The following is a 219,915-nucleotide window of genomic DNA, read 5'->3' on the forward strand; positions in this document are numbered from 1 at the left end:
GACGCCGCGATCGACTTCTACCAGCGCACCTTCGGGATGCGCTGCGTGCACACCGAGGTGAACGCCGAGCAGGGCGTACGCGAGGCGATGCTGGCCGTCGGCCCGGACGCCGAGGGCGGCTGCGTGCAGTTGCTCGCCCCGCTGACCCCGGAGTCGACAATCGCCAAGTTCCTCGACAAGAAGGGCCCGGGCGTGCAGCAGGTGGCGTACACCGTCGAGGACATCGACGCCGCCTGCGCGAAGCTGCGCGAGCGGGGCGTGAAGCTGCTCTACGACACCCCGAAGCGCGGCACCGCCAACTCGCGGGTCAACTTCGTCCACCCGAAGGACGCCGGCGGGGTGCTTGTCGAACTCGTCGAGCCCGCCGCCGGGCACTGATCCCCCGCCTCCGGCTCCCGTCGACCGGACGGGGGCCGGAGGCCACACTCCATCTGGCGAGAAGGGGCCGGAGGCCACTCCCCGGCTGGTGGGAGAGGGGCCGCAGGCCCCGCCGAGCGCATCGGTGCGTGGTTCCACCGCCGCCCGGGCACCTCCACGCATCGGCCAATGCAGTTTTTCACAGAGGACTTCCGGCCCTACCTACTGTTCAGTAACGTCCCGCCCCACAGGAGCGCGGCCGGTACCGGATGTGTCGGATGCCGACATGGCGGTGGGCCGCACCGACGCCGACGATGGCAGCACCCAGGCCCGCGTGGGCGGGGTGCGGACGAACGGGAGGTCGACGTGCAGGACATCCTCGAAGCGATCATGGCGGCGGAGGGATCCGACAAACCCGCACGGGAGCTCGCCGGGATCGCCGGCCTGCCGGTACCCGAGACGTACCGCGGCGTGGTGGTGCGCGCCGACGAGACCCGGATGTTCGACGGCCTGGCCACCCGGGACAAGGACCCGCGCAAGGCGCTGCACGTGCAGGAGGTGCCGACGCCGGAGCTGGGGCCGGGCGAGGCGCTGGTCGCCGTGATGGCGAGCGCGATCAACTACAACACGGTCTGGACCAGCATCTTCGAGCCGCTGCCGACCTTCAAGTTCCTCGAGCGCTACGGCCGGCTCTCCGAGCTGACCCGCCGACACGACCTGCCGTACCACGTGGTGGGCTCCGACGCCGCCGGCGTGGTGCTGCGCACCGGGCCCGGGGTGACGAAGTGGAAGGCCGGCGACGAGGTCGTCGCGCACTGCCTCTCCGTGGAGCTGGAGGACGCGGCCGGGCACGACGACACCATGCTGGATCCGCAGCAGCGGATCTGGGGCTTCGAGACCAACTTCGGCGGCCTGGCCGAGCTGTGCGTGGTCAAGGCCAACCAGCTGATGCCCAAGCCGCGCCACCTGAGCTGGGAGGAGGCGGCCAGCCCGGGGCTGGTCAACTCGACGGCGTACCGGCAGCTGGTGTCGCACCACGGGGCCAACATGAAGCAGGGCGACGTGGTGCTGATCTGGGGCGCCTCCGGCGGCCTGGGCGGCTACGCCACCCAGATGGCGCTCAACGGCGGCGCGATCCCGGTCTGCGTGGTCTCCTCGCCGGAGAAGGCGGAGCTGTGCCGGAAGATGGGCGCCGAGCTGGTGATCGACCGCACCGCCGAGGGCTTCCGCTTCTGGTCCGACGAGCAGACCCAGGACCAGGACGAGTGGCGCCGCTTCGGCGAGCGCATCCGCGAGCTGACCGGCGGCGACGACCCGGACATCGTCTTCGAGCACCCCGGCCGGGAGACCTTCGGCGCCAGCGTCTACGTGGCCAAGAAGGGCGGCACCATCGTCACCTGCGCCTCCACCAGCGGCTACCTGCACCAGTACGACAACCGCTACCTCTGGATGCACCTGAAGCGGATCATCGGCAGCCACTTCGCCAACTACCGCGAGGCGTGGGAGGCCAACCGGCTCGTGGCACTGGGCAAGGTCCACCCCACCGTGTCGAAGACCTACGCGCTGGAGCAGACCGGCCAGGCCGCGTACGAGGTGCACCGCAACGCGCACCAGGGCAAGGTCGGCGTCCGCTGCCTGGCCCCGTCGGACGGGCTCGGCGTACGCGACCGCGAGCTGCGCTCCCGGCACGAGGACGCGATCAACCGGTTCCGCGGCCACTGACCCGAGGGACGAGGCGCCGTCGACCATTGCGGTGAACGGCGATTGCCTTTCCGCCTAGTGTCGGACGCTCATTCGAGCGATGCCGACCATGGCGCGACAAAGGGCCGCGGGGTACTCCCGCGGCCCTTTTCCATGTCACGCTCCGTGCCCTGTCCCCTGTCACGCTCCGTGCCGTCCGACCCGCCCGGGACCTGCCAAGATCGGCGATCTGCCCGGTCCTCGGCGGACCCGCAGTTGACCATGTAATGAGGACACGAAAGCTCGGCACCGCTCTTGCGAAGCACCCTGGGGGGTCTGCGAGTATGTCCCAATGCCCCAGCAGTCCTCCCCTCTTGCGTTCTTCGATAACGCGAACTCGCAGCCCGATTTCACCGTTGGCCTGCGCGGCTACAACACCCACCAGGTCGATGACTTCATCGGCCGGATGACGGCCGCGCTGACCCAGTCCGAGCAGGCCCGCGCCGAGGCCGAGCAGCGGATGAACGACGCCCAGCGACGGCTCCGCCAGGCCGAGCAGCGGATGAGCGCGCTGGAGCAGAAGCTCGCCGACACCAACAAGCAGCTCGAGGAGAACAGCCGGCCGACCCTCTCCGGTCTCGGCACCCGCGTCGAGCAGATCCTGCGGCTGGCCGAGGAGCAGGCCAACGACCACCGCAACGAGGCCAAGCGCGAGTCGGAGGGCATCCTCTCCGCCGCCCGCCTCGAGGCGCGCGAGATCACCGACAAGGCGCGCGCCGAGGCTGCGGCCATGAAGGCCAACGCCGAGCGGGAGGCGGGCAGCGTCCGCACCGCCGCCGAGCGCGAGGCCGCCGAGGTCCGCGTCCAGGCCCGGCGCGAGGCCGACACGCTGCGCGCCGACGCCGACCGGGAGACCAAGCAGCTGCGCACGGTCACCGCCCACGAGGTCGCCGAGCTGAAGTCCACCGTCGAGCGCGAGGTCGCCACCCTGCGGGCCACCGCCGAGCGGGAGATCACCCAGCAGCGGGCGAAGGCGGCCCGCGAGGCCGAGGAGAAGCGCGCCGAGGCGACCAAGCTGCTCACCGACGCCCGCGACAAGCGCGACAAGGACCTCCAGGCCCTGGAGCTCCAGCTGGCCGAGCGCCGGGAGAAGGCCGAGCGCGAGGAGTCCGAGCGGCACGCCGCGCAGGTGGCCCAGACCCAGAAGCTGGTCAGCGAGGCCGAGCAGCGGGCCCACGCCGCGCAGGAGCGGGCCAAGGAGATCGAGCAGCGCGCCGAGGCCCGCCGGGTCGAGTCGGAGCGCACCGCCAACGAGACGGTCGACAAGGCCAAGGCGCTGGCCGACAAGACGCTCACCGAGGCGAAGGCCGAGTCGAACCGCCTGCTCACCGAGGCGCGCACCGAGGCCGAGCTGACCACCCAGGCGGCCCGCCGCGAGGTCGAGGACCTCACCCGGCAGAAGGACGCCGTCACCTCGCAGCTCGGCCAGATGCTCTCCGGCCTCGCCGGCATCGTGCCGGGCGTGCCCGCCACGCCGCCGGCCGCGCCGGCCAAGCCGGAGGCGAAGAAGGCCGACAACGCCGACGAGCGGGTGGCCGCGGAGACCGCCAACTGACCCGACCGACCCACCCGACCGGGGCATGATTCCACGGCGCGGGGTGACACCGGGTGACCGGTGCGCCCCGCGCCGTGCGCTTTTTCCCGCCAACCGAATTGCCCGGGCGTGTCGGCAGTGAAGTAGGTCCTATCCGGGGCGTCCGTATCGCCCCAGCCGGAGTGGAGGCGTGTGAGGATGGGGGCATGTCGCACGGCGAGGAACTGTTCGCTCTCGGCGGGGATGTGACCACGGAGCCCAGCTTCGAGTCCGCTCTGCGGGGGTACGAGAAACGACAGGTCGACCGGTACGTCGCTCGCGCGGAGCACGAGATCGCGGCCCTGGCGGCCGAGCGGGAACAGGCCTACACACAGATCCACAAGCTGGCCGGCCAGGTCGAGGTGCTCCAACGTGACCTCGCCCAGGCGCGCAAGTCGTCCGGGGCGCTGGAGAACGTCTCCTACCGGCACCTGGGCCCGCGGGTGGAGCAGATCCTCACCATCGCCGAGGAGCAGGCCGACGCGATCCTGGCCTCCGCCAACGAGGAGATCGAGGCTCGCCGGGCCGCCGCGGAGCACATCGTCGACGAGGCCCGCGAGCAGGCCGCCACCGCCCTCAAGGATTTCGAGATCGCGCTGGCCGCCCGCCGGACGGAGGAGGAGCGGCACACCGCGGCCCGCAAGGCCGAGGCGGACGCCGCCGTCCGGACCGCCAAGGACGAGGCCGCCCGGCTGCGCAAGGCCGCCCAGGAGGCGCTCGCGAAGGCCCAGCAGGAGGCCACCCAGCTGCGGGACGCGGCCAAGGAGATCCACCAGCGGGCCCAGCAGGAGGCGACCAAGCTGCGCGAGGCCGCCAAGGAGGTGCACGCCAAGGCGCAGCAGGAGGCCACCCAGCTGCGGGAGGCCGCCAAGGAGGTGCACGCCAAGGCCCAGCAGGAGTCCAAGCGCCTGGTCGACCAGGCCACCGAGGCGGGCCGGGCCACCCACGCCAAGGCGCAGCGGGACGCCAAGCAGATCATCGACGACGCCGCGAGCGCCGGCCGGGCCACCCGCGAGAAGGCCCGCCAGGAGGCCGAGCGGCTCACCACCCAGGCGGCCGAGACGGCCAAGCGCAACCGCGCCGAGACCGAGGCGTACGTGCAGCGGATGCGCACCGAGACCGAGGCGTACGTGCAGCACGCCCGGGCCCAGACGCAGCAGGAGCTGGGCGCCTGGCGGGCCGGGGTCGAGCAGGAGGTCAACAGCCGGCGCGAGGCCGCGGACCGCGAGCTGACCCAGCGCCGCGCGGCGGCCGAGCAGGAGTTCACCAAGCGCCGCGACGAGCTGGAGAAGCAGTACAAGACCCGGCTCGCCGAGTTGGAGAAGCAGCACACGAGCCGGCACGACGAGCTGGAGTCCGGGTTCGAGTCGCGCCGCGCCGCGCTGGAGGCGGAGTACACCGCCCGGAAGAACGAGATCGAGCAGGGTGCCGCCGCCGTCCGCCAGGCCGCCGAGCAGGACGCGCTGACGATGCGCCGGCAGGCCGAGGAGGAGGCCGCGGCGCTGCTCGGCCGGGCCGAGTCGGAGGCGGCCGACAAGCGCCGCAAGGCCGACGAGCACGTGGCGACGTCGCGGCGGCAGTTCGAGGAGTACGCGGCCACGACGCAGCAGCACCTGGCGACGACCCAGCAGCACCTCGCCGCCACGCAACAGGAGGCCGCCGCCAGCCGTCAGCAGCTCGCCCAGGTGATGCTGGAGATCGCCCAGGCCCAGCAGGAGCTGGCCGACCTGCGCCAGGAGACCTGGAAGTCCCGCCAGGAGTCCGACGAGCTCCAGCGACAGGTGGCGGAGCTGCGGTTGGGTCGGCTCGCCGCAGCCGACCGGCCGGGCGGGACGGACGGCGCCGCCGCCCCGGTGGTGGCGGACGGCAAGCCGGCCACGGCGAACGGCGGCAGGCCCCGCCCCGACACGGACAAGCCCTCGGCCGACAAGACCCCTGCGGGTGTGGGCTCCGCGGACAAGGCCCCAGTCGCGGGCGGGGCGACAGGCCCCGCAGCGCCTCCGTCCTCCTCGGACGGGAAGCCCGCCGCCGGCAAGGTGGAGCCGGAGGACGCCGGGCAGCCGGCCAAGGGCCGGATCGAGCCGGCCGACGCCGGACAGCCGGCCAACGGCAAGGCCACCGTGACCACCGTCGACGGGGGCACGGCCAGCGCCGGCGTGGACGGGGAGCCGACCGTGGCGGCGGTGCCCGGCGAGGGAGGCCGGGGCGCCACCCCGACGAAGATCACCAGCACCGGCGAGAACGGCAAGCGCCCGGCGAAGCCGACCACCGACGAGCGCAGCGCCAAGCCGAGCAAGGTCGTCGTCGAGAAGGACTGACTCGCGAGGTCGCCCCGCCCTGCGGGCGGTCAGCGAGGAACCCCTGACCGCTCCACCGCCCGACGATTCGGGTGCGTCGGGCGGATCTTGGAAGAATCGGGCCCCTATAGGGGCCGTGCCGTACCAAGATCTCAGGGCTTCGGTCCTGCCCGCACCCAGAGGGTGCGCGGAGAGGTGGTGTTGGCTGGCCTCGGTAGCACCGCCGGGTCGGTCACACCGCCGGGTCGGTGGCACCGCCGGGTCGGTCACACCGCCGGGTCGGTGGCACCGCCGGGTCGGTCACACCGCCGGGTCGGTCGCACCGCCGGGTCGGATGGCACGGCTCGGGCAGGTAGCACGGTCAAGTCGGGTGGCACGGCTCGGGCCGGTGGCACCGTCGGGTCGGGTGGCACGGCTCGGGCGGGTCGCACCGTCGGGCCTGCGGCGTACGCTCCCGGTGGGATTCGCCGACGTGAGCCGTGGTCGGGCCGTCCCGCGGGAATCGATCCAGGGAGGTCCGATGGCGGACGACGGACCGATGGCGTCGAGCGGCGACCGGGAGCCCGGCCGCGCCCCGGCACCGGGCGACAGGAACCGGAAGCCGGAGCACGCCACCGCGCCCGAACACGCCGACAGGACGACGGGCACGAGAGACACGACGGGCACGACCGGCACGACGGACGACGGCGAGCCGGCGGGGAACGGGTCGAGCCGGTTCGGTACGCCGGGGCGGCCGCTGAAGCGCAGCAGCTTCCTGGTCGGCTTCACCGGCGCGGCCGGGGTGCTGCTCGCGTACGCCCTCTATCTGGGCCTGCGCAACGCGGCCGGCATCCTGGTCCTGGTGGTCATCGCGCTCTTCCTCGCCGTCGGTCTGCACCCCGCGGTGGTCCGGTTGCGGTCCTGGGGGCTGCCGCACGGGCTCGCCGTGGCGGTGGTCGCGCTGACGGTCGTGCTGCTCCTCTGCGGTGGCCTGTTCGCCCTGGTGCCGCCGATCGTCACGCAGAGCGGGCAGTTCATCGGGCAGTTGCCGAGCTACCTGGAGGCGTTGCGCCGCAACGAGACGGTCAACGACCTGGTGGAGCGGTACGACCTGATGGAGCGGGTGCAGAGCGCGGCGAACGCGGACACGGTCGGTCAGGCCCTCGGCGGGGTGCTCGGCGGCGCCCAACTGATCTTCGGCACGGTCTTCCGGGGGCTGACCGTGCTGGTGTTGACCATCTACTTCCTGGCCTACTTCGACCGGCTCCGCGACCTGGGCTACTCGCTGGTGCCCCGCTCGCGCCGGGAGCGGGTACGGCTGATCGGGGACGAGATCCTGACCAAGGTGGGCGCGTACATGGTGGGCGCGCTCAGCATCGCGGTGCTGGCCGGGGTGTCCACGTTCGTCTTCGCGTTGATCGTCGGTCTGCCGTACCCGTTCGCGCTGGCCGTGGTGGTCGCGGTGACGGACCTGATCCCGCAGATCGGCGCGACCCTCGGCGCGGTGATCGTCAGCCTGGTCGGGTTCGCCACGGACCTGCCAATCGGCATCGCCTGTGCGGTGTTCTTCCTGATCTACCAGCAGGTGGAGAACTACCTGATCTATCCCAAGATCATGCGCCGGTCGGTGTCGGTCAACGAGGTGGCCGCCCTGGTGGGCGCCCTGCTCGGGGTCTCCCTGCTGGGCGTGGTGGGCGCGCTGATCGCGATCCCGGCGGTGGCCGCGCTCCAGCTCATCCTGCGGGAGGTGGTCCTGCCCCGGCAGGAGTCCCGCTGACCCCGCCCGGCCCGGTCCGGCCACGGATGGACCGGGTCGGCCGGGCTCGCGACGGGAGCGCGAGGCCGAGGGCGCGTCAGCCGGCCTGGCCGGCGGGCGGGCCGGGCACCGGGCGGTCCGCGAAGGAGGCCACCGTGCGGTCGGCGTACGCGCTGACGTCGCCGGTCTCCATCGGGCCGTCCCAGGTGGTCGGCAGCGGCACGGCGGCGGCCGGGTTGACCCGGCGGACCACCTCGTCCAGCACGGTCTCGGCGTCGCCGACCCAGAGGTGCTTCGCCCCGGGCACCCCGACCACCTCGGCCTGCGGCACCGCCGCGAAGCGCTCCCGGGCCTCGTCGGGGCGCAGGTAGTCGTCGAACTCGGGCACCAGCGCGGTCAGCAGCTTGCCGGACTCCGTCCAGTGCTCCAGGTCGGCCGGGGCGGAGAAGCGCAGCGGCGGGGAGAGCAGGATCGCCCCGACGACGGCCGGGTCGCAGCCGTACTTGAGGGTCAGGTCCGTGCCGAACGACCAGCCGAGCAGCCAGACGTTCGGCAGCTCGTGGAACTCGGCGTATTCGATGGCGGCGGCGACGTCGAAGCGCTCGCCGACCGCGTTGTCGAAGGCCCCCTCGCTGGTGCCGCGCATGCTGCTGGTCCCCCGGGTGTTGAAGCGGAGCACCGCCAGGTCGGCCAGGGCCGGCAGCCGCCACGCCGCCTTGCGGAACACGTGGCTGTCCATCATCCCGCCGTGCGTCGGCAGCGGGTGCAGGCAGACGAGGGTGCCCACCGGGTCACGGTCCAGCGGGCGGGCCAACTCGCCGACCAGCCGCAGACCGTCCGCGGTGTGCAGCTCGATGTCCTCGCGGTGCCCGGGCAGGATGGAGGACGCGCGGATCGGTGTGCTCACCCCACCAGTCTCTCCGGTGCGGCCGGGAACCGCCGGGCGGGGCGGAAACAGCGTGATCCAGATCGCTCAGCCGTAGCGGGGAGCACCGCGACCGCGCTGGACGACCGGCCCGCGCCGGTCCCGGGCCCGCCAGCACCCGCTGTGCCAGTGCCGCCGGTCGGTCAGGTCACCCCGCCCGTCCGCCGGCCACGCCACCAGGTGCGCCACCCCGGGCCGGATCTCCTGGTCACAGCCCGGACAGCGGTACGTCTTGGTGGAGGCGCCGCCGCTGATGCCGCGTACCTGCCAGTCGCCGTCGCGCCACTGCTGCACCGAGGCGACGCCCTGCCGGGCCCGGTCGGAGTCGAGGTGCGCGGCGTCATCGCGGCGGGGTCGGTTGCGACGGGGGCTCACGCTTGCCAAGCGTACGGGCCGGCGGCGGGACCGGCCCTGGGTGGGCGGCCGGCCCCCGCCGCTGGTCAGTCCCAGGTCTCCGGGTCACCGGGATCGGTGGCGACCTGCGCCCCGCCCAGCAGGACGGCGGCGTCCGCCTCGGTGAAGTCCCCGTGCGACCAGCTGAAATCGACGATCAGGTGGGCCTTCGGGATGCCGAGCAGCTCCAACTGGTCGCCCCGCGGGTAGAGGTAGGCGGCCCGGCCCCCGATCGTCCGGTTGCCCGCCGTACGGCCGGTGACCGTCGAGCGCGCGTAGTCGAACGCGACACGCGTCTCCGCTTCCCCGGGCCCGTTAACCACCAGCGACATGTGCAACGTGGCGGGGAAGGACCCCGCATCGACGGTGCACTGGTCCAGCCGGGCGCCGGCGGGCAGCGTGGTGAGCCGCACCGGCGCGACGCAGCGGCGCGCCTCACCCAACCGGAGGGCGCTGATCGCCACCTCGATCTCCTGGGCGGTCGTGGCGGACACGGCGGCCCGGGCGTACAGGCCGGGGGCCGGCTGCCAGAGCCGGATCCAGACGGAGGTGCCGCCCTCCCGGTGCAGGCGGTCGGCGCCGTCGAAGACCGTCCCGCCCGTCATCCCGGTGGCCCCCGGCGGCAGCCCTTCGACCGCGTACTCCCACAGCGCGTCGGCGGAACGGGCCAGCGCGACGCTCACCGGCCGGCCACCGCCGACCTCGACGCGGATGCTCTCCACGCCGAACCCGACGTGCCAGCCCCGGTAGCGGGCGCGGGCCGGGTCGAACCCGAAGTGCAGTACCTGCGGATCCGTGCCGACCAGGTCGGGCCGGGCGGCCGCGCCGGGGACGTTCTCCAGCCGGGGCGGCGCGGCGGTGGCGGCAGCCGGCGCGGCGGCGTCCGGCGGGCGTACCCGCTCCGGCAGGCCGGCGCCGGTGGCGACGGTGAACCCGAGCACCGCCGCCACGCCCAGCGCGACGCCCGCGCCGGCCCGACGGCGACGGCGGCGGACCCGTCCCCCGGCGACGGCACGGGCGGTGAGCCGGTCGGTGTCGACCGTTCCCTCGGCGCGTTCCCGCAGCGTCCGTACGATCCGTTCGTCGAGGTCGGTCACGGCCGGCTCCCGTTCGTCGCCGGGACGCCGTGGCGCTCCCGGAGGTTGTTGAGCGCCCGCATGGCATGGGTGCGGACGGTGACCGGCGAGCAGCCGAGGATCTGGGCGATGGTCGCGTCGTCGAGGTCCTCGTAGTAGCGCAGCACGAGCACCGCCCGCTGGCGGTCCGGCAGCCCGAGGATGAGCCGCCACATGGCGTCCCGGTCGGCCGTCTCGCCGCCGAGGTCGCCGTGCTGGGGCCGTTCCGCGAAGTCGGCGGTGGCCAGCTCCCGGTTCGTCCGCCGGCGCCACCAGGAGTTGTTGGCGTTGACCAGCATCCGGCGCACGTACACGTCCGGCCGGTCCACCCGGGCGATCCTCCGCCAGTGCACGTACGCGCGGGTCAGGACGTCCTGGGTGAGGTCCTCGGCCCGGTGCTCGTCGCCCGTCAGCAGCCGGGCCAGCCGCATCAGGGCGGGGCCTCGGCTGCCGACGTACTCCTCGAAGGTCACACCATGCAGACGCCGTCACCGGCGGGCGGTGTTGACCGGGTCAGCGACGGGTGTGGTCGCGGAAGCCCCGGCCGCTCTTGCGCCCCAGGTAGCCGGCCGTGACGAGGTGCTCCAGCAGCGGCGCGGGCGCGAAGCCCGGCTCGCGCAGCTCCAGGTAGAGCTCCCGCTGGATGGCCAGCGAGACGTCCAGGCCGACCACGTCGAGCAGCTCGAACGGGCCCATCGGGTAGCCGCAGCCCAGCTTCATGGCGTGGTCGATGTCGTCGGCGGTGGAGTAGCTCGCCTCCAGCATCTTCACGGCGTCGTTGAGGTACGGGAAGAGCAGCGCGTTGACGATGAAGCCGGACCGGTCGCCACAGACCACGCCCGTCTTGCCCAGCGCGGCACAGACCGCGCGGGCGGTGGCGGTGGTCTCCGTCGAGGTGCGGATGGTCTCCACGACCTCGACCAGCGGCATGAGCGGCGCCGGGTTGAAGAAGTGCAGCCCGATCACGTCGGCGGGCCGCTGGGTGGCCATCGCGACGTCGATCACCGGCAGCGAGGAGGTGGTGGTGGCGAGCACGACGCCCGGCTTGCAGATCTCGTCGAGGCTGGCGAAGAGGGCCTTCTTGACGCTCAGCTCCTCGACCACGGCCTCGACGACGAGGTCGACGTCGGCGAGGTGGTCCAGGGTGGCCGACCAGTTGATCCGGCCGAGCGCGGCGTCCCGGTCCGCCTCGCTGAGCTTGCCGCGCACCACGCCCTTGTTGAGCGAGGTCTTGACCGCCTCGAAGACCTTTGCGGACTTCTCCGCGCCCCGGGTCACCGAGACGACCTCGTAGCCGGCCTTCGCGAAGACCTCGATGATGCCGGTGGCCATCGTCCCGGACCCGACGACGCCGACCTTCGCGATCGCGGCGGCGCCGGCGAGCGCGGCCTCCGCCGCCACCGGCGTCTGCTCGTCGGGTACGACGACCGGGGAGCCCGGCCGCTCGTAGGTGTAGAAGCCCCGGCCGGACTTGCGGCCGAGCAGCCCGGCGGTGACCATCTGCTTGATCAGCGGCACCGGGGCGTGCCGGCGGTCCCGGCCGCCGCGCCGGTACATGGTGTCGAGAATCTCGTACGCGGTGTCCAGGCCGATCAGGTCCATCAGCGCCAGCGGGCCCATGGGCAGGCCGCAGCCGAGCTTCATGGCCGCGTCGATGTCCTCGCGGGTGGCGTAGTGCGCCTCGAACATCCCGACGGCGTGGTTGAGGTAGCCGAAGAGCAGCGCGTTGGCGATGAAGCCGGCCCGGTCGCTGATGGTGACGTCGACCTTGCCGAGCCTCTTGCAGAGCGCCTCCACGTCGGCGACCACGTCGGCGGAGGTGACCACCGTCCGGACCACCTCGACAAGCTTCATCACCGGGGCGGGGTTGAAGAAGTGGATGCCGATCACCTGGTTGGGACGGCTGGTGGCGACGGAGATCTCGGTGACGCTCAGCGACGAGGTGTTGGTGGCCAGGATCGCCTCGGGCTTGCAGACCCGGTCCAGCTCGGCGAAGATCCGCTGCTTGAGGTCCAGGTGCTCGGGCACCGCCTCGATGACCAGGTCCACCGCGTGCAGCGCGTCCAGCCCGACGGCGAACCGTACGCGGCTCAGCAGCGCGTCCCGGTCGGCCTCGGCGAGCTTGCCCTTGGCCACGGCCCGGTCCGTCGACCCGGTGAGGATGGCCCGGCCGCGTTCCAGCGCGCCCTCGGAGACCTCCACCGCGACGACGTCGACCCCGTTGCGCGCGAATACCTCGACGATGCCGGCACCCATGGTGCCCAGACCCACAACGCCCACGCTGGTGAAATCACGCGCCACGACCAGCCTCCTCGATGCTCCGCACAGCCACGTTAACGACCATTAAGGTTATGCGCGCGAGTCTGCCACGTGACGTTGGGTTGTCGAGGCGCCGTGGGAAATTTCACGAGCCCAGCGGGGCTGCGCGCGCCGTCCGGCCGGGCGGGTCGGGTCGTGGTCGGTCGCTCGCCGCGCCGATCGGGCTCGCCCGCCGGTCAGCCCAGCGTGTCGGTCAGGCCAGCGTGTCGGCCAGTCCCAGCAGCTCGGCGACGAACTCGGCCGGCCGCTCCAGGTGCGGGCTGTGCCCGCAGCCGGGCAGCAGCACCTCGCGGTACGCCCCGCCGGCCGCCGCGTAACGCTCCAGCACCGCCCGGGTCTGCGCCACCATCGGCTGCGCCGGGCAGGCCGCCTCCCCCGGCCAGCCGGGCAGCACACCCAGCGAGCCCAGGTGGGCCAGGTCCATCATCGCGGTGTCCGAGACGATCACGTCGGCGTCCCCGTGGATCCAGGTGATCGGCGGCTTCCCGGCCACGGCGACCAGTTCGTCGGCGATCCGGAAGTGCGCCGGGGAGAGGGCGTTGAGCACGCCGCGCCGGCCCGGGGCGGTGCCGGGCCAGTTCGCCGAGGCCACCGCCGTACCGGGGTAGTTGTCGTCACCGGTCGCGGTGGAGAGGAGGCTGTCCAGCAGCAGCTCCTCGTCGTCGCCGAGCGAGGCCGGGTCCGCCACGTAGGTGGCCCGCAGCACGGCGCGCGGGCTGGCCGGGCTGTCCGCGCCCCGGTCGCCGGCGGCCAGCCGCCTGACGAAGTCCCCGTTGGCGGTGCCGCCGCCGGTGCCTGCGAAGTCGGGGGTGGTCGGCGTGCCCGCCAGGTCCCGGGTGCCGCCGTAGCCGTATGGCGAGACCGGAGCGGCGAGCAGCAGCGCGCCCACCCGGTCGGGGTGGTCGACGAGCAGCCGCATGGCCACCCCGCCGCCGAGCGAGTGGCCGACCACCACCGGCCGGACGCCGGGGGCGAAGAGGGACGGCTCGTCGAGCAGCGCGGCGACGTCGTCGGCGAAGTCGCGCAGCCCCCGGGTCGCGTCCACCCCGACGGTGTCGGTCAGCCCGTAGCCGCGCAGGTCGGGCGCGACCACCCGGAGGGTGGCCGGCAGTCGCCGCAGGAGCGGCTCCCAGAAGGCCGCCGACGAGCAGTTGCCGTGGATCAGCAGTACGGGAACGCCGTCCGGCGGCCCGGCCACCCGTACCGCCTGGGTGATCCCGTTCGCCGACACCTGCCGCTGTCCGGTCTCCATCCGCCGGATGCTGCCACGGGGGCGCCGGACGCGTCCATGGGCCGGCCCGCCACCTTCCCCGGCCCGGAGGTGTGCGCCGGCGTCCGCCGTCGGTGCCGGTCAGGACGGCGCGGACGACACCGCCGGAAGCGCCACCGGCGACACCGCGTCGACGGCCGGTGTGGCCTGCGCCGCGATCGGCAGCGGCAGGGTCGGGCGGCGGTCCCGGCGCGGCTCGCCGAAGCTGAAGCCCACCGGGTCGGTCCGCGCCACGCCGGGGTCGAAGACGCGCAGCTCGGTGCGGCCGAGCCGGATCACGTCCCCGTCGGCCAGCCGCTCCACGCCGGTGATCCGCCGGTCGTTCAGCCAGGTGCCGTTGGTGGAACCCAGGTCCGCCAGGGCGGCCCCCTCGCCCGTCAGCCAGACCTCGGCGTGCCGGCGGCTCAGGTGGGCGTCGTGCACCACGATGTCGGCGGTCGACCCCCGGCCGATGACCTGCCGCTCAGGGCCCACCCGGACGCTCAGCCCCCGCATCGACCCACCGGCCACCGTCAACAACGGTCTCAGTTCCGGATGTTCCTCCATGGAATGTCAGCCTCCACCCCGCGCGGTCACCCCGCGCGTCAGCCTGCCACCACACGGTAGTCGCTCCCACCGCCGCATGGTCACCTCCGCGTCCCCGGCCGGACACCTCGCGTTCGGCGTTTCGGCGCCCTCCGGCGGAAGAATCATCACAAGTCCGGCCGACCGGCGTCCACCCCGTTCCGCCGTCCCGCGGCTGGTCCGACCGGCGGGACCCGGCCGTCGCGGCCCTACCGGCGAGTAATTCTCGGGTCTAGACTTCCGCCATGACGGCTGTGCGTGTCCCGGGTACCCCGGTCATCGAGGACGGTCGGCTGGTGTCGACGAGCCCGGCGACCGGCGCGGAGGCCGGACGCCTGCCGGTCGCCACCGCCGAGGACGTCGGGCGGGCCGTCGAGCGGGCCCGAGCCGCCGGCGAGTGGTGGGCCGGGCTCGGCTTCGGCGGGCGCAGGGAGCGGCTGCTGCGCTGGCGCACCCTCCTCGCCCGGCGGATCGAGGAGATCGCCGAGCTGGTGCACGTCGAGGGCGGCAAGCCGATCGCCGACGCCGTCGTCGAACTCGTCAGCGCCGTCGAGCACATCGACTGGGCGGCCCGCAACGCCGGCCGCGTGCTGGGCCCCCGCCGGGTCCGCTCACGGCTCGTCCTGGCCGAGTTCTCCGCCCACCTCGAATACCAGCCGTACGGCGTCGTCGGCGTGATCGGCCCGTGGAACTACCCCGTCTTCACCCCGATCGGCTCCGCCGCGTACGCGCTGGCGGCGGGGAACGCCGTGGTGCTGAAGCCCAGCGAGTACACCCCCGTCGTCGGGCAGTGGCTGGTCGACACGTTCGCCGAGGTGGTGCCGGAGCAGCCCGTGTTCACCGCCGTGCACGGGCTCGGCGACGTGGGTGCGGCGCTCTGCCGCTCCGGAGTGGACAAGGTGGCCTTCACCGGCTCGTCGGCCACCGCGCGGAAGGTGATGGCGGCCTGCGCCGAGTCGCTGACGCCGGTGCTGCTGGAGGCGGGCGGCAAGGACGCGATGATCGTCGACGCCGACGCCGACCTGGACGCCGCCGCCGAGGCGTGCGTCTGGGGCGCGCTGACAAACGCCGGCCAGACCTGCATCGGCATCGAACGGGTCTACGCGGTCGAGCCGGTCTTCGACGCCTTCGTCGGCAAGGTGGTCGAGCGGGCCGGCCGGTTGACCGTCGGCCCGGACGACGCGGACATCGGCCCGATCACCATGCCGAGCCAGGTCGACGTGATCCGCCGGCACATCGACGACGCGCTGGCCCGGGGCGGCCGGGCCGTGCTCGGCGGCGCGGACGCGGTGCAGCCGCCGTACGTGCGGCCGACCGTGCTGGTGGACGTCCCGGAGGACTCCGCCGCCGTACGCGAGGAGACGTTCGGGCCGACGCTGACCATCAACCGGGTCCGCGACGCCGACGAGGCCGTCGCCCGCGCCAACGCCCTGTCGTACGGCCTGGGGGGTTCGGTCTTCGGCCGGCGGCGCGCGGTGGCGATCGCCCGGCGGCTGCGCTCGGGCATGGCGTCGGTGAACTCGGCGCTGACCTTCGCCGGGATGTCCACCCTGCCGTTCGGCGGCGTCGGCGACTCCGGCTTCGGGCGCATCCACGGCGAGGACGGGCTGCGCGAGTTCAGCCGTGCCAAGGCCATCACCCGGCGGCGGGCCCGGTCGCTGCTGCCCTCGACGACCTTCGAGCGGACCCCTGCCGACGTCGCGCGACTCGTGAAGGCCATCAAGGTCATGTACGGCAGGTGACTGTCGGATAACCGATCATGAACACCCTCACATGTGTCCAACGTGGTGGGAGCGGTACATTGCGTTAAATGCGCCCCCATCGATTGCGCTTCCACCTCGTCGACAGTGACCGGTCGTGGAGTGCCCGGCAACGGCGTCGCCGCGCCGACTGGCTGGTCCGGACGTTCCCTGACCTGGAGAAGATGCACGTCATCGACCTGGGTGGCCGGCTCGGCACCTGGACCCGGGCCGACGTGCGGCCGGCGCGCGTACACGTGGTCAACCTGGAGCGACCGCCCACGGACGTCCCGGAGTGGGCGGAGGTCGACCGGGCCGACGCCTGCGACCTGCCGGCCCGGATCACCGCGCGCCGCTACGACCTGGTCTTCTCCAACTCGGTGCTGGAGCACGTCGGCGGGCACGAGCGGCGGCTGCGCTTCGCCGACGCCGTACGCAACCTCGGCGACCGGCACTGGGTGCAGACGCCCTACCGCTACTTCCCCATCGAGCCGCACTGGATCGCGCCGGGGATGCAGTTCCTCCCCGTGCGGCTGCGGACCGCGTTCGCCCGCCGCTGGCCGCTCGGACACAAGCCGACCCGCAGCCACGAGGCCGCCATCCACCAGGTGCTCTGGACGGAGTTGCTGGACCGCTCGCAGATGCGGCACTACTTCCCCGACTCGCGGATCCTCGTCGAGCGGGTGGCCGGCCTGCCCAAGTCGCTGATCGCCGTCCGCGCGGACGGCCCGCCGGAGCCGCCCCGTTGACGTCGCGGTGGGCCCGGCCTCCGGCGTCCCCGCAATGCCGCGAGGGCGGTCCGTCAGAAGAGGGTGAGCTCGTCGCGCTCGATGCCGCGCAGCTTGTCGTAGTTGACGACCACGCAGCGGATGCCCCGGTCCGTGGCGAGCACCCGGGCCTGCGGCTTGATCTCCTGTGCCGCGAAGACCCCGGCGACCGGCGCGAGCAACGGGTCGCGGTTCATCAGCTCCAGGTAGCGGGTGAGCTGCTCCACGCCGTCGATCTCGCCGCGCCGCTTCACCTCCACGGCCACGGCGCCCTGGTTGGCGTCCCGACAGAGCAGGTCGACCGGGCCGATCGCCGTCATGTACTCCCGGCGGACCAGCGTGAAGCCCTCGCCGAGGGCCTCCGGGTTGGCTGCCAGCAGCTCCTGGAGGTGCGCCTCCACGCCGTCCTTGCGCAGGCCCGGATCGACGCCCAGCTCGTACGAGGTGTCCTGGAAGATCTCCTCCAGGGTGATCCGCAGCTCCTCCCCCGCCTTGTTGACGACCCGCCAGACGCCGGGGGCCTCCTCCAACCGGCAGGGCGGGCTCATCCAGTTCAACGGCTTGTACGCCCGGTCGTCGGCATGGATCGACACCGACCCGTCCGCCTTCACCATGAGCAACCGGGTGGCCGGCGGCAGGTGGGCCGAGAGCCGTCCGACGTAGTCCACCGAGCACTTCGCAATGACCAACCGCACCCGACGAGGGTAGCCGAGACCCCGGCCCACGCCAGCGAGCGGCACTGGCGTGCCGGTGCGATGCTGAGACGGTGCTCGAAGTTCTCACCGGTACCGGTCTCGCCGCCTCGGCGGGGCTGAACGCGTACGTTCCCCTGCTCACCATGGGTCTCCTGGCCCGCTACACCAGCCTGATCGACCTGCCCGGCGGCTGGCAGTGGTTGGGCAACGGCTGGGTGATCGCCATCCTGGCCGTCCTGCTGGTCGTCGAGGTCGTCGCCGACAAGGTCCCGGTGGTCGACCACGTCAACGACGTCGTGCAGACCGTGGTCCGGCCGACCGCCGGCGGCCTGGCGTTCGGCGCGGGCTCGTCCTCGGAGACGGTTACGGTCAGCGACCCTGACACCTTCTTCTCGTCCAGCCAGTGGGTCCCCGTGGTGGCCGGGGTGGTGATCGCCCTCGGCGTACACCTGTTGAAGTCCGCCGCCCGACCGGTCATCAACGCGACCACGGCCGGCGTCGGCGCGCCCGTGGCCAGCACCGCCGAGGACGCCACAAGCGTGGCCATGTCGGTGGTGGCGATCCTGCTGCCGGTGCTGGTGCTGGCGTTCCTGCTCGGGCTGGTCGTCTTCGTCTTCTGGTTCGTGCGCCGCCGCTCCGACCGCCGCCGGGAGCGTCAGGCGGCGCGGGCCGCCGGCTTCCGCGTCTGACGCATCCGGACATACCGCTGGCCGGCACCCGGGTGGGGTGCCGGCCAGCGGCGTACGTGCGCGTTTGGTGTTCTGTCGTCAGCTGTTCCAGTGCTCGGCCACCAGGTCGGCGGCCTGCTGCTCCCACTGGGCGTAGTGGTCCGGGTACGCCGACACCTGCACCGTCTGCGCGGCCTTCGTCAGCGGCATGTCCTGCCACCCGTCGACCTGCTTCAGACCCTTCAGGAAAGCCGTCGTCGAGTACTCGGGGTCGGTGATCTGCTCCACCGTGCCCCAACCCGAGGACGGACGCTGCTGGAACAGGCCCTGCGAGTCGTGGTCGTTGCGGTCACCCAGATGACCCAGGTTCTCCAACTTCGACTCCTGCAACGCGGTGGCGATCGAGACGACGGCGGCGCGCTCGTCCATGCCGGCCTTCTTCGTCGCCGCGATGATCGCCTTCACGTTCGCCACCTGCTCGTCCGACAGGTCGACGTGCGACTGCGCGCTCTGCACGCCATGCGGCACCAGCTTGCCCATGTCCGGCTTGTCGGCCTGCACCGCAACCGCCGTGATCGGCGAGCCCGCCTCGACCTCGACACCGGAGTTGGCGTGGTTCAGCGGACCGGCAGCAAGACCACCGGCAACCGCCAGGCCAGCAATACCAAGAACGCTCTTACGCATGATCGTGTTCATCGGAAACGCTCCATTCGGGGGTCGGCACCCGCACCGAGGGGGATCGGCTCACGCGGGTGCAAGCACCGTCCGGCGCTCATGAACTCACGGGGGATCTCCGGCATCCGGAGGAAGATCGGATCGGCCACACCCCCCGGATGCCTGACCGCGAAGGTCGAAGCTGTCTCGCGGGGCGGGGATCCCTCACGGGATGCCCTTACGCGGGCCGTGACCATGTGTAACCACCGCCGACCCGCCATCATTCCGGGGCCCAGGCCCGCCAGCCGTCGGACAACGTGGCCTGGCCCACTCGGACGGGGTTGGCCCGCGCTCGGTCGGGGCCGGCCCGCGCCGCTCGGAGGGGCACGGCCGGCGAGGGGAATGGCGGCCGGTTCAGCCTCCCGCGACGGCGGTCTCGCTCGGTCGTACGCAGGGTGTAACGACCCCGCCCCCGCCACGATTCCGCCCCCACGATGCCTCCGGCCACGCCCACAAAACCGGACAAAGCATCCAGCGCGGGGGCGTCAAGTGAAGCCCGAGGCGGACGCAATCGGACCCCGGCGACGAGACCGGACACCGAAGCGGACAGCGACAAGGTGGGCGACCGTGACACCCCGGCCGAATTGCCCCGCCTTGAGCCACCACCCACCGACGACCCACCCACTCAAGCCGCCCCAGATAGCCGCTCAAAACGGACACCGGTCACAAACGGATCCGCAGCCGCCCAGTCCGTTGGAGATCTTGGTAGGAGAGTGCCTCTATAGGGGCGTTTTCTTGCCAAGATCTCCGGTTTGAGCCCGGCGGACGAGCGGCGTCCACCCACTGGTGATCAGCTCATGGCGGCAGGCAGGTAGAGCTCGGGGACCCGACGGGCACCGCCCCGCCCGGGACAAGGCCGCGCAACCAACCCGACAGGGTCCACGCACGCAGTCGGCTCGGGCAGCAAGCTCGACAGCGGGCACGCAGGAAATGTCAGGCGCTGACATCATCTCCCGGTGCACGTGAAGATCCCCCGCGTTCCGCTCGTCGCGACCGTCACCGCCGTGGTCGCCGCTGCGGCTCTCCTCGTCCTCCCGAGCCCGCTGCGCGCGCCGGCCGACGCCGGCATCGTCCGCATCGCGGCAAAAGATCGCGCCCCGGCCGCCCCGGAGACCACGGCCCCCGCCGCGCCCCCGATGACGGTGGCCCCGACGGTCCCGGAGGCCACGGCCCCGGCCGCGCCCGCGGTGACGGTCCCCGGCGCCACCCCGGTCGGGACCAGGCCACCCGTCGTCGACCACGGACCGCGTACGGGGAACAAGGTGGCGCTCACCTTCGACGCCGACATGACGGACGCGATGCGGTACCAACTGCGCAGCGGCGCGGTGCGGTCGTACGCGAATTTGAAGATCATCGACCTGCTGGAACGGGAGCGGGTGCCGGCCACCTTCTTCCTCACCGGCAAGTGGGTGGAGCAGTACCCGGACGTGACCCGTCGACTCGCTGCGAACCCGCGCTTCGAGCTGGCCAACCACACGTACGGGCACCTGGCCTTCACCCCGGACTGCTACGGCCTGCCCCGCATCGCGGAGCGGGAGATGACCGCCGACGTGGCCCGCACGTTCGACGTGGTGGCCGCGTACGGGGGGCGGCAGACCCGGTACTTCCGCTTCCCCGGGCTGTGCCACGACAGGAAGGCGCTGGCCGCGCTGGCGCCGCTGGGGGTGACGGTGGTGGACGGCGACGTGGTCAGCGGCGACCCGTTCGCGAAGTCCTGGCGGCCGGTGGTCCGCGCCTCGCTGGACGGGGTGCGGCCGGGATCGGTGATCGTCCTGCACGTGACGGAGGCGAACGCGCCGATGACGGACGAGGCGCTGCCGCACATCCTGGCCGGGCTGGCCGAGCGCGGCCTCGAGCCGGCCCCGCTGTCGGAGGTGCTCGGAGTGGGCTGAACCAGGCTCGGCAAAACCCACAAAAGCCTAAAATCGGGGCACGACTCTATAGGAGGTCACCATGACCGCAGCAGTGGAGATGCCCCGCGTCCAGGAATGTGTCGTGGCGGCGTGCTCGTACAACCACACGAACGACTGCCACGCCTTCGCCATCACCATCGGCAGCCCGGACCACGCGCACTGCCACACCTTCGTCGAGATGCCGGCGGTCCGTGGCGGGGTCGACGGCGGCATGACCGCGCAGGTGGGCGCCTGCCAACGCGCGGACTGCCAGCACAACGAGCAGCTGGAATGCCACGCACCGGCGATCAAGGTCGGTCCCGACAACGACATGGCCGACTGCATGACCTACGTCAGCCGCTGACCCGGGCACGGTCGCACCGGCGTCAGGCCGAGCCGCGACGCCCCGGGCAGGACGACCCAACGTCCCCTAAGAGCGGACCAGCCGACGGACAGGCCCCTGGCGACGTGTGCCCTCGCCGGGGGCCTTCCCCTCAGCGCAGGCCGTTGGCCTCCCGGACCACGGTGACCAGGTCGTCGATGATCCCGGTCAGGGCGAAGTCCTTCGGCGTGAACACCCGGGCCACCCCGGCGGCGCGGAGCTGCTCCGCGTCGCCGGCGGGGATGATCCCGCCGACCACCACCGGCAGGTCCGGCCGGCCGGCGGCGCGCAGGCCGTCCAGCACCGCCGGTACCGCCGCCAGGTGCGAGCCGGAGAGAACCGAGAGGCCGACCAGGTCCACGTCCTCCTCGACGGCGGCGGCGACGATCTGCCCGGCGGTCAGCCGGATGCCCTGGTAGACCACCTCGAAGCCGGCGTCGCGGGCGCGTACCGCGATCTGCTCCGCGCCGTTGGAGTGCCCGTCGAGGCCGGGCTTGCCGACGAGCAGCCGCAGCCGGCCGCTGCCCAGCTCGCGGGCGGTGGCGGCGACGCGCTGCCGGACGGCGGCCAGGGTGGCGTCCCCGCCGGCCCCGGCGGCGCCGGTCAGGCCGGTGGGCGCCCGGTACTCGCCGAAGACCTGGCGCAGCGCGCCGGCCCACTCGCCGGTGGTCACCCCGGCCCGCACGCACTCCAGCGTCGCGGGCATCAGATTCGTCGTGGTCGCGGCGTCCGCGCGCAGCCGGGCCAGCGCCGCGTCGACCGCCGCGTCGTCCCGCCCGGATCGCCACCGGCGTACGGCCTCAGTGGCCGCCGCCTCGACGGCCGGGTCGACCTGCTCGACTGACTCGGCGCCGGCGGCGGTCAGCGGCGACGGCTCGGTCTCGGTGAACCGGTTGACGCCGACCACCACGTCGGCGCCGGACTCCATCCGGCGGCGGCGCTCGGCCAGCGAGGCGACCAGCGCGCTCTTGAGGTAGCCGGTCTCGACGGCCGCGACGACGCCGCCCATCTCCAGCACCTTCTCCAGCTCGACCCGGGCCCCGGTGACGATCTCCTCGACCAGCGCCGTCATCACGTGCGAGCCCTCGAACAGGTCCGGGTACTCCAGCAGGTCCGACTCGTACGCGAGCACCTGCTGCATGCGTAGCGACCACTGCTGGTCCCACGGCCGGGGCAGCCCGAGCGCCTCGTTCCAGGCGGGCAGCTGCACGGCGCGGGCGCGGGCGTCCCGGGAGAGGGTCACGCCGAGCATCTCCAGCACGATGCGCTGGATGTTGTTCTCCGGCTGCGCCTCGGTCAGGCCCAGCGAGTTGACCTGCACGCCGTAGCGGAACCGCCGCTGCTTCGGGTTCTCCACCCCGTAGCGCTCGCGGGTGATCTCGTCCCAGAGCGCGCCGAAGGCCCGCATCTTGGCGATCTCCTCGACGAAGCGCACCCCGGCGTTGACGAAGAAGGAGATCCGCTGCACGACGTCGCCCATCCGCTCGGCGGGCACCTGCCCCGAGTCGCGGACCGCGTCGAGCACCGCGACGGCGGTGGAGAGCGCGAAGCCGACCTCCTGCACCGGTGTCGCGCCGGCCTCCTGGAGGTGGTACGAGCAGATGTTCACCGGGTTCCAGCGCGGCATCTCGCGCAGCGTGTACGCGACGACGTCGGCGGTCAGCCGCAGCGACGCGGCCGGCGGGAAGATGTGGGTGCCCCGGGAGAGGTACTCCTTGATGATGTCGTTCTGCGTGGTGCCGGCGCAGCGGGCCAGCTCCGCGCCCTGCTCCTCGCCGACCGTGCCGTAGAGGGCGAGCAGCCACATCGCCGGCGCGTTGATGGTCATGGACGTGTTCATGTCGGCCAGCGGGATGCCGTCGAAGAGGGCCCGCATGTCGCCGAGGTGCGCCACCGGGACGCCCACCCGGCCCACCTCGCCTGCGGCGAGCTCGTGGTCGGGGTCGTAGCCGGTCTGGGTCGGCAGATCGAAGGCGACCGACAGCCCGGTCTGCCCCTTCGCCAGGTTGCGGCGGAAGAGCGCGTTGGTCGCGGCGGCCGAGCTGTGCCCGGCGTAGGTGCGCATCACCCAGGGGCGGTCGCGCTCGGGCAGCCGGCCGGGGAGAGCCTTCTCGTCCATGGCGGGAGTCTAAGTTACCGTTCAGTCACCAGAGCTGTGGAAAACCACACAGCTCCATGGAGCGGAAACCCGGGTGCGAAGCGCCCGACATGGGCGCGACCACCACACCCCGGCCGGCCCGCCGCCGCGGCCAGGTCGCACACTTGACGCATGCATGACGAGCTGGCGATCTCCGTGCGGGGGCTGCGCAAGGCGTACGGGGACAACGTCGCCGTGGCGGGCGTGGATCTCGACGTCCACCGCGGCGAGGTCTTCGCCCTCCTCGGCCCCAACGGCGCCGGCAAGACGACCACCGTGGAGATCCTGGAGGGCTACCGGCGGCGCGACGCCGGCGAGGTGAGCGTCCTCGGCAGCGACCCGGCCCGTCCGGCCGCCGACTGGCGCTCCCGGGTGGGCATCGTGCTCCAGGGCACCGGCGAGTTCGACGAGTTGACGGTCGCCGAGGTGGTGCGCCACTTCGCCGGCTTCTACGCCGACGCCGACGACCCCGACAAGGTCGTCGAGCGGGTGGGGCTGGCCGGCAAGGCGAAGGCGCGTACGCACACCCTCTCCGGCGGGCAGAAGCGCCGGCTCGACGTGGCGCTCGGCATCGTGGGCCGCCCCGAGCTGCTCTTCCTCGACGAGCCGACCACGGGCTTCGACCCGGAGGCGCGCCGCGAGTTCTGGGAGCTGATCCGCGACCTGGCCGCCGCCGGCACCACCATCGTGCTCACCACCCACTACCTCGACGAGGCGGAGTCCCTCGCCGACCGGGTCGGCGTGATCGCGGGCGGCCGGGTGGTCGAGGTGGCCACGCCCGACCAGCTCGGCAACCGGCGCGAGGCCCTGGCGACGGTCTCCTGGCGTACGCCGGAGGGGGCGCGGGAGACGGCGGAGAGCGCGACGCCGACGGCGCTGGTGGCGGAGCTGGCGGCGCGCTTCGGCGGCGAGGTCCCGGGCCTGACGGTGACCCGGCCGACCCTGGAGGACATCTACCTGCGCATGATCGGACACCGATGACCACCACGACGAAGCCGGCCGCGCCGGCCACCACGGCACCGGCCCGGCGACCCGGTCCGGTCTCCCTCAGCCTGCGGCAGAGCCGGCTGGAGATCACCCAGTTCCTGCGCAGCCGGGAGTCCGTCGTCTTCACGATGGGCTTCCCGGTCATCATGATCCTGATCTTCGCGGCGATCTTCAACGACGAGATCGCCCCCGGGGTCAGCTACACGCAGTACTTCATCACCGGCATGATCGCCACCGGCCTGATGACGGTGAGCTTCCAGAACCTGGGCATCTGGATCCCGATCGAGCGGGACCGGGGGGTGCTCAAGCGCTACCGGGGCACGCCGATGCCGAAGTGGGTCTGGTTCGCCGGCAAGGTGATCATGGTCGTGGCGATCGGCATCGCCGAGACCGTGCTGCTGCTCGCGGTCTCGGTGGCGCTGTTCGACCTGGAGCTGCCCGGGACCGCCGCGAAGTGGCTGACCTTCGGCTGGGTGTCGGTGCTCGGCGTCACCGCCTGCACGTTGTGCGGCATCGCCATCTCGTCGCTGGCCCGCACCGCCCGCAGCGGCTCGGCGGTGGTCACCCCGGTCGCGCTGGTGCTCCAGTTCATCTCCGGGGTGTTCTTCGTCTTCACCGAGCTGCCGACCTGGATGCAGCAGGTGGCGGCGCTCTTCCCGCTCAAGTGGATGTGCCAGGGCCTGCGCTCGGTCTTCCTGCCGGACGGCTTCGGCGCCCGCGAGCCCGGCGGCTCGTTCGAGCTGGACCGGGTCGCCCTGGTCCTCGTCGCGTGGTGCGTCATCGGCCTGGTGCTCTGTCTGACCACGTTCCGCTGGACGACCAAGCGCGACGGCTGAGGTGTAAGGAAGGGCCCCCCGTCAACGTCTCCGGTAGAGGAAGGGCCCCGGCTAACGCGTGGACGACGTGAGCGCGACGCCGAGCGGCGTACGCCAGTAGAGCACCTCGCGCCCGGACCGCCGCTTGCCGACGGCGCCCGCGTCCAACAGCACCCGCAGGTGGTCGCCCACCGTCCCGAGGGAGAGCCCGGTCACCGCCACGAGTTGCGAGGTGCTCAGCGGCGTGTCCAGCCGGGCCAGGATGTGGGCCCGGTTGGCGCCGATCAGCCGGGCGAGCCCGTCGGGTGCCGGTGAGGTGGGATCGACCAGGATCCCGTGCACCGGGTACACCATCCCGAACCGGGTCGGCCTGTCCCAGACCACCCAGCCGCGACGGCAGTGCGCCGGGAGGAAGACCAACTGCTCGGCCTCGTCCAGCGACAGCGGCGGCTCCGGGTAGTCGTTGACCTGGAGCCGACCGTCGCCCAGCCAGCACACGTTGCGGTTGAGGTCGGCGAACACCCCGGCCCAGCCGCCCGCGCTCAACGCGGCGGTGCGGGCCACGATGTCCGCCCGGAGCCGGCGTTCCCGCTCCGGCCACTCCGGCTCGACGGTGTGCGTCCAGACCCAGTCGAGCAGCTCCACCACCTGCCCGGTGAGACCGTCCGCCAGCAGCTCGGCGGCGAGCGGCTCCGGGCGGGTGGCGCGCAGGTCGGCCCGGATCCGCTCGTCGGACAACCGCCCGACGGCCGCCAGCTCCGCCGCGAACGTCGGTTCCGGCGAGGCGGGCGCGACGGTGAGGAAGTCGGCGGTCCACCGGGGGTGGAACGACGCGGGCAGCAGCGCCCGGACCACCGGCCGACCTGCCAGCATCCGCCGGAACGCCGCGACGTGCGGCTCCCGCCAGGCCCGCTGCCACGGGGTACGCGGGTAGTGCAGCGCGCGCAGCGCGGCGACCGTGTCGACCATCGGCGAGACCGTGAAGCGGCTGCGCGCGAGGAGATCCGACGGCACCTGCCAGACGGCCATGTTTCGCCTCCGGACGTAACTCTAGGAGATCCACCCGGCACCCCACACGATCGGGCCCGTGAGAACGTACGCAGATCTGTTCGCGGTCCGGGAGTTCCGCAACCTGTTCCTGGCGAACTGCGCGGGCATCGCGGCGCACACGACGTCGGCGCTGGCGCTGGGCTCGCTGACCTACGCGTCGACCGGCTCGGCGCTGCTCACCGCGCTGAGCATGTTCGGCGCACCGCTCGCCGGCGTGCTCGGCAGCCTGACGTTGCTGTCGGCCGCGGACAGCCTGCCGCCCCGCCGGGCGCTGACCTTCGCCGCCGTGCTGGTCGCCGCCGGAGCGGCACTCCAGGCGGTGCCCGGCCTGCCGCTGTGGGCCCGGTTCGCGATCATTTTCACCGGCGCGTACGTCGGGTCGATCACGGGCGGGGCCCGGTGGGCGCTGCTCACCGACATCCTGCCGACCGACGCCTACGTGCTGGGCAGGTCCACCATGAACACGAGCGTCGGGGCGATGCAGATCGCCGGCTTCGGGCTGGGCGGCGTCCTGTTGTTCTGGCTGGACCCGTACGAGGTGTTCCTGCTCGCGGCGGTGCTGCGGGCGGTGGCGGCGGCAGTCGGGTGGTTCGGGATCTCGGAGCGCCCGGCCCGGACCACCGCCCGGACGACGGTCGGGCGCACGCTCCGGGTGAACCGGGAACTGTGGACGAATCCCGGCCGCCGCTCGCTCCTGCTCAACCTGTGGCTGCCGCCCGGCCTGGTCGTCGGCTGCGAGGCGCTGTTCGTGCCGTACGCCGGGGACCGCGCCGGCTTCCTCTACGCCGCCGCGGCCCTCGGCATGCTGGCGGGCGACGTCGTGGTGGGACGGTTCCTGCCCCCGGCCCGGCGCAACCGGCTGGTCCCCGCCCTGCGGCTGCTGCTCGTCCTGCCCTACCTGGCCTTCGCGCTGTCGCCGGCGCTGCCGCTGGCCATGCTGGTCGCGGTCGTCGCCTCGGTGGGCTTCGCCGCCGGGTTGCCGTTGCAGGAGCGCCTGATCGCCCACTCACCCACCGAGTTCCGGGGCCAGGTGCTGGGCCTGCACCACAACGGGATGATGGCCGCGCAGGCGCTGTGTGCCGTGCTCGCCGGCACGGTCGCGGACCTGGTCCCGGCGGGCCGGGCCGTCGCGCTGCTCGCCACGGCGGCGCTGGCGGCCACGCTCGTGCTCACCGCCGGGCTGCGACGGACCGCCCCCGTGCCGGTGGAGGCGGTCCGCTGAGCGGCCGGGGACGTCGCCCCGGCTGCCCGTCAGTACGTGTAGAAGCCCTTGCCGCTCTTGCGCCCGAGGTCCCCGGCGGTGACCATGCGCTGGAGCAGCTCCGGCGGGAAGAACTTCTCGTCCGCCGTGTCGGTGTAGATGTTCTTCGAGGCGTGCAGCAGCACGTCCACGCCGGTCAGGTCCGTGGTGGCCAGCGGGCCCATGGCGTGGCCGAAGCCGAGGCGGCAGGCGGTGTCCAGGTCCTCGGCCGACACCACGCCCGACTCGACGAGCTTGACCGCCTCGACGACCAGGGCCGCGATCAGCCGGGTGGTGACGAAGCCCGCGATGTCCCGGTTGACCACCACGACCGTCTTGCCGATCTCCTCGGCGAACGACTTCGCCGCGGCCAGGGTCTCGTCGCTGGTCTTGTAGCCGCGCACCAGCTCACAGAGCTTCATCATCGGCACCGGCGAGAAGAAGTGGGTGCCGACGACCGCCTCCGGGCGCTCGGTCACCGCGGCGATCTGCGTCACCGGGATGGCCGAGGTGTTGGTCGCGAGCACCGCGTCGGCCTTGCATATCTTGTCCAGCGCGCGGAACACCTCGTGCTTGATCTCCAGCCGTTCGAAGACCGCCTCGACCACGATGTCCGCGTCGGCCGCCGCCTCCAGGTCGGTGGTGGGGGTGATCCGGCCCAGCGCCGCCTCGACCTCGGACGCCTCGATCCTGCCCTTCTCGGCGAACCTGGTCAGCGACTTTCGGATGCCGTCCATGCCCCGCCCGGTGGCCGCGTCGTCCAGGTCCCGCAGCGTCACCTGCCAGCCCGCCTGCGCCGCCACCTGGGCGATGCCCGAGCCCATCAGCCCGGCCCCGACGACCGCGAGTCGACCCGCCATCTGCTTCTCCCTCGCCTGATTGAGTGTCTGCCAGCACCCTAGTCGGCGAGCCTGAACGGATGCTAAGGCGGCCGGGCGAGGTGCCGCTCGGGCGCGGCGGGCTCAGATGCTCAGGTCCGGTTCCTCCGGTGCGGTGCCCCGCTCCACCTCGACCCCGAGCGCGCGCAGGTCGGCCGCGAAGTCCGGGTAGCCCCGGTCCACGTGGTGCACGTGGGAGACCTCGGTGACCCCCTCCGCGCAGAGCCCGGCGATGATCAACCCGGCGCCGGCCCGGATGTCGGTGGCGCGCACGGGCGCGCCGGAGAGCCGGTCCCGGCCCCGGACCACCGCGTGGTGGCCGTCGGTCTTGATGTCCGCGCCCAGCCGCATCATCTCGTTGGCGAACATGAACCGGCCGTCGAAGATGTTCTCGGTGATCAGGGAGGCCCCGTCGCTGACCGCCGCCAGCCCGATCGCCATCGGCAGCAGGTCGGTGGCGAAGCCCGGGTACGGCAGCGTCACGACGTCCACCGCCGTCGGCCGGTCGTCCATCCGGATCCGGAACGCGTCGCCCCGGGTCTCCACCAGGCCCCCGGCGGAGACCAGCTTGTCGAGCGCCACCTCCAGGAACGCCGGCTCCACCCCGGTCACGGTGACGTCCCCCCGGGTCATCGCCGCGCCGAACGCCCAGGTACCGGCGACGATCCGGTCCCCCACCGTCGCGTGCCGCACCGGCCGCAGCCCCGGCACCCCCTCGATGTGCAGGGTGGAGGTGCCGGCGCCGGAGATCCGGGCGCCCATCTGGTTCAGCATCGTGCAGATGTCGACGATCTCCGGCTCCCGGGCGGCGTTGTCGATGACGCTCGACCCCCGGGCCAGCACCGCCGCCATGACCAGGTTCTCGGTCGCCCCGACGCTGGGGAAGTCGAGCACGATCTCCGCACCGTGCAGCCCGTGCGGCGCCGACGCGATCACGAAGCCGTGCTCCCCCGAGATCTCGGCGCCCATCCGGGTCAGCCCGGAGACGTGCATGTCCAGGCCCCGCGAGCCGATAGCGTCGCCGCCCGGGTGGGCCACCCGCACGTGGCCCCGGCGGGCCAGCAGGGGGCCCAGCACGCAGATCGAGGCGCGCAGCCGGCGTACGAGGTCGTAGTCCGCCTCCGCGCCGGGCTGCTCGGGCACGTCGATGACGACCGACCGGGAGCGGGCCACCCCGCCGTACGCGACCATCGGGTCGACCGGGTCGTCGGCGTCGAACCGGACGCCGCAGCCGAGCCGGCGGAGCACCTCGCCCATGATCGCGATGTCGGTGATGCGCGGCACGTTGGTGATGACGCTGCGGCCCGGCGCGAGCAGCGCGGCGGCCATCAGCTTCAGCGCCGAGTTCTTGGCTCCCACGACGTGCACCGAGCCGGCCAGGCGCGCGTCGCCGCGCACCCGGATGACGTCGAGGTCGTGGACCGCCGGGTCACCGGCGTCGCCGGGGCCCCCGGCCGCTCGGACGGCGGTGCCGCCCGGCCGCTCCGGGATCGTCAGGTCCGGTATCCGTAGGCTGTGCGTCATGGCCGTCCACCTCACGCGCATCTACACCAAGGCCGGCGATGCCGGCATGACCAGGCTGAGCAACAACGAGCAGGTGCCGAAGACCGATCCGCGCATCTCCGCGTACGCGGACGTCGACGAGTGCAACGCCGCGATCGGCGTGGCGCTCGCCCTGGGACAACTCGACGAGGAACTGCGGGCCGTCCTGGCGTCGATCCAGAACGACATGTTCGACGTGGGCGCCGACCTGGCCACCCCGGTCGAACCCGATCCGAAGTACCCGCCGCTGCGGGTCACCGAGGCGTACGTCGAGCGCCTGGAGGGCTGGTGCGACGAGTACAACGCACGCCTGAGCAAGCTCGACTCCTTCATCCTCCCCGGCGGCACCGCGGGTGCGGCGCTGCTGCACGTGGCGCGGACGGTCGCCCGACGCGCCGAGCGGGCGGCGTGGGCCCTGGTCGCGCACGACCCCGAGCGGACCAGCTCGCTCCCGGCAAAGTATCTCAACCGGCTATCGGATCTGCTCTTTATCCTGTCAAGAACGGCAAATCCGGACGGAGATGTGCTATGGGTGCCGGGCGGCAACCGCTGACCACGCGTCCCTCGTGCCCGTCGGAGAACCCGGTGGGCACGCTGCATCACGTCGAGGTCTGGGTGCCCGATCTGAACGCCGCCACACTCTGCTGGGGCTGGCTGCTCGGCGAGCTGGGCTGGAAGCCGTTCCAGGAGTGGCCGGACGGCCGCTCCTGGCGGCTCGGCCCGACGTACCTGGTGCTGGAGCAGTCGCAGGCGCTGCGCGGGCGGCGGCACGACCGGCTGGCCCCCGGCCTGAACCACCTGGCCTTCCACGCCGGCCCGCCCGCCGCCGTGGACCGGCTGGTCGAGGCCGCGCCGGCGTACGGCTGGTCATTGCTCTTCCCCGACCGCCATCCGCACGCCGGCGGTCCCGACACGTACGCCGCCTATCTCACTGATAACCAGGGGTACGAAATCGAACTGGTCGCGTCGCCACCCGAGTAGTTCAGCGGCCACCTGACGAAACCGGTAACGGTGCAGGGTGTAAAAGTGCGCCGAACCGTGGGCAGTGCGACGGCACCTGATCAGGCGGCGGGCCAGTCCTGGGAGGCCAGACGCGGCGAGACCGCCCCCGGAGGGGCGGCCTCGAGCCAGGAGAGGAATCCGGTGACGGTGGACCGGGCCATGGCGATCTCCACCGGGGCGTGGTCACTCGTACAGCGGAGGATGACCCAGTCGGCGGGCATCGAGAGGCGCTCCTGCCCCTCGGGCAGCCGCCGTCGTTCGACGGCAAGCTGTTCGCGGGAGAGCACCCGGGCGGGCCGGATGGCGAAGCTGAACAGCCGGTACCAGCGGAGTTCGTCGCCGACGAAGCGGCCGAAGCCGGGAGACCAGCCTCGGCCGTCGAGCATCGTGGAGGTCCGGACGCCGAGCCGGATGATGCCACCGCTACGGGTGACGACGGCCCGCCGGGCGAAGAGGATCAGGAGTGCGCCGAGGATGACGGCGACGCCGATTCCGATCCCCTCGACGATCTCCATCGACGCTTCGGCTCAGCGGCTCTGCGCGGCGGAGACCGGGGTGGCGCTCTCGGCCAGGACGGTGACGCCCTCGGCGGTCACCGACAGGAAACCGCCGGCCACCTCGTAGGAGACCTGCTCGCCGCCGGGAAGCTTGATGCGCACCTCGCCGGGCTCGGCAAGCTGGCCGAGCAGGGGCGCGTGCCCCGCCAGCACACCCAGCTCGCCCTCGGTCGTGCGGGCGACGACCATCTCGGCCTCGCCGGACCAGACCTTCTCCTCGACGGCTACGAGCTCGACGTGAAGCTGCTTTGCCACGCTGTCTCCTTGCTGCGGCGGCGGATTGCCGAAAGTCTAGTCGTGCCGCAGACCCGCCCCCAACGCGGGTGGCGAGACCTGCGCCACGACTACTTCGCCTTGTTCTGGAAGTCGGGATGCTCCACCAGGAACGCGTCGAGCTGCCCCTTCTGCAGCGCGGCGAAGAAGTCGTCCACGGCGGGCTGGAACTTCTCGCCCCGGTATTCGCCGTTCTCGATTACCGAGCCACCCGGCAGCTTGATCATCTGGATCGTCTCCGGGCGGATGTCCTTGAGCGCCAGGCCGAAGTCGACCACGCCGTGGCCCCGGCCACTGAAGATCAGCGACTGCCCGGCCGCGCGCAGCACCCGGTCCAGCTTGACCGGGTTGGTGACCACGTCGGCGCTGAGCGCCTGACCGGCCATGGCCTTGACGAACTGCTGCTGGTGCCGCTGCCGCCCGTAGTCGCCGTCCGGGACGCCGTTCTTCGGGTAGCGCTGACGGACGTAGTCGAGCGCCTGCCAGCCGCTGAGGTGCTGGTTGCCCTTCTTGTAGACCGCCTGCGGGCCGACGTAGCCCTCGCCGTTGGGGTTGCCCTTGCGGTGCTTGCCGTCCGGCTCGCGGTGCTCGGAGCGCACCTCGCGCTCGATGTACATGTCGACGCCGCCCATCGCGTCGACGATCTTCTTGAAGCCGTTGAAGTTGATGATCGCGCCGGCGTCGAAGCGCGTGATGCCGGTGACGTTCTGCACCGTCGTCGCCAACAGCTCGAAGCCGCGGGCCGCGTCCGGGTTGCCGCCGGGCACCCGGCTGCCGTACGACATCGCCGCGTTGAGCCGGTCGGTGCCGCCGTTGAACTCCGCCCGGCTGAACTCGGGGATCTCCACGATGAGGTCACGCGGCATCGAGAAGAGGTAGGCCCGGTCCAGCTCCGCCGGCACGTGCAGCACCATGACCGAGTCGGCCAGCGGCGGCATCTCGGGGTTGCGCGGGTCGATGCCCACCAGCAGGATGTTGAGCGGCCCCTTGATGTCGCTCTTGCGCTCCTTCGCCCCGGCGGCCTGGTCGCCGAAGAGGTCGGCCTTGCCGACGGCCCCCTCGTAACGGGCCATCAGCGCCTCGGCACCGACCAGCACGGCCCCGCTGAGCAGCATCAGGACGGCACCGAGCACGGTGCAGACCCGGGCCCAGCGCGGCACCCCCGACCACCTGGACGGCTTGCCACCGCCCTTGTCGGCCTTACCCACGATCATCTCCGTTCGTCACGCCCACGATCAGGAGACGGGCGCATGCGGCCGATTCGTTGCGGATCGACGCCCACGCGATGGGTGGGCGGATCGACGGTACCTCGCGTACGGCATGATCGCCGACCACGCGGAACCGGGCAGCGGCGATCATCGGATCCGGAAACGGACGAAAGGCCGCCCCGGCAATGCCGGGGCGGCCTTTCGTCAGGACCGACAGGTCAGCTCTTCATGAGCTCGGCTGCCTTGCGCTCCAGGTCCTCGAGACCGCCGCACATGAAGAAGGCCTGCTCGGGGAAGTGGTCGTACTCGCCCTCGCTGATCTTCCTGAAGGCCTCGATGGTCTCCTGGATCGGGACCGTCGAGCCCGGCACGCCGGTGAACTGCTCCGCCGCGTAGGTGTTCTGCGACAGGAAGCGCTCGATGCGCCGCGCGCGCTGCACGGTGATCTTGTCTTCCTCGGAGAGCTCCTCGATACCGAGGATGGCGATGATGTCCTGCAGGTCCTTGTACTTCTGCAGGATCCGCTTCACCTCGGTGGCGACCGCGAAGTGCTCGGCGCCGACGAACTCCGGGGCGAGGATCCGGGACGAGGACGCCAGCGGGTCCACGGCCGGGTAGATGCCCTTGTCGGAGATCGACCGCTCCAGGTTGGTGGTCGCGTCGAGGTGGGCGAACGTGGTGGCCGGGGCGGGGTCGGTGTAGTCGTCCGCCGGCACGTAGATCGCCTGCATCGAGGTGATGGCCTGGCCCCGGACGGAGGTGATCCGCTCCTGGAGCTCGCCCATCTCGTCGGCCAGGGTCGGCTGGTAGCCCACCGCGCTCGGCATGCGGCCGAGCAGGGTGGAGACCTCGGAGCCGGCCTGGGTGAAGCGGAAGATGTTGTCGATGAAGAGCAGCACCTCCTGCTTCTTCACGTCGCGGAAGTACTCCGCCATCGTCAGCGCCGACAGGGCGACCCGCAGCCGGGTGCCCGGCGGCTCGTCCATCTGGCCGTAGACCAGCGCGGTCTTGTCGATGACGCCGGACTCGGTCATCTCGGCGATGAGGTCGTTGCCCTCGCGGGTGCGCTCACCCACGCCGGCGAAGACCGAGGTACCACCGAAGTTCCGGGCCACCCGGGTGATCATCTCCTGGATGAGCACCGTCTTGCCGACGCCGGCACCGCCGAACAGGCCGATCTTGCCGCCCTTGACGTACGGGGCGAGCAGGTCGATGACCTTGATGCCGGTCTCCAGCATCTCGGTCTTCGGCTCCAGGTCCGCGAAGGCCGGAGCCTTGCGGTGGATGCCCCAGTGGTCGTCGGGCTGGAGCGTCTCGCCCTCGGTGAGGTTGAGGCACTCGCCGATCGCGTTGAACACGTGGCCCTTGACCGTGTCGCCCACCGGAACGGTGATCGGCGAGCCGGAGTCGCGCACCTCGGTGCCACGGACCAGACCGTCGGTCGGCTGCATCGAGATGGCGCGGACCATGTTGTCACCCAGGTGCTGGGCGACCTCCAGGGTCAGCGTCTTCTCGCCGCCCGAGAGCGTCACGTCCACGTGCAGGGCGTTGAACAGGGCCGGCATGACGTCGCGCGGGAACTCGGCGTCGACGACCGGGCCGATGACCCGGACCACGCGACCCGTGGCCGTCTTGGTCTCTACTGGGGCAGTCATCACACTTCACTTCCCGACGCGGCCAGCGCGTTAGCGCCGCCGACGATCTCGCTGATCTCCTGGGTGATCCCGGCCTGGCGGGCCGAGTTCATCTCACGCGTGTACTTCTCGATCATCTCTTCGGCGTTGTCGGTGGCGCTCTTCATCGCCCGCCGACGGGCCGCCGACTCGCTCGCCGCCGACTCCAGCAACGCCGCGTAGATCCGCGTGTTGATGTACTTCGGCAGCAGCGCGTCGAGCAGCGCCTCCGCGTCCGGCTCGAACTCGTAGGCCGGCAGCGCGCCCTCGGACCGGGGCCGGTCCTCCACCTGCATGGGGCCCATGATCCGGGCGACCGGGGTCTGGGTCATCAGGGAGTGGAACTCGGTGTAGACGATGTGCAGCTCGTCGACGCCGAGCACCCCGTCCGCACCGGCGCCACCGTCGACGTCGTCCGCGCCGGCGGTGAACGCCTTGATCAGCGTCTCGCCCACGGCGCGGGCGTCGGCGAAGGTCGGCTGCTCCGAGAACCCGGTCCAGTTGGCCTCGATCGGCCGGTCACGGAACCGGAAGAACCCGACACCCTTGCGCCCGATGACGTAGAGCACCGGCTCCTTGCCGTCGGCGCGCAGCCGGGCGATCAGCGACTCGGCCATCTTGATGGCGTTGGAGCTGTAACCGCCGGCGAGGCCGCGGTCGGAGGTGACCAGCAGGACGCCCGCCCGCCGCACCCGCTCGCGCGGGGTGAGCAGCGGGTGGTCGATCCGCGCGTTGGACGCCAGCGCCGTGAGCACGCCGGTGACCGCCTGGGCGTACGGCAGGGACGCCGCCACCCGGGCCTGGGCCTTGGCGATGCGGCTCGTCGCCACGAGCTCCATCGCCTTGGTGATCTTCTTCATCCCCTTCGCCGAGCGGATCCGCTGACGAAGAACGCGAACCTGGGCCGCCATGAATCAGCCCTTACCGGTTCTCGGCCGGGCGGTCACCCGTGCCGTCGCGGTAGCGGCTCACCGTCTCGCGGTCCTGCTCGCCCTCCAGCGGCGCGGCCGGCGCGTCGTTGATCCGCCGCTCGTCCTCCTTGCCGAGGAAGACCTGCTTGAACTCGGTGATGGCGGAGTCCAGGGAGTTGATGATGTCGTCGTTCCACTGGTGGTCGGCGATGCTCGCCAGGACACCCTCGTGCTTGTGCCGGAGGTACTGGAGGAACTCCGACTCGAAGCGCCGGATCTCGCCGACCGGGACGTCGTCCAGCTTGCCCTCGGTGCCGGCCCAGACCGAGACGACCTGCTCCTGCACCGGGTACGGCGAGTAGTTCGCCTGCTTGAGCAGCTCGACCAGGCGGGAACCGCGGTCCAGCTGGGCGCGGGAGGTCTTGTCCAGGTCGGAGGCGAAGGCGGCGAACGCCTCCAGCTCGCGGAACTGGGCCAGGTTGAGCCGCAGCGAGCCGGCGACCTTCTTCATCGGCTTCACCTGCGCGGCGCCACCGACCCGGGAGACCGAGGTGCCGACGTTGATGGCCGGCCGGACGCCCTGGTTGAACAGGTCGGTCTCGAGGAAGATCTGGCCGTCGGTGATGGAGATGACGTTGGTCGGGATGAAGGCCGAGATGTCGTTGGCCTTCGTCTCGATGATCGGCAGGCCGGTCATCGAGCCGCCGCCCAGCTCGTCGGAGAGCTTCGCGCAGCGCTCCAGCAGGCGGGAGTGCAGGTAGAAGACGTCACCCGGGTACGCCTCGCGGCCCGGCGGGCGACGCAGCAGCAGGGACACGGCGCGGTACGCCTCGGCCTGCTTGCTCAGGTCGTCGAAGACGATGAGGACGTGCTTGCCGCCGTACATCCAGTGCTGCCCGATGGACGAGCCGGTGTAGGGGGCGAGGTACTTGAAGCCGGCCGGGTCGGAGGCCGGGGAGGCGACGATGGTGGTGTATTCCATCGCGCCCGCCTCCTCCAGGACGCCCTTGATCGAGGCGATCGTGGAGGCCTTCTGGCCGATGGCGACGTAGATGCAGCGGACCTGCTTCTTCGGGTCGCCGGAGCGCCAGTTGTCCCGCTGGTTGAGGATGGTGTCCAGCGCGACGGTGGTCTTGCCGGTCTTCCGGTCGCCGATGATCAGCTGACGCTGGCCACGGCCGATCGGGGTCATGGCGTCGACGGCCTTGAGGCCGGTCTGCAGCGGCTCGTCGACGGACTGCCGGGCCATCACGTTCGGGGCCTGGAGCTCCAGCTCGCGGAAGCCCTCGTTGGCGATGTCGCCGAGGCCGTCGATCGGCTGGCCGAGCGCGTTGACCACGCGGCCGAGGAAGGCGTCGCCGACCGGCACGGAGAGCACCCGCTCGGTGCGCTTGACGCGCTGGCCCTCTTCGAGCTTGGCGGAGTCACCGAGAACGACGACACCGATCTCCCGGACGTCGAGGTTCAGCGCCACACCCAGCGTGCCGTCCTCGAACTCCAGGAGCTCGTTGGTCATGGTCGAGGGGAGGCCCTCGACGTGGGCGATGCCGTCGCCGGTGTCGGCGACGGTGCCGACCTCCTCGCGGGAGAGTTCGGACGAGTAGGAGGAGACGTAGCGCTCCAGGGCGCCGCGGATCTCCTCCGTCGAGATGGTCAGCTCGGCCATCCTCTGCTTCCTTAAGTATCAGGGGCCCGGGATACCTAGTACCGACCGGTCCGAATGGCGTCTATTCACAGGCGCTGAGCGGGGGTGCCGCCTCAGCGCTTCGCGAGCGCGTTGCGGCTCTCGTTGAGGCGGCGCAGGACGGTGCCGTCGTACAGGTCGGAACCGACCCGTACGCTCACGCCACCGAGAACCGAGGGGTCCACCGTCTGCTTGACGGAGACCTCCCGACCGTATATCGCGGAGAGACTCGCGCCCAGCCGGCGCTCGTCCTCTTCACTCAACGGGGCCGCGGCGGTCACGTACGCCACCTGCCGGTCCCGCCGGTCGGCGGCCAGCTCGACCAGCCGGGTGAGCGCCCCGGCGAAGTTGCGTCCACCGAACCCGGCGAGCGCGACCCCGACGAGGTAGCCGGTGACAGGCCGGGCCTTGCCGGCGAGCAGCTGGTCGACCAGCGTGGCCCGCCGCTCGGCCGGGACGGTCGGGTCGGAGAGCGCGCTGGACAGCCCCGGCGAACCGGCGACGACCTGCCCGAAGCGGAACAGCTCGTCCTCGACCTCGCCCAGCTCGCCCGCGGAGTCGGCACCCGCCAGGAGAGCGTCGACACCCAGCCGCTCGGCGGCGTCGAGCAGCTCCGAGGGCGCCGACCAGCGGCCGGAGACCAGCGAGGCGATCAGGTCCAGCGCCTCGGCGTCGACCTTGCCGCGCAGCAGCTCGCCGAGCAGCCCGGCACGGTCGGCACCGGTGCGGGCCGGGTCGGAGAGCGCCCGGCGCAGCCGCGGCTCGCGCCGCAGCAGGTTGGCGACGGAGAGGATGGCGTCGGCGGTGGTGGCCACCGCCGACGGCTCCGCACCGCGGACGTACGCGTCGAGGCGCTCGGCCGCGACCTTGTACGACTCCCGGCTGGCGGCCTGCATCAGCGGGCCCCCGCGCTCTCGAGGTTGCTCAGGAACCGGTCGACGGTGCCCTTGCGGCGCGCCTCGTCGGCGAGGGACTCCCCGACGATCTTGCTGGCCAGGTCGACCGCGATCGTGCCGACCTCGGTGCGCAGCTCGCGCACGATGGTGGCGCGCTCGGCGGCGAGCTGCTCCTTGCCCGCGGCGATGATCCGGTCGGACTCCTCCCGCGCCTTGGCGAGGATGTCCTGGCGGATGCCCTCGGCGTCGGCCCGGGCGTCGTCCCGGATCCGGGCCGCCTCGGTACGCACCTCGGCGAGCTGGGCCCGGTACTGCTCGAGCACCTGGTTCGCCTCGGCCTGGGCGGCCTCGGCCCGCTTGAGGCCACCCTCGATCGCGTCGACCCGCGCCTGGTACATCGCCTCCATGCGGGGCATGACGAACTTCAGCAGGACGAAGCAGAGCAGGGCGAAGGCGATGGTCCCGACGACCATCTCCTGCCAGATGGGCAGGATCGGGTTGTGCTCCACACCTTCTGCGGCGATGAACATGTCAGACCTCCGGGTCGGGAGAGAGCTTTCGTCAGCCGCCGACAGCGAAGGCGAGCACCAGGCCGAACAGCGCGAGCGCCTCGACCAGGGCGAAGCCCAGGATCAGCCAGGTGCGGTTGTAGCCGGCGGACTCCGGCTGGCGCGCGCTCGACTGGATGTAGGCCGCGAAGACCAGGGCGACACCGATACCGGGGCCGATGGCGGCGAGGCCGTAGCCGATGGTGTTGACGCTACCGCCGATCTCGGCAAGAACAGTCATTGCGGGTATTCCTCCTGTTCGACGCGTGAGGTCTCACGCGTACGCGGGTCGGTACCAGAAGCTTGGTCGGGCCGGGTGGCCCGCCGAGCCCGATCAGTGCTCGTCGGCGAGCGAACTTCCGATGTAGTTCGCGCTCAGCGTGACGAAGACGTAGGCCTGCAGGACGGCGACCAGCACCTCGAAGAAGGCCATCACGATCGCCATCAGGAAGGAGAAGACCGAGGTCACCTGGATGAACAGGCTGCTCGAGTTGAGCATCACGAAGCCGCCGATGGTGAAGACCAGCAGCAGCAGGTGGCCGGCGAACAGGTTCGCGAAGAGCCGCAGGGCCAGCGTGACGGGCCGGACGATGAACGTCTGCATGAACTCGATCGGGATCAGCAGGATGTGCATGGGCCACGGCACGTTCGGGATGATCAGGCTCATCTTGAGGTACTTGCCGAGGCCGTGCTTGCGGGCGCCGATGTAGAGGTACATCACGTAGGAGATCGCGGCGAGCACGATGGGGAACGCGATGTGCGAGTTCGGCGAGATCTGCAACCCGGGCACGATGGCGAAGAGGTTGGTCAGCACGATGAAGCTGAACAGCACCGTGAAGTAGGGCGCGAAGCGGATGCCCGCGTTGCCCATCTGCTCGCGGGCGATGTTGTCCCGGACCAGGCCGTAGACCGACTCCGCGTACCACTGGGCCTTACCGGGGACCAGCTTGGGCTTCCGGTAGGCGACCATGAAGAAGATGATCAGCAACGCGACCGCGAGCCAGACCATGATCCCGAACTTGGTGACCCAGGGGCCAGCCACGTCCGGCGGGTAGAAATCTCCGACGCTGGGGGGCCAGGGAAGCCCCTCTGCGGCGACGAGCTGTCCACTCACCGTGTCATCCTCCGCACTCGACAGACCCGCGCGTGCCGGCACTCAAGCACTGAGCCTCTTCATGATCAGGTAAATCGCTCCGGCCGCGCCGAAGATCATGCCGAGGGCGACCCCGACGCCGGTTCGCAGATCGAGAAAACGCTCCGCCAACCACCCGAGGAAGCCCCACACCACGATGCCGGCGAGTAGGTAGCCCAGAACGGCACCTGCCGCGCCTTCCGACGAAGGGTCGTCGGACCTGCGGGGGTGTGGGTCTTCGGCCATGACGTGGCGAACAATATCAGCAGGGACGCGCGGGAGTGTGCGGCACCCCCCACACTGCGAACAGCGTGCGGGCCATGGCGCGGGCGCGAAAGTCGTTGGTCAGGTTACTCCCGTGCGGCCCGCCGCGGCAGCCCGAAATGCCGGACGCAGATCCGACAGAACGCTCACTCACCGCGTCGCTCGAACGTGGGCAGCGGCGTACGCATGGCCCAGCCCAGGTGGGCGCCCGTCCAGACCACCACGGCCGCGATGATGGCCACCCCCATGTCCGGCAGACCGGGCCAGCCGGTGGCCGCCACGGCGGCCATCGCCACCCCGAGCACCACGATCTTCGTGGCGTAGGTGACCAGCCCCACCGACATGATCATCCGAGGGTTGACGGCATCGGCCCAGGCCACCGAGAGGCCGGAGACCAGGTAGCTGACGACGACCAGCGCGATCCCGGCGGCCACCCCGGCCGCGCCGGTGCCGCCCCGCAGCACCGCCGCGGCCGGGACCCCGACCAGCGCGAGCACCGCGCAGGCCAGCAGCGGCAGGCGCAGGTGCGGCAGCCGGGACCGGATGGCGCCCGGCTCGCCCGCGCGCGGCTCGCTCATCGGGGGTACGCCGGGAAGGCGGCGACCAGCTCGGCGACCTCGCCGGCGAGCCCGGCGAGGGTGTCGGCGCCCCCGGGGGCGGCCGGATCGGTGCGCACGGCGCGGGCGATCAGCGAGGCGACCTGGCGCATCTCCGGCTCGCGCATGCCCTGGGTGGTGACGCTCGGGGTGCCCACCCGGATGCCCGAGGCGACCATCGGCTTCTGCGGGTCGTACGGGATCGCGTTCTTGTTCAGGGTGATGCCGGCGGCGTCGCAGCGCGCCTCGGCGTCCGCGCCGGTGACCCCGACCTCGCGCAGGTCGACAAGGGCGAGGTGGGTGTCGGTGCCCCCGGAGACCGGGCGCATCCCCTCGTCGGCCAGCCCCGCGGCGAGCACCCGCGCGTTCGCCACCACGCGCTCGGCGTAGGCCCGGAACTCGGGCTGGGCGGCCTCGCGCAGCGCGACCGCCTTGGCGGCGACGGCGTGCATCAGCGGGCCGCCCTGGGTGAACGGGAAGACCGCCTTGTCGATGCGCTGGGCCAGCGACTCCCGGCACAGGATCATGCCGCCGCGCGGCCCCCGCAGCACCTTGTGCGTGGTGAGGCAGACGACGTCGGCGTGCGGCACCGGCGACGGGACGGCCTTCCCGGCGACCAGCCCGATGAAGTGCGCGGCGTCGACCATCAGGTACGCCCCGACCTCGTCGGCGATCTCGCGGAACCGCGCGAAGTCGATCAACCGCGGGTACGCCGTCGCGCCACAGATGATCATCTTGGGCCGGTGCGCGAGGGCCAGGTCGCGTACCTCGTCGTAGTCGATCAGCTCGGTGTCGCGCCGGACCGTGTAGCCGACCGTGTGGAACCACTTGCCGGAGAAGTTGACCCGGCTGCCGTGGGTGAGGTGGCCGCCGTGCGGCAGGTCCATGGCGAGCACCGTGTCCCCCGGCTGGACCAGCGCCGCGTACGCGGCCAGGTTGGCGCTCGCCCCCGAGTGCGGCTGGAGGTTGGCGTGCTCGGCGCCGAAGAGCTCCTTCGCCCGCGCGATGCCGATCTCCTCGGCCCGGTCGACCTCGGCGCAGCCGCCGTAGTAGCGCCGGCCCGGGTAGCCCTCGGCGTACTTGTTGGTCAGGGTCGAGCCGAGCGCGGCCAGCACCGCCGGCGAGGTGAGGTTCTCACTGGCGATCAGTTGCAGGCCGCCCCGGAGCCGGTCCAGCTCGCCGAGCACCACCCCGGCGATCTCCGGGTCGGTCGCGCGGAGCTGGTCGAAGTCCGGCCCCCAGAAGGTGCTCGTCTCAGTAGCCACGACGCCAGAGTCTATTGGGCCGCACACTGGAGACCGTGAGATGCCTGGTCACGGGAGCAACGGGTTACATCGGCGGGCGGCTGACGCCCCGGCTGCTGGCCGAGGGGCACACGGTGCGCTGCCTCGCCCGCAAGGCGGGACGGCTGCGGGACGTGCCGTGGGCGGCGCAGACGGAGATCGTCGAGGGCGACCTGCGCAGGCCGGAAACGCTGCCCGCAGCGTTCGCGGGCGTGGACGTCGCCTACTACCTGGTGCACTCGCTCGGCCAGGCCGGCTTCGAGGCCGCCGACCGGGAGGCCGCCACCCGGTTCGCCGAGGCCGCGCGCGCCGCGGGCGTACGCCGCATCGTCTACCTGGGCGGGCCGGAGCCGGCGGCGGACCGGGAGGTCCCGTCGGCGCACCTGCGCTCCCGGGCCGAGGTGGGGCGGATCCTGCTCGACAGCGGGGTGCCGACGGCGGTGCTGCGGGCCGCGGTGATCATCGGGTCCGGGTCGGCCTCGTTCGAGATGCTGCGCTACCTGACCGAGCGGCTGCCGGCCATGGTCACCCCCCGCTGGGTCCGCAACCGGATCCAGCCGATCGCCGTCCGGGACGTGCTGCGCTACCTGGCCGGCTGCGCGCACCTGCCGCCGGAGGTCAACCGCGCCTTCGACATCGGCGGGCCGGACATCCTCACCTTCCAGGACATGATGCAGCGGTACGCGCGGGTGGCCGGGCTGCGCCGGCGGACCATCGTGCCGGTGCGACCGCTGACGCCGTCGCTCTCCTCGCACTGGGTCGGGCTCGTCACGCCGGTGCCGAACGCGATCGCCCGACCGCTGGTGGAGAGCCTGGTCCACGAGGCCGTCGCCCACGAGCACGACATCGCCGCGTACGTGCCCGACCCGCCGGAGGGGCTGACCGGCTTCGACCAGGCGGTCGCGGCGGCCCTGGCGAAGGTCCGCGACGGCGAGGTGGAGACCCGCTGGTCGACCGCGAGCGGCCCCGACGCGCCGGCCGAGCCGCTGCCCAGCGACCCGGAGTGGTCCGGCGGGACCGCCTACACCGACCTCCGCGAGCGGGCGGTGCACGCACCGCCGGAGGAGCTGTGGCGGGTCGTCGAGGGCGTCGGCGGGGAGCACGGCTGGTACTCGTTCCCGCTGGCCTGGTCGGTCCGCGGCTGGCTGGACCGGCTGATCGGCGGCGTGGGGCTGCGCCGGGGCCGGCGCGACCCGCACCGCCTCCAGGTCGGCGAGGCGCTGGACTTCTGGCGGGTGGAGGAGATCGTGCCCGGCGAGCTGCTGCGGCTGCGCGCCGAGATGCGGCTGCCGGGCCGGGCCTGGCTGGAGATGCGGGTGGTCCGGGTGGACGGCGAGGGCAGCCGCTACCAGCAGCGGGCGGTGTTCCTGCCGCGCGGGCTGCCCGGGCACGCGTACTGGGGCGCGGTGGCGCCCTTCCACGCGGTGGTCTTCGGCGGGATGGCCCGCAACATCGCCCGCCAGGCCGAGCAGGCGGCCCGCCGGCCCGTGGCCGCGCCCCCGCGCCGCTGAGCCGCCCGCGCCCCTGCGGCCCGCCGGGCTCAGTTGCCGGCGCGGGCGCCGGTGAGCCGGAAGGCGGTCTCCTCGCTGGGCGGCACGAAGTCGCGGACGGGCTCGTCGCGCAGCGCGAAGGCGAGCACCTCCCCCACGGCCTCGACCAGCTGCCCCTGCACCCGCTGGCCCACCGCGTCGCGCGGGTCGTCGGGGTTCGCGGCGATCGAGGCGACCGCGAGCTGCGGGGTGAAGGCGACCACGGTCTCCGTCGCGTACCCGTCCGAGCTGCCCGTCTTGCCCGCCACCGGCCGGCCGAGCTGCCGACGCAGCCCCTCCGCGGTGCCGCCGTCGCACTCCCGGTACATCGACTGGTCGCCGACCACGCAGCGGGCCGCGTCGGCCGCCGCCCGGGCCACGTCCGGGTCCACCGCCTGCCGGCAGTGCGTCCGCGCCGCGGCCACCGGGCGGCCGGCGGCGTCGGCGATCGAGACGACCGGCAGCGGCGCGCACCACGAGCCCTCGGCCGCCACGGCGGCGTACGCGCCGGCCAGGTCGAGCGGGGTGGTGGCGGAGACCCCGAGGGTGAACGGCCCCCACTCGCGCGCGCCGTGGCGGGCCAGCCGCGCGTCGTCCTCGGCACGGAAGACGATGCCGAGCCGCTCGGCCATCTCCACCACCCGGTCCGCGCCGACCCGCTCGGTCAGCCAGGCGAAGTACGTGTTGACCGACTCGCCGAAGGCGGTCCACATGGTGTGCCGGCCGTCCATCAGGTCGCTGGCGTTGCGCGGGCACCAGTACCCGTCGCAGCTCGCCGCCCCGCTCGCCGAGTAGTCGGTCACGATCCGCTCCGGCGCGTCGAACTCCGTGCTCAGCGGCAGCCCGGACTCCAGCGCGGCCAGCATCGTGAAGACCTTGAACGTGGAGCCGGCCTGGTAACCCTCGATCGCCCCGCCCCCGGCGACCAACTGGTTGACCGTGTTCGGGTGGTTCTTCTGCCCGGCCGGGTTGTCGGCCACGCCGTAGTTGCGGTTCACCGCCATCGCGAGGACCCGGCCCGTGCCGGGCTGGACCACCGCCGTCGGCGCCGCCCGGCGGTCGTCCACCGAGTAGATCCGGCGCACCTGCTCGGTGGTGGCGCGCTGCACCGCCGGGTCGAGCGAGGAGACGATGGAGAACCCGCCCCGGCGCAGCGTGAGCTGCCGCTCGTCGACCGTCGCGCCGAACGCCGGCTGGGCGTTCCACCAGCGGGTGAACCAGTCGCAGAAGAAGCCCCAGTCGTTGTGCTCCGCCGGCACCGCCGTGCAGTCGTTCGGCGTCTGGCTGGGGCGCAGCTTCAACTGCTCCGCCCTGGCCCGGTCCGCCGCCTCGGCGGGGACCTGCCCGGACTCCACCAGCCGGTCCAGCACGTACGCCCGGCGGGCGAGCGCCGCGTCCGCGTCGCCGTTGATCGGGTCGTCGGTGTGCGGGGAGCGGACCAGGCCGGCCAGCAGCGCCGCCTCGGCCAGGGTGAGGTCCGCCGGCGGCTTCGAGAAGTATCGGCGGCTCGCGGCGCCCACCCCGTACGCGCCCGCGCCGAAGTAGGCGATGTTGAGGTAGCGGGCGAGGATCTCGTCCTTGCTCAGCTCCCGCTCCAGGGCCAGCGCGTACCGCATCTCCTGGATCTTGCGGGCGGTGCTGAGCTCGGTGGCGGCGGCGCGCTGCCGCTCGCTCAGCCGGGGGTCGTTGCTGAGCACGTTGCGGACGTACTGCATGGTCAGCGTGGACGCGCCCTGCCGGGTCTCCCCAGCCCCCCGGTTGACGGTGAAGGCCCGCGCCACGCCGCGCAGGTCGACCCCGCTGTGCTCGTGGAACCGGGTGTCCTCGGCGGCGATGACCGCCTGCCGCATCACCGGCGCCACCTCGGCCAGCGGCACGTCGACCCGGTCCTCCTGGTAGAAGGAGGTGATCAGCGTCTTGCCGTCGTTGGCGTAGAGGTTCGAGCGCTGGGGCGTGGGCGGCGTGCGCAGCGTGTTCGGCAACTCCGAGTACGGCGCGGCGAGCGCCGAGAACCCGATCCCGAAGACCAGCGCGGCCGGGAGGGCCGCCACCGCGAGCGCCAGCCCGGCCAGCGAGCCGGCGAGCAGCACGGTGAACACTTTGTCGAGGCGTGCCCGGGTCATCAGCTCTCCCCGCAGGAGCCGGTCAGGACCCACTCAGAATGACCCGAAAGCCCCTCTGTACCGCCCCTTTCCCCCAAACCCGCAGGAAACTCACGCGGGCGGGTACCTCGGGCGGGTTACGGCAGCAGCACCGCGGCGAGGGGGTGGACGCTCTCCTCGATCTCGTCGGCGACCCGGCTGAAGCACTGGTCGCCGCGCCCCCACGGATCGTCGAGATCGTCGGTGGGCAGCGAGGTGGTGCCCAGCCGGGCGGCGTGGGCGGCCTCCACCAGGGCCACACCGCGCGCGTACACCGCGTCGGGGGTCGCCCCGGCCGCCGGCAGGGCGGCGGCGTCCACGCCGGCGAGCAGCCGACCGAACTCGCCCAGCACGAACGTGCGCGACTCGGCGTCGGGGCGCAGCGCCACCACGTACTCCTGCTGGTCGGCAGTGGCGGTCAGGACGAGGTCGGCGGCGTCGATGTGGTCCGACCGCAGCTTGCGCGCGGCGAAGCCGGCGACGCTGCCGCCCCGGGAGGTCACCTGGCGCGACGCCGGCGGGTTCATCTCCTCGCCGGCGTGCCAGCCACCGGTGCCGGCGCTGTGGCTGTGCAGCAGCTCGTCGGCGCGCTCCGGGTCGACCTCGCGGCGGGCCAGCCGTTCCCGGACGGCGAGGGCCAGCAGCCGCTCGGCCATCGGGGAGCGGCAGATGTTGCCCATGCACACGTGCAGCACGGTGAACGGAGGCACTCAGACCCCCTGGCCGACGAGGATGTCGGGCACCACGTCGCGGAGCTTCTCCAGCCCGACGGCGCCCTGGCGGAGAAGCTGCGGCACCTCGCCGGTGAGGTCCACGATCGTGCTCGGCACCGGATCCGGGCAGGGCCCGGCCTCCAGGTAGGCCCGCACCGAGTAGGAGAGCTGGTCGCGGGCCTCCTCGGCGGTGAGGGCGGCCGGCTGGCCGGTCTTGTTGGCCGAGGCGACCGCCATCGGGCCGGTCTCGCGCAGCACCTCCAGCGCCACCGGGTGCAGCGGCATCCGCACCGCCACCGTGCCGGAGGAGTCGCCGAGGTCCCAGCGCAGGCTGGGCGAGTGGGCCACGATGATGGTCAGCGCCCCGGGCCAGAACGCCTCGACGAGGTCCCGGGCCGCCTGGGGCAGCGAGTAGACCAGGCCGTCGAGGGTGTGCCGGGAGCCGATCAGCACGGGCGGCGGCACCTGACGGCCGCCCTTGGCGTCCAGCAGGGCCTTGACCGCGTACGGGGTGAACGCGTCCGCGCCGATCCCGTAGACCGTGTCGGTCGGCAGGACGACCAGCTCGCCGTTCTTGACCGCCTCGATGGCAGCGGCGATGCCGCGGTCCCGGTCGGCGGGCGACCGGCAGTCGTAGAGCATCACGAGGAGTCAGTCTGCCACGTCGCGGCGACGGCGGCGTGCTGGCCGTCCGCCCGGCGGGACGCGGTCGCGAAGCGGGGCCGTCCGGCCAGGTCCAGGTGGCCGGCGACCGCCTCGAACCGGCCGTCCGCGGCGAGCAGGTCGGGCACCGCCGTGCCGTGCGTGTCGTCGTGCTCCACGCCGAACACGCCACCCGGGCGCAGCAGCGCCGCCGCCCGCGCGATCACCGGGCGGATCACCGCCAGGCCGTCCCCACCGCCGAAGACCGCGTTCGCCGGATCGTGCCGGCCCACCTCCGGGGGCACGGCCACCCCCGACGGCACGTACGGCGGGTTGCAGAGCAGCACGTCGACCCGGCCCACCAGGTCGGCGAGCAGGTCGGCGGCGGTGACGTCCGCCGCCACCACCTCGATCGGCCGGTCCCCCGCCTCGGCGCGGGCCGCCGCGTTGCGCCGCAGCCAGGGCAGCGCCGCCGCCGACCGTTCCACCGCCACCACCCGGGCCGCCGGCAGCTCCTGGGCCACCGAGAGGGCGATCGCCCCCGAGCCGCTGCACAGGTCCACCACCAGCGCGGCGCCCAGGCGCCGGCCCTGCGCGATGCCCCAGCCGGCGAGCAGCTCCGTCTCGGGCCGGGGCACGAAGACGCCCGGCCCGACGGCCAGTTCCAGGTGCCGGAAGCCGGCACTGCCGGTGAGATGCTGCAAGGGTTCCCGCCCGGCCCGCCGCGCGACCAGCTCGTCGAACCGGTCGAGCTGGTCGGCCGTGAGGTCGTCGGCCAGCGCCAGCCGCCCCCGGGGCACCGCCAGCACGTACGCGGCCAACTGCTCCGCCTCGGCGCGGGGCGAGGCGATACCGGCGTCGGCGAGGGCCCGGGACGCCCGGGCCAACGCCACGGAAGGGCGCTGCCGTCTCGTCCCTTCGGACGGGTGTTGCGGCACGGTGGTCACGAGATAATCATGGGGCGTCGCGCTGGACATCACGAGCGGATGCGTCCGGACGCACACCGACAGGAGGTCGCGGTGGGTTGGCTCGACCGGGTCACCGACCAGGTTGACGCCCTGACGCGGGCGCGGGCCCTCCAGGAGTCCAGCCGCTCCGCCGAGGCGTACGCGATCCTCGACCGGGTCGTCGCCACCACCACCGACCCGTACGCGCGGGCCGACGCCCTGGTGCAGCGCCTCTCCGCAGTGATCAACCTCGGGCGGACGGCGGAGTACACCCGGGCCGTCGAGGAGGCCTCCACCGCCGTCCGCGACCTCGCCGAGCCCTACCTGCTCGGGCACCTCAACGCGCTGGCCGCCCTCGCCGCGCACCACCAGGGCGCACTGGACCGCTGCGTCACCCACCTGGTGAAGGCCGCCCGGGCGTTGGGCGCCGTGGCGGACCCCGACCGGGACACCGCGTGGGGCTGGCACGACCTGGCGATGGCCTACTCGTACCTCAGCTTCCACGGCTACGCCCTCGGCGCCATCGAACGGGCGCGGCAGCTCGGCAGCGCCGCCGAGATCCCGGAGGAGACCTTCGCCGCCCCCGGGATCCGACTGCGCAACGCCGTCGCCCTGGACCACAACGGCGACAGCGACGGCTGCCTGCGGGTGCTGCGCGACGTCGCCGCCGACCTGGACCGGTTCCTGGGCAGCGGGCGGGCCGGGAAGCTGCGCCCCAGCAGCCTGGCCGCGTACGGCTACGCCGCCGCCCGGCGGGCGGCCCTCGGCGACCGGTGGGACGCCGACCCGAAGGCCGGCCCGGCCCGGCTGCTCGGCCACGGCGGCGACAGCGCCCGCGCCCGCGACATGCGCCAGCTCGGTCAGGTCTGCCTGGCCGTCGCCGAGGGACGGCCGATCGAGGCAGTCACCCGGCTGGACACCGTCCAGGTCTCCACGGAGACGCTGGGCGCGGCCGAACCGGCCCGGCTGCGCAGCATCGCCCTGGCCCGCGCCGGCGACCACGCGGGCGCGCACCGGGCCGACCGGCTGGCGTTCCGGCTGGCCGCCCAGCGCAACGACCGGCTCCGCGACGTCTACATCGACGGCATCGCCGCCCGCATCGACCACGAGGAGATGCGCCGCGAGGCGGCCCGCTTCGAGGGCGAGGCGTTGACCGACCCGCTGACCGGGCTGCCCAACCGGCGGCGGCTGGAGCGCTACATCGCCACCCTGGTCGCCCACGGCGACCGGGTGGTGATCGGCGTCTGCGACCTGGACGGCTTCAAGGCCGTCAACACCCGGCACGGGCACCACTCCGGCGACCTGGTGCTCCAGCGCATCGCCGGGGTGATCAACCGGGTGATGCGCCGTGGCGACTTCGTGGCCCGCTACGGCGGGGACGAGTTCGTGGTGGTGCTGCCCGGCGCCGGGATGACCGAGGCGGCCGAGGTGGGCCGCCGCATCGACGCCGCGGTGCGCACCGAGGACTGGGAGTCGCTGGTCCCCGGCACGCCGGTCGGGGTCAGCGTCGGCTTCGCCGAGGTGGGCGCCACCGGTCCCGGCCTGCGCGACGCCCTCGGCACCGCGTTCGAGGCCGCCGACCGCGCGATGCTGGCGGCGAAGACCCGCCCCCGCGCCTCCTGACCCCGGCCGCCCCGTCGGGCCCCGGGGTCAGCGGCGGGTCAGCTCGGTGTCGCCGGCCAGGCGGGCGGCGCGGTCGGCCTCGGCGAGGGCGTCGAGGACCCCGTCCAGGTCACCGGCGAGCGCCAGGTCCAGGTTGTACGCGGTGTAGCCGATCCGGTGGTCGGTGATCCGGTTCTGCGGGAAGTTGTAGGTGCGGATCCGCTCGGAACGGTCCACGGTGCGCACCTGCGCCTTGCGGGCGTCCGAGGCGGCCGCGTCGGCCTGCTCCTGGGCCGCCGCCAGCAGGCGGGCGCGCAGAATCCGCATCGCCTGCTCCCGGTTCTGCAACTGGGACTTCTCGTTCTGGCAGGAGACCACGATGCCGGTCGGCACGTGCGTGATCCGTACCGCCGAGTCGGTGGTGTTCACCGACTGGCCGCCGGGCCCCGACGAGCGGAACACGTCGATGCGCAGCTCGTTCGGGTCGATGGTGACGTCGACGTCCTCGGCCTCCGGCAGCACCAGCACCCCGGCGGCGCTCGTGTGGATGCGGCCCTGCGACTCCGTGACGGGTACGCGCTGCACCCGGTGCACGCCGCCCTCCCACTTCAGCCGGGACCAGACGCCGTTGCCGCCCTCGGGCACGCCCTTGGTCTTGATCGCCAGCGAGACGTCCTTCACCCCGCCCAGGTCCGAGTCCTGGGCGTCGAGCACCTCGGTGAGCCAGCCGCGCCGCTCGGCGTAGCGGGTGTACATCCGCAGCAGGTCGCCGGCGAACAGCGCGGACTCCTCGCCGCCCTCGCCCGCCTTGATCTCGACGATCACGTCCTTGGCGTCGTGCGGGTCGCGCGGGATCAGCAGCTCCGCCAGCCGCTGCTCCAGCGCCGGCAGGCTCTCCGCGATCGACTCGGCCTCGGCGGCGAAGGACGCGTCCTCGGCGACCAGCTCCCGGGCGGCGGCGAGGTCGGCGCGGGCCTGCTCCAGCTCCCCGGCCGCCTTGTGCAGCGGGACCAGCTCGGCGTACCGGCGGCCGATCCGGCGGGCGGTGCCCTGGTCGGCGTGGATGGCCGGGTCCGCCAGCCGCTTCTCCAGCTCGGCGTACTCGTCGAGGAGGGCGGCCAGGCGCTCGCTGCTCATGCGGGGGAGGCTCCTTCGACGGGGACGGGGGCAGGACCAGGGGGAATACGGACGGCGCCCGCGTCCGGCACGAAACCGGACGCGGGCGCCGAACGAGGAGCTACTTGGCCTTCTTGGCCTGAACCTTGGCGTACTTCTGCTGGAACTTCGCCACCCGGCCCGCGGTGTCCAGGACGCGCTGCTTGCCGGTGTAGAACGGGTGGCAGGCGCTGCAGGTCTCGACGTGGATCGAGCCGCCCTTGGCGGTGCTGCGGGTGGTGAACGTGTTACCGCAGGAGCAGCTGACCTCGGTGGTCACGTACTCCGGGTGGATGTTGGACTTCATCTCGCCTCGGTCCTCTCGTGGATGGTCGCCGGGTCGCCGTCGGTGTCCGTCGCGGCGCGCGACGGGCTCGGGCGTGAACCGGAACCGGTGGCCGATTGACCAGTGTGCCATGGGCGTACGCCGACCCGGCAGTCGGGCCGCACGGCTGGTCCGGCATCGACAACGCACGCCCCACCCCCCGCATTCCCGACGCCTGGCCGGGCATTCGTCCCGGCACGGCCGCCGTCGGCGGGTCGTACCCCGTCCGGGGCACGACCCGCCGAGGGCGACTTCCTTACACCTCAGGCGGCGGGAGCCGCGGCGGCGGCCGTCAGGGTGATCGTCGCCTCCGCCCGCGCCCCGTTGACCGCGACGGCGAGCTTGACCTGCGCGCCGGGGCGCAGGGCGGTGAGCTTGCCGGTGGCCGGGTCGAAGCGGGCCACATGCCAGGGCTTCAGCCCGAGGATCGAGCCGACGTGCACGTTCGGCGAGGCGGACCAGTCCGCGCTCACCGGCGCCGCCACCGGCACCGTACGCCCGCCGGGCTGGGTCACCGTGGCGGTGACCGTCGCCGGGGTGCCGACCGCGACGCTGGCCGGGGCGGCCAGGGCGAGCGCGTCGACGTGCGCGTGGAACTCGGCGGCGACCCAGCGCGGGCCCTCGACGAGGGGGTTGCGCCGGGCCCGGTCGGCCTCGGCCGGGCTCACCGGGTCCACCCCGAACTCGGTCCACCCGGTGAAGCCGCCCTGGTCGGCCGGGGTGGAGGGGTTCTTCCCCGAGTTGCCGTTGATCAGGTACGGCACCCCGTCGACCCGGTCGGCGTGGAAGGTGCCGACGTGCCCGCCGACGAACGCGGCACCCTTGCCGGTGCGGTGCTGGAAGTCGGCCAGCCACTGCTCCAGCAGGGCCGCCTCCTTCCGGTCGCCGAGCTGGCTGGCCTTGGCCGGGCTCGGGTCGCGCGGCGGGTGGTGGTGCAGCACGACCACCGAGTTGACGGCCGGGTCACCGGTCGCCGAGTCGAGCGCCTCGCGCAGCATCCGCACCTGGTCGAAGCCGCCGCCGCGCAGCGAACCCGTCGACGAGTTCAGCGTGACGAACCGGGTGCCCTTGTGGTCGAAGGTGCGCTCGGTGTCGCCGAAGGCGGCCCGGAAGTTGGCGATCGGGGCACCCATGATCTCGTGGTTGCCGGGCACGTAGTAGTACGGCACCTCGCCGCCGAGTTCCTCGTCCAGTAGCCGCTTGGCCAGCGCGAAGTCCGCCGGGTAGGCGGTGTCCACGAAGTCGCCGTTGATCACCAGGAAGTCCGGCTTCGCGGCCTTGACCTCGCGGAGCGTACGGCGGGCCTGGGCGACCAGGTCGCTGTCCGGGTTCGCCGCGACGAACTGCGCGTCGGACAGGACGGCGAAGCGCCAGGGCGCCCCGTCCACGGTGCCGTCGCGCAGCACCACCCGGTCGGTACGCGGCTTCTCGGCCGGCACGTCGACCGTCGGCGGCACCTTCGCCACCAGGTCGTCGATGATGACCTCGCTGCGGTACTGCGCGGCGGCGTTGGTCTCCGCCACGTAGAACCGGCGGATCCGCACCGGGTACTGCACCCCGGCGGGTACGGCGAACTCGACGTACTTCCAGCCCGTCCAGGTGATCAGCGGGCCGCGCAGCACGTGCTGGGTGTCCTGCGCGTCGTGCAGGTGCAGGCTGGGCCACTCCCCCGTGCCGTTGCCGTGGATCCACATGCCGAACGCCTGCGGCTGGCCGGGCACCGCGATCCAGGCGGGCGGGTCCGCGTACGCGGCCCGGGTGCCGGTGGACTGGCTGAAGTCGTACGTCATCTTCAGGCCCGTGCCGGTGCGGCCCGGCGCGGGCGCGACCGCGCCGCTGGCCCGCGCCTGGCTGAACTTCCAGGATGCCGCGTCGTCGAAGCCGGCCACCGGCACGTCGGTCAGCCCGACGGTGACCGGCAGGACGGTGCTGCTCCGGCCGACGTGGACGGTGACCAGCGCCGAGCCGGTGTCCCGCAGGGCGGTGACGGCGAGGTTGCCGTCGGCGGTCGGGGCGATCTTCAGCAGGTCCTTGTCGTAGTCGAGCTTCAGGTCGGCCGGCTCGATGGGGGCGGTGTTGCCCTCGGCGTCGTAGCCGACGACGCCGAACAGCGCGCTGCCCTCGGCACCGGTCAGGCCGACCCTGTCCACCGTGGAGTCGATCCGGGCCAGCGGCCCGAGCACGGTCAGGTCGAGGGTGCCACGGGCCGCGCCCCGCGAGGCGGTGACCGTGGTGCTTCCGGGCAGGAGGGCCCGGAAGCGGCCCTTGCCGTCGACGACGCCGTGCGCCGCCGGGTTGGCCCGCCACGTCGGCGCGCCGGCCGCCGGGCCGTACGTCTCGTCGTGGCCGGCGGCGGTGAGCTGGCGGGTCAGGCCGGGGAAGACGCGGTCGGGCCGGCCGCCGCGCACCGGCGCGACGCCGGGGGCGGTGGTCGGGTCGCTGGCGGTCTCCAGCCAGTACCCGGTGAGCCGGCCGCTGCCCTTGGGCGCGTAGATGGCCAGGCCGTTGGGCACGGCCCGCTCGCTGCCGTCGGACGGGCTGTTCTCCACCTGCACAGCCGCCGCGCCCGGCTCCCGGGCGAGCAGCGTCGAGGAGCCGCCGCCGTCGAGGTTGAGCGCGTGGTGCGCGCCGAGCTCGGCCATCATGCGGCCCATCTCGGTCTGGGTGACGCCCCGGCTGTCGACCTGCCGGCCGTCCACCGTCAGCATGATCATGCGCCGGCCGTCGGCGGAGAAGCCGACGGACGTGCGCGGAGCCAGCGACGCGTCGGCGATGCTCTGCACCACCCCGTCGCGGACCAGCACGTTGCCGCCGCCGACGGCCGCGTGCAGGTTGCTGCCGTCGGCCGGCTTCGGCCGGTAGGCGACGGTCACCGCGTCGCCGGGACGCAGCCCGGCGAGGGCGTCCGCGCCGGCGTCGCGGCCGAGCAGCACGGTGGTGCCGGCCGGGACCGCCCCGCTTCCGGCCGTGCCGGCGACGGTGGCGACGCGGCCGTCGACCACCGTGACCTCGGTGACGCGGGCGGCGCCCTCGACCGCACGCTGCCGGGTGTACGACCCCCAGAGCGCGGTGAACACGCCGATCCCGTTCGCCTGGATCATGTTGTTGAACTGGGTCAGCGTCACCGGACCGGTGGGCAGGGTCGCGGTGCCGTCGAAGTTCACCTCGATGACCCGGCCGAGCCCCTCGGTGGTGATCGCGACGGCGTTGCGGTGCCCGCTGACCGCAGACTGGACCAGCTGGCCGTCGCGGACGCCGACGCCCTGGGCGGCACCGGAGTTGTTGATGTCGAAGAAGTCGCCGTTGACGGCCGCGACCGCACGGGCCGCGTCGACGGCGCCGCGCAGCGGCTCGGCCCGGCTGACCGCGCCGGAGTTGACGTAGTCCACGGTGAGGCCGCCGGTGAGGTCGGCGGTCAGCGCGTCCGCGCGCAGCCAGCCGTCGGCGTCGTACCGGTCGAAGGAGGTCAGGTTGAGGCCCGGGGCGACCGGGCGGGTGGTCTTCGCCGTCTCCAGCCCGCCGGCCGGCTCCACGCCGGTCGGGGCCGCGGTGGCCGACATGCTCGCGGCAGGGTCGCCGGCGAGCGTCACGGAGCCCGCGGAGTACGAGGAGGCGCGCGGCGCGTCCTCGGCGGCGGTGAGGGACGGGTCGGTGGCCGGAGCTGGCGCACCGGCGTTCGCCGGCACAGTGCCGGCCAGGGTGAGCAGCGGCGTCAGCAGCAGGACGCCTGCGAGCCGGGCGGATCGTCTGCGGGTACGCATGGGCGACAGTCAACCGGACGGTGAATAGAAGTTTCAATACCTGCCGGCCAAAGCGAAGGAAAACTCCACCCTTCCGGCGGTCGTCCCCGCCATTGCCGGCACCGCCCTTCGAAACGCGGACCCCCGGGAGCGCGGGCCCCGCACCGCACCTCCCCGAGCGCGGGCCCCGGGAGCGCGGGCCTCCGGAGCGCGGGCGCCGCACCGCACCTCCCCGCACCGCACCACCCGGCAGCACGTGCTGCGACCGCGCGCCCCGCCGCCGCACTCACGGGCCTCACGGCGCACTCACGGACCTCACCGCCGCACTCACGGCCACACCGCGACATGCGCTCGGGGCCCCACGGCCACCCACACCGCGCGTGCGCTCGGGGGTCGCCCTGCGGCGTGCGCTCAGGGGGCCGCCCTGCGGCGTGCGGCCCTGCGGCGTGCGGCCCTGCGGCGTGCGGCCCTGCGGCGTGCGGCCCTGCGGCGTGCGGCCACCAACATTCGGTCACGGAGAGTGGGCGACTCCGCGCCGCTCCACCCCCCGCTCCGTCCCCTTTGCTCTGCATCCATATCCGCACCGGACACGCCATGTAAGCGGTGCCTATGTGGATGCAGAGCAAAGGGGAACTGGAGGATGGTGCAGCCGGATCGCAACCCACGACGAATTGCCTGGTCACAGGCCATCCGCAGCGACGGCCGGAGCGGCAAGCTCTTCACGCGCCCAAATTCAGTCACATAGAGTCACAACGAGGCTCTTCGAGGCGAAGGTTACCGATCGTCACGGAAGCGAGCTGGCAAGGTGGACCGTCCGGCTGCCCGTCTGCGGTACGCAGCACCCGACGCCCGACGCCCGGCACGCGGAACCCGACGCCCGGCACCCGGCATCGCACCGGCATGCGGCATGCGGCATGCGGCATGCGGCACCGAAGCTCACCCACGAAACCGACGGGCAGGGACGCGAGAAGGGCACGGCCTCGTGGCCGTGCCCTTCTCGCTGCCTCACCCGGGGAGGGTCACTCCCCCGGCGTCGACTTGGCGATCTGCATCAGGAACTCGATGTTGGTACGGGTCTGCTTGAGCTTGTCGAGCAGCAGGTCCAGCGCCGCCTGCGAGTCCAGCGAGTGCAGGACCTTCCGGAGCTTGTGGATGATGGCCAGTTCCTCCGGCGCGAGCAGGATCTCCTCCTTGCGCGTGCCGGACGGGTGGATGTCGATGGCCGGGAAGATGCGCTTGTCGGCGATCTTCCGGTCCAGCTTCAGCTCCGCGTTGCCGGTGCCCTTGAACTCCTCGAAGATGACCGTGTCCGCCATGGACCCGGTCTCCACCAGCGCGGTGGCGAGGATGGTCAGTGAGCCGCCGTTCTCGATGTTGCGGGCCGCACCCAGGAAGCGCTTCGGCGGGTAGAGCGCGGTGGAGTCGATACCACCCGACATGATCCGGCCGCTGGCCGGCGCCGCCAGGTTGTACGAGCGGCCGAGGCGGGTCACCGAGTCGAGCAGCACGACCACGTCGTGGCCCAGCTCGACCAGGCGCTTCGCCCGCTCGATCGCCAGCTCGGCCACGGTGGTGTGGTCCTGCGGCGGACGGTCGAACGTCGCCGCGATGACCTCGCCCTTCACCGACCGCTGCATGTCGGTGACCTCTTCGGGCCGCTCGTCCACCAGCACCACCATCAGGTGGCACTCCGGGTTGTTGTGCGTGATCGCGTTCGCGATGGCCTGGAGCACCATCGTCTTACCCGCCTTCGGCGGCGACACGATCAGCGCGCGCTGGCCCTTGCCGAGCGGCATGACCAGGTCGATGACCCGGGTGGTGAGGATGTGCGGCTCGGTCTCCAGCCGCAGGCGCTCCTGCGGGTAAAGCGGGGTGAGCTTGTAGAACTCCGGCCGGCGCTTCGCCTCGTCCGGCTCCATCCCGTTGATGGTGTCCAGCCGCACCAGCGGGTTGTACTTGTCCCGCCGCTGCTCGCCGTCGCGCGAGGCGCGCACCGCACCGGTGATGGCGTCGCCGCGCCGCAGGCCGTACTTCTTGATCTGCGACATGGAGACGTAGACGTCGTTCGGGCCGGCCAGGTAGCCGGTGGTCCGTACGAATGCGTAGTTGTCGAGCACGTCGATGATGCCGGCCACCGGGACGAGCACGTCGTCCTCACCGACCTGCGGCTCGCGTCCGCCGTCGCGTCCGCCGTCGCGGCCACCGTCGCCGCCCTCGGCGCGCTCACCGCGGCCACGGCGGCGGTCCCGGAACCGGCTGCGCCGGCCACGCCGGCCACCGCTCTCGTCGTCGTCGCCGTCGTTGTCACGCTCGACGCGCTGGCCCCGGTCGCCGCGGTCGTTGCGGTCACGGTCGCCCCGCTCGGCACGCTCGCCCCGCTCGTTGCGGTCACCGCGCTCCGCACGCTCGCCGCGGTCACTCCGCTCGTTGCGCTCGCTCCGCTCGGCACGGTCACCGCGCTCGGCACGGTCACCCCGCTCCGCGCGGTCACCGCGGTCCGCACGGTCACCGCGCTCGTTGCGCTCGCCCCGCTCGCCGCGCTCCGCACGCTCGCCGCGCTCCGCACGGTCACCCCGCTCGGCACGGTCACCCCGCTCCGCACGGTCGCCGCGCTCGGCACGGTCGCCGCGCTCGGCACGGTCGCCGCGCTCGGCACGCTCGCCGCGCTCACGGCCACGGTCGGCACGCTCGCCGGCCTCGGCCTCGTCCGCGCGCGTCTCCGCCGGACGAACCTCCGCCGGACGGGCGGCCTCCGCCTCACGAGCCTCCGCCGGACGGGCCTCCGCGGCCCGCGCTTCGGAGGTGGCGGCCCGGCTGCGCCGGGTCCGGCCACGGGGCTCGGCCTCGGCCGCCGCCGGCTCCGCCGGAGCCTGCTCTGCGGTACGCCGCCCGGCCGCCGGCCGCTCGGTGCTCTCGCGGACCTCGGCCTGGGCCTCTTCACGGGCGGGAGCGGCAGCGGCCTCGGCCCGCGGTCGAGGGGTCCCGGCGGTGGCGCCGCCCTGCCGCTCGGAGATCGCGCTGATCAGCTCGCCCTTGCGCATGCGGGCCGTGCCCGAGATGCCGAGCGACGCGGCCAGGCTCTGCAGCTCCGGCAGCAGCATCGCCGACAGGCCGGTGCCGCTGCGCCGACGACGGGCGGGGGCGGCGGCGGTGGTGGCATCGCCAGCGACGTTGGAAACATCCGACGTCACGTCGGTGGTGTCGCTCAATGGATTCCTTCCCTCGATAGGCCGGGACTGCCCGGAGTCGAAAACAAGGTGGCCGGGCGGCCTCGGTGCACCCGCCTCGCATGGACGCGTCGCGGGAGTCTGTGACACAGCAGCCGGTCGGTTTCCCGACTCACCGAAGGTCGGTGAGCAGGTCTCGCCGTCTGCGGCGACCTGTGAAGACTGCGGTGCGGCGTGGGCCTAGGCAGGGGTGACGGGCTGACCGCCGAAAGCTTCGGGGGTGCGCCGACCCGCAGGGAGATCGCATGCTTCGCGGCTGTGCTAAGTCTAGAGCGTAATCAACTCTTCCGACCTGCGGCAACAGGGTCCCGCTCTGCGTGTCCCAGTCTACCCCGGGCAACCTGTGCTCCGCGCCCGTCTGGATCCAACCGCCAGACCTCCCAGCCTGTTCCCGGGTCGAAGCCCTCGGGCGGGCTGGTCAGGGCCAGGACGGTCGGGCCCGCACCACTGATCACGGCGGCCACACCGGCCGCACGCAGCGCTTTCACCAGGGCGGCGCTGCCCGGCATGCCGTCGGCGCGGTAGTCCTGGTGCAGCCGGTCGACCGTGGCCGGCAGCAGCAGACCCGGGTCGGCGGTCAGCGCGTGCACCAGCAGCGCGGCGCGACCCGCGTTCAGCGCCGCGTCGCCGTGGGGCACGGTGGCCGGCAGCGCGGCCCGCGCGGTGGCCGTCAGGCCGCGCTCCGCCGGCACGAAGACCGTCGGTCGTACGCCGTCGGCGACCGGCAGCGATACCGCCCGGGCGCCGGGGGGCTCCGTCCAGGCCAGCGTGAAGCCGCCGAGCAGGCACGGCGCCACGTTGTCCGGATGGCCCTCGATCTCGGCGGCGAGGCGCAGCGCGGCGGCGTCGTCGAGCCGGGTCTCGCCGTCGGTGACCAGCGCACGGGCCAGCAGCACGCCGGCGACGATCGCCGCGGACGAGGAACCCAGCCCACGGGCCTGCGGGATGCGGTTGACGCACTCCACCGCCAGCCCGGGCGGCTGCCCGCCGAGCCCGTCGAAGGCCGCCCGCATGGCGCGGACGACCAGGTGCCTGTCGTCGGCCGGCAACTCCCCGGCGCCCTGCCCGGCCACGGTCACCGTGACGCCCCCCGCCGTCACCTCGGCGGCCACGTCGTCGTGCAGCGCCAGGGCGAGCCCCAGGGCGTCGAACCCCGGCCCCAGGTTGGCGCTGGTGGCGGGGACCCGGACCCGGACCGGGCCGGAGATGAAGTTCGTCGGCACGGGCTCATGGTAGGGCTGCGCACCGACGGGGCGGATCCCCGCCCGACGGATGGGACCGGGCCGGACGACCTCGTCACCGGACTGTGGTGGCAGCGCCGGTCCGTTAGCCTGACCCGACCGACGGCGGCTGGAGGCGGGAATGCGCGAATTCGGGTACCTGGCGACGGCGGTCGTCTTCGAGGCGCCCACGGTGCTGGTGCTGCTGGTCGGGCTCGTACTGACCGCGACGGCCGGGGGGCGGCTGCCCCGCAAGCCCCGGCTGCTGGCGCTGTCCGGGCTCGGTGTGCTGCTGGTCAGCGCACTGCTCAGCGTGGCCTGGACCCTGCTGCTGCCCCGCGCGTTCAGTTTCGACTGGGGCTACTCGAACTTCCGGCTCATGAACCTGGCCTACGGCGGGGTGCAGGCCCTGGCGTACCCGATCGGGACGGGTCTGCTGATCGCGGCGGTGCTGGTCGGGCGGCGGGCGGGCGGCGCGGCAGCCGGCCCGTTCGGCGGACGACCGCTCGCCGGCGGCGGGCCGGTGCCGACCACCGCGCCGGTGCCCGCCGCCCAGCCGGTGCCGCCGACCGACCCGGGGTGGACCGTGGAGGGCGGGGCCGACGTGCCGGCGCAGTGGGGCGGTCGATCCCGGCCGGACGCGCCGACGGGCGCCGGGACGGACCAAGCCTGACCGCCGGGCGGGTCAGCGGGCGGCGCTCGGGGCCGGTTGCGCGGCCGGGTCCGTGAGCGAGAGCCGGCGGGTGGCGATCCGCCAGCCGACCGCGTAGACCACCGTGACCAGGCCGCAGCTGGCCAGCACCACCCGCTCGTCCACGGTGTCCACCACCGCGGCCACGGCGAGCTGGCTGACCGAGACGGCGAGGGTCGCCAGCATCATGTCGGTGGCGAAGACGCGGCCCCGCAGCCGGTCCGGCACCTCCCCCTGCAGGGCGAAGTTCGACATCACCCAGTTGCTGCCGCCCGCGAAGTGGGCGACGAAGACCAGGGCCAGCACCAGCGGGAACCAGTTGGCGACCGAGGTGCCGAGGTAGGCCAGGCCGTAGAGGGACATCGACAGCGCCAGCCCGGGCAGCAGCCAGGCGCGGTTGGTCAGCACCCGGCGCATCAGGATCGGCCCGACGAGCGCCCCCGCCCCGCGGACCGCGAAGAGCAGCCCGGTGCCGACGGGGCCCACGCCGTACACGGCCGCGAGCAGCGGGAACACCGTCAGCACGCCGTTGCCGAGGCCGACCGCCGACTTCACGGTGACCAGCGCCAGCACCCTCGGCCGGTGCCCGATGTAGCCGAGCGCCTCCCGGATCGCCGGCCAGGTCCGCTGCACGGGCAGCTCCGCGTCGCGGGGCGCCTGCAACGGCCGGCGGATCAGCGTGGCCAGGCCCGCGGCGACCACCAGGCCCACCGCCGCCACCCAGAAGCAGGCGTACGGGCCGACGGCGGCGCTGAGCACGCCACCCAGGGAGGCGCCGACGACGGTCATGGTGCCCCAGGCCGACCCCGCGACGGCGTTGCCGGCGGCCAGCTCGTCGGGGTCGAGCACGTTGGGCAGGGCCGCCTGGGCCGCCGGGGAGTAGAACGCCTTGGCGACCGCCACCACGCCGATCCCGGCCATCGCCAGCCAGGCGGTCCCCGCGCTGCGGACGCCGAGCAGCAGCAGCACGCCGAGCAGGGCCGCGACGTTCGAAATGATCATGATCTTGCGCCGGTCGAACCGGTCCGCGATCGTGCCCGTGTACGGCAGCAGCAGCGCCACGATCCCGGTGTCGACGGCGAGCACCAGCGCGCCCCACACGCCGCTGCCGGTCAGGTCCGGCAGCAGCACCAGCAGCGGCACCATGACGAACCAGTCGGCGCCGAAGACCACCAGCTCGGCGAGGAACAGATTGCGGAAGTTGCGGTTGCGGGTGAGGACCGAGACGGTGGACGGCACGTTCGGGACCCTACCGGGCGGTGACCGGCGGGCCGGCCGTACGGCGGGTACCTGACCGAACGCGAACACCCCCGGCGGGCGGGACCCGTCGGGGGTGTTCGCGCACTGCCCTTACTCGGTTGGCGGCAGCGGGGACGTGCGGCTCTTCGGCAGCCGCAGCACCTCGAACTGGTCGGTGCCGTCCACCAGCGCGCCCGACGGCGTCGGCCGGGACGCCGGGGCGTCGGTGGCATCCGTGCCGGCGGTGGACGGGCCGCCCGCGGCGGGCACCGGGACCGGCTCGGCGGCGGGTGCCCCACCGTCGTCGCCGGCCGGGTCGCCGTCGCCCGTGCCGGTGGCCGGGGCCACCCCGCCGGAGCGGCGGGCCCGGCGGGCGCGGAACGACTCCTTGGTGTTCTCCGCCATGGCGTAGAGCGTCGGCACCAGGATCAGGGTGAGCAGCGTCGAGCTGAGCAGCCCGCCGATCACCACGATCGCCAGCGGCTTGGAGATGAAGCCGCCCTCCCCGGTGAGGCCGAGCGCCATCGGCAGCAGCGCGAAGATGGTGGCGATCGCCGTCATCAGGATCGGCCGCAGCCGGCGCCGGCCGCCCTCGACCACCGCCTCCTGGACCCCCATGCCCTGGGCCCGGTACTGGTTGACGAGGTCCAGCAGCACGATCGCGTTTGTCACCACGATGCCGACCAGCATGAGCACGCCGATCAGCGCCGGCACACCCATCGGGGTGCCGGTGGCCAGCAGCAGGCCGATCGCGCCGGTCGCCGCGAACGGGATGGAGATCAGCAGGATCAGCGCCTGGACCAGGCTCCGGAACGTCGCCACCATGATCAGGAAGACGATCGCGATGGCGGCGAGCACGGCCAGGCCCAGGTCGGCGAAGGCCTCCTCCTGGTCGGCGCTGACGCCGCCGATGGCGAAGGACGCCCCCGGCACGTCGATGCCGTCCAGCTTCTTCTGCAACTCCTGCGTGATGGCGCCGAGGTTCGAGCCGGTGGCCGTACCGGTGACGGAGACGCTGCGCTCGCCGTCGATCCGGCTTACCTGCTGCGGGCCCTCGGTCTGGGTGACGTCGGCGATGTCGTCGAGCTTCACCGGCCCGACCGGCATCGCGCGCAGTTCCTCCACCGTGGTCGGCGGCTTGCCCGCGAACCGCAGCACCACGTCCCGCTGCCCGTCGTCGAGCGTGACCTGCCCCAGGGGCGAACCACGGAACGCCTGGGCCACCACCTGGCCGACGGCGGCCTCGGTGAGCCCGACCCGGCCGGCGGCGACCCGGTCGACGGTGACATCGACGCGCGGCACCCGCGTGGCGAGACTGGTGGAGACGTCCTCGACGCCCGCCAGCCCGGCCATCGCCGAACGGACCTCCTCGGCGGCCCGGGTCAGCGCCTCCGGGTCGGTGCCCTGGACGACCACCTCGATCTGGTTGGCCGCCGCCCCGCCCTGACCGGCGCCGAAGCTGACCTCACCGATGGCCGGGCCCAGCGCGTCGAACTCCCGGCGCAGCTTCTCCCGCATCTCCTGGGCGTCGGTCCCGTCACCGAGGGCCAGCGACCAGTTGGCGACGTTGTTGCCGCCGCCGCCGAACGGGTTGTCCCCGCCGCCCGCCGTGACCTGGTACGTCTCGACGTCCTCGGTGCGCTCCAGCACCGCCTCGATCTGCTTGGCCGCCGCGTCGGTGCCGACCAGGCCGGTGCCCGCCGGCAGTTCCTGGGTGATGCTCAGGGTGTCCTGGCCGGAGTCGTCGATGAAGTTGGTCTCCAGCTGGCGGGACAGGCCGAAGGTGCCGAACAGCACGAGCACGCCGAGCCCCAGCGTGATCCACCGGGTGGCCCGCTTGCGGGTGGCGAACCCGATCACCGGCAGGTACGCACGCTGCAACGGGTTGCGCAGCTCCTTCTCCTCGGCCGCCCGGCGCACCGCGGCGTCGTCCGCCGTGCCGCTCGGCGGCTTCAGGAACCAGTACGCGAGCACCGGGATGACGGTCAGCGAGACCAGCAGCGAGGCGAGCAGGGCCACCGTCACGGTGATCGCGAACGGCGCGAAGAGCTGCCCGACGAAGCCGCCCACCAGGGCGATCGGCGCGAACACGGCGACCGTGGTGAGGGTGGACGCCGTCACCGCGCCGGCCACCTCGCGGACGGCGGCGAGGATCGCCTGCCGCTTCGGCTCGCCGTACTCCAGGTGTCTCTTGATGTTCTCCAGCACGACGATCGAGTCGTCGACCACCCGGCCGACCGCGATGGTGAGCGCGCCGAGGGTGAGCAGGTTGAGCGAGTAGTCGCCGATCCAGAGGGCGATCAGGGCGACCACCACCGAGAGCGGGATGGAGACCGCGGTGACCACGGTGGAGCGGACCGACAGCAGGAAGACCAGGATGACGATGACGGCCATGACCAGGCCCAGCAGGCCCTCGGTGGTCAGGCTCTCGATCGACTTCTCGACGAAGGGCGCCTGGTCGAAGACGACGGTCAGCTCGGCGCCGGAGGCCTCCCGCAGGTCGGCGAGGCGGTTCCGGATCTCGTGGGAGATCTCCACCGCGTTGCCGTCCGGGGAGGCGGTGACCGCGATGCCCAGGCTGTCCTTGCCGTTGGTGCGGGTGATCGCGGTGGCCGGGGCGAGCTGCTGCTCGACGGTGGCCACGTCGCCGAGGCGGACCGGGGCCGCCCGGCCCGCCGCCGGTGCGACCACGACGCCCCGGAGGTCGTCCAGCGTGGCGAGCCGGGTGCCGACCTGCACCGGGAGCGCGCGGGTGCCGTCGGTCACCGCGCCGGCCGGCACCGTCACGCCGTTGGTCTTCAACGCCGCGCCGAGGGCGGTCGGCTGGAGCTTCGCCGCCGCCAGCTTGGCCGGGTCCGGGGTGACCACCACGACGTCGTCGCGGGCGCCGGTCAGGTCGACCGTACGCACCCCCTCGATCGCCTCCAGCTCGGGCACCACCGTGGCGCGCAGCTTCTCCACGAGGACGCGCTGGTCGGCACCGCCGGAGGCGGCGAGCACCACCGCGGGCAGGTCGTCGGTGCTGCCGGCGATGACCTGCGGGTCGACTCCCTCGGGCAGCTGCGCGTCGATCCGGTTGAGCGCGGTCTGCATCTTGTTGACCACGTCGTCCAGGTCGGTGCCGAACTCGTACTGGACCTGGACGGTCGTGGAGCCCTCGCGGGAGGTCGACGTGACCTGGTCCAGCCCGGGGATGCCCTGGAGGGCGTTCTCGATCGGCTCGGTGACCTGCGACTCGACGACCTCGGGCCCGGCGCCGGGGTAGACCGCCACGATGAAGGCCGCCGGGAACTCCAGCGACGGCAGGAGTTGCTGCTTCAGTGACGGTACGGCGAACGCCCCGAACAGCGTGGTCACCACCGCGATGAGGGCGATCAGCCCTCGGTTGGCGAGGCTGAATCTGGCGAACAGCGACATCGGCGTGACTCACTCCTGGAAAAGGCGATTGGCGGGGTACGGATTCTCCCCCACCCGGCCCGACCGGCCCCGGTCGGCCCTGCCCCAGTCCGATGCACAGGACTCGCCTGCGCCGCCCCGATTTTCCTCCCGTCGACTCGACCGGCGCCGATCCGTCGGCGGCTCAGGCGAGGCCGATCCGCCGGCGACTCAGGCGAGGTCGAACTGCTGGCGGCTCAGGCGAGGTCGAGGCAGCGGGCGGCGGCCAGCGGGTCGTTGGCGATGGTGGTGGGCACGGGCGCGGTGGAGATCGCCCACTCCGGGTCCTTCAGGCCGTGGCCGGTGACCGTGCAGACCACCGTCGAGCCGGCCGGGACCCGACCGGCGGCGGCCTGCTGGAGCAGACCCGCCACGCTGGCCGCGCTGCCCAGCTCGACGAATACCCCGACCTCGCGGGCCAGCAGCCGGTACGCGGCCAGGATCTCCCGGTCGGTGACGGCGGCAATCAGCCCGCCCGAGGAGTCCCGGGCGTCGAGCGCCCTGGTCCAGCTCGCCGGGTTGCCGATCCGGATGGCGGTGGCGATCGTGGACGGCTCGCGGACCACCTCCCCGGTAACGATCGGGGCGGCGCCGGCGGCCTGGAAGCCGTACATCTTCGGGGTGCGGGTGGCGTTGCCGTCCCGCAGGTCCTCCGAGTAGCCCATCCAGTAGGCGGAGACGTTGCCGGCGTTGCCGACCGGCAGGCAGTGGATGTCGGGCGCGTCGCCCAACGCCTCGACGATCTCGAACGCGGCCGTCTTCTGGCCGTGCAGCCGGTCGATGTTTACCGAGTTGACCAGGGCGACCGGGTAGTCCTGCGCGAGCTTGGCGGCCAGCGACAGGCAGTCGTCGAAGTTGCCGGTGACCTGGAGCAGCTTCGCCCCGTGCACGAGCGCCTGGGCCAGCTTGCCCAGCGCGATCTTGCCCTGCGGCACGAGCACCGCGCAGGTCAGCCCGGCGCGGGCCGCGTACGCCGCCGCGGAGGCGCTGGTGTTGCCGGTGGAGGCGCAGATGATCGCCTTGTTGCCGGCCTCGACCGCCTTGGAGACCGCGAGGGTCATGCCCCGGTCCTTGAACGAGCCGGTCGGGTTGGCGCCCTCCACCTTCAGGTGTACGTCGCAGCCGAGCCGGGCGGAGAGCACCGGCGCGGGCAGCAGCGGCGTGTTCCCCTCGTGCAGGGTCACGACCGGGGTGGCGTCGGTGACCGGCAGCCGGTCCCGGTACGCGTCGATCAGACCCCGCCACATGTCGTTCTCCCTCGCCTCTACCGTCCCGCCGAGTCGGGCACGCCTCCAGCCTGGACCAGTCCCGCCGTGTGCCCGCCGGCGCACCCGCAGTTAACCATCAGGCGAGACGCGGAAGCGCTCGCCCCGCCGGGCCGGGGCGGCGGACGGACCCCGGCACGCCCGGCCCGCACCGCTGGCGGTCCCACGCGCGTCACCGGGCCCCGCAGGCGGACCGCTCAGAGCCCGCCCTCGACCCGCAGCACGCTCGCCACCGAACGGACGATGTCCAGCCCGCGCAGCTCCCGCACGGTGGCGGCGAGCGCCGCGTCCGGCGCCACGTGGGTGACGATGACCAGGTCGGCGTCCTCGCCCCGGCCCGCCGCGCCGCCGCCCGCCGGGCCCTGCCGCACGGTGGCGATCGACACGTCGTGCCGGGCGAACACGCCGGCCACCGCCTCCAGCACACCCGGCCGGTCGGCCACGTCGAGGCTGATGTGGTAGCGGGTCAGCGCCTCCCCCATGGGCCGCACCGGCAGGTCGGCGTACGCGCTCTCGCTGGCCGACCGCACCCCGGCGAGCCGGTTGCGGGAGACGGCCACCACGTCGCCCAGCACCGCGCTGGCCGTCGGCGCGCCGCCCGCGCCCCGGCCGTAGAACATCAGCGGCCCGGCCGCCTCGGCCTCGACGAAGACCGCGTTGAACGCGTCGCCGACGCTGGCCAGCGGGTGGCTCAGCGGGATCATCGCCGGGTGCACCCGCACGCTGACCGTCTCCCGGCCGGCGGCGTCGGCGCCCCGGGCGGCGATGCAGAGCAGCTTGATGGTGCAGCCCATCGCCTTGGCGCTGGCCACGTCGGCCGCCGTGACCTCGGTGATGCCCTCGCGGTGCACGTCGGCCGCGCCGACCCGGGTGTGGAAGGCCAGCGAGGCGAGGATGGCCGCCTTGGCCGCCGCGTCGAAGCCCTCCACGTCGGCGGTCGGGTCGGCCTCGGCGTAGCCCAGCTCGGTGGCCTCCTCCAGCGCCTCCGCGAAGCCGGCGCCGGTGGCGTCCATGGCAGAGAGGATGAAGTTGGTGGTGCCGTTGACGATGCCGGTGACCCGGTTGATCCGGTCGCCGTGCAGCGACTCGCGCAGCGGGCGCAGCAGCGGGATCGCCCCCGCCACGGACGCCTCGTAGTAGAGGTCGCCGCCGCCCTCGGCCGCCGCGTCGTGCAGGGCGGCGCCGTCCTCGGCGAGCAGCGCCTTGTTGGCCGTGACCACGCTCTTGCCGGCCCGCAGCGCCTCCACCAGCCAGCCCCGCGCCGGCTCGATGCCGCCGACCACCTCGACGACCACGTCGACGTCGTCGCGCTTGATCAGGCCGAGCGCGTCGGTGGTGAACAGGGCCGGGTCGACGGGCAGGTCGCCCCGGTCGCGGCCGAGACGGCGTACGGCGATGCCGGCGATCTCCAGCGGGGCGCCGATCCGGGCGGCGAGGTCGGCCGCCTGCTCGTGCAGCAGCCGGACCACCTCGCTACCGACCGTGCCGCAGCCGAGCAGTGCCAGGCGCACAGGTGATGTCATCCCACGTCCAATGCCAGCAGGTCCTCTTCGGTCTCCCGCCGGACGATCAGGCGCGCCTGGCCGTCGCGCACCGCGACCACCGGGGGGCGGGGCACGTGGTTGTAGTTGCTGGCCATGCTCCGGCAGTAGGCGCCGGTGCCCGGCACCGCGACAAGATCTCCGGGCTGCACGTCGGCGGGCAGGAATTCATCCTTCACCACGATGTCCCCGGACTCACAATGCTTTCCCACCACGCGGGCGAGCATCGGCTCGGCGGTCGACGCCCGGGACGCCAGGGTCGCGGAGTAGGACGCGTCGTAGAGCGCGGTGCGGATGTTGTCGCTCATCCCGCCGTCGACACTCACGTAGGCACGACGCCCATCCGCTCCGTCACCACCAGTGCCTACCGGCACGGACTTGACCGTGCCGACCTCGTAGAGGGTGAACACGGCCGGCCCGACGATCGCCCGGCCCGGCTCGATCGACAGGTGCGGGACCGCCAGCCGCTCGGCGGCGCACTCGGCCTCGACGATCCGGCGCAGCCGCTTCGCGAGGTCCTGCGGGGCGGCCGGGTCGTCCTGCGTCGTGTACGCGATGCCGAAGCCACCGCCGAGGTCCAGCTCGGGCAGCTCCACCCCCCGCGCGTCGCGGATCTGCGCCTGGAGGCCGAGCACCCGGCGGGCGGAGACCTCGAAGCCGCTGGCGTCGAAGATCTGCGAGCCGATGTGCGAGTGCAGGCCGCGCAGCTCCAGGACGCCCTCGTCGAGCACCCGGAAGGCCGCCTCGGCCGCCGCCCCGCCCGCGAGGGAGAAGCCGAACTTCTGGTCCTCGTGCGCGGTGGCGATGAACTCGTGGGTGTGCGCCTCGACGCCGACCGTGACCCGGATCAGCACCCGGGGGCTGACGCCCCGCTCGCGGGCGAGCGCGGTGAGGCGGCCGATCTCGTCGAACGAGTCGAGGATGATCCGGCCGACCCCGGCGTCCAGCGCCCGGGTCAGCTCGGCCACCGACTTGTTGTTGCCGTGGAAGCCGATCCGCTCGGGCGGCATCCCGGCCGACAGCGCGGTGGCCAGCTCGCCTCCGGTGCACACGTCGAGGTGCAGGCCCTCCTCGGCGATCATCCGGACCACGGCCCGGCAGAGGAACGCCTTGCCGGCGTAGTAGACGTCGACGCCGTCGAAGGCGGTGCGGAAGTCCCGGGCCCGGGACCGCAGGTCGTCCTCGTCGAGGACGTAGACCGGGGTGCCGAACTCGGCCGCGACGTCGCGGACGCCGAGGCCGGCCACGGTGAGCACGCCGTCGCCGTCGCGCGTGACGTTGCGCGGCCACAGCGCCGGCACCAGGGCGTTGACGTCGACCGGGGTACGCAGCCAGGACGGCCCCCGGCTGCCGATGTCACCGTGCAGCGCACCGGCCTCGTGAGCACGCATTACCGCTCCTACATCCTTTCCGGGGCCGAGACGCCCAGCAGGCGCAGGCCGTTGGCGATCACGGTGCGGGTGGCGTCGTTGAGCCAGAGCCGGGCCCGGTGCAGGTCGGTGGTCTCCTCGTCGCCGCGCGGCAGGATCCGGCACTCGTCGTAGAACCGGTGGTAGGCCCCGGCCAGCTCCTCCAGGTAGCGGGCCACCCGGTGCGGGCCGCGCAGCTCGGCCGCCGCAGCGACCACGGCGGGGAACTCGGCGAGCGCCTTGAGCAGCTCGTTCTCCTTCTCGTGGCCGAGCAGATCGGGGCGGAACGCCTCGGCGTCGCCCCGGGTCAGCCCCACCTCGGCGGCGTTGCGGCCCACGCTGGCCGTCCGGGCCGCCACGTACTGCACGTAGTAGACCGGGTTGTCGCGGGTGGCCCGGGTCCACAGCTCGACGTCGATGTCGATCGGGGAGTCGCTGGAGTAGCGGGCGAGCGCGTAGCGGGAGGCGTCCACGCCGATCGCGTCGACCAGGTCCTCCAGGGTCACCACCGTGCCGGCCCGCTTGCTCATCCGGACCGGGGCGCCGTCGCGGACCAGGTTGACCAGCTGGCCGATCAGGATCTCCAGGCTGCGCTCCGGGTCGTCGCCGAAGCAGGCGGCCATCGCCTTCATCCGGCCGATGTAGCCGTGGTGGTCGGCGCCCAGCATGATCACGACGCGGTCGAAGCCGCGCTCCCGCTTGTCGAGGTAGTAGGCGCAGTCGGCGGCGAAGTAGGTCCACTCGCCGTTGGACTTGCGCAGCACCCGGTCCTTGTCGTCGCCGAAGTCGGTGGTGCGCAGCCAGGTCGCGCCGTCCGACTCGTAGAGGTGGCCCTGGTCACGCAGTCGCTGCAGCGCCAGGTCCAGCTCGCCCCGGTCGTGCAGGTCCTTCTCGTTGAAGTAGGTGTCGAACTCCACCCCGAAGCCGCGCAGCGAGGACTTGATCTCGGCGAACATGAGCTGCACGCCCTCGACCCGGAAGACCTCCTGGGCGGCGGCGTCGTCCAGCTCCAGCACGTCGGGGCGGGCGCCCCGGACGGCGTCGGCGATCTCGGTGATGTACGCCCCGGCGTACCCGTCCTCGGGGGCCGGCTCGCCCTTCGCGGCGGCGAGCAGCGAGCGGGCGAAACGGTCGATCTGGGAGCCCGCGTCGTTGAAGTAGTATTCCGTCCCGACCTCGGCGCCGGTGGCGCGCAGGAGCCGGCTCAGCGCGTCGCCGACGGCCGCCCAGCGGACGCCGCCGATGTGCACCGGGCCGGTCGGGTTCGCCGAGACGAACTCCAGGTTCATCCGCTGCCCGGCGAGCCGGTCGCTGCGCCCGTACGCCTCGCCCGCCTCGACGATCGTGCGGGCGAGCTGGCCGGCGGCGGCCGCGTCGAGCCGGATGTTGAGGAAGCCCGGGCCGGCGATCTCCACCGACTTGACCCCCGGGGCCCGGCCGAGCTGCTCGGCGAGGGCCGTGGCCAGCTCGCGCGGCGGGACGCCCACCTTCTTGCTGAGCTGGAGGGCCAGCGTGGAGGCGTAGTCGCCGTGCTCGGGGCTGCGAGGTCGCTCGACCGCCGTCCGCTCCGGCAGGGCGGAGCGGTCCAGGCCACGCTCGGTGAAGACGGCGTGGGCTGCGGATAGGACGACCTCGGCGAGTTCTGCGGGAGTCACTGATCCATGTTATCGGGGGTAGACTCGGCACCCGCGGCGGCGACCCAGTGTGTGAGACCGGCCCGCCGGATCCCCTGACCGACCGACCTGACGAGGCACGATGAGCATCAGCACACCGGGTGGCGGCCCCGAGCGGCGCCCGAACGTGGTCAGCACCGGCAAGAAGCCGGCAGCGGGCCGGCCGGCAGCAGGCGCCAAGACCGGGTCCGGCGGCGCCAAGCCCGGTTCCACCGGCGCGAAGACCGGTTCCACCGGCGCCAAGACCGGGTCCGGCAAGCCGACGGGCACCCGCCCCGGCGCCGGGGGCAAGGGCCGCAAGCCCATCGCCCCGGTGAAGGTGAGCCAGGGCCGCTCGTGGGGGCCGATCGCGCTCTTCGTCGCCGTGGGTGTGCTGGCCGTGGCGATCATCGGCTACGGCGCCTGGGCGACGTTCCAGGGCGCCAAGCCCTGGGAGGACCGGGCGGACGCGATCGACGGCATCGTCAACTTCCGCGAGAAGGACAAGGACCTCGTGTCCGGCGGCAACCACAAGACGGGACCCCTCACCTACACGGTGCTCCCGCCGGTGGCCGGCCCGCACAACGCGGCCTGGCAGAACTGCATGGGCGACGTCTACCCCGCCCAGATCGCCAACGAGCACGCGGTGCACAGCCTGGAGCACGGCACGGTCTGGATCACCTACCGCCCGGACCTGCCCGCCGACCAGGTGACGAAGCTCGCCGACAAGGTGCGGGGCAAGGAGAAGCTGATGCTCAGCCCGTTCGAAGGGCTGGACAAGCCGATCTCGCTCCAGGCATGGGGCTACCAGCTCAAGGTCGACAACGCCGACGACGGCCGCATCGACGAGTTCATCAAGACGCTGCGGGTCAACGCCTCGATCGAGGGGCCGACCGCGCTGTGCAGCCAGGGCATCACCGCCACCGGCACCACGCCGCGCGACGACGCCCAGCAGATGCCGCAGGGCTGAGGAGAGCGATGAGCATCCCGACCATGACCGCGACCAGCGAGCCGGCCAGCCCGGCTCCGGAGGAGCGGCGGTCGCCGGCCCGCTGGGGCACGGCCGCGCTGGCCCTGGCCGTCGTGGTCGGGCTGCTCCTCGGGTACGCCGGTGGCATGCTGACCCCCCGGCTCACCCGGCCGGGCGACGCCTCGGCGGAGGCGGGCTTCGCCCGGGACATGCTGACCCACCACGCGCAGGCGGTGGAGATGGGCCTGATCGCCTTCGACGAGGGCAGCGACCCGGAGGTCCGCAGCATCGGCGGCGACATCGCCACCTCCCAGCAGGGCGAGATCGGCACCATGCACACGTGGCTGCGCTCGTGGGGGCTCGACCCGGCGGGCAGCGAGCCGCCGATGTCGTGGATGTCCGACGGCGCCGGCCTGGTCAGGAACGGCCTCATGCCGGGCATGGCCACCCCCGAGGAGATGGCGAAGCTGCACGCGGCCGAGGGCCGGGAGCTGGACGTCCTCTTCCTGCAACTGATGATCAAGCATCACCTGGGCGGCATCCACATGATCGACGGCATCCTCGACGTCAGCGACGAGCCCGACGTCGTCAGGACCGCGCAGACCATGAAGAACACCCAGCGCAACGACCTCACCAATCTCCAGAACGCGCTGAAGCGGGTGGACGGCTGACCCGCCGCCACCGCACCGCCGCCCCGTCGAGAGGTCCGCGTCGCCGCCGCATTCACCCGGCCGACGCGGACCTCTCGCCATCCCGGCCCTCTCAGGGAGCCGACCATCCCCCGCCCCCTGTCCGCTTTGAGCGGTAAGCGACGTCATGAACGATCTACCCGATTGCGACACTAAGAGAGTTTTCTCCACACATATCGTGACCAGTTGCGATTCGGGCTCGTTGCGCAGGACGTGGGGGTTGCACTGAGAGACGCGCGGCGTTCGGTCACCAGCTGGTGCCGGCGCCACACCATCGGCGGTGACGGGGCGGTGGCAGCCGTCCGTCGCGGACAGCGGCAGGGCGAGCCGGGAACGCTCAGCCGCGAACAGGAGCTCGAACTCATCGACATCCTGCGGGGCGTCCATCCCGACGAGCTGGGCCTGGACGAGGAGCTGTGGACGCGGCAGAGCCTGCACGCCCTCATCCAGCACCGCTTCGAGCCGTCCATGGACGCCGGGGCGGTGGGTGCGTACCTGCGGGCCTGGGGGCTGGGCCCCCGGGAGCCCCGGGAACGGGCCTGCGGCCTCTGCGTCGGCGCGGTGGAACGCTGGGTGCGCAGCGAGTACCCGGCCATCACCCGGGCGGCGCAGGAACACCTCGCCGAGGTCTACTGGATCGGCCGCGTACGCCTGCGGGGCACGATGCCCGCGGCGGACGTCATCTCCGCCGTCTCCTCCCGGGGCCGGGTGCGCTTCATGATCACCACTCCGTCGGTCGACCCGCCGCTCCCGCGCGACTTCGTGCTGCGGCTCAGCGGCGAGGAGCAGCGGACCGTGCACCTGATCGTCGACGGCTCCTGGCCCCGCAGCGAGTGGCCCCGACGCCTGCCCCGCCGCATCGTGCTGCACCCGCTGCCGAGCTGCGGCCGCGCCATCGCCGCCTGACCACCCGCGCCCGCCCCCGGTGCCCGGACCACACCGCCCGGCACCTTCCTTGACCGCCCCCAGCCGGCCGGTCGCATCAGCCCGCCGCCTCGGCCGGCAACACCGACGAGCGGCCCCAACGGGCCGCACCAGCCGGCGGCATCGGCGAGTGGAACGTCAGGGGTGTATCCGGTGCCCGGAGACACCCCTGAGGTTCCACTCGTGCCGGCCGGAGGGCTTTCCAGCAGCGGCGTCCGACGCAGGTGGGACAGGGCGGCACCCGTCAGCGGTCCTCCGGCGAACGACACCAGCAGGGCGGGGCGACACGAGGGCGCGCGCCGGATACCGATTCGGCGTTCCGGGGGGACGTTTGCTAGTCTTCTCCAGTCGCTGAGCCCCCGTAGCTCAGGGGATAGAGCACCGCCCTCCGGAGGCGGGGGCGCAGGTTCGAATCCTGCCGGGGGCACCACACCACACCAGTCAACACCTCGCTCATCCGAGGTTGACCGTTCTCCTCCGTCAACCTGAAGACGACGATCACCACGCAAACGCCCGACGACAGGTGTCGTCGGGCGTCTCCGTGCACCAGGGCGGCGGCAAGGCCGTTTCCGGCAGCGAGGCGGGCGGTCTTCGACGCACGCCGTTCGAGCCCGACCGGTGCCCCGTCCCGCACGCGAACACCACCCGGCTGGCGCACCCAGGTCGCCGTGGTCACGTACTGCTGCGGCCCGGGTGGGGTGTCACCCGGGCCGCACTCGCGCCCACAGCCGCCGTCCGCGCGGACACCCGGCCGGAAGCCGGGCACGGACCGGGTGCGGGCGGGCGGCACCGCGTCGAGCAGGCGGCGGTGCCGCACCGCCACGGGGTCAGTCGGCGGCGAGGCCGTGCAGGAAACCGTCCTGGTCGCCGACCAGCAGCAGGTCGCCGATGACGACCGGCGGGCTGTAGCAGTAGGCGCTGGTCGTCAGTTGCAGCCGGGAGCGGACGGCCCCGGTGGCCACGTCGAGCCCGACCAGCAGTCCCGTGGTCGTCGGGGTCCACGCGACGCCGTCGTGGATCGCCGCGCCGGTGCTGACCGGGCGGGCGCCCAGCCCGGCTGTCCAGCGGGCCTGGCCGGTGACCGGGTCCACCCGGGAGGCGGTGCGACCGCCGTCGTCGAACATCAGCACGTCGCCGCCGTCCAGCACGAGCTTCGGGGCGTAGACGTAGGAGCCGGCCATCGACCAGCGGGGTTCCCCGGTCGCGGGGTCCAGCGCGAACGCGCTGGCCACGGTGGACACCAGGACCAGCCCGTTGGGCAGCACCTCCAGGTTGTCCGCCCAGGGGCCGTAGATGAGGCGGCTGTAGGCGGTGGTGCGGGTGGTGGTGGAGAACGACCAGAGCACGGCGCCGGTGCGGGCGTCGTGGGCGTAGACGTTGCCGTCGCCTGCGCCGGCGTAGACGCGGGTGCCGTCGCTGGCGGCGCGCCCGGCGAACATGCCCTTCCCGGCCACCCGCCACACCGGGTCGCCCGTGCGCGCGTCGACGGCCTGCCGGGTCTCGCCGGCGGAGATCACCACGACGGTACGACCGTCGACCGTGGTGACCAGCGGGCTGCCGAGCACCGGGGCACCGGCGTCGTGGGTGAACCGGCGCCGGCCGGTGGCCGCGTCGAGGGCGTGGAGGCGGTGGTCGTCGGAGGGGACGTAGACGGTCCCGCCGTCGGGGGCGAACGCCGGCCGGCCGTACACCGCGCCGATCCGGGTCTGCCAGCGCCGGGACAGCCCCCGGCGGGTGGGCCGGGCGCCGAGGACGTGCCCGCCGGTGGTCGCCGCGACCAGCAGGCCGTCCCGGGCCGCCAGGCCGGCCTGCACCGGCGCGCCGAGCTGCTCGCTCCAGCGCAGCCGCCGGGCGGTGTCGGGGAGTGCGAAGGTGCGGGTCTGCTCGTGCCAGGCGCCGTCGGCGTCGGTGACCCGTACGGTCATCCGGTGCTCGCCGGGCGGGAGCGAGGTGAGGTCCAGCCCGCCGGTGTAGCGGCGGCCGGCCCCGTCGGGGGCCAGGTTGCGCCACTGGCCGTCGTCCTTGAGCCCGTAGGTGTGCTGCGGATAGAGCTGGGCCTTCACGTTGGCGGTGCGGGCGTGCGGGGCGAGCCGCACGGACACCGCCAGCGCGGCGCCCGCCGGGTCGAGCGAGACCGCCTGGGGTCGCTGCGCGGCGGCGGTACGCGGGCCGGCGATCGGGATGTCCAGCACCGCCCGGGACTCGGCGCTGCCGTCGGCGGCCCGCTGCACGGCCGTGACCTTCAGCACCTCACCGTCGGGGCCGTCGGTGCGCTGCACCCAGTAGTAGATCGCCGAGCCGCGGGTGTCGTCGACCGCCAACTGGGTCACCCCGTTGAAGCGCTGCACCTGCTCGGCGTGCACGTGCCCGGCGAACATGGCCCGTACGTCGTAGCGGTCGAGCAGCCGCAGCAGCCGCTCCTGGTCGGAGACGTAGTAGTTGTCGCCGCCGAACGGGAAGTGGCAGAGCATGACGATCGGCACGCCGCGCGGCACCCGGTCCAGGTCGCGGGTCAGCCACCGGATGCCGGACTCGCCGAACCCGCCCGGCTCCTGGAGCAGGTGGCTCGGGTCCAGCGCGACGAAGTGCAGGCCGTCGTGGTCGAACGAGTACCGGCTCGGCCCGAACAGCGACCCGTACCGTTCGCCGGCCGTGCTGTCCCACCGCCAGTCGTGGTTGCCCGGCACGTGCCGGATCCGGGGCCGCAACGCCGCCGGGATGGTGTCGAGGTAGGTGTCGTACTCGGCCACGGAGCCGTGCTCGACGATGTCCCCGACGTGGCAGACGACCTCCGGGTTCCGGGCGGCGATCTGCTCGTACGTCCAGCGCACGCCCTCGGTCCGCTCGGGCAGGTCCACGTCGATCTGCGTGTCGCCCAGCAGCGCGAACCCCGGCGACCAGGGCCCACCGGGTCGGGGTGCGGGCCGCCCGGCGGTCGCGGGCGCGGCGCCGACCGTCGCGCCGGTGGCCGCTGCGGTGACCGCGCCGACGCCCAGGCCGAGCAGCCGGCGGCGGTCCATCGGGAGACGGGCGGGTTCGTTGGCGGTCGGCGATGGCATTGGGTGCGGTCCTTCCGACGGGCGCGGGAAATGCCGGGAAGTGTGGCATGGGCCACGACCGCCGAACCAGCGATCTCCTGCACATCTCGCCGAGATCCGCAGGAGATCGTCAACATCGCCGGAGAAATGTTCGTTTCCTTGCAGGACCGGGGTCACGCCACCTGGTCGGCCGGGTCCGTGACGCGCCGTGCCGCCTGGCCGGTGGGGCCCGTGCCGGGCCGCCCCGCCCAGCGCAGCAGCGCGACGAACGCCAGCGCGGCGGTCACCGCCCCGCCCACCAGACGCACCCGGTGCCCGGCGACGAACTCGGCCGCGACCTGACGCAGGTACTCCGGTGAGTGCGTGCCGACCGGGTCGACGAACATGATCTCGTTGCGCGGCCAGAAGAAGAACACGGAGAACAGGAACTCGCAGGCGACGAAGACCACGGCCGCGCCGGCGATCCACCAGCGCAGCCGGCGGTCGCGCCAGGTCAGCACCGCCGCGGCGAGGCAGGCGAGCACGACGGTCGCGCCGAGCGGCGGGAAGTAGTCACTCGGGCCGCCCGCCACCAGGAACTCGCGGGCCCGGTCCAGCGACGCCGGCGGGTCCCCGAAGATGTTCGGGTAGAGCATCACGGTCTCGGCGGCGACGCCGCCGAACGACATCATCGCCGTCCACACCAGAACGACGAGCACCGTCCAGGTGAGCCTGTCGCGGGTCATGGGTCCTCCTGCCGATCCGTCGACGCCGTCCCGGCGCCGTCGGCCGGGTCGTCCCGGCGCCGTCCGCTGGGTCGCCGTCGACGCTAGGTCGGCCGCCGCGGCCCGTCTGCCGCCCGACGGCGTGAAGGCGGGGTCGCCTCTGGACGTACGGCGGCGCAGGCCGGTCGCCCGTGCGCGCGGCCGGGCGTCGCCTCCCGACGTAGCCCGGGTGGACGAGAGGCGACGGACGACGGGACGAGCGACGGCAACGGGCGCCGGTAGGGCCGACGGTGGCGGGCGGGGCTGGTGCGCGTACGTCAGCCGGCGGCGCGGCGGGCGCGGGCCCGGCGCTTGCCCTCGTGCATGGCCTGCACCCGGGCGACCGGGATGGTGTGCCCCTCCGCGACCAGGTCCGCCGGGAGCCGCTGCGGCGCGGGCAGCCGCTCGGCCCAGGGGTCGCGTCCGGCGGTCAGCGCCGGGGCGGTGCGGATGGTGAAGTCGGCCGGGGTCACGTCGCCCAGGTCGGCCCAGTCGACCGGGAAGGAGACCGGCACGCCCGGCCGCAGCCGGGGGCTGTAGGCGGCCACCACTGTCGCCCCGCCGGCCCGGGTCGAGTCGACGAACACCTTGCCGCCCCGGTCCTCACGGATGAAGGCGGTGGTGGCCAGCGCCGGGTCGAGCCGTTCGGCGCGGGCCGCCACCGCCCGGGTCGCGGCGGCCATGTCCGCCACCGTGGCGCCCTCCGCGACCGGCAGGAAGACGTGCACGCCCTTGGCCCCGCTGGTCTTGACCGCGCTGGCGAGCCCCGCATCCGCGAGCGCCTGCCGGACCAGCCGTGCCGCGGCGACCGCCAGCGCGAAGGAGTCCCCCTCCGGCGGATCGAGGTCCAGCACCAGGTGGGTGGGGCGGTGCAGGTCGTCGACCGTGGCCAGGGTGGGGTGGTACTCCACCGCGCGCTGGTTGGCGAACCAGAGCAGGGTGCGCCGGTCGTCGCAGAGCGCGTACGAGATCTCGCGGTGCGACGCCTCGGCCCAGACCGGCGTGCGGGCCACCCAGTCCGGCGTGTACTTCGGCAGGTTCTTCTGCATGAACGGCGGCTGCCCCGGCCGGACCCGGATCACCGACAGCGGCCGGCCGCGCAACTGGGGCAGGATCCGCTCGTGCACCGCGTCGAGGTAGTCGACCAGGTCCCGCTTGGTCGCGTCGGCGCCGTCGAACAACGGCTGGTCGAGGTTGGTCAGCGACACCCCGTCCCGGGTCTCGTCAGCGCCACTCATCCAACCACCTTCGCGGCCCGGGGGCCGACGGTCAACCGGACGCGGCGGGGCGAACCGCCGCGAACGGATCGCCACCGGCCCGGACGACGTCGAGCATCCGCTGCGTGTGCCCGCGGGCGGCGGCGTACAGGCCCCCGCCGTAGCTGACCCGGGCCACGTCGAGCGCAGCCAGCTCCGGCACCGTGGGGGCGCCGGGGCGGGCGAGCGCGTTCACCGCTCCGGGCACGGCCGCCACCAGCTCGGACAGGATCGCCGGGTCGGCGAGCAGGATCGGGTAGACACAGTCCGCGCCGGCCGCGAGGTAGCGGGTGGCCCGGCGGACCGCCTCCGGGAGCAGGGCGGCGGGGTCGCCGCCGCCGGCGAGGAAGACGTCGATGCGGGCGTTGAGCACCACCGGCACCCCGGCCGCGTCGGCCGCCGCCCGGACCTCGGCGAGCAGGTCGGCCTGCGCCCCGGCGTCGACCGACCGGCCGGTACGCGGGTCGGAGTCCTCCAGGTTGAGCCCGACCGCACCGGCGTCGAGCAGGCGCTCCACCAGCTCGGCGGGGCGCAGCCCGTACCCCCGCTCCAGGTCGGCGGTGACGGGGACGGCGACGGCGCGGGCGAGGCGGGCCACGGCGGCGAACATCTCCCCCGGCGGGGTGGCCTCGCCGTCGGCGTGGCCGAGCGCCTCGGCGACGGCGCTGCTGCTGGTGGCCACGGCCGGGAAGCCGGCGGCGGCGATCTGGCGGGCGGAGCTGGCGTCCCAGGCGTTGGGCAGGATCAGCGGGTCACCGGGCCGGTGCAGCGTGCGCAGCGCCGCCGCCCGGGCGGTGAGGTCGTCGGTCATCCGGCGATTCTCGGCGGACCGGTGCCGGGGCGCAGCCCCGATCCCGTGTCGATGGGCCTTGCCGCTTCGTTCGCCGACGGCGCACGGGCGACGCGGCTTGTCGGCGGGGAACACCCTCTGTGACCATGAGGACGGAGCGTGAGGAGGCATGGGCATGCCGCAGGGGAACAGCGACGGCACCGGCGGGCGGGCGTCCGAGGCGTGCGGGGCGGTCGACGGGTCCCTCGCCCCCGGCCAGGCCACGGCCTGCACGGTCCGCGAGGTGCTCGATCGGGTGGGCGGCAAGTGGAGCATCGGCATCCTCGTCGCCGCCTCCCAGGGCCCGGTGCGCTTCACGGAGCTGGAGCGCCGCGTGGAGGGGATCAGCCGCCGGATGCTCACCCTCACCCTGCGCAACCTCGAGCGCGACGGGCTGCTGCACCGGAAGGTCCACCCGACCGTCCCGCCGAAGGTGGTGTACACCGCCACCCCGATCGCGCTGGAACTCCACGAGTCGCTGGTGGCCCTGACCCGCTGGGCGGAGCGGCACCGCAGCGCGATCGCCGACGCCCGGGCCAGGTACGACGGGACGCACGGCGGGGACCTCCCGCCCGTCCCGCAGGGGTAAACCCCGGCCGCGTGTGGGGAACGCCACGCCCTCCATCTGACCGATCGGTCAGGGTCTGACCGATCGGTCAGGCATGCTGGTCGGGGAGGTGGACCGGCATGGCGCGGATGGTTCCGGAGACGCACGACGAGATCCTTGCGGCGGCGGCCCGACGCTTCGCGACGACCGGCTACCGGGGCACCTCGTTGCAGGACATCGCCCGCGAGGTGGGCTGCTCCAAGGCGGCGGTGCTCTACCACTTCGCCAACAAGGAGGCCATCCTCACCGAGCTGATGGCCCCGGCGATCGACGTCCTCCAGGCGCTCGACGAGCGGATCCGCGCGCATCACGGCGCGGACGCCCAACGGGTCGCCGCCGAGGGCTTCGTCGACCTCGCGGTCCGTTTCCGTCGCGAGATCGCCCTGCTCCGGGGCGAGTTCCCGGAGCTGCTCCAGCAGCCCGCCTTCGCGCACATCCAGCGGATCTCCGAGCGGCTTGTCGACGCGCTCGCCGGGCACCCGGAACGCCCGTCCGCCCGGATCGTGGCGCTGGTGCTGCTCGCCGGCATCTCCGAGACCTGCGGGGAGTTCGCCGACATACCCGACGAGGAACTGCGCGCCGCCCTGCTGGCACTCGCCCGGCGGGCACTGGAGCCCGTCGACTGATTCCCACCCAACCATCCACGACCGAGGACAAGGAACTCATGGCCACCCTGCTCTACCGGCTCGGCCGGGGCTCGATGCGCCGGCGGCGACTCGTCGCGGCGATCTGGCTCGTCGTACTCGTCGGTCTCGGCCTCGCCGCCGCGACCCTGCGCGGCCCGATAGCCGACAACTTCACCATGCCCGGCACCGAGTCGCAGCGCGCCCTGGACCTGCTCGCCGAGCAGTTCCCGGCGGCGAGCGGCGCGACCGGCACGATCGCGGTCAAGGCGCCGGCCGACGGCGCGCTCGCCAGCCCGCAGGGGCAGGCCGTGGTGAAGGAACTCACCCAGGAGGCCGCCACGCTGCCCGGCGTCGTCGGCGCCGTCGATCCGTTCCAGGTGGGGGCGGTCTCCCCCGACGGCCGGTACGCGCTGGTCCAGGTCCAGTTCGCCACCGGCGCCGACGAGGTGACCGACGCCCAGCGCGACGCGTACGAGAAGGTCGGTGAGCGGGCCGAGGCCCAGGGCTGGGAGGTCGCGCCCGGCGGCGAGGTGCTCAGCAGCGTGCCGGAGGTCGGCTCGACCGAGGCCATCGGCGTGGCGGTCGCCGCGATCGTCCTGGTGGTCACCTTCGGTTCGCTGGTGGCGGCCGGGATGACGATGCTCAACGCGCTGATCGGCGTGGGCGTCGGCATGGCGGGTCTGTTCGCGATCAGCAGCGTGGTCGACCTGAGCAGCACCGCGCCGATCCTCGCCCTGATGCTCGGCCTCGCGGTCGGCATCGACTACTCGCTCTTCATCACCTCCCGCTACCGGCAGAACCTGATGGAGGGGCTGCCACCGGACGAGGCGGTGGGCCGCGCGGTCGGCACCGCAGGCTCGGCCGTGGTCTTCGCCGGCGCCACCGTCGTCATCGCGCTGGCCGGGCTGGCCGTGGTGAACATCCCGTTCCTGACGGTGATGGGTCTGGCCGCCGCCGGCACGGTCACCATCGCGGTGCTGGTCGCGATCACTCTCCAGCCGGCCCTGCTCGGCTTCGCCGGCCGCCGGGTGCTGCCCCGCAAGCTGCGCTCCACGGTCGGGGACGCCGCAGCCGGGGACCGGGCGGGCGACGCCGCCGACGCGGGCACCCCGCCGGCCGAGGACCGGTCGGGCTTCGGGTTCCGCTGGGCGCGCCTCGTCACCCGGTTCCGGGTGCCGGTCATCCTGGTCGGGCTGATCGGGTTGGGGCTGCTCGCCCTGCCCGCGCCCGACATGCGGCTGGCGCTGCCCGACGCGGGCACCGCGCCGGTCGGCTCGGCCGCCCGGGAGTCGAACGACGTGATCACCGAGGGCTTCGGGCCCGGCTTCACCGGCCGGCTCGCGGTGGTGGTCGCCGGTGACACCCCGCAGGCGACCTCGGCCGCCATTCCGCAGGTCACCGCGCTGATCCAGCGCACCGAGAACGTCCTCGCGGTGGCCCCGCCGCAGCTCAGCCCGGACGGCCGCACCGCGCTGCTCGGGGTGGTGCCGAAGACCGGCCCGACCGACGAGGCCACCGAGACCCTGGTCAACGACGTCCGTGCGGAGGTGGGCGGGTTCCCCGACGTCGACGTGCTGCTGACCGGGGCGACCGCGATCGGCATCGACGTCTCCGAGAAGCTCTCCGACGCGCTGCCGGTGTACCTGCTGCTGGTGGTGGGCCTGTCGGTGCTGCTGCTGATGCTGGTCTTCCGCTCGCTGCTGGTGCCGGTCAAGGCCGCGCTGGGCTTCCTGCTCACCGTCGCCGCCACCTTCGGCATCACCGTGGCGGTGTTCCAGCAGGGCCACCTCGCCGACCTGGTCGGCCTGGACACGCCCGGTCCGCTGGTCAGCTTCCTGCCGATCCTGCTGATCGGCATCCTGTTCGGCCTGGCGATGGACTACGAGGTCTTCCTGGTCTCCCGGATGCGGGAGGACTTCGTGCACGGTGACACCGCGCAGCAGGCGACCATCAACGGGATGGGGCACGGCGCCCGGGTGGTGACCGCCGCCGCACTGATCATGATCTCGGTGTTCGGCGGCTTCGTCTTCCTCGACGATCCGGTCATCAAGTCGATGGGCTTCGCGCTCGCCATCGGCGTCGCCATCGACGCGTTCGTGGTCCGGATGACAATCGTGCCGGCCGTGATGTCGCTGCTCGGCAAGCGGGCCTGGTGGCTCCCCCGTTGGCTGGACAAGATCCTGCCCAACGTGGACATCGAGGGCGAGGGCCTCCGCGCCCACCTGGACGAAAAATCCCCCGCCCACCCCTGACCCACCCACCGCTTGGTCGATCATGCAGTCGTGGTGCCCCGCACAACCGGCGAACCCGGCTGGAACGGGCACCACGACTGCATGATCGCCGGGGCTGGGTGGGCCCGGGTCAGACGCCGGCCGGGTAGGTTTCCATCTCGCCGGGAGTGGTCAGGGCCGGGAGGGGGTGCAGGGCCGTGGTCTCGTCGCACCAGATCAGGGCGTCGTAACGCTCCCCGAGGCGGGTCGGCACGTAGTTGCCCCACGACTCGAAGGACGGGTCGTAGACCACCCCGATCGCCCGGTGGTCGGCGGTTCCGGTGACCCAACCGGGCTGGTCGTCGCCGCCGAAGACCAGCACGGCCCGCTCGGGCATCAGCTCGTGCAGCCGGTGCTCGACCGAGCCGGGGCGGGCCGGCGGCACCACCATCGCCTCGGCCGGCGAACCCCAGCGGGGCGCGGCGATCACCGTGCCCCGGTAGCCGCCGAAGCCGACCAGGACCACCTCGTCGGCGCCGTGCCGCTCGCGGGCCAGCTGGCCGATGTTGACCATCCCGTCGGCGGCCATGTCGGTGGCCCGGGCGTCGCCGACGTGCGTGTTGTGCGCCCAGACGACGCCCCGCGCGCCCGGGCCGTAGCGCTCCAGCAGCCGGTCCAGGGTGTCCGTCATGTGCGTGTCCCGGATGTTCCACGACTCCGGCCCACCGCCCACCATCGCCCGGTAGTAGCGCTCCGCGCCGGACACCACCTCCGCGTTCTGCCAGGCCGAGAAGCTGTCCGGACCGTCCGCGGCGGCCTGTTCGCGGGTACGCGCCAGCAGGCGCACGACCTCCTCCTCGCAGCGGGCGGAGACGAACCGGCTCGCCATGCCGTACTCCTCGACCCGCTTGCCGTACGGCTCGAAGCAGCGGTACGCGTCCTGCGCCGCCTCCAGCGATCCCGGGTCCTCCTCGCCGAGATAGTCGAAGATCGCCTGCATGGACTCCCACAGGCTGTAGACGTCCAGGCCGTGGAAGCCGGCCCGGGCGTCCTGGGGCCGCTCCACGTTCCACGCCCGCAACCAGGAGCAGAAGCGGGCCACCTCGGCGTTCGCCCACATCCAGGTCGGCCAGCGCTCGAAGCGCTCCAGCGCGACGCGCGGGTCGGCGGCCCCGCCCGGGGCGGCGGTCACCGAACGGTGCACCCGGTCGCAGTCGGGCCAGTCCCCCTCCACGGCCACGAAGGAGAACCCGCACTCGGCGATCAGCCGACGGGTGAGCTGTTCGCGCAGGCGGTAGTAGTCGTAGTTGCCGTGCGTCGCCTCGCCGATCATCACGATCCGGGCGTCCCGGACGCGCTCCAGCAACGGGTCGAAGTCGCTCGGCGCGCCGAGCCGCTGAACCAGCATGCCGGCGGCTACCCGGCGCGCCGCCGGAGCAAACCGCCGAACGTCGATCGGCGGGCGTGTGCCGGCGGCCTGAGCGGGTAGGCCGCCGGCATGACCGTCACCGGCGTGCAGTTGCAGGAGTACCTGGCCGGGCTCGACTACCCGGTCTCCCGGGAGGACCTGGTCCGCTGGGGCCAGGAGAACGGGGTCAGCACGGCGATGCTCCAGACGCTCCGGGCCCTGCCGGCGGAGGAGTTCGACTCCCCCGCCGAGCTGAGCGAGGCCCTCAACCCGCTGGCCTGACCTCAGCTCGGCAGGTCAACGGTGCGCCCCTCGGCGCGGGCGGTCTCGGCGGCGGCGAGCACGGCCACGACATCGCGGCCGAAGCGCACGTCGCAGCGGTGGTCCCGGGTGCCCGAGCCGATCTCCTCCAGCAGCTGGTCGATCGCCACCCCGAGGGCGGTCGCCGCGTCGCCCTGGCCCGCCGGAGCGGTCTCGACGCCGTTCTCGCCGTAGAAGACGAACTCCCGGGCCACCGCCTCCTGCGGGCCGTCCAGGGTCAGCGACACCGTGCTGGTGGCGCCCCCGTCGTGGGTGAGGAGCAGGTTGACGAGCCCGTTCGGCCCGTCCATCGCGGCGACGCGGGTGACCCGGCCGAGCACCGGCAGGACGAACGACAGCGCGTGCGGGCCGATGTCCCACAGCGCGCCGTGCTCCCGGCGCCAGGGCGAGGCCCCGTAGGGGCTGCCGGCTTGGAAGATGGACGCGAACCAGAGCGCCCTGGCGGTGTGCCACCCGCCGACGGCGGCCGTCGAGGCGAGGAAGGCGGCCACGTCGGGCCGGTAGCGACCGGTGAAGAAGACCACCGAGGCGACGCCCGCCGCCTGCGCGGCGTCGACCACCCGGTCGGCGTCGGCGACGGTCAACGCGAGCGGCTTGTCCAGCAGCAGGTGACGGCCGGCGGTGGCCGCGCGGACCGCGATGCCGGCCTGGACGTCCGGCGGGAGGGCCACGGCGACCGCGTCGCAGGCGTCGATGAGCGCGTCGGCGTCGTCGAACGCCGGCACCCCGTAGCGCTCGGCCAGGGCCGCGGCCTTGCGCGGGTCCCGGCCCCACACGCCGGCGAACGCGACCCCCGGGTGCGCGTGCAGCGCCGCGGCGTGCGTCTCGGCCGCCCAGTGACCGGTGCCGAACAACCCGAACCGCACCACGAGCACCTCCACCGTCGTCGCGTCACACCACGGTACCCGCGGCCATGCGCCACGCCGCGCCCTGTGCCGGATGTCGTCGGCGCGCCCGCACGGTGGTCAGGTGGCGGCTGGTTGTTCGGCCGCGCGCCGCCCCCTTCCCGGTGCCCGCCCGGCCGGCACGTGCGCACCCGCCGTCGGGTCGTCACGGCTGACCCGCCGGCGACCGGGTGCTCAGCTCCGCAGGGCGGTGGTCAACCGCTCCGCGGCGAGCTGGGCTCCGTCGGGGCTGATCGTGGCGGCGAACGCCCGGGCGCGGGCGGCCACCTCGGGCCGCAGTGCGGCGCTGAGAGCCGCGGTCAGCGACTCGACGGTCGGTACCGCGCCGGAGTGTGCGCCGCCGATGCCGAGCGCGGACACGCGGCGCGCGAAGTAGTGCTGGTCGTAGACCTGCGGGATGACTACCTGCGGCGTCCCGGCCCGCGCGGCCGTGGTCGTGGTGCCCGAGCCGCCATGGTGGACCACCGCGGCCACCCGCTTGAACAGCTCCTGCTGGTTCACCTCGCCGACGACCAGGCAGTCGGGCGCCCGGACGGCAAGCGAGAGGGGCGCCCAGCCCCGGGAGACGACCAGGCGGCAGCCGACCGCGCGCACCGCCTGGACGGCCGTCTCCAGCAGGCCCGGGGGTGCGGCGACACTGCCGAATCCGACGTAGACGCACGGCTCGTCGCTGGCATCCAGGAAGGCCGTCAACTCGGGTGGCAGCGCCCGCTCGTCCGGCAGGAGCCAGGCGCCCGGTTGGTAGACGGTCCGGTCGGCGGCGTCCGGCCAGGGCGCCAGCGTCCGGTCGACCGCCAGCCACGGCTGGTCGGTGTGGATGTGGGCGCTGACGTCCTCGACCGGAACCAGTCCGATCGTCGCCCGGAGCGCGTTGAGCGGCGCGCCGAAGGTGTCGTTGACGTGCCGCTGGTTGGCGGCCCACAGCTCGCGGTTGTCCGCGGACGCGGGCGCGGGCGCCTCCCCGAGGGCGGGCAGCGGCAGCGGAGCGTGGTGCGGTGAGGGAAGGGCCGCCGGGCAGAACGCCGTGAAGACGTACGGTATGCCCCGCTTCTCCGCCACGGTGCGGGCGGCGATCTGGAGGCCGGTCGACGCGACGACGGCGTCGCAGTCCCGGGCCGCCGCCGACAGCACCTCGAACTGGATGCCGATGGAGGACTCCGCCAGTTGACGCACCTGCGCCGGCGACGGGCGGGGTACGGCGGCCCGCGGCCTGGGCGCCGCCGACCTGCGCCAGGGCGGGCCGACGGGCACGAAGGGGATCTTGAAGGTGGCCACCCACCGGGCGAAGTCCGGTGGGGCGCAGAGGCGAACCTGCAGGCCGAGAGCTTTCAACCGCGATGCCAGCGCCACCAGTGGTTGGACGTCGCCGCGTGACCCGAGGGTCGACAACAGTACGCGCATGATGCTCGCCTTTCCGGCTGTAGCGACGGATCCGGGCACGGTGCAGCGAGCCGGGACCCGCACGTCGGGCCCGGCCGCACCGTCGATCTGCTACCTCGCCGGGGGACGCCCCGGCGCCAGTGCCGTGGGTCGTGTCCTGGCGGGAACCTGGCCGGGCACCCGGCGCGCGGCGCCGGTCACGGGCTGACGGGCCAGTAGTGTCAGCACGTCACCGAGCCCCTCGACCGCGCGCAGCTCGGCCACGTACTCGGCGGCCTGTGCCTGGCGCAGGTAGTCCAGCGTCTGCGGGTCGGCGGCGCACATCCCCGGCGTCGCGTCGGCGGTGGCGACCAGGTGGACCTCGCCGGCCAGCTGCACCGAGGCGGAGATGAACTGGCAGAGTTCCGGCCACAGCAGGTACCGCCAGAAGTCGACGCTGACGACCGCGTCCATGCTGCCCGCCGGCATGGGTGGGGCCACGCCGAGCAGGTGGAAGTTGGCCGGCCCGACGGGAGCGGAGTAGTCGTAGGTGAGCGCCGAGGCGGGCAGCCTCGCCTCGGCGCGGCCGGTGCCGATCCAGAGCGCCTTGGGTCCCCGCAACTTGCCGGCGAGGCGCGTGACGGCGGGCCCGATGGCGCAGGCCGAACGCTCGACGCACTCGTCGACCAGCGACCGGTAGTACAGGATCCGCCGGATCGCCTCGTACCCCATGACCGCGGTGAGGAACTCCCACTCGAGGCAGGGGTACAACCTGGCCGCCTGCTGGAAGTTGGCCTTCATCTCCATCCAGTTGCGGGTGATGTTCTTGTGGTGCGGCAGGTGGACGACCCTGGCCTCGTCGTCGTAGCCGAAGTTGACGCCGTCCGGCAGGCTCCGGTCCACGCGGTAGAACAGCTCGACGTCCTCCACGCCGTAGCTCAGACCGAACGCCTCGCGGTAGCCACCGACCTTCGTGAAGAGCGAGGTGGAGAGCGAGATGTTGTGCGTGTAGGCGATCACCCAGCCGGCCCGCAGCCAGTCGCCGCCGTCGTCCGGGAGTCCCGTCGCGAACCGCAGGTCGCCACCGTGCGGGAAGGCACGCGCGATCGTGTCCGACTCGCCGGCCAGCACGGCCGGGAGGTCCGCCAGGCCGATCTCGTCCCGCCGGCCGATCAGCACCGCCGCGTTGCCGGGCGTGCCGTGCCACGCCAGGTGCCTCTCCAACAGGTCGGGCACGGCCCACGAGTCGGCGTCGAGGAAGACGAGCAGGGGTGCGGTGGCAGCCCGCGCCCCCTCGTTGCGGGCGGTGGAGCGGCCCTTGCGCCGGGGAAGTTCCACCACGCGCAGGCGGAGGCCGGCACCTTCGGCGAGGGCCTCGGCGTACCCGTCGGACGATCCACCGTCCCGGACCACGATCACTTCGAAGCGCTCCGGCGGCAGCGTCTGCCGGGTCAGCGCCCGCAGGGTCAGCGCGAGGCACTGCGAATCCTGGTAGGTCGGCATCACCACGCTCAGCGCCGGGGGGATGGTGGGCAGCGACATGGCGATCCTCTCCGTCAGACGAACGTGCCGTCCGAATGTGGCGACGATGGCCCGAGAATAACGGTCCGCGACGTTCCGCTTACCCGCGAGTAGGGGTCAATAGGGGTACCCCACTGTCCTCTGACGACATTCGTCGCCGCCTCGGCGGAACACGCTCCCACGCCCGCTGGCCCGACGCCCTCGGACCACCGAGAGCCGGGACGGACGGAGGCCGGACCCCTGACAGGAGGCGGCGGGTGACGGGGTGTACTACGCGGGTTAGTAGGCTGTGCCGGTGACCGAGACACACCCCGGACGACCCCGATGACCAGCGCGGCGTCGGCGGGTTCGCCGGTGGACGGGCTCCTCGCGACCGCCTCGATCGTGCTGTCGCTCCTCGTCGCCGCGTGGGCGCTGGTCGCCACGCTGCGGCACCGCGCACCGGACCGGGTGCAGTTCGCCGGCCTGGCCGTGCTGGAGGTGGCGCTGCTCGCGCTCGCGGCGGTGGCGCTGGTGGCCATCGGCGGCGGCGAGCGGCCGGGCGAGCCGGGGGCCTTCTTCGGGTACGTCGCCACGGTGGTCTGCCTGCCGCCGCTGGCCTGGGTGCTGGCCCGGATGGAGCCCACGCGCTGGGGCTCGGCGATCGTCTGCGCGGTCTGCCTGGTCACGCCGGTGGTCGTCGTACGGCTACAGCAGACCTGGGAGGTGCTGGGTGGCTGACGTACGCACCCCGGAGGCGACGCGGACCAACGCCGGCCCGGGGCGGCTGCTGATCGCGGTCTACCTGCTCTTCGCGATCGCCGCGACGAGCCGCGCGGGCCTTCAGATCGCCACGAAGTTCGACGAGGCGCCCGTGGCGTACCTGCTCTCGGCCCTCGCCGCGGCCATCTACATCGTCGCGGCGGTGGGGCTGGCCCGCGCCGGCGCCGCAGGTCGGCGCGTCGCCCTCGCGTGCTGCGCCGTGGAGCTGGTCGGGGTGCTCGGCGTCGGCGCCCTCAGCCTCGCCGACCCGGAGCTCTTCCCCGACGAGACGGTCTGGTCGCGGTTCGGCAGCGGGTACGGCTACATCCCGCTGGTCCTGCCGGTGCTCGGCCTGCTCTGGCTCTGGCGCACCCGCCCCGCCCCGGCGGCCTGACGGCCGGCCCCCGCCCCGCCCGGCCCCCTCGGCGTCGATCATGCAGTCATGGCGCCCGTTACGGCCACTTTCGCCACTTCCGCGGGACACCACAACCGCATGATCGACGGCACCGGTCGTGGGGTCAGTCCTTGGGGCCGCCGGCCACGTAGATGACCTGGCCGGAGACGAAGGAGGCGCCCTCGCTGGCCAGGAACGAGATGGTGTGCGCGACGTCCTCGGGGCGGCCGACCCGGCGTACCGCGATCTCCGACTCGGCGTGCTTCTGGAGCGCCTCGAAGTCGACCTTCATCCGGGCGGCGGTGGCGGCGGTCATGTCGGTGACGATGAAGCCGGGCGCGACCGCGTTGACGGTCACCCCGAACGGGCCCAGCTCGATGGCGAGGGTCTTGGTGAAGCCCTGGAGGCCGGCCTTCGCGGCGGCGTAGTTCGCCTGGCCCCGGTTGCCCAGCGCCGAGGTGCTGGAGAGGTTGACGATCCGGCCCCACTTCGCCTCGACCATGTGCTTCTGGGCGGCCTGGCTGAACAGGAACGCGCCGCGCAGGTGTACGCCCATGACCGTGTCCCAGTCGGCGTCGGTCATCTTGAACAGCAGGTTGTCGCGCAGCACGCCGGCGTTGTTGACCAGCACCGTCGGGGCGCCCAGCTCGGCGGCGACCCGCGCCACGGCCGCCTCGACCTGGGCCCGGTCGGACACGTCCGCGCCGACGCCGAGCGCCCGGCCGCCGGCCGCCACGATCGCGTCCACGGTCTCCTTCGTCGCCGACTCCTCGATGTCGACCACGGCGACCGCGAGGCCGTCGGCCGCCAGCCGCCGGGCGGTGGCCGCCCCGATCCCCCGCGCCGCGCCCGTGACGATGGCGACCCGCTGCTCCTCCGACATGCCTACCTCCCGGTAACTTACGCTCGATCGAAGGAGCTTAACCCAGCCGTACGCCGACGCCGGCCCGGCGCGGGACGCCGGTCACGAGCATTGCCCGGCTACTCTCGCCGCCGTGGAGGCAGTCGAGATCGAAGCACCCGTCGTCGGGGTCACCGTCTATCCGGACCGGGCCCGGGTCACCCGCCGGGGCAGCACCCGGTTGGCCGCCGGTGAGCACCGCGTACGCGTCGCACCGTTGCCGGTGGGCCTGCGGCGGGACTCGCTGCGGGTCGGCGGGCGGGGCGCCGCCACCGTGCTCGGCGTGGACGTCACCACGTGGCGGCAGCCGCGCAGCACCGACGGGCAGGTCCACGAGCTGGAGCAGCGGAGCCGGGAACTGGCCGACGCGCTGGCCGAGGTCGACGACGCGTGCGAGGTCGAGACGCAGCGGGGGCAGTTCCTCACCCGGCTGGCCGACCGGGCCGGCGGCACGTACGCCCGCGCGCTGGCCTCCGGTGACGCCGCCCCGACCGACGTGGCCACCTTCGCCGACTCGGTCGCCGGTCAGCTCGCCGACTCCCAGCGCCGCCGTCGCGCGTTGGCCCGGCAGCGTACCGACCTGACCGAGGAACTGGCGGCCGTCGGGCGACAACTGGAGGCCACGCGCGGCAAGCGGAGACCGGACCAGCTGGTCGCCGAGGTGACCGTGTCCGTGGACGCCGACGACGACGAGCTGGACCTGGAGCTGAGCTACCTGATCGACGGGGCCCGCTGGCAGCCCTCCTACGACCTGCGGCTGGTCGACGACACCATGACCGTCACCTGGTTCGGGCTGGTCAGCCAGGACACCGGCGAGGACTGGCCGGAGTGCGTACTCGAACTCTCGACGGCCCGGCCGGCGGCGGCGACCCGCGTACCCGAACTGACGCCCTGGTATCTCGACCGGCTCCGGCCGGTGCCGCCGCCGATGCCGAGGGCGGCCAGCTTCGGCGCGATGCCGGCACCCGCGGCACCCGCCGGTCCGCCCGCCGGGGCCGTGGCCCGGTCCGGCGCGCCGCGCCCCGAGATGCGCGAGAGCGTGGCCACCGTCGAGCAGGGGGTCACGGCGGCCACCTACCGGCCGGCCCGCCCGGTCGCGGTGCCGGCGGACGGCAGCGCCCACCGGGCCACCATCGCCGTGCTGGAGCTGCCGGCCCGGCTGGACCACGTGACCGTGCCGGTCCGCGCGACCGAGGCGCACCTGCGTGCGACGGTCCGCAACACCTCGTCGCACACGCTGCTCCCCGGCGCCGCGGCGGTCTTCCACGGCGCCGACTTCGTCGCGGCCACCCGGCTGCCGGTGTGGGCGCCCGGCGAGGAGACCGAACTGGCGCTCGGGGTGGACGACCGGGTCCGGGTGGAACGGAAGCTGGGCCGGCGCGCCGACACCCGGGCCACGCTCGGCTCGACCCGGCGGCGGGACGTGGAGTACCGGATCAGCGTGGCCAACCACACGCCCCGGCCGGCGAGCGTGGAGGTGCGCGACCAGCTGCCGGTGTCCCGGGACGAGGCGGTGGTCGTGCGGGAGTCCACCCTCGTCCCGCCGCCGGCCGAGCGCACGGAGCTGGGCGAGCTGACCTGGCGGCTCCGGCTCGAGCCGGGCGAGAGCGGCGAGATCGCCATGGGTTTCCGGGTCGAGATCGCCAAGGGGGTCGAGCTGGCCGGCTGGCGGGAGTGACCGGCCGTCCGCCGGGGTGGGGCGGACGGCCGGTGACGTGGCGGCCGGGTCAGAGGCCGCGGCCCCGGCAGAGGCGGATCCACCGGTAGCCGTAGCCGGCCACCTTGAGCCGGTCCAGCTTGCCGACCTCGCCGTAGTTGCGGTCGGCGAGGACGTCGATGGGCAGGTCCGCCTCCGGCTCCAGCATGCTGAGGTCCACCTCGGCGTCGGTGGTGCCGAGGTTGTGCACGAAGAGCATCGTGCCGGTCCGCCCGTCGGCCCGGTGCGCCAGCACGCCCGGCGGCATGGCCACGTCGATGTGGGTGGTCGAGCCCGAGCCCACCTCGGGGGCCTCGCGCAGCGTACGGATCATCCGCTCGAACCAGGCGAGCAGCGACTTCTGGTCGCTGCGCTGGGCGGTCACGTTGACCTTCTCGTACGAGAACTCGCCCTTGTCGATCACCGGGCGGATCAGCTTCTCCGGGTCGGCCGTGGAGAAGCCGGCGTTCGGCTGGTACGACCACTGCATCGGGGTGCGGATCGCCTCCCGGCCGGGCAGCGACAGGTCCTCCCCCATGCCGATCTCCTCGCCGTAGCGCAGCACCGGCGTGCCGCGCAGCGAGAACTGCAACGCGTACGCCAGCTCGATGCGGCGGCGGTCGTTGCCGAGCATCGGGGCGAGCCGGCGGCGGATGCCCCGGTCGTAGATGCGCATGTTCTCGTCGGGGCCGAACTGCTCGTACACCTGGTTGCGCTGCTCGGCGGTGAGCCGGGAGAGGTCGATCTCGTCGTGGTTGCGCAGGAAGGTGGCCCACTGCCCGCCCTCGGGCAGCGCCGGGGTGTCCCGCAGCGCCTCGATGATCGGCTCCGGGTCCTGCCGGGCCAGGGCCAGCATCAGGCGCCCGTTGAGCATGAAGTCGAAGAGCATGTGCAGGCGGTTGCCCGAGCCGCCGCTGTCGGCGAAGAAGGTCGGCAGCTGGTCGGGCTCGACGTTGGCCTCGGCGAGCAGGACGGCGTCGCCCCGGCGCCACTGCACGTGCTGGCGCAGCTCGGTGAGGAACTCGAAGTCCTTCGGCGAGTTCGGGTTGCCCGGCTCGGTCAGCTCGATGATGAACGGCACCGCGTCCATCCGGAAGCCGGAGACGCCGAGCTGGAGCCAGAACGAGACGATCTTCTTGATCTCCTCGCGGACGGCGGGGTTCGTGAAGTTCAGGTCCGGCTGGAACTTGTAGAACCGGTGGTAGTACCAGGCCTTGGCGGTCCGGTCGTAGGTCCACGTCTCGTGCTGCTCGCCGGGGAAGACCATGCCCTGGTGCCGGTCGCTCGGCTCGTGGTCGGCCCAGACGTACCAGTCCCGGTACGGCGAGTCCGGCGAGGAGCGGGCGGACTGGAACCACGGGTGCTCGTTCGACGTGTGGTTCACGACCAGGTCGATGATGATCCGGATGCCACGGTTCTGCGCCTGGTGCAGCAGTTCCGCGAAGTCGCCGAGGGTGCCGAAGCGCGGGTCGATGTTGTAGAAGTCGGTCGCGTCGTACCCGTCGTCGCGGTTGGGCGACGGGTGGATGGGGTGCAGCCAGAGACAGGTCACGCCCAGCCGGGCGAGGTAGTCCAGCCGGCCGATGAGCCCCCGGATGTCGCCGACCCCGTCGCCGTCGGAGTCCGCGTACGTGTCGATGTCGAGGCAGTAGACGACCGCCTCCGAGTACCACCTGTCAGCCATGCCGGGCTAATGTCTCCGATCCCGGCTTCCCGCAAACCCCGGGCCCGGCGGGCGCGGCCCGTCAGGTGGCGATGTCGACGTCGCCGACCTGCCCGCCGCCGGCCATCGTCAGCCACCCGGCGTGGACGCCCTGCTTGGCGAAGAAGTTCCCGCCGCCGACGAACGCGAACCAGTCGTCGCCGCCGACCGCGACGTCGCTGACCTGCCCACCCTCGGCCATGGTGAGCCACCCGCCCTGGATGCCGTCCTTGGCGTAGAAGTTGCCGCCCTGCACCCAGCCGATCCGGTTGCCGGAGAGCACCACCTTCGTCGCCCCACCGGCGTTGACCGCCTGCCACGACGAGTACGCGCCATCCTTCGCGTACAACACCCCCGCCGAGTTCACGAACGCGAACCGGTCACCACTGACCGCGATGTCCCGCACCTGCCCGCCCCCGGCCAGCGTCAACCACTGCCCGTAGACACCCTCCTTGGCATAGAAGTTGCCGCCCTGCACCCAACCGATCCAGTTGCCGGAGAGCACCACCCTCGTCGCCCCACCGGCGTTGACCGCCTGCCACGACGAGTACGCGCCATCCTTCGCGTACAACACCCCCGCCGAGTTGACGAACGCGAACCGGTCGGGAGCGGCCCCGGCCGGCGTCAGGTCCGGGAACGGGAGGTTGATCGGCGCGCCCTTGGTCACCGTGGCGCCGCAGGCGTACGCCGGGGCGATGTTGTGGACCGCGCCGTTGCGGCGGATCTCGAAGTGCAGGTGTGGGCCCGTCGAGTTGCCGGTGCTGCCGACGTACCCGAGCACCTGCCCCTGCCCGACCTGCTGCCCGAGCGCGACCGAGGCCGGCTGCACCATGTGCAGGTAGCGGGTCTGGTAGCCGCTGGCGTGCGAGAGCGTCACCGAATTGCCCCCGCCGGAGGTCCAACCGGCGAACGCGACAGTGCCCGGATAGGCGGCCCCGATCGCCATCCCACCGTTCCCCGCGACGTCCACCCCGTAGTGGTCGCTGTCGGTGGCGCCGCACCGGTTCGACAACACCCCCGTGACCCGCCCGCCCACCGGCTGGATCATGGCCCCGGTCTGCGCGGCCGCCGGCTGCGCCGGCACGAGCGCAAGTCCGCACAGGACCGCCGCGGCCACCGTCAGCGCCCGCAGCCGCCTACCCGCTGTCTCCTTGCCCACGCCATGCCTCGCGATCTCATCGGCATCGATACAACTGCGGAGACAAGATAGACGAGACAGTCACCGGCGTCCTCCCCGCGCCCGTGCTGTGGCGGCGGGGACGTCCGGGCCGGGGCCGTCAGGTGTTGACCGGACGGCGGGCGATCAGGCGCACGTGGGTGACGGGCCAGTCGAGCGGCTCGCCGGCCGGGGTGCTGAGGGCGGCCACCGGGGCGAGGCGGTTGGTGACGATCCAGTCGTTGCGGGACGTCGCGCTCGCGGGGTCGATCTCGAATCCGACGTCGGTGAGCAACGACTTCCAGTCGGCGTACTCCAGGCCGCAGAACTGCTCCTGCGTCTCCGACAGCCAGTTGTCGGTGTAGTCCTTGCGGGTGAGGAAGTCCATCGCCGCGCCGAGGGTCAGCTCGACCACGCCGTCCGCCCCGTCCACCTGGCGGTACGCGAACGGGAACCGGTAGTCGACCGCGAACTGGTCCAGCCGGGCCCGGGTCGACAGCGCGTCGACGTACGCCGTCACCTCACCTGCCGGCAGGGCCGCCAGGTCGGCACGCGGCGTCGGCGGGTTGACGCCGTCCGTCGTGGCCAGGCGCAGGTGCACCGTCCGGTCCTGGCCGTCCGGCCCGCACACGTCGCTGTTGATCCACACCCCGCCGGGCACGGTGTGGTCGTAGAGGGCCTGCACGAACCGGCGCAGCGAGGCCATCCGCTCGCCGTACGACCAGATCTCGTGGGTCAGCGCGGAGGTCATCGTGGTGTCCACCGAGCGCGGCGCGAACACCGCCCCGCCGAGCACGTTGCGCCGGTAGAAGAAGACGTTCGGGTTGGCGAAGACGCCCTGTGCCTTCTTGTGGACGCACTCCTCGAACAGGTGCCGGGCCACCTCGACGCCGATCAGGTCGCTCTCCCGCAGGGCCGGCTCCCGGTCGGCCAGTTCCAGGACGGCGCCCGCGCCGCAGCCGACGTCGACGATCCGCCCCGGTCGCACGTGCTCGCGCACGGCGTCCCACTTGCGCTGCGCGGCGTCGCTGAACGCCTCGGCGTACGTCCGGTAGTCGCGGGTGGTGGTCAGTCCGCCCTCGTCGCCGACCACCGGGTCGTTCACCACCGAGCGGACCAGGTCGTCGAGCCGGTAGCGGCGGTACACGTCGACGGTGGCCGGGTGGGTGAGGTCCCGCCAGGACGGGTCGTCGTCGGCCAGCCGCAGCAGGACGTCCCACGGCCGGACCGGTGTCGGCTCGACGTCGGCCTCCACCCCGGCGATCCGGAAACCGAGCCGTTCGTACATCGCGGCGACCTCCGGCGTGGAGCAGGCGACCACCGTGTCCGCCGGGGTCAGCTCCAACCCGGTGGACGCCGCGACGGTCTTCAGGGTGACCTCGGCGAACCTGTCGGTCGGTACGGTGTCGAACACCGGCACCACCACCGACCGGAGCCCGGCGAGCACGCTGAACCGTTCGATCGCCGCCTCCCGCCGGTGGTACGGGACCGGGTTGCGCCGGGTGTTCTCGTGGTTGGCCGAGGTGACGGCCCACACCACGGTCGCCCCACCGGCGTCCTCGCTCCCGGTCGCGCCGCCCGTGTCCTCGCTCCTGGTCGCGCCGTCACCGTCGGCGAGGAGGTCGTCGCCCTGCGCCGCGAGCTGGCGGAGGTACCCGGCCTGGAAGCGGGTCAACAGGTGGTGGCGGCCGGGAAAGAGCAGGTAGCGGGGCATGGCACGTTCCTAGCCGATGCCCCGGGCGCGGTGCGCGGCAGGGTGGGTGGCATCGACCCGGCTGCGGGGCCGGGAGCCCTCGGCGGAGAACGGGGACCGCCCTCGGACCGGCCCGCCGCTACATTGGAGACATCAGCAGTCAACGATCTGGGCGCAGCCCGTCCGGAGCCGGCTCCGCGTCGCGCAGCCCGGACTGGGCCGCGGTGGGCGCGATCGCCGGCGTGCTGGCCACCGTGCTCACCCTGCTCACGTACGTGCTGCCGCGGGAGCCCTCCGTGCCGCCGCCGGCCCCGGGAGCCGGAGCGGGGCCGTCACCGGGGCCCGACCCGACCACGCCCGCCCAGGCCAGGCCCGACCGGACCCCGCCGGACCGGACGACCACGCCCACGGCGGACGCCACGAAGGACCACCCCGTCACCAGGACGCCGCGGCCGCCCGCCCCGGGTCGACTGCCGTCGTTGGCGCCGCTGCGACCCGCCGGCTGTGCGGAGGCGCTCGCCGTCGTCGAACGGTTCTACCGGACCTCGGGTACGACCAGGCAGAGCCGGCAGGCCGCCGCCACGACCGCGTACCAGGGCATGATGGGCGCGAGTCTCCAGGCCGAGGGCGGCGTTCACCAGGCCACGGTGGCACTGTCGCAGGACTTCTCCGAGCTGCGCTTCATCCTGTCGGGCATGGTCGCGAGCGACTACGAGGTGGTGCAGGCCAGGACTGATCGCGACGCCCAGCACCTCCGGGACCTGTGTGACGCCGGCTGACGGCACCGCCACGCGACACCGGACGGTCACCCGGGCTCGCAGCCACCCGACGCGGACCGGGCCCGTGCCGGCGTCCGGGCGGGCCACGGCGGTACGGTCGCCGGCATGGGTGACGCGGAGCGACCGGTCGACTGGGCCGAGGGTGAGTGGTGGAACGAGCCGGTGCGGGTCGAGAACGGGCCGGCGGGCGAGTTGCTGGTGCAGCCGGCCGAGGGCAGCGACCTGTGGCGGCACACCTCGTACGGCTTCGTCCACGACGACGCCCCGGCGCTGCTCGCGCCGCTGCCCGCCGGCGAGGCGATGGAGGTGGCCTTCGTGCTCGACTACGGCGAGCAGTTCGACCAGGCCGGCGTGCTGGTGCGGGTGGACGACCGGAACTGGGTCAAGGCCGGGGTGGAGGTCAGCGACGGCGAGCCGCAGGTGGGCGCCGTGGTGACCCGGGAGGTCTCCGACTGGTCGGTCGCCCCCGTGCCGAGGTGGGCCGGGCGGGAGGTGACCGTCCGGGTCAGCCGCGACGGGGACGCGCTCACCGTACGGGCCCGCGCCGACGACGAGCCGTGGCGGCTGGTCCGGCTCGCACCGCTGGCCCCGGACGCGGTGGCGACGGCCGGGCCGTACTGCTGCTCCCCCACCCGGGCGGGCCTGCGGATCCGGTTCACCGGCTGGCGACGCGGGCCGGCCGACGCGGCGCTGCACCCGGAGGGCTGAACCCAGGGTGGCCCGACTCACGGGCAGGTGTGGCGGCCGGGCCGCAGGGTAGATGTCTCTGATCGGACCCGGCCGAAAGGATCGCGATGGCACTCGCCGAGAACGTCGACCCGACCGAACTCGGCGGCCTGACCGGGTGGGTGGCGGGGGTGATCGACGCCGCCGGCGCCGTCGGCGTGGCCCTGCTGGTCGCCCTGGAGAGCATCATCCCGCCGATCCCGAGCGAGATCGTGCTGGCGATGGCCGGCTACCTGGCCAGCGAGGGACGGTTCAACGTCATCCTGGTGGGGCTCGCCGCCACCGCCGGCTCCCTGGGCGGGGCACTCGTCCTCTACTGGCTGGGCGCGGCTGCCGGCGAGGACCGGCTCAAGCGCTGGCTCGACCGGCTACCCCTGGTCGACCTGGACGACCTGGAGAAGGCCGACCGCTGGTTCGAGCGACACGGCCGGTGGGCGGTGCTCTTCGGCCGGATGATGCCGGTGGTCCGCAGCCTGATCTCCATCCCCGCCGGGGCCAACCGGATGCCGCTGCCGGAGTTCATCGTGTTCACCACGCTGGGCAGCGGCATCTGGAACGCGCTCTTCGTCGGCCTGGGCTACGCGCTCGGCTCCCGCTGGCAGCAGATCGAGCAGTACAGCAAGTGGTTCGACTACGGCATCATCGCCGTCTTCGTCGTGATGATCGCCTGGTGGGTGATCAAGAAGACCCGTCGCCGCCGCGCCCACGCCGACGCCACCCCCTGACTCCCCGCCCCGCCCCGCCGCACTCCCGGGGTGGGGCGGGGTGGGGCGGGGAGGGTCAGGAGGGGCGGGGAGGGGTCAGGGGAGGGTGTCCAGGTGGGGGGCCACCGTGCGGGCGAAGGTGTTGCCGTTGCTCACGTCCCAGTTGACCGACCAGGTCATCGCGCCGCGGATGCCCGGGTAGGTGCGCGGCGGGCGGAAGCTGCCGCAGTTGGTGCCCCGGGCCAGGCAGTCCAGCGCCGCGTTGACCACGCTGGGCGCGACGATGCCGCCGCCGGCCGCCCCGGGACCGGCCGGCAGGCCGAGGCCGACCTGGTCCGGGCGGAGCCCGGCCTCCAACTGGATGCAGGCCAGCGCGACGATGAAGTTCACCGTCCCCTGGGCGTACGCGGCGTTGCGGTCGCAGCCCAGCATCGCCCCCGAGTTGTAGAACTGGGTGTTCACGACGGTAAGGATGTCCTTGATGTCGAGCGCCAGCTTGAAGTAGCTGGTGGCCGGGGACTGCATGTCGATGGTCTGCGGAGCCATCGCGATGATCAGTCCGGCGCCCACCTTGGCCCGCAGTGAGCGCAGCGCCTGGGCCATGTAGGTCGGGTTGAGCCCGTTCTCCAGGTCGATGTCGACGCCGTCGAAGCCGTACCGCTGGATCAGCGCGTGGACGCTGTCGCTGAACGCGGCGGCGGAGGCGGCGTCGTTGACCGCCACCCGGCCGGTCTCGCCGCCGACGGAGATGATCACCTTCTTGCCCCGGGACTGGAGGGTCCGCACGTCGGCGGAGAAGTCGGCGTCGGTGTAGCCGCCGAGGGCGGTGGACAGGCCGGGGTCGATGGCGAAGGCGACCGCGCCGGGGGTGGCGGTGGCGTCGGCGAAGGCGACCGCGACGACGTCGTACTCGGCCGGCACGTCACGCAGCCGCAGTTCGACGGCCGGGTTGTCGAAGTTGTGCCAGTACCCGGTGAGGATGTGCTTCGGCAGGCCGGTGTTCGGCGGCGGGCTCGTCGGGGGCGGCGTGGTCGGTGGCGGGGTGGTCGGGGGTGCGGTCGTCGGCGGCGCGGTGGTGGGCGGCGCGGTGGTGGGGCTGGTGCCGCCGCCGCACGCCGTGCCGTTGAGCTGGCAGTTGGTGGGCGAGCCCGGCCCGGCGCCGAGGAATCCGAACGAGACCGAGGCGCCCGGGGCGAGGCGACCGTTCCAGGACCGGTTGGTGAAGGTGTGCCGCTGGCCCGACGAGGTCAGCAGCGCGTCCCAGTAGCTGCCGAGAGTGGTGCCGGCCGGCAGGTCGAAGGCGACGGTCCAGCCGTCGACCGTGGACCCGCCGCCGTTCGTGATCGTGTACTTCCCCTCCCAGCCCGATCCCCAGTCGGACGTCTTGACGAAGCTGGCGGACACCCCGGCGGCGAACGCGGGCATCGCCACCCACACCGCGCCGAGCGCCGCCACCACCGCTGTGACCAGCGAGAACACCAGAGATCTAGGTCTTTTCACGACACCCTCCACACCCGGACGCCATCCATCGGCATCGACATTGACGCCCATTATTAGGAGTGTTAACTGTTTCTGTCCAGAGCAGGCCGACGGGAGCCCCCGGCAACGGCCGGGGGCTCCACGGGACTCAGCGAACAGGAGCGGGCTCAGCGGCGGAAGGTGAACCAGTTGACGTTGACGAAGTCGGCGGGCTGCCCGCTGTTGAAGGTCAGGTAGACCGTCCGGCGGCCGGTCGGGCCGGCGACGTTGCCGGGAACCGAGCGCCAGCTCTGCCAGCCACCGGTGTTCCCGATCGCGAAGCTGCCGATCGTCGGGCCGGTCGGGCTGTCCAGCCGCACCTCCACCAGCCCGCTGACCCCGCTCGCCGCGCCGGAGGCGACGCGGGCGACGAAGTCGCGCGGCGGGGCGGCCCCGAACTCCACGTTGTCGAACCGCACCCAGTCGCCGTTGCGCAGCGCGCCGATGTTCTGCCCGCCCTCGGCGCACGCCTCGACGAGCACCCCGTTCTGCGCGTTGAACGACTCCGCCTGGATCGTCGCGTACGCGTCGCGCACCCCACCGGGCGGCGGCGTCGTCGGCGGCGGGGTCGTGGGCGGAGGCGTGGTGCCGCCACCCCGGCTGTACACCGCCACGTAGTCGACGAGCATCGGACGGCCGGGGACGGTGGCGGCGGTCGGCGTGGCGCCACCGGCCACCCCGTTCGGGAAGGCCCCGCCCATCGCCACGTTGAGCAGCAGGAAGTAGCCGGCGTGGCTGGTCATCTGCGACCAGTACGGCTCGCCGACCCGGGACTGGCTGACCGAGTGGTAGAGCTGGCCGTCGACGTACCAGCGCAGTTGCTGCGGGCTGGCCGAGGCGTCCCACTCGAACCGGTAGGTGTGGAAGGCCGACTGGCAGGTGCTGCCGGGGCAGGCCCGGGACGCGCCGATGCCGTTGAACTCGTCGCACGGCCCGCCGGGGGCCACGCCGCAGTGCAGTACGCCCCAGACCGAGTTGATGCCGTTGACGTTCTCCATCACGTCGAACTCGCCGATGCCCGGCCAGTTCTGGTAGTTGCCCCGGTACGGCGAGCCGAGCGCCCAGAACGCCGGCCAGTAGCCGGACGCCTGGGCCCCGGTGACGTTCGGCATCTGGATGCGGCCCTCGATGGCCAGCACGCCGCCGGACGGCGGCTTGAAGTTGCTGCGCACGGTCTCGATCCGGGCCGAGGTCCAGCGGCCCGAGCCGTCGCGCAGCGGGGTGATCCGCAGGTTGCCGCCGCCGTCGTGACTGACGTTGGCGGTGCTGTTGGTGTACGTCTGGATCTCCCCGGTGCCCCAGTTCGGCGGGCCGCCGGGATAGCTGGTGCCGGTGTCGATGATCCAGTTGCCGGCGGACGGCAGTGTGCCGGCCGCACCGGTGAAGTCGTCGCTCCACACCAGGCTCCAGCCGGGCGCGGGCGCCGGGACGGCGGCGTTCGCGGTCACGGTCGTGCCGACCAGCGCGGTCGCGGCGGCGGTGAGGAGGGTCAACGCCAGGGTCAGCCGGCGTCGCGGGGGCAGGGCGGCGGGCGCCGCCGGGACATGTGTCATTGACGTGCCTCTCTGCGGGGACGGGCGAGAGAGCGCTCTCCCAGGAGTTGTACGTGCCGGCTCCGCAGATGTCAACGCTCATCGATGCGGGCCGGCTCGGGCCGCGGGCGGCGCAGCACCGCCTGCTCCCCCGCCGACCAGGCGGTGGTGGTGACCAGGTAGATCACCGCGGCCAGCGGCAGCACCAGCGCCACCAGCACCGTCGTGTACGGCAGCAGCGGCAGCAGCCGGCCGAGCACCGCTGCGCCGGGCCCCTCGGTCGGCGTACCGGCCACCGTTCCCGTCGCCGCCGCCGCGCGCCGCATCCGTCGCGACGTCCACCAGGCGAGAACGAGCAGGGCCGCCAGCAGGACGCCGAACAGCGGCAGCGCGCCGCCGACCGCCCCGTCACCGAGGTGGTGGCCCAGTGGCACACCGGCCAGGCGCTCGGCCAGCAGCCCGGTGCCGCCCTCGGCGGTGGTGAAGAGCCGGTACATCACCAGCAGGAACGGGGCCTGGAGCAGCAGCGGCAGGCAGCCGGCCACCGGGCTGGCGCCGTTGGCCCGGTAGAGCGCGAACAGTTCGCCCTGCAACCGGGTGGGGTCGTCCGCGTACCGCCGCTGAAGCTCGCGGACCTCGGGGGCGAGCGCCGCGCGGCGCCGCTCCCCGCGGACCTGCATGAGGGTGAGCGGCGAGATCAGCAACCGGACGACGACGGTGAGGGCGACGATGGCGGCGGCCGTGGCCGCGTCGCCGGCCAGCGGTTCCAGCAGGGTGGTGAACCAGGTGAGCGCGCGGCCGGCGGCGCCGACGGCGTCGTGCAGAGGTGCGAAGGCGAGCATGGGTGACCCCTCGGTCCGATTCCGGGTGCCGGTCCGGCGGGAAGGCGGGTCGCCGGACGGGCGGATGGCGGCGGAATCGGCCGCGCGGCGGTGCTACGCGGCCGAGGGGAACGGCCCGGGCGCGCGGGGACGGGGACGCCCGGCGGCGTCCGGGTCGACCTGCCGCGGCACCCGACGGCGGCGGGCCCGGGCCCGCAGGGCGGCGGCACGGCCGGCCCGGGGCGTGTCGACGACGCCGGCCGCGTGCGCCGCGAGCGCGACGGCGAGCAGTGCCACCGCGGCGAGCGCGGCCCCGGCGAGCAGCCCGACCGGGCGGTCGGCGAGCAGGGTCAGGTGGGCGAGGGCGTACGCCCACGTCCCCAGCACGATCCCCAGCAGCCCCGGCACGCCGACCAGCCTAGGACCCGCTGTCACGCCACCCGGTCCAGTTGGCGCAACGAGCCCGCTGCACCGGCTCTGACCTGCTCTTATACGACAGGTCCGGGGTGGACGGGGGCGCGGCGGAAGTGGTACGACTTGGGTGCGTCGACAGCCAACGACGTCGTGTCGTCCTTCTCGGTCACCGGTGTGCTTCCGCGTCGTCGGCGGGCCACGCCGGCCCGGACGGTGGGAGCGGGTCCTCCCGGTACACCGTCGGCACCGGGCGCCCGCCCCGGCCGACGGGCCGCCTCGACGAGGTGGCGGGCCATTCTGAGGAGCTGCCGTGCCCCACAACCGAATCCGATCGAGGCACCAGCCCTTCGAGATCGCCATCATGGCGACCGCCCCCGTGTGCGGGGTCCTCCTGATCGTCCTCGACGCCCGGCCGCAGTCGGTGGAGATGGCCATGCCGGGACCCATCCAGGTGGGGTGGGAGTCGGGCCTCATCGTGGCCGGCGTCGCCGGGCTGCTGGGCGTGCTCTGGCCGGGCCGGCTCTCCACGGGCCTCGGCATCGAACTCGCGTCGGTGCTCGTGCTGGGCACGATCACCGGCATGCACGCCGTCGCCCTGGCGGTGGTCGCCGGCGCGCAGGGGGTCGCGGCGATGGCGTTCATCGTCGCGGTGGCCGTCGGCTCCGTGTGGCGCGCCGTCCAGATCGCGCTCGACCTGCGCCGGCTGGCCGTGGCCGGTCAGGCCACCCAGTTGGCCGGGGTGGACGTCGGGGGCACCTTCTCCGCCAGGGGTGGGCTGTGAACACCACGGCGCCGGCCGCCCCGCACTGGGTGCAGGTCCTGCTCTCCGTCCTCGGCGTGCTCGGGGGGACCGGCGGCCTCGCCGTCATCGCCACCGTCATCGTGCAGCGGGGCAAGTTCAAGGCGGACGCCGCCGACACCCTCACCGACGCCGCCCTCACGCTGGTGCAGCCGCTGCGCACCCGGGTCGCCGAGCTGGAGGAGGCCGCGCTGCTCACCCGGGCGCAGCTCGACTCGGCCCGCGAGCAGGAACGGCAGCTGCGGGCGACGGTCTGGGACCTGCGCCGGACCCTGGACCGGTGGCGGGAGGCCATCCTGGCCCCGGACGCCACGCTGCGCCGCGTCCGCGCCCTGGTGCGCGACGGTGAGGACCGCGGGTCACGGTGACCCGCGGTGTGATCGCCCTTGTGGGTGCGCGGTGGGCGACACGCCGGGGCGCGTTTCTCCGCCTCCGCACGGTGGGTAACCACTGACCGACCCCGCGCGGACGGACCGCTGCCGGGCGCGAACGGACGGTGGTGACGATGACCGGCCAGGTGGCGGAGGCTCCGAGCGGTACGGCCGAGGGGACCGACCTGCTCACGGTGGGTGTCGAGGAGGAGTTCCTGCTCGTCGACCCGCACACCGGGGCCGCGGTGCCCGCTGTCGACCTCGTCATGGAGCAGGTGCCGCCCGAGCTGCGCGGTCAGGTGGAGCGGGAGTTCCAGACCAGCCAGATCGAGATCGGCAGCCCGCCCGGCCTGGAACTCTCCTCAATCCGGCACTCCCTCGGCGTGCTGCGGGCCGCGCTCGCCGACGCGGCCGAGCGGGCCGGCGTACGGCTGCTGGCCATCGGCACCGGGCCGGTCGACGGTCCGGTGCCCCCGGTGGTCGACAAGCCCCGCTTCGACCGGATGATCGAGCGGTTCCGCCTGCTGGTCCCCGGCCCCGGCAACAACGGCATGCACGTGCACGTCGGAGTGCCCGACCCGGAGACCGGCGTGCAGGTGCTCAACCACGTCCGGCCCTGGCTGCCGGTGCTGCACGCCGTCACCACCAACTCCCCCTTCGCCAGGGGCGAGGACACCGGGTACGCGAGCTGGCGGTCGGTGGAGTGGGAGCGCTGGCCGTCGGTGGCGCCCACCCCGTACCTGGAGTCCCACGAGCACTACGAACGGCTGATCCGGCAGCTCATCGCCAGCGGCGTGATGCTCGACGAGGGGATGCTCTACTGGTACGCCCGCCTGTCGGCCAAGTACCCGACGGTGGAGATCCGCATCGGCGACGTCTGCCCGTCGGTGGACGACGCGGTGCTCGTCGCCGCGCTGGTCCGGGCCATGGTGGCGACCGCGATGGACGACATCGCCGCCGGGCGGCCGGCCCTGCGTACCGACCACCACCTGCTGGTCGCCGCGCACTGGCGGGCGGCCCACGACGGGCAGGAGGGGGACGGCGTCGACCTGACCGACGGCGAGCTGCGGCCGGCCTGGGAGCTGTTCGACCAGCTGATCGAGCGGCTGCGCCCGGCGCTGGAACGGCACGGCGACCTCGACGAGGTGACCGGGCTCGTCGCCGGGCTGCGCCGGCACGGCACCGGAGCGGCCCGGCAGCGCGCCGTCTTCGCGCGTACCGGCAGGCTCGTGGACGTGGTGGAGGACGTCGCGCGGCAGACCCGTGGCGCGGGCCGCTCGTGACAGGATGGTGAACGTGGCGCAACGGCTGATCGTCATCGGTGGGGACGCCGCGGGAATGGCGGCGGCGTCGCAGGCGCGACGCCGGCGGGACCGCGGCGACCTGGAGATCGTCGCCTTCGAGCGGGGGCACTTCACGTCGTACTCGGCGTGCGGCATCCCGTACTGGATCAGCGGGCTGGTGCCCGAACGGGACCAGTTGATCGCCCGCGACCCGGAGACGTTCCGGGAGAAGTTCGACATCGACGTCCGGCTCCGGCACGAGGTGACCGGCATCGACCTCGACCGGCGCGAGGTCGTCGCGCGGGACCTCGACGGCGGCGGCGAGGTCCGGGAGCGTTTCGACACCCTGATGTACGCCACCGGGGCGCTGCCGAAGAAGCCCGGCTGGGCGGACACCGACGCCGGCGGGGTCTTCGGCATGCAGACCCTCGACGACGGCGCCGCGCTGCGCGATTGGCTGGACGCCGAGCCCCGGCCGCGTCGGGCGGTGGTGATCGGCGGCGGCTACATCGGCGTGGAGATGGCCGAGGCGCTGATCCAGCGCGGGCTCGCCGTCACCCTGGTCGAGCAGGCCGAGCAGCCGATGGCCACCGTGGACCCGGACATGGCCGAGCTCGTCACGGACGCGATGCGGGGCATCGGCGTCACCATCCGCACCGGCCTCGGGGTGACCGGCCTGGAGGAGACCGACGGCCGGGTGTCCGCCGTGGTCACCGCCGAGGGCCCCATCCCCACCGACGTGGTCGTCCTCGGTCTGGGCCTACGCCCCAACACCGAGCTCGCGGAGGCGGCCGGGCTGCCGCTGGGCACCACCGGCGGCATCCGGGTGGACCGCAGGATGCGGGTGCAGGGAGTGCCGGACGTGTGGGCCGCCGGCGACTGCGTGGAGACGGTGCACCGGGTGACCGGGCTGCCCGTGCACGTGCCGCTGGGCACCCACGCCAACAAGCAGGGCCGGGTCGCCGGCATCAACATCGGCGGCGGGTACGCCACCTTCGCCGGGGTGATCGGCACCGCCGTCACCAAGGTCTGCGACCTGGAGGTCGGGCGCACCGGGTTGCGCGAGAAGGACGCCGCGGCGGCGGGGTTCGAGTTCGTCTCGGTGATCGCCGAGTCGACCAACCGCGCCGGCTACTACCCGGGCGCCCGGCCGATGACGGTGAAGCTGATCGCGGAGAAGCCCAGCGGGCGGCTGCTCGGGGCGCAGATCGTGGGCTGGTCCGAGGCGGCCAAGCGGATCGACACCCTCGCGGTGGCGCTGTGGAACGGCATGACGGTGGACGACATGACCGCGCTCGACCTGGGCTACGCCCCGCCGTACGCCCCGGTCTGGGACCCGGTGCTGATCGCCGCCCGCAAGGCCGTCGACGCCCTGGCCGCCGTCGGCCGCTGAGCGTCAGGTGTGCGGAAGGGCCCCTTCCTGTCGCGTACGCGATGGGAAGGGGCCCTTCCTTGCGTGCGTGTCGGGGGTGGCCGTTAGCGTGTGCCCGCTCGCGCCCCACCGGTCACGCCAGGCCGGTCGCTGACCCCCCTCGGAGGCCCCCATGCCGCAGGAGACGACCTACCTCGAACTGTCCGAAGCGGATGGTGCGCACAAGTTCTACGAGGTCGTCGTCGACGACGCCGCGCTGACCGTCCGCTACGGCCGGATCGGCGACCAGGGCCAGGTCAAGACCACGGCCTACGCCGACAACGCCAAGGCCCGCGCGGCGGCGGCGAAGAAGATCGGCGAGAAGGTCCGCAAGGGGTACGCCCCGGCCGTGCGCGGCGTGCGGCAGAAGCGCGCCGTCTCCCGGCGGCAGATCGTCAGCACCCGCTCCACCGCCCGCACCGCCCCGGTGCTGTGGCGTTACGACTCCGGCGCCCCCGCCTTCGGCATCTTCGTCGACGGGCAGAGCTGCATGGTCGGCAACGAGCGCGGGGTCATCACCACGCTCGGCCACGACGCCCGGGTGCTCGACCAGGTCCGCCTCCCCGACGGGGTGAAGTGCATCGTCGCCGACGACGCCTGGATCTACGCGGGCTGCGACGACGGCAACGTCTACGACCTGTCCGGCAAGGTGCCCCGGGTGGCCTACGAGATCGCGCCGGAGATCGACATCTATTGGCTGGACATCCACGACGGGGTGCTGGGCGTCTCCGACGCGGGCGGCGGCATCGTCGCCGTCGACCACGAGGACGAGTTCCTCTGGCGCCGGCAGGGTCGCGGCCGATCGGCGTGGATGGTGCGCTGCGACGCCGACGCGCTCTACCACGGCCACTCCCAGGGGGTGACCAGCTACGACTGGCGGACGGGCCAGGAGCGGTGGCACACCCGTACCGGATCGGTGCTCTTCGGTTGGCAGGAGCGCGACGCGGTCTTCGCGGGCACCGGCACCCGGGAGGTGGTGCGGCTGGCGAAGGACGGCCGCGCCGAGCGCACCTACCGCTGCGACGCCCCGGTCTTCTCCTGCGCCACGGCCGAGGGCGGCCGGTTCGTCTTCGCCGGCGACAGCCAGTCCTCGATCTACTGCTTCGACGCGGCCGGCAACCGGCTGTGGAAGCTCGGCACCGGCTGCGGCTCGGCCTACTCGATGCAGTACCACGAGGATCGGCTCTACGTGGTCACCACCAGCGGCCACCTGGCCTGCATCGACGCCAGCGAGCCGGCGATCCGGGCGGCGGAGGCCGGCAGCGTGCCGGAGGTGGTCGACGTCAAGGCCCCGCCCCGGATGCCGGAGCCGGCGGCCTGGACGACGGTCGAGGTGACCAGCGACGTCGACGGCGGCGTGATGGTGCAGTGCGTCGAGGACCGGGGTCGGCTGCGGGTGCACGTGGTCTCCCCCGGCTACCACCGGGACTGGTCCGTGCAGTTCCCGAAGGGCATCCGCGAGCCGGGCGCGCGCTACCTGGTCACCCAGGTCCGCGAGTCCGGCCGGGGCGGCTTCTACCGCGCCCACGGCGACATCCGCCGCCTCCGCTGACAGCGCTCCCTCCCCCGCCCCCTCCCCTCCGCCGCCTGCTCGCCCCCTCCCCGACGCGGTGATCAAGAGGTTTGCGTCCGGTTCGATCTCCGTTGCGGACCCGAACCTCTTGATCACCACCACCGGCGGTGGGCGGGGAATCGGTGGTGCGGGGTGGGTGGGCGGGCGCTGGTGAAGGAAGGATGGCCGGGTGGATTCCGAACTCCTGATCCCCGACGGGCTGGGCTGGGTGCGGGGCACGCCGGCCGGGCGGGAGTGGCTGGCGGCGCTGCCGGAGCGCCTGGCCGCCTGCGCCGAGCGCTGGTCGCTGCGGCTCGGGCCGCCCTTCCCGTACGCCTTCGCCTCGCTGGCCCTGCCGGCGGAGCTGCCCGACGGCACGCCGGCGGTGCTGAAGCTCCAGTACCCGGACCCCGACAGCGTCCACGAGGCGACGGCACTGGAGTGCTGGGCCGGGGTGGGGGCGGCCCGGCTGCTCGCCCACGACCCGCAGCGGCGGGCGCTGCTGGTCGAGCGGTGCGTGCCCGGCACTCCGCTGCACGAGTTGCCCGCCGACGCGGCGCTGGACGCGGCGGTGGAGTTGCTGCCCCGGGTCTGGCGTCCGGCCGGTGCGCCGTTCACCCCGCTCGCCGAGGAGGCAGCCGGCTGGGCGGAACGGTTGCCGGCCAACTGGGAGCGGGCCGGCCGGCCCTACGAGCGGCGGCTGCTCGACACGGCGCTGGGGCTGCTGGCGGACCTCGTCGACAGCCAGGGCGAGCAGGTGCTCGTCAACCAGGACCTGCACGCCGGCAACGTGCTGCGGGCCACCCGGGAGCCGTGGCTGGTCATCGACCCGAAGCCGCTGACCGGCGAGCGCGAGTTCGGGGTGGTGCCGCTGGTGCGCGGCGCGGAGCTGGGGCACTCGCCGGACGCCGTCCGGCACCGGCTGGACCGGCTCAGCGCGGAGCTGGGGCTGGACCGGGATCGGGTGTGGGGCTGGACGGTCGGGCAGACGCTGGCCTGGAGCATCGGCGAGGGGCAGGTCTTCCCCAACCAGGTCGAGGTGGTCCGCTGGCTGCTCGCCGCGCCTCCCCGGTGAGACCGACGTCGGCGTGGGCGGCGGTCAGGACGGTTGGCAGGTGGGACACCAGTAAAGGTTGCGGCCGGCCAGTTCGCCCCGGCTGATTGGCGTGGCGCAGACGTGGCAGGGGTCGCCGGGGCGGCGGTAGACGTACACCTCGCCGCCGTGCCGGTCGACGCGGGCGGGGCGGCCCATCGCCTCGGGCAGGTGCGCGTCGCGGACGGTGTCGATGCGGCCGCGGCCGACGGCGAGCCGCATCAGCGCCACCAGGTCGGCCCAGAGCGCGTCCCAGCCGGCGCGGGTCAGCCGCCGGCCGGGCAGCGTCGGCGGCAGCCCGGCCCGGAACAGCGCCTCGGTGACGAAGATCAGCCCGGTGCCGGCCACCACCGACTGGTCGAGCAGCAGCGCGGCCAGCGGCGTGGGGCTGCGGGAGATCCGGGCGTACGCCCGCTCGGGGTCGGCGTCGGCGCGCAGCGGGTCGGGGCCGAGCCGGGCCCGCAGCGCCGCCACCTCGGGCGGGGTGAGCAGCTCGCAGGCGGTGGGGCCGCGCAGGTCGAGCCAGTGCCGGTCGCTGGTGAGCCGCAGCCGCACCTGGCCGACCGGCTCCGGCGGCTCCCCGGCGCCGTCGGTGAACTTCCCGTAGAGCCCGAGGTGGATGTGCAGGGTCAGCTCGCCCGCGTGGTGGTGCAGCAGGTGCTTGCCGTACGCCTCGGTGGCCTCCAGGACGGTGCCGGATAGGCGGGCCGCGCCCTCGGCGAAGCGGCCCTGCGGGCTGGCGGCGTGCAACTTGTCCCCGCCGAACAGCTCGGCGTGCCGCGCCGCCAGGCGGTGGATGGTGTGTCCCTCTGGCACGGGTGCCAAGGATACGTGCGGCTCGCGGGGCCGCCGACCGTGGCGTGCTGCGGATGCTCGCGCCCCGCCCGGTCGGTCGGCGGGGCCGGACGGAGGCGCGGAGGAATTCGTCGACTTCTAATAGATACGGCTTGCCCCGGCGTGGGGTGCCGCCCGGCTGCCGGGCGGCACCCCCTCGTTTCGGTCGACCCGCTGCCGGGAAGAGGTCGGGACAGGCCGACACAGGGAGGCACCACGATGGATCACCGCACCCCCCGGCGTTCCGCCACCAGACTGCGGCGATCCACCGCCCTCGGTGTGTCGTTGCTCGGTGCCATCGGCCTCGGCGGTGGCTGTACCGCCCCGGCCGACGATCAGGGTCAGAGCACGGCACCCACCCCTTCGGCGACCGTGTCGACGCCCACCGCGACGGCTCCGCTGCCCTCGCCCAGCGGGAAGGCGCCGGTGACCATTCCCACCTCGGCCTTCCTCGAACTGCCGCCGGAGCATCGGAAGTCGCCCCGGACGACGACGCCCGTCGCAAACGCCCTACCCAAGCTGTGCGGCGAGGAGTTCGGCACCGGCGGTCGGGCGGTGACCGCGAGCGCCTCGATGATGAACGTCTACAAGCAGATCGAGGACCCGCCCGAGAACGTGCCGTACGGCACCGTCACGCAGACCATCTTCACCTTCGAGGGCGAGGGCGCCTCGGACTACCTGCGGCGGCTGCGCGACTCGCTCGACTCGTGCCAGTCCTACCGCCGGTCGGGGGCCACCGTCGAGGTCCGGACCCGCCCGCTGCCCGGCGTCGGCGACGAGGCCCTGCTCGTGACCCAGACCTGGCCGCAGACGGACCTGCAGGGCAACCGCACCGGCGGCGACGCGGTCAGCCAGATCGCCGTGATCCGTGTCGACGACGTCACGACGGTGCTCCACGACCAGGGCTGGGAGGGCACCAGCGGCAGCCCGGACCTCATGGACGACTTCGCCCGCACCGCCGTCCGCGCCCTCGACACGTGGCAGCGGTAGGACGCCGCGCCCGGCTGCACGCGCGGATCGGAACCTCCTCCGCACCGACCCGGCCCACCGCCGCGCGCGCCCGGTGTCGCGGAACGACCGCCTGGGTATTGCAGAGGCGTACCGCGTGGGCGGCAGTCGTTGCATCGGCCACCACGCATTCACGAGGAGGTGTGTGTGGTGAAGATTCCCTCGCTGTCCCGCAGGTCGGAAGAGGCGCCGACACGGGACGAGAACCTCGACGGCCGCGTCGACGACCGTGACGCTCCCGCCGGCACCGGCCGGGACGGCGTACCGCGGGCCGACGCGGACGGCAGCAGCGGGCCCAGCCGTCCGGTGGTCACCGACCGCGACGGCGAGCAGACGACCTACCGCAGCAGCGCCGCGCCCGACGGCGCCGGGCGGGACGGCGCCGCCGAGCGGCGGGCGGCCGAGCGGGCGGCCGTCGCCCGGGCGGCCACGGCCCGGCCCACCGACGACGACCACCGACGCGTCCCCCGGAGCACCGAGCCCGACCCGACCCTTGAACGGACCCTCGACGGTCGGACGACCGATCTGGACCGGAACGCGACGCTGGGCGCCCGGACGGACCGGGACCGCGCGCTCGACGGAGACACCGTGGAGCGGCCCGTCGACCGCGACGGCGACGGCGTTCCCGACCGCGAGCCGGAGCGGGCGGTGGTCGCCGGCCCGAAGCCCCGGGCCAGCATCCTCGCCACGCTGGGGCTGATCGTCGGCGTGGCCGGGGCGCTCTTCGTGCTCACCGGCAGCCTCGCCGGGTACGGCATCGCCCTCGGCGCCCTCGGCGCGGTCCTCGCGGTGCTGGGCCTGATGGCCACCCGTCGCCGGCACATCGCCGGCAAGACCGACGCGCTGCTCGGCGTCGCGCTGGGTCTCGGCGCGGTGGTGCTCGGCGTGCTGGCGATGACCGGCCAGTTCGACTGGCCGACCACCGACGGGGACTGGGTGCAGCGGTTCCGCGAGTGGCTTGACTCACAGTTTGTGGACCGCTTCTAGCGGGCACTGTTCGGCTCGCCGGCGGTGCGCCGGCAGCGCCGGTGGTTCACCGGCGACGCCCGACCAGCCTGGTGGTTCACCAGCCGGGCAACCCTTGTTCGGGGGCGGCGATTCGCCGCCCCCGAAGTGTTTTCCGGGCCCAACTTCCGGCCGGGCACACCAACAGGGGCAGATACGCAACGAACCATCGTCCAGCACTCCCCAGACGCAACGTTTCGTCGGCCTGCGCAACTTCCAGCGGTGGATTCCACCATCGGCGCCGCATAACGTTGAGCAACGGCGCCAGCCCGTGGGCCGAAGGTGGCCGGGCGCGCCCGACCCCTGGGAGCAGGACAATGACGATGGACGCCACCAGCCAGCGCTTCCTGATGTGCCGGCCGACGTACTTCGCCGTCGACTACGCCATCAACCCGTGGATGGACCCGACCGCACCGGTCGACACCGACCTCGCCGTCCGGCAGTGGGAGCAGCTGCGCCAGATCTACCGGGACCTGGGCCACACCGTCGAGGAGATCGCTCCGGTGCCCGGCCTGCCCGACATGGTGTTCGCCGCCAACGGCGGCACGGTGATCGACGGCAAGGCCATGGCCGTGCAGTTCCGCGACCCGCAGCGCGCCGACGAGGCCCCCGCCTACCGCGCCTGGTTCGAGGCCGCCGGCTTCGAGATGCACGACCCGAAGCACGTCAACGAGGGCGAGGGCGACATCCTGCTGGCCGGCGACTTCCTGCTGGCCGGCACCGGCTTCCGCACCGCGCACGCCTCGCACGCGCAGCTCCAGGAGGTCTTCGGCTACCCCGTGGTGACCATGCAGCTGGTCGACCCGCGCTTCTACCACCTGGACACGGCGCTCACCGTGCTCGACGAGCGGACGGTGGCGTACCTGCCGGAGGCGTTCTCGCCGGGCAGCCGGGCGGTGCTGCGCCGGCTCTTCCCCGACGCGGTGCACGCCACCCTCGCCGACGCCGAGGTCTTCGGGCTGAACGCGGTAAGCGACGGCCGGCACGTGGTGCTGCCGGAGCAGGCCACCGGCCTGGCCGCGAAGCTGCGCGACCGGGGCTACGAGACGATCGGTGTCGACCTCTCCGAGCTGCGCAAGGCCGGCGGCGGACCGAAGTGCTGCACGTTGCGACTCCGTCAGGGAAAGGCGAGCCAGTGATCGACGACATGCTGCGGACGCCGGAGGCGATCCGCGACGCGGAGCGGTGGACCGCGCACAACTACCACCCGCTGCCGGTGGTCATCTCCTCCGCCGAGGGCTCCTGGTTGACCGACGTGGACGGCCGCCGCTACCTCGACTGCCTGGCCGGCTACTCGGCGCTGAACTTCGGCCACCGCCACCCGACGCTGATCGCCGCCGCGCACGCGCAGCTCGACCGGCTGACGCTCACCAGCCGGGCGTTCGTCCACGACCAGTTCGCCGACTTCTGCCGCGAGCTGGCCGAGCTGTGCCGCAAGGACCTCGTGCTGCCGATGAACACCGGCGCCGAGGCCGTGGAGACCGGCATCAAGGTCGCCCGCAAGTGGGGCTACCAGGTCAAGGGCGTCGCGCCGGGGCAGGCCAACATCGTGGTGGCCGAGGGGAACTTCCACGGCCGGACGACCACCATCGTCAGCTTCTCCACCGACGAGGACGCGCGGGCCGACTTCGGGCCGTACACCCCGGGGTTCACGGTCGTCCCCTACGGCGACCTGGCGGCGCTGGCCGCCGCCATCGACGAGAACACCGTCGCGGTGCTGATCGAGCCGATCCAGGGCGAGCAGGGCGTCGTCGTGCCGCCGGAGGGCTACCTGCCGGGCGTACGCCGGGTCTGCACCGAGCAGAACGTGCTCTTCATCGCCGACGAGATCCAGTCCGGCCTCGGCCGGACCGGGGACACCTTCGCCTGCGACCACGAGGGCGTCACGCCCGACATGTACCTGCTGGGCAAGGCCCTCGGTGGCGGCATCGTGCCGGTCTCCGCGGTAGCCGCGAACGCCGACGTGCTCGGCGTGCTCAGGCCGGGCCAGCACGGCTCCACGTTCGGCGGCAACCCGCTGGCCTGCGCCGTCGCGACCGAGGTCGTCCGGCTGCTGGCCACCGGCGAGTTCCAGCGCCGCTCGACCGAGCTGGGCACCCGGCTGCACGCCGGCCTCCGGTCGCTGGTCGGCAGGGGCCTCGTCGCGGTGCGGGGCCGGGGCCTGTGGGCCGGCCTCGACATCGACCCGGCGCTGATGAGCGGCCGGGAGGCGTGCGAGCGGCTCGCCGAGCGCGGGGTGCTCGCCAAGGACACCCACGGCGCCACCATCCGGCTCGCCCCGCCGCTGGTGATCACCGAGGAGGAGATCGACCACGCGGTCGCCCAGCTCGCCGCGGTGCTGGCCGGCTGAGCCCCGTACGACACGGGCGGGCGTCGGGACCACGGTCCCGGCGCCCGCCGTCGTCTCCCGGCGGCTCAGCGGGGCAGGCGCATCGCCATCGTGGGTGCCTCGGCCATGACCGACGTGGGCGTGTAGGGGGCGCCGGTGGGAAGCTCGTCGGGCCGGCCGATCTGCACGCCCGGGTAGAGCTCCACCATGTCGCCCTCGGCCAGCACCCGGGACTGCTGCGGCGCCAGCGGGACCCGGTCGGGCTCCGCCATCGACCCGCCCGGGCGGATGCCCGAGCCGTTGGTGCTCACGTCGGTCACGATCACCTCGCCGACCCGCAGCTCGAACCGGACGTGGCTGCGGCTGATCCAGCGGCGCGCCTCGTCGTTGAGCCACTGCCCGAGGGTGATCCCGCCGGACTGGTCGGGGGCGCGGCCGACCACTGCCGGCTCCTCCTCGGTGAGCACGAAGCGTCGGCGGATCAGCCCGCCCACCCGCACGGCCAGGACGGCGCTCCGCGGTCGCGGACCGGCGTCGCCGAGCCGGGTGCCGTGCCGGGGGCAGGTCGGCACGCCGCCGCGCAGCGTGGGCGGCGGCTGGCCGGCTGGGCTGCGCTCCACCACCCGGGACAGGTCGGCGAATGCCCCGCCGCCCCCACCACCGCCGAAGAGCGCGCAGCCGGGCTCCGCGCAGCGCCAGCGCCGGGCGAGCAGCTTCACGCCGGCCGGTGACCGGTCACCGGCGACGGGCGTGTGCCCGCCGCCGACGTGGGCGACGAAGGCCGGCCCGCCGGCGCCGGGCACCGGGGCGAGCACCCGGCCGGCCTGCTCAACCAGCCACGGGTAGCGCCCGCGCAGGCCGTCGGCCCGCACCCGGGTGAGCACGGGCAGCCCGAGCAGGTCCGCCACCTCCAGCATCCGGTCGCCCGGGTTGTCGAGCACCTCGACCAGCCCGTCGTCGGCCCACCGGCGGACCACCATGCGCTCGTTGGAGGTGAGGTCGGCGTCGGAGAGCAGGGCCCGGTGGACCACCGCGTAGACCGGGACGCTGTCCTCCTCCATCTCCCGGGCGAGGGCGTCGATCACCATGCCGAGGCGGAGCAGGCTCGCCGGCCGACCGCCGTCGAGATCCTGGTAGCGGATCACCTCGGCCAGGTCGACGACGGCCCGGGCCAGCGACGGGTCGGTGCTGACCCGGCCCTCGATGGCGTCCAGCACCTTGCTGATCTCGAATCTCATCCGACGCTCCCCACGATCTCGTCGATCCGCCGAGCCAGTTCCAGGTCACGCCGCGTGACCCCACCCGCCGAGTGCGTGACGCACCGGAAGGTCAGGGCCCGCCAGCGGATGTCGATGTCGGGGTGGTGGTCCAGTTCCTCCGCCGTCACGGCGACCCGGTCGACCACCGCGATGGCCGCCGGGAAGCTGGCCAGCTCCACGGTGCGGGTGATCCCGGCGGGGTCTCCCGACCAGCCCGCCAGCCCACCCAGCTCGTCTCGCACCGCCTCGGCGGTGAGCACGTCTGCCATGGGGAGACCCTACCGGGACCGGTCGCGACGACGCCGACCAGCGGCGGGAGGTGTGGCCCACCCCGGCGGCGCGGCGGCCCGGGGACCGCCACGGCATAGATGAGCGGCTGTGGACCGGCGGGGTTAGGCTGACCGGCGGCCCGGCCGGGCCCGCGACCGACGTCGCCCCGGCCCACCCTGCGTGAGGAGATTTCCACGATGAACACTCGACGGCTGGCGACCACGGGGGTCGCGCTCGTCGCCGCGCTCGCCCTCGGTCTCACCGGGTGCGGTACGGGGACGGACACGGCTGCTCCGGCCGGCGACGGTGGCACCACCGGCGCGGCACCGGCCAGCAGCGCCCCCGCCGACGCCCGCGCCGAGCTGGCCGCCGCCGCGCAGAAGCTGAACCAGCAGACCGTCAAGATGCGGCTCACGTCGCCGGTCATCAACGGCAGCGGCGTGATGGACCCGGCCACCAAGACCGGCGACATGACGCTGAAGATGGGCGCGGAGGGCACCTTCCGGATCCTGATGCTCGGCAACGACGTCTACCTGAAGGTCACCGGCATGCAGGGGATGCCGAAGAAGTGGATGCACATGGACGCCACCAAGCTCGGCAAGAGCGGTCAGCTCAACCTGATGCCCGACGGCGACCCGGGCGGCGCGAAGCAGATGGTCGAGAGCGTGGTGGACGTCGAGAAGACCGGTCCGGGCAGCTACTCCGGCACCCTCGACTACACCCGCACCAAGCCCGACGACAAGGCCATCCAGGCCCTCGGTGACAAGGCGAAGGCCGTCCCGTTCACCGCCAGGGTGGACGACCAGAACCGGCTCGTCGAGTTCGCCATCGACACCCAGGTGCTGCACGAGTCGCTGGGCACCATGATCACCAACTACTCGGACTTCGGTGCCCCGGTCACCGTCAAGAAGCCCGCCGCGGGCGACACGCAGGAGGCCCCGCAGGAGCTGATCGAGTCCATGGGCTCCTGAGCCCTACCGCACACGGAACGGGGGCGGCGCCGGTCGGCGTCGCCCCCGTTCGCGCGTGTCAGCCGCGCAGCGGCCGGCCCACCTCGTGCAGGTGCGCGAGCGCCTGACGGTACGACTCGACCAGCCCCGTCTCGGCGTACGGGATGCCCTGCTCGGCGCAGTAGGCGCGGACGATCGGCCGGGCCCGGCGCAGGTTGGCCCGGGGCATGTTCGGGAACAGGTGGTGCTCGATCTGGTAGTTGAGCCCGCCCAGGGCGACGTCGACGAGCCGGCCGCCCCGCACGTTGCGGGAGGTGAGCACCTGCTTACGCAGGAAGTCCAGGTCGTCGTCGGCGGTGGGCATCGGCATGCCCTTGTGGTTGGGGGCGAACGAGCAGCCCATGTAGAAGCCCCACAGCCCCTGGTGGACCGCGACGAAGAGCAGCGCCTTCACCGGCGACATCACCAGCAGCAGCGCACCGAGGTAGCCGACGGCGTGCAGGACCAGCAGCAGCGCCTCGACGCCGCGGTGCCGCATCGGGGTGCGGAACCTGCCGTCGGAGTCCCGGCCCACGATCGCCTGCACGCTCGCCACGTGCAGGGCGAGCCCCTCCAGCAGCAGCATCGGGAAGAACAGCCACGCCTGCCGACGGGCCAGCCGGCGACCGAACCCGCGCGTCGCGGCGGCCTGCTCGTACGTCCAGACCAGCGCGCCGGCCCCGACGTCGGGGTCCTCGTCGGAGTGGTTGGGGTTGGCGTGGTGCCGGTTGTGCTTGTCGACCCACCAGCCGTAGCTCAGCCCGACCGCCAGGTTGCCGGTGAGCAGGCCGATGGCCTCGCTCGGCCCGCGCCGCCGGAACATCTGCCGGTGGCCGGCGTCGTGGCCGAGGAACGCGACCTGCGTGGTGGCGACGGCGAGGAAGACGGCGACCAGGAGTTGCGCCCACGAGTCGCCGACCAGGCCGACGGCCGCCCAGCCCGCCGCGAAGACGCCAAGCGTGAGCACGATCCGGGTCACGTACCGGCCCGGGCGTCGCTCCAGCAGGCCCGCCCCGCTGATCCGCCGGGACAACTGCGCGTAGTCACTGCCCCGCCGTACCGGCGGTTCCGCCACCGCTCCGAGCACCATCGCGGCTCCGTTCCCGTTCCTCGATCCCGGGACGTGCCGGCCGGCGCGTCCCGCTTCCAGTCTCCGGCGAACGGTTGCGCTGAGTAACCCTGCCCACCCCCGGTTCGGGGGTAGGGCGAGCCCTACCTCCGGCACCCGTGACCGGGCCTGATCAGCCCATCCGGCCGACGGCGGCCCGGAGCCGGGCCAGGTCCCGGCGGCGCCGCTCGTAGGTCGTGGCGAGCCCGATCAGCGCGAACCCGCCGACGGCCAGGAAGATCCACCGGGGCAGCAGGTCCCAGCCACGGACCAGTTCGTGCAGCGCGAGCAGTGCCAGGGTCACCCCGCCCAGCAGCACCGGCGCCTGCCAGCGGCGGGTCGCCCCGGCGAGCACCGCGGCGAGCGCGGCGACGCCCAGCAGCAGCCGCCGCCACGGCTGGGGGTCCGCAGCCACCAGCACCGACACCAGGCTCGGCAGCAGCCCGGCCGCGAGCCCCGGGCCCAGCGCCAGCCAGCTGTTCAACCCCGGCCGGGTACGCAGCGCCACCACGCCCGCCACGAGAGCCAGCGCCGCCGCCGGCACCGTGTACGCCTCCAGCACCGCCACGTCCCCGGCGGCCAGCAGCAGCCAGCCGCCGAGCAGCTCACTGCCGCCGGCGATGCCCGCGAAGGCCCACCGCCGGCCCGCCGACTCACCCCGGGGCAGCACCCGCAGCGCGACGGCGGCGCCCCACAGCACGCAGACCGCCGCGGCGTGGCGCAGCGAGCCCACCGCGAGCAGCAGCGCGACCAGCGCCACCGCCTGAGCCGCCGCGTCCAACGCCGCCGCCGTGGCCCGTCCCCGGCGGGCCGGACCGGCCGGGGACGCCCCGACCTGACCGAGCACCGCCGCGGCGGCCAGGGTGAGTGCCGCGACGGCGAGCACGCTGAACGTGGCCGCCCGTACCGGCAGCCCGCCGGCCAGCGGCGCGACGACCGCGAGGCTGGTCGCGGCGGCCACCGCGACCAGGGCACCGCCCAGCCGGGCGTCGTCCCGGCGGGCCGCCACCCCGACCACCGCCGCCGCGACGACGAGCACGCCGAGGCCGACGATCGTGCCCGTCCGGGTGGCCAGCAGGCCGAGCAGCCCGGACGCCGCCAACACCAGACCCACCGGCAACCCGACCGGGGCGAGCAGCGGACGCGGTGCGGCCAGGGCGGCGAGCAGCACCAGGGCCACCCCGCCGAGCAGCGTGCCGACCGGCAGCACCGGCCACGGCACCCCTGCGGCCACCAGCAGCACGGGCAGCGCGGCCGCGGCGAACGGCACCGCGACCAGCGCGGCCCGCCACCAACCGGCGCCCGCCGACGCGACGGCGCCCGCCGACGCGACCGCGCCCGCCGACGGAACGGCGTCCGCGCCGGTAAGGCCGGTCCGCACGACAGCCCGGTCCTGCCGGCCGGCCAGCACCCCGGCCACCGCCAGCACGGCCAACGCCAGGCCCACCGGGAGCGCCCCCGGGTCGGCCCGGACCGTGGGCGCCCCGGACCAGGGCGACACCTCGCCGTACGGGGCGACGAGCGCCGTCAACGCCACCGGCAGGGCGGCGGCGGCCGAGACCACGAGCAGCCCGATGCCGGCCACCCGCAGTACGACGTCGGAGCGCACCGCACCGCCCAGCGTCGCCAGCAGGACCGCCACGGCGGCGTAGAGCGTCACCGGTTCGTCGGCCGGTACGACCAGCGGCGCCAACCCGACCGCCGCGACGGCCACGGCGACCCCGACGGAGGCGTACGCCCGCAGGTCGGGCCAGTGCCGGCGGACCGCGAGCAGCCCGACGGGCAGCAGCGCGACGGCGGCGAGCGCCGCCCGCGCCTGCCACCAGGCCGGCGCCCCGGCGGCGAGGAGGGCGACGACCGCGCCGGCCGGCACCGCGACCGGCACGACGGCCGACGCCGCCCCGGCCACCCGGCGCTGCGCGGCCGTGCCGCGTCGGCCGGCCGCCGCCACGGCGGTCCCGGCGACCAGCACCACCGCGAGCGCCGCACCCGCACCCGCCGTCGCGGCGAGCCCGACGACCAGTCCGTGCCCGAGCAGAAGGGTCCCGGCCACCCCCGCGGCCAGGACCGTCCAGGACCGGACGCCGGGACGCCCCACCGCGACGGCCAACAGGCCCACCGCCGCCACCAGGTCCAGCGCCACCACCGCGGGCCAGGGCGACGGCCAGCCGGCCGGCACCGCCAGCACGACGGCCGCCGCGCCGATCGCGGCCAGCGCCGGCCGGGCGGCCCTCGGCAGCAACAGCCCGAAGGCGGCCACGGTCAGCGCGATCGCCGCCGGAAGCTGCCACCCCCCGTCGGCGTCGGGCCCGGCCGCGGCCCCCTGCCACGGCGGCAGCGACCGGCCAGCGGTGGCGCCGGCGAGCGCGACGGCCAGCAGCACGACGAACTGCGCCATCCCGCCGGCCACCAGCAGCGCGCCGGCCCGGGGACCGGGCCGCCACCCGGCGGGCAGCAGCCGTACCGCGCCGGCCACCGCCACCACGACCAGCGCCGTGAGCAGCAGCGACAGGTCCAGCTCGACGATCGGACGGATCACCGCGCCGGCCAGCACCGGCACCAGCAGCGCGGCGGCCACGGCGCGGAACACCGCCCCGCCGGTGAGCAGCGCGGTGCCGAGCAGGGTCAGCGCCACCAGCAGCAGCGGCGCACCGGCCAGCAGCGGAACGCCGGCGGCCCGGCCGAGGGCCAGCGGTACGAGGGCACAGCACGCGGCCACGAACAGCGCGCCCGCGTGCCCCACCCAGGCGAGGACGCGCCCGGCGAGGACCGCCGGACGCTCGCCGGACGGCGCGGGCGCCACGCCGGCCGGGGCGACGGCACCGGCCGGGGCGACGGCACCGGCGACCGGGCCACCAGCGGTCGGGCCGCCGGCCGCCGGCGTCCCGACGGCACCGGCACCGGCCGCCGGGGCGCCCCGACGGCGCAGCGCGACCAGCACCGCCAGGTCGAGCAGCGCCACCCCCAGGAAGGTCATCGCCCAGCCGGCGGCGTCCGGCCGGGCGTCGACGACGAGCAGGGGCAGCACCGGCTGCGCGGTCAGCAGGGCCGCGAACCACGGCACGGTCAGTCCGCTGAGCCGGGCGTACCCGGCGGCGACCGCCGCGCTGGCCCCCCCGACCAGCGCGGCGTACCGGGTGGCGGGCCAGTCCGCCACCCCGACCAGGTCCACCGACCAGGCGGCGTACCCGTCGAGGAGCACCAGCAGCAGCCCGACGGCGGCGAAGGTCTCCGCGGTGCCGCGCAGCCCACGCCGCACCGCCACCAGCGGCGCGGCCAGGGCGAGGGCGGTGAACGCGAACAGGATCAGGGCCCGGCCGGCGACCCCCACCGACGCCCAGGCGACCGCCGTGAAGACCACCGCGGCGGTGCCCAGCAGCAGCCCGCCGAGGACGAAGAGCAGGCCCTGCACCGTACGGGTGGAGGTCTCCGCCCCGCCGACGCCCGCACCCGCCGGCGCGGGGACCGGAGCGACCGGCCCCCGGCCCGGCCAGGCCGGCACCGGGGTCGCGGCCGGCGGCGGGGTCACGCCCGGCGCCGGGCGCACCGGCACCGGGGCCGCGACGGACGCGGGGCGCACCGGCCCTGCGGTCGCGGGCGCCGCCGGGCGCGGGGCGGGGAACTCCGCCCGCACCGCGGCGGCCAGCGCCGCCCGACGCTGCCGGGCCGTGTTCAGCCGGCCGGCGAGCCCCTGGTACGCGGCGCGGGCCCGCTCGACCTCGCCGCCGAGCGCGACGATCTCCCGGTCGAGCCGGACCACCTCGGCGGCGGCCGGGTACGGCGGTCGGCCGCAACCGGAGCAGCCGGAGCCGAGGTCGGCCGGCGCGCCGCAGGCGGGACAGGGGTAACCGGTGTTCTGCACCCGGCCATCATGGTGGCCGGGAGATCACCTGACCAGAGTGCGGGTACTCAGGGCCGGGTGTGCTCGTGCACCCAGGCGGCGTAGGCGGGGTCGCCGCTCTCCACCCGGGTGACCAGGATCTCCGGCACCTCGTACGGGTGGCTGGCCCGGATCTGCTCCACCAGCGCGGCGGCCCGGTCCGGCGCGGTCTTGAACTGCACCGACCACTCGGTGCTGGTGTCCACCCCGGAACGCCACCAGTAGGTGCTGTCCACCTGGCCGCCCACCTGGGCGCAGGCCGCGAGCCGACCGGCGACGGCCGCCGCCGCCATCACGTCCGCGACCGAGCGGGCGTCCACCACCGTCGTCACCACGCAGATCTGGTCCACCAGCGCACCCTACGCGGCACCGTCCCGATTGGCCGCGATCCACTCGTCGATCCGCGCCCACCAGTCGAAAAGCCAGTCGATCCGCTCCTGGCGACCGGTCGGCACCTCCTCCGGCGGCACCGACCAGAACCGCATGATGATCCGCTTGTCCATCGGCAGTTCCCGCCACACGTCGCCGACGCTCAGCATCCGGTCCAGGCCGGTGTGCGCCACGAAGATCACCCCGGCGTCGGGCGCGGCGTCCAGCGCCGCGAGCAGCCCGCCCGGCTGCGGGGCGAGCACATGCCGCATCCGCTCCGCGCGCCGCGCCATCCGTTCGAGGCCGAGGCCGCGCAGCTTCTCGATGGCCCGCAGCCGGCGGCCGGGGGTGAAGTTGCCACCCTCCGGGAAGATCACGAACGCGTCGTCGTCGTCCAGGCCGTGGGCCAGGTGCCCGATCTGCTCGGTCACCGACCCCCGGCGGTCCGGGCCCGGCGCGAGGAAGCGGTTCGGCAGGCGGTTGAGCAGCACGTCGACCGCCGGGTCCCACTGGAGGCTGTCCTTCAGCACGATCCGCGGCTCCCGGTTGAACCAGTTGACCAGGGCGTGGATCAGGATGAACGAGTCGCCCGGGCCGGCGTGCCGGCAGAGCACCAGCTCGGGCCGGCCGGGCAGGGCCGTGTCCGGGTCGGTGCCCACCACGTCGATGCTCAGGTGCAGCGCCCAGCGGGCGTGCCAGAAGAGCGCCCGCAGGAACCAGCCGGCGAGCACGTAGTGCGCCCGCTGGAAGCCGGGCGAGCGGACCCGCCAGCCGAAGCCGGAGGCGACCCAGAGCACGAAGAGCGCGAGCAGCGCCGTCGCGTCCCAGACCAGGTAGACGCAGCCGAGCCAGAGCAGGCGCAGCGGCCGCAGCCGGCCCGGGACCAGCGGCGAGGCGGCCGCCGCGAGCAGCGCCCAGACCGGCAGGGTCGTCACGACCAGGAAGGCCAGCAGCACCACGCCGGGGGCCAGGAGCAGCCGGCGCACCCACCGCGGCGGTAGGGGCATCAGTGCTCCAACTGCGTCGCCAGGTAGCGCCGGGAGGCCGTGTAGGCGCGGCTGATCCGCCGCCCCACCGCCGCCATGTCCCGGTACGCCCACGGCGTGTCGTCGCGCGGCTCCAGCCCGCCGGTGGGCAGCACGTGCACCTCCACCCCGTCGGGCAGGGCCGCCATCTCCCGGGCGAACCGGTGCCGCCGGGCGATCTCGAACGCGACCTGGGCGATCTCCCAGGGGCGCCGGGGCGGGGTCAGGGCCCGCTCGATCCGGCCCACCTGGAGTACGAAGATCCGCGTGGCGCCCACGGCGACCGCCTCGCCGATCGGGATGGAGTTCACGATCCCGCCGTCGATGTAGTGCTGGTCGTCGATCCGGGCCGGCGGCAGGAGCCCCGGGACCGAGGCGGAGGCGAGCACGGCCGGCACCAGCGGCCCGCTGTCGAACCAGTGCTCGGCGGCCCGCTCGATGTTGGCCGCGCAGCAGCGGAAGGGCACCTTGAGATCGGCGAAGGTGGTCTCCGCGCCCAGTTCGGCCTCCAGCAGCTTGCGCAGCGGGCGCGGCGAGTGCAGGTGGGTACGGGCGGCGAACCGGCGCAGTTGGCGGGCCACCGAGTCGCCGTACACCTCGCTCGCCTCGGGGGAGGCCCAGAGCCGGACCAGCCGGTCGGTGACCGCCTCGGACGGTTCGGCGGCGACCAGCGCGCCGTTGACCGCCCCGATCGAGGTGCCGAGCACCACGTCGGGCCGGATGCCGGCCCGGAACAGCGCCCGCAGCATGCCCACCTCGACCGCGCCGAGGACTCCCCCGCCCCCGAGCACGAACGCCACCGGTCCCTGCGACATGCGTTCCATCCTGGCACGGGCGGAAAAGTGCCCGCCCGGTGCCGGCCCGGGGGGGCGGCCGAGGGGCGGCCTCGGGGCAACCGAGGGGCGGCCCGGGCGGCGGCCCGAAGGCGGCCGAGGGGCGGCCCGGTGCCGGCCCGAGGGCGGCCGAGGGGCGGCTCGCCGAAGCGGCCCGGGTCCCGGAAGGTAGTCGACCGTTGACAGGCCCGACACATTCGCGCAACCTGATAGCGCTCCCACAGCGAGGCAGGTGCGTTCCGTGAAGCCAGCACTGCACCCCGGCCGGTTGCTGGCCCGCCGGTACCGGCTCGTCGACCAGATCGGCGCCGGCGGCATGTCGGTGATCTGGCGGGCGCGCGACGAGGTGCTCGACCGGATCGTGGCGCTGAAGGTGCTCGCCCCGTCGCTCGCCGCCGACGCCCGCTTCCGCGACATGGTGCGCGAGGAGGCCCGCGCCGCCGCCCAGCTCGTCCACCCGCACGTCACCTCGGTGCACGACTACGGCGAGACCGTCGCGCCCGACGGGTCGATCACGTCGTTCGTCGTGATGGAACTGCTGGCCGGCGAGGAGCTGGAGGTCCGGCTCACCGAGGGGCCGCTGCCGTGGGCCGAGGCGGTCGAGGTGGCCGCCCAGGTGGCGGACGCGCTCGCCGCCGCGCACCGGCTCGGCATCGTGCACCGGGACATCACCCCGGCCAACGTGATGATGACCCGGGCGGGGGTCAAGGTGCTCGACTTCGGCATCGCCACCCGGATCGGCGCGCCGGACGACGACGAGGACGGGGGCACCTTCGGCACGCCCGCGTACGTGGCGCCGGAACGGCTCGACGGGGCACCCGCCCAGCCGGCCACCGACGTGTACTCCCTCGGCGTGCTGCTCTACGAGGCGCTGACCGGTCGGGTGCCGTACCCGGCGGACACCTGGGAGCAGCTCAGCGAGGCGCTCGCCGGGGAGGGCCCGCCCTCGCTGGCCGACCTGCCGGGTCTGCCGCCGGAGGTCGCCCGCACCTGCCTGCGCTGCCTGGAGCGGGACCCGCTGGCGCGGCCCACCGCCCGCCAGGTCGCCACCCTCCTGCGCGACCAACTGCTTCCCGCCGATCCGCAGGCCGCCACCATGCTCGCGCCGACGGTCACCCTCCCTACCCTGCCCACCCAGCCGGCCACCCCGACCCCGGCGAACGGGACGGTGCCAGCAGATGGAGCGGTGCCGGGCACGGGAGGGCCGGACGCGGCAGGGTCCGAGCCGCGCAGCGCCCGCCACGCCCGGGAGCGCCGTCGGCGCCGCCTGCCGCGCCCGGTGCTGATCGTGCCGGTCGTACTGCTCGTGGGGGTGGCCCTGGCCGTGCCCGCGATCCGTCAGGAGGAGTCGAGCCCGCCCCGGGCGCTGCCCAGCACCGGCCCGTCCGACCCGCCGCCCTCCCCCACGCCCACGGCCGACGCCGCACCACCTCCGGCGGCCTCCCCGACCCCGACGTCCGCCCCACCGGTCGCACCCCGGCCGACCCCGACGTCCCCGGAGCGCGGCGACCTCATCGAGGCAGCCAACCGGGTCGACGGGCTGATCGGCGCCGGCCTCGACGACGGGGGGATCCGTCCCGACGTCGGCCTCGACTTCCGCAACGAGCTGCGTAACCTGACCGACGCGGCCCGCGCCCGCTCGGGCGACCTGGGCGAGCGGATCGCCCGGCTCCGCGAGAAGGTCGCGATCCGCCGCGGCGAGGGTGCCCTCACCGACGCGTACGCCCGCCGGCTGGACAGCGCGATCACCGCGCTCGGGGCGGCGCGGGTCTGACCGCCGGCGGTCAGCGGGCCCGCGCCCGGACCGGCTCCCGGGCCGCCTCGGGCGACGCCGCCTCCGCGATGAAGCGGCGGTACACCTCCTCGTAGCCGGTGGCCATCCGCCCGGTGGAGAAGTTCTCCGCCACGTGCGCGACGCAGGTCGCCGGGTCGATGCCCGTCGCCGCGCGCAGGGCGCTGGGCAGCTCGTCCACGTGCTCGCAGATCAGGCCGGTCCTGCCCGGTCGGACGAGTTCCGGCACCGCCCCCCGGTCCAGCGCCACCACCGGCGTCCCGGTCGCCATCGCCTCCACCATCACCATGCCGAAGGGCTCGTCCCACCGGATCGGCATGATCAGGCACCGGGCCTCGACCAGCAGCCGCAGCGCCTCGGCCCGGTCGGCGTCGAGCACCACCCGGACGTCCTCGCCGAGCAGGGGCCGGACCACCTGGTCGTAGTAGCGGCGCTCGGCCGGCTCGTTGCACTTGCCGGCCAGCACCAGCGGCAGGCCGGCGGCCCGGCAGGCCCGGATGGCGACGTCCGGGCCCTTGTCGGGGCTGAACCGGGCCAGCCAGAGCACCGGCCCCCGCCCGGGAGTGGTCTTGTGCGGGACGCCCCGGACGTCCATCGCGTTGTGCACCGTGCCGACCCAGTGCAGCGGCGGGTTGAGCCGGCGCTGGGCATGCGAGATGGCCACCAGCCCGACCCCCCTGTCGGTCTCGCTGAGCACGTCGCCGTACTCGCCCACGGGGTTGCCGTGCACGGTGGCCACGGTGGGCACGGCCCGGTGTCCGGCGATCAGCGGGCCGATGGTGGTGTGGTCGTGGACGATGTCGAAGTCGCCGGCGTGGACCCGGTGGTTGACCCGGGCCAGGTGGGCCAGCTCGGGCAGCGCCTCGCCGAGCCGGTCGAACTGGAGTTCGGGCACCGTCGAGACGAACGCCGCCGCGGTCCCGTGCTCCCGGCCCGCCCCGAACACGGTGACCGCGTGGCCCCGGTCGACAAGCGTCTCCACCAGGCCGGTCACCACCTGTTCCAGCCCGCCGTAGCCGGGCGGCGGCACCGACAGCCACGGCGGCACCACCATCGCGATCCGCAACGGCCGCGGTGCCGATCGGTCGGGCGACGGATGGTTCACGGCCACGGATTCCTCCCCCTCGGTCACTGCTGTGGCATCACCGGGCCGGCCCCGTGCCCGCTGGGCGGGCGGGGTCGACGACGGGTTCCCGGCGGCGGCGCCACTAAACGGGACGATCCGGGCGGTCAGCCGCTCACGAGGAGCTGCTCCCGCACCGCCCGTACCCCCTCGCCGGACCAGGCCACCCGCTCCGCCTCGTCCCGTTCCCACCAGGAGCGCACGACCCCGGTGAGCGCGACCGTGTCCCCGTCCACCTCGACGGTCACCCGCTCCGTGCCGATGCCGCGCCCCAGCGCCCGCTGGAGGTCGCGCCGGAGCCGCTCGCTGTCGGTACGGGCGACGGGGCGCACCTCGACCAGGTTGGTCACCCCGCGTACGCCCCGCAGCCGGCGCAACTCCCGCTCGGCGGTACGCCGCTGCCAGCCGAACTCCACCTCGCCACGGAGCATCACCCAGCCGTTGGCCACGGTGACGTCCAGCCGCTCGGCGGGGACGAAGCTGTCCCACTCCAGCGCCCGGCCCGCCGCGATCGCGATCTCGGCGTCCGTACGCCCCGGCTCACCGGGCAGGCGCACCTCGACGTCGTCGGCGACCGCCCGCACCCCCCGTACGCGCTGCGCGCCGCGCAGCGCCGCCCACTTCCGCGCGTACCCGTCGACCCAGCCGGTCAGGGTGACCACGCCGTCGTGGACGGTCACCCCGATCTCGTTCGGCTGCGCCTGGGCGTCCCAGCCCAGTTCGTCGAGCACGTCCCGCTGGATCCGCTCGTCGGTCCGAACGGCCGCTGCCGTGGTCATCGCACCCTCCGTACGCCTCGCCGGTCCTGACTGCCGACGATTCCAGCGCGACGGGTGACGGCGGCTCACCCGCACCGGGTGAACCGCCGTCAGAGGGAGCGACGGGTGACGGAGCCAACCCCCTTGGCCCCGCCACCCGCCACCCGGAGGGAGGAGGAATGTCTTCGGTCGCCGGTTACGACGTCTCGGCGAGCGTCACCGTCGCCCTGGCTTCGGTGCCGTTGCGCTTGTAGGTCACCTCGACCCGGTCGCCGACCTTGCCGGCCTGCACGGCGCCGACCAGGTCGTCCGAGTCGTTGACCGCCTTGTCGCCGAACCGGGTGACCACGTCGCCGCGCTGCAGGCCGGCCTTCTCGGCGGGGCTGCCCGGCGTGACGGCGGCGACCAGGGCCCCGCCGCCCTCGGCGGGGGTCACGCTGACCCCGAGCGACGGGTGGCTGACCTTCTCGCCCCGCTGGAGCTTGCCGGCCACGTCCTTGGCCTTGTTGCTGGGGATGGCGAAGCCGACGCCGATGTTGCCGCTGCTGCCCTGCCCGGCGGTGGCGATCGCGGTGTTGATGCCGATCACCTCGCCCCTGGTGTTGACAAGTGCGCCGCCGGAGTTGCCCGGGTTGATCGGCGCGTCGGTCTGGAGCAGCCCCGCGATCGAGCTGGCCCCCTGCGCCGGGTCCTGGCGCTGCTGCCCACTGCCCGCCTGGATGGTGCGGTCCCGGGCGCTGAGGATGCCGGCGGTGACGGAGCCCTGGAGGCCCAGGGGGCTGCCGAGGGCGAGCACCTGGTCGCCGACCTGCATCGCGTCGCTGTCGCCGAAGGTGGCCGCCTTGAGGCCGCTGACGCCGTTGGCCTTGACCACCGCGAGGTCGGTCTTCGGGTCGGTGCCGACGATCTTGGCCTCGGCGGTCTTGCCGTCGGCGAAGGTCACCATGGCCTTGCCGTCGGTGGCGGAGGCGACCACGTGGTTGTTGGTGAGCACGAAGCCGTCGGCGGTGAGGATCACGCCGGAGCCCTCGCCGTTGTCCGTGCCGATCGAGACGACGCTGGGCTGCACGGCGGCGGCGATCCGGGGCAGGTCGGCGCCGTTGATGATCGGCGCGGCGGAGTAGGTGCGGGTGATGCCCGAGTCGCCGTCGACGGCGAGCGCGAGCGCCCCGCCGGCGACGCCCGAGCCGAGCATCAGCGCGAAGACCGCCACCCCGGCGCCGGCGAACTTGGCGATCCGGCTGGGCCGGGGGCCCGCCGTCTGCGGGGCCGCCCAGGGCGGAACGGGCTGGCCGGAGGGGTGCGGCTGGTGACCGTACGGCTGTCCCGGCTGTCCCCCGCCGCTCCAGCCGGACTGCTGGCCGTACCAGGGCGCGCCGGGGGCCTGCGGGTAGCCGGACTGCGGGTGACCTGGCTGCCCGGCGGCCTGGGGGTAGCCGGGCTGGCCCGCGGCCTGCGGGTAACCGGGCTGGCCCGCCGCGTGCGGGTAACCGGGCTGGCCCGCCGCGTGCGGGTGACCGGGCTGGCCGGCGGCCTGCGGATGATACGGCTGGGGCTGGCCGGCGGCCGGGTGCTGCGCAACGGCCGGGGCGGGCGCGAAGGGGCCGGGCGGGGTGGGTCGGTCGAGCGGACCGGCGCCCTCGGGGGCGCGGGCCGGCTCGGCGGCGCGCGGGCCGCCGTCGCCGGCCGGCGGGCCGTCGGCGGCCGGGCCCGACCCGGCGGTACGCGGCGCCTCGCCGCCCAGTGGGGCGGAGCCACCGGCGGCCGGGCCGGTGTCGCCGCCGTGCGCAGTGCCGAACCTGACGGTCGGGGTGGAGTCACCGGCGGCCGGGGCGGGGTCGCCGCCGGGCACGGTGGTCAGGCCGACGGTCGGGGCGGAGTCACCGGCGGGGGCGGAGTCGGACTGCGCGCGCTCGGCGCGCGGCAGCTCGGCGGTGGGGTGCGACGGCTCGGCGTCGGGGTGGGCCGGGCGGCGCTGCGGGTCGGACTCGTGCTCGGTCATGTCTCCACCTTGACGCGCACCACTGCGATCCGCCTGGAACGCACCTGAATGTTGGCTGAAAGTCACTCGTCATCGCCCTCGTCGTCCGGCACGAGCGGGAGCCGGACCCGGAAGGTCGCTCCCCCGCCGGGGGTCTCGGCCACCTCGACGGTGCCGTGGTGGGCGCGCACCAGCGCCGCGACGATGGCCAGGCCGAGGCCGGTGCCGGTGTTGCCGCCGGCCCGCCGGGTACGCGCCGCGTCCACCCGGTAGAAGCGCTCGAAGACCCGCTCCGCCTGCTCCGGGGTGAGCCCGGGACCGGTGTCCGCCACCTCCACCACGGCCAGGTTCCCGGGCTCGGCGCGCAGCCGTAGGGTCACCGACGCCTCCGGCGGGGTGTGCGTGAGCGAGTTGGTCATCAGGTTGCCGATGATCTGGCGCAGCCGGGCGTCGTCGCCGTAGACGACCAGCGGACCGGAGCCGGGGGTGACCTCCAGCTCGATCCGGCGCTCCGGCGCCACCGCCCGGGCGGCCTCGACCGCCTCGCTGGCCAGCACGGGCAGCTCCACCGGGGCGAGGGAGAGCGGTCGCTCCCGGTCCAGCCGGGCGAGCAGCAGCAGGTCCTCCACCAGCAGCCCCATCCGGGCCGCCTCCTGCTCGATGCGGCGCAGCAGGTCGGCGGTCTGCTCCGGCGCGCTCGCCGCGCCCTGCCGGTACAGCTCGGAGAAGCCCCGGATGGTGGTCAGCGGCGTCCGCAGCTCGTGCGAGGCGTCCGCGACGAACTGCCGCATCCGCTCCTCGGAGCGGCGGGCCCGCGCCTCGGAGGCCCGCGCCGAGCCGGCCGCCTCCCGGGCGGCGGCCTCGGCGGACCGGGCGGCCAACTCCGAGGCGGCCCGCGCGGTGAAGGCGACCTCGATCTGGTTCAGCATGGCGTTCAACGCCCGGGAGAGCCGCCCCAGCTCGGACGTGGGGACGGGCTGCCCTTGTTCCGGGTCGGGCACCCGCCGGGTGAGGTCGCCACCGGCGATGGCGGCGGCCGTACGCTCTATCTCCACCAGCGGCTTCAGGCTGGTCCGGACGATCGCCGCGCCGATGGAGGCGAGCAGGACCAGCACCGCGCCGCCGACCAGCAGGTCTATCCAGACCAGCTGCTTCACGGCGCGATCCACCTGGGTGAGCGGCTGGCCCACAGCCAGCACCGAGCCGTCCTTCTGTCCCGCGTAGACCACCCGCCAGCGGGTGCGACCGTCCTGGGACACGACGGTGCGGGGCTCGCCCTCCAGCGCGACGAATCCGCTCCGGTCCCTGGGAAAGTTGGGCAGTTGCTCGGGGTTGAGGCTGATGTCGTCGTAGACCGTCCTGTACACCTGATTCTCGTCGGCGAGCGAAACGACGTAGCTGCTGGGCAGCATCGCCTCGACCCTGCCGCTGCGGAGCCCGGGCAGCAGTTCCCCGAGGCCCTGGCTGGCCGACTCGATCTGGCCATCCACCTGGCCGACCAGGTAGTTGCGGAGAAAGAAGGTGGTCAGCGAGCTGATCACCAGGAGCGCGGCGGCGACCAGGGCCAGCACCGCGGCCACCAGCTTGACCCGCAGCGGGACGCTGCGCAGCCGCGCCTTGCCCTGGTCGAGCGGTTTCACGCCGCCGGCTTGCGCAGGACGTAGCCGACGCCTCGGAGGGTGTGGATCAGCCGGGGCTGGGTGTTGTCCACCTTGCGGCGCAGGTAGGAGATGTAGGACTCGACGATGTTGTCGTCGCCCCGGAAGTCGTAGTTCCACACGTGGTCGAGGATCTGCGCCTTGGACAGCACCCGGTTGGCGTTCAGCATCAGGTAGCGCAGCAGCTTGAACTCGGTCGGCGAGAGCTGCACCCGCTGGCCGGCCCGGTGCACCTCGTGGGTCTCCTCGTCCAGCTCCAGGTCGGCGAAGGTGAGCCGGGAGGGCGCCTGCTCGCCGCTGCTGGTCCGCCGCAGGACCGCCCGGATCCGGGCGGTCAGCTCCTCCAGGCTGAACGGCTTGGTGACGTAGTCGTCCCCGCCCAGGGTCAGCCCACGGATCTTGTCGTCGGTCGCGTCACGGGCGGTGAGGAAGACCACCGGCGTACGGGTGCCGCCCTCACGCAGCATCCGGATGACCTCGAAGCCGTCCAGGTCGGGCAGCATCACGTCGAGCACCACCAGGTCGGGGCGGTGGTCCTTGGCGGCGTTGAGGGCGGCGCTGCCGCTCGTCGCGGTGGCCACGTCGAAGCCCGCGAAGCGCAGACTCGCGGAGAGCAGTTCGAGGATGTTGGGATCGTCCTCGACGACGAGCAGTCGCGCCTCGGTCTGGGTAGCGGCCATGCCGCCCATCATCCGCGCTCTCGCTGCGTCCGCGCTGGGCACTCGCTGGAAAGAACCTGTGAGGCGGCGTGGCTCAGCGCAGCAGCCGGCGCAGCCCGTCCAGCGCGCCGTCGAGCAGCCGGATGGCCGTACGCAGCTGCGAGTCGCTGAGCCGGCGGGCCCGCACCAGGGCGCCCACCTCGACGGCGAAGGTCGCCAGCCGCTGGTCGAACTCGGCAAGCGGCGCGGTGGACGCGGACGCCGGCCCAGCTTCCGACGGCGCGCCGAACGCGGAAGTCGGGCCGGCGGGGGGTACGGGCGACGGGCCGGGGGCGGGGGCGGGCGTCGGACCGGGGCCGGGGGGCGCCCAGCGGGGACGACGGGTCTGCCGGGCCGCCTCGCGCAGCTCCCGCTTCAGGTCGCGGACGGAGCCGCGTACCTCGTTCTGGATCTCTCCGGCCAGGGCGGACAGGTCCTCCACCGAGGCGGCGATGTCCGACTCCAGGGCGGTCAGCTCGCCGGCCCGCTGCCGCAGCTCGGCCCGGCCCGCCTCGGTGATCTCGTAGACCTTGCGGCCACCGGCGGCGGTGTGGGTGACCAGGCCGTCGGCCTCCAGCCGCTGCAACCGGGGATAGATGGTGCCGGCGCTGGGCGCGTAGAGGCCGAGGAAGCGCTCCTCCAGCAGGCGGATCAGCTCGTAGCCATGCTTCGGGCCGTCGTCGAGGAGCTTGAGCAGGTAGAGCCGGAGCCGCCCGTGACTGAACACGGCGGTCACGGCAGCTCCTCCTCGTCGTCGTCCACCGGGCGGGCGAGCAGCGCGATGCTGCCCGACGTGGCGGACGCGGAGAGCCTACCCTCACCCGCGCCGAGCACGCCCTCGCTGTCCACCACGGACCCCGGGACGGAGCTGCCCCGCACCTCGGGGAAGCCGCTGGTGATCCGGCCCGACGTGGTGTGCAGGCGGACGGCCAGGTCGCTGTCCGCCCGGACCCGGACGGTGATGCTGCCGGAGATCGTGCTGAGCCGGATGTCGCTGCGCCGGGGGTTGTCCAGGTCGCAGGTGATGGCCCCGGAGACGGTCTGCGCGCGGACCCGCCCGGCCGCGCTGTCGGCGAGGGTCACCTCTCCCGCGACGGTCTCCAGGTCCAGGTCGCCGGCCACCCCCAGCGCCTCGACCGGGCCCGCCATGGTCTTCGCCGACGTCCGGCCGTCAAGGCCCATCAGGGCGATCCGGCCGGAGGTCACCTCCACCCGGGTCTCGCCGCGCAGGCCCGACGCGACCAGCGAGCCCTCCACCAGTTCCAGGTCGGCCAGCACGTCGGGCGGGACCGCAACGGAGACGTCGACCCGGGGCAGCCGGGACAGCGGGCCCAGCCAGAAGATGTGGTCCGAGAGCCGCCAGCGTCGCTGCTGGCGTACGGAGAGTCGGCCGTCGCGGTGCTCCACCAGGACCGGCCGGCGGCCGACCCGGGTGATGTCGACCCGGGGCGGCCCGTCGGTGGCCACCACGTTGAGGCGACCGCTGAGCAGGTGGACGTCGAGTCGGCCGAGGGGCCCGTCCAGGGTGATCCGCTGCGGGGCGTGCACGGTCCAGTCGGTCATCGGTCCCTCCCTCCGCGACGTGCCGAGTCGTCGGCGCGTCGGATGGCAGGACACTAACGCGATACATCGCGATATGGCAACCGCCGGCGTGACGGCTCAGCGCGCAGATCGTCGACGCATCCACCGACATTGCTAGGCTGGCCAGGACGTGGGAGATCGTGCGGAACGAGGCCCTCCCCCGCCGGCAGTCGACCGTGCTGATCAAGGAGGTGGCGAAGTCATGGACGTGACGACCCCGCGGTGGCGTAAGTCGACGAGATCCGGCGGCAACGGCGGTTCCTGCGTCGAGGTCGCCGACAACCTGCCGGGCGTCGTGCTGGTGCGCGACACCAAGGACCGGGAGGGCGGCACCCTCCACTTCAGCGCCCGGGCGTGGCAGTCGTTCGTCGGCCTGGCCAAGCACGTCGGCCCGGTCGGCTGACCCGCCTCTCTCTCCACCCGGACACCGAAGGGGCCCCCGCTGCCGACTCGGCCGCCCGGGCGAGCAGCCGCCGGTCGGCGTCCCGGGCGGGATGCAGCGCGGTGGAGACGGTCACCCGCACCTCCAGGCCCCGGGCGGCGAGCACCCGGCCCACCGAGTGCAGCAGGTCGTCGTCCCCGACGAATGCGGCGGCCGTGGTCGGCACGCCGGTCGCGGCCCACCGGTAGCCGATCCGCAGCGGCACCACCGGCGCCCCGGCGTCGATCGCCGCCTGGAACAGCGCCGGACGGAACCCCCGGCCGGGGCGGCAGGCGATCGCGTCGGCGGTGCCGCACCAGGTCGTACCCTCTGGAAAGACCGCCACCGGGCTGCCGGCGCGCAGCGCGGCGGTGACCCGGGCGACCGTCGCGGGCAGGGCGCGGGGGCGGGCCCGGTCGACCAGGACCGTGCCCGCCGCCGCCGCGAGCAGCCCGACCAGCGGCCAGGACCGGACCTCCCGCTTGGCCACCATCCGGGCCGGCGCGACGGCCAGCAGCGCGAGCACGTCCAGCCAGGAGACGTGGTTGGCGACCAGCAGCGCCGGCCGCCGGGGCGGCCGGCCGCGCACCACGAGGCGCACGCCGAACGCGCGCAGCGTCCACCGGGCCCAACCACGTAGGGCCGCCGCCCGGTCCCCGGCCGGCAGCACCGGCAGCAGTGCCGCCAGCGCCGCCCCCGCCGACAGCGTCCCGAGGACGGCGAGGGTCCGGCCCGCCCGCCGTACGGGCGACACGGTCGGCACCTCGCCGGCCGGCGGGAGGCAGGTCGGCCCGCACCCCGACGCGGGCAGCCAGAGGCGTCCGGCGGTGCTCACCGCTCGGCCCCGCCGAGGAAGTGCCGCAGGTAACGGGGGTTCATCCGGTCCAGGGAGAAGAGCACGTAGAAGTCGGCCACCCCGAAGTCCGGGTCGTACGCCGGCTCGCCGCAGACCCAGGCCCCGAGGCGCAGGTAGCCGCGCAGCAGCGGCGGAACCGTGGCCCTCGCGGCTGGGCCGTCGGCCGCCGCCGGCCCGGCGATCCTGTCCGGCTCGGCGAACCAGGGGCGCCTCGGCCGTACGCGCAGCCGCGGCGGGGCCAGGTGCCGGGCCGAGACCTCGTCCCACACCCGCGCGACGGTCCCGCCCCCGTCGGCAACCGGCACCGACGCGCAGCCGCCGAGCCAGCGCGACCCGCGCAGGTGCAGGTAGCGGACGATGCCGGCCCACATGAGGTTGATCACCGCGCCGGATCGGTGATCGGGGTGCACGCAGGCCCGGCCGGCCTCGACCAGGTCGTCGCGGAGCGGGTCGAGCCCGGTGAGCTCGAACTCGGTCGCGGCGTACCGCCGGTCGGTGCGGCCCGGCGGGAGCAGCCGGTACGTGCCGACCACCTCGCCGGTGCCCTCCTGCCGGACGATCAGGTGGTCGCAGTACGCGTCGAGGTCGTCGACGTCGAGCCCGGCGGCCCCCGGGCGCAGGGTGGCGCCGAGTTCGGTGGCGAACACCTCGTGACGGAGGCGTTGCGCGGCCGCGACCTCGCTCGGGTCGTCGGCGATCAGCAGGGTGTAACCGCTGGTCGTCAGGGGTGCGCCAGCGGCGTGCAGAACGGCCATGGGACCTGTGTAGGCGGCCCGGGTTGCCGGCCGGCGGGGTGAGGAGTGTCGATGAGGTGAACGGCCCGTGCCGGTGTCGGGGCGACGACGACGGGCGGGGCCGGCGCTCGCCTCAGCGCGTGGCGCGCAGGTCCCGGGCGAGATGCGAGCGCCGGAACCCGACCGTGAGCAGTCGCCGCAGGTCGGCCCGGTTGTCGTGCATGAGCTGCACGTGGAAGTAGTTGACGTACTCCAGTACGGCGAAGAGGCCGAATGCCAGCCCCGGGTACGACCCCGCGCCGGGCGCCTGCGCGGCGGCCACCGCGCAGGCGGCGATCACGGCGGCCAGGAGGATCGGCAGGGCGACGCGCGCGGTGACGAAGTGGCGCCGACCGGGCAGACGCGGCTCCCCACGGCGCAACTGCCGGAGCTTGAGCGCCCAGTAGGCCGCGCCCACCACGAGCAGGGCCGCGAACGCCCCGAAGCCGGCGAGATTCGCCGCCGTCGGCGGCAGGCCCACCAGCTGGAACCACACCCACGCCTGTAGGGGGATGTTCAGCAGCTCCCAGTCGGCGAGGGAGCGGAGCCGACGCCGGGCCGCCTCGCGGGTCCGGCCGGCCGGCAGGTGGGTCCTGGGCACGACCCCAACAGTGGCACAGCACCGGACGGCCACGGTGTGCACCGGCTCCCCGGGAGGACCCTCGTGCCGGCCGGTCCCGGGCGATGCGACATCGGTCCTCAGCGCCCGGTCACGGCGGCGACGCCGGCGAGGAGTCCGAGGGGCCGGACAGCAGCAGGGCGACCGCTCGTCGTACGGCCTCGACGTCGTCCTCGCCGGGAGTGCCGTTGTCGCGCATGGCGCGGCGGGCGACCGCGTAGGGCAGGTCGACCACGGCCAACACGACGTCGGCCAGGCGGTGCCCGGTGGCGTGGGCCACCTCGGCGAGGGCATCGCCGAGGGCGCGGTGGTGGGCCTGCGCCTGCTGGGCGAGCGCGGGTGAGGTGTCGCCGCGCAGCAGGTCGCGCAGGGCGTGGCGCATCAGGAGGGCGGCGTCCTCGGGATGGGAACGACACCAGGTCAGGACGGCGACCGCGGCCCGGACGCCGGCCTGCGCGTCGGCGGGCGCGAGCGCCTCCAGGTAGACGTGGAGGAAGCGGTCCTGCGCGCGCAGCCAGGCGGCGGCGACGAGGTCGTCGCGGCGGGGGAAGCGGTGGTAGACCGAACCGCTGGAGGCGCCGGTGGCCAGGCAGACGGCACGGGCGGAGGCGGCGGCAGGCCCTCCTGAAAGCACCAGGGCGCGGACGGCGTCGAGCATCACGTCGGCCGAGTGCTTGACCGGCTGCGGCATGAGGTAGAGACTACCCTCTACTTGAACTAGCGAACCCTCTCTAGGAGAGTCATGGTCCGCAACATCCACGAGCGGCAGCTCGCGGCGCCCCCCGCGGCAGTGGGCGCGTTGATCGACTCCCTCGCCACCACGGATGACCGGTTGTGGCCGCGCGGGCAGTGGCCGGCCATGCGGTTCGACCGCCCGCTCGGCGTCGGCGCCCGGGGCGGGCACGGGCCGATCCGCTACACCGTCGTCGCGTACGAGCCCGGGGCGCGGATCCGGTTCGAGTTCTCCGCGCCGGCCGGCTTCCGTGGCCATCACGGGTACGAGGTCCTACGGGTCACCGACCAACGCTGCCTGCTGCGTCACTCCCTCGTCATGACCACGCGCTGGCCGGCGTGGGTGAGCTGGCCGATGGTCTACCGTCCGCTGCACGACGCCCTCATCGAGGACAGCCTGGACACGGCTGCCCACCACCTGGGGCTGGCATCGGCCCCGCCGCACCGCTGGACCCGGCGGGTCCGGGGTCTCCGCTCGCTGGCCCGCCGACGACAGCCCTGAGGCCCGGCGCGTGCCGGTGGCGGACCGCGACGTGCGAGGCTGCCGGGGGCGCACCGGCGACGGGGCCGGGCGTCGCGGTCGGAGGTGTCTCATGATCATCGAGTCGCGTTTCAACGGGCCGCCCGGCTCGGGCAACGGCGGCTGGAGCGCCGGGGTCATCGCCGGCGCCGCCGGCCCCGGGCCGGTCGAGGTGACGTTGCGTCGACCTCCCCCGCTGGAGACCCCGCTCACTCTCGTCGACGGCGAGGTCCGCGACCCGCAGGGCCACCTCGTCGCCCAGGTCCGCCCCACGGAGGACCCCCGGGCGGTGGTGCCGCCGGTGGACCTGCCGGCCGCGCGGGCCGCCTCGGCGGCGTACCCCGGGCTGGTCGACCACCCCTTCCCGGGCTGCTACGTCTGCGGCCCGGACCGCGCCGACGGGCTGCGGATCTTTCCGGGACGGCTGCCGGACGGCCGCACCGCCGCGCCGTTCCGGGCGCCCGGGTCGGTCACGACCGCCACCGTCTGGGCCGCGCTGGACTGCCCCGGCGGCTGGGCCGTGATCGCCCCCGGCCGGCCGTACGTCCTGGGCCGGATCGCGGCGGTGGTCGCGGCGCTGCCGGAGCCGGGCGACGAGTGCGTGGTGACCGGCGTCATGGTCGGCGGCGAGGGCCGCAAGGCACTCGTGCACACCAGCCTGTACGCCCCCGATGGCGCCCTCCTGGCCTGGGCCCGGGCAACGTGGATCGCCGTGGCCGACGACATCGGATAATCGTTCCTGGGGATGAGGGCCTCCTGCCTGAGGCGGAGGTGGATCTCGGAAGTGCGCCTGATTGACCTGGTTGCGCCCGCCCGCCACGCTGTGTCACGGCGTACCCCGACGCCACCGCACGAAGGAGAGCAATGACTGACGGGCAGAGAAGCCCCACCGGTGACGGTCAGATCGTGGTGTCCGGCCTGACGAAGCAGTACAAGAACGTCCGGGCCGTCAACGACCTGTCGTTCACCGTCCAACCGGGGCGGGTGACCGGCTTCCTCGGCCCCAACGGCGCCGGCAAGACGACCACGCTGCGGATGCTGCTGAACCTGGTCACGCCGACCAGCGGGACAGCGACCATCAGCGGGCTGCGCTACGCCGACCTGACCGACCCGCTGCGGCACGTCGGCGCCGTGCTGGAGGCGTCCAGCGCGCACAAGGGCCGCACCGGCATCAACCACCTGCGGGTGATCGCCGCAGCGGCCGGCCTGCCGAAGCACCGGGCCGACGAGGTGCTGGCGCAGGTCGGGCTCACCCCGGCGGCGAAGCGCAAGTTCAAGGGCTACTCGCTCGGCATGAAGCAGCGGCTCGGCATCGCCGCCGGGATGCTCGGCGACCCCCGGGTGCTGATCCTCGACGAGCCCGCCAACGGGCTCGACCCGGAGGGCATCCGGTGGATGCGCGGCTTCCTCAAGAACCTCGCGCACGAGGGCCGCACGGTGCTGGTCTCCAGCCACCTGCTGTCGGAGATGCAGCTGCTCGCCGACGACGTGGTGATCATCGCGGCCGGGCAGCTGGTCCGGCAGGGCACGGTCGAGCAGGTGATCGGCTCGATGGCGCAGGGCATCCGGGTGCGGGTCCGCACCCCGCAGGCCGACGTGCTGACCGCCGCACTCAAGGAGGGGCCGGCCACCGTCGACGTCGACGAGCACGGCGTCCTGCTGGTGGGCGGGGTGGACGCCCCGACCGTGGGGCGGGTCGCCCTGACGGCGGGCGTCGAACTGCACGAACTGACCACGGAACGGCCCGACCTGGAACGGGTCTTCCTGGAGCTGACGGCCGGAAAGGCGGGCATCCGATGAACCTCGTCCGGTCCGAGCTTCTCAAGATCCGCACCACCAGCACGTGGTGGTGGCTGGCCATCGCCGCGTTCCTGTCGATCGCGCTGGCCTTCGCCTTCAACGCCTGGGTCGCCAACGAGACGTTGAACGGCAACGCCGAGGAACTGGGCGTCACCGGCGACCAGGCCTCCGCGGCGGCGCAGGCCGCCAACCTGTACACCTCCGGGCAGTACCTGGGCCTGATGTTCGTGATGCTCATCGGCATCCTGATGGTCACCAACGAGTTCTTCCACCAGACGGCGACCACCACGTTCCTGGCCACGCCGCGGCGTACGTCTGTGATCCTCAGCAAGCTGGTCGCGGCCAGCCTGCTGGGCATCGGCTTCTGGCTGGTGACCACGCTGATCGACCTGGCCGCCGGGGCGGTGTTCCTGTCGGCGAACGGCCACGGCACCCTGCTCGGCGAATGGGCCGTGCAGCGGGCGCTGCTGCTCAACCTGCTGGCGTACGCGATCTGGACGGTCCTGGGCATCGGCATCGGCACGCTGATCACCAACCAGCTCGGCGCGGTGATCACCGCCGCGGTGCTCTACCTCGTCGGCACGCAGGTGGTGGGGCTGCTCTTCATGCTGCTGTCGAACCTGCTGAACAGCGAGGCCGTCGTCAAGTGGCAGGTGATCTGGCCCGCCATCGCCTCGACCGTGATGGTCAGCGAGGGCCAGACGGACTTCACCCCCGCCTGGTGGGTCGGCGCGCTCGTGCTGATCGGCTACGCGGTGGTGAGCGGGGTCGTCGGCGTGCTCATCACCCGGCGGCGCGACATCTCCTGACGCGTCCGCGCGTCGGCGGCGGGGGTGGTGCCGGGCACCACCCCCGCCGCCGTACGACATGGGGCCGACCACCACATCGGGCCTTACCAGCAGCCGGCCGCACACGCAGCGTTTGGTGAACTTCTGGCATCTTCTGTGAAACGGGCCACGGGTCGGAGGCGGAAATGCCTGTGGCATCCGTACGGCGTAGCCTGGGAGCCGTCTCGTGCGCGCTCGAAGGCAGGGCGACACCGGACACCGCGTGACACACAAACCCGCGTGAAAGAGGCGATTACCGGCCGTGTCGACCCAGCAGACTTCGCAGGAGAACCCACTGGCGGGTTTCGGTCCGAACGAGTGGATCGTCGAGGAGATGTACCAGCGCTACCTCGCCGACCCCACCAGCGTCGATTCGGCCTGGCACGACTTCTTCGCGGACTACCGCCCGGCGCCCGGCGCCGGGAAGCCGCGCGGAACTGAGCAGGCCCCGAAGCCGGCCGCCAAGCCGGAGCCCGCCGGCCAGCAGGAGGCGGCCACCGCGGTCGCGCAGCCGGCGGAGAAGAAGCCCGAGGCCAAGCCGGAGACCAAGCCGGATAAGCCTGCCGCCAAGGCCGCCCCGGCCAAGCCGGAGCCCGCGAAGGCGGCCCCCGCCAAGCCCGCGGCAACCAAGCCGACCGCCACCGGCCCGCAGACCACCCCGCTGCGCGGCGTGGCCGCGAAGATCGTCCAGAACATGGACGCCTCGCTGGCCGTGCCGACCGCCACCAGCGTGCGCGCCGTCCCGGCCAAGCTGCTGGTCGACAACCGCATCGTGATCAACAACCACCTCACCCGTGGGCGCGGTGGCAAGGTCAGCTTCACCCACCTCATCGGCTACGCGATGGTCCGGGCCCTGGTCGCCCACCCGGAGATGAACAACTCCTTCGCCGAGGTCGACGGCAAGCCGGTCATGGTCCGGCCGGAGCACGTCAACCTGGGCATCGCGATCGACCTGGCCAAGCCGGACGGCAGCCGCAACCTGGTGGTCCCCTCCATCAAGGCGTGCGAGCAGATGGACTTCCGGCAGTTCTGGCAGGCGTACGAGGACGTGGTCCGGCGCGCCCGCCGCAACGAGCTGACCATGGACGACTACTCCGGCACCACGATCTCGCTGACCAACCCCGGCGGCATCGGCACCGTGCACTCGATGCCGCGCCTCATGCAGGGGCAGAGCGCCATCATCGGCGTCGGCGCGATGGAGTACCCGGCCCCCTACCAGGGCATGTCCGAGGCCACCCTGGCCGAGCTGGCCGTCAGCAAGGTCATCACCCTCACCAGCACGTACGACCACCGGATCATCCAGGGCGCCCAGTCCGGCGAGTTCCTGAAGGTCATGCACGAGCTGCTGCTCGGTGAGCACAACTTCTACGACCAGATCTTCACCTCGCTGCGCATCCCGTACGAGCCGGTGCGCTGGATGCGCGACGTCGCGGTCAACAACGAGGGCCAGATCAACAAGACCGCCCGGGTGCACGAGCTGATCCACGCGTACCGCGTGCGCGGCCACCTGATGGCCGACACCGACCCGCTCGAGTTCAAGATCCGCAAGCACCCCGACCTGGACGTGCTCCAGCACGGGCTGACCCTCTGGGACCTCGACCGCGAGTTCCCGGTCAACGGCTTCGCCGGCAAGCAGCGGATGAAGCTGCGCGCCGTCCTCGGCGTGCTGCGCGACTCGTACTGCCGGCGCGTCGGCATCGAGTACATGCACATCCAGGACCCGGAGGAGCGGCGCTGGATCCAGGAACGGATCGAGCGCAAGTACGAGAAGCCGTCGGTCGACGAGCAGAAGCACGTGCTCAACCGGCTCAACGCCGCCGAGGCGTTCGAGACCTTCCTCCAGACCAAGTACGTCGGGCAGAAGCGCTTCTCGCTGGAGGGCGGCGAGTCGCTGATCCCGCTGCTCGGCGAGGTGCTGGAGGCCTCCGCCGAGGGCGGGCTGGACGAGGTCGTCATCGGCATGGCCCACCGTGGCCGGCTGAACGTGCTGGCCAACATCGTCGGCAAGCCGTACGAGAAGATCTTCTCGGAGTTCGAGGGGCACCTGGACCCGCGCTCCACCCAGGGCTCCGGCGACGTGAAGTACCACCTGGGCCAGAACGGCAAGTTCACCACGCCCGACGGCGACCACGCGGTCAAGGTCTCGGTGGTGGCGAACCCGTCGCACCTGGAGGCCGTCGACCCGGTGCTGGAAGGCATCGTCCGGGCCAAGCAGGACCGGATAGACCTGAAGCTGGAGGGCTACACCGTGCTGCCGCTGGCGGTGCACGGTGACGCCGCCTTCGCCGGCCAGGGCGTGGTCGCCGAGACCCTCAACCTCTCGCAGCTGCGCGGCTACCGCACGGGCGGCACCGTCCACGTGGTGGTCAACAACCAGGTCGGCTTCACCACCGCCCCGGAGTACAGCCGCTCCAGCCTCTACAGCACGGACGTCGCCCGGATGATCCAGGCGCCGATCTTCCACGTCAACGGCGACGACCCCGAGGCCGTGGTCCGGGTCGCCCGGCTGGCCTTCGAGTACCGGCAGGAGTTCAACAAGGACGTCGTCATCGACATGGTCTGCTACCGGCGGCGCGGGCACAACGAGGGCGACGACCCGTCGATGTCCAACCCGCAGATGTACAAGATCATCGACTCGAAGCGGTCCGTCCGGAAGCTCTACACCGAGGAGCTGATCGGGCGCGGCGACATCACCGTGGAGGACGCGGAGGAGCTGCTGCGCGACTACCAGTCGCAGCTGGAGCGGGTCTTCAAGGCCACCCGCGACGCCGCCACCACGCCGCGGCAGCTCAGCCGCCCCAAGCGGGAGGACGAGCCGGAGCCGCAGGTGGAGACCGCCACCGACGCGGCCGTCGTAAAGGCCGTCGGCGAGGCGCACGTCAACCTGCCGGAGGGCTTCACCCCGCACAAGCGGATCCAGCAGCTGCTCGACCGGCGGGCCAAGATGTCCGTCGAGGGCAACATCGACTGGGGCTTCGGCGAGATCATCGCGTTCGGCTCGCTGCTGCACGACGGGGTCACCGTCCGGCTCGCCGGTCAGGACTCCCGCCGGGGCACCTTCGTCCAGCGGCACGCCTCCGTGGTCGACGCCCAGACCGGCGACGACTACCTGCCGTTGCAGTCGCTGACCGGCGACGGCGAGCGGTCCCGGTTCTTCGTGCACGACTCCCTGCTCAGCGAGTACGCGGCGATGGGCTTCGAGTACGGCTACTCGGTGGAGAACATCAACGCGCTGGTCGCCTGGGAGGCGCAGTTCGGCGACTTCGTCAACGGCGCCCAGTCGGTGATCGACGAGTTCATCTCCTCCGGCGAGGTGAAGTGGGGCCAGCGCTCCGCCGTCACCCTGCTGCTGCCGCACGGCCACGAGGGCCAGGGCCCGGACCACACCTCCGGCCGCCCGGAGCGGTTCCTCCAGATGTGCGCCGAGGACAACATGCGGGTGTCGATCCCGACCACCCCGGCGAACTACTTCCACCTGCTGCGCCGCCAGGCGCTGTCGCCGAAGCGCAAGCCGCTTGTGGTGTTCACGCCGAAGTCGCTGCTGCGGCACAAGCTCTGCGTCTCCCCGGTCGAGGACTTCACCACCGGCACCTTCCAGCCGGTGCTGCCCGACTCGGGCTCTCCGGCGCCGGAGCAGGTGAAGCGGGTGCTGCTCTGCTCGGGCAAGGTCTACTACGACCTGTTCCAGGCCCGCGCCGAGCGGGGCGTCACCGACACCGCGATCATCCGGATCGAGCAGCTCTACCCGATGCCGGTCGAGGAGATCCGGGCCGCCCTCGCGGCGTACCCGAACGCGGAGGACTTCGCCTGGGTGCAGGAGGAGCCGGCCAACCAGGGCGCCTGGTCGTTCGTCGCGCTCAACCTGCTGGAGCACCTGTCGGACGTACGGCTGCGCCGGATCTCCCGCCCGGCCGCCGCCGCGCCCGCCGTCGGCTCCGCCAAGATGCACGAGGTGGAGCAGCAGGCGCTGATCGAGGCGGCCCTGCCCCGCCCGTGACCTGACAGCACCGCCGACCGGGGCAGGGACCGTCACGACGACGGCTCTGCCCCGGTCGGCGTCCCGGCTCCCGCCGCCGGCAGGCCCCGGCGGCCCCACGGCCCACCCAGCACAGCGACGAAGAGGGAACCGACAGCATGTACTTCACCGACCGTGGAATCGAGGAGCTCGTCGAGCGCCGGGGCGGCGAACAGGTCAGCATGGAGTGGCTCGGCGAGCGCCTACGCGACTTCGTGGACCTGAACCCCGAGTTCGAGACCCCGATCGAGCGCTTCGCCACCTGGCTCGCCCGCCTGGACGACGAGGACGAGGACTGAGCCGGACCACCCCGGAGGAACGGACGTCCCCGGTGCCGCCACCGAACCGCTCCCGCCACTCACCCGTACGCCGGTCGGCCCTGGCTGCGGGCGCCGCTGTGGCGCTGCTGCTCTCGGGCTGCGGCGCGGAACCCCGACGCCGCCCCGGGCCGGTGCCGGGGAGCGCCGCCGGGTCCCCGGCGGCGGCCCCGCCCCCGGTCTTCCACGTCGCCCCGGGGAATCCGGCGGCGGCGGAGGCGGACCGGCGGGAGGCGCTGGGCCGGACCGCCGACGCGGCGGCGCTGCGCCGGATCGGCGCGCGGCCCAGCGCGAAGTGGCTGACCGGCGGGCCGGCGGTCCGCGACGAGGTCGACGCGTTCCTGGGGCAGGCGGCGCTCGCCGGCCAGACGCCGGTGCTGGTCGTGCACAACATCCCGGACCGCGACTGCGCCCGCCAGGGCACCGGCGGGGCCAGCGGCCCGGCGGAGTACCAGCGCTGGATCCGCGACCTCGCGGCGGGCGTCGGAGGCCGGCCGGTCACCGTGGTCCTCGAACCGGGGGCGGTGCCGGACGCCGTACGGGGCTGCGTCCGCGACCCCGACGGACGGCTCACGCTGCTGCGGGACGCCGTCACCGTGCTCCGCAGCACCGGCAGCGCCCGGGTCTACGTGGACGCGGGGCACCCCGGCTGGATTTCCGACGTCGCCGCGCTCACGGCGGCGCTCGACCGGGCGGGGGTCGGCGAGGCCGACGGCTTCGCGCTCAACGTGGCCAACTTCTTCGGCACCGCGCAGAACGTCCGCTACGGCCACCGCATCTCCGACGCCCTCGGCGGCGGCACCCGCTTCGTCGTCGACACCAGCCGCAACGGCAACGGCCCCCACGCGGGTGCCACGGTGGACGGCGCGCCCAGCTGGTGCAATCCGCCGGGACGGGCGCTCGGTCAGGAGCCGACGGCCGATCCCGGCCTGCCCCGGGTGGACGCGCTGCTCTGGGTCAAGTACCCGGGCGAGTCCGACGGCGCCTGCCGCCCCGGGGAGCCGGACAGCGGCGTCTGGTGGCCCGAGTACGCCCTCGGCCTGGCCCGGCGCGCCGGCTGACCCGACCGACCTGGGCGGGTCGGCCGGCCAGCCCCGCCGGCCGGCCGCTCAGCCCCGCCAAGCCGGTCGGCCCAGCCGGCGGGCCCCGGTCAGGCCGTGCCGCCCCGTTCGGCCGGCGCCAGGCCGGTGCGCCGCAGCTTCTGCCAGCCCAGCCGGCCGCCGGTCAACGCGGTGACCACCGACTGGAGCATCACCAGGTACATCAGTTGCCGGTAGACGAACTGCTGGAGCGGCAGCACCCACAGCACGCCCAGCTTCTCCCGGTCCAGCCGGAACGCCACGACGGCGGTGAGCGTCTGCAACCCGAGCATGGCCAGCCAGGCCACGGCCGTGGCGGTGCGGTCCAGGAAGAACAACCCGTACAGGGCCAGCAGGTCGATCACCGGCGCCAACAGGGGCAGCAGCACCCCGAAGAGGCTGAGGAAGGCCAGGCAGCGGCGGGTGAACCGGCCGGACGCGCCCCGGTCGAGCAGGGACCGCCGGTGCTTCCACATCGCCTGCATGGTGCCGTAGCTCCACCGGTAGCGCTGCTTCCACAGCTGCCCCATCGTCGCCGGCGCCTCGGTCCAGGCGCGCGCCGTCTCCTCGTACACCACCTTCCAGCCGGCCCGGCCCAGCGCCATGGTGATGTCGGTGTCCTCGGCCAGGGTGTCGTCGGTCATCCCGCCGGCGTACACCAGCGCCTGCCGCCGGAAGCCGCCGATCGCCCCCGGCACCGTCGACATGCAGCGCATCGACTCGTAGAGGCGACGGTCGAGGTTGAAGCCGATCACGTACTCGATGTGCTGCCACTTGGCGATCAGGCTGTCCCGGTTGCCCACCTTGACGTTGCCGGCCACCGCGCCGACCTGCGGGTCGGCGAACGGCTGCACCAGCCGCCGGACGGCGTCCGGTTCGAGGACGGTGTCGCCGTCGACCATCACGATCAGGTCGTGCCGGGCCAGCGCGACGCCGGTGTTCAACGCGCTCGGCTTGCCGCCGTTGGGCTTGCGGACCACCCGGACGTTCGGCAGGCCGAGCCCTTCGGCGATGTCGGCGGTGCCGTCGGTGGAGCCGTCGTCGACGACGACGACCTCGATCCCCCCGGGATGGTCGCCGGTGGCCAGCGACCGGACCGCCGCGGCGATCCCCTCCTTCTCGTTGTACGCCGGGACGATCACCGACACCGGGTCCGTGACCGGCGGCCCCCAGGTCCAGTCGCGGGCCCGCCGCCGCCGGGCGTGCCGGCCGGCGAGCAGGAAGAGCAGCGCGGTACGCCCGACCGTGAGCACCCCGACGGCGACGAAGATCAGCCCGAAGCCGCTCATCGTCCGGTCCGCGCCCCGCACCGCCCAGACCAGCACCCGCCCCCGCCACCGCTCCCCGGCGGAGGCGGTCGGATTGCCGGTCACCTCGTGCCGCACCCCCGCGTCGGCCAACGCCTGGTTCAGCCCGCCGGTGACGGTGGCGAACTGGTACCCGCGCGCCTTCATCAACGGGATGAACCGGTCCAGCGCCTCGACGGTCTGCGAGCGGTCGCCGCCGGCGTCGTGCCACAGCGTGATCGCACCCGCGTACCCGGACGGCGTGACGTTCTCGACGATCCGCTCGACGCCCGGCAGCGCCCAGTCCCGGCTGTCGGTGTCGTTGAGCACCGTCAGGTAGCCCAGGTCGCCGGCCTCGGTGACCAGCGGCCAGTCCCGGTCGTTCAGCGCGTCGGCGTGCGACGAGTACGGGAACCGCACCAGCGAACTGCGGATCCCCGCCGCGCCGGCGACCGCGAGCTGGGTCTGGGCGTACTCCATGCGGCGCCGCCAGCCCGGCATGGTGGTCAGGTCGGGATGGGTGAAGGTGTGCACCCCGATCTCGTGCCCGGCCGCCGACATCTCCCGCACCAGCTCGGGATGCCGGGCGACCTGCGCCCCCAGCACGAAGAAGGTGGCGCTGACCTGGTGGGCGTCCAGCACCCGGAGCACCTCGCGGGTCCAGTTCGGATCCGGGCCGTCGTCGAAGGTCAGCGAGACGGTGCGGGGCGGCAGCCGGTAGGAACGGGTCCGCTCGTCCCCGGCGCTGATGATCGGTCCGCCGTTCACCACCTCGTCGGGCACCCGGTCCTGGCCGGCGCCGGTCGGCTGGCGCTCGGGCACGAAGGCGGCGTCCGCGTACGCCCCGACGAAGAGCACGCCGGCCAGGACGACGAGCAGCATGCCGAGCACGGTCCAACTGGGCGGCGGCGCGACCCGCCGGACCCGGCCGTGGCGGCGGGCGGTCGTCCGGGGCCGGCGCGGACGGAAGCGGTCAGGCATCGTCGTCCGGTTCCACGGGAACGGGCGGCAGCGGCAGGTCGACGTCCGGGGACGGTTCCACGGGTGGCGGCTCGGAGGCCGGCGGAGCGGGTGGGGTGGTGGTCGCGGGTGGCGGTGAGACCGGCGGCGGAGTGGTGCGGCCGGGGGCGGGTGGCGTGCTGGCGGGTGCCTGCGCCGGGGGCGGGGACGAGCGGGGCGCCGACGGGGTGACCGGGCCCGGGGTCGGCCGGTCACCGGGCACGACCGGCGCGGGCCGGGCGACGGTCGGCTCAGGGGTGGCGGGCGTGCTGGCGGGTGCCGGAGGCGGGCTCCAGGGTCGTCGGGTGGACTCGACGAAGGGCAGGACGTTCTCCGGGCTCACCGGTCCCCCGGCGAAGCTCGCCCCGACCAGGACGGTGTACGCCACGCCGACCGACCCGAGGGCGTACGCGAGCCGCTGCCAGCGCCGCCGGCGTCGCCCGCTCGGGTCGACGAAGACCGGCGCGAGCGGGGGCGCGACGGCGTGGACGGCGGTCGGGGCGTCGGCCGCCGACCTGACCGCCGGAATGTCCACCGCCGGAGCGTCCACCGCCGACCCGACCACCGGAGCGTCCACCGCCGGAGCGTTCGCCGCCGACCCGACCGTTGGAGCGTCCACCGCCGACAGCGGCGCCGTCGGTGCCTCGACCGGTGCCTGGGCGACCGTCGGGGCGTCGGCACCAGCCGGCACGACGGCTGGCCCGACAGCCGTCGCCTGGACGACGGTCGGGCTGTCAATGGCCGCCTGAGCTGCGGCGGAACGGTCGGGCATGGGTAGCGAGTCTAGGAACGTCGGCGTCGGTACCGGCCACCCCGCCGACGGAGTGAGACGAGGATCCTGCCTGCTCAGGGGTTTGGATCTCGGCGGGCACCTGCACGATCTTGTAGCGTGGGGGCGTGGCCCGGAGCGTGTACGTGACCAGCGTGGGTTCGGGCGGCGGGAAGTCGACAATCGCCCTCGGCCTGGCCGAGTTGTTGTCCCGGCAGGTCGAGCGGATCGGCGCGTTCCGGCCGCTGGTCCGGGGGCACGGCCCCGACCCGATCCTCGCCCTGCTCAATGACCGCTACCGGATCGAGCTGCCGCTGGCCGACCTGAGCGGCACCAGCTACGCCGAGGCGACCGCGCTGGTCGCCGACGGGCGGCGGGAGCAGCTCATCGCCGGCATCGTCGAGCGCTACCGGGAGGTCGAGCGGCGCTGCCCCGCCGTGGTCGTGGTCGGCAGCGACTTCGCCGACGGCGGCGACGGGGCCGGCCCCCGCGAGCTGGCCTTCAACGCCCGGCTGGCCACCGAGTTCGGCAGCGTGGTGGTGCCCGTCGTCGACGGCTTCGGGCAGGAGCCGGCGGCGATCGCGGCCGCCGCGCGCGGGGCGTACCACGATCTGGAGGACCTGGGGGCGACGGTGCTGGCGGTGATCGCCAACCGGGTCCCCGGCCCGATGACGCTGCCCGAGCTGCCCGTGCCCACGTACGCCATCCCGGAGGTGCCGACCGTGTCGGCGCCGACGGTGGCCGAGGTGGCGGCGGCGCTCGGCGCGACCCTGCTCGCCGGGGACGACGACGCGCTCAGCCGCGACGTGCTCGACTACGTGGTCGGCGCGGCGCACGTGCCGACGCTGCTGGACCACCTGACCGACGGCGCTCTGGTGATCACCCCCGGCGACCGGGCCGACCTGCTGGTGGCGGCGAGCGCCGCGCACGTGGCCGGGCAGGTCTCCGTCTCGGGGCTGGTGCTGACCCTCGGCGAGCAGCCCGACCCGCGCGCGATGCGGCTGGTCGAGGGCCTCAACACCGGGCTCGCGGTGCTCTCCGTGCCCAGCGACAGCTACGACACCGTGGCCGCCTCCAGCCGGATCGAGGGGCGCCCCAGCGCGGCCAACCCGCGCAAGGTGGAGGCCGCGCTCGGCGCGTTCGAACGCTGCGTGGACACCGACGACCTGGCCCGCCGGCTGCGGGTCAGCCGCTCCGAGCGGGTCACCCCGCTGATGTTCGAGTACGACCTGATCGACCGCGCCCGGGCCCGGCGCCGGCACCTCGTGCTGCCCGAGGGGGCGGAGGAACGGATCCTGCGGGCCACGGAGATCCTGCTGCGCCGGGGCGTCGCCGACATCACCCTGCTCGGCCGCCCCGACGACGTCACCCGGCGCACCCGCGAGCTGGGCATCGACATCACCGGCGCCCAGGTGGTCGACCCCGTCACCAGCGAGTGGCGCGACGAGTTCGCCACCACGTACGCCGAGCTTCGCGCGCACCGCGGCATGACCGCCGACCTGGCCCACGACGTCGTCGCCCAGCCGAACTACTTCGGCACGCTGATGGTCCAGACGGGGCACGCCGACGGGATGGTCTCCGGCGCGACGCACACCACCGCCGCCACCATCCGTCCCGCGTTCGAGATCATCCGGAACGTGCCGGGCGTCTCGGTGGCCTCCAGCGTCTTCTTCATGCTGCTCGCCGACCGGGTGCTGGTCTACGGCGACTGCGCCGTCAACCCCGACCCGGACGCCGCCCAGCTCGCCGACATCGCCATCTCCTCGGCCGACACCGCCGCCCGGTTCGGCATCGAGCCCCGGATCGCGATGCTCTCCTACTCCACCGGCAGCTCCGGGTCGGGCGCCGACGTGGAGAAGGTCGCGGCGGCCACCAAGCTGGTCCGCGAGCGCCGGCCCGACCTGCTCGTCGAGGGGCCCATCCAGTACGACGCGGCCATCGACCCGGCCGTGGCGGCGACGAAGCTGCCCGGCAGCGACGTCGCCGGCCGGGCCACGGTCTTCATCTTCCCGGACCTCAACACCGGCAACAACACGTACAAGGCGGTGCAGCGCTCCGCCGGGGCGGTGGCCGTCGGGCCGGTGATGCAGGGCCTGCGCCGGCCGGTCAACGACCTGTCCCGGGGCGCCACCGTGCCGGACATCGTCAACACCGTGGCGATCACCGCCATCCAGGCCGCGGCCACCGAGGAGTCGTCATGACCACGCCGGATCCGTCCCCCTCTCGGGTGCTGGTGCTCAACTGCGGGTCGTCGTCGGTGAAGTACCGGCTCTTCGACGGCGACCGGGTGGTCGACAAGGGCACCGTGGAACGGGTCGGCGAGGCCGGCGGCGGTCCGGCCGACCACGAGACGGCCGTCCGGGGCATCCTCGACGGACTGGACCTGACCGGGCTGGCCGCCGTCGGGCACCGGGTGGTGCACGGCGGGAAGCGGTTCGGCGAGCCGGTGCTGATCGACGACGAGGTGCTGACCGCGATCCGCGACCTGGTCCCGCTCGCGCCGCTGCACAACCCCGCCAACCTGGCCGGCATCGAGGTCGCCCGGGCGGCGCTGCCGGACGTGCCGCAGGTCGCCGTCTTCGACACCGCGTTCCACACCACCCTGCCCGAGGCCGCCGCGACCTACGCGATCGAGCGGGACACCGCCGAGCGGTACGGCATCCGGCGCTACGGGTTCCACGGCACCTCGCACGCGTATGTGTCGCGGCGCACCGCCGAGCTGCTCGGCCGCCCGTACGCCGAGGTGAACACGATCACCCTGCACCTCGGCAACGGCGCGAGCGCCTGCGCGGTGGCCGGCGGCCGGAGCGTGGCGACCTCGATGGGGATGTCCCCGCTGGAGGGCCTGGTGATGGGCACCCGCAGCGGCGACCTGGACCCGACCGTGATCTTCCACCTGCGCCGCGAGGGCGGGCTCTCCGTCGACGAGATCGACGACCTGCTCAACCACCGCAGCGGCCTGCTCGGGCTGACCGGCGCCAACGACATGCGCGAGGTGCTCGCCCGCCGGGCGGACGGCGACCCGGCCGCGGCGCTCGCCTTCGACGTCTACTGCCGGCGGATCACCGGCTACGTGGGGGCGTACTACGCGCTGCTCGGCCGGGTGGACGCCGTCACCTTCACCGCCGGCGTCGGCGAGCACGCCGCGCCGGTGCGCGCCGCCGCCCTGGCCGGCCTGGAGCGCCTCGGCATCGCGGTGGACCCCGAGCGCAACGCAGGCTCCGGCGACCGGGTCGTCTCGCCGGAGGGCACCGAGGTGACCGTCTGCGTCGTCGGCACCGACGAGGAACGCGAGATCGCCCTCCAGACCCGCGCCGTCATCGAGACCGCCGGCTGACCGTCCGGGCCGGCACCACGCCGGCTCAGCGGCGCGCCTTTCCTCGTCGTCTGGCGGCCCGGGTGCGCCGGACGCGGTCGCGCCCCCGGCCCCGCCGGGGTGGTGCGGGGGCGGGCCGGTCGAGCATCCCCGTCGGAACGAGGGCCGCGAAGAGGAAACCCCCGCCCAACGCCGCACCCAGCAGCCCGAACGGGATGCCGCCCCAGGAGTTGAGGAAGAAGACCGAGTCGTCGGTGTTGCCGTTGGCGGCCACGAACTCCGCCGGCCGCTCCGGATCGACCCAGAGCATCATCTCCTCCGGAGGCTCCTCGGTACAGCCGCCGGCCGAGCCACAGAGGATGCGCTCGTTGTGCTGGACACCGCCGTACTCGTACCAGACCTGGACGGTGTCGGTGCCGCCGCCGCGTCCGACGGTGTCGCGGCGGTCGCTCACGGTCGCCTGTACCGGGACACCGTCCGCCCGCAGCCGCTCCGCTTTGGCGTGCAGGTGCCACTTGTACGCCCCGATGGCCACCGCGTACGTCAGGCCCGCGAGCACCAGCACCAGGCCGAGGGCGGCGCTGCCCCGGTGGATGCCGCGAAGACCGGAGCGGAGCCTCCGCCACCGCCCCGGAACGCGCCCCAGACCCGCCGCCGACTCCGGGCTTCCCCTCGGCGGCTCCCCCGCAGCCGGTTCAGAGCTTCCCGTCGGCGGCTCCCCCGCGCCCGGCTCCGGGCTTCCCGTCGGCGGCTCCCCCGCGCCCGGCTGCGGGCCTTCTGGCGGCTCCACGCCGCTCAGCCCAGCGCGAGCCAGGCGAGGAGGGCGACCAGCACGACCGCGACCGCCGCCGCGCCGACGAGCAGCGGCGTCCGGGACGCGCCGGCCGGGGCCTCGGGCTCGGCGGTGTGGGCGTAGGCGCGGAACGCCTCGGTGTTGCCGCTCGGGTCTGTGCGGTTCTCAGGCATGGCGGTGACCCTAGCCAAGCCGGTTGCGCGCCGCCGTCCCCGGCGCGCGTCCCGGGGCCAGGTCCAGCCGGCCGGTGGAGACGATCCGCCCGGGTGGTGAGGGCGTCCGGTCCGGACGGCGGGACCGCTGCGGGCCGCCGGGCACCTACCGTGAATCCGTGGGGACAAAGCGGCTGGTCGCCGTACTGATGACGACGTTGCTGGCCGGTTGCGCCCCGGCGGGAGCCGCCGCGCCCGGCACACCGCCGCCGGCCCGCCTGGCGCCCGCGGCCGCCTACACCGTCGGCGTACGCACGTTCACCGTCGACCCGGCCTCGGCGCGCCCCTTGCCGGTGACCGTCTGGTACCCGACGGAGGGCGACGCGGTGGCCGCCGGGCGCTTCCCCGTGGTGGTCTACAGCCACGGGCTGCACAGCCTGCCCGAGCTGCACGCCGGCCTGACCGCGCGCTGGGCCGCCGCCGGGTTCGTGGTCGCCGCCCCGGCCTACCCGCACACCCGGCGCGGCGCGGCCCGGTTCAGCCGTGCCGACGTACGCCACCAGCCGGCCGACGGCTGGCGGCTGATCCGGCACCTGACGCGGCTCGACACCCGGGCCGCAGACCCGCTCGCCGGGCACCTCGACGTCACCCGGGTCGCCGCCGCCGGCCACTCGGCGGGCGGCTTCACCACGGCCGGCATGTTCACCTCCGGCCGCTCGGGGCGGCTGCGCGCCGGCATCGTGATCGCCGGCGGCGGAACGGCCGGCAGCTTCGCCGGTCCGGCAGCCCCGCTGCTCTTCGTGCACGGTACGGCGGACAAGATCGTGCCGGTGACGGTCGGCCGCGCCGCGTACCAGCGCACGACCGGCCCCACCGCCTTCCTGAGCCTGCTCGGGCAGGGCCACGGCGAGTACCTGAACCCGGGGCGGCCCGGCTTCGACCAGGTCCTGGCCACCACGACGGACTTCCTCCGCTGGACGCTCTACGGCGACCCGGCCGCCGGCCACCGCCTGCCCGGTGACGCCCGCCGCCCCGGCGTGACGCTCTACGAGACCCGCCCCGCCCGCTGACCCTCCCGAGCAGACCCACGGAGCCAGGAGTCGCGACCCGGCGCGGGGCCATCTCCCAGTCGAGCCCGGCCCATGCCGCCGCCCAGAGCAGGCCGAACGCCACCCGAAAACCCGGCCGGCACCGCCCGGAGCCCGGCCGGTGCCGCTCCGAGCAGGCCGATGGAACTACTCATCAGGAGAGCGGGCTGGTGCGCCAACCAATGGTGATCAGGACGCCATGGACCCTGAAACCACCGGATAACGTCCATGGCGTCCTGATCACCGGGCACCGCCCGCAGCCCGGACACCGCGCAACCCGGACACCACCACCAGCCCGGGTGCCGGCAGCAGCCCGGGCGCCGCAGGAGTGGTCAGGGGTGGCAGTGGGCGCGGGCAGGGTATGGGGGCGTACTGCGGCGGTCTGCGGCGGAGCGGGACGCGCCGCGAGGCACAATCGTTCCCATGCCGCGTCGTGTCGCCCCCGCCCTGCTCGCCTCCGCACTGCTCACCGCCGGTCTGGTCGGCTGCTCCGACGATGCCGGGCCGGCCCCGCAGGCGGCAGGCTCCCAGGCGGCTCCGCAGGTGACGGCCTCGGCGCCGCCCGCACAGGCGGCCGGCCCCACCCCGCAGGTGCCCGCCGGCACCGCACCCGAGAAGGCCTTCGCCGTCGGCGTACGGCAGCTGAAGCTGAACCGCGACGGGAAGCGCCCGCTGCCGGTGACCGTCTGGTATCCGGCGGCCGGAAAGCCCGGCGGGCAGCCGGAGCGGTCGGCGGACGCCGCCACGGGGAAGTTCCCCGTGGTGATGTTCAGCCACGGCTTGAGCGCCCGGCCGGCCGACTACGAGACGCTGCTCACCCGCTGGACGGCGGCCGGGTTCGTGGTGGCCGCGCCGACCTTCCCGCACACCGCCCGGGGTGGCGACGGCAACGTGCTCGACGTGCTCAACCAGCCGGCCGACGTGTCGTACGTGCTGACCCAGGTGCTCGCCCTCGACGGCAAGGCCGGCGACCCGCTGCGCGGCCGGCTGGCCACGGACCGGGTGGCGGCGGCCGGGCACTCGGCCGGCGGGGTGACCACCATCGGCCTGTTCACCGCCGGCCGGGACGAACGGCTGGACGCCGGGGTCGTCTTCGCCGGCACGGCGCTCGGCGTCGGCACCGCCTTCGCGGGCGTCGCCGCCCCGCAGCTCTTCGTGCACGGCGAGGCCGACGAGGTGGTCGAGTACGCCGCCGGCAAGGCCGCCTACGACCGGGTGCCCTGGCCGAAGGCGATGCTGAGCCTGCCGAAGGGCGACCACGGCCGGGCGCTGCTCAGCGACGGCGCCTCGCTGCGGGTGGTCTCGGACACCACGGTCGAGTTCCTGCGCTGGTCGCTCTACGGCGACCAGGCCGCCAAGGGCCGCATCCCCACCGACGCCGCCCGCGACGACGTCGCCACCCTCGACAACCGCCTCTGACCGACGGTGGCCTCCCGACAGGGAGGCCATCCGGCGCCCGCTCGTCGCGGGCCCCCCGGCGACACCGGCGGTGGCGTCCTGACCGGGGAGGCCACCCGGAGCCCGCCCGTCGCGGCTCCCGGCGACACCGACGACGGCCTCCCCGACCAGGGAGGCCCACGGCGATGGCGGGACTCAGGCGGTGTGGTCGACGACGACCTTGCCGAAGACGTCGCCGGAGTGCAGGCGGGCGAAGGCGTCGGCGACCTCGCTGAACGGGAGCACGGAGTCCACCACCGGGCGCACGCCGCGCTCGGCGCAGAACGCGAGCAGGGCGGCCAGCTCGTCGGGGGTGCCCATCGAGGTGCCGAGGATCTCCAGTTGCATGGCGAAGACCCGGCGCAGGTTGACCTTCGGCTCGTGTCCCGAGGTGGCGCCGGAGACCACGATCCGGGCCATCGGCGCGGCGGACTTCAGCGAGTGGTCGAAGGTGGCCGCGCCGACCGTCTCGACGACCACGTCGACCCGCTCCGGCAGCCGGGCGCCGGGCTCGACGGCGGTGGCGCCCAGCTCGGCGATCCGTTCCCGCTTGGCGGCGTCGCGGCTGGTCGCGTACACCCGCTTGCCCATCGCGGCGGCGAGCGCGACGGCCGCGGTGGCCACGCCCCCGCCGGCGCCCTGGACCAGCACGGCGTCGGCGTCGCCGACCCGGCCCACGGTGGTCAGCATCCGCCAGGCGGTCAGCCAGGCCGTCGGCAGGCAGGCCGCGTCCGCGGCCGCCAGGCCCGCCGGCAGGGCCAGCAGGTTCGACCGGGGTACGGCGACCCGCTCGGCCAGCGTGCCGGGGAAGTGCTCCGAGAGGATGGAGACGCCACGCGGGTCGCCCGGGGTGGGGATCACCGGGTAGACGACGACCTCGTTGCCGTCCGGGTCCACCCCGACGGCGTCGCAGCCGAGGATCATGGGCAGTTGCTCGGCGCGCAGCCCCACCCCGCGCAGGGACCAGAGGTCGTGGTGGTTGAGGGAGCTGGCCCGCACCTGCACGGTCACCCAGTCGTCGGCCGGGTGGGTCGGCTCGGGCTGCTCGCCGACGGTGAGCGCGGCGAGCGGGTTGGCGTCGTCGAAGCGGGAGACGAAGGCGGCACGCATGATCGGCACGGTAACAAGCCGAGCCCCCGGCAAGAAGGGCACCGACGCAAGGAAGGGCCCCTTCCTATCGCCTGGGCGATAAGAAGGGGCCCTTCCTCACACGTTCAGCGGGTGACGCCGTCGCGGCGGGCGGCCTCGGCGACCGCCTCGGCCACCGCGGGGGCGACCCGGGGGTCGAGCGGGGACGGGACGATCGCCTCGGCGGTGAGCGACTCGGCCACCACGCCGGCGATCGCGTCGGCGGCGGCGACCTTCATGCCCTCGGTGATCCGGGTGGCCTTGGCGTCCAGCGCGCCCCGGAACACACCCGGGAAGGCCAGCACGTTGTTGATCTGGTTGGGGTAGTCGCTGCGGCCGGTGGCGACGACCGCCACGTGCCGGGCGGCCACCTCCGGGTGCACCTCGGGCGTCGGGTTGGCCAGGGCGAAGACGATGCCGCCGGGGGCCATGCCGGCGACCGCCGCCTCGGGGATCTGCCCGCCCGACACGCCGATCAGCACGTCCGCGTCGCGCAGCGCCTCGGTGATGTCGCCCTCGCGACCGTCGGCGTTGGTGGCCGCCGCCAGCTCGGCCTTGGTGCCGGTCAGTTCGGGCCGGTGCCGGCCGATGATCCCCTTGGAGTCGCAGACCACCACCTGGTCGGGGTTCACGCCGCCGGCGATCAGCATCTTCGTCACCGCGACCCCCGCCGCGCCGGCGCCGCTGACCGTCACGCGCAGGTCGCCGAGCTTTCGGTCGAGCAGCCTGGCGGCGTTGCGCAGAGCGGCGAGCACGACGATCGCGGTGCCGTGCTGGTCGTCGTGGAAGACCGGGATGTCCAGGGCCTCGTCGAGCCGGCGCTCCACCTCGAAGCAGCGCGGGGCGCTGATGTCCTCCAGGTTGATCCCGCCGAACGACGGGGCCAGCGCCCGCACCACCGCCACGATCTCGTCGACGTCCTGGGTGTCCAGGCAGACCGGCACCGCGTCGACGCCGCCGAACTGCTTGAACAGCACCGCCTTGCCCTCCATCACCGGCAGCGAGGCGCGCGGGCCGATGTTGCCGAGCCCGAGTACGGCCGAGCCGTCGGTGACGACCGCGACGGTGTGCGCCGCCCAGGTGTAGTCGTCGGCGAGCGTCGGGTCGGCGGCGATCGCCTCGCAGACCCGGGCCACACCCGGGGTGTACGCGAGGGAGAGGTCCTCGCGGCTGGTCAGCGGGACGGTCGAGGCGACGGCCATCTTGCCGCCCCGGTGCAGCCGGAAGACGGGATCAGCGGGGTCCACGGTGGACGATGACATGGTGACTCCAGGATCTGTCGAGCAGACGGGGCGGCCGGCGCGGACGCGAGGTGAGGCGCCGAGCGGCAGCACGCGGTGCGGGGGTCACCCGGGCACGTCTGGAGCATAGTGTCGCCACCGTCACACCGGTGTGAGCGGGGTCATATCCGCTGTGGGCGCACCCGCGCGGGCCGGGGCCAGTAGCGGGCCACCACGCGGCCCCGCACGTCGGCCACCCCGTACGCCCGGGAGTCGTCGGTGACCAGGTCGTTGTCGCCGCGCAGCCACCACCCGCCGTCCTGGGCGCGGATCGCGCGCTTGACCACGAGCAGGTCGGGGCGGCTGCGGAAGACCGCGACCACGACATCACCGGGGCGGACCGCCCGGCCGCCGGGACGGACCAGCACCGCGTCGCCGTGCCGCAGCGTGGGCGACATGGACGGACCGGTCACCAGTACGGCGGTCAGCGGCCACCGCAGCCGGGGGGCCACCGTCGGGTGATCGGTCCCCATTGGTTTCCCCTCCACCCGGCCTCCCCGGAGCGCGTCCAGGAGTAATGTCGTCTTGGATCATCGCAAACTTCCCATGGAGGATCCTGATGCGACTTCCGCGCATCCTTACGCCCCGCGTGACCGCCAGCGCCCACTGCGACCTGCCCTGCGGCGTCTACGACCCGGCCCAGGCCCGGATCGAGGCCGAGTCGGTGAAGGCGATCTGCGAGAAGTACCAGGCCAACACCGACCCCGAGTTCCGCACCCGCGCCATCCTGATCAAGGAGCAGCGCGCCGACCTGGTGAAGCACCACCTGTGGGTGCTGTGGACCGACTACTTCAAGCCGGCCCACTTCGAGAAGTACCCGCACCTGCACCAGCTGTTCAACGAGGCCACCAAGCTGGCCGGCGCCGCCGGCGCGAAGGGCGGCACCGACCCGTCCAAGGCCGACGAGCTGCTCCAGAAGATCGACGAGATCTCCAAGATCTTCTGGGAGACCAAGCAGGCGTGACCCTCACCGGTCCGCCGACGATCCGGCCGGCACGTCCCGAGGACGTGCCGGCCGTCGTCGCCCTGGCGCAGGAGCTGGCGCAGGAGTGGGTTCCCCACCAGCTCAGCGGGGCCGCCCCGACCGCTTCCGCGGCAGACGTGGCGGTCCCCACACGTTCAAGCGACCGAGCGGGTAGAGTCCCCGACCGGGGGGATGAGTGGTGACTCAACTGACCGGGCAGCCGACGACCGACGACGACGTCGTGCACCTCACCGTGCCCGCGGACGGGGGCTACCTCGGGGTGCTACGTACCGCCACCGCGGGGCTCGCGGCGCGGCTGCAGTTCGCCCTCGACGAGATCGAGGACCTGCGCATCGCCGTCGACGAGGCGTGCGCGATGCTGCTCGCCATCGCCACCCGCGACGCGGAGCTCGACTGCCGCTTCGCGGTCACGGACGACGCGCTCACCGTGGAGGTGACCGTGCCGACGGTCCGCGGCGCGACGCTCCCCGCCGAGTCGTCCTTCGCCTGGAAGGTGCTCACGGCGCTGACCACGGCGGCGGCCGCGACGGCCTCCGACGGCCGGGCCACCATCTCGCTGCTCACCCGCCGCGCCTCCGGCTACTGACCGGCCGCCCGCCCGGCGCCGGGCCGCGGGCCCGGCGGGGTCACTCGAAGCCGAGGGCCCGGGTGGTGGGGGTGCTCACCAGCAGAGCGGTCATCCCGAGGCCGAGCGCCATCAGCGGTACGCCGAGCCACCCCATCCCGCCCTGGACCATGAACCAGCCGATGGGCAGCAGCATCAACTGGAGCACGATCGCCGGGGCCCGGGCTCCCGCCTTCCGGCGTGCCAGCGCGCCGCCCAGCGCCCAGAGCGCCGCCGCCGCGCCGATGGCGAACGCGGTCACGAGCAACGCCGACGTGAGGTCGGTGGTCGTGGCGGTGAGATCGGCCCAGAGCAGCCACGCGGCGACCAGTCCCACGGCGACCGCCTCGGCCCGCAGCAGCCGGACCGCCCAGCTGAGGGTGGCGGGGATCGGGTCGGAGTCGATGGTCACGCGCGCCACGATACCCGTGGTGGCGCGCGGTACAGTGCCGCCCATGCGGGCCGTCCTGGTGGTCAATCCGAAGGCCACCACCACCAGCGAGCGCAGCCGGGACGTCCTGGTCCGGGCACTGCGCAGCGAAGTCGACCTCTCCGTGCGCTACACCCGGCGACGGGGGCACGCGACCGACCTGGCGCGCGAGGCGGCCGAGGAGGGCGTCGACGTCGTCGTCACGCTCGGTGGCGACGGCACGGTCAACGAGGTCGTGAACGGCCTGATGGCGGCGCAGCCGCCGACCATCCCCGCCAGCACCACGCCGGCCGAGCGGCTGCCCGCCCTGGCGACCGTGCCGGGGGGCTCGACAAACGTCTTCGCGCGGGCGCTGGGCCTGCCCCGGGACTGGCCGGACGGCACCAGCATGATCCTGGAGGGCCTGCGGCTGGGCCGCTACCGGACGATCGGGCTCGGCCGGGCCGACGACCGCTACTTCACCTTCTGCGCGGGCTTCGGCCTCGACGCGGCCGTCATCCACCGGGTGGAGCAGGCCCGCCGGCGGGGCCGGGTCTCGACGCCCGCGCTCTACTTCCGGTCCACCGCGGCCCAGTACTTCCTCAACTCCGACCGCCGCCATCCGGCGATCAGCCTGGAGCGCCCGGACGAGTTGCCGGAGGGCGAGCTGGCGACGGTCATCATCCAGAACACCGCGCCGTGGACGTACCTGGGCGACCGCGAGGTCAACCCGAACCCGGAGGCGTCGTTCGATCTGGGCCTGGACGTGCTCGCCCTGCGGCAGCTCCGGGTGGCCAGTACGACACGCACGGTGACGCAGTTCTTCTCCCGGACCCCTGATCCGCACGGCCGCCAGGTGCTGCGGCTGCACGACGTCGCGGAGTTCACCCTGGTCTCGGCCCGTCCGCAGGCGTTCCAGCTCGACGGCGACTACCTTGGCGAGCGGGAAAAAGTCAGATTCACATCCATTCCCGCCGCACTGAGAGTAATCTGCTAGGTCTCGGGTACTGCCCTAGGTCGACGCGGCCGCGACACCGGACCGATGCGACGGCCGCCACACCGAGGGGCTGTGCCGGAAATGTCAGCAATGTCACGCGGACTGTACTATATTGATCCTCGACAGTGGTACGCCGGGTAACCAGGAAGGCGCTGGAATCCGGACAAAGGGGTTGTGGGCTTGCTCACCGCCCGGAGTTTTTCCGAGCGTCACCCTTGACATCCCGGGCGTTCGTGAAAGTATTCACAAGCGAACTTGAGTTACCGGGACATTGTTTGGATAGGCTCGTCAGGTTGAGCTGTTCCAGCAGGTCCGCAGGGCCGACACAGCCTGCTCACGCACTGCCGAATAGGCGTACGCGAACCGTCACCATTCGGCGCTGCGGATGCATATAGGAAAAGCAACAGAAGCAATCTCTGCCACCCACCCAGAATGAGGAGTGTTGCCGCCATGGACTGGCGTCACCATGCTGTCTGCCGCGACGAGGACCCGGAACTGTTCTTCCCGATCGGGACGTCCGGGCCGGCTCTCCTGCAGGTCGAGCAGGCCAAGGCCGTCTGCCGGCGCTGCTCCGTGACCGACCAGTGCCTGCAGTGGGCGCTGGAGTCCGGTCAGGACGCTGGCGTCTGGGGCGGGATGAGCGAGGAGGAGCGGCGGGCTGTCAAGCGCCGCGGTGGCCTCCGGGTGCTGCGCGCTCACTCCGCCTGATCCCCACGCACCAGTCAGTACGCCCCGGCCGGGTACGCCCGCCGGGGCGTACTGCTGTCCGAGCCTGTGTTCGTGATCCGGCGTCCGATCATGGCCCGGCCGTGATCCCGGCCAACCGGCTCGCCGCGTCCACGCGCCGCAGGACCAGATCGGCCAGCTCCGGCGCGTCGGTCAGCGGGGCGGACACCGCCACCGCACCGGCGCCCCGCGCCGCCGTGGCGACGGCGTCGTGGAACAGGCCCGGAGCCAGGAAGTACGCCGACACCGCCACCCGCCCGGCACCCCGGGACCGCAGCCGCGCCACCGCCGCCGCGACGGCCGGCGGGGCCGCCGAGGCGTACGACACGCGGGTGGGCACACCGAGACCGGCACGCAGCGCGGCGGCCACCCGGCCCACCGACCCGCGCGCCCGGGCGTCCCTGGTGCCGGCCGCGGCCAACACCAGCCCGTCGAAGCGCCCCGCCCCCGCCTCACCCAACCGCCGGTGCAGGCCCGCCAGCAGACCGGCGTCCACCGCCCCGTCGGCCGGGCCGAGCACGTCGGTCACCCGTACCGCGATCGGTGCCCCCGACTCCCGGGCGGCCGCGACCGCCGCCGGGACGTCCACCCGCCGGTGGTACGCCGCGGTGAGCAGCAGCGGCACCAGCACGGCCCGGGGGTGCCCGGCGGCGGCCAGGTTCCGCAGCACGGTCGCCGGTCCCGGCTCGGTGTGGTCCAACCAGCTCGCCAGCACCGGCGTGCCCGGCCGGGCGGCCGACACGGCCCGGGCCAGCGCCCGGGTCGCCTCGGCGGCCCTCGGGTCCCGGCTGCCGTGGGCGACCAGGACCACCGGGTCGGCCGCCTCCGACAGCCCGGCCGGCTGCCACGGCCCGGGCGCCCCTGACGACCCGGCCACCTCCGACGGCCCGGGCGCCCCCCACGCGGGAGAGCCCGGCCCGGGCGCCCCCGACGCCGGAGAGCCCGGGACCGGCCCGGTCAGACGTGCAGGCCGCACTCGGTCTTCTCGAACATCGCCCAGCGGCCGGCCCGGGGGTCCTCCCCCGCCTTCGTGCGGCGGGTGCAGGGCCAGCAGCCGATCGAGCCGTAGCCCTGCTTGAACAGCTCGTTGACCGGCACGTTCCAGCGGGCGACGTAGGCGTCCACGTCGGCCTGCCGCCAGGCCGCGATCGGGTTGACCTTGACCTTGCCCCGGCGCGCGTCGAAGGTCACCACCGGCGTGTTCGCCCTGGTCGGCGACTCGTCCCGGCGGAGCCCGGCGGCCCAGGCGTCGTAGCCGGCGAGCGCCCGCTCCAGCGGCTCCACCTTGCGCAGCTGGCAGCAGTCGTCCGGAGCCTTGTTGAACAGGCGCGGGCCGTACTGGCCGTCCTGCTGGCCCACGGTCAGGCGCGGCCGGATCGAGCGCACGTTCACCGGCAGCGTCCGGGCCACCTCGTCGCGGACCCGGAGCGTCTCCGGGAAGTGCAGTCCGGTGTCGAGGAAGACCACGTCCACCCCCGGGGCGACCCGGGAGACCAGGTGGGCCAGCACGGCGTCGGCCATCGAGCTGGTGACGCAGAACCGGGCGCCGAAGGTCTCGGCCGCCCAGCGCGCGATCTCCAGCGCCGGCGCGCCCTCCAGGTCCCGGCCGGCCGCCTCGGCCAGCGCGCGCAGCTCGTCGGGGTCGCGCCGGGCCGCGTCGGCCGGAGCCGGAGCGCCCAGGCCGACCAGGCCCAGGCCCGCCGCCGAGACGAGACCGGGCCGGTCGCCCGTGCCCCCGCTCACCGGGCCACCGACCGGCCGAGCAGGCCGGTGAACTTCACCGTGAACACCCGGGCGCACGCGTGGCACTCCCAGGCGCCGTGGCCGGCCTCACTCGGCCGCAGGTCCTCCTCGCCGCAGTACGGGCAGTACAACGGCGCGGAACGGGTCTCGCTCATCGGAGTTCCTCCTCGTCGACCCTGATCACCCAGTTGGCGAACGTCTCGCCCGTCTCCCGGCCCGCCAGGTAGCGCCGGGCCAGCCGCTCCACGTACGCCGGAAGCTCCTCGGCGGTGGTCTTCAGACCGCGCAGCTTGCGGCCGAACCCGGCCGTCTGTCCCTCGGCCATGCCGAGCCCGCCGCCGAGGTGGACCTGGAAGCCCTCCACCTGGCGGCCGTCCGGGCCGACGACGAGCTGGCCCTTGAGGCCGATGTCGGCGACCTGGGTGCGGGCGCAGGCGTTGGGGCAGCCGTTGAGGTGGATGGAGATGTCGGCGTCGAAGTCGCGCAGCCGCTCCTCCAGCCGGGCCACCAGTTCCTCGCCGCGCGCCTTGGTCTCGACGATGGCCAGCTTGCAGTACTCGATGCCGGTGCAGGCCATCGTGCCGCGCCGCCAGGCCGACGGCTGCGCCTCCAGGCCGATCCCGCGCAGGTCGCGCATTAGCGAGTCGGTCCGCTCCGGCGCCACGTCCAGCACCAGCAGCTTCTGGTACGGGGTGAGCCGCACCCGCCCGCTGCCGTGCGCCTCGACCACGTCGGCCAGGCGGGCGAGCTGCCCGCCGGATACCCGGCCCACCACCGGGGCAGCCCCGACGTAGTTGCGCCCGTCGCTCTGCGGGTGCACCCCGATGTGGTCCACCGGCCTGTCGGGCAGCTGCGGGGCCGGGCCGTCGAGCAGCGCCCGGCCCAGGTACTCCTTCTCCAGCACCTCGCGGAACTTCTCCACGCCCCAGTCGGCGACCAGGAACTTCAGTCGGGCGCGGTTGCGCAACCGGCGGTAGCCGTAGTCGCGGAAGATGCCGACCACGCCCGCCCAGACGTCCGGCACCTCATCCAGCGACACCCAGACGCCGAGCCGCTTGGCCAGCATCGGGTTCGTGGACAGGCCGCCGCCGACCCAGACGTCGAAGCCCGGCCCGTGGTCCGGGTGGTCCACCCCGAGGAAGGAGATGTCGTTCGCCTCGTACGGGGTGTCGACCAGCCAGGAGATGGAGGTCTTGAACTTGCGCGGCAGGTTGGAGTACGCCTTGTCGCCCACGTACCGGCGGACGATCTCGTCGACCGCCGGCGTCGGGTCGAGCAGTTCGTCGCGGGCCACCCCGGCGACCGGGCTGCCCAGCACCACCCGGGGGCAGTCGCCGCACGCCTCGGTGGTCTGCAGGCCGACCGACTCCAGGCGGCGCCAGATCTCCGGCATGTCCTCGACCCGGATCCAGTGGTACTGGATGTTCTGCCGGTCGGTGATGTCGGCGGTGTCCCGGGCGAACTCGCGGGAGATGTCCGCCACCACCCGCAGCTGCGCCAGGCTCAGCTCGCCCCCGTCCACCCGGACCCGGAGCATGAAGAACTCGTCCTCCAGCTCGTGCGGCTCCAGCACGGCCGTACGGCCGCCGTCGATGCCCGCCTTGCGCTGGGTGTAGAGGCCCCACCAGCGGAAGCGGCCACGGAGGTCCTGCGGATCGATCGAGGCGAACCCGTGGTGGGCGTAGATGTTCTCGATCCGGGCCCGTACGTTCAGCGGGTCGTCGTCCTTCTTGATCCGCTCGTTGGGGTTGAGCGGCTCGCGGTGACCGAGCGCCCACTGACCTTCACCTCGGGGCCGGCGGGGGGTCCGGGCCGGTCGGGGGGACGTCGGGTCCCCGGCCCGGGCCGGGATGCTGCTGACCGCCATGGCGGCGTCCTCCGTTGTCTGCGGTGCCTCGGGAACACGCAAGGCGCGCGGCCGACCCGTCGGAACGGGCTGGCGACAACGGTGTCGGAACAGCCGGCGCGCGGCGCGCCCGAGACAGAGTGATCGGGCGTCGTCAGTGGGCCGGACAGATCGCGCTGCGCACGCGGCCGTAGTCGACGTGGCGACGAGCCACGAAGCGGCGGACGACAGCGGCGGTCATGGAAGTCATGCTGCCACACCCGACGAGGGCCGGCCAACGACTGCGTGCGGGATCCCACATCACGGGCCACACCCCGACCACCGCCCCACCACGGTCGGTCAGGTGGAACGGGTGCAGCGTCTACGCGGCGAGACCGGGCCGGGGGCCGAGCTCTACCGGCAGACGCTGCGCCAGATCCTGCCCCATTTCGTGGCCGCGTGCGGGAAGCACGGGGTCACGGTCGAGGCCTGACGCCGCCGCCCGATCGGCGGATCGGCGCACCGGACGGCCGGACTGTGTGACGCTGCGGTATGTGACCGGTTCCGCTGACCCGCCCGGCGACCGCGTCCCGCCGGTGCGCGAGGCGGTGAGCGGGCCGGATCGCACGGGCCGGCTGATCTGGATCGGGCCGAGCCTGGCCACCCTCGCCGTGGTGCTGACCGGGATCGACCACGCGCAGCCGTGGCGCGACGAGCTGGCCACCTGGAGTGCGGCGAGCCGGTCCCCCGGGGACCTCGTCCGGCTCGCCGGCACCATCGACGCCGCCACCAGCCCCTACTACCTGTTCATGCACGCCTGGGTGGCCGTCTTCGGCGACTCGGTGACCGCGCTGCGGCTGCCCGCCGCACTGGCCATGGCCGCCACGGCCGGGCTGACCGCGCTCCTCGGGCAGCGCCTGCTCGGTGCCCGGGCCGGGCTGCTCGCCGGGCTGCTCCTCGCGGTGCTCCCGGGCACCTCGCGGTACGGCCAGGAGGCCCGCCCGTACGCGCTGGCCACCTTCCTGGCGGTGCTGGCGACCCTGCTGCTGGTCGAGGCGACGGCCCGACCCCGGTGGACGCGCTGGGCCGGGTACGCCGCCGCCGTCGCCGCGCTCGGGCTCACCCACCTGGTCGCGCTCACCCTGCTCGCCGCGCACGCGGTGGCGGTGCTCGCCACCCGCCGTACGGGGCCGCCGAACCGCCCGCTGCGCTGGGCGCTCGCCCTGCTGCCCACCGTGCTGCTGCTGACCCCGCTGGTGCTGCTCGGCAGGGAACAGCGCTCCCGGCAGCTCGGCTGGGTGGATGCCGTCCGCCCCGACGACCTGGCCGCGCTCGCGGGCGGGGTGGCGCAGAGCGGGGTGGTGGGCGGGGTCCTGGTGGGCCTCGCGGCGCTCGGCGCGGCACGCCTGGGCCGGCGCGCCCTGCTGCCCGGGCTCGCCGTGCTGCTGCCCGTGCTGCTGCTCTTCGCCGCGGGGCTGGTCGTACCGCTCTGGGTGCCCCGGTACCTCGTCTTCGTGGTGCCCTTCGCCTGCCTGCTCGCCGGCGCGGCGCTGGCGACGGTGCCGCTGCCGCCCGCGCTGGCCGTCGTCGCCCTGGCCGGGCTGCTCGGGCTGCCCGACCAGGCGGCGCTGCGGCGCACCCACGAGTGGCCGCGCAGCGCGACGGTGGACTACCGGGGCGCGGCCCGGATCGTCGCCGACGGTCAGCGGCCGGGGGACGCGGTCGTCTACTCCCCCCGGGAGAGCTGGCTCTTCCTCGACCTGGGCCTCGCGTACCACCTGGGCGACCGTCGGCCCCGCGACGTGCTGGTGACGCAGGACCAGGCCCGCCGGGGCGACCTGTGGGCCGCCGAGTGCGCCCGCCCGGCCGAGTGCCTGGCCGGCGCGGAACGGGTCTGGCTGGTCGTGGCCGGCCGCCGCGACGATCCGCTGGCCGCCGTCGCCGGCGCCAAGGGCGACGCGCTGCGCGCCGACTACACCGTCGAACGGGTCTGGCCGCGCCCGGGACTCACCGTCGCGCTGCTCACCCGCTGACCCACCCACCCCACCCCGCCCCGGCTCCGGCGACCGGCTTGATCGGTTGACGGGGAGCCGGGGTCGTGGGGCTTTCCGGGGCCGGTTTCCGATCAACTGATCATGGCCGCCCCGGCACCCCCGGCCCTCGCGCCGGTGCGTCCGGGTCAGCCGGCGGGACGGCCCTCGGGGGCGTCGCGCACCAGCGGGACGACGAGCGTCGCCTCGGTGCCGCCCTTCGCGCCGTCGCGCAGCTCGATGGTGCCGCGCAGCTCGCCGGTGACCAGCGCGCGGACGATCTGCAAGCCGAGGTTGCCGCTCCGCTCGGCGTCGAAGTCGGGCGGCAGCCCGCGCCCGTTGTCGGTGACCGAGACGTGCAGCATCTTGCGGAACCGGTGCGCCGACAGCACCACCTCCGGCTCGACCGGACCGGCCGCCTCCGCCACGGCCGTTCCCGGGGCGGGCGGCCCTGCCTCGGCCGGGGCGGGGGTTCCGGGACCGGTCGGGACGCCGGGCGTCTCGGCGGCCGGCGGGAAGCCGTGCTCGACGGCGTTGAGCAGCAGCTCGTTGAGCACCATCACCAGCGACGTGGCGACCTCGGCAGGCAGCACGCCGAAGCTGCCCTCGCGCCGCATGCCGACCGTGGCCTCCGTCGCGGCCACCTCCGTGGCGGCACTGGCCACCCGGTCGACGATGCCGTCGAACTCGACCGCCTCGTCGCTGGACATGGAGAGGGTCTCGTGCACCAGCGCGATGGAGGCGACCCGGCGTACCGACTCCTCCAGGGCCACCCGGGCCTCGGGCATGGACACCCGGCGGGCCTGGAGCCGCAGCAGCGCGGCGACGGTCTGGAGGTTGTTCTTCACCCGGTGGTGGATCTCCCGGATGGTGGCGTCCTTGGTGATCAGGGCGCGGTCGCGGCGGCGTACCTCGGTGATGTCGCGGACCAGCACCAGCGCGCCGATCGGCACCCCGGCGGGCATCAGCGGCAGCGCCCGGGTGAGCATCGTCGCGCCCCGCGCGTCGATCTCCCGGCGGGGCGGCGCCTCGCCGCGCAGCGCCGCGAGGATGCCGTTCGCCGCGTCGGTGCCCTCCAACGGGTCGTTCGCCAGCCGGCGGTGCAGCGCCGCCAGGTCCTCGCCCACCAGGTGGGAGGCGTAGCCCAGCCGCCGGTACGCCGACTGCGCGTTCGGGCTCGCGTAGGTGACCTTGCCGCCGGCGTCGAGCCGGACCAGCCCGTCGCCGACGCGCGGGGCCGACGTGGTCTCCCCGGGATGGCGCGGCGGCGGGAAGGTACCGTCGGCGATCATCTGGGCCAGGTCGTCGGCGGTGGTGAGGTAGTTCAGCTCCAGCTGGCTCGGGGTGCGCGCGGTGGAGAGGTTGGTGTCCCGCCCCACCACGGCGATCACCTCGCCGGCCTCGCCGTCGGTGGTGCGCAGCCGGACCGGGATCGCCTCGTGCCGGGCCGGCACGTCGCCGTACCAGACCGGGTCGCCCTCCCGCCAGATCCGGCCCTGCCGGTGGGCCACCTCCAGGTGGGCCACCTCGGGCCCGCCGACGATCCGCCCCACCTGGTCGTCCAGGTACGCGGTGGGCGCGGTCGTCGGCCGGACCTGGGCGACGCAGAGGAACGCGCCGTCACCGTCCACGGGCACCCAGAGCAGCAGGTCGGCGAAGGACAGATCGGAGAGCAACTGCCAGTCGCCGGCGATCCGGTGCAGATGGTCGATGTCGGCCGGGCGGAGGCGGGTGTGCTCCTCGGCGAGGTTGCGCAGCGTGGACACGTCGACCAGCGTGCCACGACGGGCGTCACATCGTCGCGGTGACCTTCTTCAGCCCGCGCGGCGCGTCCGGGTCCTCGCCCCGGGCGAGCGCCAGCGCCAGCGCCAGGCGCTGCAACGGCAGGATGTCCAGCAGCGGCGCGTAGCGCTCGTCGACCTCGGGGACGGCCATCCGGGTGGCGCCCTCGACGTCGGCGGAGCCGACCACCACCACGTCGGCGCGGCGCTCGCCGAGACGGGGCAGCACCTCGCCCATCGACCGGCCGCCCGGCCCGGAGCCGACCACGGCGAGCACCGGCACGTCCGGGTCGGTCATGGCGAGCGGGCCGTGCAGCAGGTCGGCGCCGGAGAACGCGAGCGCCGGCAGGTAGGAGGTCTCCATCAGCTTCAGCGCGGCCTCGCGGGCGGTCGGGTACGCGTACCCCCGGCCGGTGGTGACCAGCTGGCCGGCGAACCGGTAGCGGGGCGCGAGCTGGGTGGGGGTGGTGTCCTCCAGGGTGCGCGCGGCCAGCTCGGGCAGGGCGGCGAGCGCCTCGCGTTCGTCGGCGGGCAGCGCGCCGTCGCCGGCCCGGACGCCCTCGACGAGCATCAGCAGGGCGAGCAGCTCGGCGGTGTAGGTCTTGGTGGCGGCCACCGCGCGCTCGTGCCCGGCGGCGATGTCGACGCTGAGCTCGGCGACGCCGGCCAGCCGGGAGTCGGGCGCGTTGGTGACCGCGAGGGTCAGCGCGCCGGAGGCGCGGGCGGTCCGCAGCACCTCGGCGAGGTCGGGCGAGCCGCCGCTCTGGCTGACGCCGACGACCAGCGCGTCGGAGAGGTCCGGCTTCGCGCCGTAGAGGGTGACGACGCTGGGCGAGGCGAGGCCGGCGGGCAGGCCGAGCCGGATCTCGGTCAGGTACGCCCCGTAGAGGGCCGCGTGGTCGGAGGTGCCCCGGGCGGTGAAGACCACGTGCCGCGGCCGGCGTTCCGCGATGACCGCCGCCACCCGGGCGATCGCCCCGGCGTGCTCGGCGGAGAGCAGCCGCTCGTAGCCCGCTGGCTGCTCGTCGATGTCGGCCGCCATGCCGGCCCCTGCACGCGTCACGGAAACTCCTCCCACTGCGCGGTTGCCGCGCGTTTCCTGCTCAGTCTTGCACGTTTGAGCTGGCCTGAGCAATCGAACGAACAGTAGTGCGCAGATGATCACCATCTCGGCGCAACATCACCTAGGCTTGCCCGGCCCCACCGACCGACGAGCGAGAGGACGACGTGCCCGAGGACGACCGGTCGCTGTCCGCGGCGGAGGAACTTGCCCTGGCCCGCCTCGCCATGGACGACAACGACCTGGCACACGCGGCCGGTCACGTCGCCGCCGCGCTGGCCCAGGCCCCGACCCTGCCCGAGGTGCACGAGACCCTCGCCCGGCTCGCCGCCACCGACGGCGCGGGCGGCGTCGACCTCTTCCCGCTCCAGGGCCACGCCTTCGTCGGCGCCGTCGTGGCCCGCGCGCACCTGCTCGCCGCCGCCGGCCGGCCCGCCGAGGGGCTGGACCTGTTGGTCGCGGCGACCGGCCACGCCCCGGGGACGGACTGGGCCGGGGTGCCGTGGGTGACCACCCCGGAACTCGCCGAACGCCTCGAACCGGACCGGGCCGCCCGGATCCTCATGCAGGTCTGCGCCGCCGTGCCCGACCCGGTGCCCCGGGCCGGCCGGGCGGCCCTGGCCCCCTACCTGGCACTGGCCCGCAACGCGGTCACCGTCCACCCCGAGCACGGCCTGCTGCTGGGCGCGGCGTCCGCGCTGGCCAGGCGCGTCGGCGAGGTCGACCTGGCGATCCGCTGGGCCGCCCGGGGCGTACGCGCGGAGCCGTCGAAGATCGGCGAGGTGTGGCTCGGGTACGCGTACCGCAGCGCCGGGCGCACCCGGGAGGCGCTGGCGGCACTCGGCCGCGCCGTCGCGCACGACCCCGACGACCTCACCGTCTACGCCGACATCGCCGGCACGCTCGCCGACAACGGGCGGCTCGACGAGGCGCTCGACTGGATCGACCGGGCGCTGGCCCGGGACCCCTCCTTCGAGTGCGCCGTGCACACCGCGCACCGGCTGCGGCACCAGCGCGACGGCGACGTGGCGCACCTGGTCGCGCTCGCCGACTTCGTCCGGGACCATCCCGACGACACGCACGAGCACGGCGACCTGGCCGAGAGCTGCCGGAGCCGGCCGTGGCTCGGGCAGGTCACCCCGGCGACCGGGCCGGTATTGGACGCGCTGCGTCAGGCGGTCACCGACGAGCGCGTCGGCCTCGGCGCCGTACGGCTGGAGCAGCCCCCGCCGCCCAGCGCGCTGCGTGCCGCCGCGACGGCCGCGCCCGGGCTGCGGATCGAGGTGGCCGGCGTGCCCGACCCGGACCCGCGCGAGCCCCGGCGGGCGACCGCCCGGCAGCTCTGGCGGCCCGACGGGACGACTGTCGTGCCCGCCGTGCCGGCGCCCTCGCCGGAGGCGGCGGCGCGGCTGCGGCAGCTCGCCCACCCGGCGTGGCCGCACCCGCCGGCGGCGTACGACGCTGCGGTGGGCCTGGCCACCCTGGAACTGGACGACCTGCTCGGCCTGCTGGCGCACCCGCCGGAGGCGCCGCCGACCGCGCTGGGCCGGGTACTCGGGCAGGACCCCTCGCTCTGGGTGCGCTGCGTCCAGGTGTGGGCGTGCCTGGGCCTGCTGCACCACCGCACCGACGAGCCGTGGGCGGAGTCGACCCGGCGCCGGGTGCTGCTGGACCTGGTCTGGGGGGTCGAGGACTGGGTCACCGAGGCGGCCCTGTTCGCCCTGGTCACCGCCGCCTGGGTCGACCCGGACGTGCGCCCCGACGTGGCCCGGGTGGTGACCGAGCGGCTGGCCGACGTGGCAGCGGTCGCCCGGACCCGCCCGGTGCCGATCGCGCCGTCACTGGCGCACCTGGCCCTGGCCAGCCCGGCCCTGGATCCGGCGACGGCGGCCCTGGCCACCGCGCTGACGGCCACCGCCCCGGTCCCCCGGCCGCGTTCCCGCCTGCGCCGCCTCTGGGGGCTCCTCAGGCGCCGGTGAGCCGTCGTCGCCTCACGCGCCGGTCAGCTCCAGCCGCAGGCCGAGCAGGTGCACCCCGTCCACGGGCACCCAGTCCAGCTCGGGCACCCGCACGAATCCGCGCCGCCGGTAGAGCCGCTGGGCGGAGGCGGCGAAGCCGTCGCGGACGCAGATGACGACTGCGGAACAGCCCAGCTCGGTCGCCCGCGACACGCAGGCCTCGACCAGCGTCGCGCCGACGCCCCGCCCCTGCGCGGCCGGGTCCACCGCCAGCATCCGGAACTCCGCCTCACCCGCCCGGGACAGCTCGGCGTAACGGGTGCCGGGCAGGACGAGGGTCACCGAGCCGAGCAGCTCGCCGGTGGCGTCGTCGACGGCGACGAGCACCTCGCCGTCCCGGGCCCGGGACGCCACGTCGGCGAGTACGGCGGCGTAGCCGTGCTCGTTCTTCAGCTGGCCGTCCGCCTCGTACGCGGCCACCGTCAGCCGGGCCACCGCCGCGAAGTCGGCCGGCCCGGCCCGGCGTACCGAGAGGCCGGTCAATCGATCACCGCGATCAGGTCACCGTCCTGCACGACGTCGCCCTCGTTGACCGCGAGCTGCTTGACGACGCCGTCGGACTCGGCGACGACCGGGATCTCCATCTTCATCGACTCCAGGATCACCAGGGTGTCCCCCTCGGACACGGTGTCCCCGGCCGACGCGACGACCTTCCAGACGTTCGCCACCATCTCGGCGCGGATCTCCTCGGCCATCTTCGGGCCCTCCCTCTCGCGGTTGCCTGCCGACGTATCCAATCATGCGGGCGACCTCCGGCGGGCGTGGAGCGGCGCGGGCCGGGTCGATGATCGACTCAGGGGCGGTCCCCCGGCGGGTCGTGCGGCGTGGCGCGGCGTCGGCGGCCCCGGCGGACGACGGCGGGTGCCGGCCGCACTAGCATCAGCGGGTCGGACCCGGCGCCGGGAGGACCGGTGCGTGCACCGGCGCCGAGATCGTGCGCAGGCGGGATCCGACCATCACGAGGAGGTCACCATGGCGAAGAAGGCCCGCAAGAAGAAGGCCCGCAAGAAGAGCGGCGCGAACCACGGCAAGCGCCCCAACTCCTGACCGGCGGGCCGGGCCCCACGGCCCGGCGTCGACCAGTCGGCGCGGACGCCGGTGGCCCGGGTCGTCACGACCCGGGCCACCGGCGTTTGCTGTCTGCGGGGGCACCGACCTCGGTCGGCTGCCGCACCCGGCCCGACCTCAGTCGGCAAGCTCCTTCGACTCGGTGCCCTCGAAGACGACCAGCTCGGTGAGGCGCAGCCGCAGCCGCTCCCGCAGCTGGTCGGGCGCGGTCTCGTTGCCGCAGCAGCGGGCCACCAGCGCCCGCACCTCCTGCTCGATGCCGTACTCGCGCAGGCACGGGCCACACTCGTCGAGGTGGTGCCGGATCAGCGTGCGCCGCTCCTCGGCGCACTCCAGATCCAGGTAGAGGTAGACCTCCGCGATGACCTCGCGGCAATCCGTCTCGTGCGGATCTCCACAGCTCATGTCAGACCTCCCGGCCGGCGGAAGCGGTCGAGCCCTTCTTCGACGCCGCGGCGCTGAAGCCCCGCTCTGCGGCGTACTGTTCGAGCAGCTTGCGCAGATTACGCCGGCCCCGGTGCAGACGCGACATGACCGTGCCGATCGGCGTGCCCATGATGTCGGCGACCTCCTTGTAGGAGAAGCCCTCGACGTCGGTGAGGTAGACGGCCAGGCGGAACTCCTCCGGCAACTGCTGGAGGGCCTCCTTGACGTCGCTGTCCGGCAGCCGGTCCAGCGCCTCGGTCTCGGCCGAGCGCAGCCCGCTGGAGGTGTGCGACTCGGCCTCGGCGAGCTGCCAGTCGGTGATCTCGTCGGTCGGCGCCTGGATGGGCTGGCGCTGCCGCTTGCGGTAGGAGTTGATGTAGGTGTTGGTCAGGATCCGGTAGAGCCAGGCCTTCAGGTTCGTGCCCTGCTCGAACTGGTGGAAGGCGGCGTACGCCTTCAGGTAGGTCTCCTGGACCAGGTCCTCGGCATCCGCCGGGTTGCGGGTCATCCGCAGCCCGGCAGCGTAGAGCTGATCGACGAAGGGCATCGCGTCCCGCTCGAAGCGGGCCCTGCGCTCGTCCGTCTTCTCGGTGGTCAACCGCACATCCCCTCGCGTCGGATGCTGTCCCGCCGAGGATACGCGTACGGACGTGCCCGCAGATTCACTTCCGGCGGGTGTGCTCGTACTCACCGTGTGCGTGCTCACCGCGGCCGGGCCGACCGGCGGCACCACCGCGGGCCAGTCCGGGCCGCCCAGCAGCTGTCGCAACTGCCGCGCTCCCCGCTCGTCCCGTTCCCGGACCCGCGTCTCGGTCGGCACCGGTCTCCCCCCTCGCCAGAAATGTCGTCCCGGGGGGTGCAACGCCCCCGACGGGGCGAGGCATTCCGCTCACCTCCCCCGTTCCTGGTCCCGGCGCCGGCGGAGGCCGACGCTGGGACCAGGAAGGGCCTGGGAGGACCGGCGCCGCCCGCCCGAACCGGGCGTCCGGCGCCATCCGATGCAACGAACCGCTGCGGCAGGCGGACACGGCCCGCCGGAGCGCCCGGCGTCCGCCGCCGGAGCGCGCCCGCACCCCTGTCACGCGGGCGCCGGTCCCGGTCGCGTGGGCGGCGGGGACGGCGGGGTGGCGTTCAGCCTCGCGCCCAGCCCCGCCCGCGCAGCCAGTCGCGCACCACGGCGGCCGTGCCGGCCGGGTCCCCCCGCAGGTCGTGCCGCTCCCCCGGGCGGGTCACCACCTGCACCCCCGGCCCCGGCTCCGGCACCCCGAACGGGTCACGGTCGCCGTTGACCACGAGGGTCGGCAGGCCGGTCGCCAACTCCGCCGCCCGCGACCGCTCCGGGCGGCCGGGCGGATGCAGCGGGAACGCGAGCGCGACGACCCCGGCGGCGCCCACCGCGGGCGCGGTGCGGCACGCCACCCGCGCGCCGCTGGACCGGCCGCCCACCAGCAGCGGTACGCCGGAATGCCGCTGCCGCAGCACGGCGAGCACGGCGGTCCACGCCTCGTCGAGGTGCCCCGCCGGTGCCGGCGCACGCCGTCCGGCGACGCGGTACGGCTGGGTCACCCGGGCCACCACCAGCCCGGCGTCGACCGCCGCGTCCCGGAGCGCACGCAGGTCAGGGGCGTCGACGTCGCCGCCCGCGCCGTGCCCGAGCACCAGCAGGGCGCTCGGCGCACCCGCCGGCAGGTCGGTGTCGACCCGGGCGGGCCCGCGCGGGGTGGGTACGTCGTCGTCCTCGGGCATCGGCCCATTCTGCGGTGTCCGGGGCACGACGGGCAGCCGGCCCGCCGAGGTGGCGGGCCGGCTGCGGACCGGTTCAGTCGACGGTCAGCTCAGCGGCACCAGGGTGAGCAGCCGGTCCCGGACCGGCGGACCCGCCTCGCGGGCGGCGTCCGGATCCGGTTGCACCTCCTCGCGCCAGGCGACCAGCATCGCCCGCCGTTCGCGCGGTGTGGTGCCGCCCCAGACGCCGTGGCAGTCACCCACGTCAAGCGCCCAGGCCAGGCAGGATCCCTGCACGTCGCAGCTGCGGCAGAGCGCGACGGCCGCGTCGGCCGGCTCGTTCGGCGCCGGAAAGAACGTTTCCGGGTCGACGTTCTGGCAGGTTCCCCTGGTGCGCCACGCCTCGTCCTGTCGCCGCTCCCGCAACGCCCGCAACAGCCGCGGATCCCGTCGTGCGGTGGCCACCTCGTGCGGCCGGGGCATTCGTGCCCGTGTCATCCACCCACCTCCCCCGTGGGACCGGCAAGATCGGTGTGCGTCGTCCGCCCCGTGCGAGTCGCGCCCACTACCGGCGCTGTGTTGTATCGCACTTCCGGACACCGGGACAAGACTTCACGGCGAATATGGGTGAACGTCGGGGCGACGATTCGCCCGCAACTCTGGCAAATCACGCTCGACAATGTGTCGGACTGTCAGAAGAGCGTCATTTCATCCGGCGCGGCGGCCCGGGCGAGCGGCACCCTCTCGGTCAACTGCGGCCCGTCGTTACGCACGTCGCCCACCGCCGTGCCCACCGGGCGGATCTCCAGCGTCGCGAGCCAGTCGGGCGCGGGCGGCGCGAGCAGGCCCGCCGGCTCGTCGGTCGACGCCAGCCACGCCCCCCAGCGGTCGCGGGGCAGCAGCAGCGGCATCCGGTCGTGCACCTCGGCCAACTCGCCAAGCGCGGCGGTGGTGAGCACGCTGAACGTCAGCAACGGGCCGCCGGAGCCGTCCCAGAGCGACCAGATGCCGGCGAAGGCGAGCACCGAGCCGTCCGACGGGGTCATGTAGTAGGGCTGCTTGCGCCCGTCGGCCGCGCGGACCCACTCGTACCAGCCGTCGGCGGGGACGAGGCAGCGGCGGCGGGCGAAGGCCCCGGCGTACGCCCGGCTGGTGGCGACCGTCTCGGCGCGGGCGTTGATCATGCGGGCGGCGCCCGCGGGCGACCTGGACCAGGACGGGACCAGGCCCCAGCGGCCGACCGACAGCGCGCGGTGGCCCTCCGGGCTGACCCGCACCAGCGGCACCGGGTCGGTGGGCGCGACGTTGTGGTCGGGGCCGACCCCGCCGCCGGTCTCGTCCTGGGACTCGAACAGCGCGCTCAGGTCGCCCGCACTCCGGGTCGTCGCGTACCTACCGCACATGCCGCACACGCTAACCCGCCGCGCGCCGCCCGGCTGTCCCGCTGACCGGGAGGACACGTGCCGGCCGGCGCCACCCGCCGTCGGACGCGGCAGAATGTAACCGTGGGGAACCTGATCGCGACCCGGCCGCCGCAGCCGTGGACCGCTCCGACCGCCTCCGACCCGGTCGCGGCGACGCTGCGCCTGCCCGGGTCCAAGTCGATGACCGCGCGCGCCCTGGTGCTGAGCGCGCTGGCCGGCGGACCGTCGACCCTGGCCGGGCCGCTGCGTGCGCGGGACACCGAGCTGATGGCCGCCGGGCTGCGCGCGATGGGCGCGCACATGTCGATCAGCGACGACGAGCGCTGGCTGGTCCGCCCCCACCCGCTGGTCGGCCCCGCACACGTCGACGTCGGCCTGGCCGGCACCGTGATGCGCTTCGTCCCGCCCGTGGCGGGCCTGGCCGACGGGCGGATCACCTTCGACGGCGACCCGCAGGCCCGCACCCGGCCCCTTGGCCCGCTGATCGGGGCGCTGCGCTCCCTCGGCGCCCGCGTGGACGCCCCCGCCACCGGCAGCCTGCCGCTGACCGTGCTCGGCGCCGGGCGGGTGGCCGGCGGCGAGGTGGTGATCGACGCCTCCGCCTCCAGCCAGCTGGTCTCCGGGCTGCTGCTGGCCGCGCCGCGCTTCGACCGGGGCGTGGTGGTCCGGCACGTGGGCCCGCCGGTGCCCTCCGCGCCGCACCTGCGGATGACGGTGCAGATGCTCCGGGCCGCCGGCGCGGCGGTCGACGACGGCACCCCCGACGTGTGGGTGGTCGAGCCGGGCCCGCTGACGGGGCGCGGCTGGGAGATCGAGCCCGACCTCTCGGGCGCCGTGCCGTTCTTCGCCGCCGCCCTGGTCACCGGCGGCGAGGTGACCCTCCAGGGCTGGCCGCGCAGCAGCGCCCAGCCCGTCGAGCAGCTCCGCTCGCTGCTCCAGCGGATGGGCGGCGAGGTGACCCTCTCCACCGACGGGCTGACGGTCCGGGGCACCGGCACGGTGCACGGCATCGAGGCCGACCTCTCCGACGTCAGCGAGCTGACCCCGGCGCTCACCGCGCTGGCCATGCTCGCCGACTCGCCGTCGGTGTTCACCGGCGTCGGCCACATCCGCGGCCACGAGACCGACCGGCTGACCGCGCTGGCGCGGGAGTTCACCGCCCTCGGCGCCGACATCACCGAGTCCCCCGACGGGCTCGAGATCCGGCCCCGGCCGCTGCACGGCGGGGTGTTCGAGACCTACCACGACCACCGGATGGCGCACGCCGCCGCCGTGGCCGGCCTGGCCGTCCCCGGCATCGAGCTGAGCGACGTGGCGTGCACCTCGAAGACCATGCCCGAGTTTCCGGCACTATGGTCGGCGTTGGTGACCGGCAAGAGCTGACACGACGGGGGGCGGGTCCTGGCGACCAAACGGCGGGAGTACGACGAGGACGACGTCCGGGTGCGGCCCGGCAAGTCGTCGCGCCCGCGTACCCGCACCCGACCCCGGCACTCCGACGCGGTGGACGGCTTCGTGATCGCCGTCGACCGGGGCCGCTACACGTGCGTGCCGCCCGACGCCGCGCCGGACGCGCCCCTGGTCACCGCGATGCGGGCCCGGGAGCTGGGGCGCAAGTCGGTGGTGGTCGGCGACCGCGTCGGCCTGGTCGGGGACACCTCCGGCGCGGCCGGGGCGCTGGCCCGGATCGTCCGGATCGCCGAACGGACGTCGGTGCTGCGGCGCACCGCCGACGACGACGAGACCACCGCCGAGGGACGGCTGGAACGGGTGGTCGTCGCCAACGCCGACCAGCTGGTCATCGTGAGCGCGCTGGCCGACCCGCCGCCGCGCACCGGCTTCATCGACCGGTGCCTGGTGGCCGCGTACGACGCCGGCATCGAGCCGCTGCTCTGCCTCACCAAGGCCGACCTCGCCGGCCCCGAGGCGGTGCTCGACTACTACGCCGAGCTGGAGCTGCCGTACGTGCTGATCCGCCCGGACTCCGACCTCGACGCGCTGCGCGACCTGCTCGCCGGGCGGATCTCGGTCATGGTCGGGCACTCCGGGGTGGGCAAGTCGACGCTGGTCAACCGCCTCGTGCCGGACGCCGCCCGGGCGGTCGGCACAGTCAGCGCGATCGGCCGGGGCCGGCACACCTCCACGAGCGCGGTGGCGCTGCGACTGCCCCGGGACCCGACGCACGGCGGGAACGCCCCCGCCGGCTGGATCGTCGACACCCCGGGGGTACGCAGCTTCGGGCTCGCGCACGTCTCCGCCGACAGCCTGCTGCACGGCTTCCCCGACCTGGTCGAGGGGACGGTCGACTGCCCCGCCAACTGCCCGCACACGCCGGACGAGACCGCCTGCGGGCTGGACGCCTGGGTCGCCGCCGGCAAGGCCGACGCGCGGCGGCTGGCCTCGTACCGCCGGCTGCTGGCCTCCCGGTCCGGGGAGGGCGACGCGCGCGAACCCGACCAGCGGAACCCGGGCGACCCGCTCGCCGGGTCCTGACCCGGGCGTCGCTACCGTCTAGGCATGCCCGGGTACGCCGACGACCTCGCCCTCGCCCACCTGCTCGCCGACGCCGCCGACGCCGTCTCCACGGCCCGGTTCCGCGCGCTCGACCTGCGGGTCGAGGCGAAACCCGACCTGACCCCGGTCTCCGACGCGGACACCGCGGTGGAGCGGGAGATCCGGGCGCTGCTGGCCGTGCACCGGCCGGCCGACGGTCTGCTGGGCGAGGAGTACGGCGAGGAGCCCGCCAGCGGCCCGGACGGTCGCCGGTGGGTGGTCGACCCGATCGACGGCACGAAGAACTTCATCCGGGGCGTGCCCGTGTGGGCCACCCTGATCGCGCTGCTGGAGGGGGACCGCCCGGTCGCCGGGCTGGTCTCCGCGCCGGCCCTCGGCCGCCGCTGGTGGGGCGCGCTCGGCGAGGGCGCGTACGCGGGGCAGGACGCCGCCGGTGGCACGCCGATCCGGGTCTCCGCGGTACGGGACCTCGCCGACGCGAGCTTCTGCTACTCGTCGCTGACGGGGTGGGAGTCCGCCGGGCGGCTCGACGCGATGCTCCAGCTCATGCGGGACACCTGGCGCAGCCGGGCGTACGGCGACTTCTACGGCTACATGCTGCTGGCCGAGGGCGCGCTGGACGTGATGGTGGAGCCGGAGCTGTCGCTCTGGGACGTCGCCGCGCTCGTGCCGATCGTCACCGAGGCGGGCGGGACGTTCACCGACCTGGCCGGCCGGCCCGCCCCCTCCGGCGACGCCGGGACCGAGAGCAGCGCCGTGGCCAGCAACGGCGCGCTGCACGCCGACATCCTCGCCCGGCTGGGTCGGCCAACCGAGCACTGACCTCCGGCAGCCTCTATCCTCGCCAAGTGGTTTCCTCCGGTTGGTGCTTCCTCGCGGCCATGATCGTCGCGTACGGCGTCGCCAACCTGCTCCAGTCGGTGGCCGCCGCGCGCACCACCGTGCACCACTCCTTCGACCCGGGGCTGCTGCTGCGGCTGGCGGGGCACCGCACGTACCTGGTCGGGCTCGGCTGCCAGGTCGCCGGGTTCGTGCTGGCCCTGCTCGCCCGCCGGGACCTGCCGCTGTTCCTGGTGCAGTCCAGCGTCGCCGCCGGGCTCGGGGTCACCGCCCTGCTCGGCGTGCTGGTGCTGAAGTGGCGGCTGCCGGCCGCCGAGGTGGCCCTGCTGGTGCTGCTGTTCGCCGGGATCACCGCGCTGGTGCTCTCCGCCGAGCCCGCGCCGGCCAAGCCGCTCGGCACCGCCGGCCTGATCGCCCTGGCGGTGGCGCTCGGCGTGATCGCCGTGATCGGCTTCTTCGCCGTACGCCTGCACGGGGCGCCCGGCTCGGTGGCGCTCGGCGCGCTGGCCGGGCTGGCGTTCTCCGCCGCCGCGGTGGCCGCCCGGCCCCTCGCCTCCGCCCCGACGCCGGAGGCGTTCGTCCAGGATCCGCTGCTCTACCTGCTGATCGTCCACTCGGTCGTCGGCCAGCTGCTGCTCGGCCTGGCCATGCAACGCGGCTCGACCACGGCCGCCGTGGCGGCGATGGACGCCGCCGGGGCGGTGCCCGCCGCGATCGTCGGCCTGCTCCTGCTCAACGACAAGATCTGGCCCGGGCGGGAGTGGCTCGCCGCGGTCGGGTTCCTGGTCACCCTCGCGGCGGTCATCGGCCTCACCCGGTACGCCGAGCCCCAGCACCACCACGCGGTGGCCGGGGAACGGGACCGGCGCATGGTGGGCGTCGGAGCGCCCGGTCGCCCGCTCTGACCCGGGCCCGGGAGCGGCCGGCCCGGGTCGCCGCCTCGGACCGCCGGCCCTGGGTCAGGCCGCCTCGACCGGCTTGCGGCGGCTCACCACCCGCTCGTAGAGGCGCTCCAGCGCGCCCGCCGTCCGCTCCCAGGTGTAGCTGCACCGCACCCGGTCGACGGCGGCGTGCCCGTACGCGAACCGCCCGGCGTTGTCGGCGAGCAGCCGGCGCAGCGTCACGCCCAGCGCGCGGACGTCGCCCGGCGGCACCAACCGGCCGGTGACCTCGTCGACCACGGCGTCGGCGATCCCGCCCATCGAGTAGCCGACCACCGGCACCCCGCAGGCCATCGCCTCCAGCGACACCCGGCCGGCGGACGAGTAGTGCGGGGTGCAGGCGACCACGTCCGCCGAGCGGTACCAGGTGGCCATCTGCTCGTGCGGCACCGCGCCCACCAGCTTCACCTGGTCGGCCACCCCGCTGCGCTCGGCCAGCTCGCGCAGCCGCCGGGCCTCGGCGTGGTTGGCGAGCTGCCCGACGGGCGGGCCGCCGGCGATCACCAGCTCGGCGTCGCCGACGAGTCGCATGGCCCGGATCAGGTCCTCCTGGCCGTGCCCGGCCGAGAGCCCGCCTACGGAGAGGATCCGGGCCCGCTGGTCGCGGGGGGCGGCCTCGCCGTCGGGGTGGAACTGCGTGGTGTCGACGCCCGCCGGCACCATCGCCACGGAGGCGCGTTGCAACCCCATCCGGGTCAGCTCGTCGACCTCGTCGTTGCACTGGGCGACCGCGATGTCCACCGCCCGGGTCAGCGCCCGCTCCAGCGGGATCCGCTCCCCCGGCCCGTCGTACTGCCGGCCGAGGTGGCGCAGCTGCTCGACGCCGAGGGAGTGGAACGTCTGCACCACCGGGATGTCCGTCTCGCGGACCGCGTGCGCGGCGGCCAGCCCGCCGACCCAGTAGTGCCCGTGCACGACCTCGGGACGCCAGTCGCCCGTCCACCTCTCGGCCAGCCAGGCGCCGAACGCGGACACGTGCGGCACCAACTCGGCGGTGGGCAGCGGGGCGGCCGGGCCGACCGGCACCCGCTCCACCCGGTAGCCGTCGACCGCCGCCGTCTCCGGCAGGGCCGGGTCGTCGCGGCGTTCGTACACCCTGACGTCGTGGCCCCGCGCGGCGAGTTCGGCGGCGACCCGGGCGATGTGCTGGTGGGTGCCGACGGTCAGGCCGTCGGTGCCCCTGGACGGGCCGGCGTGCGCGCAGACGAGGCCGACGCGCATGGGTCACCTCCATGCGATCTTCTCAAGCGGTGGTCCTCGGTCAGAGGGTCCCATTAACCGAACCCCCGGGAGCCGAAACCTGGCAGATCGGGAAGAGCCCGGCGGGTGCTTGCGCGACGGCAACTGTTGCGGGTCGGGCGACACCCCGATCCGGGGCCGCGAGTATCCGACCGGCGCCGGCCGCATGACCCCTGCCGACGGGGGTACGGGCCAGGAATGCCTCTCACCCGCAGCCTCGCCGACGCCACCGTCGTGCTCACCGGCGCCTCCAGCGGCATCGGTACGGCCACCGCGTACGCCCTCGCCCGGCGTGGCACCGCCGTGGTGCTGGCCGCCCGCAGCGAAGTGGCCCTGGAGGAGGTCGCCGTGCGGTGCCGGGAGCTGGGCGGGCGGGCGCTGGCGGTGCCGACCGACGTGACCGACCCGGCTGCCGTCGAGCGGCTCGCCGCCCGCGCGGTCGCCGAGTTCGGCCGGATCGACGGCTGGATCAACAACGCCGCGGTCGGCGCGGTCGGGCTCTTCGACGAGATCCCCGTGGCGGAGTTCCGCCGGGTGCTGGAGGTCAACCTGCTGGGCGCCGCGTACGGCACCAGGGCCGCCCTGCCCCACCTGAGCGCGGCGGGTGGCGGGGTGCTGGTCAACAACGCCTCTGTGCTGGCCGAGGTGGCGATGCCCTACCAGTCGGCGTACAACGCCACGAAGCACGGCATCCGCGGGCTGGCCGACACGGTCCGCCAGGAGATGCGGGTCACCGGGCGGGGCAACATCTCCATCTGCACGGTGCTGCCGGCCACCATCGACACCCCGTTCTTCCGGCACGCCGCCAACCACAGCGGCCGGGAGCTGGTGCCGCCGCCCCCGGTCTACCCGCCGGAGGTGGTGGCCGAGACGATCGTCCGGCTGCTGCGCCGCCCGAGGCGCGAGGCGTACGCCGGCGGCGCCGCCCGGCTGATCGGCCTCCAGTGGCGGCTCGCCCCGGCGTTCGCCGAGCGGGTCCTCGGCTGGTACGCGCACCGCACCCAGTTCGGGCCCGCCCCACGGCCGGAGAGCACCGGCAACGTCTTCCACGCCGACGCGGCGGCGCGGCGCGAGGGCGGCTGGCACGGCCGGCGGCGGCACCTGGTGCGGATGACCGCCGCCTTCGGGCTGGCCGCGGCGGGGACGGCCGTCGGGACGGTGGCCGCGATGACCCGCCGCGCGGGAACGAAACGCTGATGCCGGGGGCCGAGCGGTCGGGTGCGCGGTCCGGGCGGACGGTGCACGGTGCGCTGCCCGGCCCGCAGGGCGGGACGGAGCCGATCATGTCCACCGACGCGGGCTGCCGGGTGGAGGCGGACGAGGCGTCCGGCGTGCTCCGGCTGACCGGGACACTCGACCGGTCCGGCGTCGACGTGGTGCGCGACGGCCTGCTCGCCCAGTTCTGTTGCCGACCCGGCCCGGTCCTCGCCGACCTCACCGCCCTGCGGGTGGCCGACCCGGCCGCCCGGGACGTCTTCGCCGAGGTGTGCCGGGAGGTACGCGACTGGCCCGCCGCCGACCTGCTGCTCTGCGATCCGACCGGCGCCGTCGAGGGGGTGCCCGCCTGGCCGACCCTGGCCGGGGCGCTGGCCGGGCTGGCCGCCGCGCCGCTGGCCGCGGTGGTCGAGACCGACCTTCCCCCCGCCGTCGGGGCGGCCCGGCAGGCCCGGCAGCTCGTGACGGAGGGCTGCGGACGCTGGGGCCTGCCCGAGCTGATCGAGCCGGCCGGCATCGCGGTCACCGAGATGGTGAACAACGTGGTCGCCCACGCGCACACGCCGATGACGGTCCGCCTGGCACCCCGGGGCAGCGCGCTGCACCTGGCGGTACGCGACCACTCGCCGCGCCAGCCGGCGTTCACCGGGCAGGCGCCGCTGGACACCGCGGGCGGGCGCGGCCTGCTGCTGATCGACACCGTCACCCGCAGCTGGGGCAGCAGCCGGGTGCCGGACGGCAAGGTCGTCTGGTGCGTGCTGCACGCCGACGACGAGAGCACCGCCCACCTCGGCTGACCGCCGCCCCGATTCCTGCCCCGGCGTCCCCCGACGTGCCCCTTCCGCCCGGATGGCCACGGGCGGCACCGGTTATGCCGGGAGGGCAGTGGGTAGTGATCAGCCATGCGCGACGACGAGTACCCGACCCCCGTGTCCGACCCCGAGGCGGAGGGCCTGCCCGACACCGCCGACGACGACTCGACCGCCAACGACGACGTCCTGACCGGGCGCGAGGCGGACGGTCCGGAGCCCGCCCAGCTGCCGGGCGACCGGACGCCGGTGGCGGTGGACCGGTACGGGAACACCGCCGAGGAGCAGCTCGACGGCGAGTCGCTGGACTACAAGCTCGACCGGGAGCAGCACGAACGCCCGGCCGACGACCCGCTCGCCGGCCCCGTCGACCCGGACATCGCCGCCGAGGCCGACAGCGAGGAGGCGGCGGCGCAGGCGCAGCTCGACGCGGACGTCATGGATCCCGGCCCCACCTCCGACCCGGACTCGCCGGTGTCCCTCTACGACCACGGCAAGCTGGGCAGCGTCAGCGACAGCCAGGTCGGCCGGCTCGTCGAACCGGACGAGGGGGCGCACACCGACCAGGAGACCGACTCGGTGGCGTACGACGCCGGTTCGGCCGGCGGCGGCGCGAGCGCCGAGGAGCTGGCCATCCACGAGACGCGTCCGCCGCACTCGGTCTGAACCGGCCCGGGGGCCGTCGGGGAACCCTTCGGGGGCGGTTCCCCGGCGGCCCTCAGTCGTCGAGGCCCCGTTCGATCGCGTACCGGGTCAGCTCGACCCGGTTGTGCAGTTGGAGCTTGCCGAGCGTGTTCTGCACGTGGTTCTGCACCGTGCGGTGGGCCAGCCCGAGCCGCTCGGCGATCTGCTTGTAGGACATCCCCTTGGCGACCAGGCGCAGCACCTCGGTCTCCCGGTCGGTGAGCCGGGGTGCCGGGCCGGCACCCCCGGCGTCGCGGCCGGCGGCCTGTCCGGCGCCGTCCGGGTCGGCCGCGAGCCGGCGGTACTCGCCGAGGACCAGCCCGGCCAGGCCGGGCGTGAAGACCGGCTCCCCCGCCGCCGTCCGGCGCACCGCCTCCAGGAACTCCGCCGGGGCGGCCGACTTGACCAGGTAGCCGGTGGCGCCCGCCTTCACCGCGTCGAGCACGCTCTGCTGCTCGCCGCTGGCCGAGAGCATCAGCACCCGCACCTCCGGCAGCACCGCGCGTAGCCCGCGGACCACCTCCACCCCCGAGACGTCCGGCAGTTGCAGGTCGAGGATCACCACGTCCGGCCGGGCGGCGGCGGCCACCCGCAGCGCCTGCCGGCCCTCCCCGCTGGCGGCGACGACGACGTGGCCGGCCTCGGTGAGGTCCCGGGCCACCCCCTCCCGCCACATCGGGTGGTCGTCGACCACCATCACCCGTACGCCTGTCACGGTTGTCCCTCCCTCGGAACGGTCAGTTCCAGCTCGGTGCCGGCGCCCGGCGCGGAGGTGATCCGCACCGTGCCGCCGAGGTCGGCGAGGCGGCCCCGGATCGACCGGGCGACGCCGAGCCGGCCCTCGGCGGCGGCCTCCTCCAGCCGGCCGGCCGGAAACCCCGGCCCCTCGTCGCGGATCGACACGGTCACCGTCGTCCCCTCGTCCTCGACGAGCACCCAGGCCCGCCCGTCGGTGTGCCGGGCCACGTTGTCGAGGGCGGCGGCGGTCGCGGCGGCAAGTTCGTGGGCGGCCCGCCCGGGCAGGGGCACCGGGGTGGCCGGCGCGGACAGCGAGACCGTCGCCGAGGCGTACCGGCCGAGCAGCCCACGCAGGTCCACCGGCCCGCCGTGGGCGGTGGGCGCGACCGGCGTGGCGCCGCCGATCAGGGCGCGCAGCGCGGCCTCCTGTTCCCCGGCGAGCCGGGCCAGCTCCCCTGCCTCGCCGTCCAGGTGGGCGCCGCGCCGCTGCACCAGCGCCAGCACCTGGAGCACGCCGTCGTGGATGTCCCGGGCCAGCCGCTCCCGCTCCCGGGTGGCGGCCTCCAGCTCCACCGCCCGGTGCAGCCGCTCCTCGGCGGTCACCGCCAGCCGGGCGACGTGTCCGACCACCACGCCGGCGAGCAGCAGCAAGATCGTCCCGGTGAGCGACGACTGGCCGATCCGTTCGCGGGTGGCGAGGTCCACCGCGCCGAGCGCCAGCGCGGCGACCGTGCCCCGGCGCCGGCCGCCGGAGACCGCCCAGGCCAGCACCGGTCCGGCCAGCCAGGCCACGGTGAGGCTGGGCGCGCCGGCGGCGAGCGCCGTCCGTCCGATCACCCACGGGGTGGCCAGCATGATGCCGACGACGACCCCCAGGTCCGCCAGGAGCAGCGGCCAGCCTCGGCGGGCCGGCTGGGCGTAGCCGACGGCGGTCACGCCGGTCCAGGCCGCCATCAGCAGGACCAGGCCGCCGGCCGCGAACGGGTGGGCGTACCGGTCGGCGTCCCGGAGCGCCACCACGCAGACGTACGCCAGCGAGGCCACCCGGAACACGGCGATGGCCCGCCAGAGCGGGACCTCGAAACCACCGGACGGCGTCGACACGCCCGTCACGATGCCACAGCCGTCGGGACGGTCCCGTGGGCCGTCGGGTGCGCCCGGAGGAACCCTGACGTACGGTGGAAATGCCGCGAAACATCCACGATCCGCTGTCGGGACGGGGCCATGACGAATGCGGAACCCGGAGCACAGCGTACGGTTGTGCCCATCGAACCTTCCCTTCTCATCGCCGAGGCCTTCGACCAGGCCCAGGTGACCGAGCTGCGCCACTCGGTCACCTCCTGCGCGCACGCGGCCGGCCTCGGCGGGCAGCGGCTGGACGACTTCGTGCTGGCGGTCAACGAGTTGATCACCAACGCGGTCCGGCACGGCGGCGGCCAGGGCTGGCTGCGGCTGTGGCGGCAGTCGGGCCAGCTGTTCTGCGAGGTCTCCGACCACGGGCAGGGAATCAGCACGCAGCGGCTGGGCGACCGGAGCCGCCCCGCCGCCGACACCGCCGGCGGGTGGGGCCTCTGGCTGGCCCGGGAGCTGAGCGACAGCATGGACGTGGAGACCGGCGCGCGCGGCACGACGGTCCGCATCAGCACCGCCGTCGCGGCCCCCCAGCACACCGGCCGCCACCGCCGGGACTGACCCCGGCGGGACCTGCGTCCCGGGCGGTCAGGCGAAGAGGGCGCTCACCGATTCGCCGTTGTGGATCCGGCGCATCGCCTCGGCCAGCGCCGGCGCCACGGACAGGATCTCCAGCTTCGGCACCCGCTTGTCGGCGGGGATCGGCACCGTGTTGGTGCAGACGATCTCCAGCACGCCCTCCTGCTCACTGAGCCGCTGCAACGCGCCGCTGGAGAAGAGGCCGTGGGTGCAGGCCAGCCGGATCGAGCGGACCCTGAGCTCGCGCAGGTGCTCCATCAGCTCGATCACCGTGCTGCCCTTGGCGATCTCGTCGTCCAGCACGATCACGTCCCGGTCGGTCACGTCGCCGATCACCGCGCTGATCTTGACCCGGTCGTCGCTGAACCGCTGCTTCGCCCCGGCGGCCACCGGGGTGCCGAGCCGCCGCGCGAACGCCGCCGCCTCCTTGGCGTTGCCGAGGTCCGGCGAGACCACCACCGTGTTGCTCAGATCGTAGCGGGTGAAGTGGTCGGCCAGCTCGCGCAGCGCGTGCAGGTGGTCGACCGGCACGCTGAAGAAGCCGTGCACCTGGGGCGAGTGCAGGGTCATCGCCAGCACCCGGTCCGCGCCCGCCGAGGTGAGCAGGTCGGCGACGAGCCGCCCGCCGATCGAGATGCGCGGCGCGTCCTTCTTGTCGGACCGCGCGTACGCGTAGTGCGGCAGCACCACGGTGATCCGGCCGGCCGAGGCGCCCCGGGCCGCGTCGATCATGAGCAGCAGCTCGACCAGGTTCTCCTGCACGGGCGGCACCAACGGCTGGATCAGGAAGACGTCCCGCTCCCGGCAGTTGGCCTGCAACTGCACTTCCAGGCAGTCGTTGGCGAACCGGGAGACCCGCACCGGGTGCAGCGGCACATCCAGGTGGGCACAGATCTCGGCGGCGAGTTCGGGGTGGGCGGTACCACTGAAGACGGCGATGTCACGCACGTCCGCACATCGTACGGACGTGAGCGGGACCCGTTCCCCGCCGGGGCCCGCCGCCGGCCGGCGAAGATCGGTCGGGCCGGGTACGGTGCTGCCGTGACCCCCCAGTACGTCGCCGCCATCGACCAGGGCACCACCTCCTCGCGGTGCATCGTCTTCGACCGGGCCGGGGAGATCGTCTCCGTCGCCCAGCGGGAGCACCGGCAGATCTTCCCCCGGCCGGGCTGGGTGGAGCACGACGCCGAGGAGATCTGGGACAACGTCCAGCGGGTGGTCCGGGAGGCGCTGCACGCCGCCGGCACCGACGCCGCCGGGCTCGCCGCCGTGGGCATCACCAACCAGCGGGAGACGACGCTCGTCTGGGACCGGACCACCGGGCAGCCGGTGGCCAACGCGATCGTCTGGCAGGACACCCGCACCGCGCCGCTGCTGCGTGAGCTCGACCAGGCGTACGGCGAGGAGCGGTTCCGCTCCCGCACGGGCCTGCCGCTGGCCACCTACTTCGCCGGGCCGAAGCTGCGCTGGCTGCTGGACCACGTCGACGGGCTGCGCGGGCGCGCCGAGGCCGGCGAGGTGCTCTTCGGCACGATGGACAGCTGGCTGATCTGGAAGCTCACCGGCCGGCACGTCACCGACGTGACAAACGCCAGCCGCACCCTGCTGATGGACCTGAGCACCCTCGACTGGGACCCGGAGCTGCTCGACGCGATGGGGGTGCCGGCCGCGATGCTGCCGGAGATCCGCAGCTCCGCCGAGGTCTACGGGGAGGCCACCGGCGTCCTGGCCGGGGTGCCGGTCGCCAGCGCGCTCGGCGACCAGCAGGCCGCCCTGTTCGGGCAGACATGCTTCCAGCCGGGCGAGGCCAAGTGCACCTACGGCACCGGCAGCTTCCTGCTGCTCAACACCGGCGCCAGCCCGGTCCCCTCCACCCACGGCCTGCTCACCACGGTCGCCTACCGCATCCACGGCCAGCCCGCCGCGTACGCGCTGGAGGGGGCGATCGCGGTCACCGGCTCGCTGGTGCAGTGGCTGCGCGACAACCTCGGGCTGATCTCCACCGCGCCCGAGGTGGAGGAGCTGGCCCGCACCGTCGACGACAACGGCGGCTGCTACGTCGTACCGGCCTTCTCCGGGCTGTTCGCCCCGCACTGGCGCAGCGACGCGCGCGGCGTCATCGCCGGGCTGACCGGTTACATCACCAAGGGCCACCTGGCCCGGGCGGCACTGGAGGCCTCAGCCTGGCAGACCCGCGAGGTGGTCGACGCGATGAACGCCGACTCCGACGTGGCGCTGCGCCGGCTGCGGGTCGACGGCGGGATGACCGCCAACGGGCTGCTGATGCAGTTCCTCGCCGACGTGCTCGACGTGCCGGTGGTCCGCTCCCGGATCACCGAGACCACCTGCCTCGGCGCGGCGTACGCGGCCGGCCTCGCGGTCGGCTTCTGGCCGGACCTGGCGACGCTGCGCGGCCAGTGGCGCTCCGACGCGCAGTGGGAGTCGACGATGGAGCCGGCGCACCGGGAGCGGGAGCTGCGCAACTGGCGCAAGGCCGTCCAGCGCACCCTCGACTGGGTGGACTGACCGCCGCGCCGCCCGGCGTCGGTCGAGGCCGCCCGGTCCATCGGGCACCGGCGGCCCTCCGACTCAGTCCCAGCGGTTGCCGGTCAGCTTCTCGTAGACGTCGACGTAGCGGGCCCGGGTCGCCTCGACCACCTCGGCCGGCACCTCGGGCGCCGGGCCCTGCCGGTCCCAGCCGCTCTCGACCGCCCAGTCCCGGACGTACTGCTTGTCGTAGGAGAACTGCGCCCGGCCCGGCTGGTACGACTCCGCCGGCCAGAACCGGGACGAGTCGGAGGTGAGCAGCTCGTCGCCGACGGTCAGCGTGCCGTCCGGTGCCCAGCCCAGCTCGATCTTGGTGTCGGCGACCAGGATGCCCCGGTCGGCGGCCAACTCGGCGCCCCGGCGGTAGACGTCGAGCGTGATCCGGCGCAGCCGCTCGGCGGTCTCGGCGCCGACCTTGTCCACCACCTCGGCGAAGGTGATCGGCTCGTCGTGCTCGCCCATCGGCGCCTTGGTCGACGGGGTGAAGATCGGCTCGGGCAGGATGGACGCCTCGACCAGCCCGCGCGGCAGCTCGACGCCGGAGACCGCGCCCGTGCGCTGGTACTCCTTCAGTCCGCCGCCGGTCAGGTAGCCACGGGCGACGCACTCCACCGCGACCATCTCCAGCCGCCGGCAGCGGATCGCCCGGCCGGCGAACTCCGCCGGCACGTCGGTGGCGGAGATGACGTGGTTCGGCACCAGGTCGGCGAGCTGCTCGAACCACCACAGCGAGAGCGCGGTGAGCAGCTTGCCCTTGTCGGGGATCGGCGTCGGCAGCACCACGTCGTAGATCGAGATGCGGTCGGAGGCGACCAGGATCAGGTCCTCGCCGTCGGCGTAGACATCCCTCACCTTGCCCGAGTGCAGAAGTTCCACGCGCCCTAGTACACCATGCGGGCCGGCCACGGCCTCCGCCGGTGGCTGCGGGCATCGATGCGTACGCCTGGGGTGTGGTGGTGTGGCCGGACGTACGTTGACACCCTCGCGCGCGCCTGCGTGAATGATCCGGCCGCCCGCCCCACCGGTCCGCCAGGAGTTCTTCGTGCCCGTTGCCCGATCCCCGCTGCCCCGCGCCGAAGCGGATCCGGGCCGGCGTCGGGTGCTCGCCGCGATGCTGGGTGCGCCGGTGCTCGCGACCGGCGGGCTCACCGGGTGCACCGAGGGCCAGGCGGCCCCGGTGGAGACCGGGCCGGTCGAGCTGTCGGTCTTCTGGTACGGCGGGGCGAAGCGGGCCGAACTCACCGAGCGGGTGCTGCGGCTCTACACCGACCGCAATCCCCGCGTCGGCTTCCGGGTCACCTGGCAGGGCGCCGGTGGCTACTACGACCGGCTGGCCACCCAGGCCGCGGGCGGCAACGTGCCCGACCTGATCCAGCTCGACGACAGCATGCTCACCGAGTACGCCCGCCGCGAGATCGTCCTGGACCTCAGCGGCTACGTAGCCGACCACCGCCTGGACCTGCGCACCCTGCCCCAGGGCCTGGTCCGGTACGGGCAGGTCGACGGCCGTACGGTCGGCGTCGCCGCGGCGCAGACCGCCGCCGCCGTGGTCTACGACCGCACGCTGCTGCGCCGGCTGCGGCTGCCCGAGCCGAACACGGGCATGTCCTGGGCGGAGTACGTCGCCTGGGCGCGGCGGGTCACCCGGGCGAGCGAGGGCCGGGTGGCCGGCACGATGGACCCGTCCGGCGACTACCGGGCGCTCTGGCTCTGGCTGCGCGGGCAGGGCGGTGAGTTCTACCGCGGTCGACAGCTCGGCTTCGACGCCGACGCGCTTGTCGAATGGTTCGACCTGTGGCGACGCGCCCGCTCCAGCCGGGCGACCCCGAGCGCCGCCCTCGTGGAGCAGGCCGACGGCGGCGAACCCACTCAGCAGCTCATGGTAACCGGCGCGACGGCCGCCTCGTTCGCCTGGTCGCACCAGCTGCCGGAACTCCAGCGCCTCACCGACGCCGAGCTGGGCCTGGCCGCCATGCCGGGTCCCCCGGAGGCGCAGTGGCACCGGGCGTCGATGTACTGGGCGGCCTTCCGCGGCACCCGGCACCCCGACCTGGTCGCGGACGTGATCAACTTCCTGACCGGCAACGGCGAGGCGGGGAGCGCGCTCGGTCACGAGCGCGGGCTCAGCCCCAGCCTCGCCGTACGCAGCTACGTCGAGGGCAACATCACCGAGCCGGCGCAACGGCGCGCGGCGGCCCTCGGCACCGCACTGGCCGCCCGGCTGGGACCGGCGCCCAGCCCACCGCCGCAGGGCCACCTCCGGGTGCGGGCACTGCTGCTGGAGGCCGCCGAGAGCATCCGCGGCGGCAGGACCGGCCCCCGGGCGGCGACGACCCGCTTCATGGCCCAGGCGGACGCTGCGCTGGCCGGATAGGGCCGATCACCGCGAGGCCGCCCCCGGCGGGGATGCCGGGTCGGATTGCTCCGCCTCGGCCGAGGCAGGGCAGGGCAGGGCAGGACACCGTCGCGCTGCCGGAACACCGGCGCGCCAGCGGGCCGCCTCAGCGCGGCGGGCCGCCTCGACGGTTGCGCATCATGCGCATCAGGAGGAAGACGACGCCGGCCACCACGACCAGGCAGCAGAGCAGGCCGATGAAGCCGAAGCCGCCACCACCGCGCCGCCGCCGCGCGGCCTCCACCACGAGCTCACCCGTGCCGGTGGACGCCCAGGCCGCGACGGGTACGAACACCGACAGCACGACCGCACCGAGGACGGCGGTCAACCGGCCCCACCACTTACCGAAAGAAGACATGTCCACATCTTCGCCGACAACCGCAACCTCGGCACGTCGGTCAACGAGGAACGCGCGCCGCGCCCAGGCACGCCTGGCACCGTTCCGTTGGTCGGCCGCGCCCTGCACGCGAGCACTTGGAGTACGGAGTCGGGATGTCCCGGGCCACTCCTGCCGGCCCGCCCGACGCCGTTCCGCTGGCTGGCCTGCGCCCGATGCTGGTCCGCCGGCTAGCCCGCGCCCAGCACCGCGAGCACCTGGAGCACGGAGTCACGGGTGTCCCGGGCCCGCCACATTTGCCGGTTGGCCCGCACGTCGGCGTGCGTTGCACTCCGGGGTGAAGAAGCCCGTCGTCGACCGATGCGACACGTCGACGCCGGTGGCGAGATGCGAAAAGGCCCCGGAGACAATCTCCGGGGCCTTTTCGACGTGGTAGCGGGGACAGGATTTGAACCTGCGACCTCTGGGTTATGAGCCCAGCGAGCTACCGAGCTGCTCCACCCCGCGTCGGCTCGTTAACTCTAGCGCACTCCGGCGGGCGATGATCAGCGGACCCCCGATCCTGCGGCAGACCCCGCCTGACCAGCGCAAACCGGCGTCGGAGGTCGGCACGAGGCACCGTCGACCCAGCCCGACCCACGCCGCGCGCCGGCGGCCAGCGGGGCGCGGAAGGCGGGCACCCGACCACAGTGGCGGCAATGGCATGTCTCGGTCCGCTCTGAGCTACGGCCCGTTCCAGGCTGTCTCACTTGGCACGGGCGCGCTGCCTTCTCTCGCACGAGTGCCTGGTGATCAGGACGCCATGGACGTTAACCGGGCTACTTAAGGTCCATGGCGTCCTGATCACGCCGCTGCACGCCCGCTGTTCGGTCGTTCGGCCGTACGTCCGTTGCCAGGCGTGGCCGTTCGCGTTCCTGCGCGACCGGTCGCGGTTCTCGCCGCCGTGTTGTCGCCCGCCCGATGTCCGCCGACGGATCGCGTGGTGTCAGTCACTCCGCCTCGGCACTGACGCAATGCGCGATCGCCGGTCCAGCCAACGGGCGACGGCAGCGGGCAGCGGCGGGCGACGGCAGGTGTTTCAGCGGCGGGCGTGGAGCGGCAAACGGCGCCTGCACGGGGTGGCCTGGTTCGGCCAGGCCACCGTCTTCCCTCAGGCGGGCAGCGGCGGACAGCAGGCGGCACGCGGCAGCGGGCAGCGGCGGGCAGCAGGCGGCGGGCGGCGGCGGGCGGCGGGCGGTGGCGGGCGGCGGGCGGCGGGCGGCAAGGAGCCGGAGCCGGAGCCGGAGCCGGAGCCGCGTGATCGTCGGGTAGCGGGTGGCTCGGAAATGCGGAACGGCCCCGGACTGAAGTCCGGGGCCGTTCCGACGTGGTAGCGGGGACAGGATTTGAACCTGCGACCTCTGGGTTATGAGCCCAGCGAGCTACCGAGCTGCTCCACCCCGCGTCGGTTCGTATACCGTATCCCACCGACCCCCGTCCCCGCAAAACGACCCCGGGGACACCTCACGACAACCACGACTTGACGGTGCCTGCGCCGCCAGGCCCAGGGCGTACGCCTCCTTCACGGCGTCCGGGGACGGCGGGTTGCCGGGCCGGGCCGGTGGTCGCGAACGTGACAGCGCCCCCGGTGTCGGGACCGGATCGGTCCGTCGGCCGGGGGCGCTGCGTGGACGGTGCGGGTCAGCCGCCCGGGGTGGGTGAGGCGCTGCCACCCGGTGCCGGGGACGCCGGGGCGCTGGGCGTCGGGGACGCCGGGGCACTGGCGCCGGGTGCCGGGGACGCCGGGGCGCTGGCGGCCTGCTGGGCCCGCTGGAAGGCGGTGAGCGCCTCGTCCAGCGCCTTCAACGCGCGCCCGTACCGCTCGAAGTCGCCCGAGGTCTGCGCGGCCCGGACCTCCGCGATGGCGGTCTGGACGCGGTTCGCCGCCTCGGCCAGCTCGCCGGTCAGCGGGGGTGCGGTCCCACCCGGCGGCGTGCCCCCGGCCGGGGGCGGGGTGCCGCCGGCGGGCGGTGGGGTGCCCGGGGCGGCGGCCTGCTTGCCCTGCTCGACGAGCTGCTTGATGCCGTCGGCCACGTTGTTGGCCAGCACCACGTAGGAGCCGCCGTCGCCGTAGGACATCAGCACCCGCTGCAACAGCGGCGGCGCGTTCTGCGCGGCGGTCTTCACGTAGACCGGCTCGATGTAGAGCATGCCGTCGCCGAACGGCAGGGAGAGCAGGTTGCCGTACTGCACCTGGGCCTGCTGGGACTGGAGCAGGTTGAGCTGCTGCCGGATGTTCGCGTTGTTGGTCATCGACTGGTGCACCTGCACCGGGCCGGAGACCCGGGTCTGGTCGGGCAGGTCGAGCACCTCCAGCCGCGGCTGCCCGTCCACGTATGACCCGGAGATCAGCGCGGCGAGGTTCTCCCGGCCGTTCGGAGTGACCGCCGAGGTGAGCTGGAAGCGCGCCGACTCCTGGCCGGGGAACTGCGTGTAGAGGTAGTAGGGCGGCTGCTTCTGGCCGGTGTCGGGGGCGTCCGGCACGTTCGGCACCTGCCAGAAGTCCGTCTCGGAGTAGAAGGCGCCGGGATCGGTCACGTGGAACCGGGTCAGCAGGTTGCGCTGCACCTTGAACAGGTCGGCCGGGTAGCGGAAGTGCTCAGCCAGCTCGGCCGGGATCTCCGACTTCGGCTGCACCAGGTCACCGCCGAACGCCTTGTTCCACGCCTTGAGCACCGGGTCGGTCTCGTCGAACTCGTAGAGCCGGACCGTGCCGTCGTACGCGTCGACGGTGGCCTTCACGGAGTTGCGGATGTAGTTGACGTTCTCCCGGGCGAGCTGGAAGGTGCCCCGCCCGGTCAGCTCGTCGGCCGTCTGCTCCTGGAGGTTGACGCGTTCGGCGTACGGGTAGGTCGCCGCCGTGGTGTAGCCGTCGATGATCCACTGGATCCGGCCGTCCACCACCGCCGGGTACGGGTCACCGTCGAGGGTGAGGAACGGGGCGACCTTCTCCACCCGGTCGCGGGGGTTACGCACGTAGAGCAGCTTCGAGTTGTCGTTGACCGCGTCGGAGAGCAGGAAGTTCGACTCCTGCTCCTTGATCGCGTAGAGCAGCCGCCGGCTGAACGAGCCGATCTCGACGCCGCCCTCACCGGTGTAGGTGTAGGACTCGCCGCCCTCGCCGACCGGGCGGTCGAACTCCGCCTTCCGCGCCGGGTCGCTCTGGCCGACGATCGCGTAGTCGCTGGCGTCCATCCGCTCGCCGTAGTAGACCCGGGGCTGCTTCGCCGCGATCTGCTCGGTCTGCGAGGCACACTGCTCGTTCGCCTGCTGGCCCTGCTCCTTCTGCTGCTCCTGCGGGTCGCCGAGGAAGCCGGAGACGAAGAAGGGCTGGCCGCCGCAGACCACCCGGTTGCCGGGCGCCGCCACGAGCCCGTAGCCGTGGGTGTAGACGGTGTGCCGGTTGATCCAGGTGTTCTGCTGGGGGGTCAGCTGCCGGTAGTTGACCTCGCGCAGGCCCACCACGAAGTCCTGCACCCTGCCGTTGACGCCGTAGCGGTCGACGTCCAGCTTCTCGCCGAAGTCGTAGAACTGCCGGACCTGCTGGCGCTGGGTGTACGTCTCGGAGACCAGTTGCGGGTCGAGCAGCCGGATGTTCGGCACCACGGAGGTGTCCGTGGCGAGGCTCGCCGGCGGGGTCAGGTTGCTCGCCGCGTACGGCGTGGTGGTGGCCGCCTCCAGGCCGAACGCCGAGCGGGTGGCCTTGATGCTCCGCTCGATGTACGGCGCTTCCTTCTCCTTCGCGCTGGGCTTGACCTCGAAGGTCTGCACCGCCCAGGGGTAGACGCCGCCGATGGCGACGGCGGAGACGCCCAGCAGCGCGAGCGAGATGCCCGGCCAGACCAGGTTCCGCATCCAGGCGTTGGAGAAGACGATGATCGCGATCGCCACGACGATGGAGATGTAGGCGAGGATCTCCTTGGCCGGCAGCAGCGCGTTGACGTCGGCGTAACCGGCGCCGTAGACGGGGCCGTTGCCGTACTCCAGCAGCATCGCGCGCCGGTCCAGCACGTACGCGAGCGCCTTGAGCAGGACGAATACCGCGACGAGCGTGCTCAGGTGGGCCCGGGCGGCGTTGGTCATCCGGTCGCCGACGCCCTGGAGGCGGACGCCGCCGAAGACGTAGTGCACGGCGAGCGCGCCGATCACGGAGAGCACCACCGCGGTGAAGCCCACGCCGAGCAGGTAGCGCAGGAACGGCAGCTGGAAGACGTAGAAGCCGACGTCGATGCCGAACTCCGGGTCCTTCACGCCGAAGTCCCCGCCGTTGCGGAAGAGCAGCCACTGGTTCCACCGGCTCTGCGCCGACAGCCCGGCGAAGAGGCCGACCACGGTGGCGACCAGCGTGATCCACAGGCCGAGCCGGGGGCTCAGCAGCATCCGGTAACGCTCCAGGGTGGCCTGCTCCGGCGAGTGCGGGCGCATCCGGGGGCGCAGCCGCTGGGCCAGCCAGAGGTTGCCGCCGACTATCAGCGCCATGCCGAGACCGACGGCGAAGAAGAGCAACAGCCGGGTCGTCAGCACCCCCGTGAAGACCCCGGTGTAGCGGACCTCGTCGAACCACAGCCAGTCCGTCCACGCCTGGACGCCCCAGCCGAGCAGGGTGAAGAGCACGAACACCCCGACCAGGACACCGATCGTGACGCGACCGCGTCGGCTCATCCTCGGCAGGGGGCTGCTGCTCTTCATGACCACTGTTGGCTCCGCACGCTCGATGTGATCGGCTCCGACCAGGCACCCAGAGTACGGGGTGTTCCTGAACGTGTCGGTCCAAGGTCACACGGCGTCGCGCCGCGCGGCGGAAGCGTCGGTGGAGGGGGGCCGGTGCGGGCCCGCCACGTACGCCGGGAACGCCCGCGCTCGTGGTCAGCAGCGGGTCGGCTGGCCCCCGGCGCGCAGCGTCTCCAGCGCGGTCAGTGCCTCGTCCAGCGAGCCGACCTTCAGCAGCGGCAGCCCGGGCTGCGGGTTGCGTACGGCCTCGGCGCAGTTCGCCGCCGGCACCAGGAACGCCACCGCGCCGGCCTCCTTCGCGCCCACCAGCTTCTGGGCGATGCCGCCGATCGGCCCGACCCGGCCGGCGTCGTCGATCGTGCCGGTGCCGGCGATGACCTTCCCGCCGGTCAGGTCCTCCGGGGTCAGCTTGTCCACGATGCCGAGGGCGAACATCAGGCCGGCGCTGGGCCCACCGATGTCCTCCAGGTCGATGCTCAGGGTGAACGGGTGCGGCTGCTGCTGCTCGATCTCCACCCCGATGCGAGGTCGCCCGTCCTGCTCCCGGCTGGTGACCGCCGCCGTCGCGGCGGCGCCGTCGCGCGTGTAGCCGATCCTCAGCGCGGTCCCGGCCGGCTTCGCCCTGATCAGGTCCGTGAGGCGGGTGGCCAACGGGACCGGTTCCCCGTCCACCGAGGTCAGCACGTCGCCGGGCTTGAGTACGCCGGCCGCCGGACCGTCGGCGGCGACGGTCTTGACCACCACCTGCACCGGGAAGCCCAGCTCCCGCAGCGCCGCGGTCTCCGCGCTGGTCTGCGAGACCCGGAAGTCCTCCGCGTTGCGCTCCTCGACCTGCTTGCGGCTCTCCCCCGGCGGGTACACCAGCTCGCGGGGCACCACCGCCTCGTCGTCGGAGAACCAGCCCTGGATCGCCGAGCGCAGCTTGACCGAGGGCTGCACCCCGACCGTGGTCAGCCGGAGCTGACCGGCGGAGGTGGAGGTCTCCCGGCCGGTGACCTGGATGACCTCCTTGCCGTTCTCCTTGCCGAGCGTGTTGACGGTCGGCCCCGGGCCGAGCACCACGTACGGGATGGGCGCGCCGAGCACGCCGATGCTGAGCAGAGCGGTGAGCAGAGCACCGAGCAGGACGGTCACGCCGCGACGTCTCATGCGGCAGAGCGTACCGACCGGGATCGGGGCCTCCGGTGGGTGAATCGCGACTTCGCCCTCAGCGCAACGCCAGCGGCAGCTACCTGGGGCGCGGCGCGCGTACCGTAGACGTCGTGCCTGATATTCCGTTCGGTTTCGCGCTCCCGGGTGGGCAACCACCAGACCCCAACGATCCCGCGCAGATGCAGCAGTTCATGTCGCAGTTGCAGCACCTGCTCTCCGCGTCGGGCAGCGGGCCGGTCAACTGGGACCTGGCCCGGCAGGTGGCCGCCAGCCAACTCGCCGCCGCGGGCGACCCGGCGGTGTCGCCCTTCGAGCGCAACGCGGTGGAGGAGGCGTTGCGGCTCGCGGACCTGTGGCTGGAGCCGGCCTCCGCACTGCCCTCGGGCATCCAGACCTCGCTGGCCTGGAACCGCAACGAGTGGATCTACAAGACGCTCGACGTCTGGCGCAAGCTCTGCGACCCGGTCGCCAGCCGGATGGTCGGCGCGATGGGCGACCTGGTGCCGCCGGAGGCGCGCGCCCAGCTCGGCCCGATGCAGTCGATGGTCGCCACCCTCGGTGGCGCGCTCTTCGGCGGCCAGCTCGGCCAGGCGCTCGGCTCGCTCGCCGCGGAGGTGCTCTCCGCCGGCGACATCGGGCTGCCGCTCGGCCCGGCCGGCACGGCCGCGCTGATCCCGGCCAACATCCGGGCGTACGGCGAGGGCCTGGAGCTGCCCGAGGACGAGGTGCGCCTCTACGTCGCCCTGCGCGAGGCCGCCCACCAGCGGCTCTTCCAGCACGTGCCGTGGCTGCGCGGGCACGTGCTCAACGCCGTCGAGATGTATGCGGCCGGCATCCGGGTCAACCGGGAGGCGATCGAGGAGGCGATGGGCCGGGTCGACCCGACCGACCCGGAGTCGATGCAGGCGATCGCGCTGGAGGGCATCTTCACGCCGGAGGACAGCCCGGCGCAGAAGGCCTCCCTGGCCCGGCTCGAGACCGCCCTGGCCCTGGTCGAGGGCTGGGTGTGCCACGTGGTCGACAGCGCGGCGAGCGGCCGGCTGCCCAACGTGGTGAGCCTCGGCGAGGCGTTCCGCCGCCGCCGGGCCGCCGGTGGCCCGGCCGAGCAGACCTTCGCGGCGCTGGTCGGCCTGGAGCTGCGTCCGCGCCGGCTGCGCGAGGCGGCGGCGCTCTGGGCGGCTCTGACCGAGCACCGGGGCATCGCCGGCCGGGACGCCCTGTGGGGCCACCCCGACCTGCTCCCCTCCGACGACGACTTCGCCGACCCGGTGGCCTTCGCGATGTCCGAGTGGGACCTCGGTGAGTTGGAGAGCTTCGACTTCAGCGCGCCGGGCGGCCCGGAGGAGAAGGCCCCGGGCGAGCCGGAGCAGCGGCGCCCGGACGACGACCCCGAGGGCGGCGACGCCAGCCGCCCCTGATCGCGTCGACGACGAGGGCCGCCCGCCCCACCGGGGTTCGGGCGGCCCTCGCCGCACGATCGGGCCACGTCGCGGGGTTGCGCGGTCCACGTCGCGCGGTCGGGCCACGTCGCAAGGTTGGGCAGCCCGCGTCGCGGGGTCGGGCGGCCCACGTCGCACGGTCGGGTCGCGCCGGACGGTCGGGCGGCCGCCGTCGCGGGGTCGGACTGCGTCGCGGGGTCGGACTGCATCGCGGGGTCGGACTGCATCGCGGGGTCGGACTGCGTCGCAAGGTCCGGGGGCCCGGCCGTGGTCCGGAGGGGGTCAGTGCGGGTCGCTTCCGGCCCGCGGTCGGCTCAGCGGGGCTGCGCGGTGCCGGAGAGCAGGGCGCGGGTGGTCTCCCAGCCCTCCACGGCCGGGTCGAGGAACGCCAGGTCGCCCGGCCCACGCAGGCGCCGCCAGGCCGGGGTCACCGCCAGGTCGCCGGGTCGCGGCGCCGCCGCGCGCACGGCCGCCGGCCGCGCGGTGTCCAGGTCCAGCGCCGGCAGCCACGCCGGTACGGGCAGCCGGGTGGCCACGCCGAGCAGCCCCGGCCCACCGCCCTCGACCGGGGCGACCGCGACCGGCCGGGTGGTGAGTGGGCGCAGCAGCTTGCCGATCGTCAGGCCCGGCACGTCGGGCGCGTCGCCGGCGATCACGGCCACCTGGTCGTAGCCGGTGTCGGCGAGAGCGGCGAAGACGGCGTTCGGGGTCGCCTCGGGGACCTCGTACACGGCCGTGTCCGGCCAGACCACCGCGTCGGCCAGCTCCCGGTCGGCCGGGGTGACGGCAACGGCCGTCTCCACCTCGTTGAGCGTGGCGAGCAGGTCGACCACGTCCTCGGCGAGCGCGGCCCGCCAGTCCACCGGGTCGGTGCCGGGCGGTGCCCAGGTCACCGGTCCGAGCAACGCCACCACCACACGTCGGGCCACCCCACGACCCTAACCGGATGCGCCAGGAGCCACGACCGACGGGCGCGGGGAGGCGGCGTCGAGATCTTGGTAGGAACAGGCCCCTGGAGGGGCAGTCGCGTACCAAGATCTTGCCGGCTCCGTCCGCCCCGAAGCCGGCGCGAGCGGAGCCGGCGCGGGCAGCGCGCACGAAACCGGCGCGGACAGCGCGCACGAAACCGGCGCGGACAGCGCGCACGAAACCGGCGCGGACAGCGCGCACGAAACCGGCGCGGACAGCGCGGGCGGAGCCGGCGCGGACAGCAGGTGTTGGCGGGGGTCGGGGCGGCAGTTGGCCGGCGGCGGCGCTGAGGGTGTCAGTCGGTCAGCGGGGTGCCTGAGGCCGCCGCGACGCCCTCCAGGTAGCCGCGCGCCCGCTCGGACTTCGGGTAGCGCGCGACGAGCGCCCAGAACCGCGCGTTGTGGCTGGGCACGATGAGGTGCGCGAGCTCGTGCAGGAGCACGTAGTCGATCACCCAGTCGGGCAGCCCCTGGACGCGGTGCGAGATGCGGATCGTGCCGTCGTCCGGGGTGCAGGACCCCCACCGGCCGTTCTGGTTGGTGACCCAGCGGACGCTCGTCGGTACGGCCTGCGCGCCGTGTTCGGCGAGGTAGAGCTTGATCAGGCGGGTGGCCCGGGCGAGCAGCTCGGCGTCGGACCGGGCGAGGCGCCCCTCCCGGGCGGCGAGCCGGGCGAGCATCCGGTCGACCCACTCGCTCTCCTCGGCCCGGGAGAACTGGTCCGGGATGAGGACGACGACCCGTTCACCGTCGCGGTACGCGGACACCGTGCGTCGCCGACGCTGGCTGCGCCGCACTTCGACGACCGGCTTCCGCGCCCCTGCCATCAGCGGGCCGCGCAGCCTCGGATTCCTGTCACGAAGGAAAGCTAATGCGTACTGACCAGGGGTCCGCAAGGGTCAACACCCCGACACCCGCCCGGAAAATGGTGATTGGTCGGCAGGAGTCCCAAAAAATCTTTTGCCGGGCCACGACGAATCGTCGCCGTCACCCTTCGTGGCGGCCGTCCGCGGGTGCGGAGGCGTCGCGCCGCTGGCCTCCGCCGGGTGCTACGGGGCGCACCCCCACGTTAGGTGATCTCCGTGGCGGGCGCAGCTCGGGGTGCCCCGCACGGGGCATCTGGCCGGGTTCGGTCGGCGTGTCCCCGCCAAACTGACTTATCCGACGTAATTCGCCATGCACACTCTCGACGTCGACTTGCTCACAGTGACGAAGCACAGCTGACATGGAACCGCCCACACCTGGGTAGGGTCCGCGGACCAGCGGTCACGAGCGTGGCCGTGGGAGAACGACCCAGCGCCGGTGCCCGAATGGCCCGCCGCCGGGAACCCCCGCCGGGACGGCATCGGCCGGCGGACGAGACGAGGAGGGCACCGTGGCCGACCAGGCCCAGACCTACAACGGTTACTGCGTCAAGTGCAAGGAGAAGCGGGACTTCGAGGGCCGCGTCGAGGTCTCGAAGACCGGGATGAACATGGCCAAGGGCAAGTGTCCGGTCTGCGGCACAACAGTGAACCGCATCCTGGGCAAGGCGAAGGTCTGACCCGTACGGATGCACCGGAGGGGGCGGCCGTCGGCCGCCCCCTCCGGCATGACCGCACCTCGTCCGCCGGCGTACCCGGTCGCGCACTGTCGGCTCGCCGACATGGTTACCGGCGGGTTGTGGATATCCCGGGATTTCCTGTGGACAGCCCTGGACAGGGCACCGCGCACCTGTGGACAACGATCGACGGTGAGCACGGACACGGTCACGATCGGTGTCATGCGCCGAGCCACGCTGCCCCGTCCCGTCCTGCTGCCGGGCCTCACCAGACTCTGGCGGGACCGTCACACCCTCCAACTCGGCGTCGAGCCGGGCCGCGCCGTGCTGCTGGAGATCGCCGACCCCCGGGCCGCCCGCCTGCTCGACCTGCTCGACGGCACCCGTAGCGAACGGCTGGTCCTGGCGCACGCCGTAGCCGCCGAGGTGGCCCCCGACGAGGCCCGCGCCCTGCTCGACGCGCTGCGGGCCGCCGGCCTGGTCGTACCCGCGCACACCCTGCTGCCGAAGGACCTGGCCGGCTTGCCCCGGGCCCGGCTCACCGCCGAGGCGGAGGCGCTCGCCCTGGCCTCGGCGCGGCTGCCCGGCACGCCCGCCCAGGTGCTGCGCCGGCGGCTGGCCGCCCGGGTGGTGGTCTGCGGCACCGGCCGCCTCGGCGCCCCGGTCGCCCTGGCGCTGGCCCAGGCCGGGGTGGGGCACGTGCACCCGGACCTGGCCGGCCCGGTGCGGCCGGCGGACCTGGTCGGCACGGGCATCCCGGCCGCCGCGCTCGGCCGCCCGCTCGCCCGGGCGGTACGCGACGCCGTCGAGCGGGCCGCCCCCGGCACGGGAACGGGCCCGCTCCGGCGGGGCCGCGTCGACCTGGTCGTCCAGCTCGGTACGGACCGGCCGGCCGCCCTGCTCGCCGCCGGTCACGCCCAGCGCCGCCAGCCGCACCTGCTGCTCGGTCTCCGGGAGGGCGTGCCCGTGGTCGGCCCGCTCGTCCGCCCGCCCGCCGGTCCCTGCCTGAACTGCCTCGACCTGCACCGGGCGGACCGGGACCCGGACTGGCCGGCGCTGGCCGCCCAGCTCGCCACGGGCGCGGGCGAGCAGGCGTGTGCCACCGCGACCCTCCTGGCGGCCGGGGCGTACGCGGCGGCCGAGGCGCTGGCGCAGCTCGACGGGGGCACCCCGGAGACCCTGGGCTGCGCGGTGGAGATCACCGGGGCGGGGCGGTTCCGCCGCCGGATGTGGCCGCCGCACCCCTCCTGCGGATGTTCGCGACGGCGCCGGTGACGCCCCCGGAGGCGGGGACGGGCACCCAGCCCGGCGGCAGAGCAGCCGCGGGCCCCCGGAGTCGGTAACAATGGCCGGGTGACCGACATCCCGCGCCGGGCCGTGTCCCGGACCGCCAAGCTCGCCGCTCTGCCGCTCGGCTTCGCCGGTCGGACCGTCCTCGGCATGGGTAAGCGCGTCACGGGGCTCGCCTCCGACGTGATCTCCGCGGAGATCCAGCAACGCACCGCCGAGCAGCTCTTCAGCGTGTTGGGGCAGCTCAAGGGCGGTGCGATGAAGTTCGGGCAGGCGCTGTCGGTCTTCGAGGCCGCCCTGCCCGAGGAGATCGCCGCCCCCTACCGGCAGGCGCTGACCAAGCTCCAGGAGGCGGCGCCGCCACTGCCGGCGGCCAGCGTGCACAAGGTGCTCGCCGAGCAGCTCGGCCCGGACTGGCGGGACCGGTTCGTGGAGTTCGACGACACCCCCGCCGCCGCGGCCAGCATCGGCCAGGTGCACCGGGCGGTGTGGCGGGAGCCGGGCTACGGGCCGTCCGGCGCGCCGCAGACCCGCGACGTGGCTGTCAAGATCCAGTATCCGGGCGCCGGCGACGCCCTGCTCGCCGACCTCAAGCAGCTCTCCCGCCTCGGCGGGATGTTCCGGGCGATCCAGCCCGGGCTGGACGTCAAGCCACTCCTGGCGGAGCTGCGGGAACGGATCACCGAGGAACTCGACTACGAGCTGGAGGCCGAGTCGCAGCGCGCCTTCGCCGCCGCGTACGCGGACGATCCGGAGATCCACATCCCGGCGGTGGTCTCGGCGTCGCCCCGGGTCCTGGTCACCGAGTGGGTCGAGGGCACCCCGCTGGCGGAGATCATCCGCGAGGGCACGGAGGAGCAGCGCGACGAGGCCGGCCGGCTGATGGCCATCCTGCACCTGTCCGCGCCGCAGCGGGCCGGGCTGTTGCACGCCGATCCGCACCCGGGCAACTTCCGGCTGTTGGCGGACGGCCGGCTCGGCGTGATCGACTTCGGCGCGGTGGCCCGGATGCCGGAGGGCACGCCCGAGCCGATCGGCCGCATCGCCGCGCTGGCGCTCCAGGGCGACGCCGACGAGGTGGTGGCGGGCCTGCGCTCGGAGGGCTTCATCGGTTCCACCGAGGAGATCGACGCCGAGGCGGTGCTCGACTTCCTCCGTCCGATGCTGGAACCCATCGCCGCCGACGAGTTCCGGTTCACCCGGGCCTGGCTGCGCACTGAGGCGACCCGGCTGGCCAGCCCCCGCTCCCCCGCGTACCAGTTGAGCCGGCAGCTCAACCTGCCGCCGTCGTACCTGCTCATCCACCGGGTGACGCTCGGCTCGATCGGCGTGCTCTGCCAGCTGGAGGCGAAGGCGCCCTACCGGGGCATCCTGGAGCGCTGGCTGCCCGGCTTCGCCCCGTCGGCCGGGCGACCCTCGGCGGGCGGCTGAGCGACGGCCGCGCGACCGGACGCGCCGCGCGGCGCAAAACAGACGCCACGGCACGCGCGAGGAAGACGGCACGGGACGGGGGAACGCGACGAGGGGCGGTGGCCGGATTCCGGCCACCGCCCCTCGGCTATCGGTGGGGTACTAGAGAACGCCCAGGTCGCGCGCCGCTCGGTTGCGGCTGTTCATGGCGACGGTACGGGCGGAAAGGGTTGCCTCAGTGCTCGTGGTGGTACGACCGGCCTGAGGCCGGCGCATTCGAGCCCGGGACAACGCTTCGTGAAGTAGTTGCATCTCGGCGACTCCGTCAAGAACGTTCAGCATCGTGGTCAGCTCTCTCGTCGCCGGCGTGACACCGGCGTGGGTGGGTTGGATCGGGTGCATGTCAGGCCGCCAGCCGGACCGTGGTGCGCGACTCGGACAGCCCACTGGCCGCCAGTCGTGCCTCGGCCTCGACCCGGAGCGCCGCGTCGCGGGCCAGGTCCTCCTTGCGCGGACGGCCACGGGGCCGCTTGCGCGGGACGACCGCGCCACGCTCGAAGATCTCGCCGCCCCAGACGCCCCAGGGCTCGGCCCGCTCCACCGCCCCGGCCAGGCACTCGACGCGCAGCGGGCAGTCCCCGCAGAGCGACTTGGCCAGCTCGAGCTCGGCGGGCGAGTCGGAGAACCACAGGTCGGGGTCGAACTTCCGGCAGGGCAGGTTCGCCTCCACCTCGACGCTCACGTCGAGTGGGGCCAACGCCAGACTCATCGCCCGGTCACCTCTCTCTCACTTCGATCTCGTGGATCGCATTTCCGACGTACTTGGCGGGCAAAAAACTGAGGCCGCGGATCCCGGTAGCGGGTTCCGCGGCCTCGAGGTGAGCCGGTGTCTGAAGATCAGACCGGTCTACCTCGAGGTGGAACTCCGCGGACGTCCATGTGACGCTTGACAGCATCGACGCCCTTGCCCGTGAAGCCACTGGTCCCCTGGTTTCCGTTTGGCGCGGTGGCGAGAATCAGCTCGGCCTGAGCCTCGACACGGTGCACCTGGGAAACCGACGGTCGCGCAGCGGCGAGGGCCACCCGGACAGCCGACAGCGGAGCGACGACAGCGGGCAGCGCCGCCGGACGCTCGTTGATGTAGACGATCTCCATCGGGACCACCTCCTCTGACGTTCACTCGTGCCGATACGGTCTCTACCCCTCGTGAGCAGCCCGAATGGCGCCGCTCGCGAGGTGTGTCATGAGGCTATTCCTCGCCACGGGGCGAGGGCAAACGAATTTACGGCGAGATTTCGAAAGTTTTCTCCGGGCAGACGTCGTCGACCGCCGCGCCCGCCACCAGCGCCAGCACCGCCTCCCCGTAGAGGCCGAGTTTCCGGGGCCCGATGCCGGCGATGGCGATCAGTTCCTCCGCCCGGCCGGGGCGCCGTTCCGCGAGCGCGACCAGAGTGGCGTCGGTGAAGACCACATAGGCCGGTACCCGCTGCCCGCCGGCCACCCGCTGGCGCCACTCGTGCAGCCGTTCGTGCAGCTCCTCGTCGATGTCCGAGGGACAGGTGGGGCAGCGGCCGAGCTTGCGGTCCGGCCCGGCGAGCAGGGTGGCGCCGCAGATCCGGCAGGAGACGATCTGGGTCCGGCGGCGCTCCGGCCGGCGCGTCGCGGGAGCGGCCCCGGCCCGCTCCGCCCCGCCGGAGCGGTCGAGCTGCGGCAGGAACCGCGAGGGCCGCCGGGCCCGCCCGCCCGGGGAGCGGGCCGAGGCGTACGACAGCCAGAGCCACTCCCTCGCCCGGGTGACGCCGACGTAGAGCAGCCGGCGCTCCTCCTCGACCTGTTCGACGGTCTTGGCGTACGTGGTGGGCAGGGTGCCCTCGGAGAGGCCGACCAGGAAGACCGCGTCCCACTCCAGGCCCTTGGCGGAGTGCAGCGAGGCCAGGGTCACCCCGTCGACCGTCGGCACGTGCTGTGCGGCGGCCCGGCGGGCCAGCTCGTCGTTGAAGTCGGCCAGGGTGACCTGTCGCTCGACCGAGGCGGCGGGCCCGATCGGCACCACCTCCGGGGTGGCCGCGTACTCCTCGGCGAGTTGCACCAGCGCGGCGAGCGCCTCCCACCGCTCGCGGGCGGCGCCACCGGCCGGGGCTGCGTCGGGGGCCCAGCCGACCGCGGTGAGCGCCTCCACCACGGCGGCGGGCAGCGGGGTCTCCCCGGGGATCGACCGGGTGGCGGCCCGCAGGGCGACCATCGCCTGCCGCACCTCGGTGCGCTCGAAGAACCGCTCGGCCCCCTGCACCACGTACGGCACCTGCGCCTCGGTCAGCGCCTTCTCGTACGCCTCGGACTGCGCGTTGGTCCGGAACAGCACGGCGATCTCCTTCGCCGGGGTGCCGGCGTCGACCAGGGCGCGGCAGCGGGCGGCCACCGCGTTGGCCTCGGCCGGCTCGTCGGTGAAGATCCGCAGCTCCGGTTCGGGGCCGGGCGGGCGCTGGCCGACCAGCTCCAGGCGCAGCCGGGCCTCGGCGCCCCGCGCCTGGGAGATCACCGCGTTGGCCAGCCCGACGACCTGCGGGGTGGAGCGGTAGTCGCGGACCAGGCGGACCACCGTCGCGCCCCGGTGCCGGCGCGGGAAGTCGACCAGGTACGACGAGGTGGCCCCGGTGAACGAGTAGATCGTCTGGCTGGCGTCGCCGACCACGGTCAGGTCGTCCCGCCCGCCCAGCCACGCCTGGAGCAGCCGCTGCTGGAGGGGGTTGACGTCCTGGTACTCGTCGACGACGAAGTGCCGGTACTGGGCGCGGACCTGCTCGGCGACGTCCCGGTGCTCCTCGATGCCCCAGACCGCGGCGCGCAGCATGTCCTCGAAGTCGATCACCCCGTTGGACCGCTTGAGCCGCTCGTACGCCGCGAAGACCTCGGCGACGCGGGCCGGCTCGTGCGGGGTGTCCCGCATCGCCTTCGCCGCCGCGACGACGTACTCCCCCGGTTCCACCAGCGACGACTTCGCCCACTCGATCTCGCCGGCGAGGTCCCGGGCGGCCGCCCGGTCGGTACGCAGGCCGGCCTTGGCCGCGGCGAGGGTGACCAGCCGGACCTTGCTGTCCAGCAGCTCGGGCATGGCCCGCCCCTGGAGCAGCCGGGGCGCGAAGTAGCGCACCTGGCGCAGCGCCGCCGCGTGGAAGGTGCGGGCCTGCACGCCGCCCACCCCGAGCGCGGTGAGCCGGGCGCGCATCTCGGCGGCGGCGCGGGCCGTGAAGGTCACCGCGAGCACGTGCCGGGCGGAGATCTCCCCGGAGAGCGCCCGGTGGGCGATCCGGGAGGTGACCGCGCGGGTCTTGCCCGTGCCTGCGCCGGCCAGGATGCAGACCGGGCCGGCGGGGGCGGTCACCGCCGAGCGCTGCTCGGGGTCGAGCCCGGCGAGCACGCGTTCGGATGCTGAGTGAACCACCACAGCGAGGAATTGTCTCAGCTCCGCCAGACGTTGCAGCGATTAGCCTGGGCTTGATCGGCAAGCCGCCACGCGGACCGTTGGAGGATCTGACCATGCTGACGATGTACTCGACCCCCTGGTGCGGCTACTGCCACCGGCTGAAGTCGCAGCTCGACCGGGAGGGCATCGGCTACGAGGTGGTCGACATCGAGCAGGACGCGAAGGCCGCGGAGTTCGTGATGAGCGTCAACGGCGGCAACCAGACCGTCCCGACGCTGCGTTTCGCCGACGGCAGCGCCCTGACCAACCCCTCGATCGTCCAGGTCAAGCAGCACCTGGCCACGATCGACGCCTGACCGGACGCAGCACCACCGACGAGCGGCCGCCCACCCGGGCCGGCCGCTCGTCGCGTCCTGTCCGCCTCCCCGTTCGCCGCGCCCTGGGGAGGTGTCCGGCCGGGCGCAGCGCCCTACGCCCCCCGGCGGGCCGGGGCCTCAGCGCGCCGGGCCCGGTGGGGTCGTGCCGACCACCTCCTGGCTCGCGGCGGCCGGGCCGACGGCGGTGGACCCCTCGGCGGGCCGGCGGGGGGCGGGGATCCGGACGGGTGGCGGTGGGCTGAGCGTGCGGCCGTGCCAGAGGTAGCCGCCGGCGAGCAGGGTGGCCACCCCGATCAGGGCGAACAGGACGCGGTAGTCCAGCACCCCGACGAGCAGCGCCCCCGCGCCGATCGAGAGCGCCTGCGGGCCGCTGACCACGGCCTCCGAGGCCGCGGCGACCCGGCCGAGCAACGCCTGCGGGGTACGCCGCTGGATCAGCGTGTGCAGCCCGACCATCGTCAGCGGCAGCGACACCCCGGCCAGCAGTACGGCGACGAAGCCGAGCCAGAGGTTCGGGTACACCAGCGCCAGCGAGGCCGGCCCGAAGAACGCCACCCCGGCGGCGAGCGTGCCCACCTCGCCGGCGCGGCGCACCACGGCCGGGGAGAGCAGCCCGCCGACCAGCCCGCCGATGCCCTGCACGGTGACCAGCACGCCGACGAACGCGGCGTCCCGGCGCAGCCCCTGGTCGACGTACGCGAAGATCAACGACTCGCTGAAGCCCATCGCCAGCGATCCCAGCCCGTAGCCGAGCAGCGCCCGGCGCAGCGCCGGCTCCCCGGCCAGGTGGCGCAGCCCGGCGCTCACCTCGGCCGGCCAGCGCAGCCCGGGCCCGGTGGGCGGCGTCTCCGTCGTGCGGAGCAGGCCCACCACGACGGCCGCCGACAGGAAGCCGACCATCCCGATCACGGCCAGCATCCAGCCGCCGACGGCGGCGTAGAGCCCGGCGCCGGCCAGCGGGCCGACCAGCCGCAGCCCCTGGCGCACGGTCTGGAGCACGCCGTTGGCGTCGGCCAGCAGTTCCACCGGCACGAGCTGGCGGATCAGGCCGCTGAGCACCGCGCTGAGGGTGATGTACGACAGGCCGTAGAGGGCCGCCACCACGTAGATGATCCACACGTCGGTCCGGTCCCGCACCACGAGGAGCGGGGTGAGCAGCACGGCCGTCACCAGGTTCGCCGCAACGAAGAACGGGCGCCGGGGGTAGCGGTCGACGATCCACCCCACCAGCGGGGCCAGGGTCATCGGGGCGATGACCGCGAAGATGGTGGCGCCGGCCAGCCCGTCCGACCCGGTCAGGTCCTTCACCCAGATGGCGAGGGCCAGCAACAGGATCGACTCGGCGGCCATGCTGGCGAGCAGGCCGCCGAAGAGCAGGCGGAAATCCGGGCGGCGCAGGACGGTGCGCATGGGGTCCCTCCGGCGGGGGTGGTGCGCGGCGTGGCGCGGTCTGGGTGGCGCGGTCGGCCGACGGCGTCGTACCGGACGCCGCGCCCTTCCACGGTCCTCTTTTCTGCGAGACACGCCCCCACCGGGACCTCCGGCGGGAGGCGCGCCGTCCATACTGACCGTGGGGGGCGAATTTCATACAGTTACCGTCGCGTCTGCGGCGGTCCACGGGAAAAGAGGACGTCGTGCCTCCTGCCTCACCCAGCCCGATCCTGCGCCGCCGCAGGTTGGGCACCGAGCTGCGCCGGCTGCGCGAGGCCGCGGGTCTCACGGGAGACCAGGTCATCGAGCGCATCGGCTGGGCGTCCGCGTCCAAGTTGTCCCGGCTGGAGAACGGCCGCAGCCGCCCGGACCCGGACGACGTCCGCGTGCTGCTGGATCTCTACGGCGCCGACGAGGCGCTGCGCCGGGAACTCCTCGGCATCACCGAGGAGGCCGGCGACATCCGCGGCTGGCTGCGCAACTACCCGGTGATGACCCAGCAGCAGCGCAGCTTCGCCGAGCTGGAGGCGGGCTGCGCGGAGATCTCGGAATACAACCCGGTCCTGGTGCCGGGCCTGCTCCAGACGCCGGACTACGCGTCGGTGCGGATCGCCTCGGCCCGGCAGGTCGACGAGGAGGCCGGCGACCCGGAGGCCGGCGAGGACATCGACACCGAGGTGCGGGCCCGGCTGGCCCGGCAGTCGCTGCTCACCCGCGCGACCGACGCGCCCCGCTACACGGCGGTGCTGGAGGAGGCGGCGCTCGGCGGCCGGACCGGGCCGCCGGAGGTGCTGCGCGCGCAGCTGGTGCAGCTCTGCGAACTGGCGATGCTGCCGAACGTCACGCTGCACGTGCTGCCGCGCGACACCCAGATCGGCGACTGGTACCTCCCGCCGACCGCGTTCTCGGTCTACCGGTTCGCGGATCCGCTCGATCCGGAGACGCTGGCCATCGAAGGGGGGTTCACCGACGTCATGTCGACCGAGGTAAACGCCCTAAATCGCTATAAAGTGGTGTTCGAGTGGCTATGCACGGCGGCGCTCTCCGAATCGGACACCCTCTCCTGGCTGATCGAGGCGACGGGGCGGCTGCCCGGCACGGCGACCGCGTCCACGGTGGCGTACGGGCCGGCAACGGCGCCGACCCAACGCCGCCGGTATTCCGGGCGCCTGACGGATCGGTGATCACGGGGGCCCACCGTCGGGTCGTGCGGCGCCACTCGTTCCATCGGAGCAGTTCACCTCAGGAGTGGCACGATGAACGAGATCCGCAACACGCCGTCCGTACTCGCCCAGCTCGCGGACGCCCCGTGGCGTAAGAGCACGCGCAGCCAGACCTCGAACTGCGTCGAGGTCGCACCACTGAGGACCGGACCGGTCGCGGTGGCCCTGCGGGACAGCAAGGACCAGGGCGGTCCGGTGCTGCTGTTCAACCGGGCCGGCTGGCTGGGCTTCATCGCCGGCGCGAAGAACGGACAGTTCGATCTGAACTGATCCGTCGACCGTCGCGGGGCCGCCGGCAGCGTGCCGGCGGCCCCGTCGCGTCTGCGCCCTGCCACCCCGCCGACCAGGCATCCGCTGATCGGATGAGCCTCCGAACCAATCGTCGCGTTTCACTTGATGAGACGACCGCGCGGCGTAACATGACGGCAGAGTGACGTGGAACTTCCACCCGTTCCCCACCCTCGCGATTCATCCGGAGACCCGCATGCGGTTCCTGATCGTTCGCACCGACATCCGCGCCGCCGCCGACGTGGACATCGCCGCCGCCTGGGCGTGCGGTGACCGACTCCGCGACGAGACCACCACGCCCGAGCCGCGCCGCCAGATCGTGCACGCCGAGGAGCGCGACGCCGCGCTGCTGCTGGCCCGGGCCCTCGCCACGGTCGGCGCGGTCCGCTCCGGGAAGCAGCGGGTCAAGGTCCTCCCGCTCGACGAGCCGGGCCGCGGACGGCGGGCCGCACCCGACGACCGAGGCAGCTGACCCGCAACCCAGACGTCCGTCGTGGTCGGACCGGCTCCCCCGCCGTGCTCCTTTGCCCAGCCGACCACGGCGGCCCGTGTTCCCGGTCCGTGACCGTCGCGGCAACGGCGGCCACGGGCCGGGACCGCACGACCCCGGCCACCGGCGCGCTCGTGCGCGGCGGAGACCGGCTCAGCAGTGCCCGTCGAGCCAGCGGTGGATCAGGAAGAGCGCGATCGACGACGGCGGCGGCAGCACCAGGCGGGCCCCGCCGACCTCCACCGGCCGTCCCGCCAGGGCCGCGCCGATCTCCCTGCGGGAGAACCACCGGGCGAACGCGATCTCCGTCGGATCCACCTGCACCGGATGCTCCGGATCCGCAGTGGCGAGGAAGCCGAGCATGAGGGAGCCGGGAAACGGCCAGGCCTGGCTGCCCGCGTACGCGATGTCGTCGACCGGGACGCCGACCTCCTCGCGGACCTCGCGCAGCACCGCGGCCTCGGCCGACTCCCCGGGCTCGACGTAGCCGGCGAGGCAGGAGAACCGGCGTTCGCCGGCGGTGTGCGGCCAGGTGGCGTTGTTGCCGAGCAGGCACCGCCCGTCCAGGCCCGGGACGCCGTCATGCACCAGCACGATCATGGCGGGATCGGTACGCGGCCAGATCCGCTCCCCGGCCGGGTCGACCCGGGACCAGCCGGCCTCGTCCACCTCGGTCGGGTGCCCGGTGGCCGACGAGTAGCGGTGCCGCAGGTGCCAGTTGACCAGCGCCAGCGCGGTGGTGAACAGCCCGGCGTCGCGGTCGCCGAGCAGGTGCCCGACCTCGCGCAGGTGCGCCGCCCGGGCCCCGGACACCGCCGGCAGCGGGGCGTCCACGGCGAAGACCGGCACCCCGTCCGGCTCGACGCCGAGGAACATCGGCGACGTCGGCCCGGGCAGCCCGGCCGGGTCGACGAGCACCAGCTTCGGCGGCGACGTGTCGGTACGCACCAGCGCCCGGCCGCCGTCGGCGGAGTCGAGCACCAGCACCCGGGCCCCGCTCCACGCCTGCGCCAGCCACCCGGGATCGGTGCGCCGGTGGGCCGCCCGGTCCAGGGTGGAACGGGCCAGCGGCGGCGCGGGCTCACCGCTCACGGTCGTGCCGGCTCGGTGGTGACCGGGGCCAGCGCCGCCACCTGCCGCCCGATCCGTTCGGCGTCGCCCAGCACCACGGTGACCGCCTGCGCCGGGGCGAGGTAGCGGGCCGCCGCCTCGGCCACGTCGGCCACGGTCGCCTTCGCCAGCCGGGCGGCGTGCTCGGCCAGGAACTCCAGGCGCAGCCCGCTGCCGGCGTACGCGCTGGTCAGCGAGGCGAGCCCGGCCTGGGTGGACATCCCGAGCTGGAGGGTGCCGAGGGCGTACTGGCGGGCCTGCTCCAGCTCGTCCTCGCGGGGCGGGAGGGAGGCCAGCCGGCCGAGTTCGTACGTCGTCTCCAGCAGCGCCGGCCCGGTGACCTCGGTGGCCACGTCGACGGCGGCGACCAGCACCGACCCGGCCACCGAGTGCTCCACGAGGGAGTGCCCCCCGTACGTGTAGCCCTTGTCCTCGCGGATGTTCTCCACCCAGCGGGAGGAGAAGTAGCCGCCGAAGATCAGGTTGGCCAGTTGCAGCGCGGCGTGGTCGGGGTGGGTGCGGGGCACCGCCGGCAGCGCGATCCGCAGCGAGGACTGCACCGCCCCCGGGCGGTCGACCAGCAGCAGCGGCCCGGGCTCCAGCGGCGGGGCGGGCGGCAGGTCGGCGGTGTGCCCGGCGCCGGTCCACCCGGACAGTGCCTTCTCGGCGGCGTCCAGTGCCCGGTCCGGCTGCACGTCACCGACCAGCACCAGCACGGCGTCGGCGGGGTGCACCCGCTGGGCGTGCAGGGTCCGCAGCACTCCCGGCCGGACGGCCCGGACCGCCTCCGGTTCGGGGGTCTGCACCGCGTACGGGTGGGTGCCGTAGACCCGCCGGAGCAGGGCGGTGCGGGCCAGGTGCGCCGGCTGGCTCCGCGCCACGTGGATCCGGTCCACCAGCCGGTCCCGCTCCGTGGCGACGTCGTCGTTCGGGTAGGCCGCGTCGGTCAGCACCTCGGCGAGGATCTCCAGCATCCGGTCCAGCCCGGTGACCAGCCCGGCGCCGGAGAGCATCAGCCGGTCCGGGTCGATCCCGGCGGAGAGCCCGCCGCCGACCTTCTGCAACTCGGCCGCGATCTGCACGCTGGACATCGTCTGAGTGCCGGAGAGCAGGGTCTGCGCGAGCATGGCGCCCCGGGCGAGGTGGGTACGGCCGAACGGCATCCACAGCCGCACCTCCACCAGCGGCACCGCCGGCCGGCGTACGGCGATCACGGTCAGCCCGTTGCCCAGCGTGCGCTCGGCCTGCTTCGGCAGCTTGAGCCTGCGGTTCGGGCCGAGCGGCGGCAGCGCCCGGGGCGCGGCCGGTGCGGTCACACTCATTTGGCCCCTCCTGGGATGACCTCGATGGACGCGCGGCGCTCAGGCCGCAGGGTGGCCGCGGCGGCGCGGACCTGCTCGTCGGTGACCTCGCCGACGAGCCGGGGCAGGTCGTTGAGCAGCCCCGGCTCGCCACGCTGCTGCTCCAGCACGGCCATCTGCAACGCCCGGCCGAGCACCGCGTCGGTGTCGCGCAGCAGGTGGGTCGCCATCCGGGCCTGGGTACGGGCCAGTTCCCCCTCGGCCACGCCGTCGGTGGCCAGCCGGTCCAACTCCTCGTCGACGGTGCGCAGCACCTTGTCCACGTCCCCGCCGGGCGGCAGGTGCGCCTGGAGCAGCAGCGCCGTCGGGTCCCGCACGTCGAACGGGTCGCCCATGAAGCCGACGTAGCCGCCGAGGCTGGTCACCGCCCGGTCCCGCTGGACCAGCCGCTCGACCAGCCGGGACGCGTCGCCGTCGGTGAGCACCTCGGCCAGCACGACGTACGGCAGGTAGGCGGCGAAGTCGGTGATCGGGTCGGGCACCCGCCAGGCGCCGGCCACCGCCGGCAGCGGGGCCAACTTGTCGGTGTACGAGGTGCGCCGCTCCTCGGTCAGGTCGGGCTCGGCGAAGTCGGGCCGTTTCGGGGCGGGACGCGCCGGCACGTCGCCGAAGTGCCGCTCGATCAGCGTGGTCGCCTCGGCGACGTCGATGTCGCCGCTGACCGCCAGTACCGCGTTGCCGCTCGCGTAGTAGCGGCGGAAGAAGTCGGCGGCGTCGGGGACGGTGGCCGACTCCAGGTCGACGAAGGAGCCGTAGCCGTCGTGCGCGTTCGGGAAGGTGTCGAACATGACCGGTGGCAGGGTCAACCAGGGAAAGCCGCCGTACGGGCGGTTGAGGACGTTGACCCGGATCTCCTCCTTGACCACGTCGACCTGGTTGCGCAGGTTCTCCTCGGTCAGCCGGGGGCCGCGCATCCGGTCGGCCTCCAGGAACAGCGCCCGCTCCAGGGCGTTGCTCGGCAGGGTCTCGTAGTAGTCCGTGTAGTCCAGGTGGGTCGAGCCGTTGAAGGTGCCGCCCGCCCCCTGCACGTGCCGGAAGTGCGCCAGCTTCTCCAGGTTCTCGGAGCCCTGGAACATGAGGTGCTCGAAGAGGTGGGCGAAGCCGGTGCGCCCCTCGGGTTCGGAGCGGATGCCGACGTCGTAGACGACCGCCACCCCGATCACCGGGGCGCTGCGGTCGGGGGTCAGCACCACCCGCAGGCCGTTGTCGAGCGTGAACCGCTCTACCGGGTACTTCGTCGCTGGAATTCTCGATCTCCGCGCCGCCACGGGATCGACCCTAGCGCGTCGGCACCCCCGCCACCGGCGACCTCCCGCCTGCCGCCCCGACCCGCGCCCGGGGCGTCGTGCGCAGCCGCCCCGGCGGCCGGCGGCGGCTGCGGGAACGCCGGCCGCAAAGCACACCCAATCAGTAGAGATTGCCGCTTTTTCTGGGACGCGGATCCCGGCATGTGGTTGGGCCTTGACGCCAGTTCACCGCCTGCCCCAGTCTTCCTACCAACTAAGTAGGAATACTGCGGATTGGATGGACGATGAGACGGCTCCCCATGCGTCGGTGGGTCTCCCTGGCCACCCTCGCCGTCGTCGGCGTGGCGACCCTGGGCACCGCCGCCGCCTGCGGCGACGACAGCGAGGGCGCGGGCGGCGGCTCCGGCCCGACGACGCTCCGGCTCGGCTACTTCCCCAACATCACCCACGCGCCGGCGGTGGTCGGCGTGGAGAAGGGCATCTTCGCCGAGAAGCTCGGCGGCGACGTCAAGCTGGAGACCAAGACCTTCAACGCCGGCCCCGCCGCCATCGAGGCGATCTTCTCCGGCGCGCTCGACGCCACGTACATCGGCCCGAACCCCACCGTGAACGCCTTCTCGAAGTCGAAGGGCGAGGCCGTCCGGGTCATCTCCGGCGCGGCCTCCGGCGGCGTCGCGCTCGTGGTCAAGCCCGGGATCACCTCGGTGGAGCAGCTCCGGGGCAAGAAGATCGCGACCCCGCAGCTGGGCAACACCCAGGACGTGGCCATCCGCTACTGGCTCAAGGAGAAGGGCCTCACCACGACCAAGGAGGGCGGCGGCGACGTCAAGATCGTCCCGCAGGAGAACGCCCAGACGGTGGAGACCTTCAACAGCGGGGCCATCGACGGCGCCTGGGTGCCCGAGCCGTTCGTGTCCCGGTTGGTCAACGCGGGCGGCAAGGTGCTCGTCGACGAGCGCGACCTCTGGCCGGACCGGAAGTTCGTGATCACCAACCTGATCGTCAGCACCAAGTTCCTCAAGGCCCACCCGGACGTGGTCAAGAAGCTGGTCGAGGGCCAGGTGGCGGCCAACGAGTTCGTCAACACCAGGCCCGACGAGACGCACCAGGCCATCTCCGACCACATCGGAAAGATCAGCGGCAAGCCGCTCGACCTCAAGCTGATCAAGCAGGCCTGGCCGACGCTGGAGTTCATCAACGACCCGATCGCCACGTCGCTGAAGACCGGGCTCGACCACGCCGTCGCCGTCGGCCTGACCCAGCCGGTCAGCCTCGACGGCCTCTACGACCTCACCCACCTCAACGAGGTGCTCAAGGGCCAGGGCAAGCCCGAGGTCGTCCAACCATGACGTCGACCACGACGACGCCACGCAGCGCGACCGGCTCGGTCGCGCTGCACGGCGTCACCAAGGTGTACGGGCGCGGTGCGAACGCCGTCGTCGCCCTGGACGGGGTCTCCCTCGACGTCGCGCCCGGCGAGTTCGTCTGCCTGGTCGGGGCCTCCGGCTGCGGCAAGAGCACCCTGCTCAACCTGGTCGCCGGCCTCGACCGGCCCAGCGGCGGGCGGATCACCCTCGACGAGGGCGTCGACCCGGGACTGATGTTCCAGGAGCCCGCCCTCTTCCCCTGGCTCACCGTCGAGGGCAACGTCGAGGTGCCGCTGAAACTGCGCGGGCTGCCCCGGGCGGCGCGGCGGGACCGGGTCGCCGAACTGCTCGGCACGGTCCACCTGGCCGACTTCGGCCGCAAGCGCCCGCACGAACTGTCCGGCGGCATGCGCCAGCGGGTGGCGCTGGCCCGCACCCTCGCCCTGGACACGCCGGTGCTGCTGATGGACGAGCCGTTCGGCGCGCTGGACGCGATGACCCGGGACATCCTGCACGACGAGCTGGAACGGATCTGGACCGAGCGGCGGCTCACCGTGCTCTTCGTGACGCACAACGTCCGCGAGGCGGCCCGACTCGCCGACCGGATCATCCTGCTCTCCAGCCGGCCCGGCCGGATCATCTGGTCCACCCCGGTCGACGTGCCCCGGCCGCGCCGCATCGACTCCCCCGAGGTCGCCGCGATCGCCGCCGAGGTCACCGGCCGCCTGCGTACGGAGGTGGGCCGTCATGGCCGGTGACACCCTCGCCGCCGTCCCGCGTACCGACGCGGAGATCTCCGGGCTGGACGCCCTGGAGCTGGCCGGTCGGGAGAAGAGCCGCACGCGGGCCAGCCGGTTCTGGGCGGCGACCTGGCCGAAGCTGGCCGCCCTCGTCCTCGCCGTCGGCGCCTGGCAGGTCGTGGTCTGGACCGGCTGGAAGCCCGAGTACTCGTTGCCGGGCCCGGTGGCCGTGGGTCAGGAACTGCTCCGGCAGGTCAGCGGCGTCCAGCTCTGGGAGGGGCTGGTCACCACCCTGCGCCGGGCGGCCCTCGGCTACGTGTTCTCGGTCGCCGTCGGCCTGCTGCTCGGCCTCGCGGTGGCCCGGTCACGGATCCTGCGGGCCGCGATCGGCTCGATGATCACCGCGTTGCAGACAATGCCGTCGATCGCCTGGTTCCCGCTGGCGATCCTGCTGTTCGAGCTGAGCGAGAAGGCCATCTTCTTCGTGGTGGTGCTCGGCGCCGCGCCGTCCATCGCCAACGGCGTGATCGCCGGTGTGGACTACGTGCCGCCGCTGCTGCTGCGCGCCGGCCGCAACCTCGGCGCCCGAGGGCTGAACCTGTACCGGTACGTCATCGCGCCCGCCGCGCTGCCGGCCATCGTGGCCGGTCTCAAGCAGGGCTGGGCGTTCTCCTGGCGCAGCCTGATGGCCGGCGAGCTGATCGTGGTCGGCATCTCGCAGACCTCGCTGGGCGCGCAGCTGACCTACTCGCGGGAACTCTCCGACTCGCCCTGGCTGATCTCCACGATGATCGTGATCCTGGTGCTGGGCCTGGCGGTGGACGCCGCGTTCGGGGCGGCGGACAAGGCGATCCGGCGTCGCTGGGGCGTGTTGGACCAGGCGGGTCAGTGACGTGTACGTCTCCGCGCGCAGTGACTACGCGCTCCGGGCCATGCTCGCCGTCGCCGCCGCGGCTCCGGTCGGCGGCGGCGGGCTGGTCAAGGCGGGGACGCTGGCCGACAGCCAGGGCATCCCGCTGAGCTTTCTCCAGGGCATCCTAGTCGACCTGCGCCGGGCCGGTCTGCTGGTGAGCCACCGGGGCACCGAGGGCGGGTACGCCCTGGCCCGCCCCGCCGTGGAGATCAGCGTCGGCGACGTGCTCCGCGCGATCGGCGGCTCCCTGACGACCGTCCGCGGCCTGCCGGCCGAGCGGGCCGGCTACGCGGGTGTGGCGACCGGCCTGCGGGACGTCTGGCTGGCCGTGCACGGCGCGATCGCCCTGGTGGTCGACCGGACCACCCTCGCCGACCTGCTGGGGGCGGAACACTTCCCGGCCGGCGCCGGGGAGACCCGCGCCCACTGACCGCGCACCGGCCCCTCCGGCGACGGGCGGGCGGCCCGGCGACGGTCAGCCGACGGTGGCCACCGGCCGCTCCGTCGGGCTGCGAAGTTCGACCGGAGCGGCTGGCGCGGCCCCGTCCGGGGTGGCGTGCCACGGCGTGAACACCGCGACCACGGCGAGCAGCAGCCCGGCCAGCGCCACCGCGAGCACCAGCAACAGTTCCCGCGCCGCGCCCGAGCCGGCGTCGCCCGCCATGGTCACCCCTCCCATGCCGGGCGGTCCCGCCCGGATCTTCCCCCGCCCCCAGCTTTCACCACCCCCGGCGGCGGAAACAGTCGCCGATCGGACGTAACGTTCGCTGATTCCAGACTCAGCCGTGGGGGGGGGGGCGGGCGGGGCCGGGCCCCACGGCCGGGGGGCAACGGCGGGGGTTGGGGTGAGGGGGGTCGGGGGGGGCGGGGGGGCGCGGCCGCGGGGCGCGCC

The 219,915-nt window shown here is 73.8% G+C and carries 198 protein-coding genes, 3 tRNA genes and 1 pseudogene (1 of these 202 only partly in view); 85 read left to right on the plus strand and 117 right to left on the minus strand.

All coding sequences use genetic code 11. The features are described 5' to 3' along the window. The 5 genes from mce to ACGFNF_RS13685 form a co-directional block, all read left to right on the plus strand. Positions 1-378: the 3' portion of a methylmalonyl-CoA epimerase gene (gene mce, locus ACGFNF_RS13665; RefSeq protein WP_121399562.1), read on the plus strand. 96 nt of this gene lie to the left of the window's left edge; only the last 378 of its 474 coding nucleotides appear in the window; its start codon lies beyond the left edge, outside the window; its stop codon occupies positions 376-378. Between the two features lie 345 nt (positions 379-723). Further along, positions 724-2,079: a crotonyl-CoA carboxylase/reductase gene (ccrA, locus tag ACGFNF_RS13670; RefSeq protein ID WP_393167935.1), complete on the plus strand. Its 1,356-nt coding sequence runs from the start codon at positions 724-726 to the stop codon at positions 2,077-2,079. A gap of 310 nt (positions 2,080-2,389) precedes the next feature. Further along, a complete protein-coding gene (locus ACGFNF_RS13675; protein WP_393167937.1) occupies positions 2,390-3,652 on the plus strand; it encodes a cell division protein DivIVA in 1,263 nt (420 codons plus the stop codon). A 185-nt stretch (positions 3,653-3,837) separates the two neighbouring features. Then, positions 3,838-5,988 carry a hypothetical protein gene (locus ACGFNF_RS13680; protein WP_393167939.1) on the plus strand — a complete coding sequence of 717 codons (2,151 nt, stop codon included), beginning with the start codon at positions 3,838-3,840 and terminating at the stop codon, positions 5,986-5,988. Between the two features lie 499 nt (positions 5,989-6,487). Further along, the gene (locus ACGFNF_RS13685) at positions 6,488-7,723 is read left to right on the plus strand and encodes an AI-2E family transporter (protein ID WP_393167941.1); all 1,236 of its coding nucleotides are present in this window, start codon (positions 6,488-6,490) and stop codon (positions 7,721-7,723) included. Positions 7,724-7,799: 76 nt separating this feature from the next. Here ACGFNF_RS13685 and ACGFNF_RS13690 read toward each other — a convergent pair whose 3' ends face one another. The 7 genes from ACGFNF_RS13690 to ACGFNF_RS13720 form a co-directional block, all read right to left on the minus strand. Beyond that, positions 7,800-8,609 carry an alpha/beta hydrolase gene (locus ACGFNF_RS13690; protein WP_393167943.1) on the minus strand — a complete coding sequence of 270 codons (810 nt, stop codon included), beginning with the start codon at positions 8,607-8,609 and terminating at the stop codon, positions 7,800-7,802. 66 nt (positions 8,610-8,675) lie between these two features. Beyond that, positions 8,676-9,002 carry a hypothetical protein gene (locus tag ACGFNF_RS13695; protein ID WP_172896372.1) on the minus strand — a complete coding sequence of 109 codons (327 nt, stop codon included), beginning with the start codon at positions 9,000-9,002 and terminating at the stop codon, positions 8,676-8,678. A gap of 65 nt (positions 9,003-9,067) precedes the next feature. Then, a complete protein-coding gene (locus ACGFNF_RS13700; protein ID WP_393167945.1) occupies positions 9,068-10,117 on the minus strand; it encodes a hypothetical protein in 1,050 nt (349 codons plus the stop codon). After that, positions 10,114-10,608, minus strand: coding sequence for a SigE family RNA polymerase sigma factor (locus tag ACGFNF_RS13705; protein ID WP_151454869.1), 495 nt, complete (start codon positions 10,606-10,608; stop codon positions 10,114-10,116). The genes ACGFNF_RS13700 and ACGFNF_RS13705 overlap by 4 nt, the downstream gene beginning before the upstream one ends. Before the next feature lie 40 nt (positions 10,609-10,648). Continuing rightward, positions 10,649-12,436 (minus strand): 3-hydroxyacyl-CoA dehydrogenase family protein, encoded by a 1,788-nt coding sequence (locus ACGFNF_RS13710; protein WP_393167947.1) that lies wholly within the window; start codon positions 12,434-12,436, stop codon positions 10,649-10,651. A 211-nt stretch (positions 12,437-12,647) separates the two neighbouring features. Continuing rightward, positions 12,648-13,706: an alpha/beta fold hydrolase gene (locus ACGFNF_RS13715; RefSeq protein ID WP_393167949.1), complete on the minus strand. Its 1,059-nt coding sequence runs from the start codon at positions 13,704-13,706 to the stop codon at positions 12,648-12,650. A gap of 99 nt (positions 13,707-13,805) precedes the next feature. Continuing rightward, positions 13,806-14,270, minus strand: a complete 465-nt coding sequence (locus tag ACGFNF_RS13720; protein WP_393167951.1) for an FHA domain-containing protein — start codon at positions 14,268-14,270, stop codon at positions 13,806-13,808. Between the two features lie 263 nt (positions 14,271-14,533). Here ACGFNF_RS13720 and ACGFNF_RS13725 point away from each other — a divergent pair, with 263 nt between their 5' ends. Next, the gene (locus tag ACGFNF_RS13725) at positions 14,534-16,030 is read left to right on the plus strand and encodes an aldehyde dehydrogenase family protein (protein ID WP_357577197.1); all 1,497 of its coding nucleotides are present in this window, start codon (positions 14,534-14,536) and stop codon (positions 16,028-16,030) included. A 68-nt stretch (positions 16,031-16,098) separates the two neighbouring features. Then, positions 16,099-16,776 carry a methyltransferase domain-containing protein gene (locus tag ACGFNF_RS13730; RefSeq protein ID WP_393167953.1) on the plus strand — a complete coding sequence of 226 codons (678 nt, stop codon included), beginning with the start codon at positions 16,099-16,101 and terminating at the stop codon, positions 16,774-16,776. 53 nt (positions 16,777-16,829) lie between these two features. Here ACGFNF_RS13730 and nucS read toward each other — a convergent pair whose 3' ends face one another. Beyond that, entirely contained in the window at positions 16,830-17,489 is a 660-nt protein-coding gene (gene nucS, locus ACGFNF_RS13735; RefSeq protein WP_132231236.1) for an endonuclease NucS, read from the minus strand. 71 nt (positions 17,490-17,560) lie between these two features. Between nucS and ACGFNF_RS13740 the strand changes: the two genes are divergently transcribed. Next, positions 17,561-18,178, plus strand: a complete 618-nt coding sequence (locus ACGFNF_RS13740; protein WP_393167956.1) for a DUF4126 domain-containing protein — start codon at positions 17,561-17,563, stop codon at positions 18,176-18,178. 78 nt (positions 18,179-18,256) lie between these two features. Here ACGFNF_RS13740 and ACGFNF_RS13745 read toward each other — a convergent pair whose 3' ends face one another. Further along, positions 18,257-18,853: a hypothetical protein gene (locus tag ACGFNF_RS13745; protein ID WP_393167958.1), complete on the minus strand. Its 597-nt coding sequence runs from the start codon at positions 18,851-18,853 to the stop codon at positions 18,257-18,259. 974 nt (positions 18,854-19,827) lie between these two features. Here ACGFNF_RS13745 and ACGFNF_RS13750 point away from each other — a divergent pair. Beyond that, positions 19,828-20,763, plus strand: a complete 936-nt coding sequence (locus ACGFNF_RS13750) for a polysaccharide deacetylase family protein (RefSeq protein WP_393167960.1) — start codon at positions 19,828-19,830, stop codon at positions 20,761-20,763. 61 nt (positions 20,764-20,824) lie between these two features. Continuing rightward, a complete protein-coding gene (locus tag ACGFNF_RS13755; protein WP_132231228.1) occupies positions 20,825-21,127 on the plus strand; it encodes a DUF1540 domain-containing protein in 303 nt (100 codons plus the stop codon). Positions 21,128-21,257: 130 nt separating this feature from the next. Here ACGFNF_RS13755 and ACGFNF_RS13760 read toward each other — a convergent pair whose 3' ends face one another. Next, the gene (locus tag ACGFNF_RS13760) at positions 21,258-23,264 is read right to left on the minus strand and encodes a protein meaA (RefSeq protein WP_393167962.1); all 2,007 of its coding nucleotides are present in this window, start codon (positions 23,262-23,264) and stop codon (positions 21,258-21,260) included. Positions 23,265-23,414: 150 nt separating this feature from the next. Here ACGFNF_RS13760 and ACGFNF_RS13765 point away from each other — a divergent pair, with 150 nt between their 5' ends. Next, positions 23,415-24,263, plus strand: coding sequence for an ABC transporter ATP-binding protein (locus tag ACGFNF_RS13765; protein WP_132231224.1), 849 nt, complete (start codon positions 23,415-23,417; stop codon positions 24,261-24,263). Then, positions 24,260-25,105 (plus strand): ABC transporter permease, encoded by an 846-nt coding sequence (locus ACGFNF_RS13770; RefSeq protein WP_357577201.1) that lies wholly within the window; start codon positions 24,260-24,262, stop codon positions 25,103-25,105. Before ACGFNF_RS13765 ends, ACGFNF_RS13770 begins: the two co-directional genes overlap by 4 nt. Before the next feature lie 51 nt (positions 25,106-25,156). On the opposite strand, the gene ACGFNF_RS13775 is transcribed toward ACGFNF_RS13770, so the two are convergent. Then, a complete protein-coding gene (locus tag ACGFNF_RS13775) occupies positions 25,157-26,113 on the minus strand; it encodes a helix-turn-helix domain-containing protein (RefSeq protein ID WP_393167965.1) in 957 nt (318 codons plus the stop codon). Between the two features lie 58 nt (positions 26,114-26,171). On the opposite strand from ACGFNF_RS13775, the gene ACGFNF_RS13780 reads away from it, so the two are divergent. Further along, positions 26,172-27,356: an MFS transporter gene (locus tag ACGFNF_RS13780; protein ID WP_393167967.1), complete on the plus strand. Its 1,185-nt coding sequence runs from the start codon at positions 26,172-26,174 to the stop codon at positions 27,354-27,356. 29 nt (positions 27,357-27,385) lie between these two features. Here ACGFNF_RS13780 and ACGFNF_RS13785 read toward each other — a convergent pair whose 3' ends face one another. After that, the gene (locus ACGFNF_RS13785; RefSeq protein ID WP_357577204.1) at positions 27,386-28,234 is read right to left on the minus strand and encodes a 3-hydroxyacyl-CoA dehydrogenase family protein; all 849 of its coding nucleotides are present in this window, start codon (positions 28,232-28,234) and stop codon (positions 27,386-27,388) included. A 102-nt stretch (positions 28,235-28,336) separates the two neighbouring features. Further along, positions 28,337-29,776: a UDP-N-acetylglucosamine 1-carboxyvinyltransferase gene (gene murA, locus ACGFNF_RS13790; RefSeq protein WP_357577205.1), complete on the minus strand. Its 1,440-nt coding sequence runs from the start codon at positions 29,774-29,776 to the stop codon at positions 28,337-28,339. Between murA and ACGFNF_RS13795 the strand changes: the two genes are divergently transcribed. Beyond that, positions 29,775-30,347 carry a cob(I)yrinic acid a,c-diamide adenosyltransferase gene (locus tag ACGFNF_RS13795; protein WP_132231212.1) on the plus strand — a complete coding sequence of 191 codons (573 nt, stop codon included), beginning with the start codon at positions 29,775-29,777 and terminating at the stop codon, positions 30,345-30,347. The genes murA and ACGFNF_RS13795 overlap by 2 nt on opposite strands. Then, positions 30,323-30,775, plus strand: a complete 453-nt coding sequence (locus tag ACGFNF_RS13800) for a VOC family protein (RefSeq protein WP_393167970.1) — start codon at positions 30,323-30,325, stop codon at positions 30,773-30,775. The genes ACGFNF_RS13795 and ACGFNF_RS13800 overlap by 25 nt, the downstream gene beginning before the upstream one ends. An 80-nt stretch (positions 30,776-30,855) precedes the next feature. On the opposite strand, the gene ACGFNF_RS13805 is transcribed toward ACGFNF_RS13800, so the two are convergent. The 13 genes from ACGFNF_RS13805 to glyA all read right to left on the minus strand — a co-directional run bounded on the left by ACGFNF_RS13805 (position 30,856) and on the right by glyA (position 41,803). Beyond that, positions 30,856-31,311, minus strand: a complete 456-nt coding sequence (locus tag ACGFNF_RS13805; RefSeq protein ID WP_357577207.1) for a DUF2550 domain-containing protein — start codon at positions 31,309-31,311, stop codon at positions 30,856-30,858. Between the two features lie 12 nt (positions 31,312-31,323). Continuing rightward, the gene (locus tag ACGFNF_RS13810) at positions 31,324-31,608 is read right to left on the minus strand and encodes a F0F1 ATP synthase subunit epsilon (RefSeq protein WP_132231208.1); all 285 of its coding nucleotides are present in this window, start codon (positions 31,606-31,608) and stop codon (positions 31,324-31,326) included. 89 nt (positions 31,609-31,697) lie between these two features. Then, positions 31,698-32,840, minus strand: coding sequence for an LCP family protein (locus ACGFNF_RS13815; protein WP_393167972.1), 1,143 nt, complete (start codon positions 32,838-32,840; stop codon positions 31,698-31,700). A gap of 212 nt (positions 32,841-33,052) precedes the next feature. Next, positions 33,053-34,489, minus strand: coding sequence for a F0F1 ATP synthase subunit beta (gene atpD / locus ACGFNF_RS13820; RefSeq protein ID WP_357577209.1), 1,437 nt, complete (start codon positions 34,487-34,489; stop codon positions 33,053-33,055). After that, complete coding sequence (locus tag ACGFNF_RS13825) at positions 34,489-35,418, minus strand: F0F1 ATP synthase subunit gamma (protein WP_151452879.1); 930 nt, start codon at positions 35,416-35,418, stop codon at positions 34,489-34,491. The genes atpD and ACGFNF_RS13825 overlap by 1 nt, the downstream gene beginning before the upstream one ends. 10 nt (positions 35,419-35,428) lie before the next feature. After that, entirely contained in the window at positions 35,429-37,084 is a 1,656-nt protein-coding gene (atpA, locus tag ACGFNF_RS13830; RefSeq protein WP_393167975.1) for a F0F1 ATP synthase subunit alpha, read from the minus strand. Between the two features lie 92 nt (positions 37,085-37,176). Continuing rightward, on the minus strand, positions 37,177-37,998 hold the full coding sequence (locus ACGFNF_RS13835; protein ID WP_357577211.1) for a F0F1 ATP synthase subunit delta: 822 nt from the start codon (positions 37,996-37,998) through the stop codon (positions 37,177-37,179). Further along, a complete protein-coding gene (locus tag ACGFNF_RS13840; RefSeq protein WP_088998661.1) occupies positions 37,998-38,528 on the minus strand; it encodes a F0F1 ATP synthase subunit B in 531 nt (176 codons plus the stop codon). Before ACGFNF_RS13840 ends, ACGFNF_RS13835 begins: the two co-directional genes overlap by 1 nt. A 31-nt stretch (positions 38,529-38,559) precedes the next feature. Then, the gene (atpE, locus tag ACGFNF_RS13845) at positions 38,560-38,787 is read right to left on the minus strand and encodes an ATP synthase F0 subunit C (protein ID WP_088998660.1); all 228 of its coding nucleotides are present in this window, start codon (positions 38,785-38,787) and stop codon (positions 38,560-38,562) included. 93 nt (positions 38,788-38,880) lie between these two features. Then, positions 38,881-39,702: a F0F1 ATP synthase subunit A gene (gene atpB, locus ACGFNF_RS13850; protein WP_357577212.1), complete on the minus strand. Its 822-nt coding sequence runs from the start codon at positions 39,700-39,702 to the stop codon at positions 38,881-38,883. Then, a complete protein-coding gene (locus ACGFNF_RS13855) occupies positions 39,703-39,924 on the minus strand; it encodes a hypothetical protein (RefSeq protein ID WP_132231195.1) in 222 nt (73 codons plus the stop codon). 164 nt (positions 39,925-40,088) lie between these two features. Continuing rightward, on the minus strand, positions 40,089-40,520 hold the full coding sequence (locus ACGFNF_RS13860; RefSeq protein WP_357577213.1) for a hypothetical protein: 432 nt from the start codon (positions 40,518-40,520) through the stop codon (positions 40,089-40,091). Beyond that, positions 40,517-41,803, minus strand: a complete 1,287-nt coding sequence (glyA, locus tag ACGFNF_RS13865) for a serine hydroxymethyltransferase (RefSeq protein ID WP_393167978.1) — start codon at positions 41,801-41,803, stop codon at positions 40,517-40,519. Before glyA ends, ACGFNF_RS13860 begins: the two co-directional genes overlap by 4 nt. A gap of 35 nt (positions 41,804-41,838) precedes the next feature. Between glyA and ACGFNF_RS13870 the strand changes: the two genes are divergently transcribed. Then, entirely contained in the window at positions 41,839-43,332 is a 1,494-nt protein-coding gene (locus ACGFNF_RS13870) for an SDR family oxidoreductase (protein ID WP_393167980.1), read from the plus strand. 29 nt (positions 43,333-43,361) lie between these two features. Here ACGFNF_RS13870 and ACGFNF_RS13875 read toward each other — a convergent pair whose 3' ends face one another. The 4 genes from ACGFNF_RS13875 to prmC all read right to left on the minus strand — a co-directional run bounded on the left by ACGFNF_RS13875 (position 43,362) and on the right by prmC (position 47,784). Next, a complete protein-coding gene (locus ACGFNF_RS13875) occupies positions 43,362-45,473 on the minus strand; it encodes a transglycosylase domain-containing protein (protein ID WP_357577216.1) in 2,112 nt (703 codons plus the stop codon). 116 nt (positions 45,474-45,589) lie between these two features. Beyond that, a complete protein-coding gene (locus ACGFNF_RS13880; protein WP_393167982.1) occupies positions 45,590-46,201 on the minus strand; it encodes a phosphotyrosine protein phosphatase in 612 nt (203 codons plus the stop codon). Beyond that, positions 46,202-46,846: an L-threonylcarbamoyladenylate synthase gene (locus ACGFNF_RS13885; protein WP_151452912.1), complete on the minus strand. Its 645-nt coding sequence runs from the start codon at positions 46,844-46,846 to the stop codon at positions 46,202-46,204. Next, positions 46,846-47,784, minus strand: a complete 939-nt coding sequence (gene prmC / locus ACGFNF_RS13890) for a peptide chain release factor N(5)-glutamine methyltransferase (protein ID WP_393168174.1) — start codon at positions 47,782-47,784, stop codon at positions 46,846-46,848. The genes ACGFNF_RS13885 and prmC overlap by 1 nt, the downstream gene beginning before the upstream one ends. 81 nt (positions 47,785-47,865) lie before the next feature. Between prmC and ACGFNF_RS13895 the strand changes: the two genes are divergently transcribed. Next, a complete protein-coding gene (locus tag ACGFNF_RS13895) occupies positions 47,866-49,416 on the plus strand; it encodes a GGDEF domain-containing protein (protein WP_357577266.1) in 1,551 nt (516 codons plus the stop codon). A 27-nt stretch (positions 49,417-49,443) separates the two neighbouring features. Here ACGFNF_RS13895 and prfA read toward each other — a convergent pair whose 3' ends face one another. The 5 genes from prfA to thrB all read right to left on the minus strand — a co-directional run bounded on the left by prfA (position 49,444) and on the right by thrB (position 59,065). Further along, positions 49,444-50,532 carry a peptide chain release factor 1 gene (prfA, locus tag ACGFNF_RS13900; RefSeq protein WP_357577219.1) on the minus strand — a complete coding sequence of 363 codons (1,089 nt, stop codon included), beginning with the start codon at positions 50,530-50,532 and terminating at the stop codon, positions 49,444-49,446. Between the two features lie 100 nt (positions 50,533-50,632). Beyond that, positions 50,633-50,857 (minus strand): 50S ribosomal protein L31, encoded by a 225-nt coding sequence (gene rpmE, locus ACGFNF_RS13905; RefSeq protein ID WP_088998650.1) that lies wholly within the window; start codon positions 50,855-50,857, stop codon positions 50,633-50,635. Between the two features lie 281 nt (positions 50,858-51,138). Further along, positions 51,139-54,636 (minus strand): phosphodiester glycosidase family protein, encoded by a 3,498-nt coding sequence (locus ACGFNF_RS13910; protein WP_393167985.1) that lies wholly within the window; start codon positions 54,634-54,636, stop codon positions 51,139-51,141. A 998-nt stretch (positions 54,637-55,634) separates the two neighbouring features. Then, the gene (gene rho / locus ACGFNF_RS13915; RefSeq protein ID WP_357577221.1) at positions 55,635-57,824 is read right to left on the minus strand and encodes a transcription termination factor Rho; all 2,190 of its coding nucleotides are present in this window, start codon (positions 57,822-57,824) and stop codon (positions 55,635-55,637) included. 296 nt (positions 57,825-58,120) lie between these two features. Next, positions 58,121-59,065, minus strand: a complete 945-nt coding sequence (gene thrB, locus ACGFNF_RS13920; RefSeq protein WP_357577222.1) for a homoserine kinase — start codon at positions 59,063-59,065, stop codon at positions 58,121-58,123. A 139-nt stretch (positions 59,066-59,204) separates the two neighbouring features. On the opposite strand from thrB, the gene ACGFNF_RS13925 reads away from it, so the two are divergent. Next, positions 59,205-59,735: a hypothetical protein gene (locus ACGFNF_RS13925; protein ID WP_357577223.1), complete on the plus strand. Its 531-nt coding sequence runs from the start codon at positions 59,205-59,207 to the stop codon at positions 59,733-59,735. Positions 59,736-59,747: 12 nt separating this feature from the next. Here the strand turns inward: ACGFNF_RS13925 and ACGFNF_RS13930 are convergent, their stop codons facing one another. From ACGFNF_RS13930 to argS, 6 genes are all read right to left on the minus strand, one after another. Then, positions 59,748-60,992, minus strand: coding sequence for an MFS transporter (locus ACGFNF_RS13930; protein ID WP_132231182.1), 1,245 nt, complete (start codon positions 60,990-60,992; stop codon positions 59,748-59,750). Between the two features lie 111 nt (positions 60,993-61,103). Continuing rightward, positions 61,104-64,409 (minus strand): efflux RND transporter permease subunit, encoded by a 3,306-nt coding sequence (locus tag ACGFNF_RS13935; protein ID WP_393167988.1) that lies wholly within the window; start codon positions 64,407-64,409, stop codon positions 61,104-61,106. A gap of 215 nt (positions 64,410-64,624) precedes the next feature. Beyond that, on the minus strand, positions 64,625-65,674 hold the full coding sequence (gene thrC, locus ACGFNF_RS13940; RefSeq protein WP_393167990.1) for a threonine synthase: 1,050 nt from the start codon (positions 65,672-65,674) through the stop codon (positions 64,625-64,627). 215 nt (positions 65,675-65,889) lie between these two features. After that, positions 65,890-67,203, minus strand: a complete 1,314-nt coding sequence (locus ACGFNF_RS13945) for a homoserine dehydrogenase (protein ID WP_393168176.1) — start codon at positions 67,201-67,203, stop codon at positions 65,890-65,892. A gap of 8 nt (positions 67,204-67,211) precedes the next feature. Then, positions 67,212-68,624: a diaminopimelate decarboxylase gene (gene lysA, locus ACGFNF_RS13950; RefSeq protein WP_393167992.1), complete on the minus strand. Its 1,413-nt coding sequence runs from the start codon at positions 68,622-68,624 to the stop codon at positions 67,212-67,214. An 8-nt stretch (positions 68,625-68,632) separates the two neighbouring features. Continuing rightward, entirely contained in the window at positions 68,633-70,297 is a 1,665-nt protein-coding gene (argS, locus tag ACGFNF_RS13955) for an arginine--tRNA ligase (protein WP_393167994.1), read from the minus strand. A gap of 100 nt (positions 70,298-70,397) precedes the next feature. Here argS and ACGFNF_RS13960 point away from each other — a divergent pair, with 100 nt between their 5' ends. The 4 genes from ACGFNF_RS13960 (at position 70,398) to ACGFNF_RS13975 (ending at position 73,307) form a co-directional block, all read left to right on the plus strand. After that, positions 70,398-71,264, plus strand: coding sequence for a DUF3105 domain-containing protein (locus tag ACGFNF_RS13960; protein ID WP_357577229.1), 867 nt, complete (start codon positions 70,398-70,400; stop codon positions 71,262-71,264). 8 nt (positions 71,265-71,272) lie between these two features. Beyond that, entirely contained in the window at positions 71,273-71,935 is a 663-nt protein-coding gene (locus ACGFNF_RS13965) for a DUF305 domain-containing protein (RefSeq protein WP_393167996.1), read from the plus strand. A gap of 231 nt (positions 71,936-72,166) precedes the next feature. Then, positions 72,167-72,859 (plus strand): winged helix-turn-helix domain-containing protein, encoded by a 693-nt coding sequence (locus tag ACGFNF_RS13970; RefSeq protein ID WP_393168178.1) that lies wholly within the window; start codon positions 72,167-72,169, stop codon positions 72,857-72,859. A gap of 373 nt (positions 72,860-73,232) precedes the next feature. Beyond that, a tRNA-Arg gene (locus ACGFNF_RS13975) sits at positions 73,233-73,307 on the plus strand. A gap of 397 nt (positions 73,308-73,704) precedes the next feature. On the opposite strand, the gene ACGFNF_RS13980 is transcribed toward ACGFNF_RS13975, so the two are convergent. The 4 genes from ACGFNF_RS13980 to ACGFNF_RS13995 form a co-directional block, all read right to left on the minus strand. Continuing rightward, positions 73,705-75,936 carry a PQQ-binding-like beta-propeller repeat protein gene (locus tag ACGFNF_RS13980; RefSeq protein WP_393167998.1) on the minus strand — a complete coding sequence of 744 codons (2,232 nt, stop codon included), beginning with the start codon at positions 75,934-75,936 and terminating at the stop codon, positions 73,705-73,707. Positions 75,937-76,088: 152 nt separating this feature from the next. Continuing rightward, positions 76,089-76,640: an anthrone oxygenase family protein gene (locus ACGFNF_RS13985; protein WP_393168000.1), complete on the minus strand. Its 552-nt coding sequence runs from the start codon at positions 76,638-76,640 to the stop codon at positions 76,089-76,091. Between the two features lie 296 nt (positions 76,641-76,936). After that, positions 76,937-77,896, minus strand: a complete 960-nt coding sequence (gene ligD, locus ACGFNF_RS13990) for a non-homologous end-joining DNA ligase (RefSeq protein WP_393168002.1) — start codon at positions 77,894-77,896, stop codon at positions 76,937-76,939. 31 nt (positions 77,897-77,927) lie between these two features. Beyond that, positions 77,928-78,725 carry an isocitrate lyase/phosphoenolpyruvate mutase family protein gene (locus ACGFNF_RS13995; RefSeq protein WP_393168004.1) on the minus strand — a complete coding sequence of 266 codons (798 nt, stop codon included), beginning with the start codon at positions 78,723-78,725 and terminating at the stop codon, positions 77,928-77,930. Between the two features lie 154 nt (positions 78,726-78,879). Between ACGFNF_RS13995 and ACGFNF_RS14000 the strand changes: the two genes are divergently transcribed. The 3 genes from ACGFNF_RS14000 to ACGFNF_RS14010 all read left to right on the plus strand — a co-directional run bounded on the left by ACGFNF_RS14000 (position 78,880) and on the right by ACGFNF_RS14010 (position 82,228). Further along, complete coding sequence (locus tag ACGFNF_RS14000) at positions 78,880-79,332, plus strand: winged helix-turn-helix transcriptional regulator (protein ID WP_393168006.1); 453 nt, start codon at positions 78,880-78,882, stop codon at positions 79,330-79,332. Positions 79,333-79,430: 98 nt separating this feature from the next. Further along, positions 79,431-79,976, plus strand: a complete 546-nt coding sequence (locus tag ACGFNF_RS14005) for a TetR/AcrR family transcriptional regulator (protein WP_357577236.1) — start codon at positions 79,431-79,433, stop codon at positions 79,974-79,976. Between the two features lie 38 nt (positions 79,977-80,014). Further along, positions 80,015-82,228, plus strand: a complete 2,214-nt coding sequence (locus ACGFNF_RS14010; RefSeq protein ID WP_393168008.1) for an MMPL family transporter — start codon at positions 80,015-80,017, stop codon at positions 82,226-82,228. A 109-nt stretch (positions 82,229-82,337) separates the two neighbouring features. Here the strand turns inward: ACGFNF_RS14010 and ACGFNF_RS14015 are convergent, their stop codons facing one another. Continuing rightward, positions 82,338-83,594 (minus strand): erythromycin esterase family protein, encoded by a 1,257-nt coding sequence (locus tag ACGFNF_RS14015; protein WP_357577238.1) that lies wholly within the window; start codon positions 83,592-83,594, stop codon positions 82,338-82,340. Between the two features lie 90 nt (positions 83,595-83,684). Here ACGFNF_RS14015 and ACGFNF_RS14020 point away from each other — a divergent pair, with 90 nt between their 5' ends. Beyond that, a complete protein-coding gene (locus ACGFNF_RS14020) occupies positions 83,685-83,876 on the plus strand; it encodes a DUF2795 domain-containing protein (protein ID WP_357577239.1) in 192 nt (63 codons plus the stop codon). 2 nt (positions 83,877-83,878) lie between these two features. Here ACGFNF_RS14020 and ACGFNF_RS14025 read toward each other — a convergent pair whose 3' ends face one another. From ACGFNF_RS14025 to ACGFNF_RS14035, 3 genes are all read right to left on the minus strand, one after another. After that, complete coding sequence (locus ACGFNF_RS14025; RefSeq protein ID WP_357577269.1) at positions 83,879-84,784, minus strand: Gfo/Idh/MocA family oxidoreductase; 906 nt, start codon at positions 84,782-84,784, stop codon at positions 83,879-83,881. 210 nt (positions 84,785-84,994) lie between these two features. After that, positions 84,995-86,221 (minus strand): glycosyltransferase, encoded by a 1,227-nt coding sequence (locus tag ACGFNF_RS14030; protein ID WP_357577240.1) that lies wholly within the window; start codon positions 86,219-86,221, stop codon positions 84,995-84,997. Positions 86,222-86,311: 90 nt separating this feature from the next. Continuing rightward, positions 86,312-87,721, minus strand: a complete 1,410-nt coding sequence (locus ACGFNF_RS14035; RefSeq protein WP_393168011.1) for a glycosyltransferase family 2 protein — start codon at positions 87,719-87,721, stop codon at positions 86,312-86,314. A gap of 303 nt (positions 87,722-88,024) precedes the next feature. On the opposite strand from ACGFNF_RS14035, the gene ACGFNF_RS14040 reads away from it, so the two are divergent. Beyond that, entirely contained in the window at positions 88,025-88,420 is a 396-nt protein-coding gene (locus ACGFNF_RS14040) for a hypothetical protein (protein WP_132231162.1), read from the plus strand. Beyond that, positions 88,413-88,835 carry a hypothetical protein gene (locus tag ACGFNF_RS14045; protein ID WP_357577242.1) on the plus strand — a complete coding sequence of 141 codons (423 nt, stop codon included), beginning with the start codon at positions 88,413-88,415 and terminating at the stop codon, positions 88,833-88,835. The genes ACGFNF_RS14040 and ACGFNF_RS14045 overlap by 8 nt, the downstream gene beginning before the upstream one ends. 124 nt (positions 88,836-88,959) lie before the next feature. On the opposite strand, the gene fabG is transcribed toward ACGFNF_RS14045, so the two are convergent. After that, positions 88,960-89,718, minus strand: a complete 759-nt coding sequence (fabG, locus tag ACGFNF_RS14050) for a 3-oxoacyl-ACP reductase FabG (protein ID WP_357577243.1) — start codon at positions 89,716-89,718, stop codon at positions 88,960-88,962. Between the two features lie 112 nt (positions 89,719-89,830). Here fabG and ACGFNF_RS14055 point away from each other — a divergent pair, with 112 nt between their 5' ends. After that, on the plus strand, positions 89,831-91,414 hold the full coding sequence (locus ACGFNF_RS14055) for a DUF4139 domain-containing protein (protein WP_393168014.1): 1,584 nt from the start codon (positions 89,831-89,833) through the stop codon (positions 91,412-91,414). Positions 91,415-91,463: 49 nt separating this feature from the next. On the opposite strand, the gene ACGFNF_RS14060 is transcribed toward ACGFNF_RS14055, so the two are convergent. The 3 genes from ACGFNF_RS14060 to ACGFNF_RS14070 all read right to left on the minus strand — a co-directional run bounded on the left by ACGFNF_RS14060 (position 91,464) and on the right by ACGFNF_RS14070 (position 96,004). Next, a complete protein-coding gene (locus tag ACGFNF_RS14060; RefSeq protein ID WP_357577245.1) occupies positions 91,464-93,116 on the minus strand; it encodes an alpha-amylase family protein in 1,653 nt (550 codons plus the stop codon). Positions 93,117-93,177: 61 nt separating this feature from the next. Continuing rightward, on the minus strand, positions 93,178-94,293 hold the full coding sequence (locus ACGFNF_RS14065) for a M23 family metallopeptidase (protein WP_393168016.1): 1,116 nt from the start codon (positions 94,291-94,293) through the stop codon (positions 93,178-93,180). A 118-nt stretch (positions 94,294-94,411) separates the two neighbouring features. Continuing rightward, positions 94,412-96,004: a class I SAM-dependent methyltransferase gene (locus tag ACGFNF_RS14070; protein ID WP_393168018.1), complete on the minus strand. Its 1,593-nt coding sequence runs from the start codon at positions 96,002-96,004 to the stop codon at positions 94,412-94,414. A gap of 203 nt (positions 96,005-96,207) precedes the next feature. Between ACGFNF_RS14070 and ACGFNF_RS14075 the strand changes: the two genes are divergently transcribed. The 3 genes from ACGFNF_RS14075 (at position 96,208) to ACGFNF_RS14085 (ending at position 98,213) form a co-directional block, all read left to right on the plus strand. Next, positions 96,208-96,762, plus strand: a complete 555-nt coding sequence (locus ACGFNF_RS14075; protein ID WP_393168020.1) for a hypothetical protein — start codon at positions 96,208-96,210, stop codon at positions 96,760-96,762. Positions 96,763-96,867: 105 nt separating this feature from the next. Further along, on the plus strand, positions 96,868-97,470 hold the full coding sequence (locus ACGFNF_RS14080; protein WP_357577249.1) for a DUF1349 domain-containing protein: 603 nt from the start codon (positions 96,868-96,870) through the stop codon (positions 97,468-97,470). Positions 97,471-97,556: 86 nt separating this feature from the next. Further along, positions 97,557-98,213 carry a DedA family protein gene (locus ACGFNF_RS14085; protein WP_393168023.1) on the plus strand — a complete coding sequence of 219 codons (657 nt, stop codon included), beginning with the start codon at positions 97,557-97,559 and terminating at the stop codon, positions 98,211-98,213. A 75-nt stretch (positions 98,214-98,288) separates the two neighbouring features. Here ACGFNF_RS14085 and ACGFNF_RS14090 read toward each other — a convergent pair whose 3' ends face one another. The 4 genes from ACGFNF_RS14090 to ACGFNF_RS14105 form a co-directional block, all read right to left on the minus strand. Beyond that, positions 98,289-99,692, minus strand: coding sequence for a chitinase (locus ACGFNF_RS14090; protein ID WP_393168180.1), 1,404 nt, complete (start codon positions 99,690-99,692; stop codon positions 98,289-98,291). A gap of 146 nt (positions 99,693-99,838) precedes the next feature. Further along, entirely contained in the window at positions 99,839-101,263 is a 1,425-nt protein-coding gene (locus tag ACGFNF_RS14095) for a carbohydrate-binding protein (RefSeq protein ID WP_393168025.1), read from the minus strand. A 71-nt stretch (positions 101,264-101,334) separates the two neighbouring features. Beyond that, a complete protein-coding gene (locus ACGFNF_RS14100; RefSeq protein ID WP_393168027.1) occupies positions 101,335-102,084 on the minus strand; it encodes a YidC/Oxa1 family membrane protein insertase in 750 nt (249 codons plus the stop codon). Positions 102,085-102,177: 93 nt separating this feature from the next. Continuing rightward, positions 102,178-102,471, minus strand: coding sequence for a DUF6412 domain-containing protein (locus ACGFNF_RS14105; RefSeq protein ID WP_393168029.1), 294 nt, complete (start codon positions 102,469-102,471; stop codon positions 102,178-102,180). A 316-nt stretch (positions 102,472-102,787) separates the two neighbouring features. On the opposite strand from ACGFNF_RS14105, the gene ACGFNF_RS14110 reads away from it, so the two are divergent. From ACGFNF_RS14110 to ACGFNF_RS14135, 6 genes are all read left to right on the plus strand, one after another. Next, entirely contained in the window at positions 102,788-103,258 is a 471-nt protein-coding gene (locus tag ACGFNF_RS14110; protein ID WP_393168031.1) for a hypothetical protein, read from the plus strand. Between the two features lie 38 nt (positions 103,259-103,296). Beyond that, on the plus strand, positions 103,297-103,644 hold the full coding sequence (locus tag ACGFNF_RS14115; protein ID WP_393168182.1) for a hypothetical protein: 348 nt from the start codon (positions 103,297-103,299) through the stop codon (positions 103,642-103,644). A 137-nt stretch (positions 103,645-103,781) separates the two neighbouring features. Beyond that, positions 103,782-104,930, plus strand: coding sequence for a glutamate--cysteine ligase (locus ACGFNF_RS14120; RefSeq protein WP_393168033.1), 1,149 nt, complete (start codon positions 103,782-103,784; stop codon positions 104,928-104,930). A gap of 13 nt (positions 104,931-104,943) precedes the next feature. Next, a complete protein-coding gene (locus ACGFNF_RS14125; RefSeq protein ID WP_393168035.1) occupies positions 104,944-106,323 on the plus strand; it encodes an FAD-dependent oxidoreductase in 1,380 nt (459 codons plus the stop codon). Positions 106,324-106,474: 151 nt separating this feature from the next. Then, on the plus strand, positions 106,475-107,893 hold the full coding sequence (locus ACGFNF_RS14130) for a WGR domain-containing protein (protein WP_357577256.1): 1,419 nt from the start codon (positions 106,475-106,477) through the stop codon (positions 107,891-107,893). Positions 107,894-108,083: 190 nt separating this feature from the next. Further along, positions 108,084-108,968 carry an aminoglycoside phosphotransferase family protein gene (locus ACGFNF_RS14135; protein ID WP_393168037.1) on the plus strand — a complete coding sequence of 295 codons (885 nt, stop codon included), beginning with the start codon at positions 108,084-108,086 and terminating at the stop codon, positions 108,966-108,968. 24 nt (positions 108,969-108,992) lie between these two features. Here the strand turns inward: ACGFNF_RS14135 and ACGFNF_RS14140 are convergent, their stop codons facing one another. Further along, the gene (locus ACGFNF_RS14140) at positions 108,993-109,802 is read right to left on the minus strand and encodes an Fpg/Nei family DNA glycosylase (RefSeq protein ID WP_393168039.1); all 810 of its coding nucleotides are present in this window, start codon (positions 109,800-109,802) and stop codon (positions 108,993-108,995) included. Between the two features lie 444 nt (positions 109,803-110,246). Between ACGFNF_RS14140 and ACGFNF_RS14145 the strand changes: the two genes are divergently transcribed. The 4 genes from ACGFNF_RS14145 (at position 110,247) to rocD (ending at position 114,183) form a co-directional block, all read left to right on the plus strand. Further along, entirely contained in the window at positions 110,247-110,810 is a 564-nt protein-coding gene (locus ACGFNF_RS14145) for a hypothetical protein (RefSeq protein ID WP_393168041.1), read from the plus strand. Positions 110,811-110,975: 165 nt separating this feature from the next. Beyond that, positions 110,976-111,815: a thrombospondin gene (locus ACGFNF_RS14150; protein WP_393168043.1), complete on the plus strand. Its 840-nt coding sequence runs from the start codon at positions 110,976-110,978 to the stop codon at positions 111,813-111,815. A gap of 341 nt (positions 111,816-112,156) precedes the next feature. Continuing rightward, positions 112,157-112,972, plus strand: a complete 816-nt coding sequence (ddaH, locus tag ACGFNF_RS14155; protein ID WP_393168184.1) for a dimethylargininase — start codon at positions 112,157-112,159, stop codon at positions 112,970-112,972. Continuing rightward, positions 112,969-114,183, plus strand: a complete 1,215-nt coding sequence (rocD, locus tag ACGFNF_RS14160; protein WP_393168045.1) for an ornithine--oxo-acid transaminase — start codon at positions 112,969-112,971, stop codon at positions 114,181-114,183. Before ddaH ends, rocD begins: the two co-directional genes overlap by 4 nt. 65 nt (positions 114,184-114,248) lie before the next feature. Here the strand turns inward: rocD and ACGFNF_RS14165 are convergent, their stop codons facing one another. Together ACGFNF_RS14165 and ACGFNF_RS14170 are read right to left on the minus strand one after the other, a co-directional pair. Then, positions 114,249-115,400 (minus strand): FHA domain-containing protein, encoded by a 1,152-nt coding sequence (locus ACGFNF_RS14165; protein WP_357577262.1) that lies wholly within the window; start codon positions 115,398-115,400, stop codon positions 114,249-114,251. Further along, on the minus strand, positions 115,397-115,690 hold the full coding sequence (locus tag ACGFNF_RS14170) for a 4a-hydroxytetrahydrobiopterin dehydratase (RefSeq protein WP_151455679.1): 294 nt from the start codon (positions 115,688-115,690) through the stop codon (positions 115,397-115,399). The genes ACGFNF_RS14165 and ACGFNF_RS14170 overlap by 4 nt, the downstream gene beginning before the upstream one ends. Before the next feature lie 198 nt (positions 115,691-115,888). Between ACGFNF_RS14170 and ACGFNF_RS14175 the strand changes: the two genes are divergently transcribed. Further along, the gene (locus ACGFNF_RS14175; RefSeq protein ID WP_393168048.1) at positions 115,889-116,662 is read left to right on the plus strand and encodes a hypothetical protein; all 774 of its coding nucleotides are present in this window, start codon (positions 115,889-115,891) and stop codon (positions 116,660-116,662) included. Positions 116,663-116,720: 58 nt separating this feature from the next. On the opposite strand, the gene ACGFNF_RS14180 is transcribed toward ACGFNF_RS14175, so the two are convergent. The 5 genes from ACGFNF_RS14180 to ACGFNF_RS14200 form a co-directional block, all read right to left on the minus strand. Further along, positions 116,721-117,770 carry a fatty acid desaturase family protein gene (locus ACGFNF_RS14180; RefSeq protein ID WP_393168050.1) on the minus strand — a complete coding sequence of 350 codons (1,050 nt, stop codon included), beginning with the start codon at positions 117,768-117,770 and terminating at the stop codon, positions 116,721-116,723. A 151-nt stretch (positions 117,771-117,921) separates the two neighbouring features. Next, on the minus strand, positions 117,922-121,650 hold the full coding sequence (locus ACGFNF_RS14185; protein ID WP_393168052.1) for an SCO7613 C-terminal domain-containing membrane protein: 3,729 nt from the start codon (positions 121,648-121,650) through the stop codon (positions 117,922-117,924). A 47-nt stretch (positions 121,651-121,697) separates the two neighbouring features. After that, complete coding sequence (cutA, locus tag ACGFNF_RS14190) at positions 121,698-122,018, minus strand: divalent-cation tolerance protein CutA (RefSeq protein WP_311413068.1); 321 nt, start codon at positions 122,016-122,018, stop codon at positions 121,698-121,700. 9 nt (positions 122,019-122,027) lie between these two features. Further along, positions 122,028-123,044 (minus strand): 1-acyl-sn-glycerol-3-phosphate acyltransferase, encoded by a 1,017-nt coding sequence (locus ACGFNF_RS14195; RefSeq protein WP_393168054.1) that lies wholly within the window; start codon positions 123,042-123,044, stop codon positions 122,028-122,030. Further along, positions 123,044-123,877 carry a patatin-like phospholipase family protein gene (locus ACGFNF_RS14200; protein WP_132231132.1) on the minus strand — a complete coding sequence of 278 codons (834 nt, stop codon included), beginning with the start codon at positions 123,875-123,877 and terminating at the stop codon, positions 123,044-123,046. Before ACGFNF_RS14200 ends, ACGFNF_RS14195 begins: the two co-directional genes overlap by 1 nt. Positions 123,878-124,136: 259 nt before the next feature. Between ACGFNF_RS14200 and ACGFNF_RS14205 the strand changes: the two genes are divergently transcribed. Continuing rightward, positions 124,137-125,669, plus strand: a complete 1,533-nt coding sequence (locus ACGFNF_RS14205) for a serine/threonine-protein kinase (protein WP_393168056.1) — start codon at positions 124,137-124,139, stop codon at positions 125,667-125,669. 10 nt (positions 125,670-125,679) lie between these two features. On the opposite strand, the gene ACGFNF_RS14210 is transcribed toward ACGFNF_RS14205, so the two are convergent. The 7 genes from ACGFNF_RS14210 to ACGFNF_RS14240 form a co-directional block, all read right to left on the minus strand. Further along, positions 125,680-126,741, minus strand: a complete 1,062-nt coding sequence (locus ACGFNF_RS14210; RefSeq protein WP_393168186.1) for a glycosyltransferase family 4 protein — start codon at positions 126,739-126,741, stop codon at positions 125,680-125,682. A gap of 176 nt (positions 126,742-126,917) precedes the next feature. Then, positions 126,918-127,589: a BON domain-containing protein gene (locus ACGFNF_RS14215; RefSeq protein WP_393168058.1), complete on the minus strand. Its 672-nt coding sequence runs from the start codon at positions 127,587-127,589 to the stop codon at positions 126,918-126,920. Between the two features lie 175 nt (positions 127,590-127,764). Continuing rightward, positions 127,765-129,570: a trypsin-like peptidase domain-containing protein gene (locus ACGFNF_RS14220; protein WP_393168060.1), complete on the minus strand. Its 1,806-nt coding sequence runs from the start codon at positions 129,568-129,570 to the stop codon at positions 127,765-127,767. A gap of 62 nt (positions 129,571-129,632) precedes the next feature. Next, positions 129,633-131,189 carry an ATP-binding protein gene (locus tag ACGFNF_RS14225; protein WP_393168062.1) on the minus strand — a complete coding sequence of 519 codons (1,557 nt, stop codon included), beginning with the start codon at positions 131,187-131,189 and terminating at the stop codon, positions 129,633-129,635. Further along, complete coding sequence (locus tag ACGFNF_RS14230; protein ID WP_089003225.1) at positions 131,186-131,887, minus strand: response regulator transcription factor; 702 nt, start codon at positions 131,885-131,887, stop codon at positions 131,186-131,188. The genes ACGFNF_RS14225 and ACGFNF_RS14230 overlap by 4 nt, the downstream gene beginning before the upstream one ends. Before the next feature lie 73 nt (positions 131,888-131,960). After that, the gene (locus ACGFNF_RS14235) at positions 131,961-132,641 is read right to left on the minus strand and encodes a PadR family transcriptional regulator (RefSeq protein WP_393168065.1); all 681 of its coding nucleotides are present in this window, start codon (positions 132,639-132,641) and stop codon (positions 131,961-131,963) included. Beyond that, positions 132,638-133,468: a DUF4097 domain-containing protein gene (locus ACGFNF_RS14240; RefSeq protein ID WP_393168067.1), complete on the minus strand. Its 831-nt coding sequence runs from the start codon at positions 133,466-133,468 to the stop codon at positions 132,638-132,640. The genes ACGFNF_RS14235 and ACGFNF_RS14240 overlap by 4 nt, the downstream gene beginning before the upstream one ends. 220 nt (positions 133,469-133,688) lie before the next feature. Here ACGFNF_RS14240 and ACGFNF_RS14245 point away from each other — a divergent pair, with 220 nt between their 5' ends. Beyond that, complete coding sequence (locus ACGFNF_RS14245; protein ID WP_393168069.1) at positions 133,689-133,889, plus strand: DUF397 domain-containing protein; 201 nt, start codon at positions 133,689-133,691, stop codon at positions 133,887-133,889. Here ACGFNF_RS14245 and ACGFNF_RS14250 read toward each other — a convergent pair. From ACGFNF_RS14250 to ACGFNF_RS14265, 4 genes are all read right to left on the minus strand, one after another. Further along, positions 133,828-134,742 (minus strand): lysophospholipid acyltransferase family protein, encoded by a 915-nt coding sequence (locus ACGFNF_RS14250; RefSeq protein ID WP_393168071.1) that lies wholly within the window; start codon positions 134,740-134,742, stop codon positions 133,828-133,830. The genes ACGFNF_RS14245 and ACGFNF_RS14250 overlap by 62 nt on opposite strands. Continuing rightward, a complete protein-coding gene (locus ACGFNF_RS14255) occupies positions 134,739-135,518 on the minus strand; it encodes a GNAT family N-acetyltransferase (RefSeq protein ID WP_393168073.1) in 780 nt (259 codons plus the stop codon). Before ACGFNF_RS14255 ends, ACGFNF_RS14250 begins: the two co-directional genes overlap by 4 nt. A gap of 112 nt (positions 135,519-135,630) precedes the next feature. After that, complete coding sequence (locus ACGFNF_RS14260) at positions 135,631-136,137, minus strand: hypothetical protein (protein WP_393168075.1); 507 nt, start codon at positions 136,135-136,137, stop codon at positions 135,631-135,633. Positions 136,138-136,246: 109 nt separating this feature from the next. Next, positions 136,247-136,846 carry a TetR/AcrR family transcriptional regulator gene (locus tag ACGFNF_RS14265; RefSeq protein WP_393168077.1) on the minus strand — a complete coding sequence of 200 codons (600 nt, stop codon included), beginning with the start codon at positions 136,844-136,846 and terminating at the stop codon, positions 136,247-136,249. Between the two features lie 51 nt (positions 136,847-136,897). Here ACGFNF_RS14265 and ACGFNF_RS14270 point away from each other — a divergent pair, with 51 nt between their 5' ends. The 7 genes from ACGFNF_RS14270 (at position 136,898) to ACGFNF_RS14300 (ending at position 145,427) form a co-directional block, all read left to right on the plus strand. Then, entirely contained in the window at positions 136,898-137,389 is a 492-nt protein-coding gene (locus ACGFNF_RS14270) for a hypothetical protein (protein ID WP_393168079.1), read from the plus strand. A gap of 91 nt (positions 137,390-137,480) precedes the next feature. Continuing rightward, on the plus strand, positions 137,481-138,140 hold the full coding sequence (locus ACGFNF_RS14275; RefSeq protein WP_393168081.1) for a hypothetical protein: 660 nt from the start codon (positions 137,481-137,483) through the stop codon (positions 138,138-138,140). A 131-nt stretch (positions 138,141-138,271) separates the two neighbouring features. Continuing rightward, positions 138,272-139,207, plus strand: coding sequence for an ABC transporter ATP-binding protein (locus ACGFNF_RS14280; RefSeq protein WP_393168083.1), 936 nt, complete (start codon positions 138,272-138,274; stop codon positions 139,205-139,207). Further along, positions 139,204-140,016: an ABC transporter permease gene (locus ACGFNF_RS14285; protein WP_151456603.1), complete on the plus strand. Its 813-nt coding sequence runs from the start codon at positions 139,204-139,206 to the stop codon at positions 140,014-140,016. Before ACGFNF_RS14280 ends, ACGFNF_RS14285 begins: the two co-directional genes overlap by 4 nt. Before the next feature lie 280 nt (positions 140,017-140,296). Continuing rightward, on the plus strand, positions 140,297-144,031 hold the full coding sequence (locus tag ACGFNF_RS14290; RefSeq protein ID WP_393168085.1) for a multifunctional oxoglutarate decarboxylase/oxoglutarate dehydrogenase thiamine pyrophosphate-binding subunit/dihydrolipoyllysine-residue succinyltransferase subunit: 3,735 nt from the start codon (positions 140,297-140,299) through the stop codon (positions 144,029-144,031). Positions 144,032-144,168: 137 nt separating this feature from the next. Next, the gene (locus ACGFNF_RS14295) at positions 144,169-144,348 is read left to right on the plus strand and encodes a DUF6104 family protein (RefSeq protein ID WP_151456601.1); all 180 of its coding nucleotides are present in this window, start codon (positions 144,169-144,171) and stop codon (positions 144,346-144,348) included. A gap of 32 nt (positions 144,349-144,380) precedes the next feature. After that, positions 144,381-145,427 carry a glycoside hydrolase family 6 protein gene (locus tag ACGFNF_RS14300; protein ID WP_393168087.1) on the plus strand — a complete coding sequence of 349 codons (1,047 nt, stop codon included), beginning with the start codon at positions 144,381-144,383 and terminating at the stop codon, positions 145,425-145,427. A gap of 89 nt (positions 145,428-145,516) precedes the next feature. On the opposite strand, the gene ACGFNF_RS14305 is transcribed toward ACGFNF_RS14300, so the two are convergent. Together ACGFNF_RS14305 and ACGFNF_RS14310 are read right to left on the minus strand one after the other, a co-directional pair. After that, the gene (locus ACGFNF_RS14305) at positions 145,517-147,712 is read right to left on the minus strand and encodes a bifunctional polysaccharide deacetylase/glycosyltransferase family 2 protein (protein ID WP_393168089.1); all 2,196 of its coding nucleotides are present in this window, start codon (positions 147,710-147,712) and stop codon (positions 145,517-145,519) included. Next, positions 147,705-148,502: a hypothetical protein gene (locus ACGFNF_RS14310; RefSeq protein WP_393168091.1), complete on the minus strand. Its 798-nt coding sequence runs from the start codon at positions 148,500-148,502 to the stop codon at positions 147,705-147,707. Before ACGFNF_RS14310 ends, ACGFNF_RS14305 begins: the two co-directional genes overlap by 8 nt. Before the next feature lie 125 nt (positions 148,503-148,627). On the opposite strand from ACGFNF_RS14310, the gene pta reads away from it, so the two are divergent. After that, positions 148,628-150,700, plus strand: coding sequence for a phosphate acetyltransferase (gene pta / locus ACGFNF_RS14315; RefSeq protein ID WP_393168093.1), 2,073 nt, complete (start codon positions 148,628-148,630; stop codon positions 150,698-150,700). Beyond that, on the plus strand, positions 150,697-151,836 hold the full coding sequence (locus ACGFNF_RS14320; protein ID WP_393168095.1) for an acetate/propionate family kinase: 1,140 nt from the start codon (positions 150,697-150,699) through the stop codon (positions 151,834-151,836). Before pta ends, ACGFNF_RS14320 begins: the two co-directional genes overlap by 4 nt. Before the next feature lie 25 nt (positions 151,837-151,861). Here the strand turns inward: ACGFNF_RS14320 and ACGFNF_RS14325 are convergent, their stop codons facing one another. Both ACGFNF_RS14325 and ACGFNF_RS14330 read right to left on the minus strand, forming a co-directional pair. After that, positions 151,862-152,380, minus strand: coding sequence for a hypothetical protein (locus ACGFNF_RS14325; RefSeq protein ID WP_393168097.1), 519 nt, complete (start codon positions 152,378-152,380; stop codon positions 151,862-151,864). A 230-nt stretch (positions 152,381-152,610) separates the two neighbouring features. After that, the gene (locus ACGFNF_RS14330) at positions 152,611-152,781 is read right to left on the minus strand and encodes a hypothetical protein (RefSeq protein WP_165947702.1); all 171 of its coding nucleotides are present in this window, start codon (positions 152,779-152,781) and stop codon (positions 152,611-152,613) included. A gap of 158 nt (positions 152,782-152,939) precedes the next feature. Between ACGFNF_RS14330 and ACGFNF_RS14335 the strand changes: the two genes are divergently transcribed. After that, on the plus strand, positions 152,940-153,830 hold the full coding sequence (locus tag ACGFNF_RS14335; RefSeq protein WP_393168099.1) for an alpha/beta hydrolase family protein: 891 nt from the start codon (positions 152,940-152,942) through the stop codon (positions 153,828-153,830). Between the two features lie 441 nt (positions 153,831-154,271). Then, positions 154,272-155,267: an alpha/beta hydrolase family protein gene (locus ACGFNF_RS14340; RefSeq protein WP_393168101.1), complete on the plus strand. Its 996-nt coding sequence runs from the start codon at positions 154,272-154,274 to the stop codon at positions 155,265-155,267. 174 nt (positions 155,268-155,441) lie between these two features. Here ACGFNF_RS14340 and ACGFNF_RS14345 read toward each other — a convergent pair whose 3' ends face one another. The 3 genes from ACGFNF_RS14345 to ACGFNF_RS14355 form a co-directional block, all read right to left on the minus strand. Next, positions 155,442-156,404 carry a zinc-binding dehydrogenase gene (locus ACGFNF_RS14345; protein WP_393168103.1) on the minus strand — a complete coding sequence of 321 codons (963 nt, stop codon included), beginning with the start codon at positions 156,402-156,404 and terminating at the stop codon, positions 155,442-155,444. A 95-nt stretch (positions 156,405-156,499) separates the two neighbouring features. After that, positions 156,500-157,675: an NADP-dependent malic enzyme gene (locus tag ACGFNF_RS14350; protein ID WP_357580023.1), complete on the minus strand. Its 1,176-nt coding sequence runs from the start codon at positions 157,673-157,675 to the stop codon at positions 156,500-156,502. 140 nt (positions 157,676-157,815) lie between these two features. Then, the gene (locus ACGFNF_RS14355) at positions 157,816-158,166 is read right to left on the minus strand and encodes a S24 family peptidase (protein ID WP_151457052.1); all 351 of its coding nucleotides are present in this window, start codon (positions 158,164-158,166) and stop codon (positions 157,816-157,818) included. Between the two features lie 86 nt (positions 158,167-158,252). Here ACGFNF_RS14355 and sodN point away from each other — a divergent pair, with 86 nt between their 5' ends. Further along, on the plus strand, positions 158,253-158,657 hold the full coding sequence (gene sodN, locus ACGFNF_RS14360; protein WP_088998581.1) for a superoxide dismutase, Ni: 405 nt from the start codon (positions 158,253-158,255) through the stop codon (positions 158,655-158,657). A gap of 199 nt (positions 158,658-158,856) precedes the next feature. Then, positions 158,857-159,264 (plus strand): ATP-binding protein, encoded by a 408-nt coding sequence (locus ACGFNF_RS14365; RefSeq protein ID WP_132231108.1) that lies wholly within the window; start codon positions 158,857-158,859, stop codon positions 159,262-159,264. A 40-nt stretch (positions 159,265-159,304) separates the two neighbouring features. Here the strand turns inward: ACGFNF_RS14365 and ACGFNF_RS14370 are convergent, their stop codons facing one another. Further along, entirely contained in the window at positions 159,305-159,694 is a 390-nt protein-coding gene (locus ACGFNF_RS14370; protein WP_311413043.1) for a hypothetical protein, read from the minus strand. A gap of 43 nt (positions 159,695-159,737) precedes the next feature. Between ACGFNF_RS14370 and ACGFNF_RS14375 the strand changes: the two genes are divergently transcribed. Together ACGFNF_RS14375 and ACGFNF_RS14380 are read left to right on the plus strand one after the other, a co-directional pair. Further along, on the plus strand, positions 159,738-160,688 hold the full coding sequence (locus ACGFNF_RS14375; RefSeq protein ID WP_357580022.1) for a diacylglycerol kinase family protein: 951 nt from the start codon (positions 159,738-159,740) through the stop codon (positions 160,686-160,688). 450 nt (positions 160,689-161,138) lie between these two features. After that, positions 161,139-161,396 carry a WhiB family transcriptional regulator gene (locus tag ACGFNF_RS14380; RefSeq protein WP_007072794.1) on the plus strand — a complete coding sequence of 86 codons (258 nt, stop codon included), beginning with the start codon at positions 161,139-161,141 and terminating at the stop codon, positions 161,394-161,396. Between the two features lie 88 nt (positions 161,397-161,484). On the opposite strand, the gene ACGFNF_RS14385 is transcribed toward ACGFNF_RS14380, so the two are convergent. From ACGFNF_RS14385 to ACGFNF_RS14400, 4 genes are all read right to left on the minus strand, one after another. Further along, positions 161,485-162,291 carry a sirohydrochlorin chelatase gene (locus tag ACGFNF_RS14385; RefSeq protein ID WP_393168107.1) on the minus strand — a complete coding sequence of 269 codons (807 nt, stop codon included), beginning with the start codon at positions 162,289-162,291 and terminating at the stop codon, positions 161,485-161,487. 80 nt (positions 162,292-162,371) lie between these two features. Continuing rightward, on the minus strand, positions 162,372-163,157 hold the full coding sequence (locus ACGFNF_RS14390) for a phosphoadenylyl-sulfate reductase (protein WP_357580021.1): 786 nt from the start codon (positions 163,155-163,157) through the stop codon (positions 162,372-162,374). Next, positions 163,154-163,312 (minus strand): hypothetical protein, encoded by a 159-nt coding sequence (locus tag ACGFNF_RS14395; protein WP_357580020.1) that lies wholly within the window; start codon positions 163,310-163,312, stop codon positions 163,154-163,156. The genes ACGFNF_RS14390 and ACGFNF_RS14395 overlap by 4 nt, the downstream gene beginning before the upstream one ends. Further along, positions 163,309-165,024, minus strand: coding sequence for a nitrite/sulfite reductase (locus ACGFNF_RS14400; protein ID WP_393168109.1), 1,716 nt, complete (start codon positions 165,022-165,024; stop codon positions 163,309-163,311). Before ACGFNF_RS14400 ends, ACGFNF_RS14395 begins: the two co-directional genes overlap by 4 nt. 566 nt (positions 165,025-165,590) lie before the next feature. Here ACGFNF_RS14400 and ACGFNF_RS14405 point away from each other — a divergent pair. Further along, positions 165,591-167,015 (plus strand): glycosyltransferase family 39 protein, encoded by a 1,425-nt coding sequence (locus ACGFNF_RS14405; protein WP_393168188.1) that lies wholly within the window; start codon positions 165,591-165,593, stop codon positions 167,013-167,015. Positions 167,016-167,161: 146 nt separating this feature from the next. On the opposite strand, the gene ACGFNF_RS14410 is transcribed toward ACGFNF_RS14405, so the two are convergent. Both ACGFNF_RS14410 and ACGFNF_RS14415 read right to left on the minus strand, forming a co-directional pair. After that, positions 167,162-168,778, minus strand: coding sequence for a histidine kinase N-terminal domain-containing protein (locus tag ACGFNF_RS14410; protein WP_393168111.1), 1,617 nt, complete (start codon positions 168,776-168,778; stop codon positions 167,162-167,164). 25 nt (positions 168,779-168,803) lie between these two features. After that, positions 168,804-169,835, minus strand: a complete 1,032-nt coding sequence (locus ACGFNF_RS14415; RefSeq protein WP_132231368.1) for an SIS domain-containing protein — start codon at positions 169,833-169,835, stop codon at positions 168,804-168,806. A 245-nt stretch (positions 169,836-170,080) separates the two neighbouring features. On the opposite strand from ACGFNF_RS14415, the gene ACGFNF_RS14420 reads away from it, so the two are divergent. After that, complete coding sequence (locus tag ACGFNF_RS14420) at positions 170,081-171,832, plus strand: tetratricopeptide repeat protein (protein WP_393168191.1); 1,752 nt, start codon at positions 170,081-170,083, stop codon at positions 171,830-171,832. 12 nt (positions 171,833-171,844) lie between these two features. Here the strand turns inward: ACGFNF_RS14420 and ACGFNF_RS14425 are convergent, their stop codons facing one another. Then, a complete protein-coding gene (locus ACGFNF_RS14425; RefSeq protein ID WP_393168113.1) occupies positions 171,845-172,354 on the minus strand; it encodes a GNAT family N-acetyltransferase in 510 nt (169 codons plus the stop codon). Continuing rightward, positions 172,351-172,566 carry a biotin/lipoyl-binding carrier protein gene (locus tag ACGFNF_RS14430; protein WP_088973021.1) on the minus strand — a complete coding sequence of 72 codons (216 nt, stop codon included), beginning with the start codon at positions 172,564-172,566 and terminating at the stop codon, positions 172,351-172,353. Before ACGFNF_RS14430 ends, ACGFNF_RS14425 begins: the two co-directional genes overlap by 4 nt. A 277-nt stretch (positions 172,567-172,843) precedes the next feature. On the opposite strand from ACGFNF_RS14430, the gene ACGFNF_RS14435 reads away from it, so the two are divergent. Then, on the plus strand, positions 172,844-172,918 hold the full coding sequence (locus tag ACGFNF_RS14435) for a 50S ribosomal protein bL37 (protein WP_369700219.1): 75 nt from the start codon (positions 172,844-172,846) through the stop codon (positions 172,916-172,918). Between the two features lie 138 nt (positions 172,919-173,056). Here the strand turns inward: ACGFNF_RS14435 and rsrA are convergent, their stop codons facing one another. The 5 genes from rsrA to ACGFNF_RS14460 form a co-directional block, all read right to left on the minus strand. Beyond that, the gene (gene rsrA / locus ACGFNF_RS14440; protein ID WP_132231099.1) at positions 173,057-173,344 is read right to left on the minus strand and encodes a mycothiol system anti-sigma-R factor; all 288 of its coding nucleotides are present in this window, start codon (positions 173,342-173,344) and stop codon (positions 173,057-173,059) included. A gap of 1 nt (position 173,345) precedes the next feature. Next, the gene (locus ACGFNF_RS14445) at positions 173,346-174,185 is read right to left on the minus strand and encodes a sigma-70 family RNA polymerase sigma factor (RefSeq protein WP_357579876.1); all 840 of its coding nucleotides are present in this window, start codon (positions 174,183-174,185) and stop codon (positions 173,346-173,348) included. Between the two features lie 311 nt (positions 174,186-174,496). Beyond that, positions 174,497-175,111 (minus strand): alpha/beta family hydrolase, encoded by a 615-nt coding sequence (locus ACGFNF_RS14450; protein WP_393168116.1) that lies wholly within the window; start codon positions 175,109-175,111, stop codon positions 174,497-174,499. Positions 175,112-175,195: 84 nt separating this feature from the next. After that, entirely contained in the window at positions 175,196-175,588 is a 393-nt protein-coding gene (locus ACGFNF_RS14455; RefSeq protein ID WP_132231096.1) for a WhiB family transcriptional regulator, read from the minus strand. A gap of 194 nt (positions 175,589-175,782) precedes the next feature. Further along, positions 175,783-176,493, minus strand: coding sequence for an SOS response-associated peptidase (locus ACGFNF_RS14460; RefSeq protein WP_393168119.1), 711 nt, complete (start codon positions 176,491-176,493; stop codon positions 175,783-175,785). A gap of 102 nt (positions 176,494-176,595) precedes the next feature. Between ACGFNF_RS14460 and aroA the strand changes: the two genes are divergently transcribed. The 4 genes and pseudogenes from aroA (at position 176,596) to ACGFNF_RS14480 (ending at position 180,873) form a co-directional block, all read left to right on the plus strand. After that, positions 176,596-177,897 (plus strand): 3-phosphoshikimate 1-carboxyvinyltransferase, encoded by a 1,302-nt coding sequence (gene aroA, locus ACGFNF_RS14465; RefSeq protein WP_393168121.1) that lies wholly within the window; start codon positions 176,596-176,598, stop codon positions 177,895-177,897. A gap of 165 nt (positions 177,898-178,062) precedes the next feature. Further along, entirely contained in the window at positions 178,063-179,007 is a 945-nt protein-coding gene (rsgA, locus tag ACGFNF_RS14470) for a ribosome small subunit-dependent GTPase A (RefSeq protein WP_357579898.1), read from the plus strand. 24 nt (positions 179,008-179,031) lie between these two features. Further along, the gene (hisN, locus tag ACGFNF_RS14475) at positions 179,032-179,850 is read left to right on the plus strand and encodes a histidinol-phosphatase (RefSeq protein WP_393168123.1); all 819 of its coding nucleotides are present in this window, start codon (positions 179,032-179,034) and stop codon (positions 179,848-179,850) included. Between the two features lie 59 nt (positions 179,851-179,909). Continuing rightward, a pseudogene (locus tag ACGFNF_RS14480) lies at positions 179,910-180,873 on the plus strand (hypothetical protein). Here ACGFNF_RS14480 and ACGFNF_RS14485 read toward each other — a convergent pair. Next, positions 180,828-182,030 carry a glycosyltransferase gene (locus ACGFNF_RS14485; protein WP_393168125.1) on the minus strand — a complete coding sequence of 401 codons (1,203 nt, stop codon included), beginning with the start codon at positions 182,028-182,030 and terminating at the stop codon, positions 180,828-180,830. The pseudogene ACGFNF_RS14480 and the gene ACGFNF_RS14485 sit on opposite strands and share 46 nt — an antisense overlap. 216 nt (positions 182,031-182,246) lie before the next feature. Between ACGFNF_RS14485 and ACGFNF_RS14490 the strand changes: the two genes are divergently transcribed. From ACGFNF_RS14490 to ACGFNF_RS14500, 3 genes are all read left to right on the plus strand, one after another. Further along, positions 182,247-183,245 carry an SDR family oxidoreductase gene (locus ACGFNF_RS14490; RefSeq protein WP_357579881.1) on the plus strand — a complete coding sequence of 333 codons (999 nt, stop codon included), beginning with the start codon at positions 182,247-182,249 and terminating at the stop codon, positions 183,243-183,245. Positions 183,246-183,331: 86 nt separating this feature from the next. Further along, positions 183,332-184,060, plus strand: coding sequence for an ATP-binding protein (locus ACGFNF_RS14495; RefSeq protein WP_357579882.1), 729 nt, complete (start codon positions 183,332-183,334; stop codon positions 184,058-184,060). A gap of 105 nt (positions 184,061-184,165) precedes the next feature. Next, positions 184,166-184,738, plus strand: coding sequence for a DUF5709 domain-containing protein (locus ACGFNF_RS14500; RefSeq protein ID WP_357579883.1), 573 nt, complete (start codon positions 184,166-184,168; stop codon positions 184,736-184,738). A gap of 52 nt (positions 184,739-184,790) precedes the next feature. On the opposite strand, the gene ACGFNF_RS14505 is transcribed toward ACGFNF_RS14500, so the two are convergent. Further along, on the minus strand, positions 184,791-185,453 hold the full coding sequence (locus ACGFNF_RS14505) for a response regulator (RefSeq protein ID WP_393168193.1): 663 nt from the start codon (positions 185,451-185,453) through the stop codon (positions 184,791-184,793). Between the two features lie 14 nt (positions 185,454-185,467). Further along, a complete protein-coding gene (gene macS / locus ACGFNF_RS14510; protein ID WP_393168128.1) occupies positions 185,468-186,598 on the minus strand; it encodes a MacS family sensor histidine kinase in 1,131 nt (376 codons plus the stop codon). Positions 186,599-186,718: 120 nt separating this feature from the next. Between macS and ACGFNF_RS14515 the strand changes: the two genes are divergently transcribed. Beyond that, entirely contained in the window at positions 186,719-187,186 is a 468-nt protein-coding gene (locus ACGFNF_RS14515; protein ID WP_393168130.1) for an ATP-binding protein, read from the plus strand. Between the two features lie 27 nt (positions 187,187-187,213). Here ACGFNF_RS14515 and ACGFNF_RS14520 read toward each other — a convergent pair whose 3' ends face one another. Next, positions 187,214-188,152: a ribose-phosphate pyrophosphokinase gene (locus ACGFNF_RS14520; protein ID WP_357579886.1), complete on the minus strand. Its 939-nt coding sequence runs from the start codon at positions 188,150-188,152 to the stop codon at positions 187,214-187,216. Positions 188,153-188,245: 93 nt separating this feature from the next. Between ACGFNF_RS14520 and glpK the strand changes: the two genes are divergently transcribed. After that, a complete protein-coding gene (glpK, locus tag ACGFNF_RS14525; RefSeq protein ID WP_393168132.1) occupies positions 188,246-189,730 on the plus strand; it encodes a glycerol kinase GlpK in 1,485 nt (494 codons plus the stop codon). A 63-nt stretch (positions 189,731-189,793) separates the two neighbouring features. Here the strand turns inward: glpK and ACGFNF_RS14530 are convergent, their stop codons facing one another. After that, on the minus strand, positions 189,794-190,627 hold the full coding sequence (locus tag ACGFNF_RS14530) for a phosphoribosylaminoimidazolesuccinocarboxamide synthase (RefSeq protein ID WP_393168134.1): 834 nt from the start codon (positions 190,625-190,627) through the stop codon (positions 189,794-189,796). 166 nt (positions 190,628-190,793) lie between these two features. Here ACGFNF_RS14530 and ACGFNF_RS14535 point away from each other — a divergent pair, with 166 nt between their 5' ends. Further along, positions 190,794-192,125 (plus strand): ABC transporter substrate-binding protein, encoded by a 1,332-nt coding sequence (locus tag ACGFNF_RS14535; RefSeq protein WP_393168136.1) that lies wholly within the window; start codon positions 190,794-190,796, stop codon positions 192,123-192,125. A gap of 127 nt (positions 192,126-192,252) precedes the next feature. Here the strand turns inward: ACGFNF_RS14535 and ACGFNF_RS14540 are convergent, their stop codons facing one another. The 5 genes from ACGFNF_RS14540 to ACGFNF_RS14560 form a co-directional block, all read right to left on the minus strand. After that, entirely contained in the window at positions 192,253-192,504 is a 252-nt protein-coding gene (locus ACGFNF_RS14540) for a hypothetical protein (protein WP_357579890.1), read from the minus strand. A gap of 409 nt (positions 192,505-192,913) precedes the next feature. Next, positions 192,914-192,990 (minus strand) — tRNA-Met (locus tag ACGFNF_RS14545). 860 nt (positions 192,991-193,850) lie between these two features. Beyond that, positions 193,851-193,927: transfer RNA gene (locus tag ACGFNF_RS14550), tRNA-Met, on the minus strand. Between the two features lie 236 nt (positions 193,928-194,163). Next, on the minus strand, positions 194,164-197,211 hold the full coding sequence (locus ACGFNF_RS14555) for a UPF0182 family protein (protein WP_393168138.1): 3,048 nt from the start codon (positions 197,209-197,211) through the stop codon (positions 194,164-194,166). 177 nt (positions 197,212-197,388) lie between these two features. After that, complete coding sequence (locus tag ACGFNF_RS14560) at positions 197,389-198,402, minus strand: PDZ domain-containing protein (protein WP_393168140.1); 1,014 nt, start codon at positions 198,400-198,402, stop codon at positions 197,389-197,391. Positions 198,403-198,515: 113 nt separating this feature from the next. On the opposite strand from ACGFNF_RS14560, the gene ACGFNF_RS14565 reads away from it, so the two are divergent. Beyond that, complete coding sequence (locus ACGFNF_RS14565; RefSeq protein ID WP_165947701.1) at positions 198,516-199,823, plus strand: zinc-dependent metalloprotease; 1,308 nt, start codon at positions 198,516-198,518, stop codon at positions 199,821-199,823. Positions 199,824-200,158: 335 nt separating this feature from the next. On the opposite strand, the gene ACGFNF_RS14570 is transcribed toward ACGFNF_RS14565, so the two are convergent. Further along, positions 200,159-200,773: a hypothetical protein gene (locus tag ACGFNF_RS14570; RefSeq protein WP_393168142.1), complete on the minus strand. Its 615-nt coding sequence runs from the start codon at positions 200,771-200,773 to the stop codon at positions 200,159-200,161. Positions 200,774-201,108: 335 nt separating this feature from the next. Beyond that, a complete protein-coding gene (locus ACGFNF_RS14575; protein WP_132231076.1) occupies positions 201,109-201,639 on the minus strand; it encodes a M48 family metallopeptidase in 531 nt (176 codons plus the stop codon). Positions 201,640-202,187: 548 nt separating this feature from the next. Here ACGFNF_RS14575 and ACGFNF_RS14580 point away from each other — a divergent pair. The 3 genes from ACGFNF_RS14580 (at position 202,188) to ACGFNF_RS14590 (ending at position 205,073) form a co-directional block, all read left to right on the plus strand. Beyond that, positions 202,188-202,355 carry a DUF5679 domain-containing protein gene (locus tag ACGFNF_RS14580; RefSeq protein WP_012014940.1) on the plus strand — a complete coding sequence of 56 codons (168 nt, stop codon included), beginning with the start codon at positions 202,188-202,190 and terminating at the stop codon, positions 202,353-202,355. Positions 202,356-202,574: 219 nt separating this feature from the next. After that, on the plus strand, positions 202,575-203,627 hold the full coding sequence (locus ACGFNF_RS14585; protein ID WP_393168195.1) for a TOMM precursor leader peptide-binding protein: 1,053 nt from the start codon (positions 202,575-202,577) through the stop codon (positions 203,625-203,627). Between the two features lie 78 nt (positions 203,628-203,705). After that, positions 203,706-205,073, plus strand: coding sequence for an AarF/ABC1/UbiB kinase family protein (locus ACGFNF_RS14590; RefSeq protein WP_357579895.1), 1,368 nt, complete (start codon positions 203,706-203,708; stop codon positions 205,071-205,073). 382 nt (positions 205,074-205,455) lie between these two features. Here the strand turns inward: ACGFNF_RS14590 and ACGFNF_RS14595 are convergent, their stop codons facing one another. From ACGFNF_RS14595 to ACGFNF_RS14605, 3 genes are all read right to left on the minus strand, one after another. After that, positions 205,456-205,821, minus strand: coding sequence for a WhiB family transcriptional regulator (locus ACGFNF_RS14595; RefSeq protein WP_088998544.1), 366 nt, complete (start codon positions 205,819-205,821; stop codon positions 205,456-205,458). Between the two features lie 128 nt (positions 205,822-205,949). Beyond that, positions 205,950-206,207, minus strand: a complete 258-nt coding sequence (locus tag ACGFNF_RS14600; RefSeq protein WP_132231073.1) for a hypothetical protein — start codon at positions 206,205-206,207, stop codon at positions 205,950-205,952. A gap of 127 nt (positions 206,208-206,334) precedes the next feature. After that, entirely contained in the window at positions 206,335-208,497 is a 2,163-nt protein-coding gene (locus tag ACGFNF_RS14605) for an ATP-dependent DNA helicase UvrD2 (protein WP_393168145.1), read from the minus strand. Positions 208,498-208,589: 92 nt separating this feature from the next. On the opposite strand from ACGFNF_RS14605, the gene ACGFNF_RS14610 reads away from it, so the two are divergent. Further along, positions 208,590-208,832 carry a mycoredoxin gene (locus ACGFNF_RS14610; RefSeq protein ID WP_357579897.1) on the plus strand — a complete coding sequence of 81 codons (243 nt, stop codon included), beginning with the start codon at positions 208,590-208,592 and terminating at the stop codon, positions 208,830-208,832. Between the two features lie 138 nt (positions 208,833-208,970). Here ACGFNF_RS14610 and ACGFNF_RS14615 read toward each other — a convergent pair whose 3' ends face one another. Then, complete coding sequence (locus ACGFNF_RS14615; protein WP_393168147.1) at positions 208,971-210,416, minus strand: MFS transporter; 1,446 nt, start codon at positions 210,414-210,416, stop codon at positions 208,971-208,973. A gap of 71 nt (positions 210,417-210,487) precedes the next feature. Between ACGFNF_RS14615 and ACGFNF_RS14620 the strand changes: the two genes are divergently transcribed. The 3 genes from ACGFNF_RS14620 (at position 210,488) to ACGFNF_RS14630 (ending at position 212,267) form a co-directional block, all read left to right on the plus strand. Then, positions 210,488-211,468: a helix-turn-helix domain-containing protein gene (locus ACGFNF_RS14620; RefSeq protein ID WP_393168149.1), complete on the plus strand. Its 981-nt coding sequence runs from the start codon at positions 210,488-210,490 to the stop codon at positions 211,466-211,468. Positions 211,469-211,540: 72 nt separating this feature from the next. Beyond that, on the plus strand, positions 211,541-211,777 hold the full coding sequence (locus ACGFNF_RS14625; protein ID WP_132231069.1) for a DUF397 domain-containing protein: 237 nt from the start codon (positions 211,541-211,543) through the stop codon (positions 211,775-211,777). Between the two features lie 214 nt (positions 211,778-211,991). Beyond that, a complete protein-coding gene (locus tag ACGFNF_RS14630) occupies positions 211,992-212,267 on the plus strand; it encodes a hypothetical protein (protein WP_132231358.1) in 276 nt (91 codons plus the stop codon). 171 nt (positions 212,268-212,438) lie between these two features. Here the strand turns inward: ACGFNF_RS14630 and nudC are convergent, their stop codons facing one another. The 3 genes from nudC to ACGFNF_RS14645 are packed head-to-tail and all read right to left on the minus strand — an operon-like array spanning position 212,439 to position 216,024. Beyond that, on the minus strand, positions 212,439-213,377 hold the full coding sequence (gene nudC / locus ACGFNF_RS14635) for an NAD(+) diphosphatase (RefSeq protein ID WP_393168151.1): 939 nt from the start codon (positions 213,375-213,377) through the stop codon (positions 212,439-212,441). Next, a complete protein-coding gene (locus ACGFNF_RS14640; protein ID WP_393168153.1) occupies positions 213,374-214,717 on the minus strand; it encodes a M16 family metallopeptidase in 1,344 nt (447 codons plus the stop codon). Before ACGFNF_RS14640 ends, nudC begins: the two co-directional genes overlap by 4 nt. After that, a complete protein-coding gene (locus ACGFNF_RS14645; protein WP_393168155.1) occupies positions 214,714-216,024 on the minus strand; it encodes a M16 family metallopeptidase in 1,311 nt (436 codons plus the stop codon). Before ACGFNF_RS14645 ends, ACGFNF_RS14640 begins: the two co-directional genes overlap by 4 nt. A 263-nt stretch (positions 216,025-216,287) precedes the next feature. On the opposite strand from ACGFNF_RS14645, the gene ACGFNF_RS14650 reads away from it, so the two are divergent. From ACGFNF_RS14650 to ACGFNF_RS14665, 4 genes are read left to right on the plus strand one after another with little or no spacing between them, the layout of a single operon-like run. Then, the gene (locus ACGFNF_RS14650; RefSeq protein ID WP_393168157.1) at positions 216,288-217,352 is read left to right on the plus strand and encodes an ABC transporter substrate-binding protein; all 1,065 of its coding nucleotides are present in this window, start codon (positions 216,288-216,290) and stop codon (positions 217,350-217,352) included. Then, on the plus strand, positions 217,349-218,128 hold the full coding sequence (locus tag ACGFNF_RS14655) for an ABC transporter ATP-binding protein (protein ID WP_357580839.1): 780 nt from the start codon (positions 217,349-217,351) through the stop codon (positions 218,126-218,128). Before ACGFNF_RS14650 ends, ACGFNF_RS14655 begins: the two co-directional genes overlap by 4 nt. Then, positions 218,118-219,002 (plus strand): ABC transporter permease, encoded by an 885-nt coding sequence (locus ACGFNF_RS14660; protein ID WP_151456617.1) that lies wholly within the window; start codon positions 218,118-218,120, stop codon positions 219,000-219,002. The genes ACGFNF_RS14655 and ACGFNF_RS14660 overlap by 11 nt, the downstream gene beginning before the upstream one ends. 1 nt (position 219,003) lies before the next feature. Beyond that, positions 219,004-219,453, plus strand: coding sequence for an RrF2 family transcriptional regulator (locus ACGFNF_RS14665; protein ID WP_393168160.1), 450 nt, complete (start codon positions 219,004-219,006; stop codon positions 219,451-219,453). A gap of 45 nt (positions 219,454-219,498) precedes the next feature. Here the strand turns inward: ACGFNF_RS14665 and ACGFNF_RS14670 are convergent, their stop codons facing one another. After that, a complete protein-coding gene (locus tag ACGFNF_RS14670) occupies positions 219,499-219,687 on the minus strand; it encodes a hypothetical protein (RefSeq protein ID WP_357580846.1) in 189 nt (62 codons plus the stop codon). Positions 219,688-219,915 lie beyond the last annotated feature (228 nt).

Source organism: Micromonospora sp. NPDC048868, assembly GCF_043198195.1.
GTDB classification, from domain to species: Bacteria; Actinomycetota; Actinomycetes; order Mycobacteriales; family Micromonosporaceae; genus Micromonospora; species Micromonospora reichwaldensis.

Excerpts from the sequence above, each read along its gene's own strand:
- ACGFNF_RS14100 (WP_393168027.1), bottom strand. The coding sequence starts at position 102,084 with ATGCTCGCCTTCGCACCTCTGCACGACGCCGTCGGCGCCGCCGGCCGC.
- ACGFNF_RS13980 (WP_393167998.1), bottom strand. The coding sequence starts at position 75,936 with ATGCCATCGCCGACCGCCAACGAACCCGCCCGTCTCCCGATGGACCGC.
- rpmE (WP_088998650.1), bottom strand. The coding sequence starts at position 50,857 with ATGAAGTCCAACATCCACCCGGAGTACGTGACCACCGAGGTCAGCTGC.
- ACGFNF_RS14650 (WP_393168157.1), top strand. The coding sequence starts at position 216,288 with ATGAGACGGCTCCCCATGCGTCGGTGGGTCTCCCTGGCCACCCTCGCC.
- ACGFNF_RS14375 (WP_357580022.1), top strand. The coding sequence starts at position 159,738 with ATGCGGGCCGTCCTGGTGGTCAATCCGAAGGCCACCACCACCAGCGAG.
- ACGFNF_RS13825 (WP_151452879.1), bottom strand. The coding sequence starts at position 35,418 with ATGGCGGCCCAGGTTCGCGTTCTTCGTCAGCGGATCCGCTCGGCGAAG.
- ACGFNF_RS14215 (WP_393168058.1), bottom strand. The coding sequence starts at position 127,589 with ATGACCACGGCAGCGGCCGTTCGGACCGACGAGCGGATCCAGCGGGAC.
- ACGFNF_RS14005 (WP_357577236.1), top strand. The coding sequence starts at position 79,431 with ATGGCGCGGATGGTTCCGGAGACGCACGACGAGATCCTTGCGGCGGCG.
- ACGFNF_RS13965 (WP_393167996.1), top strand. The coding sequence starts at position 71,273 with ATGAGCATCCCGACCATGACCGCGACCAGCGAGCCGGCCAGCCCGGCT.
- ACGFNF_RS14020 (WP_357577239.1), top strand. The coding sequence starts at position 83,685 with ATGACCGTCACCGGCGTGCAGTTGCAGGAGTACCTGGCCGGGCTCGAC.
- ACGFNF_RS13835 (WP_357577211.1), bottom strand. The coding sequence starts at position 37,998 with ATGCAGGCCGCCAGCCGGGAGTCGTACAAGGTCGCGGCCGAGCGCCTC.
- ACGFNF_RS14245 (WP_393168069.1), top strand. The coding sequence starts at position 133,689 with ATGGACGTGACGACCCCGCGGTGGCGTAAGTCGACGAGATCCGGCGGC.
- atpE (WP_088998660.1), bottom strand. The coding sequence starts at position 38,787 with ATGACTGTTCTTGCCGAGATCGGCGGTAGCGTCAACACCATCGGCTAC.
- ACGFNF_RS14495 (WP_357579882.1), top strand. The coding sequence starts at position 183,332 with ATGTCCACCGACGCGGGCTGCCGGGTGGAGGCGGACGAGGCGTCCGGC.
- ACGFNF_RS13795 (WP_132231212.1), top strand. The coding sequence starts at position 29,775 with ATGGCCGTCCACCTCACGCGCATCTACACCAAGGCCGGCGATGCCGGC.
- ACGFNF_RS14670 (WP_357580846.1), bottom strand. The coding sequence starts at position 219,687 with ATGGCGGGCGACGCCGGCTCGGGCGCGGCGCGGGAACTGTTGCTGGTG.
- ACGFNF_RS14010 (WP_393168008.1), top strand. The coding sequence starts at position 80,015 with ATGGCCACCCTGCTCTACCGGCTCGGCCGGGGCTCGATGCGCCGGCGG.
- ACGFNF_RS13785 (WP_357577204.1), bottom strand. The coding sequence starts at position 28,234 with ATGGCGGGTCGACTCGCGGTCGTCGGGGCCGGGCTGATGGGCTCGGGC.
- ACGFNF_RS14165 (WP_357577262.1), bottom strand. The coding sequence starts at position 115,400 with ATGAGATTCGAGATCAGCAAGGTGCTGGACGCCATCGAGGGCCGGGTC.
- ACGFNF_RS14170 (WP_151455679.1), bottom strand. The coding sequence starts at position 115,690 with ATGGCAGACGTGCTCACCGCCGAGGCGGTGCGAGACGAGCTGGGTGGG.
- ACGFNF_RS13860 (WP_357577213.1), bottom strand. The coding sequence starts at position 40,520 with ATGAGCGAGCCGCGCGCGGGCGAGCCGGGCGCCATCCGGTCCCGGCTG.
- ACGFNF_RS14610 (WP_357579897.1), top strand. The coding sequence starts at position 208,590 with ATGCTGACGATGTACTCGACCCCCTGGTGCGGCTACTGCCACCGGCTG.
- ACGFNF_RS14540 (WP_357579890.1), bottom strand. The coding sequence starts at position 192,504 with ATGTCTTCTTTCGGTAAGTGGTGGGGCCGGTTGACCGCCGTCCTCGGT.
- ACGFNF_RS14265 (WP_393168077.1), bottom strand. The coding sequence starts at position 136,846 with ATGCCGCAGCCGGTCAAGCACTCGGCCGACGTGATGCTCGACGCCGTC.
- ACGFNF_RS14230 (WP_089003225.1), bottom strand. The coding sequence starts at position 131,887 with ATGGCCGCTACCCAGACCGAGGCGCGACTGCTCGTCGTCGAGGACGAT.
- ligD (WP_393168002.1), bottom strand. The coding sequence starts at position 77,896 with ATGAGTGGCGCTGACGAGACCCGGGACGGGGTGTCGCTGACCAACCTC.
- ACGFNF_RS13675 (WP_393167937.1), top strand. The coding sequence starts at position 2,390 with ATGCCCCAGCAGTCCTCCCCTCTTGCGTTCTTCGATAACGCGAACTCG.
- ACGFNF_RS13875 (WP_357577216.1), bottom strand. The coding sequence starts at position 45,473 with ATGACCCGGGCACGCCTCGACAAAGTGTTCACCGTGCTGCTCGCCGGC.
- ACGFNF_RS14295 (WP_151456601.1), top strand. The coding sequence starts at position 144,169 with ATGTACTTCACCGACCGTGGAATCGAGGAGCTCGTCGAGCGCCGGGGC.
- ACGFNF_RS14450 (WP_393168116.1), bottom strand. The coding sequence starts at position 175,111 with ATGCCCGAGGACGACGACGTACCCACCCCGCGCGGGCCCGCCCGGGTC.
- ACGFNF_RS14500 (WP_357579883.1), top strand. The coding sequence starts at position 184,166 with ATGCGCGACGACGAGTACCCGACCCCCGTGTCCGACCCCGAGGCGGAG.
- ACGFNF_RS14640 (WP_393168153.1), bottom strand. The coding sequence starts at position 214,717 with ATGAGTGTGACCGCACCGGCCGCGCCCCGGGCGCTGCCGCCGCTCGGC.
- ACGFNF_RS14575 (WP_132231076.1), bottom strand. The coding sequence starts at position 201,639 with ATGGCAGGGGCGCGGAAGCCGGTCGTCGAAGTGCGGCGCAGCCAGCGT.
- ACGFNF_RS14080 (WP_357577249.1), top strand. The coding sequence starts at position 96,868 with ATGGGTGACGCGGAGCGACCGGTCGACTGGGCCGAGGGTGAGTGGTGG.
- ACGFNF_RS14180 (WP_393168050.1), bottom strand. The coding sequence starts at position 117,770 with ATGGTGCTCGGAGCGGTGGCGGAACCGCCGGTACGGCGGGGCAGTGAC.
- atpD (WP_357577209.1), bottom strand. The coding sequence starts at position 34,489 with ATGACTGCCCCAGTAGAGACCAAGACGGCCACGGGTCGCGTGGTCCGG.
- ACGFNF_RS14400 (WP_393168109.1), bottom strand. The coding sequence starts at position 165,024 with ATGGCGGTCAGCAGCATCCCGGCCCGGGCCGGGGACCCGACGTCCCCC.
- ACGFNF_RS14120 (WP_393168033.1), top strand. The coding sequence starts at position 103,782 with ATGACCGGCCAGGTGGCGGAGGCTCCGAGCGGTACGGCCGAGGGGACC.
- ACGFNF_RS13685 (WP_393167941.1), top strand. The coding sequence starts at position 6,488 with ATGGCGGACGACGGACCGATGGCGTCGAGCGGCGACCGGGAGCCCGGC.
- ACGFNF_RS14455 (WP_132231096.1), bottom strand. The coding sequence starts at position 175,588 with ATGACACGGGCACGAATGCCCCGGCCGCACGAGGTGGCCACCGCACGA.
- sodN (WP_088998581.1), top strand. The coding sequence starts at position 158,253 with ATGCGACTTCCGCGCATCCTTACGCCCCGCGTGACCGCCAGCGCCCAC.
- ACGFNF_RS13855 (WP_132231195.1), bottom strand. The coding sequence starts at position 39,924 with ATGGCCGAAGACCCACACCCCCGCAGGTCCGACGACCCTTCGTCGGAA.
- ACGFNF_RS13680 (WP_393167939.1), top strand. The coding sequence starts at position 3,838 with ATGTCGCACGGCGAGGAACTGTTCGCTCTCGGCGGGGATGTGACCACG.
- ACGFNF_RS13925 (WP_357577223.1), top strand. The coding sequence starts at position 59,205 with ATGCGCGAATTCGGGTACCTGGCGACGGCGGTCGTCTTCGAGGCGCCC.
- ACGFNF_RS14255 (WP_393168073.1), bottom strand. The coding sequence starts at position 135,518 with ATGGCCGTTCTGCACGCCGCTGGCGCACCCCTGACGACCAGCGGTTAC.
- ACGFNF_RS14355 (WP_151457052.1), bottom strand. The coding sequence starts at position 158,166 with ATGGGGACCGATCACCCGACGGTGGCCCCCCGGCTGCGGTGGCCGCTG.
- ACGFNF_RS14625 (WP_132231069.1), top strand. The coding sequence starts at position 211,541 with ATGAACGAGATCCGCAACACGCCGTCCGTACTCGCCCAGCTCGCGGAC.
- ACGFNF_RS14655 (WP_357580839.1), top strand. The coding sequence starts at position 217,349 with ATGACGTCGACCACGACGACGCCACGCAGCGCGACCGGCTCGGTCGCG.
- ACGFNF_RS13935 (WP_393167988.1), bottom strand. The coding sequence starts at position 64,409 with ATGTCGCTGTTCGCCAGATTCAGCCTCGCCAACCGAGGGCTGATCGCC.
- ACGFNF_RS13715 (WP_393167949.1), bottom strand. The coding sequence starts at position 13,706 with ATGGAGACCGGACAGCGGCAGGTGTCGGCGAACGGGATCACCCAGGCG.
- ACGFNF_RS13840 (WP_088998661.1), bottom strand. The coding sequence starts at position 38,528 with ATGTTCATCGCCGCAGAAGGTGTGGAGCACAACCCGATCCTGCCCATC.
- hisN (WP_393168123.1), top strand. The coding sequence starts at position 179,032 with ATGCCCGGGTACGCCGACGACCTCGCCCTCGCCCACCTGCTCGCCGAC.
- ACGFNF_RS14280 (WP_393168083.1), top strand. The coding sequence starts at position 138,272 with ATGACTGACGGGCAGAGAAGCCCCACCGGTGACGGTCAGATCGTGGTG.
- atpA (WP_393167975.1), bottom strand. The coding sequence starts at position 37,084 with ATGGCCGAGCTGACCATCTCGACGGAGGAGATCCGCGGCGCCCTGGAG.
- ACGFNF_RS13885 (WP_151452912.1), bottom strand. The coding sequence starts at position 46,846 with ATGCTCTACGACTGCCGGTCGCCCGCCGACCGGGACCGCGGCATCGCC.
- ACGFNF_RS14085 (WP_393168023.1), top strand. The coding sequence starts at position 97,557 with ATGGCACTCGCCGAGAACGTCGACCCGACCGAACTCGGCGGCCTGACC.
- prfA (WP_357577219.1), bottom strand. The coding sequence starts at position 50,532 with ATGAGCAGCGAGCGCCTGGCCGCCCTCCTCGACGAGTACGCCGAGCTG.
- ACGFNF_RS14660 (WP_151456617.1), top strand. The coding sequence starts at position 218,118 with ATGGCCGGTGACACCCTCGCCGCCGTCCCGCGTACCGACGCGGAGATC.
- ACGFNF_RS14485 (WP_393168125.1), bottom strand. The coding sequence starts at position 182,030 with ATGCGCGTCGGCCTCGTCTGCGCGCACGCCGGCCCGTCCAGGGGCACC.
- ACGFNF_RS14060 (WP_357577245.1), bottom strand. The coding sequence starts at position 93,116 with ATGGCTGACAGGTGGTACTCGGAGGCGGTCGTCTACTGCCTCGACATC.
- ACGFNF_RS13985 (WP_393168000.1), bottom strand. The coding sequence starts at position 76,640 with ATGACCCGCGACAGGCTCACCTGGACGGTGCTCGTCGTTCTGGTGTGG.
- ACGFNF_RS14460 (WP_393168119.1), bottom strand. The coding sequence starts at position 176,493 with ATGTGCGGTAGGTACGCGACGACCCGGAGTGCGGGCGACCTGAGCGCG.
- ACGFNF_RS13745 (WP_393167958.1), bottom strand. The coding sequence starts at position 18,853 with ATGAACACGATCATGCGTAAGAGCGTTCTTGGTATTGCTGGCCTGGCG.
- ACGFNF_RS14130 (WP_357577256.1), top strand. The coding sequence starts at position 106,475 with ATGCCGCAGGAGACGACCTACCTCGAACTGTCCGAAGCGGATGGTGCG.
- ACGFNF_RS14240 (WP_393168067.1), bottom strand. The coding sequence starts at position 133,468 with ATGACCGACTGGACCGTGCACGCCCCGCAGCGGATCACCCTGGACGGG.
- ACGFNF_RS14350 (WP_357580023.1), bottom strand. The coding sequence starts at position 157,675 with ATGTCATCGTCCACCGTGGACCCCGCTGATCCCGTCTTCCGGCTGCAC.
- ACGFNF_RS14560 (WP_393168140.1), bottom strand. The coding sequence starts at position 198,402 with ATGAGACGTCGCGGCGTGACCGTCCTGCTCGGTGCTCTGCTCACCGCT.
- ACGFNF_RS13765 (WP_132231224.1), top strand. The coding sequence starts at position 23,415 with ATGCATGACGAGCTGGCGATCTCCGTGCGGGGGCTGCGCAAGGCGTAC.
- ACGFNF_RS14415 (WP_132231368.1), bottom strand. The coding sequence starts at position 169,835 with ATGGCGGCCGACATCGACGAGCAGCCAGCGGGCTACGAGCGGCTGCTC.
- ACGFNF_RS14595 (WP_088998544.1), bottom strand. The coding sequence starts at position 205,821 with ATGAGTCTGGCGTTGGCCCCACTCGACGTGAGCGTCGAGGTGGAGGCG.
- ACGFNF_RS13910 (WP_393167985.1), bottom strand. The coding sequence starts at position 54,636 with ATGCGTACCCGCAGACGATCCGCCCGGCTCGCAGGCGTCCTGCTGCTG.
- ddaH (WP_393168184.1), top strand. The coding sequence starts at position 112,157 with ATGGACGCCACCAGCCAGCGCTTCCTGATGTGCCGGCCGACGTACTTC.
- ACGFNF_RS13815 (WP_393167972.1), bottom strand. The coding sequence starts at position 32,840 with ATGATCGTGGGTAAGGCCGACAAGGGCGGTGGCAAGCCGTCCAGGTGG.
- ACGFNF_RS14030 (WP_357577240.1), bottom strand. The coding sequence starts at position 86,221 with ATGCGCGTACTGTTGTCGACCCTCGGGTCACGCGGCGACGTCCAACCA.
- ACGFNF_RS14285 (WP_151456603.1), top strand. The coding sequence starts at position 139,204 with ATGAACCTCGTCCGGTCCGAGCTTCTCAAGATCCGCACCACCAGCACG.
- ACGFNF_RS14015 (WP_357577238.1), bottom strand. The coding sequence starts at position 83,594 with ATGCTGGTTCAGCGGCTCGGCGCGCCGAGCGACTTCGACCCGTTGCTG.
- ACGFNF_RS14630 (WP_132231358.1), top strand. The coding sequence starts at position 211,992 with ATGCGGTTCCTGATCGTTCGCACCGACATCCGCGCCGCCGCCGACGTG.
- ACGFNF_RS14175 (WP_393168048.1), top strand. The coding sequence starts at position 115,889 with ATGAACACTCGACGGCTGGCGACCACGGGGGTCGCGCTCGTCGCCGCG.
- fabG (WP_357577243.1), bottom strand. The coding sequence starts at position 89,718 with ATGTCGGAGGAGCAGCGGGTCGCCATCGTCACGGGCGCGGCGCGGGGG.
- ACGFNF_RS14220 (WP_393168060.1), bottom strand. The coding sequence starts at position 129,570 with ATGACCGAGCACGAGTCCGACCCGCAGCGCCGCCCGGCCCACCCCGAC.
- lysA (WP_393167992.1), bottom strand. The coding sequence starts at position 68,624 with ATGCGTGCTCACGAGGCCGGTGCGCTGCACGGTGACATCGGCAGCCGG.
- ACGFNF_RS14070 (WP_393168018.1), bottom strand. The coding sequence starts at position 96,004 with ATGCCCCGCTACCTGCTCTTTCCCGGCCGCCACCACCTGTTGACCCGC.
- ACGFNF_RS14615 (WP_393168147.1), bottom strand. The coding sequence starts at position 210,416 with ATGGACGGCGCGCCTCCCGCCGGAGGTCCCGGTGGGGGCGTGTCTCGC.
- ACGFNF_RS13800 (WP_393167970.1), top strand. The coding sequence starts at position 30,323 with ATGGGTGCCGGGCGGCAACCGCTGACCACGCGTCCCTCGTGCCCGTCG.
- ACGFNF_RS14270 (WP_393168079.1), top strand. The coding sequence starts at position 136,898 with ATGGTCCGCAACATCCACGAGCGGCAGCTCGCGGCGCCCCCCGCGGCA.
- ACGFNF_RS13775 (WP_393167965.1), bottom strand. The coding sequence starts at position 26,113 with ATGGCCGTCTGGCAGGTGCCGTCGGATCTCCTCGCGCGCAGCCGCTTC.
- ACGFNF_RS14210 (WP_393168186.1), bottom strand. The coding sequence starts at position 126,741 with ATGGTGGTGCCGCCGTGGCTGTCGGTGCCGCCGCCCGGCTACGGCGGG.
- ACGFNF_RS14275 (WP_393168081.1), top strand. The coding sequence starts at position 137,481 with ATGATCATCGAGTCGCGTTTCAACGGGCCGCCCGGCTCGGGCAACGGC.
- ACGFNF_RS13755 (WP_132231228.1), top strand. The coding sequence starts at position 20,825 with ATGACCGCAGCAGTGGAGATGCCCCGCGTCCAGGAATGTGTCGTGGCG.
- ACGFNF_RS14490 (WP_357579881.1), top strand. The coding sequence starts at position 182,247 with ATGCCTCTCACCCGCAGCCTCGCCGACGCCACCGTCGTGCTCACCGGC.
- rsrA (WP_132231099.1), bottom strand. The coding sequence starts at position 173,344 with ATGAGCTGTGGAGATCCGCACGAGACGGATTGCCGCGAGGTCATCGCG.
- ACGFNF_RS13995 (WP_393168004.1), bottom strand. The coding sequence starts at position 78,725 with ATGACCGACGACCTCACCGCCCGGGCGGCGGCGCTGCGCACGCTGCAC.
- ACGFNF_RS13730 (WP_393167953.1), top strand. The coding sequence starts at position 16,099 with ATGCGCCCCCATCGATTGCGCTTCCACCTCGTCGACAGTGACCGGTCG.
- ACGFNF_RS14000 (WP_393168006.1), top strand. The coding sequence starts at position 78,880 with ATGCCGCAGGGGAACAGCGACGGCACCGGCGGGCGGGCGTCCGAGGCG.
- ACGFNF_RS13725 (WP_357577197.1), top strand. The coding sequence starts at position 14,534 with ATGACGGCTGTGCGTGTCCCGGGTACCCCGGTCATCGAGGACGGTCGG.
- ACGFNF_RS14340 (WP_393168101.1), top strand. The coding sequence starts at position 154,272 with ATGCCGCGTCGTGTCGCCCCCGCCCTGCTCGCCTCCGCACTGCTCACC.
- ACGFNF_RS14515 (WP_393168130.1), top strand. The coding sequence starts at position 186,719 with ATGACGAATGCGGAACCCGGAGCACAGCGTACGGTTGTGCCCATCGAA.
- ACGFNF_RS14095 (WP_393168025.1), bottom strand. The coding sequence starts at position 101,263 with ATGACACATGTCCCGGCGGCGCCCGCCGCCCTGCCCCCGCGACGCCGG.
- ACGFNF_RS14585 (WP_393168195.1), top strand. The coding sequence starts at position 202,575 with ATGCGCCGAGCCACGCTGCCCCGTCCCGTCCTGCTGCCGGGCCTCACC.
- ACGFNF_RS14600 (WP_132231073.1), bottom strand. The coding sequence starts at position 206,207 with ATGGAGATCGTCTACATCAACGAGCGTCCGGCGGCGCTGCCCGCTGTC.
- ACGFNF_RS14040 (WP_132231162.1), top strand. The coding sequence starts at position 88,025 with ATGACCAGCGCGGCGTCGGCGGGTTCGCCGGTGGACGGGCTCCTCGCG.
- thrC (WP_393167990.1), bottom strand. The coding sequence starts at position 65,674 with ATGTGGCGGGGTCTGATCGACGCGTACCGGGACCGGCTGCCGGTCACC.
- ACGFNF_RS13770 (WP_357577201.1), top strand. The coding sequence starts at position 24,260 with ATGACCACCACGACGAAGCCGGCCGCGCCGGCCACCACGGCACCGGCC.
- ACGFNF_RS14195 (WP_393168054.1), bottom strand. The coding sequence starts at position 123,044 with ATGCCCCTACCGCCGCGGTGGGTGCGCCGGCTGCTCCTGGCCCCCGGC.
- ACGFNF_RS14420 (WP_393168191.1), top strand. The coding sequence starts at position 170,081 with ATGGACGACAACGACCTGGCACACGCGGCCGGTCACGTCGCCGCCGCG.
- ACGFNF_RS14310 (WP_393168091.1), bottom strand. The coding sequence starts at position 148,502 with ATGCCCGACCGTTCCGCCGCAGCTCAGGCGGCCATTGACAGCCCGACC.
- ACGFNF_RS13720 (WP_393167951.1), bottom strand. The coding sequence starts at position 14,270 with ATGGAGGAACATCCGGAACTGAGACCGTTGTTGACGGTGGCCGGTGGG.
- ACGFNF_RS14035 (WP_393168011.1), bottom strand. The coding sequence starts at position 87,721 with ATGTCGCTGCCCACCATCCCCCCGGCGCTGAGCGTGGTGATGCCGACC.
- ACGFNF_RS14395 (WP_357580020.1), bottom strand. The coding sequence starts at position 163,312 with ATGAGCGAGACCCGTTCCGCGCCGTTGTACTGCCCGTACTGCGGCGAG.
- ACGFNF_RS14505 (WP_393168193.1), bottom strand. The coding sequence starts at position 185,453 with ATGGTGGTCGACGACCACCCGATGTGGCGGGAGGGGGTGGCCCGGGAC.
- ACGFNF_RS14200 (WP_132231132.1), bottom strand. The coding sequence starts at position 123,877 with ATGTCGCAGGGACCGGTGGCGTTCGTGCTCGGGGGCGGGGGAGTCCTC.
- ACGFNF_RS14430 (WP_088973021.1), bottom strand. The coding sequence starts at position 172,566 with ATGGCCGAGGAGATCCGCGCCGAGATGGTGGCGAACGTCTGGAAGGTC.
- ACGFNF_RS14305 (WP_393168089.1), bottom strand. The coding sequence starts at position 147,712 with ATGCCTGACCGCTTCCGTCCGCGCCGGCCCCGGACGACCGCCCGCCGC.
- ACGFNF_RS13960 (WP_357577229.1), top strand. The coding sequence starts at position 70,398 with ATGAGCATCAGCACACCGGGTGGCGGCCCCGAGCGGCGCCCGAACGTG.
- ACGFNF_RS14380 (WP_007072794.1), top strand. The coding sequence starts at position 161,139 with ATGGACTGGCGTCACCATGCTGTCTGCCGCGACGAGGACCCGGAACTG.
- ACGFNF_RS13805 (WP_357577207.1), bottom strand. The coding sequence starts at position 31,311 with ATGGAGATCGTCGAGGGGATCGGAATCGGCGTCGCCGTCATCCTCGGC.
- ACGFNF_RS14330 (WP_165947702.1), bottom strand. The coding sequence starts at position 152,781 with ATGCCTGAGAACCGCACAGACCCGAGCGGCAACACCGAGGCGTTCCGC.
- murA (WP_357577205.1), bottom strand. The coding sequence starts at position 29,776 with ATGACGCACAGCCTACGGATACCGGACCTGACGATCCCGGAGCGGCCG.
- ACGFNF_RS14320 (WP_393168095.1), top strand. The coding sequence starts at position 150,697 with ATGACCACGCCGGATCCGTCCCCCTCTCGGGTGCTGGTGCTCAACTGC.
- ACGFNF_RS14555 (WP_393168138.1), bottom strand. The coding sequence starts at position 197,211 with ATGAAGAGCAGCAGCCCCCTGCCGAGGATGAGCCGACGCGGTCGCGTC.
- ACGFNF_RS13760 (WP_393167962.1), bottom strand. The coding sequence starts at position 23,264 with ATGGACGAGAAGGCTCTCCCCGGCCGGCTGCCCGAGCGCGACCGCCCC.